This window comes from Streptomyces sp. NBC_00670 (assembly GCF_036226765.1).
GTDB lineage: Bacteria > Actinomycetota > Actinomycetes > Streptomycetales > Streptomycetaceae > Streptomyces.
Genome location: NZ_CP109017.1, coordinates 5225773 through 5456458, shown reverse-complemented (window position 1 = coordinate 5456458; position 230686 = coordinate 5225773). Strand labels below are relative to the sequence as shown.

Below are 230686 nucleotides of genomic sequence, written 5' to 3'. Positions count from 1 at the left end.
TCCCGCTCGCGGAGAGCAGGTGGTAGCGGCCGGCGGCGAACAGCCGTTCGAGGAGTGCCGGTGAGGCGGGGCGTGCGAGGAGGACGGAGCCGGGAAGCGCGCGTTCGGTCTCGTCGGCGCCGAGGTCGAGGGTGACGCGGGCGTAGGCGGCGCGGTGCAGGGCGGTGTGCCGGGCGAGGAGGGCGGCGTACGGGGACGCCTCACCCGGCGGATCGGCGACCGCCCGCGACAGCTCCCTCAGCGCCCCCGCCTCCGCCTCCGCATCCGAGTCGCCCGTGTGGCGCCGCACCCGAGTCAGCAGCAGCACCGACTCCGCCGCCTCGACCCGCACCCCCGGCGGTCCCACCGTCGTACGGCCGCCGGTGACGCGGACGACCGTGACGCCGGTGTACCCCTCGTCGCCGTCCGGGTAGCGGGCGCGCAGCGTGAGCCGGGCGCCCCCGGCGGTGAGCGCCGCACCGTGACCGACGCGCAGGTCGGGCGGGGCGCCCGGGAGCCGGTGGTCGAGACCGATGCCGAGGGTGAGGTCCGGCCCGGTGACGTACTGGACGAGCACGTCGTCGGCGCGGGAGACGAACACCGCGCTCTCCCACTCCCCCGCGACCGCCCGGACGACCCCGGTGGCGAAGTCGACCGACCGGCGGTACGGACGAGGGCCCTCCGTGCCCGGCGTCCGCAGCAGCCGGGTCAGGAAGGCCGGGTGGAACGGCCGCACCCACTGCAGCGGGCGCCCGTCGGTGAACGACTCGGCGGCGTACGGGTCGCCCGCGAGGAGCCGGTCCCGCACTTCCCCGAGCCGGTCCGCGAGGTGGGGCGGCCGGGCGTGCTCGGCGCCGTTGGGGCGGACGAGCGTGTGGTGGTTGACGACGACCCGGTCGTCGTACGGGTCGCCGTACACCATGGCGCCGTGCCGGCCGTTGCCGGTGAGGTAGGCGTCCTCCCAGCGGGCGGCGGGGGCCGGCTCCCAGGTGCCGTGCACCGGGCCTTCGCCGGGTGGTCGGCGGGTCATGGGCGCAGCACCGCCACGCCGTACCGTCCGAGGGTGAGGGTGCCCGTGACCGTGGTCCCGGTGAGCAGGTCGTGGTGGTCGCCGTCGGGGAGGGTGACGGTGACCGGTTCGCGGCCGTGGTGGAGCAGGAAGAGCAGGTCGCCGCGGCGGACGGCCTCCACCCCGGCGGGCAGCCCGTCGAGCACCGGGCGCACGCCCGCACCGGCGGTGATCCGGGCGAGCAGGGTGCGCAGCGCCTGCGGTACCGGGAGCGTGGAGACGTACCAGGCGCGCCCGTTGCGCAGCACGGCGGGCAGGCCGTCCAGTTCGCCGCCCCGGTAGGCGGCGACGGTCTCGGCGCCGGGCGCGGCCTGAAGCTCCTCCGACCAGAGCGTGCCGTCGAACCCGTCGCAGGCGGCGGTCTCCCCGGCCTCCAGCGGCCACCACTCGTGCAGGACCCGGATGCCGAACAGTTCCCGCAGCCGGGGGTCCATGCCGCCGGGCCGGACGCGGTCGTCCCGGTCGGTGACGCCGGTGAGGAAGCCGCTGACGAGGGTGCCGCCGGCGCGGACGTATCCCACGAGGTTGTCGACGGCGGTGTCGGTGAGCAGGTGGAGCCGCGGCACGACGACGACCCGGTACGCGGAGAGGTCGTGCTCCGGGTGGGCGAGGTCGGTGGTGACGTGGTTCTCCCACAGGGCCCGGTGCCAGGCGCGCAGTACCCCGGCGTGGTCGACGCGGGCGGAGGGGCGGCCCTCCTGGTCGGCGGCCCACCAGGCGTGCCAGTCGTGCAGGAGCGCCACGTCGGCGGTGACGCGGGAGCCGGTGACGTGCGGGCCGAGCGCGGCGAGGTCGGCGCCGAGCCCTTTGACCTCCTGGAAGCCGCGGCCCTCGGGACCGGCGTGGCCGACCATCCCGGAGTGGAACTTCTCGGCGCCCTGCCGGGACTGGCGCCACTGGAAGTAGCAGACGGCGTCGGCGCCCCGGGCGACCGCCTGGAGGGACCACAGCCGGTTCATGCCGCGCGGCTTGGGATGGTTCACGCCCCGCCAGCTGACCGCCCCGGCCGCCTGTTCCATCAGCATCCAGGGGGCGCCGCCCGCCTGGGAGCGGGTGAGGTCCTGGACGAGGGCGCCCTCCTGCGCGCCGAGCGGGTCGCGCGGGTCCGGGTAGAGGTCGACCGAGACGACGTCCTCCTCGGCCGCCCACCGCCAGCCGTCCTGCCCGGCGAACAGGGGCATGAAGTTGGTGGTGACCGGGAGGTGCGGGGTGTGCCGGCGGACGATGTCGCGTTCGACGAGGAAGCACTTCAGGAGCGCGTCGGAGGTGAAGCGCCGGAAGTCGAGCACGTGTGCGGGGTTCTTCAGGTAGTGGGCGCGGCGGGGCGGGATCACCTCGGCCCAGTCGCCGTAGTGCTGGCTCCAGAAGGCGGTGCCCCAGGCGGTGTTGAGGGCGTCGAGGGTGCCGTACCGCTCGCGCAGCCAGCGCCGGAAGGCGGTCGCGGCCTCGTCGCCGTGGTCGTAGGTGCAGTACTCGTTGCCGATGTGCCACATGGTGAGCGCGGGATGGCCGGCGTAACGGGCGGCGAGGTCCTCGGTGAGGGCGGCGGCGTAGCGGCGGTAGGTGGCGCTGGAGTGGGAGAAGTGCTGACGGGAGCCCCACCACTCGGTGCGGCCGTCCTCGTCACGGGGCAGGGTGTCGGGGTGCAGCCGGCCCAGCCAGGGCGGGGGCGCGGAGGTGGGGGTGGCCAGGACGACACCGATGCCGTGGGCGTGCATCAGGTCCATCAGACGGTCCAGCCAGCCGAACTCACGGGCGCCCGGGCGGGGTTCGATCCGCGCCCAGGAGAAGACACCGAGGGTCACGGAGTTGACGCCGGCGTCCTTCATCAGCCGGACGTCGTCCTGCCAGGTCTCCTCGGGCCACTGCTCGGGGTTGTGGTCCCCGCCGAAGAGGATCCGGCCCCGGGTGACGTCGGCGAGGGAAGGAGCCTGCGGACGAGCCCTCATCCCTTGACCGCCCCCGTCAGCATCCCCTTCTTGAAGTGCCGCTGCACGAACGGCGACAGCACGGCGACCGGCAGCAGCGCCATCACCATGACGGCCATCTGGACGGCCAGACCCGACAGTTCGCCGGTCTTGATGGCCTGGGCGAGCCCGACCGGGGCCTCCTGCTTCTGCACGAGCTGGATCATCACGTTCTGCAGCGGCATCATGTCCTGGTCGTTGAGATAGAGGGAGGCGTTGAACCAGGCGCTCCAGTAGCCGACGGCGTAGAACAGCGTGATCACCGCGATGACCGCGCGGGACAGCGGCATCACGATCGTCCACAGGATGCGCAGGTCACCGGCGCCGTCGATGCGGGCGCTGTCGGTGAGTTCCGGCGAGATGCCGGTGAAGAAGCCGCGCAGCACCAGGATGTTGAAGACGCTGACGGCGCTCGGCAGGATCAGCGCGAGATAGCTGTCGGTGAGGCCGAGGGTCTGCACCAGCAGATAGGTCGGGATGAGACCGGCGCTGAAGAACATCGTGGCCATCAGGAGCAGCAGGATCCAGCGGTGGCCCAGCGAGCCGCCGCGCGAGAGCCCGTAGGCGCACAGGATGGAGACGGCCATCGAGAAGAGCGTGCCGACGAGGGTGACGGCGACGCTGATGACGGCGGCGCGGGTGACCTGGCCGCCGCTGAGCAGTTCGCGGTAGGCGACGAAGGTGATGCCCTTGGGGACCATCACCAGGCCGCCGGCCTCGTCGATGGTCTTCCGGGTGGACAGGCTGGTGACGACGACGATCCAGAGCGGGAAGAGGACGGCGAGACAGGCCAGGGTCAGCACGAGCCCCTTGCCGGCGGCGCCCGCGGCGGTGGGTCCCTCCTCCCAGACCGGCCGGGGCGGCGCGGCCCACCAGTGGGTCCTCTTCACCGGGGCCGGTGCGGCGTCCGTGTCCTCCGGCTCCCATGTCATGGCGGTCACTTCTGGTACACCCCCTGCTCGCCCATGAGATGGGCCACCTTGTTGGCGGCGAGGACCAGGCCGAGGCTGACCACGCCCTTGATCAGTCCGGCGGCGGCCGCGTAGCCGAAGTCCTGGTTGCGCACGCCGTTCCACCACACGAAGGTGTCCAGGACCTCGGCGGCGCCCGGGCCGACGGCGTCGCGTTGCAGCAGGATCTGTTCGAAGCCGACGGTGAGGGCGTCGCCGACGCGCAGCACCAGCAGCAGCGCGATCACCGGGCGCAGCGCGGGCAGCGTGACGTGCCACATGCGGCGCCACCGTCCGGCGCCGTCCATCGCGGCGGCCTCGTAGAGGTCGGGGCTGACCGAGGCGAGGGCGGCGAGGAAGACGATGATGCCCCAGCCGGCGTCCTTCCAGACGCTCTGCCCGGTGATCAAGAACTTGAAGGTGTCCGGGTCGGTCATGACGTCGAGGCCGTCGTACCCGTGCTGCCGCAGCACCTGGGAGAGGAGACCGGCGCCGCCGAAGATCTGCTGGAAGACGGCGATGACGAGTACCCAGGAGAAGAAGTGCGGCAGGTAGAGGATCGCCTGCGCCACCGCCCGCACCCGGGGCCTGAGCACGCTGTTGATGAGCAGCGCCAGCAGGATCGGCAGCGGGAAGAACAGCACCAGCTGGAGGGAGAACAGCACCAGGGTGTTGGTGACCGCGTCCCAGAAGGCCGAGTCGGCGAAGATCCGCCGGAAGTTGTCCAGCCCGACCCAGGGGCTGTGCAGCATCGAGACGACGCCGTTGTCGCTGATATAGGGGTCGTAGTCCTCGAAGGCGACGATGTTGCCGAGGATCGGGACGTAGTCGAAGACCAGGACGAGGACGACGGCGGGCAGCGTCATCAGCAGCAGGGCGCGGTCGCGCCGGAATCTGCGGCGCAGTCCTGGTCCCTTCGGGCGGCGGCCCGTACCGGGTCCGGTGGCGCCGTCGGACGCCACCGGGGTCCTCGCCGGTGTGTCGGCCTCGCTCCTGCTCCGAGGCACCGTGCTGTGCGACACGGCGGTTCTCCTTGCCTGGATCCTTGAGGTGGGTACCGGGTCGGGTCAGTCGGCCGCCGTGCCGTTCTCGTCGAGGATCTTCTTGTACCAGTCGCGGAGCTTGTCGCCGCCCTTGCTCTTCCAGTCGGCGACGGCCTGCTGCATGTCGCCGATCTTCTTGCGACCGCGGACGATGTCGTCCTCCAGCTGCTCGAAGTCGTTGGAGAGGTTGGTCCAGCGGCTGGGCTCGGTGATCGTCATGCCCCAGAAGGAGGACTTCTTCGTGTGGGCGCCCATCCGCTGCTGCCACTCCACCTGGTCCTTGGCGACGTCGGGGAAGTCGGGGTGGGCGGTGGTCGCGGCGGGGCTCGCGACCATCACATAGGCGTTGATGACTTCCTGGTTGCCCTTGTCGTTCTTGACGGGCACACCGTTCTTCACCGTGTAGTGGGTGCCCTCGACGCCGTAGTTGGTGAGCATGTACTCCTTGGTGCCGTACGGGGCGGCGGTGGTGTTGGCGACGGCGAGCACGTCACGGATGACGGACGACGAGGCCTTCTTGTTGACGAAGGCGAAGATGCCGGCCGGTTCCTCGGCCCACAGGTGCGGGTCACCGCCGTCGTGACCGAAGATGTCCATCCCGCCGCACGCGAAGTCCGGGTTCTGGGTGGCCTGTTCGGCGGTGCGGCTGTACCACTGCGAGATGTTCTGGTTGTAGACGAGGAACTCGCCGGCCGCGAACTTGGGGCCGGGGTCGGTGGCGCTGGACTTGCCGAGCCTGGCGTCGGGGTGGACGACACCGGCGGCGAACAGCTTGCGCGTCCACTCCAGGGCCTCGAGGTACGCGTCGGTCTCGATGCGGTAGACCAGCTTGCCGTCGACGAGGTTCCAGCCGAGCGGCTTCTCGCTGCCGGAGAGCACGCCGAAGCTGTTGAACGCCGTCCACTTCATGTCCTGGCAGAACCAGCGCTTGGCCTTGGCGCTGGTGGCCTCCTTGGCCAGGGCGAGGAAGTCGGCGGCCGAGGTGGGGACGTCGTAGCCCTCCTTGGCGAAGATGTCCTCGCGGTACAGCGGCACGATGCCGGTGACGTACGGGGCGGGCTGGGGCAGTCCGCGCAGCTTGCCGCCGAAGATCGAGCGCTGCCAGGCGTCGGTGGGGATGGCGGCGAGGTTGGGGTACTCCTCGACCTTGTCGCCGGAGAGGTACGGACCGAGGTCGGCGAACTTGCCGATGACGGCGCTGGGGATCTTGCCGGTGAGGTTCCAGCTGGGGACGACCACGACGTCCGGGATGTCGCTGGAGGCGAGGACCGCGCCGAGCTTCTGGTCGTAGGTGTTGCCGTCCTGGTTCTCCCAGGCGACGTCGACGCCGATCAGGTCGTTCATCGCCCGGTAGTAGGCGTTGTCGCCCTTGGGCGGGGTGCCCCAGAACGGCGACATGATGGTGACCTTGCCGCCCTTGCCGAGCTTTTTGGGCACCGACGTCTTCAGGTCGGCCACGGCGAGCCTGCTCGTGAAGCCGACCGAGGAACCGTTCCTGGCCGGGATGTCCGGGGACACCACGTTGTGGGCGACGTAGGCCGGCAGCAGCTTCTTCGCGTCCTTGTCCGAGGTGGTGCCGTCGCGCGAGCCGCTGTCCGCGTCGCCGCAGCCGGCGAGCAGCGGCAGGCCCCCGGCGACCGCGGCGGTGGCGACGGCGGTGGAGGCGAGGAAGCTCCTCCGGCTCGGCCCCGGGGCGGCGGGCCCCGAGGCCGTGGGGGCCGGGGCGGGGGCGGTCGGAGTGGCGGCGGCGTTCGACGTCATGGGTCAACCCTTCGTGGCGCACCAGGACACCCGGCGGTGAGCCGGCGGCTGCGGTGTCTTCGGTGGAACTGGCGGAGCCCGAAGCGGTCGCCGGGTGAAGGACGCACGCCAGGCGGCGATCCCGGTAGTCGAAGCGCTTCGATGTGGAGCGAGGTTAAGTGACGGTCCAGGGGTGCACAAGGGTCGGCTCCAAGATTTCCCGGTGCTGTGTGCGGCCAAATCTCCCTCCACCGGGGCTTCTTCGGGAGCTTCGGGAACGGGCTCCGCGCCTCGCGGTGTCTTGACAGGCATCCTCCCGCCCCTCAGCATCGAAGCGCTTCGAATGGGTTCGATCGCGTTCGAAAGCGCCCGGCCGAATAACCAGAGGGAGCAGTACGTGACCCCACAGCCGTCGCCCGTCCCACCCTTCCGGGACGCGCAACTGCCGTTCGCGAAACGCGTCGACGACCTCCTGGCGCGGCTCACCCGTGACGAAAAGGTGTCCTTCCTGCACCAGTTCGTGCCCGCCGTCGAACGGCTCGGCGTCGCCGCCTTCCGCACCGGCCAGGAGGCCCTGCACGGCGTGGCCTGGATGGGCCCGGCGACCCAGTTCCCGCAGGCCGTGGGGCTCGGCGCGACCTGGAACGAGGACCTGGTGCGCCGCGTCGGCGAGGCGGTGTCCACCGAGGCGCGGGCGATGCGCGCCCGCGACGCACGGGTCGGCCTCAACGTCTGGGCGCCCGTGGTCAACCTGCTGCGCCATCCGCTGTGGGGCCGCAACGAGGAGGGCTACTCCGAGGACCCGGCCCTGACCTCGGCGATCGCGAGCGCGTACACCCGGGGCCTGCGCGGCGACCATCCGGTGTACTGGCGCACGGCCCCCGTGCTCAAGCACTGGCTGGCGCACAACAACGAGACCGGCCGGGACGTCACCTCCTCCTCGGTGCGCCCGCGCGTACTGCACGAGTACGATCTGCGCGCCTTCCGCGGAGCCGTCGAGGCGGGCGCGGTGGCCGGGGTGATGCCCGCGTACAACCTGGTCAACGGCCGCCCCAACCACGTCTCCCCGTATCTGCGCGAGCAGTTGCGCACCTGGACCGACGAGGAGCTGCTGGTCTGCTCCGACGCGGGCGCGCCGTCCAACCTGGTCGACTCCGAGCACTACTACGCCACGCACGAGGAGGCGACGGCCGCCGCGCTGCGGGCGGGGGTGGACAGCTTCACCGACCACGGCACCGACAGCACGCGGATCGTGGAGCGGGTGCGGGACGCGCTGGCGGCGGGGCTGATCGACGAGGGCGACCTCGACGCGGCGGTACGGCGGCAGCTCTCGGTGCGGTTCCGGCTGGGCGAGTTCGATCCCGAGCTGGACCCGTACGCGGTCACCGCGCGGGACGGGGGGTTCGACACCCCCGCCCACCGCGCGCTCGCCCGGGAGGCGGCGGAGCAGGCGGTGGTGCTGCTGAAGAACGACGAGCCTCGAGCGGCCGGGCCGAGAAGCGGTGCCCCTCTCCTCCCGCTCGCGCCCGACGTCCGGATCGCCGCCGTCGGACTCCTCGCCGACGAGTGCAAACTCGACTGGTACAGCGGCACGCTGCTCCACCGCTCCACCCCGCTGGAGGGCCTGTACGAGCGCTTCGGCGCCGACCGCGTCGACTTCGCGGAGGGCGTGGACCGGGTCCGCCTGCGCACCTCGGCCGGTACGTATCTGTCGGTGCCGGCCGCCGGGAACGCCGACGAGGAGGCGCTCGGCGCCGAGGGGGCGCTCGACCCCGCGCTGCTCACCGGCCGTACCGACCTCCCGCCGCTCACCGCCGACGCCACCGGCAGCGAACTCGCCCTCGTCGACTGGGGCGACGGCGTGCTGACCCTGCGCGCCCCCGACGGCCGCTACCTCTCCGTCGCGGAGGACGGCTACGTCCGCGCCGCCGCGGACCAGCCGGGCGGCTGGGTGGTGCAGGAGACGTTCCGTCTGGAGCCCCATGGCGCGGGTCACCTCCTGAGGCATCTCGGTACCGGCCGGTATGTGTCCGTCGCCGCCGACGGCGTGAAGGTTGCCGGTCCAAAGGCGGCGGACGGCGAGGTCTTCGAGGTGGTCGTCGCCGAACGCGGCGAGGCGGCGGTGGCCCGCGCCGCGCGGGGCGCCGACGTGGTGCTGGTGTTCGCGGGCAACGACCCGCACATCAACGGCCGCGAGACGGAGGACCGTTCGACGCTGCGGCTCCCCGCGCACCAGGAGCGGCTGCTGGACGCGGCCCGCGCCGCCAACCCCCGTACCGCGCTGGTGCTGGTCTCCTCGTACCCGTACGCGGTGGACGTGGCGGAGCTGCCCGCCGTGCTGTGGACCGCGCACGGCGGGCAGGCGGCCGGCACCGCGCTGGCCCGGGTGCTCGCCGGTGACGTCCCGCCCGCCGGGCGCCTCCCGCAGACCTGGTACGCCGCCGACGCGGACCTGCCCGGACTGCTCGACTACGACATCGTGGGCAGTCGGCAGACCTACCTCTACTTCGAGGGCGAACCGCTGTTCCCCTTCGGGCACGGGCTGTCCTACACGACGTTCTCCTACGACGGCCTGGCGGCGCGGGTCGCCGGGGACGGGCGGGTGACGGTGTCCTTCACGGTCACCAACACCGGCTCACGCGCGGCGGACGAGGTGGCGCAGCTCTACGTCCGCGCCGTGGCGCCGTCCGTACCGCGCCCGCGCCGGGAGCTGGTGGGCCATCGCCGGGTCCGCCTCGAACCGGGCGGCCGGGCCGAGCTGGTCTTCGAACTCCCGCCGGACGCCTTCGCGTTCTGGGACGTGGCGCACGGCCGGACCCGGGTGGAGCCGGGCGCGTACGCACTCCTCGCGGGCGCCTCCAGCGCGGACGTCCGGCTGCGGACGACGGTGGAACTCACCGGCGAGCCGGCCGGACCGCGCCCGGTGCGCGAACGGGGCCTGGACGCCGCAGACTTCGACGAGCAGCGGGGCACGGAGATCGTCGACCGTACGAAGACGTCGGGCGAGGCGGTCGCACCGGTGGGCGGCAGCGAGGGCGAACTGCTCTTCCGCGCCTGCGACTTCGGGCCGGGTGTCACCGGGGTGACGGCGGTGGTGGCGGGCGGCGGGACGGTCGAGGTGGCGCTGGGCGACGGCACTCCGCTCGCGGTGCTGTCGGCCGCCGGGACGACGGCCGACGTGTACGCGTACGCGGAGGTGACGGCGGAGTCCGGGACCGTGCACGGGGTCCATGACGTACGGCTGCGGCTGCGCGGGGCGGTGCGGCTCGCACATGTCGGCTTCGGGGGCTGAGGACTGAGAGTGACGGCCGAGGGCCCGGCGGTCAACCGCCGGGCCCCGAGCCGGTTTCGTCCGGGGGCTCGCTCAGAGCGCGAGGCCCGTGAGGACGAGGACCCGCTCGTAGGTGTAGTCCTCCATCGCGAACTTCACGCCCTCGCGGCCCACGCCGGACTGCTTGACGCCGCCGTACGGCATCTGGTCGGCGCGGTAGGACGGCACGTCGCCGATGACCACGCCGCCGACCTCCAGCGCGCGGTGGGCGCGGAACGCGGCCTGGAGGTCGTGGGTGAACACGCCCGCCTGGAGGCCGTACTTGGAGTCGTTGACGGCGGCGAACGCCTCGGCCTCGCCGTCCACCTTCTGCACGGTGAGGACCGGTCCGAACACCTCCTCGCAGGCGAGGGTGGCGGTGGCGGGCACGCCGGTGAGGACGGCCGGCGCGTACGAGGCGCCCTCGCGCTTGCCGCCGGTGTGCAGGGTGGCGCCGCCCTCGACGGCCTCCTGCACCCAGGCCTCGACGCGCTGGGCGGCGTCCTCGCTGACCAGCGGGCCGACGTCGGTGGCGTCGTCGGTGGGGTCGCCGGTGACCTGGGCCTCGACGGCGGCGACGATGCGCGGCAGCAGCCGGTCGTACACGGCGGCGTCGGCGATCACGCGCTGCACGGAGATGCAGGACTGGCCGCCCTGGTAGTTGGAGAAGGTGGCGATGCGCTGCGCGGCCCGGTCGAGGTCGGCGTCGCTCGCCCAGTCGGCGAGGACGACGGCCGCGCCGTTGCCGCCGAGCTCCAGGGTGCAGTGCTTGCGCGGCACCGAGTCCATGATCGCGTAGCCGACCTTGTCGGAGCCGGTGAAGGAGATGACCGGCAGCCGCTCGTCCTGGACGAGGGCGGGCATGCGGTCGTTGGGCACCGGCAGGATGCTCCAGGAGCCGGCGGGCAGCTCGGTCTCGGCGAGCAGTTCGCCGAGGACCAGCCCGGAGAGGGGGGTGGCCGGGGCCGGCTTGAGGATGATCGGCGCGCCGGCGGCGAGGGCCGGGGCGATCTTGTGGGCGCAGAGGTTGAGCGGGAAGTTGAACGGGGCGATGCCGAGGACGACGCCCTTGGGGAAGCGGCGGGTCAGGGCGAGGCGGCCCTGACCGCCCGCGTCGGTGTCGAGGCGCTGGGCCTCGCCGCCGTTGAAGCGGCGGGCCTCCTCCGCCGCGAACCGGAAGACGGAGACCGCGCGGCCGACCTCGCCGCGGGCCCACTTGACCGGCTTGCCGTTCTCGGCGGAGATGAGCCGGGCGATCTCCTCGGCGCGGTCGGCGAGGCGGCGGGCGACGTGGTCGAGGGCGGCGGCGCGGGTGTGGGCGGGGGTGGCGGCGAACTCGTCCCGGACGGCGTGGGCGGCGGCGACGGCCTCCTCGACGTGGGCGTCGGTCGGCAGGCTGACCCTGCCGACGAGGGTGTTGTCCCAGGGGGAGGTGACGTCGAGGGTGTGCTCGCCGGTGGCCTGGCGGCCGGCGAGCCAGAAGGCGTGGGTGGAGGTCATGGGGCGGGGTGCCTGCCTTCCGGGTCGGGCGGGTGTGGGTTCCTCCGCGGTTGCGCCGCGGGCGGGGTGCGGGTCCACGGTAGGGCTCGGGGGGCGGGGGGTCGTTTGTCCACGGTGGCGGGGTCGGGGGGTGCGGTACGCCGAATCGGTGCGGGTGCTTTTTCCTCGCCCCCGCCGCCCCTACCCGTCCCGTCCTCACAAGGGGCTCCGCCCCTTGGACCCCAGCACGGGGCTTGGCCCCGTTTCGCGCAGTTCCCCACGCCCCTGTCAGGGGCGCGGGGAACTGCGCGAGAAGTCCCCACCCACCCCCAGTTCCCCACCCCCGGGGGGCCTGGGGGCGTCGCCCCCAGGTTCAGGATGGGAAGGGTAGGGGCGGCGGGGGCGAGGAAGGGCTTCAGTCGGCCGGGTCGGACGTGGCCTTGAGGGCGAGCCACAGCTCCATGCGGACGTCGGGGTCGTCCAGGGAGCGGCCCAGGATCTCCTCCACCCTCCGCATCCGGTACCGCAACGTATGCCGGTGCACCCCCAGATCCGCCGCCGCCGCATCCCACTGCCCGTGCCGCGACAACCACGCCCGCAACGACGCCACCAGATCCCCCCGCCCCGTCGCGTCATGCTCGCGCAGCGCCCGCAGCAACCCGTCCGCGAACGCCCGCACCGCATCGTCCGCCAGCAACGGCAGCACGGACCCCGTCGCCATCCGCTCGTGCTCCACGAGCACCCTCCCCCGCCGCCGCGCCACGGACAGCGCCTGCTCGGCCCCCCGGTACGCACCCCCCGCCCCGGTCGGCCCGGCGGGCCCGGACAGCCCCATCACCAGCTCCTCGGCACTCCCGGCGGCGGCCGGCCCCGCCGCGTACTCCGCACACGCCCGCACCCCCGCCCCGCCGTCCACGGCCAGCACGACCAGCCGCCGCCCCTCGGCCCCCTCCGGCACCACGAGCACCGGCTCCCCGGCCCGCGCGGCGGCCGACTCCACCGCCTCGGCGAGCCCGCCCAGCGGATCGCCGGCACCGTCCGCGGCGTCCCCGGACGCCTCGGCGAGGAGCAGCCGGAACGGGGCGTCGAGCAGATCGCCGTACAGGTCCCCGGCGACCGCCCGGGCATGGTCGGGCTCCCCCGCGAGCAGCATCCGCAGTACGGCCGCGCCGATGCGCTGCTCGGCCGCGTGCAGCGAGCGGGAGCGTTCGGTGAGGAGGGTGAGCAGGGCGACCGCGGAGTGCACGGCGTAGCGCTCGGCGGTGCCGGGCGCGGCGGCGGTGCCCACGGCGAGCGCGGCCCGCGGCCGGCGCCCGGTGCCGAGGCTGTGCAGTTCGACGCGGTCCTCGGCGGGATCCTCGCCGCCCTGCCCTCCGGTGACGACGGAGCTGGCGGGCGCGGGCCGCTCGCGCAGCCGTTCGACGTCGGCGGTGAGCCGCCCCGCCCGCCGCCCGGCCCACTCGGGCGCGGCGGCGACGACGGCACCGGAGGCGTCGTACAGCGCGGCCCATCCGTCGACCTGCGCGGCGAGCGCGGTGAGCAGCCCCTCGGGGCCGCCGCCGAGCGCCTGCCTGGTCAGTTCGCGCTGGGCGGCGAACCCGGCGGTGACGGCGCGGTACTGGTCGGCGGCGATGGCCGCGGAGACGGCCTTGCTGATGGCGAGGAAGGGGGTGCGGCGGGGCACCTCCAGCAGCGGCAGCCCCTCCGCGCGGGCGGCCTCGACCAGCGCCTCGGGGGTCCGCTCGTAGTTGACCCCGACCGCGAAACCGAGCCCCACGACCCCCGCGCCCACCAGCCGTCTCACATACCGGCGCATGGCCTCGGGATCCTCCGCGTCCAGCTTGAGCGCGGTGATCAGCAGCAGCTCCCCGCCCTCCATGTAGGGCACGGGATCGGCGAGCTCGCTCACATGCGCCCACCGCACGGGCACGTCGAGCCGCTCCTCCCCCGCACGCACGGTCAGCTTGAGCGCGGAGTGATGGACGAGTGAGGCGAGCGTGGGCGGCATGGGGGCCTTCAGGCGATAGGGGCGCGAGACTGTGTCAATCTGCGGCTGTGCCGCGTGGGCGCCATCTTTTGGGGGTCCGGGAGCGCAGCCCCCGGGGTCGGGAAGGGAAGGGGCGGCGGGGGCGAGAAAAAAGAAAGCTCAGCCCCGCAGATCCACAAGCAACGGCGGCGCATGCTCGCCCCGCACCGTCGCCACCGACAGCACCGCATGCCCCGCGGGGACCTCGTGCGCCAGCTCCGACGCCGACCACCGCTCCCGCTCCACCTTCCTTATGGTCACCGCGTCCGTCGTCACCGCCTTCCCGGTCACCAGTTTCCGCAGTGCGTGGATCGCCCGCGTCATCGGCTGGTCGGCGAAGACCGTGTGCTTGGCCACGTCCCGGGTCTCCACCCACTCCGTGCCCCACGCCTGTGCGAACCGGCTGCCGTCCCACGTCGTCACCCCGGAGAACGCCATCCGGCAGCCGACCGCCCCGTACAGCGGCCCGTGCAGCGCCTCGGGGATGTCCCCGACGGTGCGCAGCGCGAGCACGACGCCCGCGTTCTGGGCGCGCAGCCGCTGGATGCGGCGGACGGAGTCCGCGGTGACGGCGCCGGTCGCGTCGTCGAGCACGAGGCACGCGAAGTGCTGCCGTTCCCCGGCGCGCACGACGGAGGTGAACTGCGCGAGGAGCAGCCGGACCAGCAGCCGGGAGGCGTCCTCGTGGCCGTGTTCGGGCAGCTCGACACGGACCCGCAGCGGGTGGTGGGCGACGGCGCGCAGGGAGAAGGGCCGGGTGCCGGAGCCCGCGCCGAAGAATTCGGCGAAGGCGGGCCGGTCGAGCAGGGCGAGCCGGTCGGCGAGGGCGGGGGCGGGGTCGGCGGGGCTCGTGGCCTGCCGGATCCGTGCCTCCAGTTCGCGCCGCATCACGGCGTGCCCGGGTCCGCCGGAGCCGGCCAGCGCCTCGCGCAGTGCGCCGAGCCCGGCCTCGTCGCCCTCGAGGAGTTCCCGCAGCACCGGCAGCGTGGGGAAGCGGCCGTGCACCGCGCGGTAGGGGCCGAGGAGCTGGGCGAGCGCGGTGGCGGCCCGCCGGGTGTCGACGGCGCCGAGGTCGCCGACCAGCCCCTCGGCGAGGAACGCGGCGGCCTCCTCGGGGTCCTCGCTCTCCGCGTAGGGGTCGAGGTCGTGCACGGAGGCCGGGTCGCCGATGCGCACCACCACGTCGAAGGAGCCGTCCGGGCCGAGCGGGGTGCCGGCGGCGCAGACGGCGACGACCGCGCAGCCGCCGGTGAGCGCCCGCAGCGCGAGGGACTCGACGACGGGCCGGACGAGGTGCTGGGTCTTGCCCGAGCCGGAGGGTCCGACGGCGAGCAGCGAGGTGGCCAGCGCGTCGGGGTCGAGGGCGGCGCCCGCCCCGCGGTAGGGGGTGGGCGTGCGGTCGCGGTCGGTCCAGCGGCCGATGCGGACCTGGCCGTCGAGGACGTCGTGCCGTGCGGTGCGGGCGGGCAGGTCGCGGGCGCCGGACGGGTGGAGCCAGGCGGCGGCGCCCTGGCGCAGCACGGTCTCGGTGAACCGCGCGAGCCGGGTGGCGTCGTAGCGGGCGGTGTCCCAGGCGCGCCGGACGCGGGCGCAGTCGACGTCGGTCATCCGGCCGCCGTGCACCTCGCCGCTGAGCAGGTCGGCGGCCTGGTGCTGTCCGGCGTCCCGCAGTTCGGGCCACTGCGCGGCGGGCCGCTGCACGGGCGCCGGTGCCTGGTCGGGAACACCACCGGTTCCCTGCCCCGACCGTGCCGCGAGCCGTTCCCGCGCGTATCGCCACCAGCCGCCGATCCGGGCGAAGGGCCACAGGACGAGCAGGGTGATCAGCCCGTAGAGGCAGTCGGTGAGCAGGACGGACCGGAAGACCTCGTAGCCGCCGGTGAGGAGGACGACGAGGGAGAAGAGCGGGTCGACGACGGGCAGCGCGTCCCAGCCGACGCCGGGGAAGGCGTCGGGGAAGACGAAGCTGAGCACGGCCAGGGCGCCCAGCGCGGCGAGCAGCGCCCGCGCGGGCTGCGGGCGCCGGGTGACGACGTGCCGGACGATGTCGGGCCAGCTGCCGAGCCGTCCCATGGCGTAGACGAGGACGCCGAAGAACACGCCGTTGTAGACCTCGATGGCCTCCTGTCCCTCGAAGGTCTTCGGCGAGGTGGTGCCGGCCCACCACCAGTCGCCGGGGGTGAACAGCTTCAGCAGCACCCACTGGTAGGGGATGCTGCCGTGCCGCCACAGCGACCACAGCAGGAGGGCGACGACCAGGGGTACGGCGACGCCGACGAGGGTGACGGGCGAGAGCCGCTCGGGGTCCTTGTCCGGGCGGGGCTCCCGGTAGCCGTAGCGGAAGATCCCGGGGGCGGCGGCGGGCCGGGGTGTGTCGAGCCACTCGGCGACGGTGGCCGGCCGCGCAGGCGCCTGCTCGGGCGCGGGCGGTGCCGTGGGCATCGGCGGCAGCGCGGGCGCGGCGTGGGAGGGCTGTGGAACGGGAGGCGGCCCGGCCGGTGGTGGCGGTGTCGCGGGCCGTGGCACGGGACGGGCGTGGGTGCCACGTGCGTCGTGCGTGCCGTCGAAGTCCATCGAGGGTGCCCCCTGGCCGGCTGGTCCATTGTGGTTCTGAGCGTGCGGTTCTGAACGTGCGGTTCTCGAGCGTGGTGCGCGAGGGTGGTTCGCGAGTCAATTTAATGCCCGTACGGAACGAGTCCAGCGGTTACGCGCCAGGCCGCCCCGGGCGGGCGCCCCTCCCGGTCCCGGCGGACCGGCGGGAGCCGGGTGGTGCCGCGGCGCCGTTCCGCCATGTCCACCACGGACAACGGTGGACGCCGACACCGCCCACATGGAGCATGCCCACTCCTGTCCCCCGGACCTAGCCTGCGAAAAAGAGAAAGCGACGCGTCCGCACACCCCCGTCGGAGCAAGACCACCCGGGAGCCCCCCATGACCGCACTTCCGCAGGAACGCCACCTCGCCACGGCCGTCCCCGGCCCGAAGTCGCAGGAGTTGCAGGCCCGCCGCACCGCCGCGGTGGCCCAGGGCGTGGGCTCCACGCTGCCCGTCTTCGTCACCCGGGCCGGCGGCGGCATCCTCGAGGACGTCGACGGCAACCGGCTGATCGACTTCGGCTCCGGCATCGCGGTCACCAGCGTCGGCGCCTCCGCCGAGGCCGTCGTGCGCCGGGCGTCCGCGCAGCTCGCCGACTTCACCCACACCTGTTTCATGGTCACGCCCTACGAGGGCTACGTCGCCGTCGCCGAGGCGCTGGCCGAGCTGACCCCGGGCGACCACGCCAAGAAGTCGGCGCTGTTCAACTCGGGCGCCGAGGCCGTGGAGAACGCCGTGAAGATCGCGCGGGCGTACACCAAGCGGCAGGCCGTCGTCGTCTTCGACCACGGCTACCACGGCCGCACCAACCTCACGATGGCGCTGACCTCGAAGAACATGCCGTACAAGAACGGCTTCGGGCCGTTCGCCCCCGAGGTGTACCGGGTGCCGGTGGCCTACGGCTACCGCTGGCCGACCGGCCCGGAGAACGCGGGCCCCGAGGCCGCCGCGCAGGCGATCGACGAGATCAGCAAGCAGGTCGGCGCGGACAACGTGGCCGCGATCATCATCGAGCCGGTGCTGGGCGAGGGCGGCTTCATCGAGCCGGCCAAGGGCTTCCTGCCCGCGATCCGGCAGTTCGCCGCGGACAACGGCATCGTCTTCGTCGCCGACGAGATCCAGTCCGGTTTCTGCCGCACCGGCCAGTGGTTCGCGTGCGAGGACGAGGGCATCGTCCCGGACCTGATCACCACCGCCAAGGGCATCGCGGGCGGCCTCCCGCTCGCCGCCGTCACCGGCCGCGCCGAGATCATGGACGCCGCGCACGCGGGCGGCCTCGGCGGCACCTACGGCGGCAACCCGGTGGCCTGCGCGGGCGCGCTCGGCGCGATCGAGACGATGAAGGAGCAGGACCTCAACGCGCGGGCCAAGGAGATCGAGGCGGTCATGAAGACCCGCCTGGCCGCGATGGCCGAGAAGTACGAGGTCATCGGTGACGTCCGCGGCCGGGGCGCGATGATCGCGATCGAGCTGGTCAAGGACCGCACCACCAAGGAGCCGCACCCGGAGGCGACCGCCGCGCTGGCCAGGGCCTGCCACGCCGAGGGGCTGCTGGTCCTGACCTGTGGCACCTACGGCAACGTGCTGCGCTTCCTGCCCCCGCTCGTCATCGGCGAGGAACTCCTGACCGAGGGCCTCGACATCATCGAGCAGGCGTTCGCGCGCATCTGAACCGGGATCCACACGTCTGTCGAGCCCACGTCAACGCACGTGAAGAACGTGTGCAAGGTGGATGGCATCCGGGCGATCCGGGTGCCACAGGGCCCACTGCTGCCGTAGGTTCTACCCAGATGAGAGATACACCCCGTCCACGGGGCACCGTGGACGAGTCCCGGCCGCGGCCTTCCCGGCTTCGACCTGGTCGTGCCCTCGCGCACACACCCGGGGCCTCTGGTTCCGGATCTCCTCACCGATCGGATGGCCGCTCGCCCCACACCCCCCGGGGCGGGCGGCACACCGGTCCGGACGGCCGGCCCGGAACCTCCCCCCCCTGTTCCGGGCCGGCCGACCTCTTTCCCGTCACGCCGCTCCGGTTCGCGTCCCTGCTCGCCGTCCCGGCCGTGCTTTTCGCCCTCCTGACCTGGCAGGTCCTCGCCGACGGCCCCCTGCTGCGCGCCGACGCGCGGCTCAGCCGGGCGCTCGTCCACCCCGACCGTCTCTCCGAGCTCCTCTCCGACCTCGGCAACGTCCAGGTCGCCGTGCCGGTGCTGCTGCTGTGCGCGGGGTGGGCCGCGTGGCGACGCCGCGCCAATGGTTCAGACCGGTGGTGGGCGCCGTCCTGCGCGGCGGTACTGCTGATGGCGGCGGTGCCGGTGGTCGTCGTCCCGTTCAAGAACTGGACGGCGCGCCCCGGTACGCCGGCGGTGCCGCCCGGAACGGGGTACTTCCCGTCCGGGCATACGGCGACGGCACTCGTCGCCTACGGTGCGGCGACGTTGCTGCTGCTTCCGCTGCTGGATGCCCGGTTGGCCCGCCGCACGGTACTGGCCGTGTGCGGCGCCCTGACGCTCGGCGTCTCGTACGGGTTGGTGCGGCGCGGGTACCACTGGCCGGTGGACGTTGCGGCGAGTTGGTGTCTTGGGGTGGTGCTGCTGGTGGTCTACGCGCGGGTTGCGTGTGGCTGGTCGCGCAGTTCCCCGCGCCCCTAAAAGATCTGGGCGCGCCCCATGCTTTTAAGGTCGCGCAGTGCCCGGCGCGCTGAGAAGCCCGAGGCACCCCATGCTTTCAAGGGGCGCGGGGAACTGCGCGAGAAGCCCCACCGGCCCGCGGCCGACAACGGACCCAGCCCGCCTCTAGCTGTCGAAGCCCAGGCCCAGACGGTCAAGCGCGCGCAACCACCCGTTGCGCCTCCCCCCGTTGACGTCCGCCCGGGCCAGCGACCACTTCGTCAGGGCGATCCCCGCCCACGCGAACGGCTCGGGCGGGAACGGCACGGGCCGCCTCCGTACCATCTCCAGCGCCGTGCGCTCCGTCCGCTCACCCCCGAGCAGATCCAGCATCACCTGCGCCCCGAACCTGGTCGCGCCCACACCGAGCCCGGTGTACCCCGCGGCGTACGCGACCCGCCCCCCGTGCGCGGTGCCGAAGAACGCCGAGAAGCGGGAGCACGTGTCGATCGCGCCGCCCCACGCGTGAGTGAAGCGCACGCCCTCCAGCTGCGGGAAGCAGGTGAAGAAGTGCCGGGCGAGCCGGGCGTACGTCTGAGGCCGCTGGTCGTACTCCGCGCGCACCCGCCCCCCGTACGGGTAGACCGAGTCGTAGCCGCCCCACAGGATCCGGTGGTCGGCGGTGAGCCGGAAGTAGTGGAACTGGTTGGCGGTGTCCGCGAGCCCCTGCCGCCCCCGCCAGCCGATCGAGGCGAGCCGCCCGGCGTCGAGCGGTTCGGTCATCAGGGCGTAGTCGTAGACCGGGACGGTGTACGGCCGCACCCGGCGCACCAGGCTGGGGAAGACGTTGGTGCCGAGGGCGACCCGCCGGGCGCGCACGCCCCCGTAGGGGGTGCGTACGGCCATGCCCGCGCCGTACTGCTTCAGCGTGAGCGCCGACGTGCGCTCGTACACACGCACCCCCGCGGCGAGGCAGGCCCGTGTGAGCCCCCAGGCCAGCCTGGCCGGGTTGAGGAGGGCGACGCCGCGCGGGTCGTGGAGCCCGGCGAGGAAGGTCGGTGAGTCGACCTGGGCGCGCACCTGCTCGGCGTCGAGGTACTCGGTGCCCTCGTCCAGGCCGCGGCGGCGGGCCTCGGCGTGCCAGGCGCGCAGTTCGGCGGCCTGGTGCGGGGCGGTGGCGACGTCGATCTCGCCGGTCCGCTCGAAGTCGCAGTCGAGGCCGTAGCGGGTGACGGCCTCCTCTATCTCGTCGAGGTTGCGCGCGCCGAGTTCCTGGAGCGTGTGGATCTCGTCCGGCCAGCGGGCGAGGCCGTTGGCCGTGCCGTGGGTGAGGGAGGCGGCGCAGAAGCCGCCGTTGCGCCCGGAGGCGGCCCAGCCGATCTCGTGGCCCTCCAGCAGGACGACGTCGCGGGCGGGATCGCGTTCCTTGGCGAGCAGGGCGGTCCACAGCCCGCTGTAGCCGCCGCCGACGACGAGCAGGTCGCAGTCCTCGGCGCCGGTGAGCGCGGGTTCGGGGTGCGGGCGGTCCGGGTCGTCGAGCCAGTACGGGACGGGCCGGGCCCCGGCGAGGGACCGGGTCCACGGGCCGGTGGCACGGGGGGTCATGGCACCTGGGGCCATGATGTCAACTCCCTACAGGAACACAGTTGTTGTGGGAAGGCAGCGGTCACGCGGTGCGGCGCCTGCGCCGGTTGCCCACGGCCATCGCGCCCAGTACGCACAGCACGGCGACGAGGAACATGGCGGTGCCGATGACGTTGATCTGGACGGGTGTGCCGCGCTGGGCCGAGCCCCAGACGAACATGGGGAAGGTGACGGTGGAGCCGGCGTTGAAGTTGGTGATGATGAAGTCGTCGAAGGAGAGCGCGAAGGCGAGCAGCGCGCCGGCGGCGATGCCGGGGGCGGCGATGGGCAGGGTGACCCGCAGAAAGGTCTGCGCGGGCCCGGCGTAGAGGTCCTGGGCGGCTTGTTCGAGGCGGGGGTCCATCGACAGCACGCGGGCCTTGACGGCGGTGACGACGAAGCTCAGGCAGAACATGATGTGGGCGATCAGGATGGTCCAGAAGCCGAGCTGCGCGCCCAGGTTGAGGAACAGGGTGAGCAGCGAGGCGCCCATCACCACCTCGGGCATGGCCATCGGCAGGAAGATCAGGGAGTTGATGGGGCCGCGCGCCCGGAACCGGTAGCGGACGAGCGCGAAGGCGATCATCGTGCCGAGCGCGGTGGCGCCGAGCGTGGCCCACAGGGCGATCTGGAGGCTGAGCGAGAGCGAGCCGCACATCCCGGCGACGCCGCACGGCTGCCGCCAGGCGTCGGTGGAGAACTCCTGCCAGGCGTAGTTGTAGCGGCCCTGGGGTTTGTTGAAGGAGAAGACGGTGACGACGATGTTGGGCAGCAGCAGATAGCCGAGGGTGAACAGCCCCGCGAGGACGACGAGGTTGCGCCTGAGCCACCGCAGGGGGGTCTTGGAAGCCATCTAGACCAGATCCTCCGTCCCGGACCGTCGGATGTAGAGGGTGACCATGATCAGGATGGCGGCCATCAGCAGGAACGACAGCGCGGCCGCCGTCGGATAGTCCAGGATCCGCAGGAACTGGCTCTGGATGACGTTGCCGATCATCTGGGTGTTGGTGGAGCCGAGCAGTTCGGAGTTGACGTAGTCGCCGCTGGCCGGGATGAAGGTGAGCAGGGTGCCGGAGACGACGCCGGGCATGGACAGCGGGAAGGTGACCTTGCGGAAGGTGGTGAGGGGGGTGGCGTACAGGTCGCCGGCCGCCTCGTGCAGCCGTCCGTCGATGCGCTCCAGCGAGGTGTAGAGCGGCAGCACCATGAACGGCAGGAAGTTGTACGTCAGTCCGCACACCACGGCGAGCGGGGTGGCCAGCACCCGGTGGCCGTCGGTCATGCCGAGCCAGTTGGTGACGGAGAGGACGTGCAGCGAGTCCAGGGCGCCGACGACGGGGCCGCCGTCGGCGAGGATCGTCTTCCAGGCGAGGGTGCGGATCAGGAAGCTGGTGAAGAACGGGGCGATGACGAGGATCATCACCAGGTTGCGCCAGCGGCCCGCGCGGAACGCGATGAGGTAGGCGAGCGGGTAGCCGAGCACCAGGCAGAGCACGGTGGCGGACCCGGCGTAGAGCACCGAGCGCAGGAACTGCGGCCAGTACGCCTGGAGCGCGTCCCAGTAGGCGGCGAAGTGCCAGGTGACCTGGTAGCCGTCCTCCAGGGAGCCGGTCTGCACGGAGGTGGAGGCCTGGTAGACCATCGGCAGCGCGAAGAACACGCACAGCCACAGGATGCCGGGGAGCAGCAGCCAGTACGGCGTCCAGCGGCCCCGGCGGCGCGGGGGTTTCCCGGCGGGCGGCGCGGGGGCCAGGGGCGGGGGCGCCTCGGTGAGGGTGGTCATCGGGCGGCCGCCCCTTCCCCGTCGGCGGCGTCCTCGGCCGTTCCGGCATGCGGCGACTGTGCGGCGTCGAGCCCGAACGTGTGCGCGGGGTTCCAGTGCAGAACGACCTCGGCACCGGGCACCAGCCGGGGATCGCGGTCGATGTTCTGGGCGTAGACCTCGAAGCCGGGGCAGACGGGGCTGTCGACGACGTACTGGGTGGAGACGCCGATGAAGCCGGCGCCGGTGATGCGGCCGGTGACGCGGTTGCGGCCGTCCGGGATCGTGCCCGCCTCGTCGGCGTGGACCAGGGAGATCTTCTCCGGGCGGACCCCGACCAGCACCTTGCCGCCGTTCGTCGTGGGCGCCGAACATCGCGTGCGGGGCAGGAGGAGCTTGCAGTCGCCGGCCTTCACCACCAGGTCGTCGCCGGAGACGGAGTCGGTCTCGGCGGTGATGAGGTTGGAGGTGCCGAGGAAGTTGGCGACGAACGTGGTGCGCGGGTTCTCGTAGAGGTCGGTGGGCGGGCCGAGCTGTTCGACGCGGCCGGCGTTCATCACGGCGACCGTGTCGGCCATCGTCATGGCCTCCTCCTGGTCGTGCGTGACATGCACGAAGGTGATGCCGACCTCGGTCTGGATGCGCTTGAGCTCCAGCTGCATCTGGCGGCGCAGCTTGAGGTCGAGGGCGCCGAGGGGTTCGTCGAGGAGGAGCACCTTGGGGTGGTTGATGAGCGCGCGGGCGACGGCGACGCGCTGCTGCTGGCCGCCGGAGAGCTGGTGCGGCTTCTTGCGCGCCTGCTCGCCGAGCTGGACGAGGTCCAGCATCTCGCCGACCTGCTTCTTCACGCCCTTGATGCCGCGGCGGCGCAGTCCGAAGGCGACGTTCTCGAAGATGTCGAGGTGCGGGAAGAGGGCGTAGGACTGGAAGACGGTGTTCACCGGCCGCTTGTACGGCGGCAGGTGGGTGACGTCCTGCTCACCGAGGTGCACGGTGCCGCTGGTGGGCTCCTCCAGCCCGGCGATCATGCGCAGGGTGGTGGTCTTGCCGCAGCCGGAGGCGCCGAGGAGGGCGAAGAAGGAGCCCTCGGGGACGGTCAGGTCGAGCGGGTGGACGGCGGTGAAGGACCCGTAGGTCTTGCCGATCCCGGTCAGCCGGACGTCGCCGCGCTCACCGGTGTGCGTGTGTGTCGTGGTCATGATGGTCCTCACGCCCCCGTCAGCTTGGCGAACGTGCCTTCGTAGGCGGTCTCTTCCTTCTGCGACAGGGCGCGGAAGGCGTGCGCCCGGGCGGCCGTGGCCTTGTCCGGGACGATCAGCGGGTTGTTCGCCGCGTCCTTGTCGATCTTCGCCAGATAGGGCTTCACACCGTCGACCGGCGTCACGTAGTTGACGTAGGCGGCGAGCTCGGCGGCCGGCTCCAGCTCGTAGTAGTAGTCGATCAGCCGTTCGGCGTTGGTCTTGTGGCGCGCCTTGTTGGGGACCAGGAGGTTGTCGGTCGACATCATGTAGCCGCTGTCGGGGATGACGTAGTCGATGTCGGGGTTGTCGGCCTGGAGCTGGACGATGTCGCCGCCCCAGGCGACGCACGCGGCCAGGTCGCCCTTGGCGAGGTCGGAGGTGTAGTCGTTGCCGGTGAAGCGGCGGATCTGCCCCTTGTCCACGGCCTTCTGGAGGCGGGCGGTGGCCGCGTCGTAGTCGTCGTCGGTGACCTTGGCGGGGTCCTTGCCCATGTCGAGAAGGGTCATCCCGATGCTGTCGCGCATCTCGGAGAGGAACCCGACGCGGCCTTTCAGGTGGCCGTTGTCCAGCAGGTCGGAGACGGACCTCACCTCGATGCCGTCGAGCGCCTTCTTGTTGTAGGCGAGCACGGTGAACACGCCCTGCCAGGGATACGAGTAGGCGCGGCCGGGGTCCCAGTCGGGGTCGCGGAACTGCGCGGACAGATGGGTGTAGGCGTGCGGCAGGTGGGAGGGGTCGAGCTTCTGCACCCAGCCGAGGCGGATCAGCCGGGCGGCCAGCCAGTCGGTGAGGACGATCAGGTCGCGGCCGGTGTCCTGGCCCGCGGCGAGCTGTGGCTTGATCTTGCCGAAGAACTCGTTGTTGTCGTTGATGTCCTCGGTGTACTTGACCGATATGCCGGTGCGCTTGGTGAACGCCTCCAGGGTGGGCCGGTGCTTGCCGCTGTCGTCGACGTCGACGTACTCGGGCCAGTTCGAGAAGCTGACCGTCTTCTCCTCGGCCGAGTGGTCCTGGGAGGAGACCCCGCCCTGTGTCTTGCCGGCCGCGGGGATGCCGCAGCCGGTCAGGGCCGCGAGGCCGCCGACCGCGAGCGCGCCGCCGGCGGAGGCCCGCAGCAGCGAGCGGCGGGTCAGGGCGGCCCTGCCGCGCGCGGCGCTGCGCCGCACGGCGGCCACCTGGGCCGGGGACAGACGGTCGGGCTCGTACTGCTCCATGGGCGTGGTGGCCTTTCCTGCGTCCGGTGGAGGCGGTGGTGGACGGGGTGTTCCGGTGGGCCCGGAGTGCGCGTGGCACCGCCGGTTCTAGGGCCGGTCTCCGAAGATCGTGCGGTGCCAGTCCTTCCGGGCCACCGCGGTGTTGTCGAACATGACGTGCTTGACCTGTGTGTACTCCTCGAACGAGTACGAGGACATGTCCTTGCCGAAGCCGGAGGCGGCATAGCCGCCGTGCGGCATCTCGCTGATGATCGGGATGTGGTCGTTGACCCAGACGCAGCCCGCCCGCAGTTCCCGGGTGGCGCGGTGCGCCCGGTGGACGTCCCGGGTCCAGGCGGAGGCGGCGAGCCCGTAGGGGGTGTCGTTGGCGAGCCGGAGCCCCTCGTCGTCGGAGTCGAACGGCAGGACGACGAGTACGGGGCCGAACAGTTCCCGCTGGACGATCTCGCTGTCCTGGGCGGCGCCGGTGACGAGCGTGGGCCGGTAGTAGGCGCCCTTGGCGAGGTCGCCGCCGGGTGCCTCGCCGCCGGTCACCAGGCGCGCGTGGGCGCGGGCCCGGTCGACGAAGCCGGCGACGCGGTCGCGCTGGGCGGTGGAGATCAGCGGGCCGAGGTCGGTGTCGGAGGCGAACGGGTCGCCGAGGCGGACGGTCTCCATGAGTGCGGCGGTCCGGGCGGTGAACTCCTCGTACAGCGGCCGCTGCACGTACGCGCGGGTGGCCGCCGTGCAGTCCTGACCGGTGTTGATGAGCGCGCCCGCCACCGCGCCGTGCACGGCGGCCTCCAGGTCGGCGTCGTCGAAGACCACGAAGGGCGCCTTGCCGCCGAGTTCCAGGTGCAGCCGCTTGACCCCGGCGGTCGCGAGCGCGGCGACGCGTCTGCCGACGGCGGTGGACCCGGTGAACGAGACCATCGCCACGTCCGGGTGGGCCACGAGGTGCTCCCCGGCCTCCTTCCCGGTGCCGGTGACGACGTTGATCACGCCGTCGGGGATCCCGGCCTCCGTGGCCGCCTCGGCGAAGAGGAGAGAGGTCAGCGGGGTGAGCTCGGCGGGCTTGAGCACGATCGTGTTGCCCGCGGCGACGGCCGGGAGGACCTTCCAGGCGGCCATCTGCAGCGGGTAGTTCCAGGGTGCGACGGAGCCGATGACGCCGACGGGTTCGCGGCGCACGTACGAGGTGTGGTCGCCGGAGTACTCCCCCGCGGCCAGGCCCTGCGGGTGGCGGGCGGCGCCCGCGAAGAAGGCGGCGTTGTCGACGGTGCCGGGGACGTCGAACTCGCGGGTCAGCTTGAGCGGCTTGCCGCACTGCAACGACTCGACACGGGCCAGTTCGTCGGCGCGGTCGGCGAGGACGGCGGCGAAGCGGTGCAGCGCCTCGGCGCGCTCGCCCGGGGTGGCGCCGGCCCAGCCCGCAAGGGCGGCGCGGGCGGCGGCGACGGCACGGTCGACGTCGGCGGGGCCGGCGAGCGCGAAGCGGTGGATCTCCTGGCCGGTGGCGGGGTCGACCACGGCGTGCTCCCGGCCCGAGGTGCCGTGCGCGGGGGCGCCGGCGAGGTACTGCGCGCCGCCCGGGAAACGTTCCCGCACGTCGCGGAGGGTACGGGCGCGGAGACCGCCGGAGTGGTCTTCGGGGCGGCCCTCGAAGCGGCGCTCGGGATGACGCTCAGGGCGGTGCTCGGGGTCGTTTTCGGGGTGGTGCATGCCGCTCTCCTCCGAGTCCCCGCGACGGAACCGACGTGGCCGAATCTCGATGTGGGTGCCGATCCTGGCAGAGCGGATGGACCTCAACAAGTGATTCCGTTGTTTAATTTTGGTTACGCGACGGAATCTGTCGGTGGAGTGCCTGGGGCGGCCGTAAATGGGTGGGGGCTGTCGGTGCCTGCTGCCAGACTCGCCCGCATGACGACGACGATCACTTCCCGTGAGGCTCTGGTGGCCGCGGTACGCGCGGGGGCGCGGGTGAGGTACCTGCACTTCTGGGGCCACCGGGCGCGCCCCGACGGCCGCGTGGGGGCGAGCTGTCTGAGCCAGTGGTGGCCGTCGCCGTTCACGGTGGACGGGGTGGAGTACGCGACGGCGGAGCACTGGATGATGGCGGCGAAGGCCCGCCTGTTCGGCGACGCGGAGGCGGAACGACGTGCCCTGGAGGCGCCGAACCCGGCCCTGGCGAAGAAGGCCGGCCGGCTGGTGCGGGGCTTCGACGAGACGGTGTGGCAGCGGGAGCGGTTCGGGATCGTGGCCGAGGGCAGCGTTCACAAGTTCCGGGCGGACGAGGAACTGCGGCGGTTCCTGCTCGGGACGGGGGACCGGGTACTGGTCGAAGCGAGCCCGCTGGACCGTGTCTGGGGCATCGGCCTCGCCGCGGACGACGAGGCGGCGGGGGATCCGGAGCGGTGGCGGGGCCACAACGAGCTGGGCTTCGCCCTGATGACGGCGAGGGATCGCCTACGCGACGAGTCGTGACGAGGCTCCGCCTCGGGGGGGTGGGTCCGAGTTGGGCGCGCTGTCGTTGTCGGGTGCGGGTGCGCGGGGGCTGTTCGCGCAGTTCCCCGCGCCCCTGGGTTGGCCGGCGTGGGCCGGGTGCGTGGGGGCGCAGCCCTCGTTGTTTTCGGGGGTCCAGGGGGCGGAGCCCCCTTGAGGGGTCCTTGTGGCGGGCCTGGGGGCGCACAGCCCCTCACGTCTGCGGGGGCGCAGGGGGCGGAGCCCTCGCCGGGGTCGAAGGGGCGGAGCCCCTGGGGGATGGGAAGGGCAGGGGCGGCGGGGGCGAGAAAAGCCCCCGGTCACCGCACCGCGGAAACCGTCAGCGACGTGCTGTACCCGTCATCCGTCGGCCACGGATCCTCGTCCGAGTCCGAGTCCGAACCGTCCCACGCCGTGAAGAGCAGCACCACCAGCGTCACCCCCAGCACCACCCCCACCGCCCCGCAGATGATCCCCGCCAACGCCTGCCCCGGATTCGTCGACTCCCCCCGCTTGGCCCGCCGCCGCCCCACGAACCCGAGGATCACCGCAAGCACCCCCAGGATGATCGCGACCGGCCACAGACAGAAGATCACCAGGGAGATGATGCCGAGCACGAGGGACGCGGTGCTCAGGCCGTTCTGCGGGCCGAGCGGCATCGCACCCCACGGGTACCCACCGGGCCCGCCCTGCGGCACCCCGTAGCCCGCGCCCCCGTAACTCCCGCCCGCGACCGGATACGGCGGATACCCGTACGGCACCTGCCCCGGCCCCTCGGGCCCGATCGGCGGCGGCGGAACAGCCCCACCCCCGGCACCCCCGTACGAGCCCCCCGGATACCCCGGAAAACCGACGGAGGCCGCAACGGGAGCAGGGCCCCCCGGCGGCGGCACGGAACCCGGAGCCCCCGGAGAGCCGAACGCCCCAGGAGCCGGGGCAGGCACCGGCACCGCCGGCACCCCCGCCACCGTCGCCTGCTCGTGCACGGAACCCCCCGCCCCCGCACCCCCGGGCAACGTGGGCGCCCCCGCGTCCCCCGGCACCGCGATCACCGTGTCCTGCGGAGCCGCCGGCACGCTGGACCCGGGTATCACGGCGTCCTGAACGTCGCCCCCCGCACCACCCGGCACACCCGCCGGCGACGCCCACGTGTGCGCCCCCGGCGCAGGAGACCCGGCGGAGTCCGGCGGCGCCCACGGATCCGGGGCGTCGGCGTTCTCGGGCGCGTGCGACGCCCGCGCGTCGTCGGACATGCTGGGTCCCCTCTGTTGAGCGTTCCGTCATGCTACGGCCAAGGCACCCGGCCCCCCGGCCCCGCACCCCCACCCTCCTCCGCCCTCCCCCACCCCCGCTTACGATGACCCCCGAGTCATCGATCAGCCGATCACCCGCGCCCCGCGCCCGCCCGCCGCCTTCCGCGACCGGCGTACCGCCGAGGGCGCGCCGTTCCGGGGAGGAACCTTGTCCACCGACCTTCGCAAGCCGCACGGCGCCGGCACCGGCGACCCGCACACCGCCTTCATCGCCGGCCTCCCCAAGGCCGAACTGCACGTCCACCACGTCGGCTCCGCCTCCCCCCGCATCGTCTCGGAACTGGCCGCCCGCCATCCCGACTCCAAGGTGCCCTCCGACCCCGAGGCGCTGGTCGACTACTTCACCTTCACGGACTTCGCGCACTTCATCGAGGTGTACCTGTCCGTCGTCGACCTGATCCGCACCCCGGAGGACGTCCGGCTGCTGACGTACGAGGTGGCCCGCGACCTGGCCCGCCAGCAGGTCCGCTACGCCGAGCTGACCATCACCCCGTTCTCCTCCACCCGCCGCGGGATCGACGAGCGCGCGTTCATGGACGCGATCGAGGACGCCCGCAAGACGGCGGAGGCGGAGTTCGGCACCGTACTGCGCTGGTGCTTCGACATCCCCGGCGAGGCGGGCCTGGAGTCGGCGCAGGAGACGGCGCGGCTGGCCACGGACGACCGGGTGCGCCCGGAGGGGCTGGTGTCGTTCGGTCTCGGCGGGCCGGAGATCGGCGTGCCGCGGCCGCAGTTCAAGCCGTACTTCGACCGGGCGATCGCGGCCGGCCTGCACTCCGTGCCGCACGCCGGCGAGACCACCGGCCCGGAGACGGTCTGGGACGCGCTGCGCGAGCTGCGCGCCGAGCGCATCGGACACGGCACCAGCTCGGCCCGCGACCCGGAGCTGCTGGCGCACCTGGCCGAGCACCGCATCCCGCTGGAGGTCTGCCCGACCTCGAACATCGCCACCCGCGCGGTCGCCACGCTCGACGAGCACCCGATCCGGACGTTCGTGGACGCCGGCGTCCTGGTGACCGTCAACTCCGACGACCCGCCGATGTTCGGCACCGACCTGAACACGGAGTACGCGGTGGCCGCACGCCTGCTGAACCTGGACGAACAGGGCATCGCCGCACTGGCGAAGAACGCGGTGGAGGCGTCCTTCCTGGACCCGGCGGGCAAGGCACGCCTCACGGCGGAGATCGACACGTACCTGACCACCTGGAGCCCCGCGCTCTGACCGCACCCCCTCGACCACCCCCTCCGCCCGCCGTCCGACGGGCGGAGGGCCGCACACGGGCGCAGGGCCGGACACGGGCGCAGGGCCGGACACGGGCGCAGGGCCGCAGGGGGCACCGCGAACCGCCGGGCACCACGGGTCGCCGCACCCCGGCCCGTCACAATGGCCCGCATGCAGACCTTCACCGCCGTCGCCCATCGCGGCGACCCCTACCGCGTCCGTGAGAACACGCTCGACTCGCTGCGGTCCGCGCTCCGACGGGGCGCGGACGCGGTGGAGTTCGACGTACGGCTCACCCGCGACGGCGTCCCCGTCCTCCTCCACGACGACACCCTGAAGCGGCTGTGGGGCCAGGACCGGCCGCTGGCCTCGCTCTCCGCGGCGGAGGTGCGGGAGCTGACGGCCGGCGGGGTGCCGACGCTCGCCGAGGCGCTCGCGGCGACGGCCGGCAGCCGGGTGATGATCGACCTGCCCGGCGCCCCCGGCCCCCGCTCGGTACGGCGGATTCTGGACGTCGTACAGGAGTGCGAGGCGCAGGAGCGCGCGTACTACTGCGCCGGCGCCGCCGCGATGCTCGCGGTGCGCTCCGCCGACCCGGCCGCCGAGATCGCGCTGACCTGGACCACCCTCGCCCCGCCGCGCCCGGTGCTCCTGGACGCGGTACGCCCCCGCTGGCTGAACTACCGCTTCGGCCTGATCACCCGCGACCTGGCGGCCCACGTCCACCGGAACGGCCACCTGCTCTCCGCCTGGACCCCCGACACCCCCCGCTCCATGCGCCGCCTCCTCGCCGCCGGCACCGACTCGATCACCACCAACCGCGTCGACGCACTCCACGCCCTGCGCCAACTCCCCTGAGAGCACGGCCACTTACCGTTCCCCGCCCCCTAGGGGAGACCCTTGTGCCGTTCCCCGGGTCCGGACCCTCCCCGCTGAGGATCCCTGGGTCCGTCCGTGCTCCGAGGATGGTGATCGTCAGCCACCACGCCACCCTCCCCGGCCGCCCCAGGAGCGCAGATGCCCGTCTCCCGCCGTACCGCCGTCCTCACCGGCACATTCGCCACCCTCGGCCTCGCCGCCGGCCCCGCACGGGCGGCCTCCCCGCGGACGGCCTCCGCACGGGGAACCGAGGGGCGGACCGGTCCGGACGCCGAGGCGCTGGCCGCCGCGCTCACCGGACTGCCGGACGCGGACGCGACCGCCGCCCTGGTACGGGTCGGCGGCACCGACGGCAGCTGGCACGGCAGCGCGGGCGTGCACGACCTCACCACCCGGCGCGCGGCCGACCCGCACGCCCTCTTCCGCGCCGGTTCGGTGACGAAGGTGGTGACGGCGGCGACCGTGCTCCACCTCGCCGCCGAGCGCCGGGTCCAGCTCGACGCGCCCGCACGGCACCACCTGCCGGACCTCCTGGGCCACCGCTACCGGCACGTCACCGTGCGGCAGTTGCTGAACCACACCAGCGGCATCCCGGTGGGGGAAGGGCTCGGGGACACCTTCGAGGAGGTGTACGCCCACCGCTTCGACACGCTGCCGCCGCGCCAGGTGGCGGCCTCCGCGGCCGCGCGGAAGCCCGAGTTCGCCCCGGGCACCGCACAGCACTACCTGAACATCAACTACACATACTGGGGCTGCTGATCGAGGCGGTCACCGGCGGCTCGTACGCCGAGGAGGCCACCCGGCGCATCCTGCGCCCGGCCGGGATGCGCCACACGTACTTCCCCGGCGCGGACCCCCGCATCCGGGGCCCGCACAACCACGGCTACCAGGCGGTCACGCGCGCCGACGGCAGCACGGAACTGCTCGACGTGACCGACTGGAACCAGGCGGACCGGTTCGCGGCGGGCGACATGATCTCCACCACCGCCGACCTGGAACGCCTGCTCGGCGCCCTCTTCCGGGGCCGCCTCCTGCCGCCCCGGCAACTGCGGGAGATGTTCACGGTCCCGCCGCACATCGACGGCGCCACCTACTCCGCCGGCCTCCAGCGCTTCGTCCACGAGGACCGCGTCTACTGGCTCAAGTCCGGCTCCCGCTACGGCTACAGCGCGGTCGTGGCCGCCACCCGCAACCTCACCCGCACCCTCACGTACTCGGTCAACGCCACGGACGCGAAGGGCGAGGACATGAACCCGACAGCACAACGCATAGCCCTGGCAGCACTGGCGTAAGAGAACGCGCCCCGTAAGGGGCGCGGGGAACTGCGCGAGAAGCCCCACCCACCCGCACCCGACAACCCACCCCCGGGGTCCAAAGGGCGAAGCCCCTTGAAGGGACGATGGGGGTCCCCCCTGCTCGAACGTAGTTGAGAGCTTGGGGGAGGGTAGGGGCGGCGGGGGCGAAAACACCCCCACCCACCCCCCGTCACCCGTCAGCCCGTCAGCCCTCCAACGACGTCATCACATGCTTCACCCGCGTGTAGTCCTCGAACCCGTACGCCGACAGATCCTTGCCATAGCCGGACTTCTTGAAGCCCCCATGCGGCATCTCCGCCACCAACGGAATATGCGTATTGATCCACACACACCCGAAGTCCAGCTTCTTCGACATCCGCATGGCCCGCCCATGATCCTTCGTCCACACGGACGAGGCCAACGCGTACTCCACCCCGTTCGCCCACTCCACCGCCTGGTCCTCGTCCCGGAACGCCTGCACGGTGATGACCGGCCCGAACACCTCGTTCTGGACGATCTCGTCGTCCTGCTTCAGCCCGGAGACGACGGTCGGCGCGTAGAAGTACCCCGTGTCCCCCACCCGGTGCCCTCCCGCCTCGACCTTGGCGTGCGCGGGCAGCCGCTCGACGAACCCGGAGACCTGCTTCAGCTGGTTGGGGTTGTTCAGCGGCCCGTACAGCACGTCCTCGTCGTCCGGCCGCCCGGTCTTCGTCTCGGCCGCCGTCTTGGCGAGCGCGGCGACGAACTCGTCGTGGATGGACTCGTGGACGAGGACACGCGTCGCGGCGGTGCAGTCCTGCCCGGCGTTGAAGAACCCGGCGACCGAGATGTCCTCGACGGCCTTGGGGATGTCGGTGTCCTCGAAGACGACGACGGGCGCCTTGCCGCCGAGCTCCAGGTGGACCCGCTTGAGGTCCCGTGACGCGGACTCGGCGACCGACATGCCGGCCCGCACGGAGCCGGTGATGGACGCCATCGCCGGGGTCGGGTGCTCGACCATCAGCCGCCCGGTGTCACGGTCGCCGCAGATGACGTTGAAGACGCCCTTGGGCAGGATCGAGCCGATGATGTCGGCGATCAGGACCGTGGAGGCGGGGGTGGTGTCGGACGGCTTGAGCACGACCGTGTTGCCGGCCGCGAGCGCGGGGGCGAACTTCCAGACGGCCATCATCATCGGGTAGTTCCAGGGCGCGACCTGCGCGCAGACACCGATCGGCTCGCGGCGGACGATCGAGGTGAGGCCCTCCATGTACTCGCCGGCCGAGCGGCCCTCCAGCATCCGCGCCGCACCCGCGAAGAAGCGGATCTGGTCGACCATCGGCGGGATCTCCTCGGTGCGGGTCAGCCCGGTCGGCTTGCCCGTGTTCTCCACCTCGGCGGCGATCAGCTCCTCGGCGCGCTCCTCGAACGCGTCGGCGATCTTCAGCAGGGCCTTCTGGCGCTCGGCGGGGGTCGTGTCCCGCCAGCCGGGGAAGGCCGCGGCGGCCGCGGCCATCGCGGCGTCGACGTCCGCCTGCCCGGACAGCGGCGCCGTCGCGTACGCCTCACCGGTCACGGGGTTGACCACCTCGGTGGTCCGTCCGTCGGCGGCGTCGCGGAATTCGCCGTCGATGTGGTTGCGCAGACGACGCAGCTCGGTGCTCACTGCCGGCCCTCCTGGTGGGTGTGCACGTGCGGGTGGGTGTCACGTGTCCAATTGCTGAGACACCCACCCTAGTCGCTGCCGCCGCGACTTCAACACCCCCACTCGCCCCGAATCTGCGAAATCCGCATCTCAGCCCACCCCAGACAACGAATTTCATCGAGAACGCCTTGCGGAACTGTCGAGACGTCGTGCACAGTGACCCCGTGGCCAGTCGAAGCGCAGAGCACAAGGATTCCTCCCGGGAGCACCGGAACGGCAACGGCATCCCCCATCTGGACGCCGTCTCCCTCGCCATCGTCGAGCAGCTCCAGGAGGACGGCCGGCGGCCCTACGCCGCGATCGGCAAGGCGGTCGGCCTGTCGGAGGCGGCCGTGCGCCAGCGCGTGCAGAAGCTCCTCGACCAGGGTGTGATGCAGATCGTCGCCGTGACGGACCCGCTCACGGTGGGGTTCCGCCGGCAGGCGATGGTCGGCGTCAACGTGGAGGGGGACGTGGAGTCCGCCGCCGATGCCCTGGCGGCCATGGACGAGTGCGAGTACGTCGTGATGACCGCCGGGTCCTTCGATCTGATGGTGGAGATCGTCTGCGAGGACGACGACCACCTCCTGGAGGTCATCAACAAACGCATCCGGGCCGTCCCCGGCGTGCGCTCCACCGAGAGTTTCGTCTACCTCAAGCTCAAGAAGCAGACCTACATGTGGGGAACCCGATAGCCGTGAGCAGCGACAGCGCCAAGGACCTCAGCAAGTCCGCGTACGACCACCTGTGGATGCACTTCACCCGCATGTCCTCGTACGAGAACGCCCCCGTGCCGACGATCGTGCGCGGCGAGGGCACCTACATCTACGACGACAAGGGCAAGCGCTACCTCGACGGCCTCGCGGGCCTGTTCGTCGTCCAGGCGGGGCACGGCCGCACCGAACTCGCCGAGACCGCGTTCAAGCAGGCGCAGGAGCTGGCGTTCTTCCCGGTGTGGTCCTACGCCCACCCCAAGGCCGTCGAGCTGGCCGAACGCCTCGCGCACTACGCCCCGGGCGACCTGAACAAGGTCTTCTTCACCACCGGCGGCGGCGAGGCGGTGGAGACCGCCTGGAAGCTGGCCAAGCAGTACTTCAAGCTGACCGGCAAGCCCACCAAGTACAAGGTGATATCCCGTGCCGTGGCCTACCACGGCACCCCGCAGGGTGCCCTGTCCATCACCGGCCTGCCCGGCCTGAAGGCCCCCTTCGAGCCGCTCGTCCCGGGCGCGCACAAGGTGCCCAACACGAACATCTACCGTGCCCCGCTCTTCGGCGACGACCCCGAGGCGTTCGGCCGCTGGGCCGCCGACCAGATCGAGCAGCAGATCCTCTTCGAGGGCCCGGACACCGTCGCCGCCGTCTTCCTGGAGCCCGTGCAGAACGCCGGCGGCTGCTTCCCGCCGCCGCCCGGCTACTTCCGGCGGGTGCGCGAGATCTGCGACCAGTACGACGTGCTGCTCGTCTCCGACGAGGTCATCTGCGCCTTCGGCCGGCTCGGCACGATGTTCGCCTGCGACAAGTTCGACTACGTCCCGGACATGATCACCTGCGCCAAGGGCATGACCTCGGGCTACTCCCCCATCGGCGCCTGCCTCGTCTCCGACCGCCTGGCCGAGCCGTTCTACAAGGGCGACAACACCTTCCTGCACGGCTACACGTTCGGCGGCCACCCGGTCTCCGCGGCCGTCGGCCTGGCCAACCTCGACCTGTTCGAGCGCGAGGGCCTCAACCAGCACGTCCTGGACAACGAGGGCGCCTTCCGCGCCACCCTGGAGAAGCTGCACGACCTGCCGATCGTCGGCGACGTCCGCGGCAACGGCTTCTTCTACGGCATCGAACTGGTGAAGGACAAGGCCACCAAGGAGACCTTCGACGAGGAGGAGACCGAGCGGATCCTCTACGGCTTCCTCTCCAAGGCCCTGTACGACAACGGCCTGTACTGCCGCGCCGACGACCGCGGCGACCCGGTGGTCCAGCTCGCCCCGCCGCTGATCTCCGACCAGTCCACGTTCGACGAGATCGAACAGATACTGCGGGGCGTGCTGACGGAGGCGTGGACGAAGCTGTGACCGGGGCGCGACCCCACCGCCCCCGGCGCCGGGCATATCGTCGTCCTGAATGATCAACATCGGCCTCGGGTCACCCGTTCGAGTGGGAATCGGTGACCCGGGGCCGTGTGCCGTCCGGCCTCCCGCCATGGGGCCGCCTAGCGTGCCAGTGACCGATCGGCCCCGTCTTCGTTCCCCCGGAAGAGGGACCCCCAGGAGGGGTCCGGAAGAGGGACGCGGCAGCGGGAGACGCCCGCGGGACGCGGCCGGGACAGCGGATCTGAAGCGAGGTGTACGCGATGGTGGCCCCGCCGGACAACGACGTGCTCTGGGCGCGCGCCCTGCACTTCCAGCACAACGGCTCGCCGGCCCTGAACGGCGTCTCGCTCGGCGTGCGCGACGGCGAGATCCTGGCCGTCACCGGCCCGCGCGGCAGCGGCAAGACGACCCTGCTGAGCTGCCTGTCCGGGCTGCTGCCGGCGCAGGGCGGCGAGATCTGGTTCAACAGCAAACCGATGCACACGATGCGCCCGATGCGGCGCGAACGGCTGCGCCGGGAGCGGTTCGGCTGGATCGACCCGGAGCCCCACCTCGTCCCCGAGCTCAACGCCTGGGAGAACGCCGCCCTGCCGCTGATGCTGCGCGGCACCGGGCGCCGCGCCGCCCGCACCACCGCCCGCGAATGGCTCGAACGGCTCGACATCGGCGCTTACGCGCGCAAACGCCCGCGCGCCCTGCCGGTGGCCGCACGGCAGCGGGTGGCCATCGCCCGCGCGCTGGCCGCGGCGCCCACCGTCCTCTTCGCCGACGAGCCGACCGCCGCACTGCACCGCGCCGACCGCGCCCATGTGCTGCGCACGCTCACCACGGCGGCCCGCTCGCACGGCATCACGGTCGTCCTCGCCACGACCGAGCCCGAGACGGCGGCGCTCGCCGACCGTTCGGTGGCGCTGCTCGACGGCCGCTGCGTGCAGACCGTCCACCTGCCGCCCGCCGCGGAGACGGAAGGCCGGGCGGCGTGCTCGCTCTCCGTCTAGCCCGCCGGGCACACGTACTGGTCCAGGTCCGCAGACTGCTGGTCGCCGCCGCCTCGGCGGGCACCGGCTTCCTGCTGCTGTGCGCGTTCGGGTACGCACTCGGGCACCCGGGCGCCCCCGCCGGGGCCGCGCTGCGGCTCGCCTGGTGCGCGGTGCCGGCCGCGGCCACGGTGCACCTCGCGGTCGCCGTCGCCCGCGCGGACCCCGGCACCCGGCCGCGCCCCGGCCTGTCGGCGGTCGGGCTCGGCCCCGGCCGCCTGATGGCCTTCTCGGCCCTCACCACGGCCCTGTCCTGCGCCCTCGGCTCCGCCGCCGCCCTCCTCCTCTTCCTCCACCTCCGCGGCGACCTCCCCGGCCTCCCACCCCACACGTCCCTGACGGACGCCCTGGCAAAGGGCCTCCCCCTGCCGTTGCCGGCCACGGCGACACTGCTGACGGTGGTCCCGCTGACGGCCTCGGCGGCGTGCGCACTGACGTTGCGGCCGCGCAAGGACACGGGTGCGGCCACCGCGCCTGCGGACAGCGGTCCCGCTGGGGCACCCGCCAAGCGCCGGTCAGCGAAACCCCGTACGTCCACCCCGGCCCAGGGCGCCCTCCCCGCAGACCCCGGCGACGCCGTACCCACCCCGTCCGGCCTCCCGTGGGGCCTCACCGTCATCGCCGCCGGCCTCACCACGGAGACCTACGCCACCCGCACCCCCCACGCCCCCACCCTCGACCTCCCCGGCGACCTCACGGCCACCCCCGCCGCGGTCCTCGCCGGCTGGGCGCTCACCGCCGTCGGCCTCGCCCTCGCCGGCCCCGCCCTCACCCACCTGTGCGGCCGCCTCCTCCAGTCGGCCCGCCCCGGCGTCCTCCGGCTGCTCGCCGGCCGCGTCCTCCAGGAGGAGGCGACCCGCATCGGCCGCCCCCTCGGCGTACTGTGCGCCGTCGCCTCCGGCGCGTACGCCACCGCGCGGGTGTACGCCGACGCCCACGGCACACCCCCCGTCTTCGGCCCCCTGAGCGCGCTCGGCGCGTTCCTGGTCGCCGGCTGCGCCCTCGCGACGCTGGCGACGGCGGCCGTCGAGGCCCGCCGCGACCGGGCCGGAACCACCGCCGCCCTGCTGCGGATCGGCGCCCCGGCCACCCTCCTGCGCGCCGCCGCGCTGCTGCGCACCACCGCCCTCGTCGTCGTCCTCGCCCCGCTGACCTGGCTGATCGCCGAACTGGCCGCCCTGCCGCTCACCCGCTGAGCGGCAGGGCGGGCGGGGCGGCCGAAGGCCGCGGAAAAAAGTCCACGCCCACCGATGAGTTCACGGCCCCCTCCCGGTCTGCCCCTCCGTACGGAACACGTACGGGAACACGCACCACCGACCAGGACCGGGAGAGCCGCCATGTACCAGCAGATGATCTTCGTGAACCTGCCCGTCGAGAACGTCGACACCTCGAGGAAGTTCTTCACCGAGCTCGGCTACACGATCAACCCGCAGTTCTCCACGGAGGACTGCGCCTGCGTCGTGATCAGCGACACGATCGTCGCGATGATGCTCGGCAAGAAGCGCTACGCCGATTTCACGGACAAGGAGATCGCGGACGCGACCCGCACCAGCGAGGTGCTGCTGTGTCTGAGCGCGGAGAGCCGGGAGAAGGTCGACGAGCTGGTCGAACGGGCGATCGCGGCCGGTGGCACGGACCGGGACGACACCCAGGACCACGGCTTCATGTACGGCCGCTCCTTCGACGACCCGGACGGCCACTCCTGGGAGGTCATGTGGATGGACCCGGCGGCCGTGCAGGGCTGACCCTGCCCCCCACGGAACGGGGCCCCTAGCATGGGCGGGTGCATCCGACACCCGATCAGCCGTTCGACGGCTCCCACGACCGCGAGATCGAGACGCTCACCGAGTTCGACGAGGTGGTCGCCGCCGGCCGCCCCCTCGCCCGGCACCGTGTGCAGTCCGTGGACCTGACGGCCCGTACGGAGGTGCTGCTCGCCCAGGACTGCGCGGGCGCCGTCTTCCTCGGCTGCCCGATGGCCCCCGACGCGGCCGCGCACGTACGGGCCTCGGGCGCGCTGGTCTTCCCGCCCGTCCCCGGTCTGCCGTTCGACCCGTACCGGGGGCTGGTGTACTCGCCCGACGAGCTGTACGACGGCCTGGCCACCGGTGGTTACGAGGCGACGCCGGACGCCCGCGCGTACGCCTGGTTCCAGCGCACGAAGGCCGACGGGGACGTGTTCGCGTCGATGCTGCGCGCCGTCCACGACGACGCGGTCTCCGACGCGCTCGACGAACTCCTCGTGGGCGCCCGGGTGGTGGGCGTCATGGGCGGCCACGCGATGGCGCGCGGCACGCAGGCGTACGCGGGCGCGGCGCGACTGGGCCGGGAGCTGGCGCGCGCCGGGCTCACGGTCGCGACCGGAGGCGGCCCGGGCGCGATGGAGGCCGCGAACCTGGGGGCGTACGCGGCGCCCTTCGGGGACGCGATGCTCGACGAGGCGCTCGAACTCCTGGGCAAGGCACCGTCGTTCACGCCGTCGATCGGGGACTGGGCGGGCGCCGCCTTCGAGGTGCGCGAACGGCATCCCGGCGGCGGGGCCTCGGTGGGCATCCCGACCTGGTTCTACGGTCACGAGCCGCCCAACGCGTTCGCCTCGCACCTGGCCAAGTACTTCGCCAACGCGACCCGGGAGGACGGTCTGCTGGCCCGTTCGAACGCGGGTGTGGTCTTCCTGCCGGGCGCGGCCGGCACCGTCCAGGAGATCTTCGACAACGCGACGCCCAACTACTACGAGTCGCGGGGCGAGCCGACGCCGATGGTGCTGGTGGACCGGGCGCACTGGACCGAACACCTGCCGACGTGGCCGTTGTTGCGGGCGCTGGCGCGGGAGCGGTCGATGGAGGCGCGGATCGCGCTCGTCGACTCGGTGGAGGAAGCCCCGGCGGCACTCAAACGTCTGAGCGGTTAATAAGCGGGCAAAGTCAGGGGTGCGGCCGGGCATATGCGTTGACAGGTCTTACGTGACGCTTATAGACCTGTGAGCCACTCGGGGATTCTGTGGCAACCGGTACCGTGGCGGCCTCAAGTCCCCGTCCACCCCCCGCAGTTGCACATCCCGTGAAGGGCACAGTGGCCATCTTGTCCAAGTCGTCCACCTCATCCGCCTCGTTCATATCCCGCCGCACCACCGCGCGCGCAGCCCGCGTCCTCGGTGTCGCGTCCGCCTCGGCGGCCCTCGCGCTCGGCGTCGCCGGCACCGCGTCGGCCTGCAGCATCAGCGAGTTCTCCGCCGTCGCCAAGTGCGACGGCGACAAGGGCGTCATCGCCGTCACCGACGTCGACGGCTCCGGTACCCCGGTGACGATCTCCGTGTTCCTGGAGAACAACGGCGCCGACGTGAAGAAGATCGGCGAGAAGACCGACGTCAAGGGTTCCCGCGAGGGTGTCACCGTCACCTTCGACGAGACCTGGAAGGCGAACGCCACCTACCGCGTCCACGTCAAGGCCGACAACGGAGCCGTCGACGAGGACATCAAGGACAACCTGACGACCCCCGGCACCGCCTGCGCCTCCGACGACACCACCCCGTCGAAGCCCGCCTCGCCGAAGCCGTCGCAGTCGGCGGACAAGCCGTCGGACGAGACCACGCCCGAGGCCACCCCGTCGGAGACCAAGTCCGAGGGCGCCACCGCACCGGCCGCCTCGGGCGGCGACAACGGCCCGTCGCCCGCGGCCGTCGGTGAGTCCAACCTGGCCGAGACCGGCGCCAGTTCGAACACCCCGATGATCGCCGGCATCGCCGCCGGTCTGGTCGTCATCGGTGGCGGCGCGGTGTTCTTCGGCATGCGCCGCCGCGGCGCCTCGAAGACCGGCTGACGTCCCCGCCGTACCGGCCGAGCGTCGACGGCCCGTCCCCCCACGGGGGCGGGCCGTCGTCATGTCCCGGACGCCTGCGGGGCGTTCAGCCGAGCAGGACGGTCTCGGCGGCGTCGAACGTGACGCCGACCTCGCTGCCGACCTCGGGGGCGTCCCGCAGGGCGCAGGCCGCTTCCAGGCGGGGCGCGCCCTCGGGGCGGAGGTGGACGGAGACGTGGGTGCCGCGGAAGGTGCGGGCGGTGACGGTGCACGGCAGCCCTTCGGCGCCGCTCACCAGCCGTACCCCGGCGGGCCGTACGAGCAGCGTGCCGGGGCCCTGCGGGGAGCCCTCCGGGACGGGCAGCTTGCCCCATGGGGTGTCGGCGGCATGGCCGGTGACGGTGGCCGGGACGACGTTGTCGAAGCCGAGGAAGCGGGCCACGAACGCGTCGGCGGGGCGCTGCCAGACCTGAAGCGGGGTGCCGGTCTGGGCGATGCGCCCGTCGCGCATGACGACGACCCGGTCGGCGAGCGCGAACGCCTCGCCCTGGTCGTGGGTGACGGCGAGCACGGTGGTGCCGAGCCGGGCGAAGAGTTCGCGGAGTTCGACGACGAGGCGTGTCCGCAGCGAGCGGTCGAGCTGGCCGAGGGGTTCGTCGAGCATCAGCAGCCGGGGGCGGGCGGCGAGCGCACGGGCGAGGGCGACGCGCTGCTGCTCGCCGCCGGACAGGGCGGCCACCGCCCGTCGTTCGGCGCCGGGCAGCCCGACCAGCTCCAGCAGCTCCCGCACCCGCTCGGCCCGCTCGCCCTTCGGCACACCGCGCATGCGCGGGCCGAAGGCGACGTTGCCGCCGACGTCGCGCTGCGGGAACAGCTGGTGGTCCTGGAACATCAGGCCGACCTCGCGCCGGTGCGCGGGCACGGCGGCCTGGTCGCGGCCGTCGAGGAGGACCCGTCCGGCGTCCAGCGGCTGGAGTCCGGCGACGGCCCGCAGCAGGGTGGACTTGCCGCTGCCGCTGGGGCCGAGCACGCACACGGTCTCGTGCTCGGCGACGTCCAGGTCGACGGCGTCGAGCGCGGCCCGCGCGCCGAAGCGGACGTGCGCGCCCTCAAGACTGAGCAGCATCTAGAACTCCCCGCTCCGGTCGGTGCGCAGCCGCTCCAGGAGGAGCAGGGCGAGCGCGCACACCACCATCAGGATCGTGGACAGGGCCATCGCCTGCCCGTAGTTGAGCTCGCCGGCCCGCCCGAGAAGCCGGGCGACGGCGACGGGCAGGGTGGGGTTGTCGGGGCGGGCGATGAACACGGTCGCCCCGAACTCCCCCAGCGACACGGCGAACGCGAACCCGGCGGCGACGAGCAGCGCCCTGCGCACCAGCGGCAGGTCGACCTCGCGCCACACCCGCCAGGGGGAGGCGCCGAGCACGGCGGCGGCCTGCCGCAGCCGGTCGTCCACGGCGCGCAGCACGGGCAGCATGGTGCGCACCACGAAGGGCACGCCCACCAGGGCCTGCGCGAGCGGCACCAGCATCCAGGAGGAGCGCAGGTCCAGCGGGGGTTCGTCGAGGGCGATGAGGAAGCCGAAGCCGACGGTGACGGCGGACACGCCGAGCGGCAGCATCAGCAGCGCGTCGAAGCCGCGGACGAGCCGTCCGGCGTCGCGGCGGGCCAGCGCGGCGGCGGCGAGCCCGCCGACCACCAAGGCGACGACGGTGGCGGCGAGGGCGTAGCGCAGGGAGGTGCCGACGGCGTCGATCGGCGGGACGAGGAAGGTGCCGCCGTCCTCGCGGGTGAGCGCCTTGTAGTAGGCGAAGCCGGGCGCGTCCAGGGAGCGCTGGACGAGGACGGCGAGCGGCAGCACCAGCAGCAGGGCGACGGTGGCGAGGACGCCGCCGAGCAGCGCCCACTGTCCGGCGCCGCGCGGGCGGCGCGCGGTGCGGGAGGCGTCGACGAGCCGCAGCGCGCTCTCCCGGCGGCGCACGGTCCAGGCGTGCACGGCGAGGATCGCGCCGACGGCGGCGAACTGGACGAGGGTGAGGACGGCCGCCGTGGCGAGGTCGAAGATCTCGGAGGTCTGCCGGTAGATCTCCACTTCGAGGGTGGCGAAGGTGGGGCCGCCGAGGATCTGCACGATGCCGAAGGAGGTGAAGGTGAACAGGAACACCATGAGCGCGGCGGCGGCCACGGCCGGGCCGAGCGCGGGCAGGGTGACCGTGCGCCAGGCGGTGAGGCGGGAGGCGCCGAGCATCCGCGCGGCCTCTTCCTGGCGGGGGTCGAGCTGTGACCAGAGGCCGCCGACGGTGCGGACGACGACGGCGTAGTTGAAGAAGACGTGCGCGAGCAGGATCGCCCACACCGTGGTGTCCAGCCGCACGCCCCACAGCTCGTCGAGGAGTCCGCCGCGGCCGACGAGGGCGAGGAAGGCGGTGCCGACGACGACGGTCGGCAGCACGAACGGCACGGTCACCACCGCGCGCAGCACGTGCCGGCCGGGGAAGTCCAAGCGCGCGAAGACGTAGGTGCCGGGGAGCGCGATCGCCAGCGTGAGCGCGGTGGAGGCGAGCGCCTGCCAGGTGGTGAACCACAGCACGTGCCGGATGCCGGACTGGCCGAGGACGTCCGCGATCCGCCCGAACTGCCAGCCGCCGTCCGTCTTCAGGCCGCGGGCGACGATGGCGGCGACGGGGTAGGCGAAGAACACCGCGAAGAACGCGACGGGCAGGGCCATCAGGCCGAGCCGTGCCGCGTTCCGCCGGCGGCGGTCCGCGCGGGCGGCGCGGCCGGCCGCGCGGACCGCTCCGGTCGCCCCCGCCTTGTCCGCCGCTCCCGTCACGTCCGTCACGTCCGTCACTTCAGTACGAGTGAGGTCCACGTCTTGACCCACTGGTCACGGTGGTCCGCGATCTTGTCGGGGGCCATGGTCTCGGGGTCCTTGGCGGCGGGCCCGTACTTCGTGAACGCCTCGGGCACCTTCGCGCCCTCGACGACCGGGTAGACGAACATGTTGAGCGGCATGTCCTGCTGGAACTCCGTGGAGAGCAGGAAGTCGAGGAGTGCCTTGCCGCCCTTGGTGTGGTGGGCGTTGCTCAGCAGCCCGGCGAACTCGATCTGCCGGAAACAGGTGCCGTCGGCGACGCCGGTGGGCGCGGTCTTGGGCTGCGGGTCGGCGTAGACGACCTCGGCGGGCGGGGAGGAGGCGTAGGACACGACGAGCGGGCGGTCGCCCTTGGCCTTCTTGCCGCCCGCGGAGCCGGAGAACTCCTCGTTGTAGGCCTGCTCCCAGCCGTCGACGACCTTGACGCCGTTGGCCTTGAGCTTCTTCCAGTAGTCCTGCCAGCCGTCGCCGTACTGGGCGGCGGTGCCGAGGAGGAAGCCGAGTCCGGGCGAGGAGGTGGAGGCGTTCTCGGTGACGAGGAGGTCCTTGTACCGGGGCTTGGTGAGGTCGGCGAAGGAGGCGGGCGGGGTCAGCTTGTGCTTGCTGAAGTACGCCTTGTCGTAGTTGACGCAGATGTCGCCGTAGTCGACGGGCGTGACCCGGTGCTTGTCGTCGAGCCGGTAGGCGGCGCCCACCTTGTCCAGCCCCTTGGCCTCGTACGGCTGGAACAGGCCGTTGTCGAGGGCGCGGGAGAGCAGGGTGTTGTCGACGCCGAAGAAGACGTCGCCCTGCGGGTTGTCCTTGGTGAGGATGGCCTTGTTGACGGCCTGCCCGGCATCGCCGTCCTTGAGGACCTTCACCGTGTAGCCGGACTTCTTCTCGAAGTCCTTGAGCACGTCCTTGGAGACGGCCCACGAGTCGTGGCTGACGAGGGTGACGGTCTTGGAGTCGCCGCCGGACCCGGAGTCGCCGTCCGGTCCGGACGACGAGCCGCACGCGGACAGCGTGAGAAGGCCGAGGCCCGCGGCGACGGCCACCAAGCTCTTGGTGTGCACTGGATTTCCTCCTGGGGTGACCAGGAGAAGACGCGGCCCTGTCCGGGTCTCCCCCGCCCGCGGGCGGCGGTGGCCCGGACAGGGCGCAACAGCTCGAGTGACGACCGATCTCCCTACCCAGAATGACCTGGGCGAGGTTCAGAGGGTCTGCGGCCCGGTTGCCGCACTCTCAGCGCTGTGGCGCTCCCCTGTCGGAATATGAAGGTGTATATGGAGATGTGGTTGGCTGAAAAGACTACCGTCTGTCCGTAAGCCTACCGTTCGGTGCCGGTGGGCCGGTGGGCCGGTGGGCCGGGAGCCCGGCCTACCGCTCGGTCGCCGCGAGCTGGCCGCAGGCGCCGTCGATCTCCTGGCCCCGGGTGTCCCGGATCGTCACCGGCACACCGTGCGCGGCGATCGCCTCGACGAACGCCTTCTCGTCCTCGGGCCGCGAGGCGGTCCACTTCGAGCCGGGCGTCGGGTTGAGCGGGATCAGGTTGACGTGCACCGGGCGGCCCTTGAGGAGCCGGCCGAGCCGGTCGCCGCGCCACGCCTGGTCGTTGATGTCGCGGATGAGGGCGTACTCGATGGACAGCCGCCGCCCGGACCTGGCCGCGTACTCGAACCCGGCGTCCAGGACCTCGCGCACCTTCCACCGCGTGTTGACGGGGACGAGGGTGTCGCGCAGTTCGTCGTCGGGGGCGTGCAGGGAGATCGCGAGCCGGCACTTGAAGCCCTCGTCGGTGAACCGGTGGATCGCCGGGACGAGGCCGACCGTGGAGACGGTGATGCCGCGCTGGGACAGCCCGAGGCCGTCCGGCTCGGGGTCGGTGAGCCGGCGGATCGCGGCGACGACCCGGTTGTAGTTGGCGAGCGGTTCGCCCATGCCCATGAAGACGATGTTGGACAGCCGGGCGGGGCCGCCGGGGATCTCGCCGTCGCGCAGGGCGCGCATGCCGTCGACGATCTGGTGCACGATCTCGGCGGTCGACAGGTTGCGGTCCAGGCCCGCCTGGCCGGTGGCGCAGAACGGGCAGTTCATGCCGCAGCCGGCCTGCGAGCTGATGCACATGGTCACCCGGTCCGGGTAGCGCATCAGCACGGACTCGACGAGCGTGCCGTCGAACAGCCGCCAGAGGGTCTTGCGGGTGGTGTCCTGGTCGGTCGACAGATGCCGGACGACCGTCATCAGCTCAGGCAGCAGCGCCTCCCCCAGCCGGCCGCGCGAGGCGGCGGGGATGTCCGTCCACTCCTGCGGGTCGTGCGCGTACCGGGCGAAGTAGTGCTGCGAGAGCTGCTTGGCGCGGAACGGCTTCTCGCCGATCGCGGCGACGGCCTCCTTGCGCTCGGCGGGCGAGAGGTCGGCAAGGTGCCGCGGCGGCTTCTTGGCACCGCGCGGCGCGACGAAAGTGAGTTCTCCGGGCTTGGGCATGGTCCTACCAGTGTCGCAGACGGACGACGAGGGACCCGCCGCCCTGTGGACAACGGGTCCCTCGTCACGAAAACCGCAGCTCAGCGCCGTACGCCCGGAAGAATCCGCCCGCCTCGGCCGGTCCGGGGCTCACCCGGAGCCGACGAACGCCACCAGCAGCAACCACACCACCGGCGCCGTCGGCAGCAGCGAGTCGAGCCGGTCCATGATGCCTCCGTGGCCCGGGAGCAGCGTGCCCATGTCCTTGATGCCCAGGTCACGCTTGATCATCGACTCGCCGAGGTCGCCCAGCGTGGCCGTGGCCGCGACGGCGAGGCCGAGCAGCAGGCCCTGCCACCACTTCCCGTCGTCGACGAGGTACCGCATGCACAGCGCGCCCGCCACCATCGCGAAGGCGACCGCGCCGATCAGGCCCTCGCGGGTCTTGCCGGGGCTGATCCGCGGAGCGAGCTTGTGCCGGCCGAAGCGCCAGCCGACGGCGTAGGCGCCGGTGTCGCTGACCACCGTCAGTATCAGGAACGTCAGCACCCGCCAGGGGCCGTCGTCGGCGGCCAGCATCAGGGCGACGAACGTGGCGAGGAACGGCACGTAGAACGCGGCGAACACGCCCGCGGTGACGTCCTTGAGGTAGTTCTCCGGCGGCTGCGTCATCCGCCACACCAGGACCGCGAGGGCGGTGAGCGCCATCGCCACCCAGGCGCCCTGCGCGCCCCGCAGATATCCGGCGACGACCATCGCGGCCCCGCCGAGCGCCAGCGGGACCAGGGGCGCGCGGATGCCCTTGCGCTCCTGGAGCCTGCTGGTGAGCTCCCACAGCCCCACCACGACGGCGACCGCGATGACGCCGACGAACACGGCCTTGACGAAGAACAGCGACGCGATGATGACCACGCCGAGCCCGACGCCGACCCCTATGGCCGCGCCCAGGTCACGGCCCGCGCTCTTCTTCGGCGGCGGGCCCGACTGGGGCACGGGCGCCGGCTGGGCGGCGGCTGGCTCGGGCATGGGCTCCGGCTTCTGCGGCTGGGCCCCCGGGTACGGCTGGGCACCGGGGGGCGGCGGGGTCCCGTAGGGCGGCTGCGGCGGGGCCGGGTGGTGGAACGGGGGGCCGCCCGGTGCGGCGGTCCCCCGGCCGTCCTGGTCCCCGCCGGGTGCGGGCACGTCGGGCACGATGGGCATGGGCCGAGTCTGCGACGGACCGTGGGCGTCCCGCGCGTCGTAGGCGGGACCCGCCGGTGCGGCCCCCCGGAAGGGGCCCCGGTCGGGCCCCCTTCCGTACCCGGCCTGCGGCGGCGCCCCCCAGGATGAGTCGTTCATCAGACCTCGAGCAGCTCGGCTTCCTTGTGCTTGAGCAGCTCGTCCACCTGGGCGACGTACTTGGCGGTGGTGTCGTCGAGCTCCTTCTCCGCGCGGCGGCCCTCGTCCTCGCCGATCTCGCCGTCCTTGATCAGCTTGTCGATGGTGTCCTTGGCCTTGCGGCGCACCGAACGGATGGAGATCTTGGCATCCTCGCCCTTGGTCTTGGCGACCTTGATGTAGTCCCGGCGGCGCTCCTCGGTGAGCTCCGGGAACACCACGCGGATGATGTTGCCGTCGTTGCTCGGGTTGACGCCGAGGTCGGAGTCGCGGATCGCCTGCTCGATGTTGCGCAGCGCGGTCTTGTCGAACGGGGTCACCACGGCCATGCGCGGCTCCGGCACGGAGAACGAGGCCAGCTGGTTGATCGGCGTCGGCGCACCGTAGTAGTCGGCCACGATCTTGTTGAACATCGCCGGGTGCGCACGGCCGGTGCGGATCGCGGCGAAGTCCTCCTTGGCGACCACGACGGCCTTCTCCATCTTCTCCTCGGCCTCGAGGAGGGTCTCTTCGATCACCACTTGCTCCTGCGTGTCTTGAGTGGGCCCGGCATCTGATCCTGGTCGGGACGGCGGCCGGCTGCGTCGCGTCTTCTTCCTGTTCCTGCACGCTTCCGGACCGGCAGGACATTGTCCATCCCCCGGTCCGGGGCGCCTCCGTCAGCTCCGGCTGTCCTGTTCACCCACGAGGGTGCCGATCTTCTCACCCTTGACGGCACGCGCGATGTTGCCCTCCGTCAGCAGCTCGAAGACCAGGATGGGCAGCTTGTTGTCCCGGCACAGCGTGATCGCGGTGGCGTCGGCGACCCGCAGGTCCCGGGTGATGACCTCGCCGTAGCTGAGCGCGTCGAACTTGACCGCGCCGGGGTTGGTCTTCGGGTCGGAGTCGTAGACCCCGTCCACGCCGTTCTTGCCCATGAGCAGCGCCTCGGCGTCGATCTCCAGGGCGCGCTGGGCGGCGGTGGTGTCGGTGGAGAAGTACGGCATGCCCATCCCGGCGCCGAAGATCACCACACGGCCCTTCTCCAGGTGCCGCACCGCCCGCAGCGGAATGTACGGCTCGGCGACCTGCCCCATGGTGATCGCGGTCTGCACCCGGCACTGGATGCCCTCCTTCTCCAGGAAGTCCTGGAGGGCGAGGCAGTTCATGACCGTGCCGAGCATGCCCATGTAGTCCGAGCGCGCCCGGTCCATCCCGCGCTGCTGGAGCTCCGCCCCGCGGAAGAAGTTGCCGCCCCCGATGACGACGGCGATCTGCGCGCCGTCCCGCACCACGGCCGCGATCTCCCGCGCGATGGCGTGCACCACGTCCGGATCGACGCCGAGCCCGCCGCCGCCGGAGAACGCCTCCCCGGACAGCTTCAGCAGATACCGGCCGGGCACTTTGCCGCCGTCGTCGCTCTTCTCGGCCTTGGTGGTCATGGAGATCTCGCCTCTTTTACGTGTCACACATACGAAGAAGGCCATTGCCGGTGGGGGCGTGGTTCGCTTCCCATGCGCGGCAATGGCCTCCTCGTCAGTCAGCTGTGCTGTCGTCCGCCACGCGCGCGTGCGGGACGGCACCGGCCGGACGTCCCGCACATCTCAGGACGCCGGCGGCACCGGTGCCACGCACGACGCGACGGCACGGACGGCCGCTCTCGACCCTATAGGGCTCGCGCCCCCGTCGCGGTACGGACTCAGATGCCGACCTTGATGCGCGTGAAGCGCTTCAGGGTGACACCGGCCTCGTCCAGGACCTTCTGGACCGACTTCTTGTTGTCCAGCGCGTACGGCTGGCCGAGCAGCGTGGCGTCCTTGAAGAAGCCGTTGACGCGCCCCTCGACGATCTTCGGCAGGGCGGCCTCGGGCTTGCCCTCGGCGCGGGTGGTCTCCTCGGCGATGCGGCGCTCGGCCTCGACGACCTCCGCCGGGACGTCCTCGCGGGAGAGGTACTTCGGCGCGAACGCGGCGATGTGCTGGGCGATGCCCTTGGCGACCGCAGCGGCCTCGTCGGTCCCCTTGTCAAGCTCGACGAGCACGCCGATCTGCGGCGGCAGGTCGGGCATCGTGCGGTGCATGTACGCCGTCACGAAGCCGCCCGCGAACTGCGCGAAGCGGTCCAGGACGATCTTCTCGCCCAGGTTGGCGTTGGCCTCGTCCACGTACGCCTGGACGGTCTTGCCGGCCTCGATCTCGGAGGCGAGCAGCGCCTGGAGGTCCGCCGGGGAGGTCTTGGCGACGTGCTCGGCGATCGCCTTGGCGACCGCCTGGAACTTCTCGCCCTTGGCGACGAAGTCCGTCTCGCACTTCAGCTCGACCAGGACGCCGGAGGTGTTGTCGTCGGCCAGGACGGAGACCACGGCGCCGTTCTCGGCGGAGCGGCCCTCGCGCTTGGCGACGCCCTTCTGGCCCTTGATGCGCAGGGCCTCGACGGCCTTGTCGACGTTGCCCTCGGCCTCGTCGAGCGCCTTCTTGCAGTCCATCATGCCGGCGCCGGTGAGCTCACGGAGCTTCTTGACGTCGGCGGCGGTGTAGTTCGCCATCAGTCTGTGAATCTTTCTCGAAGTCTGGAAGATCGACGGTCGGCGGGGTCCGCGGTCCACACCTCGGGCGTGCCGCGTGGGGCGCCGCCGGCCTACGGGTGAACGGCGGGAGCGGAGGTCGTGCCACCGCTCCCGCCGTCAACGCACTGGACGACCGGACGCGTTCCGGCTGCCTGCCCGGACGAACCCGCCCGGGCGGGCCTGTGCCGGACGCGTCCCGGTCCTCGCGTCAGGCCTGCTCGGCCTCGGCGGCCGGGGCCTCGGCCGGCTTCTCCGCCTCGGCGGCCGGAGCCTCCGCGGCAGGGGTCTCGGCGGGCTTCTCGGCCTCGGCGGCCGGAGCGGCGGCCTCGGACTCCGCCTTCTTCTCGCCACCCTCGAGCAGGTCGCGCTCCCACTCGGCGAGCGGCTCGCCCGCGGCCTTCTCGCCCTTGTTCTCGGCGGCACCGGAGCGGGCGATGAGGCCCTCGGCGACGGCGTCCGCGATCACACGGGTGAGCAGGGTGACGGAGCGGATCGCGTCGTCGTTGCCCGGGATCTTGTAGTCGACCTCGTCGGGGTCGCAGTTGGTGTCCAGGATGGCGACGACCGGGATGTTGAGCTTCCGGGCCTCACCGACCGCGATGTGCTCCTTCTTGGTGTCCACGATCCAGACGGCGCTGGGCACCTTCTGCATCTCGCGGATACCGCCGAGGGTCTTCTCCAGCTTGGCCTTCTCGCGGGAGAGGACCAGGAGCTCCTTCTTGGTGAGGCCGGAGGCGGCCACGTCCTCGAAGTCGATCTGCTCCAGCTCCTTGAGGCGCTGCAGCCGCTTGTAGACGGTCGAGAAGTTGGTGAGCATGCCGCCCAGCCAGCGCTGGTTCACGTAGGGCATGCCGACGCGGGTGGCCTGCTCCGCGATGGCCTCCTGCGCCTGCTTCTTCGTACCGACGAACATGACCGTGCCGCCGTGGGCGACGGTCTCCTTGACGAACTCGTAGGCGCGGTCGATGTACGACAGCGACTGGAGCAGGTCGATGATGTAGATGCCGTTGCGCTCCGTGAAGATGAACCGCTTCATCTTCGGGTTCCAACGACGGGTCTGGTGACCGAAGTGGACGCCGCTCTCCAGCAGCTCCCGCATCGTGACGACGGCCATGGCCGCTCTCCTCGAATTTCTCGGTTGTGCCGCGGATGCCGGACAGCACCCGCGCCTGACGCCCGCGGTGCGCCCTGCCACGAAGGACCGAGGGGCGCTGACACGGACCGTTGCCGGATCACGTGCCGGGGCGTGCGAAGTCGACCCGGTGGCCCGGGTCGCCACCTGAAGTGTACGGGACCCGCGGAGCACCGGGTGACGCCGATGTCCACAACCGGCGAGTTGTCCACAGGCTCCAGCAGGCTTTCGCCGATCACGGCAGAGTCTCCCCATGCGAACGAGGCAACGGAGAGCGAAGATCTCCGAGGTGACAGGGGCCGGGCCAGGACTGGAGCTGGGGCTGGGGCTGGGGCTGGGGACAGGAACGGGGACGGCGCCTGGGGTGGGGCCGGGGCCAGGGGCTGCGGTTGGGCCAGAGGTTGCAGCTGGGCCTGGGGCTGGGGCGGTCACGCGGGCTGGGGCGGGGCGGCCGGGGATACGGCGGTCGGCGCTGTGGGCGGGGCTGCTGCTCGCGACGCTGGCGACGGCGGTGCCGGCGGGGGCGTGGGCGGGGGGTTCGGGGAGGGGTGGGGTGGGGGGTAGGGGGGCGGGGGCCCCTCCCCCCGTTTCCGCACCACCGCCCGTCACCCCCGCCCCCGCCATCCCCGTCCCCGCCCTCGCCCTCGCCCGTACATGGCCCGTCGGTGTGCGCCCCACGGTGCTGCGCGGGTGGGAGCCGCCGGCGTCGGCCTACGGGCCGGGGCATCGCGGGGTGGATCTGGCGGCGGCGCCGGGTGCTCCCGTGCGGGCCGTCGCGGCGGGGCGGGTCTCCTTCGCGGGGCCGGTCGGCGGGCTCGGGGTCGTCTCGGTGGAGCTGGCGGGGACCGGCGCCCCGCCGCTGCGCACCACCTATCAGTCCGTGCGCGCCTCCGTGCACAAGGGCGACGTGGTCGCGCCGGGCGACGTGGTCGGCTTCCTCGCGGAGCCGGGTCCGCGGCACTGTCCCACGGGCTGTCTGCATTGGGGGCTGCGCCGGGGCGAGGCCTATCTCGACCCGCTCTCCCTGCTGCCACCCTGGCTGCTGCGCCGGGGACCGTCCCGGCTGCTGCCGGTGCCGGGTGCGCCGTGACCGGGGACCTTCGGGGCAGCGGCCGGTCCGGCGTCAGCCCCGGACGCCCCGCAGGGCGAGGGCGACCGCGGCGTCGGTGATCGTCCCGGGGTCCTCGGCCGCGCCGAACTCGATGCGGCGCACGGCCGCGTCGACGATGCCCTGGAGCAGCATCGCCGCCATGCGGGGCTGTTCGTGCCCGAGGGCGGCGAGGGCCTCGACGACCAGGGTCACGAGTGCACCGTGGGCGGCGCGGATCTTCTCCCGGGCGCCGGCGTCCAGTTCGCTGGCGGAGATGGCGACGACGGCGCGGTGCCGTCGGTCCCCGACGAGGGCGAGCTGCTGGCGTACGTAGGCCTCGACCTTGCCCTCGGGGGTCCCGGCGCGTTCCATCGCGGCCAGGACGTCGGCCGCCCAGACGGGGAAGTCGACCTCGCACAGTTCTTCGACGACGGCGGCGCGGGAGCGGAAGTACTCGTAGACGGAGGAGCGCGCGAGTCCGGTGCGCTGGGCGAGGGCGGGGAAGGTCAGTGCTTCCGTTCCACCTTCGGACAGCAGGGACCGCGCCGCGTCCAGCAGGGCGGCTCGCTGCATCGACCGGTGCTCGGCCACGGAGGCCGCTCGAATCCTTGGCACACACCCACTGTACGGAGGGACCCCGGCGGGCGGCAGCGGCTTCGCTCACACCCGTGTCCGGTCCTCGCCCTCACCCGTGTTCGTCCTCGCTCGCGCCCGTGGCCAGTGGCACCGGGGTTCGGTCGGCCGGGTCACCGGCCGAAACCGGCCAGTTTGGCGCGTAGTTGCAGAACCGATTTGGTGTGGATCTGGCTGACGCGACTCTCGGTGACGCCGAGTACGTTGCCGATCTCGGCGAGGGTGAGGCCTTCGAAGTAGTACAGCGTGACGACGGTCTTCTCGCGTTCGGGCAGGGTGTTGATGGCCCGGGCGAGGAACCGGCGCAGTTCGCGGTCCTCGGCGACTTCGACCGGGTTGTCGGCGGCGGTGTCCTCGAGGGTGTCCATCAGGCTGAGGCCGCCGCCCTCGCCGCCGATGTGCAGGATCTCCTCCAGGGCGACCACGTTGGCCAGGGAGAGCTGGCTGAAGACGGCGTGGAGGTCGTCCACGCGGATGCCGAGTTCGGCGGCGACCTCGCTCTCGGTGGGGGTGCGTCTGAGCCGTGCCTCCAGTGTGGTGTAGGCCCGTTCGACGTTGCGCGCCTTCTGCCGTACCGAGCGCGGGATCCAGTCCAGGGCGCGCAGTTCGTCGATCATGGCGCCGCGGATGCGGGTGATGGCGTAGGTCTCGAACTTGATTTCGCGGCCGATGTCGTACTTCTCGATGGCGTCGATCAGGCCGAAGACTCCGGAGGAGACGAAGTCGGCCTGTTCGACGTTGGGCGGCAGGCCGACGCTGACCCGGCCGGCCACGTACTTCACCAGCGGTGAGTAGTGCAGGATCAGCTGTTCCCGCAGCCGTTCGTCCCCCGTCGCCTTGTACGTCCGCCACAACTCGTCGAGGGTCGAGGGAGCGGGCGGGCGCACGGTGCCGCCGTCGCGGGCGGCTGGGGGGATGGCCGCCCGGTCGGACCCGGAGGTGTGCTGGGGCATTCGTCGCCTTGTGCCGTTCTGCCGTGGACCGGTACGGCCATGCGTGCCGTCGGTCCCGTGCCGGGGTGTTCTGTCGTTGTCGCCGTGTGCGGTGTTGTCGCCGTGTGCTGTTTCGTGGGTGTTCCGTCGTTGCCGGATCCTTGTGAGCGTAGCGTGACTGAGCCGTCGCAGTGTGCGAAGGCCGGTGCATCACCCCTGCGCGAAGGGGTCGCGCCGCATACGGCACGCTTCCGGAGACCTCACGCACAGTGATGAGCGACTGTGTCCGGGAGCGCGAAGTGCCGAGGTCGCCGGGGGTCCCACGGACGGTCGAACACTCTCGGTCAGGGTGGGTGGGGGTCGGGGCGGCCGGATGCGATGGCCTGGCGTGTCAACTTCCAGCCGTCGCCGTGTCGTTCCACGAAGCCAAGTGCGCGGAGTTCGTACAGTTTTCCGACGGCGTCGTCGGGGGTCGTGCGTGCTTCGCGGGCGATGTCGTCGGCGGTTGCGGCGGAGCGGCCGGGCAGGGCGGCCAGAACCTGGGCGGCGCCCGTCTCGAGCAGGTCGCGCGGGAGCACGGGGCCGTGTCTGTCCGGTGCGAGTTTGCCCATGTCGCCGACGAGTTCGATGATCTCGGCGACGTCGGAGACGAGGATGGCGTCACCGCGCAGCAGTTCGTGCACTCCGGCGGAGAGCGCGCTGGTCGCGGGGCCGGGGACGCCCATGGTGTGGCGGCCGAGCCGGGTGGCGGCACGGGCGGTGACGAGGGCACCGCTGCGGTGGGCGGCCTCGACGACGACGGTGCCCCGGGTGAGGGCGGCGATGACCCGGTTGCGCTGGATGAATCTGCTGGGCGTGGGGTGGTCGCCGGGTGGCAGTTCGCCGATGACGAGTCCTTGCCGGGCGATTCTGGTGAGCAGTGCGGTGTGTCCGCGGGGGTAGGGGCGGTCGACGCCGCAGGCGAGGACGGCGACGGTGGCGCCGCCGGCGGCGAGGGCACCGCGGTGGGCGGCGCCGTCGACGCCGTAGGCGCCTCCGGAGACGACGACCCAGCCCCGTTCGGCGAGTTGGGCGGCGAGGGTGGTGGCCATGTGCGACCCGTACTCGGTGCAGGCGCGGGCGCCGACGACGGCGACGGAGCGCAGGGCCCACATCCGGAGGCTGGGTGTGCCGCGGACCCAGAGTCCGACGGGCCGGGCGTCCGCCAGGTCGTCGAGCTGCGCGGGCCATTCGATGTCGCCGGGGCGGACGAAGCGCACTCCGGCGTCCCGTGCGACGGCGAGGTCGTGTGCGGGGTCGGCCCGCCGGGCGCGGGCGAGCAGTCCGGCCCACCGTGTGTCCGAAACGCCCGGCAACGGTCCGCCGCCCTCTCCCAGGTGCGCGGCGACCTGGACGGCGCCTCGTTCGCGCAGCCAGCGTCCGGCCGTCTCGTCGCCGGGTTCGACGACACGGCTGAGGAAGACCCGGGCGAGCAGCTCCGGATCGACGGCGCACCCGTCCCCGGCCCGCTGCTCCCCGGCCCGGCGGTCCCCTGCCCGCACGCCCCCTGCCCGGTAGTCGGCGGCCCGCCGCTCCCCGGCCCACCGTTCTCCGGCCCGCCGGTCCTGGGCCCCGTCGCCGTCGGCCGCCCCGCCCTCCCGGGAGGGGGGTTCCGCGGTCATGTGCCCGCTCCGATGGCCATCGGGACGCCGCGCGGGACGCCGGTGCGCAGTTGGAGTGCGAGGCTGACGTCGGCGACGCCGGGGCGGTCGTGGCCGGTGAGGTCGGCGATGGTCCAGGCGACGCGCAGGACGCGGTCGATGCCGCGGGCGGTGAGCGCGCCGCGTTCCAGTTGGTGCTCGGCCTCTTCCATGGCGCCGGGTACGGCGTGCCACCTGCTGCGCAGTTCGCGGCCGGGGATCTCGCTGTTGGTGCTCCAGGGGGTGCCGGCGAGGCGGGCGGCCGCGCGTTCCCGGGCGGCGTGCACGCGGGCGGCGACGGTGGCCGTGGCCTCGCCCCGGGCGCCGACGTCGGTGAGCTGGGAGCGGCTGACGGGGTCGACCTCGACGCGCAGGTCGACGCGGTCCAGGAGTGGTCCGGAGAGCCGGGCCTGGTAGCGGCGGATCACGGAGGGCGGGCATTCGCACTGGGTGTCGCGCTGGGAGAAGCGGCCGCAGGGGCAGGGGTTGGCGGCGAGGACCATCAGGAACTTGGCCGGGAACCGTACGACGCCGGCGCTGCGGGCGATGACCACGTGGCCCGATTCGAGGGGCTGCCGCAGGGCGTCGAGGGCATGGCTGTTGAACTCAGGTGCCTCGTCCAGAAAGAGAATGCCCCGGTGGGCGAGGGAGACCGCGCCCGGGCGGGCGATGCCCTGGCCGCCGCCGACGAGGGCCTGCATGGTGGCGGAGTGGTGGGGTGCGCAGTAGGGGGCGGTGTCGACGAGGGGTTTGCCCGTGGGGAGGAGGCCGGCGACCGAGTGGACGGCGGTGACTTCGAGGGATTCCTGGCGGGTGAGCGCCGGGAGTACGGCCGGGAGCCGTTCGGCGAGCATGGTCTTGCCCGCGCCGGGCGGTCCTTCGAGGAACAGGTGGTGTCCGCCGGCGGCGGCGACCTCGACGGCCGTGCGGGCCGCGTGCTGGCCGACGACGTCGGCGAGGTCGTGGCCGTGGCCGTTGTCCTGGGCGGCGGCGCCGATGGTGTGCATGCCGGTGGCGGCTCCGGCGCCGGGCAGGCGCAGCCCCGCGAGGAGCGGGTCGGGCCGGCCGGCGGTGTCGGGGTCCTCGTCGGGTACGGGTTCGTCGGCGAGGACGGCGATGAGCTGCCGGAGGCTGCGGACGCCGAGGACGGAGACGCCGGGCACCAGGGCGGCCTCGGCCGCCGCGCTCTCGGGGACGACGACCTGTTCGTAGCCGGCGTCGGCGGCGGCGAGGACCGCGGGCAGGACGCCGCGGACGGGGCGGACGCGGCCGTCGAGGCCGAGTTCGCCGATCATGACGATGTCCGCGAGGACGCGCGGGTCGATCCGTTCGCAGGCGCCGAGGACGGCCGCGGCGACGGCCAGATCGAAGCCGCTGCCGCTTTTGGGGACGGAGGCGGGGCTGAGGCCGACGGTGAGTTTCTTCTGGGGCCAGGCGGAGCCGGAGTTGACGACGGCCGCGCGGACCCGGTCCTTGCTCTCGGTGAGGCTCTTGTCGGGCAGGCCGACGAGGGTGAAGGCGGCGACTCCGGGTTCCAGGTCGGCCTGGACCTCGACGACGACGCCCTCGACGCCGACGAGTGCCACCGAGCACGTACGGGCGAATCCCATCACGCCACCCCCCGTACGTGTTCGACGACGGGTGCGCCACGCTTCGGGAGGACGACGCCGACCAGGTCGATGCGGACGCCGCCGGGTGGGGCTCCTCCGTGTTCCTGCAGCCAGCGTTCGGCGAGGCCGCGCAGGCGTTCCGCCTTGGCCGGGGTGATGGCGGCCATGGGGTGTTCGAAGGGGCCGGCCCTGCGTGTCTTGACCTCGCAGATGACGAGTGCGTCGCCGTCGCGGGCGACGATGTCGATCTCGCCGGTCCTGCCGCAGCGCCAGTTGCGCCGCAGGACGGTCAGCCCGGACTCGGTGAGCCGCCGGGCCGCCAGCGCCTCTCCGTACCGTCCGAGCGCGCTGCGCGCCGTCCCTGCGCCGCGTGGTCCGACGGCGGGCGCGCGGACGACGGGCGCGCCGCTCCGTGCCCGCGTCTTCGTGCCGTTCTTCTCAAGCGTCCCTCGGCACGTCTCTCGGTGCGTCTCTCGGTGCGGCTCTCGGTGCGGCTTCCGGTGTGTCTCTTCGTATGTCTCTGCCATGTCGGCACCTCCTCGGCGCCAACACTGCGGGCAGAACCACATACGTGTGGATCTTGGTGGACAACCGGCGGATTGTGGATATCTCCACCACCCGCAGGGGTGGCGCGCGGCTCACTCGTTGACGCGAGCCCGGCCGTCCAGGGCCGATCCGCACCGCCGGGCTCAGCCCTCTCAGCCGCCCGGCAGTTCGAGGTCGCTCTTGTTCAGCTCCTCGATGTTCACGTCCTTGAACGTGAGAACCCGTACCTGCTTGACGAAGCGGGCGGGCCGGTACATGTCCCAGACCCACGCGTCCGCCATTGTCACCTCGAAGAACACCTCACCCTGGACGGAGTGCACCTGCATCTCGTAGTCGTTGGTGAGGTAGAAACGCCGCTCGGTCTCGATCACGTATTTGAACAGACCGACGACATCGCGGTACTCCCGGTAGAGCTTCAGCTCCATCTCGGTCTCGTACTTCTCGAGGTCCTCGGCGCTCATGGCATGTTCCCCTTCAGCCGTGCGTCCCCCTATTGTGCGCCAGCCCCGCGTGCCCCTAGACGATTTCGGTGTCGAGGGTCTCCGGCGCGGCCGGGGGACCGTCGTCGAGCAGCCTGCGCAGCAGCCCGGCGAGTCTGGTCGGATACACCGTCTCACGGGTGAGGGTCAGTTCCCGGCACGTCCACCACCGCGCACCGGCGACGCTGCGCCGCTCCAGTTCCGTCAGGGCCGTCGGCGCCGTCTCGGTCTGGTGGGTACGGGCCAGGTAGTACCACTCGTCCTGGTCCCAGCGGCGCCCGGCGAAGGGGAAGGAGCAGCGGCGCCGCCACAGCACGGGGCCCAGCGTGACGTCGGTGATGCCGGTCTCCTCCGCGAGTTCCCGCCGGGCGGCCTCCTCGCGGGTCTCCTCGCCCTCCAGTCCGCCGCCCGGGGTGAACCACCAGTCGTCGGCCGGGTCGTCCGGTTCGTGTCCGTGCAGGAGCAGGACGCGGTCCTGCGGATCGAGCAGCACCACACGGGCCACCCTGCGCAGCCGCGGCTCGGCGTCCTGGGGAGCCGTTTCCTCCGCGGCCCGCGGTGCCGCCGGCACCGGCTCAGTGGACACCCGCCGGCTCCCTCCGCGACGTCGGCCGCCTGCCGCCCAGGCGCTTGGCGAGGGGCCCGTACGCCGCTCCGCCCAGGATCAGTACGACCCCGGCGACAATCGCGGCGAGGATGATCCGCAGCGGCCCCGGCGAGGAGAGCGGGCCGAGCGTCTCGAACCCGGTCGGGCGGGCCAGCATGCCGTTCATCGGCCAGGCGACGGCGTCCACGCGGGAGTCCACCGCGCTGCGCGGCACCGTGCCGCTGCCGGCCTCGGTGAGGTGGGCGGTGGAGTCGAGGGAACCGCTGCGCTCGTCGCCGAGGAGGAAGAGCCGGCCCTTGGGCACAGTGAGGGTGGGGATCTTCTTGGACTCGGCGGACTGGCCGGCGGGCAGATAGGGCTCGTCGATCTGCTTGCCGTTGACGGTCAGCTTGCCGTCGGTGCAGCAGCCGACGGTGTCGCCGCCGACCGCCACGACCCGCTTGACCATGGGCGCGTTGCCCCAGCTCTTCTGCCGGAAGACGACGACGTCACCGCGTTCGATGTCGTCGCCGTCGACGCGCTGGGCGAGCACCCGGTCGCCGGCGTCGATGGTGGGCGTCATGGAGGAGGTCGGCACCGTGTAGGGCTTGTACACGAGGGCGCCCCAGCCGAATCCGCCGAGGAAGAGGACACAGCCGAGGGCCACGGCGATGTTCGACAGCACGCTGCCGAGCCGCCCGCGGCCCCCGCCCGTACGACCTGTCCCGCTCATCCCAGTGCTCCCCCGCGTCGGAGATATGCCTCCGCCGCCCGGGTGGGGGCGCGGAGGATCGGAGATACGGGACGGCACCCTACCCGGCGGTACCGCCGCCGGAAACCCGGGTCTTTCCGCCGGTAACCCGCTCGGTGCGGCGGCGCCTGCGCCACAGGACCAGCGGGGCGACGCCCGCCAGGGCCAGCGCGTCGGGCGCCGCGGCGGCGCTCAGGTTCTGGTCGAAGGTGTCGGGAACGGGCAGCGTGTCCCAACGGGTGGGGGGCCAGGCGATGACGATGGCGCGGCCCACGACGTTGCCGACGGGGACGAAGCCGCCGTTCTTGTCGGAGCGGTGGTAGCGGGAGTCCAGCGAGTTCTGCCGGTGGTCACCCATGACCCAGATTTTGCCCGCGGGTACCGTGACCTTGAACTTCCCGCCCTCGTCGTCGACGCTGCACGGGGTGTTCCCGGCGTAGACGTACGACGTCTCGTCGAGAGGCTTGCCGTTGACCTTCAGCGGGCCGGTGCCGTTGCACTCGATGGTGTCGCCGGCGACGCCGATGACCCGCTTGATGAGGTCCTTCTCGTTGGCCGACGGCATCAGGCCGATCCAGCCGAGGACCCGCTGCACCGGGTTGGGGGTGGGCGTGGGCTCGCCCGCGAGCCAGTTGTCGGGGTCGTGGAAGACGACGACCTCGCCGCGGTCGGGCTCGGAGCCGAACCAGGGGGTGAGCTTGTCGACGAGGACCCGGTCGCCGATCTGGAGGGTGTTCTCCATGGAGGCCGACGGGATCGAGAACGCCTGCACCAGGAAGGTCTTGATCAGCAGCGCGAGCACCAGCGCGATGCCGATGAGCAGCGGCAGCTCCTTCCAGAAGGAGCGCGGTTTCTTCGGGCCGCCCTTCCGGGAGCCGCCGCTCTCCGTGGTGCCGGAGCCGCCGTCCCCGGGGCCGGGTGCCGCTTCGGTGGGACCGGTGTGCTCGCCGTCCCCGGGGTCACTCCCGGGGTACGCGGTGTCTTTCATTGCCGGGGACGCCGTTCCGTCGGATCGCTCGGGCTCGTCTTCCGGACCATCCTGTCCGGACCGCGCGCCGACCGCCAAATCCCCCACATCCACTCCTCACCTTGTGCCGCCGCCCGCGCCACCGTCGGCGCAGGCCCACCACTCCCATAACGAGCGGGAGTTCCGCAGGGGTCGGGAGAGGGATCATTCCGTTTCGGTCCGAGGACGCCACCCTATGCGACGCGGCCGACGCGGTGGCCGTCCCGTTCGGCACCGACGCATACGTGTTCGGCTCCCGCAGCCGCGTCCAGTGCCCGAACGGCCAGACGATGCCGACCGCGCGGCCGACGACGGACTTCTCCGAGACCGTGCCGCCGTACTTCTCGGAACGGTGGTAGCGGGAGTCGGCCGAGTTGGCGCGGTGGTCGCCCATGACCCAGAGCCGGCCCTGCGGCACGGTGACCGAGAAGGCGAAGTCCGAAGGTTTGTTCCCCGGGTGAATGTACGGCTCGTCCAGGGGCATGCCGTTCACCGTCATACGGCCGTCGCTGTCGCAGCACTTGACGGTGTCGCCGCCGATGGCCACGACCCGCTTGATGAGGTCCCGGTCGTTGTCGGAGGGCAGCAGGCCGATGGCGACGAGGCCCTGCTTGATCTGCTTGACGACGACGGGGTCGTCCTTCTTGGTGGTCTTCTCGCCCGCGAGCCAGTTCCCCGGGTCGCGGAAGACCACCACGTCGCCGCGCTCGGGCTCGGAGCCGAACCAGGGGGTGAGCTTGTCGACGACGACCCGGTCGCCGATCTGGATCGTGTTCTCCATGGAGCCCGACGGGATCACGAACGCCTGGACGAGGAAGGTCTTGAGGACCAGCGCGATCAGGACCGCGACGCCGACAAGGATCGGTATCTCCCGCACGGCGCTGCGCCGCCGCTTGCGCTTGACCTTGCGCTGCAGCTTGCGCCGCTCGGCCCGGCTGCGCCCGGTGGGCCCGCCGCCGGCCGGTGCGCCGGCCCGGCGGGAGCCGGTGGGCAGCAGATTGTCCGCGGCGGAACCGCTGGGGCCCGCTCCGCGGGGTCGGCCCCGGTTACCCATGGGCACCGTCCGCGGCGGGCACGCGCGCGTAGGCGCCGGGCCGCTCCAGGTGCGTCCAGTGCCCCGCGGGCCACACGATCCACTCGGCCCGCCCGATCACGTCGCCGACCGGGACCATGCCGCCGCCGGGCGCGCCCAGGCGGTCCCGGGAGTCGCTGGAGTCCGCACGGTGGTCGCCGAGGACGAAGATCCTGCCCTCGGGCACGACGACGTCGAAGGGGACGTCGGACGGAGTGTCACCGGGATGCAGAAACGACGACTCGTCGACCGGCCGGCCGTTCACCTCGAGCCTCCCCTCCTTGTCGCAGCAGACCACATGGTCGCCGCCCACACCGACAACGCGTTTGACGTAGTCCCCGTTTCCGAAGTTCCCCGCCCCGTCGAACACGACGACATCGCCGCGCCGCGGCGGTGCACCGAAACGGTACGCCAACTTATTTACGAGAACGCGGTCCCCGATCCTCAATCCGTTCTCCATGGAACCGCTGGGAATTTCGAACGGCTGGGCGACGAAGGTGCTGAACAGCAGGAGGGCGAGCAGGCAGAGCAGCGCGCCGAGCGTGAGACGCCCGCCGGGGAGCCCTCGCACGGCGCGGGAGATCCCCGACACGCGGGAGGCCGACGAAGCGCGGGAGGCCCACGAAAAACGCGACCGCTCCTCCGGCCCCTCCGTGTCCGAGGGATCCTCGGAGTCGGGGAGGCGGGAGGAACGGTCGCGTTCCACGTGCGGTGTTTCGGTGTCCATCGGGGCCAGATGCTATCCGGCCCGCGATGTGGACCCCGTCAGTGCGCCCCTCGGCGCACTCGCCGACCGCGCCCGCGGGTGCGTCCGGCAGCGCGCTCAGTTGTCGCGCTTCTCCTTGATCTTCGCGGCCTTGCCGCGCAGCTCACGGAGGTAGTACAGCTTGGCGCGGCGCACGTCGCCGCGGGTGACGAGCTCGATCTTCTCCACGATCGGGGTGTGCACCGGGAAGGTGCGCTCGACGCCGACGGAGAAGGAGACCTTGCGGACCGTGAAGGTCTCGCGGACGCCGGAGCCCTGGCGGCGGATGACGACGCCCTTGAACTGCTGCACACGGGAGCGGTTGCCCTCGATGACGCGCACGTGGACGTTGACGGTGTCGCCCGGGCGGAAGTTCGGGACGTCGCTGCGCAGCGACGCGGCGTCGACGGTGTCGAGCAGGTGGGACATGTCAATCTGCTTTCTTCGCTGATGCCACAGGTCATCAACGGAACGAGTGCGATGAAGGATGGTTGCCGTCGGGGTCGGGGCGGGCGTCGTGTCCCCCTGTGGCAGGGGCGCGCGCCGGACTCCGGACAACAGCGGCCTATTCTTCCACGTCGTGCGGCCTGCGCCAAAATCGGCCGTGGGGCTCCCCCTCGGGGTCGGGGGCCCAGCCGAGGATGGAGAGCATCTCGCGGTCCTTCTTGTCGAAGGCGGCGGGCGGGCAGCCCTCGATGAGGTCGGGGCGGTGGGCGCTGGTGCGCCTGAGGGCCTCGTCACGGCGCCAGCGGGCGATCTTCCCGTGGTGACCGCTGAGCAGCACCTCGGGGATGCCGTGGCCGCGCCAGTGGGGCGGCTTGGTGTAGACGGGGCCCTCCAGGAGGCTCGCCATGGCGCCGGGGGCGAAGGAGTCGTCGCGGTGGGACTCGGCGTTGCCGAGGACGCCGGGGAGCAGCCGGGCGACGGCCTCGGTGATCACCAGGACGGCCGCCTCGCCGCCGGCCAGGACGTAGTCGCCGATGGACACCTCGTAGACGGGCAGCCGCCGCGCGTACTCGTCGGTGACCCGGCGGTCGATGCCCTCGTAGCGCGCGGGCGTGAAGACCAGCCAGGGGCGCTGCGACAGCTCGGCGGCGAGCTCCTGGGTGAAGGGCCGCCCGCTGGGCGTGGGGACGACGAGGACGGGGCCGTGGGCGCCGTCCTCGTAGCCGTCGGCGAGGACGGTGTCCAGGGCGTCGCCCCACGGTTCGGTCTTCATGACCATGCCGGGGCCGCCGCCGTAGGGGGTGTCGTCGACGGTGTTGTGACGGTCGTAGGTCCAGGACCGCAGGTCGTGCACGTGCACATCGAGCCGGCCGCCGGCGCGGGCCTTGCCGACGAGGGAGACGTTCAGGGGGTCCAGGTACTCGGGGAAGATCGTGACGACGTCGAGCCGCATCACGCCCGCGCTCCCGGGGTCTCGCCGGGGGCGTCGTCGTCCTTGCCGGCGGCGTTTTCGTCGCCCTCAGGAGCCGCATCGCCCTCAGGGGCGGCGTCGTCCTCAGGAGCGGCATCGCCCTTGGGGGCGGCGTCGTCCGCGCGCGCGGAGGCGATTTCCGCGCGGTCGTCGATCAGCCCGGGCGGCGGGTCGATGACGGCCTTCTGCTCGGCGAGGTCGATGACGGTGACGATCTCCTCGACGAAGGGGATCATCACCTCGGTGCCGTCCGGGCGTTCCACGACGAACAGGTCCTGCGAGGGCAGGTGGGAGACCTCGGTGATGCGGCCGACCTCGGTGCCGTCCTCGGTGACGACGTCGAGGTCGATGAGCTGGTGGTCGTAGTACTCGTCCTCGCCCTCGGGCAGCTCGTCGGGGTCGACGTCGGCGATCAGGACGGTGTTGCGCAGGGCCTCGGCGGCGGTGCGGTCGCGCACGCCCTCGAAGCGCAGGAGCAGCCGGCCGCTGTGCACCCGGCCGGTCTCGATGGTGAGGGGGCCCGCGGAGGCCGGGTCGGTGGCGAGTACGGCGCCGGGGGCGAGCCGGAGCTCCGGCTCGTCGGTACGGACCTCGACGGTGACCTCGCCCTTGATGCCGTGGGCGCGGCCGATCCGTGCGACTACCAGCTGCACTGTGGAAGATCTCCTGTCCGAAACGTCGGGGACGGGCACCCGGGACGTCGGGGACGGCTCCGGGGCGCCTGGAAACGACTGCGGGCCGGGGCGGGCGCGGTGGCCCTCCCCGGCCCGAGCCGGTTGCGATGACGCGTCAGCGGACGTGGTCCACGTCGACGAGGTCGACGCGGACACCGCGGCCGCCGATGGCACCCACGACGGTGCGCAGTGCGCGTGCGGTGCGGCCGTTGCGGCCGATCACCTTGCCGAGGTCGTCGGGGTGGACCCGGACCTCGAGCACACGACCGCGGCGCAGGTTGCGCGAGGCCACCTGCACATCGTCAGGGTTGTCGACGATGCCCTTCACGAGGTGCTCGAGCGCCTCTTCGAGCATGCTGCTCAGGCCTCGGTCGACTCGGTGGAAGAGGACTCGGCGGCGGCCTCGTCCTTCTTCTCGGCCTTCTTCTTCTGGGTGATCGCCTCACCCTTGCCCTCGTCGTCACCGCCGAGGGACTCGAACACCGGGCGGGCCGACTTCTCCTGCGGCTGGAGCAGCGGCGCGGGGGCGGGCTCGCCCTTGTACTTCTGCCAGTCGCCGGTCTTCTTCAGGATGGCGAGCACGGGCTCGGTCGGCTGGGCGCCGACGGAGAGCCAGTACGCGACACGGTCGGCGTCGACCTCGATGCGCGAGGGGTTCTGCACCGGGTGGTACAGACCGATCTCCTCGATGGCCCGGCCGTCACGGCGGGTACGGGAGTCGGCGACGACGATGCGGTAGTGAGGCGAACGGATCTTGCCCAGACGCTTCAGCTTGATCTTGACTGCCACGGGAGTGGGTTCTCCTGGATTTGACGTGGTTGGGCACGGCGAGGAAGCCGCGTGGGGTTGCGGTACCCGAGTGCCCGACGGACGCGTCAGCCGGAGGAGAGAGGGGTCCTGTGCGGCTGTCGAGTACAGCTAGCCATTGTGCCACACACCGCGCGGCGCGCCGTCCCCGGGGGACGGGGCCGCGGCCCGCGCTCGGGCAGCCCTCAGCGGCACCCGGCGCGGGGCCGTCCGTGGACGGCCGCGCGCGGGGTGCGGCTGGGACCGGCCCGCCCTGCGCGGGGTGCGCTCCCGCAGGGTGCGGGCCCTCGAGCGGGTGTACGCGGTGGGCCGGCGACGGCCGGACCTTCCCGGCATCCACGAGATGCCGGAAGGGTCAGCCCACGCCTGCGCCCACGACCTCCGGGATGCGGAACGGTTTTCCGCACCCGCCGCACATGATCGGCGCCTGGGCCAGGACCGACGGGACGACGCGGACGTTGCGCCCGCAGTCGCACACGGCCTTGACACGGACGCCGCCGCCGGAGGAGCCGTGGCGGGCGGCGGGACCGCGGAACGAGCGGGCCGTGTCGGCGGCCGTCGCCGCCGAGTGGGCCTTCAGCGCGCGCTGCAGCCGCTCGATCGTGGGTCGGTACCTCCGCTTGGCCTCGGGATTGAGCGTGACCAGCGAGAAGCCGCTGCTGGGATGCGGCTCGTCGGGGTGGTCCAGGCCCAGCTCCTCGGCGATCGCGAGGAATCGGCGGTTGTGGTAGCGGCCTGCGCGTGAGGTGTCACGGATGCCGCGGGCGGCGGCGATGCCGTGGACCGCCTCGTGAAGCAGGCGCTCGAAGGAGAGTTCGTGTCCGCAGGCGGACGACGACTCCCCGATCAGGGATTCGGGTGCGGCAAGGTCGGGCAGCTCGGGGTGGTGCCGCTGAATGTCGGCCCACGCCTGCGCCAGCTCTGCGGCGAGAACAGTTGGTGTCGTGCTCACGTAATGACAACGAGCCGGAGGGCTCCTGTGTTCCTATTCCGGGCCATCCCAAATAATTTGCACGTACCCGTCAGTTGCGGCTGATGCGTCGCGACGAGGGCGGGTGCGCCGATCCCCGGAGAAGCCTCACAGCTCATACCAAGCTGGTGCGTAGTCGCACGTACGGACAGCCGCGTAGCCGGCGGCCGCGGGAGCCCCGTCGGCCTTCGCACGCGCCCCAACGGGCCCCGGCCGCCCCGACGTTACCGGGTACCCGGCGCCGCCACGGCACCGGCCCCGCCCCGGGGGCGCACGGGGCACGGACGGGGCGCGGCGCCGACGGCGTACTCCGTCCCGTATGCGGTACCCCGAGGAGTGGCGACGCGTCGCAAGCAGTGTGCCGCGACCACTGGACGTCACGACAGGTGCGGAGTTTCCTGGCATACGGGGGGAGCGCGCGCACGTCACGGGGGCCACGGAATCGGGCACAGGGGCAACTCTCGGCGGATTGGGGCGCTTTTGATGACACCTACGCTCGTGCGACGGCCTCCGGCACACGCCGGCTCCCCGCCCCGCGTGGACGCACACGCCCGCGCACGGGACTGGGCCGAGATCCAGGAGCGGATGCTGGTCCCGCTCTACGAGGCGGTCTACGACCGGCTCGGTGTGGGCGCCGGTACGCGGCTGCTCGGGCTCGGCTGCGGTTCCGGGCTGGCGCTGCTGCTGGCGGCCTCGCGGGGCGCGGCGGTGACGGGGGTGGACACCGGACACACCGAGCTGCTGGCGCTCGCGCGGGAGCGGCTGCTGCCGGGCGCGGGCGCGCAGGCCCCGCACGCGGGGGCGCCCGCGCGGGAGCCCGCGCCGGGGTGTGCGCGACTCGTGGAGGGGGCGCCCGGTGACGCGGCCCCGCCGTCCGGACGCCCCGGGTACGACGTCGTCACCGTGTTCGAACCCCTCGGTCCCCCGTCCGGCGGTACCGAAGGCCTCGTCGAGACACTCGGGGAGGCGGCGCCGCTGGCGGAGCGCGGCGGCGCGGTGGTGCTCGCCGGGTGGGGGCCGGCGGAGCGGTGCGCGACCGCGTCCGTTCTGCGGGTGGCGGCGAAGCTGGCGGATCCGGTGCGCGGCGGGGACGCCGACGGGGACACCGGTGCCGTTCCGTCGCCGGGGGCCGCCGGCTGGCGGCCGGCCGGCCGCGACCGGCTGGAGGAGGCCGCGCAGCGGGCCGGGCTGCGGCCGGACGGGTCGGGGCGGGTCGCCTGCCCGTTCGGCTACGCGGACACGGGCAGCGCGGTACGGGGGCTCAGGTCCACCGGTCTGTTCGACGCGGCCCTCGCCGTGACGGACGAGGAGCAGGTCGAGAAGGAGCTGGCGGAGGCACTGCATCCGCATGTGCGCGAGGACGGCACGGTGTGGATGCCGAACGTCTTCCGCTATCTGGTCGCCCGGAGGGGGTGATCGGCGGACCGGGGGCGACTCCGGTCGCTCCCGGTCGCCGCCCGTCCGGTCCGTGGCGCCGCCCGCCGGCCCGTCACGCCGCCCGCTCAGGCCCCGCTCAGGGCCTTGGCGCCGCCCGCTCAGCCCATGAATTTCTTGAACTCGTCCGGCAGCTCGAAGTCCTGGCCTGCGCCCTGCTGCGGCAGCCCGAACGCGTCGCCGCCCTGGCCGGCACCCTGCGCGGCGGCGGCCGCACGGCGGGCCGCAGCCTCCTGCTCCTGCTGCTTGCGCTTCATCGGGTTGCCCGAGCGCTGCTTGCCCTTGGCCTTCTTCTGCTGCTTCTTCTGCCGGCCGGGACCGCCACCCATGCCGGGCATCCCCGGCATGCCGGGCATTCCGCCGCCCTGTGCCATGCGCGACATCATCTTCCGCGCCTCGAAGAACCGTTCGACCAGGTTCTTCACGGCGCTGACCTCGACACCGGAACCCCGCGCGATACGGGCCCGCCGCGAGCCGTTGATGATCGTCGGCTCCTGGCGCTCGGCCGGGGTCATCGACTTGATGATCGCGGCCGTACGGTCGACGTCCCGCTCGTCGATGTTGTTGATCTGGTCCTTGATCTGCCCCATGCCCGGCAGCATCCCGAGCAGCTTGGAGATCGACCCCATCTTCCTGACCTGCTCCATCTGGGCCAGGAAGTCGTCGAGCGTGAAGTCCTGGCCCTTCTTGGAGGCCAGCTTGGAGGCCATCTTCTCGGCCTCGGCCTGGCTGAAGGTCCGCTCCGCCTGCTCGATCAGGGTGAGCAGGTCACCCATGTCGAGGATGCGGGAGGCCATCCGGTCCGGGTGGAAGGCGTCGAAGTCGTCGAGCTTCTCGCCGTTCGACGCGAACATGATCGGCTTGCCGGTCACCGAGGCGATCGACAGGGCCGCGCCGCCGCGGGCGTCGCCGTCGAGCTTGGAGAGGACGACGCCGTCGAAGCCGACGCCGTCGCGGAAGGCCTCCGCGGTGTTGACGGCGTCCTGGCCGATCATCGCGTCGACGACGAAGAGGATCTCGTCGGGGCTGACGGCGTCGCGGATGTCCGCGGCCTGCTGCATCAGCTCCTGGTCGATGCCGAGGCGGCCGGCGGTGTCCACGATCACGAGGTCGTGGACCTTGGTCCTGGCGAACTCGATGGAGTCCTTGGCGACCTTGACCGGGTCGCCGACGCCGTTGCCCGGCTCCGGCGCGTAGACCGCGACGCCGGCGCGCTCGGCGACGACGCTGAGCTGGTTGACGGCGTTGGGGCGCTGCAGGTCACAGGCGACGAGCAGCGGCGAGTGGCCCTGCTCCTTGAGCCAGCGGCCCAGCTTGCCCGCGAGGGTGGTCTTACCGGCACCCTGCAGACCCGCGAGCATGATCACGGTCGGCGGCTGCTTGGCGAACCGCAGACGGCGGGTCTCGCCGCCGAGAATCGTGACCAGTTCCTCGTTGACGATTTTGACGATCTGCTGCGCCGGGTTGAGCGCCTTGGAGACCTCGGCGCCGAGGGCCCTCTCCTTGACGTTCTTGATGAACGTACGGACGACCGGGAGAGCCACGTCCGCTTCGAGCAGTGCGATGCGGATCTCGCGCGCCGTGGCGTCGATGTCCGCCTCGCTCAGGCGCCCCTTGCCGCGCAAGTTTTTGAAGGTCGCTGAGAGGCGATCGGAGAGAGTGTCGAACACGGCGGCGTCGGTCCTCGGAGTCGGGGGCAGTCTGAGCGTCTTCCAGGGTATCCGGAGCCGCACGGTTGGGTCTTCACCCCGGCATCGTTCCGCTCCCCCGGCCGCGCGGCCCTACTCCCCCAGCGCCTCCTCCAGCGCTCGTGCCACCGATGTCGCCTCCCGCGGGGGCAGGGGGCTGCCGGTCTCCCCGGTCACGTAGAAGGCGTCTACGGCGTTGGCGCCCAAGGTGCCGGCGTGCGCGCTGCGCACCCGTACGCCCGCCTTCTCCAGGGCGCGGCCGATGCGGTGCAGCAGGCCGGGGGCGTCCTGGGCGCGGACCTCGATCACCGTCGCGTGCCGGGAGGCGGCCGCGGCGACCGTCACCCGCGGCGGCGGCGCCGGAACCCCCCGGCGGCGCGGGTACGCCGCGTCGCGTTCGGCGAGCCGGGACGCGATGTCCAGGCTGCCGTCCAGCGCCCGTACGAGATCCGCGCGCAGCCGGGTGGCCTGCGGCAGGGAGCCGTACTCGGCGGCGACCCGCCAGTCGAGCACCAGTACGGAGCCTTCGACGCCGTCGGGCGGGTCGAGGGCGCGCAGTTCCGCGGTGCGGACGGTGAGCCGGTGCAGGGCGAGGACGCCGGCGACGGCGGGCAGGACGCCGGTCTGCTCGGGTACGGCGATCAGCAGTTCAACGCCGAGCGGTTCGGGCCGGTCGCGGCCGGGGTCGTCGTCGGCCGGGGGTTCGGCGCGGGCGTGCAGGGCGAGGACCGGGCCGCCGGTGCGCAGGGCCTCGACGGCGAGGCGTTCCTGTTCGGCGGTGGGCGCGGTGGTGTCGGGCTCGGCGGGGGTGTCCCCGGCGAGCCGGGCGGCGACGCGGGCGACGAGGTCGGCGACGAGGGAACCGCGCCAGGAGGACCAGGCCGCGGGCCCGGTGGCGAGGGCGTCGGCCTCGGTAAGGGCGTGCAGCAGTTCGAGGGTGCCCTGGGAGCCGACGGCGTCGGCGACCGCGCGGACGGTGGCGGGGTCGTCCAGGTCGCGCCGGGTGGCGGTCTCGACGAGGAGCAGGTGGTGGCGGACGAGGGTGGCCAGGACGGTGGCGTCGGCGCGGTCGAAGCCGATGCGGGCGGCGGCGTCGCGGGCGATGGTCTCGCCGGTGACGCTGTGGTCGCCGGGCCAGCCCTTGCCGAGGTCGTGCAGCAGGGCGGCGACCAGGAGGAGGTCGGGGCGGCCGACGCGGCGGGTCAGCGCGGAGGCGCGCACGGCGGTCTCGATCAGGTGCCGGTCGACGGTCCACAGATGGACGGCGTTGCGCTGCGGGCGGCAGCGGACGCGTTCCCAGTCGGGCAGCAGCCGGGTGATCAGTCCCTCGGCCTCCAGTGCCTCCCAGACGTCGACGGTGGGGCGGCCGGCGCCGAGCAGGGTGACGAGCTGTTCGCGGGCCTCGGCGGGCCAGGGCGTGGGCAGGGGGCGCGTGGTGGCGGCGAGGCGCCGTACGGCGTGCGGGGAGAGCGGGAGCCCGGCCTGTGCGGCGGCGGCCGCGGCGCGCAGGGGGAGCACGGGGTCGCGTTCGGGGCGTGCGGTGCGGGCGAGCACCGCCTCGCCGTCCTGTTCGACGACGCCCTCGGCGAGCGGTGAGCGTTCGGCGGGCTGCTTTCCGCCGCCGCCCAGCATGGCGCGCAGACGGGGGCGTACGGCGCGGGAGCGCAGTACGCGCCCCACTTCGCGCCAGGTGACGTCGCCGGCGTACGAGAGGACGCGCGCCGCCTCGTAGACCTGGCGCAGCAGGGCGTCGGCGGTCGGCAGGCCGAGGGCGGCAGCGACCTGGTCCTGTTCCTGGAGGGCGAGGCGGTCGGTGGCGCGGCCGGTGGTGAGGTGGAGGGCGTCGCGGACGTCGAGGAGGCGGCGGCGGGCGTCGTCGAGTCCCTCGCGGGGGGCGTCGGCGAGCCAGGAGGCGGCGACGGCGCGCAGGGCGGTGGCGTCGCGCAGTCCGCCGCGGGCCTCCTTGAGGTCGGGTTCGAGGAGGTAGCGCAGTTCGCCGTGGCGGGCGGCGCGTTCGGCGCACAGTTCCTGGAGCTGTGGGAGGCGTTTGGGGGCCTGGTTGCGCCAGTCGGCGAGGACGGTGGTGCGGGTGGCGGTGGTGAGGGCGAGGTCGCCGGCGAGGTGGCGGGCGTCGAGGAGGCCGAGCTGGACCTTGAGGTCGTCGGCGGCGGTCCTGCGGGCCTCGGCGGGGGTGCGGACGGAGTGGTCGAGGGCGAGGCCGAGGTCCCAGACGGGGTACCAGAGGCGGTCGGCGAGGGCGGCGACGCGGTGGGGGTCGGTGCCGTCGTGGAGGAGGAGCAGGTCGAGGTCGCTGCGGGGGGAGAGCTCGCCGCGGCCGTATCCGCCGACGGCGACCAGGGCGACGCCACGGGTGCCGGCGGAGCCGGTGTCGCTTGCGGTGCCGGCGGCCGCGGCCGCGGTGGTGAAGAGGGTGGCGAGCCAGTTGTCGGTGAGGTGGGAGAGGGCGGTGCGGCGTGCGGGGCCCTGGGGCGTGCCCTCGGTGAGAAGGCGTACGCGGGCGGCGGCGTAGCCGGCGGGGTCGTCCGGGGGGCTGTCCCCATGGGGGTGGTGCACGGACGGCTCCTTCGTACGGAGGGGTGGGATGACCTGGGACCGGGGCTCCGGCTCGCTTTCGCAGTCGGGGCGCTCCCCGGTGAGGGGCGCGGGGAACTGCGCGAAGTACCCCCACCGGCCCGCGGCCGACAACGCACCGAGGGACGGCCCCGCGCCCCACGGGCGCGGGGCTCAGCGCGTCACAGCGCGTCCGGACCGCGCTCACCCGTGCGGACGCGTACCACCGTGTCGACGGGGAGGGACCAGACCTTGCCGTCGCCGATCTTGCCGGTGCGGGCGGCCTTGACGACGACGTCGATGAGCTGGTCGGCGTCGTCGTCCTCGACGAGGACCTCGATGCGGATCTTGGGCACGAGGTCGACGGTGTACTCGGCGCCCCGGTAGACCTCGGTGTGGCCGCGCTGGCGGCCGTACCCGCTCGCCTCGGTGACGGTCAGGCCGTGGACGCCGAAGGCCTGCAGCGCTTCCTTGATCTCGTCGAGCCGGTGCGGCTTCACGACCGCGGTGATGAGCTTCATGCGTCCACCTTCTTGGAGGCTGCGGAGGCCGCGGCGAGCGGGCCCGGTGCCAAGGAGCCGATCGTGCCGCCGCCGGCTCCGGTGTGGTCGTAGGCGGTCTCGGCGTGTTCGGCCTGGTCGATGCCGGACATCTCCTCGTCCTCGGTGACGCGCATGCCGAGCGTCCTGTCGATGAGGAAGGCGAGGATCGCGGAGGCGATCAGCGAGTAGGCGAGGACGCCGAAGACACCGGCGCACTGCTTCCAGAACTGGTCGAGGCCGCCCCCGTAGAAGAGGCCCTTGACGTCGGACTGGCCGCCGCCGCTGGCGAAGAGGCCGACGAGGAGGGAGCCGGCGATGCCGCCGACCATGTGGACGCCGACGACGTCGAGGGAGTCGTCGTAGCCGAAGCGGTACTTCAGGCCGACGGCCATGGCGCACAGCACACCGGCGATGGCACCGACGGCGATCGCGCCGAGCGGGGAGACCGCGCCGCCGGAGGGGGTGATGGCGACCAGCCCCGCGACGGCGCCGGAGGCGGCGCCCAGCGTGGTGAACGCGCCGTGACGGATCTTCTCGTAGGCGAGCCAGGCGAGCATCGCGGCGGCGGTGGCGACCTGGGTGTTGACGAACATCAGCGGGCCGACGCCGTCGTCGTTGCCGAGCCAGGACCCGGCGTTGAAGCCGAACCAGCCGAACCACAGCAGCCCCGCACCGAGCATGACGAGCGGCAGGCTGTGCGGGCGCATCGGGTCCCGCTTGAAGCCGACGCGCTTGCCGATGACGAGGATCACGCCGAGCGCGGCCGCACCGGCGTTGATGTGGACGGCGGTGCCGCCGGCGAAGTCGATGACGCCGAGGTCGAAGGCCCAGCCGCCGGTGCCCCAGACCCAGTGGGCGACCGGGAAGTACACGATCGTGGCCCACAGGGTGAGGAAGAGTGCCCAGGCGCTGAATTTGACGCGGTCCGCGAGGGCGCCGCTGATCAGGGCGGGTGTGATGATCGCGAACATCAGCTGGAAGACGGCGAAGACGTAGACCGGGATGGTGTAGCCGCTCCACAGTTCCATCTTGCCGATGCCGGTGAAGCCGACGAAGTCGGAGGACCAGCCGAGGACGGAGCCCCTGTCGGTGCCGAAGGCGAGGGAGAAGCCGTAGAGCACCCAGAGGATGGTGACGATGCCCAGGCTGATGAAGCTCATCATCAGCATGTTCAGCGTGCTTTTGACGCGGACCATGCCTCCGTAGAAGAAGGCCAGGCCCGGGGTCATGAGCATGACCAGGGCGGAACAGATGAGCATGAAGCCTGTGTTGGCGGACGAAAACTCCGGTGCGTCCGCCGCGAGCGTGACGGCTGGTGCCATCGGCGTCTCCTCGTCGTGTGGTGCGGCCCCGTACGGCCCCGTGGGGGTGAAGCCTGAGCCGGGAGGATGGGAGGGGTGGGCCGGTTATGCGCCATGAGCGTCGCGCAGCGCGGTTTCGGTCGGCGCCCCTCGGTGTTTCGCCGCAGTGACGAAGGCAGCCTGTGTGTTACGCCTCGGTGAACTGTCCGAGGCGGGACTTTCGGTGTCCGTGGCCGTCCCGCCGCGGGCCTCAGACGGCTTCGGCGGTCTCGGGCAGGTGGACGGCGAGCTGCTCGGTGAGGTCGACGACGTCGGCGAGGTCGCCGAAATCGCGTACGGCCGCGTCGACCGTTTTGCGGATGCGGGTGTTGACGCGTTCCGAGCGGACCTTGCGGGCCACGTCCAGCGCCTGGCGGGCGCGGACGACGCCCTCTTCGGGCTCGCGCTGGAGGAGGTGGACGGTGGCCAGGCCGATGAGGTTGAGGGCGTACGACCGCTGGTGTTCGGTGTCCTGGGCGAAGAGGTCGACGGCCTCGCGCATCACGGGTTCGGCGAGCCCGGCGTAGGCGGGGCTGCGGCCGGCGACATAGGCGAGGTCGCGGTAGGAGTGCGAGTTCTCGCCGTGGAGTTCGGCGGCGGAGAAGAAGCGGATCCAGTCGGGGTCCGGCTCGTCCCAGTCGTCGGCGTCGGCGAAGGTGTCCTCGGCCATGCGGACGGCCCGCTTGCACCGGCCGGGCTGGCCCATGTTGGCGTAGGCGCGGGCCTCCATCGCATACAGCATGGCCTGGGTGCGGGGGCCGGCGCAGTCGCGGCTGCCGTACTGGGCGAGGTGGACCAGTTCGAGCGCGTCCTCGGGGCGGCCGAGGTGGATCATCTGGCGGCTCATGCTGGAGAGGATGTACGAGCCGAGAGGGCGGTCGCCGGCCTCCTTGGCGGCGTGCAGCGCGAGGACGAAGTACTTCTGCGCGGTGGGCTGGAGCCCCACGTCGTAGCTCATCCAGCCGGCCAGTTCGGCCAGCTCGGCGGCGACCTTGAACAGGCGGCGGGCGGTGGCGGCGGGCTGGGGTTCCTGGAGGAGGTCGGTGACCTCGTGGAGCTGGCCGACGACGGCCTTGCGGCGCAGGCCGCCGCCGCACTGGGCGTCCCACTGCCGGAACATCACCGTGGTGGTCTCCAGGAGTTCCAGCTCGGGGCGGGAGAGCCGGCCCCGGCCGCGCGAGGAGGCGGAGGTGGGTTCCTCGCGCGGCGGGGCGGGCGGTCCGGGGACCAGCCAGCGCTGCATGGGTTCGATGAGGGAGGGGCCGGCGGCCAGGCCGAGCGCGGTCCCGAGGAAGCCGCGCCGCGCCAGCATCAGGTCGCTGCGCGAGAACTCGCTGATCAGGGCGACGGTTCCGGGGCCCGTCCACGGCAGGTCGACGCCGGAGACCGAGGGGGCGCGGTGGGCGGCGCGCAGCCCCAGGTCCTCCACGGCGACGACGCAGCCGAAGCGCTCGGAGAACAGCTCGGACAGGATGCGCGGGATCGGCTCGCGGGGGTTCTCGCCGTCGAGCCAGCGGCGTACGCGGGAGGTGTCGGTGGAGATGTGGTTGGCGCCGAGCTGGCGGGCCCGGCGGTTGACCTGGCGGGCGAGCTCGCCCTTGGACCAGCCGCTGCGCACGAACCATGACGTCAGCAATTCGTTCGGGCGCTTGTCAGCGATCGTGCCGCTTCCGCCGTTGCCGCCCACTGGAACGCCCCCATCCCTCAAACCACGTGTGCGCCGATGCGCCGAACGCCCTACCAGGATGCCGGTCCGCGCCGCCTCCGTCCGCCGGTTCTCACCCATCGAACGGAAAACCGCCTTGCCTCCGGCATACCCACGAGTGCATGCGCCCCAGGACTCGTGCACTCACAGTAGTCCCACGATCACCCTTCCAACCACGGCCGTTTCAGAAACGCCACCATTCGCCACCCCTTCGAATGAACTCACGGTGCCGGGTGCGCGATTCACTTGACACATGACGGCCGGGGATGGGCGGACGGATGCACGACGGGGCGCGCGGCGGGGAGCGCACCACCCCGGGTGCTGCCCGCGCCGGACGGCGCCGGCCGCGGCGTTCCTGCCGCCCACGTCGGCCGGGCCCGGCCGTGACAACCGCGCCGGGGACTCACGGTCACGCTTCGCTGCGGTGCGTAACCAGCTGCGCGCCGGACCCGTTGGAGGGGGTATGGGCTTCACGATCGGCTCCACTCGGACCAGGACCATCCGCGACCTCAGGTCCGGCGCCCGGCGCCGCGGCCGGTCACCGGAGTGCACCGCCGTCGCCGAGTACACCGGCCTGTGGGGCTGGGACGTGGTGCCCGGGGCGCGGACCGCGGCGGGCGCCTGTTCCTGCGGGCGGGCCGGCTGTCCGGAGCCGGGGGCGCATCCGCTGGACTTCGCGGCGCCGGTGCGGGCGGGGGCCACACTCGACGAGGCGTACCGGGCGTGGGCCGAGTTCCCGGGGGCCGCGGTGATGCTGCCGGTCGGGCGGGCGTTCGACGTGATCGAGGTCGGTGAGGCGGCGGGGTGGCGGGCGCTGGTGCGGATGGAGCGGATGGGGCTGCCGGTGGGACCCGTGGCGGTGACGCCGGAGGGGCGGGCGCAGTTCTTCGTGGCGCCCGGGGGTGCGGCGGAGTTGCCGGGGTTGTTGTACCGGATGGCGTGGGAGGACGCCGCGCTGGATCTGCGGGGGTTGGGGGTGGGGGCGTGCATCACGGCTCCGCCGTCGGATCGGGCGGGGCGGGGGGTTGTGCGGTGGTTGCGGGCGCCGGGGGTTGAGGCGGGGGGTGTGTTGCCGGCGGCGCGGTTGTTGATCGGGACGTTGGCGTACGTGGCGCATCGGTCGCGCTCACGGGTGTAGGGGGTTCGCTGCGCGGGGGTGCGGGGCGTTGCGTGGGGTCGCCTTGGGCTTCTTCGCCCCCGCCGCCCTTGCCCTTCCCATCCTTACAAGGGGCTCCGCCCCTTGGACCCCGGGAGAGCTCGGGTGGGTGGGGTTGAGTGAGGAGTGCGGGTGAGTGGGGGCTTGTCGCGCAGTTCCCCGCGCCCCTGTGGGGCGCGGGGGGACCGTGTTAGTCGCCGATCAGGGCGTCCACGAACGCTTCCGGTTCGAAGGGGGCCAGGTCGTCGGCGCCTTCGCCGAGGCCCACCAGTTTCACCGGGACGCCGAGTTCGCGTTGGACCGCGACGACGATGCCGCCCTTGGCGGTGCCGTCGAGCTTGGTCAGGACGATGCCGCTGATGTCGACGACCTCGGCGAAGACGCGGGCCTGGACGAGGCCGTTCTGGCCGGTGGTCGCGTCGAGGACGAGGAGCACCTCGTCGAGCGGGGCGTGCTTCTCCACGACGCGCTTGACCTTGCCGAGCTCGTCCATCAGGCCGGTCTTGGTGTGCAGCCGGCCGGCGGTGTCGATGAGGACGACGTCGGCGCCGGCCTCGATGCCCTCCTTGACCGCGTCGAAGGCGACGGACGCGGGGTCGCCGCCCTCGGGACCCCGCACCGTACGGGCGCCGACCCGCTCGCCCCAGGTCTGCAGCTGGTCGGCGGCGGCGGCGCGGAAGGTGTCCGCGGCGCCGAGCACGACGTTGCGGCCGTCGGCGACGAGGACGCGCGCGAGCTTGCCGGTGGTGGTGGTCTTGCCGGTGCCGTTGACGCCGACGACCATCACGATGCCGGGGGTGTCGAGGTTCGAGTCGGTCTTGACCGTGCGGTCGAACTCGGGGACCAGGATCGTCAGCAGTTCCTCGCGCAGCAGGGTGCGCAGCTCCTGCGGGGTGCGGGTGCCGAGGACCTTCACGCGCGCGCGCAGCCGTTCGACCAGTTCCTGGGTGGGCTGGACGCCGACGTCGGCGGTGAGGAGGGTGTCCTCGATCTCCTCCCAGGTGTCCTCATCGAGGTGCTCCCGGGAGAGGAGGGTGAGCAGGCCCTTGCCGAGCGCGTTCTGCGAGCGGGAGAGGCGGGCGCGCAGGCGGATCAGCCGGCCGGCGGTGGGCTCCGGGACCTCGATCGCGGGGGCGGGCGGAGCCGGGGGCTCCTCGACGACGACGGGGGCGGTGCCGCCGCCGGGTAGGTCGACCTCCTCGATGGTCCGGCGCGGTTCCTCGCGCGGCGTCTCGGCCTCGTCGCCGACGTGCGGCTCGGCCGGGGGGGCGGTGATGTCGGGCGTCGTGGGGGGCGCCGGGGGCAGCGGCTTCTTTCGGCGGCTGCCGACCACGAGCCCGCCGAGCGCGCCGATCACGACCACGGCGATGACTACAGCAAGGATGACGATTTCCATAACGCGTCCCAGTATGCGCGACGGGGTGCGCGCGGGAAGGGCTCCGCCTCTGCGCGCGGGGTGCGTTGTCGGCCGACGGCCGGTAGGGGCGGCGGGGGCGAAAAACGTCCCAGCGCCCCCGTCGAACACCGCCGCCCCGCCCCCGGAGGGGCAGGGCGGCGGGCGGGTGAGGAGAGGGGCAGCGGGGACTTGGCCCGTCTCCTCGGTCTCGGGACGGGCGCGTCAGCCCATTTCCTCCAGGGCCTTGCCCTTCGTCTCCTTGACGTACCGCAGCACGAACGGAATGGAGAGCGCGGCGAACGCCGTGTAGATGATGTACGTCCCCGACAGGTTCCAGTCGGCCAGCGAGGGGAAGCTCGCGGTGATCGCCCAGTTGGCGATCCACTGCGCGGACGCGGCCACACCGAGTGCGGCGGCGCGGATCCGGTTGGGGAACATCTCGCCGAGGAAGACCCAGACGACGACGCCCCAGGACAGCGCGAAGAAGAGGACGAACACGTGGGCGGCGACCAGGGCGACCCAGCCCTGTGTGGCGGGCAGCTTGCCGTCGACGAGGTGGGCGGAGAAGGCCCAGGCCTCCAGGGCGAGGCCGACGACCATGCCGACGGAGCCGATGAGCGCGAGCGGCTTGCGGCCGATCCGGTCGACGAAGATCATCGCGATCACGGTGCCGATGATGTTGATGATCGACGTGGTGAACGAGTAGAAGAACGAGGCCGAGGGGTCGATGCCCACCGACTGCCACAGCGTCGAGGAGTAGTAGAAGGCGACGTTGATGCCGACGAACTGCTGGAACACCGACAGGCCGATGCCGATCCAGACGATCTTCTTGAAGAAGAAGCTGCCGCCGAGCAGATCGCGGAAGCTGGACTTCTCCTCGCGCTTCATGGCGTGCTCGATCTCGGCGATGCGGGCGTCGAAGTCGATCTTGTCGCCCTCGACCTCGGCGAGGATCTCGCGGGCGCGCTCGCGCCGGCCGACGGAGATCAGGAAGCGGGGCGACTCGGGGATCGCGAAGGAGAGCAGGCCGTAGAGGACGGCCGGGACGACCATGACGCCGAGCATGACCTGCCAGGCCTCGAGGCCGATCAGCTTGCCGCGCTGGTCGCCGTCGGCGGCGTTGAGGATGCCCCAGTTGACGAGCTGGGAGACGGCGATGCCGACGACGATCGCGGCCTGCTGGAAGGAGCCGAGACGGCCGCGGTAGGCGGGCGGGGCGACCTCGGCGATGTAGGCGGGGCCGATGACGGAGGCCATGCCGATGGCGAAGCCGCCGATGATGCGCCAGAGGGCGAGGTCCCACAGGGCGAACGGCAGGGCGGAGCCGACGGCGCTGATGGTGAACAGGACGGCGGCGATCTGCATGCAGCGGATGCGGCCGATGCGGTCGGCGATCCGGCCGGCGGTGGCGGCGCCGATGGCGCAGCCGATCAGCGCGATGGCGATGACCTGGGCCAGTGCGGCGGAGCCGATGTCGTAGCGGTCGCGGATGGCTTCGACGGCGCCGTTGATGACGGAGCTGTCGTAGCCGAAGAGGAAACCGCCCATCGCGGCCGCCGCCGCGATGAAGATGACGTGCCCGAGATGTTCGGGGTGAGCCGCTCCGGCTCCGGGTCGGGGTGCCTGCGTAGTGCTGGTCACGTGTACAACTCCTCGGGCCACCGGCCTCGCTGCCGGTGTGGGGTCAGCCCTCGCGGATGCCGCTTGTGGCGACACCTGAAGGTAAAAACAACATGACAGAGGCTATGCCTTCAAGTTCCGAAGTCAATAGGGTGACGGATGTGAGATTTTCGAGGTTCGGGGACGCGAGTCACCATCATTCGTTCATTTCTTGAAGAACAGGGGGTCGGCGCCCTTCACTGACCGACGCCTCGGCACACCCTCTGCCCGATGCCCCGGCGCATCCTCCGGCCGACGCGTCAGTGCAGCCGCTGGCTGATGACCTTGGAGACCCCGTCACCCTGCATGGACACGCCGTACAGCGCGTCGGCGACCTCCATCGTCCGCTTCTGGTGCGTGATCACGATCAGCTGCGACGCCTCCTGCAACTCCTGCATGATCCGGATGAGCCGCTGGAGGTTGGTGTCGTCGAGCGCCGCCTCGACCTCGTCCATGACGTAGAACGGGCTCGGCCGGGCCTTGAAGATCGACACCAGCAGCGCCACCGCCGTCAGCGACCGTTCGCCGCCGGAGAGCAGGGAGAGCCGCTTGACCTTCTTGCCCGGGGGCCGTGCCTCGACGTCCACGCCCGTGGTGAGCATGTGGTCGGGGTCGGTGAGGAGCAGCCGTCCCTCCCCGCCGGGGAAGAGCCGGCCGAACACGCCCTCGAACTCGCGTGCGGTGTCCCGGTAGGCGTCGGTGAAGACCTGTTCGACGCGCTCGTCGACCTCCTTGACGACCTGGAGCAGGTCGGCGCGGGTCTTCTTGAGGTCCTCCAGCTGTTCGCTGAGGAACTGGTGCCGCTCCTCGAGCGCCGCGAACTCCTCCAGGGCCAGCGGGTTGACCTTGCCGAGCTGCTGGTAGGCCCGCTCCGCCGCCTTCAGCCGCTTCTCCTGTTCGGCGCGGACATAGGGCCGCGGCAGGTTGCGGGGGTCGTCGGGGTCGTCGGGCAGCTGTTCGCCCTGGGCGGGGGGCGAGGGCGGCACCAGTTGGCCCGGGCCGTACTCGGCCACGAGGCCTGCCGGTTCGACACCGAATTCCTCCAGGGCCTTGGTCTCCAGCTGCTCGATGCGCAGCCGCTTCTCCGCTCCTAGTACCTCGCCCCGGTGAACTGAATCAGTGAGTTTGTCGAGTTCCGCCTTCAGGTCGCGGCCCTCGGTGCGGGCCCGGGCCAGTTCCTGTTCCCGCCGCACCCGTGCGGCCTCGGCGGCGGCGCGCTCGGCCTCGGCCCGGCCGACGGAGACCTCGACGTGGGCGAGGAGCTGGCGGGCGGCGGAGGCGACGGCCCGGGCGACGGCGGCCTCGTGCCGCAGCCGGGCCCGCCGGTGTTCCGCACGCGCGCGTGCCTCGCGTTCGGCGCGGGCGCCCCGGTCCAGCGCGTCGGCCCGGCCGGCCAGCGACTTGACGCGTTCCTCGTGGGTGCGGGCCTGGAGGCGGGCCTCCATCTCGGTCTGCCGGGCGTTGGCCCCGTCGGCGGCGAGCCGGTCGCGGGCGGCGGTGTCGGGCTCCTCCTCGACGGGCATCTCCTCGGCCACGGCGAGCCGCTCGGCGAGTTCCTCGGCCTCCTCGCGGGCGGATTCCAGCGCTTCCTGGGCGCGGGCGGCCGCGGCGGTGGCGCGTTCGGCCTCCCCGGCGGCGGCGCGGGCCTGTCCGGCGAGCCGGCCGAGCTGCTGGGCGACACCGGACTTCTCCCGCTCGGCCGCCCGGCGCTTCTCCCCCAGTTCCTCGACGAGGGCGGCGCACTCGGCGCGGCGGGCGGTGGCGGCCTGCTGGGCATCGGCCAGCTCCGCGCACCGCACGGCCAGTTCCTCCAGCTCGGCGGCGGCCTCGTCGACGGCGGCCTGCACCTCCAGCAGGCTGGGCGCCCCGGCGGAGCCGCCGTGCGCGTGGTGCGCCCCGAGGACGTCGCCCTCGGCGGTGACGGCGGTCAGTCCGGGCCGGGCGCGGACCAGCTCCTCGGCGTCCTGGAGGGTGTCGACGACGACGTGGCCGCGCAGCAGCCGGCGTACGGCGGGCATCAGTTCGACGGGGCCGCGGACGAGCCCGGCGGCGTACACGAGGCCGTCGGCCTCCTCGGGCGGTACGTCGTCGGGGGCGCCGGCGAGGAGCAGGGTGGCGCGGCCGGCGTCCTGTTTGCGCAGCAGGCGCAGGGCGTCGGCGGCGGCGGCCGGGCCGGTGACGGCGAGGGCGTCGGCTGCGGTGCCGAGGGCGGCGGCGACGGGGATCTCGTGGCCGGGTGCGGGGGTGAGGAGTTCGGCGGCGGGGCCGAGCAGTCCAGTGAGGCGATCGCGGGCGGCGAGCAGGGCGCCGGTGCCGTCCTTGCGGCGCAGTCCGGTGGCGAGGGCGTCGTGGCGGGCGCGGGTGGCGGCGCGTTCGCGTTCGGCGGTGGTGGTGGCCTCGCGGGCGGCGGTGAGGGCGGCCTCCGCCTCGGTGAGGGCGCGGCGGGCGGCCTCGTGGCGTTCGGCGAGTCCGGCGTCGTCGGCGTCCAGTCCGTCGACCTCGGCCTTGAGTGCCTCGTACTCCTCCTGGGCGGCGACGGCACGTTCCCGCGCCTCGTCGCGGGTGGCGGCCAGGCGTTCGATCTCGGCCTGGGCGGAGGCGGCGCGGGAGCGGGCGGCGTTGACCTGGCCGCCGAGCCGGGCCAGTTGCTCGCGGCGGTCGGCGAGGGCGCGGGCGAGGTCCTTGAGGCGGCGCTCCTCCTGGGCGAGCGCGCGTTCGAGTTCGGCGCGGTGGGCGACGGTGTCCTCCAGCGCGCGCTGGGCGGCCTCCAGGGCGGCTTCGAGTTCGGCCTCCTGTTCGCGGATGCGGGCGGCCTCGCGCTCCATGTCCTCCGGGTCGCGGCCGCGCCGTTCCTCCTCGGGCGCGGAGGTGGCGCTCTGCACGCGCGCGTCGGCGAGCGAGACGGTGCCGCGGACGCGTTCGGCGAGCTGGGAGAGCTCGTAGAAGGTCTGCTGGGCGCGCTGGAGCCGCGGGGTGAGCCGGCGCACCTCCTCCTCGAGGGCGGCCTCGCGCCGCAGGGCCTCGCGCAGGGCCTGTTCGGCGGTCTCCTTGCGTTCCTTCAGGGCGGCCTCGTCGGCGATCTCGGCGTCGAGGGCCTCGCGCTGCCGTACGAGGTCGTCGGCGAGGAGGCGGAGGCGGGCGTCGCGCAGGTCGGCCTGGATGACGGCGGCGCGGCGGGCGACGGCGGCCTGCCGGCCGAGCGGTTTGAGCTGCCGCCTCAGTTCGTCGGTCAGGTCCTGGACGCGGGCGAGGTTGGCCTGCATCGCGTCCAGTTTCCTGAGCGCCTTCTCCTTGCGCTTGCGGTGCTTGAGGACGCCTGCGGCCTCCTCGATGAAGGCGCGGCGGCCCATGGGGTCGGCGTGCAGGACGGAGTCGAGCTGGCCCTGGCCGACGATGACGTGCATCTCGCGGCCGATGCCGGAGTCGGAGAGGAGTTCCTGGATGTCGAGGAGGCGGCAGGTGTCGCCGTTGATCTGGTATTCGCTGCCGCCGTTGCGGAACATGATCCGCGTAATGGTGACCTCGGCGTACTCGATGGGCAGGGCGCCGTCGGAATTGTCGATGGTCAGGGAGACCTCGGCGCGGCCGAGCGGGGGGCGGCCGGTGGTGCCGGCGAAGATGACGTCCTCCATCTTGCCGCCGCGCAGGGATTTGGCGCCCTGTTCGCCCATGACCCAGCTGAGCGCGTCCACGACGTTGGACTTGCCCGAGCCGTTCGGTCCGACGACGCACGTGATTCCCGGTTCGAACCGGAGCGTGGTCGCCGAGGCGAACGATTTGAACCCGCGGAGGGTCAGGGCCTTGAGGTGCACGCCGTCGGACTCTACCCGCCGCCCCGCACGCTCTCCATGAACGTGCGGGTCCTTGCGGTTTCACGCATGAATGTGCAGGGCACATCATCCGTGAAGGAAGTGAAAGGGTGCGGGGACAACAACTGAACACGCAAGGAACGCGCATGCGGGAATGACAAGAAAGAAGGGACGCCGAGGCGTCCCTTGCCACTCTTGGTGCGTGTGTTCGGTGCTTGTTCCGGTACGAGCGTCGACAACCGAGCGGTGGGTACGGGTGACCCGGTCACTGCCGTGTTGCCGGGAGCGTGGCAGCGATCAGGTGAGCGCAGGCTCCGCCTGGTGTGCGTCTACGTGCTCCATGATCCTGTCGTGAGAGGCGGCAGCCGCGAGCGCGTCGTTCTCGGCCTGGATCCGTACGAGTTCGGTTTCCAGGTCCTGGACACGCTGCTGAAGCCGTCGCATCTCGGCGAGGAGTCGAGGGTCGGAGCCACCGACGTAACCGAGAAGCGCCTTTGCCATGATGGATGGTCCTCCACAATGAGTGACCGACCGAAGCGGTGTGGGTCGTGAGGGAATCGGATCCGCGGTGCTTGGCACTGCTGCTGTGGTGCTGCCGTTCTGCCATGCCAAACAGCTGAGGTGCGCGGGGCTTTCAGCGTCTCACCAAAAAGTTTGACGGTCAACACGATCACGCCGTGGCGGGGGACGGCCCGGGGGCGCGCGGCCCGGTGCGGGCGGCGGCGCTGCTCTCGGCGGGGTCCTCGGACGCATACGCCGGTGTCAGGTGCGGAGCCTGCCACGGCGGCCGCTTCTTGGCAACCACCAGGACTTTTCTGTGTGTGACGGCGCCGGGGCCGCGTCCGCGCCGGTGTGCGGGCGGCGCGGACGCGGCGGGTGTCAGCGGATGGCGAAGCCGTCGTAGCCCCCGCGAGGTGTGTCCCAGATCTCGGTGACGCCGTCCACCCTTCCGGGCGTGTCCTGGCCGCGCAGCCACCGCAGCAGCCCCTCGCAGTGCTCCCGGGGGCCCTCGGCGACCACCTGGACCCGTCCGTCCTCCAGATTGAGAGCAAAGCCACTCAGCCCGCCGAGTTCGAGTGCCCTGGCCCGGGTGAACCAGCGGAAACCCACTCCTTGCACCCGTCCGCGCACCCACGCCACCAGCCGCACATCGTCGTTCATGGCCGCACGCTAACCGGTCAATGTGCGTCCGGGCACTTCCCTCCTCCGCGCCATGGGGTACCGTCCCCACCCAATGAATCCCATGTGAAACTCACACGATCGTGTGAACCGATGGTGTGCCGATCACGTAAAGAGGCTGAGCGGGTGTGCGCCGAGTGCACACGAGTCGCCCGCGCGCTGAGGAAGCACTGAGGAAGAGGCCAGAAGATGGGACGCCACCGACGCTCCGACGCCGGCCGCGCCGCCACGGGCCCGGCCGGCCACGCGGGCCGGGTGAGCCAGGCGCAGGAGACGCCCGCGGAGCACTACGGCCCGGAGAACCTCTACGGCTTCGCCGCCGTCCTGGAGGCGGAGCAGCGGGCGACCCGTTCGCACCGCCGGAAGAAGGCCGCCACCCCGATGCGCACCGGGCTGCTCGGCGTCTCGGCCGCCGTGGCGCTGGGCACCGCCGCGGTCGCCACCGGGGTACTGCCCGGTGGCAGCCAGTTCAAGATCGGCGGCAGCTCCGACGACGTCCGGGCCGGCGGCACCCCGACCGGCTTCGAGACCCAGCAGGGCGGCGCCGGCAGCACCGTCGAGGACGCCCCCGGGTCCGCCACGCCGGGGCAGGGCACGAGCGACTCCGCCTCGCCGTCCGCCTCCGAGAGCAGCGCGAAGCCCTCGAAGAAGCCGTCGCGGAAGACCAAGGAGCCGGCGAAGAAGAAGCCCGCGCCCTCGGCGACCGAGGGCGGGTCCGGTTCCGCGTCGGACTCCGCTTCCGGCAAGACGGTCCCCCCGCAGCGCGAGGCCACGAAGGACCCGGAGAGCAGCGCCCCGGTCGCCACCTCCGCCGAGGCCGCGGCCGAGGCGCGGGTGCTCCAGCTCGTCAACGAGGAGCGCGCGAACGCGGGCTGCCAACCGGTGGCGGCCAACAGCGCGCTGCGCGGCCTCGCGGCGGCGTTCAGCGAGGACATGGACGCGCGGAACTTCTTCTCCCACACCGACCCCAGCGGCAACGACCCCTGGGAGCGGGCCAAGGCGGCCGGCATCACCGGTCTCGGCGGCGAGAACATAGCCATGGGCCAGGCGACCGCCGAGGCCGTCATGGAGTCCTGGATGAACAGCCCCGGTCACCGGGCCAACATCCTCAACTGCGACTTCAAGACGCTCGGCGTGGGCGTCCACTTCGGCTCCGGCGGCCCCTGGTGGACGCAGGACTTCGGGTACTGACGACCTCCGCGCGGGCCGTGCGCGCTTTCTTACGGTGAGCGCTGCCTGGGAGTGAGCGCTGTGGCGCAGTACAGTGCCGCCATGGCGACCTCCCCTGCCGGTACGGACTCCCCCAGCGGTTACGCGTTCGACGTGTTCGCCCGCGGCTGCCCCTCCCGGCGCACCCTCGAGCACGCGACCGGACGCTGGGGTGCGCTCACCCTCGGGGCGTTGTACGACGGCACGCTCCGCTTCAACGAGCTGCGGCGGCGGGTGGACGGGGTCAGCGAGAAGATGCTCTCGCAGACCCTGCACGCGCTGGAACGGGACGGACTGGTCCTGCGGGACGCCCGGCCGACCAACCCGCCCCGGGTCGACTACTCCCTCACCCCGCTGGGCCGCGAGGTGGCCGAGCGGCTGATCGCCCTGATCGCCTGCCTCGAGGGCAGCATGGACGAGGTCCTGGCCGCCCGCGAGCGCTACGACGCCCGTGAGGGCCTGCCGCGACGGAGCTAGAGCGTCACCCTCGGCGCCCGCTGGCACTTCGGGCAGAAGTAGCTCGACCGGTTCATCCACGGGCGCCGCCGCATCGGCGTCGCACAGCGCCGGCACGGCAGGTCCTCGCGGCCGTACGCGTCGAGCGAGCGGTCGAAGTAGCCCGACTCCCCGTTGACGTTGACGTAGAGGCTGTCGAAGCTGGTGCCGCCCACCGCGAGGGCCGCGTTCATGACGTCCCTGATGTGGCCGAGGAGCGCGGCGGTGCCGGGGCGGGTGAGGGTCGCCGTGGGGCGTTCGTAGTGCAGGCGGGAGCGCCACAGCGCCTCGTCCGCGTAGATGTTGCCGACGCCGCTGATCAGGGACTGGTCGAGCAGGGCCCGTTTGATCGTGGTGCGCTTGCGGCGCAGCGCGAGGTGGAAGGCGTCGTCGTCGAAGAGGGGGTCCAGCGGGTCGCGGGCGATGTGCGCGATGACGTCGGGCAGCCCGTCGGGGGTGGTGTCGTGCAGCGACAGTCCGCCGAAGGTGCGCTGGTCGACGAAGCGGAGTTCGGTGCCGAGTGCGTCGTCGAAGCGGACGCGGACGCGCAGGTGTTTCTCGGCGGGCGCCTCGTGCGGCTGGACCAGGAGCTGGCCGCTCATGCCGAGGTGGGCGAGGACCGCCTCGTCGGCGTCGTCCAGCGGCAGCCACAGGTACTTGCCGCGGCGGGCCGGGGTGCCGACCCGGTGGCCCTTGAGCCGCTGCGCGAAGTCCACGCCGCCGGCCGGGTGCCGCCGTACCGCGCGCGGGTGCAGCACCTCGACGTCGGCGACGGTGCGGTGGGCGACCCACCGCTCCAGTCCGCGCCGGACGACCTCGACCTCGGGCAACTCGGGCATGGTGGGCTTCCGTTACTCCTCGTGAGCGCCGGGAACCGCAGGCACCCGCTGGGACGGTCCGAGCGCCCGCCCCGGTGGTGGGGGCGGGCGCTCGGGATGTGTCAGGCGGAGGCGGCCGCCTCGTCGGCGTCCGTGGCGGCTCCGGCCGCCTTGGCACGCTCGTCGGCGGCGGCACGGATGGAGCGCCAGGCCGACTCCGCGGCCTGCTGCTCCGCCTCCTTCTTGCTGCGGCCGGTGCCGGTGCCGTACGAGACGCCTCCGACGCGGGCGGCAGCAGTGAAGGTCTTCTCGTGGTCCGGGCCCGTCTCCGTGACCAGGTACTCGGGGACGCCGAGCCCTTCGGTCGCGGTGAGTTCCTGGAGGCTGGTCTTCCAGTCCAGGCCGGCACCCAGGTTCGAGGACTTCTCGATCAGCGGGTCGAACAGGCGGTGCACCAGTTCGGAGGCCGCATCGAGGCCCTGGTCGAGGTAGACCGCGCCGATCACCGCTTCGAGGGTGTCGGCGAGGATGGAGGCCTTGTCCCGGCCGCCCGTGCCCTCTTCGCCCCGGCCGAGCCGGATGAAGGAGCCCAGGTCGAGCCCACGGCCGACCCCCGCCAGCGCACGCGAGTTGACCACCGCGGCCCGCAGCTTGGCCAGCTGGCCCTCGGGCAGGTCGGGGTGGGTGCGGTACAGCGTGTCGGTGACGACGAGACCGAGCACGGAGTCCCCGAGGAACTCCAGACGCTCGTTCGTCGGCAGACCGCCGTTCTCGTACGCGTACGAACGGTGGGTCAGCGCGCGCACCAGAAGGGCGGTCTCGAGCTTGTAGCCGAGCCGCCCTTCCAGAAGCGTGTGGGACGAGGCCGCGTTGTCCGCCGAGCCGGCCCCGCCGCGGCGGGGACCACTTGTGGCGTCAGACATCAGACCTGTCACCAGCCGATCAGACCTCGAGGACCTGACGCTTGTTGTACGTGCCGCACGACGGGCACGCGATGTGCTGCAGCTTCGGCTCGTGGCAGCGCTCGCACGCGACCAGGGTGGGGACCGCAGCCTTCCACTGCGACCGGCGGTGGCGCGTGTTGCTGCGCGACATCTTCCGCTTCGGAACAGCCACGGCTACTTCTCCTGCTTCTCGTCGGCGCCCGAATCGGTGCCGCTCGTGTCGTCCTTGTCGCCGGATTCGAGTGAACCGGCGATTCCCTGCAATGCCGCCCAACGGATGTCGACGGCGTCATGGTGGTGGTCCGGGTCGTCCGCGAGCCGCACCCCGCACTCGGAGCACAGGCCCGGACAGTCGTCCTGGCACACCGGCTGCATCGGCAGTGCGAGCACCACCGCATCGCGCAGCACGGGTTCGAGGTCGATCAGATCGTCCTCGACGAAGTACCTGTCCTCGTCGTCCTCGGCGTCGTCGCCCGGTTCCGCGCGCACGCGGCCCCGGTCGTCGGCGTCAGGGTACGAGAACAGTTCCTGGAACTCCGCCTCGGTCTCCTGCCGGAGCGGCTCCAGACACCTTACGCACTCCCCCTCGGCCGTGGCACCGGCGGTACCCGTGACGAGCACGCCCTCCATGACCGACTCCATCCGGAGATCGAGTACGACCGGGGCGCCCTCGGGCACTCCGATCACCCCGCGGACACCGAAGTCCTTGGGGGCGTCGACCGTGCGGGTCAGCCGCCGCAGCGCACCAGGACGCCGCCCCAGCTCGTGCGTGTCGATCACGAGGGGGTTGCGGTGGTCGAGGCGGGCGTTCAGGGCCATTCCTGCTTTCGGTCTTCGAACTCCGGGGAGTTCCGGGGGGAGGTCGCCGCCGGGGATGTTCCGGGCAGCGTGGATCGCGGATGCACGCGCGACCGAAGGGCCAGGATACTGGACCATCCGCGACGGCCCAAACCGCGTCCCGTCCGGCCACCGGCGGCCGGGGCCCTCAGTGGCCGCCGCGCCCCTCCTCGTACGCCCGCAGCTGCTCGGCGCTGATCATGCTGGTGTCGAAGAGGCTGGTCTCGTCCAGGGTGTGGGCCTGGGCCGGCACCTGGCCGTAGACCTGTGCCTGGGCCTGGGCCTGCTGGTCGTAGGCGGCCTGGGGGTCGTAGCCCTGCTGCTGGTAGGCGGCGGCGTACGGGTCGGCCTGCGCGTAGCCGTACGGGTCCTGCGGGGCGTAGGCCTGCTGCGGGTAGCCGTAGGCGTCGGTGCCCTGGCCGCCGTCCCCGTAGGCGTCGGCGCCCTGTCCGTCGCCGTAGGTCTCGGACTGGCCGTAGCCGTACGGGTCCTGCTGCTGGGCGGCGACGGCGGGCTGCTCGGCGGGGGCGGGCGGTGCGCCGCGCTGCTGCGCGGGCGCGGCCGGGGTGTCGGAGAGGGCGGCGAGGTCGGCGAGGTAGTCGGCGTCGCTGGTGTGCCGGCCGGGGGCGCCGTCGTCGTTCAGGGCGAGGGCGCCGAGTTCGTCGGTGGCGATGCGGCCGTGCAGCTTCTGCCGGCCGCGGCCGACCGCGTCCAGGGTCTTGGCGAGGACGGCCTCGAAGGCGCCGAGCTTGACGTCCACGTAGGCGTCGGCGTCGCGGCGCAGGGTCTCGGGGTCGTGGCTGCGCTCGGGGGCGTCCTCGTCCTCGTAGCCGTTCTCGTCGAGTCCCGGGCCGGTGCCGAGCAGCTTCTCGCGGCCGCGGCCGACGGAGCCGAGGGTCTTGGTGAGGACGACCTCGAAGTTGGCGAGCTTGGAGTCGACGTAGTCGTCGGCCTCGGCGCGGATCTCCTCGGCCTCCCGGCGGGCCTCGTCCAGGATGCGGTCGGCCTCGGCCTGGGAGCGGCGCGCGATCTCGGTGTCGGAGATCAGGGAGCCGCGTTCGGCGTGCGCGGTCTCGATGATCCGGTCGGCCTCCTGGCGGGCCCGTTCCACCAGGTGCTCGCGGTCGCCGATGAGTTCCTCGGCCTGGGCGAGGGAGCCGGGCAGCGCCGCGCGCACCTCCTCGAGCTGGGAGAGCAGTTCGGCGCGGTTGACCACGCACGAGGCCGACATGGGCATCGACCGGGCGCCGGAGACCGCGGCGACGATCTCGTCGAGCTTCTTCTGCACGTCCACCGTGTGCTCGTTCTGCACGTCCACCGTGTGCTCGCCACTCTCTACAGGGGTGTTGGAGACGGACGGTCCGACTGTACGGCCCCGGAGCGGGCGCCGGACAGCGGGTGAGCCGTGCGCGGCCCGCAGGCGTGCGGCGGGTGTCCCGGCGGGCGGACGGTCAGCTCTTGCGCAGGCGTCCGTCCAGGGCGGCCAGGACGGCGGGCGGCACCAGGTGGGAGACGTCGCCGCCCCAGGCCGCGACCTCCTTGACCAGCGAGGAGGACAGGAAGCTGTAGGTGGGGTTGGTGGGCACGAAGAGGGTCTCCACGCCCGAGAGTCCGTTGTTCATCTGGGCCATCTGCAGTTCGTAGTCGAAGTCGCTGACGGCACGCAGCCCCTTGACGATGGCGGGGATCTCGCGCTGCTTGCAGAAGTCGACGAGGAGGCCGTGGAAGGACTCCACGCGGACGTTGCCGAACTCCGCGGTCTCCCCGCGGATCAGCTCGATCCGCTCCTCGACCTCGAAGAGGCCCTTCTTGGACTTGTTGATCATCACCGCGACGTAGACCTCGTCGTACAGCCTGGAGGCGCGGGCGATGATGTCGAGGTGTCCGTTGGTGATCGGGTCGAACGACCCGGGACAGACTGCGCGGCGCAACTGTGATCCCTCGCTCTCCGGTCCGGTCATCGTGCGTCTTCGCACGTAGAGGCGGCGCGACCGTACCAAAACGTTCCCTCGCCGTAGCGGCGGGACCGCAGTGCGTCGAAGCCGTCCGGCCACCGGAACTCGCCGCCCCTGGTGCCGCGCTCCACGGTGACGAGGGCGTCGGGCGCGAGCCAGCCCCCGGTACGGAGTGTGAGCAGGATCTCCCGGAGAGCGTCGTCGGCGACGGCGTACGGCGGGTCCAGGAAGACCAGGTCGTACGGGTCCGGCGGGGGCGCGGTACGGACGGTCTGCTCGGCCTTGCCGGCCCGGACCTCGGCGCCTGGCAGCCCGAGGGCGCGGACGTTCTCCCGGACGGTGCGGGCGGCGCGGGCGTCGGCCTCGACGAGCAGGACGTGCCCGGCGCCGCGCGAGAGGGCCTCAAGGCCGACGGCGCCGGAGCCGGCGTACAGGTCGAGGACGCGTTCGCCGTCCAGGGGTCCGCCGAGGAGGGACTGCCAGGTGGAGAACAGCCCCTCCCGGGCCCGGTCGGAGGTGGGCCGGGTGCCGTTCCCCGGCGGCACGGCCAACCGCCGCCCCCCGGCCCGGCCGGCAATAACGCGGGTCATGTTTCGTGCGCTTCCTCGATGCGGTGGACGGTCCACACCCAGTGTCGCAGCCGGGATCCTACGGGGGTGCGGCGACGTCATGACCGGGTCGTGGGCGAGTGCGGGCCGTACCTGGCCGGTCGCAGTTCCCCGCGCCCCTGTCGGGCGCGTTACCCGTCCGTCCGCGTGGACAGTTCCGCTATGCGCCGTGCCTCCGCCCGCCGGTTGACCGCCGTATCGGACTCCACCCCGTGCGCCTCCTCCGGCGCAACCTCCCCGTACACCTCCAGCACCTTCCCCGCCCGTATCCCCGCCGCTCCCCGCTCCCCCAGATCGAGCTCCAGCCACGCCGCCGCCAACTCGGCCCCCGTCCGCAGATCGACGGCCCCCTCGCCCAGCGACCCGTACACGGCGACGGCCTCGTCCAGATGTCCGAGCGCCTCCTCGAACAGGGGACGAAACGCCTCCTCGCCCTCGTCCTCGTCCGCGTCGGCGCTCCGCGCCACCAGGTCCCCGAACTGCCGGAACGTGTGGCCCAGTTCGGCGACCACCCGCTCCCGAGCAGCCCCGTCCCCGTCCCCCTCTTCTTCCACGGACCCCGCCGCGTCGCGGCACACCCGCACCGCCTCCCCCATCAGTTCCCGCGCCCGCGCGGGCCCCCCGTCTGCCGTCTCCCCGCCCGCCGCGAGCCACGCCCGGGCCCGCAGCGAGCGCACCAGGCCGTGGACGTTGTCCAGGCCCCGCCACAGTTCCGCCGCCCGCCGGTAGGCGCGGTCGGCCTCGTCGGACAGCCCGGCCCGCCCCAGCGCCTCGGCGGCCAGATGCGCGAGCATCGCGTGGTCGCGCTGCTCGGGCCAGTGCCGCGCGGTCTCGGCCGCCTGGAGCCAGCGCTCGGCGGCCAGCCGGTGTTCGCCCAGCTCGGTGTGGCAGTCGCCGAGCCACCACTGGGTCTGTACGACGGCCCCGTCGCCGTGCGTCCCGGCGTCGAGGTCGAGCAGCGCCGACTCCAGCACCTCGGCGGCCTCGGCGAACCGCCCCTGGCGGAGCAGGAACCCACCGAGCAGATGGCGTGCCCAGGCACCCAGGGTCGGGGCCTCGCCCGCCTCGTCGGCCCAGTGCGCGGCCTGGAGGGCGTGCTCGGCGGCCTCGGGGAACTCCCCCTTCTCGCCCAGTACCTCGGCGAGCCGGAGGTGCGACTGGGCCTGCCCGAGCGGGTCCAGGTGGTCCGCGCCGTGCTCCAGGGCGGCGCGCGCGGCCCGTTCGGCGCCGGCGGTGTCGTCGAGCCGGCGGGCGAGTCCGACCAGCCGGGCCTCGTGGTCCGCCGCGAACCACGGCAGTCCCGCCGTCACGTACTCCCCGGCCGCGGCGGTGAGCAGTCCGGCCGCGCCCCGGAGGTCTCCGGTGTGCGCGGCGAGTTCGCCGAGCGTCGCGCGGGCCTCGGCGGCCCGGGAGGCGATCCGCGGCTCGTCCGTGTGCGGGCGGGTGAGGTCCAGCAGCTCCGCCGCCGCCTCGCCGGCGGCCCGTACAGCTGCCTCCGCGGCGGCCTCGTCGTCGTGCTCCTGGAGCGCGAGGTGCAGCAGTATCCGCATCCGGCAGACGAGCACGGACGCGGCCTGCGACACCCCCGTGCCGCCCTCGGCGTGCAGCGCGAGGGCCGTGCGGCGCAGTTCCCCGGCGCTCTCCAGGGGCTCCTCGCCGCCGACGGTGAGCGCGCGTACGTAGGCGGCACGCGCGCGTGCGGCCAGGGCCTCGCCGGGGTCGCCGGCCTCCTCGTAGAGCGCGGCGGCCCGTGCGAACAGTGCGGCGCCCTCGGGGCCGCTGCCCATCGCCTCGTGGTCGGCGATCTCGGCGCGGTCGCGGGCGGCCAGTGCGCGGTCCCCGGCGGCCTCGGCGACCGCCGCCCAGGCCCGTATGGAGTGCGGGTGCAGGGCCTTGGACTGCCGGCGCGCCTCGGCGAGCAGATCCTCGAACCCGGGTGCGGCGGCCGGTGCGTCCACCGGCCGGGGTACGACGGGCCGGGGTGCCGGGTGTGCGGGGCTCGGCGTGCGCACGCCGAGCGGCAGCCGGTCGACCAGGGGCTGCCGGTTCATGCGCGCGCGGACGTGCTCCCCGATGTGCGGAGTGCCGTTGCGGGCGTCGAAGCGGTCGGCCAGGGCGAGCGCCTCGGCGCGCGCGTGGCGGGCGAGGGTTTCGGCCGTCCAGTCGCGCCCGGCGGGTCCCGGTACGGTCCGCCCGCCGTGGCCGAGTGCGACGAGCCGGTCGGTCAGCAGGGTGACGACGGCGAGGAAGTCCATGTGGCTGCGCGGTTCGCCGGTGTCGGTGAAGTACGCCGGGCGTTCGGCGAGCAGTTCCAGGGCGCGGGCCTCGTTGCCGGTGAGCGCGCAGAACTCGACGTGGTCGGCGTAGGAGCCGCGCATGCTCTCCATGGGGCGCACCAGGCGCAGTCCGCGCAGATGGTGCGCGCGGGCCTCGTCCGGGCGGCCGAGGCGAAGCAGCGGCAGGAGGGAGGAGGCGAGCACGGCGTGCGGTTCGTGGGCGCAGGAGTGGGTGCCGTCGAGGACGGGTGCCCACAGCTCCAGCGCCTCGGCGTCGTTGCCCTGGTGCGCCTGCCACCAGCCCTGGTCGTGGAGTTCGCAGGCGTGGCAGTCGGCCATGGAGTCGCGGTCGGCGGCGAGCCAGGCGGTGTAGGCGCGGTCGGCGCGCGCCAGGTCGCCGATGTGCGAGGCGACGCTGAACTCGCAGTTGCGCACGGCCCGTTCGGTGTGTCCGGCGAGCCGGTAGCGGTGTTCCATCTCGCCGAGCCACTTCTCGACGGCGGCGAGCGGGATGTGCGGCTGGCCGAGCATGCCGGCCGTCATCCACTTGAACACCCAGTGCAGGGTGTGGATCTCGTACTCGTCGAAGTCCTCGGGGTGTTCGTCCCACAGGCGCAGCAGGCGCGCGAAGGGGACGAACATCTTGTCCTTCTCGGAGCTGTAGTTGTAGACCTTCAGCTGGTGTCCGAGCGCCTCGATGACGGCGAGGGGGATGCCGAGTTTCTCCGCCTCCGCGAGGAGGACCTCGGCACGGGCGTTGCGGGCGGGACCCTCGGGCTGTTCGTAGTTGTCCGCCATGGCGCGGCGGAGGGTGTCGAAGTCCATGACCGGGTTCATCGGGTGCCGCCCTCCGGGGAGTCGGTGTGAGTGGCCCACTCCAGCAGGCCGAGGAACGCGCGGTTGAGCAGGGCGGAGTCGGCGGGCCGCAGGGGGCGCTGGGCGCGCAGCAGCGCCTGTCCGTACAGGGATTCGACGGCGGTGCCGATGAGTTCGGGGGTGCCGAGGGCGGCGATGCGGCGGACCAGCGGGTTCAGGTGGTTGAGGACCAGGCGGGCGCGGGGTGCGCTGCCGCGCAGGGAGCCGAGGATGCCGGCCCACAGGTCGTCGGCCTGTTCCTCGGCCTCGGCGCGGGCCTGTTCGTGGCGGGCGGCCCGGTCGTCGAGGTGCAGTGCGGGCACCGAGAGGGGGTGGAAGGCGCGCAGGGCGACGTCGCAGCCCAGCGGGTCGAGGGCGGTGCGTGCGGCGGCCAGGAAGCCGGACAGGGCGAGTTCCTCGGCCGGGTCGACGGCGTCCAGGTGCGCGGTGACGGTGTCGGAGTCGAGTTCGGCGACGGTCGTGCCGGGCCGCACCGAGGGCAGCGCCTCCACGAGATCGCTGTCGTAGGTGTAGCCGCCGTTGACGACGCCGATGCCCTGGGCGGAGGCGATGGGGGCGACCTGGCGGTACTCCTCGACCGTGCGCGTGAAGTGCACGACCGGGTGGCGCTGGGCGAACTCCTCCAGGGAGAGCCGTCCGTCGGTCGTCTCGAACGGCAGCCACGGCAGCATCGTGCGCAGCATCTCCGTGTCGTGCCTGGCGAGCGACTTGACGCCGAGGTGGTGCACGGAGAGGAACGCGGTGAGGCGTTCGGGGTCCTGGGCGGCGAGGCCGGTCAGCCAGGAGCGGATGCGTTCCCCGAGGGCGTCGCGGACCCCGGCCAGGGTCTCGTCCTCGTACAGGGACTCGCGGGAGGCGGTGGGGCGCAGGCTGTCCGTGTCGAGGACGCAGCGCACGAAGAACGCCCAGTCCGGCAGGAGCTGTTCGGCCCGCTCGGTGAGGAGCATGCCCTTGAGGTGCACGCGGTGGCTCGCGCGCTGGGCGGGACTGACGGCGGTGGGCAGGACGTAGGCGACGCCCCGTACGCCGGCCAGCGGCACGTCGAGTTCGATGGAGTCCAGCGGGGTGAAGCCGAACAGGTCGTGGCAGTGCCGGGCCAGGGCGACCCGGCGGGCGGCGGGCGAGGTGTAGGGGCGGTCCCAGGGGGCGGGCAGTTCGGTGACCGCCTCGCCGTCCACGCGCACGTCGTAGGGCAGCAGGGCCCCGAAGTCGCGGGCCAGCGACAGCACCCGCGCCCCGCTCAGCCACTCAGCGGCCCCGGCCCGCGCCACCAGGTGCACGGTGGTGCCGGGCTCGGGGTGCGCCTCCTCCGGGAGCGTGCGCACGGTGTAGGAGCCGTCGTCGGTGGCCGTCCACTCCACGGGGGCCGCGTCGGGGGTACGGGCGCTGCGGCTGACCACGCGGATCCGCTCGGCGACGACGAAGCAGGCGAGCAGTCCGATGCCGAACTGGCCGAGGAAGTCGGAGCGGGCGGCCTGGAGTCCGTCGTCGCGCTTGGAGCTGCGGCCGATCGTGGCGAGCAGCTGGTGCACGTCGGGTTCGGTGAGCCCGATGCCGGTGTCCACCACGCGCAGTTCGCCGGCCCCGGTGTGCAGCCGGACGGTGGCCGGGGTGTCCGGCTGCTCGGCGCGCCGGGCGGTGATCGCGTCCACGGCGTTCTGCAGCAGTTCGCGCAGATAGACCTTGGGGCTGGAGTAGAGGTGGTGGGAGAGGAGGTCGACGAGACCGCGCAGATCGACCTGGAACGTATGGGGCGCGGCGGCGGCCGGGGGTGCCGGGGGCCGGGAGGGCTGGGAGGGCTGTGAGATCTCGGAATCCATCGTCGCAGCGCCGAGTGTGCCGAGGTGTGGGGAGGCCGGGCGACGGCGCGGGGTAGGGCGGTCCCGGTGAGGCGGTGACCGCGGGTCGGGCAGCCGGAGCGCGTCATGCTATGCCCGGAAGCACCCCCCTGACCAGCGGTTTCCGGTAATGATCGGAGCAACGCGCCGGTTGCCGGATACGCCGTTGTCAGTGCCGTGGTGTGGAATGGATCTCGTGCCCGCACTGGACGAACCTCTGAAGAAGGTGCTCGGCCCCGCCACCGCGAAGGTGATGGCCGAGCACCTCGGCCTGCACACCGTCGGCGACCTCCTGCACCACTACCCGCGCAGATACGAGGAGCGCGGGCAGCTCACCCACCTCGCCGACCTGCCGATGGACGAGCACGTCACGGTGGTGGCGCAGGTCGCCGACGCCCGGCTGCACAGCTTCGCCTCCTCCCGGGCGCCGCGCGGCAAGGGGCAGCGCCTGGAGGTCACGATCACGGACGGCAGCGGCCGGCTGACGCTCGTCTTCTTCGGCAACGGCGTGCACAAACCGCACAAGGAGCTGCTGCCGGGCACCCGCGCGATGTTCTCCGGCAAGGTCTCCGTCTTCAACCGCCGCCTCCAACTCGCCCATCCCGCGTACGAGTTGCTGCGGGGCGAGGGCGCGGAGGAGGCCGTCGACAGCTGGGCGGGCGCGCTCATCCCGCTCTACCCGGCCACGGCGAAGCTGGAGTCCTGGAAGCTCGCCAAGGCGATCCAGACGGTCCTGCCCCGCGCCCAGGAGGCGCTGGACCCGCTGCCGGAGTCGCTGCGCGCCGGCCGCGGTCTGGCCACCCTGCCCGAGGCCCTGGTGAAGATCCACCGCCCGCGCACCCGGGCCGACGTCGAGGACGCCCGCGCCCGGCTGAAGTGGGACGAGGCCTTCGTCCTCCAGGTCGCCCTGGCCCGCCGCCGGTACGACGACGCCCAGTTGCGCGCCACACCGCGGACACCGAAGCCGGACGGCCTGCTCACGGCGTTCGACGACCGCCTGCCGTTCACCCTCACCGAGGGCCAGCGGTCGGTCTCCCGGGAGATCTTCGACGACCTCGCCACCGACCACCCCATGCACCGGCTGCTCCAGGGCGAGGTCGGCTCGGGCAAGGCACAGCCGCTGGACGCACTCGTCCTCACGCCGACGGGCTTCCGGCCCATGGGCGAGATGCGCGTGGGCGACGAGGTCGTGGTGCCCAGCGGCGAAGTGGCGCCGGTCGACGGCGTCTTCCCGCAGGGCGAACGGGACGTGTGGCGGCTGGTGCTGGACGACGGGTCCACCGTCGAATGCGACGACGAGCACCTGTGGATCGTCACCACCGCCCCCTCCGCGCCCGCCAGGGTGAGAACCGCCCGGGAGATCCGCCTGGACACCCTCACCCCGGACGGCACCCCCAAGTGGCACATCCCCCCGGTGACCCCGGCCGACCTGGGCCCGGAGCCTCCCGAGGACCCCTACGCCCTGGGCACCACCCTGACCACCGCGGAGGCACCACCGCACCTCCCGGACGCGTACAAGAACACCACGGTCAAAAGCCGCCTCGCCCTCCTGCAGGGCCTGCTGGACTCGGGTGACGGCAGCGGACTGCGCACGCCCTCCCGCCGGCTCGCGGAGGACGTGGCCTGGCTGGCGCGCTCCCTGGGCGGACTGGCCCGCGTGCTCCCCGAAGGGGTGTCGGTCACCCTGCCGGACGCCCACGCGCACCCGGCAACCTTCCACCGCGCGATCAAGGCCGTGGAGTACGTGGGCCGCGAGCCCGTGCAGTGCATCAGCGTCGCCCACCCCGATCACGCCTATGTGACCGACCACTTCACGGTCACCCACAACACGATGGTCGCGCTGCGCGCGATGCTCGCCGTCGTGGACTCCGGCGGCCAGGCCGCCATGCTGGCGCCGACCGAGGTACTGGCCCAGCAGCACCACCGGTCGGTCACCGAGATGATGGGGGACCTCGCCCAGGGCGGCATGCTGGGCGGCGCCGAACACGCCACCAAGGTGGTGCTGCTCACCGGCTCGATGGGCGCGGCGGCCCGCCGGCAGGCGCTGCTCGACCTGGTCTCGGGAGAGGCCGGCATCGTCATCGGCACCCACGCCCTGATCGAGGACAAGGTGCGCTTCCACGACCTCGGTCTGGTCGTCGTCGACGAACAGCACCGGTTCGGGGTGGAGCAGCGCGACGCCCTGCGCGGCAAGGGCGAACAACCGCCGCATCTGCTGGTCATGACCGCCACGCCGATCCCGCGCACGGTCGCCATGACGGTCTTCGGCGACCTGGAGACGTCCGTCCTGGACCAGCTCCCGGCCGGGCGCTCGCCCATCGCCAGCCATGTCGTCCCCGCCGCCGACAAACCGCACTTCCTGGCCCGCGCCTGGGAACGGGTGCGCGAGGAGGTGGGCAACGGCCACCAGGCGTACGTGGTCTGCCCCCGGATCGGCGATGACGCCGACGACGTCGAGAACCCGAAGAAGGCGGCCGCCGCGGACGCCGACAAGCGCCCCCCGCTCGCCGTCCTGGACATCGCCGACCAGCTCGCCAAGGGCCCGTTGCAGGGCCTCGGGGTCGAGGTGCTGCACGGCAGGATGCAGCCCGACGACAAGGACGCCGTCATGCGGCGCTTCGCCGCCGGGGAGACGGACGTGCTGGTGGCCACGACGGTCATCGAGGTCGGCGTCAACGTCCCCAACGCCACCGCCATGGTGATCATGGACGCGGACCGCTTCGGCGTCTCCCAGCTGCACCAGCTGCGCGGCCGGGTGGGCCGCGGCTCGGCTCCCGGCCTGTGCCTGCTGGTCACGGAGATGCCGGAGGCGAGCGCGGCCCGGCAGCGACTCAACGCGGTCGCCGCCACCCTGGACGGCTTCGAACTCTCCCGCATCGACCTCGAACAGCGCCGTGAGGGCGACGTCCTGGGCCAGGCACAGTCCGGCGCCCGCTCCAGCCTGCGGGTGCTCGCCGTCATCGACGACGAGGAGATCATCGCCGAGGCACGGCAGGAGGCGACGGAACTGGTGGCGGCGGACCCGTCGTTGGAGGACGTCCCGGCCCTGCGCACGGCACTGGACGCCCTGCTGGACGAGGACAGGGAGCGCTATCTGGACAAGGGCTGACACAACCCCGGGCTACTCGACCCCCACCAGCAGCAGCGGGCCCTGCGCGCCCCCGTCGTGCACGACGGTGTCCACCGCCAGATACGACTCGCGCACATACGCCTCCAGCCGTGCCACGAGCCCGCCCGGCACCCCCGCCCCGACCACCAGGGTGACCAGCTCGCCGCCCGCCGACAGCATCCGCGCGAGCACGCCCTCGGCCGTCTCGGCGACGTCCGCGCCGATCACCGCCACATCGCCCTCGATGAGCCCGAGCACGTCACCGGCCTGGCAGATCCCGGCCATCGTCCAGGACTGCCGCTCGGCGACGGCCACTTCGGCGTAGCGGGTGGCGCCGGCCGCCGAGGTCATCGCGACGACGTCCTCGTCGAACCGCCGCTCCGGCTGGTGCACGGCGAGCGCCGCGATGCCCTGCACCGCGGACCGCGTGGGGATCAGCGCGACCCGTACGCCCTCCGCGCGCGCCTGCTCCGCCGCCGCGGCGGCGGTGTGCCGCAGCTCCGGGTCGTTCGGCAGCAGCACCACCTCCCGGGCGTGCGCCCGCCGCACCGCGTCCACGAGCTCCCCGCTGGCGGGCGGCTCCCCGGCCCGCGCCAGCACCGTCGTCGCCCCGGCCCCCTCGCACAGCGCGGCGAGCCCCTCCCCCGGCACCACGGCGACCACGGCACGCTGCGCCCGCTCCCGGTCCGGCCGGCCGGTCCCGAAGTGGGTGATCCGGATGCGGTACGGCCGCCCGGCCTCGACCCCGGCCTCGACGGCGGCGCCGGCGTCGTCGACGTGCACGTGGACGTTCCACAGCCCGTCCCCGCCGACCACGACCAGCGAGTCGCCGAGCCCGTCCAGCCGCTCCCGCAGCCGGGCGACGGCCGCGTCCTCGGCCTCCAGCAGATAGATCACCTCGAACGCGGGCCCCGGCTCCGCGCACCCGCCCTCGAACACAGCCGGCGCGTCCTCCACGATCCGCACCGGTGCCTGCCCCGTCAGCGTCTCCGCGAGCGCCCCGAGCACCGCGACGAGCCCGCGCCCGCCGGCGTCCACGACCCCGGCCCGCCGCAGCGCCGCCAGCTGTCCCGGCGTCGCCGCCAGCGCGACCCGTGCCCCTTCGTACGCCGCCAGCGCGACGGCCGCGCAGTCGCCCTCGACGGCCTCCGCCGCGTCGGCCGCCGCCGAGGCGACCGACAGCACCGTGCCCTCCACCGGGTGCGCGACGGCCTCCCGGGCCAGGTCGGCGGCCCGGCGCAGCGCCAGCCGCAGCTCCCGGCCGTCCACCCCGGCGCCGTCCAGCCGCTGCGCCATGCCGCGCAGCAGCTGGGCGAGGATCGTCCCGGAGTTGCCCCGCGCGCCCAGCAGCGCCCCGTGCGCCATGGCCCGCGCCGCGTCGGCGAGCGCCGGGTGCCGGCCGGCCTCGTCGTATCCGGCGAACACCGCCTCGACGGCCGTCGCCGCGGATTCCATGGTCAGGTACAGGTTGGTGCCGGTGTCGCCGTCGGCCACCGGGTAGACGTTGATCGCGTCGATCTCCTCGCGCGCCCTCCCGAGCGCCTCGAGCGCGAGAGAGCACCATGTGCGCACCGCGAGAGCATCGAACGTCTGCGGCACCTGCGGCACCTGCGCCTCCCTGGGGCCTGTCGCTTCCGTGGCAGGCAGCGTAGACCGCACGAGGTGCCGGTCGGGGGCCGGTGACGGACATGGTAGTTTCGTTGTACGGACGCAGCCGTTGTATGCTGCTCCGGTTGCCCGACCTCGTGTCGGGCCTTCCCCTGGCAGAGCCACCCGGATCCTTACCGATCTTCCGGCGTGCCCGGGATTTCCTACTGTAAGTGCATCTGAAGTCTTTGGAGTGACCCGTGGCTGCCAACTGCGACGTCTGCGGCAAGGGGCCGGGCTTCGGCAACAACATCTCCCACTCGCACCGCCGTACGCCCCGTCGCTGGAACCCGAACATCCAGCGTGTGCGTACCGTGGTCGGCGGGACGCCGAAGCGCGTGAACGCTTGCACCTCGTGCATCAAGGCCGGCAAGGTCTCGCGCTGACGTTTCGAGCGCGCGGCCACGCCGGATCCGCCGCGAATGCCGGTCCACCTCAGGGTGGGCCGGCTTTTGTCGTTCCGCCCCACCAAGGCGTTCCCTCGCCCCCGCCGCCCCTACCCTTCCCATCCCCCAGGGGCTCCGCCCCTTCGACCCCGGGGTGGGTGGGGAGTTCAGGGTGGGCGGGAAAGGGCGCAGGAGAGCTCGGGTGGGTGGGGTTCGTGGGCGGGTGCGGGTCCGTCGTGGCTGGTCGCGCAGTTCCCCGCGCCCCTTAAAAGCAGGGCGCTGGTCGCCCCCCCCCACCGCCGGAGGCCTACCGCAGGCGCCACCCGTGGTGTACCGGGCCCACGCCCGCCCCCAGCGGGAACCCCGCCTCGATCGCCCCCGTCACATACGCCTTCGCCGCCCGTGCCGCCTCCGGCACGGAATCCCCGTACGCCAGCCGCGCCGCCAGCGCGGACGCCAGCGTGCACCCCGTGCCATGGGTGTGGCGGTTGTCATAGCGAGGCGCACGCAGCCAGTGCTCCTCCACCCCGTCCGTCAGCAGATCCACCGCATCGGCCGCCCCCGCCAAGTGCCCGCCCTTCACCAGCACCCACCGCGGCCCGTACGCCAGCACCGCCCGAGCCGCCGGCCGCAACTGCTCCTCCGACTCCACCCGCACCCCCGTGAGCTGCGCCACCTCGTCCAGGTTCGGCGTCGCCACCGTCGCGACCGGCAGCAGCCGCGTCCGCACGGAGTCGAGCGCGGACTCGGCGAGCAGCGAGTCCCCGTGCTTGGAAATCCCCACCGGATCGACGACCACGGGCACCCCCACGTCCGCCAGCAGCTCCGCCACCGCCTCCACCTGCTCCGCCGACGCCAGCATCCCCGTCTTGACCGCCTGCACCCCGATGTCGTCGACGACACTGCGGTACTGCGCCCGCACCGCCTCCACCGGAAGCTCCCACGCCCCCTGCACGCCCACGGAGTTCTGCGCGGTCACGGCCGTGAGCACGCTCATCCCGTGCACGCCCAGCGCCAGCATCGTCTTCAGATCGGCCTGGATCCCGGCACCCCCGCCGGAGTCGGACCCGGCGACCGTCAGCACCCGGGGCGGAGCGACGGCGCCGCTCATGACTCGATGTCCCCGAAGTGGTCCCAGCCGCCCTTGCTGGTCCACGGCGCCCCGTCGACCGTGACCTGCGGCAGCGCAGAGGGGTTCAGCACCTCGCCGATCACCTTCCACCGCGCCGGCAGCTTCACGTCGGGCGGGAAGGTCGCGACGATCGCGTGGTCCTCGCCGCCCGTCAGCACCCATTGCAGCGGATCGACGCCCACCGCCTGCCCGATGTCGTTCATCTGGGAGGGCACGTCCAGCGCCCCGGACCGCACGTCGATCCGCACCTTGCTCGCCTCGGCGATGTGCCCCAGGTCGGCGATGAGCCCGTCGCTGACGTCGCACATCGCGGTGGCGCCGAGCCCGGCCGCGGCCGGTCCCGCGTGGTACGGCGGTTCGGGCCGGCGGTGGGCCTCGACGAAGGCCCGCGGCGACCGGAACCCCCGGGAGAGCACCGCGTGCCCGGCCGCGGACCACCCCAGCCAGCCGGTGACGGCGACGACGTCACCGGGCTGCGCCCCGCCCCGGGTCACCGGCTCGTGGTTGCGCAGGTCCCCCAGCGCCGTGATGGCCACGGTGATGGTGTCGCCCCGCACCACGTCACCGCCCACCACCGCCGCACCGGCGACCTGGCACTCGTCGCGCAGCCCGTCCATCAGCTCGGTCGGCCAGGTGGCCGGCAGCTCCGCCGGGACGACGAGGCCGAGCAGCAGCGCGGTCGGCACCGCCCCCATCGCGGCGATGTCCGCGAGGTTCTGCGCGGCGGCCTTGCGGCCTACGTCGTACGCCGTGGACCAGTCGCGGCGGAAGTGCCGCCCCTCGAGCAGCAGATCGGTGCTCGCCACCACTCTGCGGTCGGGCGCGGAGACCACCGCGGCGTCGTCGCCGGGGCCGATCCGCACCGCCGGGGTGGTGGTGAGCCGGGAGGTGAGCTCCCTGATGAGCCCGAACTCCCCCAGCTCGCCCACGGTGCCCTTCATCGTCGTATCGCCCCTTCTGTCCCTGTCCGCACCACGTGCCCGGTCCCGGCCCGGCCCGCACGCACGACCGTCACCGCCCATCCTGTGTCCGCCCCGGCCCCCGCACCCGCCGCACCACGGCGTGCGCGGGTCTCCCCGCGGCCTGGGGCGACGCGATACCGTGGCGTCCCTTTCCCCCACATGATCCTCGTGGCCGCCCTGGAGGTTCCGTGGTACAGGCGTACATCCTGATCCAGACGGAGGTCGGCAAGGCGTCGACCGTCGCCGAGACGATCAGCAAGCTCCCTGGGATCATCCAGGCCGAGGACGTGACGGGTCCCTACGACGTCATCGTGCGCGCGCAGGCCGACACGGTCGACGAACTCGGCCGCATGGTGGTCGCCAGAGTCCAGCAAGTGGACGGCATCACGCGCACGCTGACCTGCCCGGTGGTGCACCTGTAGCCCCCGTCTACCCTTGGCCGGTGAACTTCTTCCGCCACCGGTCCCTCGGCCTGCCCGTCGCCCCCGTCGCCGCGCTGCTGGTGGCGACGGGCTGTTCCTCGGCAGACGGCGACGCCGCCCTGGCGGTTCCCTCCCCCGACGCGAAGACGGCGAAGGTGTGCCGGGCGCTGCACCGGGTGCTGCCCGGGAAGCTGGACGGACGCGGCCGCAACGACCCCGGGCCCCGGTCCGCCTACACGGCGGGCTGGGGAAGCCCAGCGATCATACTGCGCTGCGGTGTCGTACGACCGCCGAAGATGATCGACCCCAAGGTGGCGGAGGGCGGCGATGCGGACGCCCTGGCCGGCGGCGTGAACGGCGTCGACTGGCTGATGGAGAAGCAGGACGACGGCACCTGGCGGTTCACCACCGCCAACCGCGTGGCCTATGTGCAGGTGAGCCTGCCGAAGGGGATGTCCGGGCAGGAGGAGGGCGCCGGCGTCCTCACCGGGCTGGCGTCCGCCGTCAAGAAGGCGGTCCCCGAGGGAACCGCCTCCATGACCTGAACCGTTTCGCGACTTCCGTCGGCGGTCAGCGCAGTCCGGTGGACCGCCCGAGCGCCGTCCCGATCAGCCGGTCCACCAGCTCCCCGTAGGAGACGCCGGTCGCCTGCCACATCTGCGGGAACATCGAGATCGGCGTGAAGCCCGGCATGGTGTTGATCTCGTTGATGACGAACTCCCCGTCCTCGGTGAGGAAGAAGTCCGCCCGCACCAGCCCCTCGCAGGAGGCGGCCTCGAACGCCTCGACGGCCAGCCGCCGCACCTCGTCGGTCTCCTCCGGCGTCAGCGGGGCCGGGACCAGACCGGGCGTGGAGTCGAGGTACTTGGCCTCGAAGTCGTAGTACGCGTGGGCGTCCGGCGGCGGGATCTCGGCGGGCACCGAGGCCCGGGGCCCGTCCTCGAACTCCAGCACCCCGCACTCGATCTCGCGGCCCCGCAGCAACGCCTCGACGATGATCTTCGGGTCGTGCCGCTGCGCCTCGGCGATCGCCTCGTCGAGGCCGGCGAGGCCGTCCACCTTGGTGATGCCGATGGACGAGCCCGCGCGCGCGGGCTTCACGAACAGCGGCCAGCCGTGCTCCCCCGCGAAGTCGACGATCTTCTTGCGGGCGGCCGCCCGGTCGTTCGCCCACTCGCGCGGCCGGATCACCACGTAGGGGCCGACCTTCAGCCCGAACGAGGCGAACACCCGCTTCATGTAGTCCTTGTCCTGGCCGACGGCCGAGGCGAGCACGCCCGAACCCACGTACGGCACACCGGAGAGCTCCAGCAGCCCCTGGAGGGTGCCGTCCTCGCCGTAGGGGCCGTGCAGCACGGGGAAGACGACGTCGACCTCGCCGAGCGCCTTGGGCACCGAACCGGGCTCGCTGTAGACGACCTCGCGGTTGGCGGGATCGACGGGGAGCAGCACGCCGCCCTCGGCCGCGTCGGCGAGTTCGTCGACGTCCGGGGGCCGCCGGTCGACGATGGCCATGCGGGCCGGTTCGTCGGCCGTGAGCGCCCAGCGGCCTTCCCGTGTGATGCCGATCGGCAGGACGTCGTACTTGGTCCGGTCGATGGCGTTCAGCACGGCGCCGGCGGTGACCACGGAGATCCCGTGTTCGGAGCTGCGGCCGCCGAACACGACGGCCACGCGCGGCTTGCGGGACGGCTGCCCGGGACTCTGGGGGAGGTTCTCGGTGCTCATATCGCGATGAGAGTACCCGTCCGTGTGCCCGGCGTCAGCGCCCGCCACCGGCCGTCGCTGAGCGTCGCACGGACGGTCGCTCAGCGTGGCACGGACGGCCCACGCAAGGGGCCGTGGCAGTCTCCGCCTGCCGGTGTCAGCGGCGTTCGGCCTTGGCGCTGCGGCCCATCAGCTCCTGGACGGCGGCCACCGGGGACTTGCCCTCGTGGACGATGCCGAAGACGGTCTCGGTGAGCGGCATGTCGACGCCGTGCCGGCGCCCCAGGTCCCGTACGGACTCGCAGGACTTGACGCCCTCGGCGGTCTGCCGGGTGACCGCGATGGTCTCCTGGACCGTCATGCCCTTGCCGAGGTTGGTGCCGAAGGTGTGGTTGCGCGACAGCGGCGAGGAGCAGGTGGCGACCAGGTCGCCGAGGCCCGCGAGGCCCGAGAACGTCAGCGGATCGGCGCCCATGGCGAGCCCGAGCCGGGTGGTCTCGGCGAGGCCGCGGGTGATGAGCGAGCCCTTGGCGTTGTCGCCGAGCCCCATGCCGTCGGCGATGCCGACCGCGAGCCCGATGACGTTCTTGACCGCGCCGCCCAGTTCGCAGCCGACCACGTCGGTGTTGGTGTACGGGCGGAAGTACCGCGTGTGGCAGGCGGTCTGGAGCCTGCGGGCGACGTCCTCGTCGGTGCAGGCGACCACGGCGGCGGCCGGCATCCGCGTGGCGATCTCCCGGGCGAGGTTGGGCCCGGTGACCACGGCGACGCGCTCGGGGCCGGCCTTGACGACGTCCTCGATCACCTCGCTCATCCGCATCGCGGAGCCGAGTTCGACGCCCTTCATCAGCGAGACCAGGACGGTGCCCGGGGCGAGCAGCGGCCCCCACTCGGCGAGGTTGGCGCGCAGTGTCTGGGACGGCACGGCGAGCACGGTGAAGTCGGCGCCGCGGGCGGCCTCGGCGGCGTCGGCGGTGGCCCGCAGGTTCTCGGGGAGTTCGACGCCCGGCAGATAGTCGGGGTTGGTCCGGGTGGAGTTGACCGCCTCGGCCACCTCCGGGCGCCGCGCCCACAGGGTGACCTCGCACCCGGCGTCGGCGAGCACCATGCCGAAGGCCGTGCCCCACGATCCCGTACCGAAGACGGCGGCCCTGACCGGCTCGCTCACGTGCCCTGCCCCTCTTGCTGTGCGTGCTGTTCGCGCACGTCCCGCGGTGCGCGGTCCTGCTGCTCGTCGTCCTGGCGCTCGTCGTCCCGGCCGGCCTTCTGCTTGGCGGCGGCCGCCGCGGCGGTGCGTCTGCGCTGCGCGATACGGACCTCGCGCGGGTCGTAGCGCTTGTCGGGCGCCTTCTCGCCGCGGATCTCCTCGAGCTGGCGGGTGATGGCGGCCATGATGACCTCCGTCGCCTCCTTCAGCAGCTCGGGCGTCATCTCGCGGCCGTAGAAGGAGCTGAGGTCCACCGGAGGGCCCGCGACGACGCGGTGCGTCTTGCGCGGGAAGAGGGCCGGCTTCTTGGCGTACGGCGGCAGCAGTTCGTTGGCGCCCCACTGGGCGACGGGAATCACGGGGCACCGGGTCTGCAGGGCGACACGGGCGGCGCCGGTCTTGCCGGTCATGGGCCACAGGTCCGGGTCGCGGGTGAGGGTGCCCTCGGGGTAGAAGGCGACGCACTCGCCGCTCTCGACGGCGTCGATCGCGGCCCGGAAGGCGCTGAGCGCGTCCGTGGTCTCGCGGTAGACGGGGATCTGCCCGGTGCCGCGCATGGCGGCGCCGACGAATCCCTTGCGGAAAAGCCCGCTCTTCGCGAGAAAGCGCGGCACACGCCCGGTGTTGTACTGGTAGTGCGCGTACGCGAAGGGGTCCACATGCGAATTGTGGTTCACCGCGGTGATGAATCCGCCGTCGGCCGGCATGTTCTCCATTCCGCGCCAATCCCGCTTCAGCAGAACCACCAGCGGCGGTTTGCAGATCACCGCGGCGAAGCGGTACCAGAAGCCGATTCTCCGGCGGGGCACACGGACACCTTCCTCTAGGGGCTTTCGGGCCTTACGGGTCTGGAACCCGGGCCCGGGGGGAGCCGCACAAGTGTGGCCCCGGGCCGCCTGTCTGTCGAGAACACCGTACGCCCCGGTGTGTGAACCGCCAGGTGGGACGTGGGCGGACGATGTGCGGTCCGGGTGACAATGGGCGCGACGGGTCGGCGGACGGAGCGCGCGTGCAGTGGTCGTTGGTCATTCCGGTGAAAGCCCTGGCGCGGGCCAAGAGCCGCCTGACGGACACCGCCGGGGACGAGGTGCGCCCGGGGCTCGCGCTGGCGTTCGCGCAGGACACGGTGGCGGCGGCGCTCGCCTGCCCCCGGGTGCGCGATGTGGCGGTCGTCACGGACGACCCGCTCGCCGCGCGGGAGCTGTCCGCGCTGGGCGCGGTGCTCGTCCCCGACGAGCCGGCGGGCGGACTGAACGCGGCGCTGGCGCACGGGGCGGGGGCCGTGCGCGCCCGGCGGCCGGGCGCGGCGCTGGCCGCCCTCAACGCCGATCTTCCGGCACTGCGGCCCGCCGAATTGGGGCGGGTCCTCGATGCGGCCGGGGAATTCCCGCGGTCCTTTCTCGCGGATGCCGCGGGAATCGGTACGACGTTGCTGGCGGCGGGGACGGGGCGGGAATTGCGGCCGGCGTTCGGGGTGGATTCCCGGCGGCGGCATCTGGCGTCGGGGGCGGTGGAACTCGCGCCGGGTGCGGTGGATTCCGTGCGGCAGGACGTCGATACGGGGGCGGATCTGCGGGCGGCGCTGGCGCTCGGGGTGGGGGTGCGGACGGTGGCGGCGGTGGGGGCCCTGCCACTGGGGGCGTTGGCCTCGGGGTGCGGGTATTAGGCTGCGGGTATGCAGGCGACCGCGTACACGTACGACTCCGAGACCCGTAGTGGGCAGGTGCTGCTGGACGACGGGACGCCGGTGGCGTTCGACGCGGCGGCGTTCGACGCGGGCGGGTTGCGGCTTCTGCGCCCCGGGCAGCGGGTGCGCGTGGAGACGGCCGGCGAGGGCGAGGCCCTCCGCATCACCCTGGTCACCTTGCAGACGTTCTGAGGGTTCTGAGGGCGGGGGGTTCGCCGGGATTTCTCTCGCCCCCGCCGCCCCTACCCTTCCCGTCCTTTCAAGGGGCTCCGCCCCTTGGACCCCGCAACGGGGCTTCGCCCCGTTGCGCAGTTCCTCGCGCCCCTGTCAGGGGCGCGAGGAACTGCGCGACCAGCCACGGCGCAGCCGCAGCCGCCCGACAACCCGCACCCCCGAGCTACAAGGCGCCCATACACCGCGGGCCGGACCCCAGGGGGTCCGGCCCGGCACGTGTCAATAGCTGGCTGTGCGCGGCTCACTGCCGCGCACTGCTCGCCCGCTTCGCCGTCGTCGTCTTGCGCGCCGGCGACTTGCGTGCCGGTGCCTTCTTCGCGGTGGCCTTCTTCGCGGGCGCCTTCTTGGCCGTCGCCTTCGTGGCCGTCTTCTTCGCCGCCGCCGTGGACTTCTTCGCGGCGGCCGTCTTCGCCGTGCCGGTCGTCTTCTTGGCGGCGGTCTTCTTCGCCGTCGCCGTGGTCTTCTTGGCGGCCGTCTTCTTCGTGGCCGCCGCGGCCGTCTTGCGCGCGCCCGTCGCCTTCTTGGCGGCGGCCTTCTTGCCCGCGGCCTTGGCGATGGTGGGCGGCGGGCCCGAAAGGCTGCCCTTGGGCGCCTTCTTGACCGCGACCTCGCCGCCCTTGGGCAGCTTCTTGGACCCGCTCACCAGGTCCTTGAACCCCTGGCCGGCGCGGAAGCGCGGCACGGACGTCTTCTTGACCCGCACCCGCTCCCCGGTCTGCGGGTTACGGGCGTAGCGGGCCGGGCGGTCCACCTTCTCGAAGGAACCGAAGCCGGTGACGGAGACCCGGTCCCCGGCGACGACCGCGCGGACGATGGCGTCCAGTACGGCGTCGACCGCGTCGGCGGCCTGCTGACGCCCGCCCATCTTGTCCGCAATCGCTTCTACGAGCTGCGCCTTGTTCACGTCTTCCCCTTCGGAGACATTGCCCGAACGAAACTGTTCAAGCCTTTTCGCACGTTAGGCAGATATATACCGCAAATCAAACACGAAACGGGCTAATCACCCTTGTGCCGCAACGGACTCGGCTGCCGGGAACTCCCCTCAGCCGTCGGCCCCGGGGAGTCGGCCCTCGTCGAGGTCCGCCGAGAACCGCTCCAGGCGCCTTGCCGCACCGGCGAGATCGTGTTTGGCCGCGGCCGTAATGACCAGCAGCTTCCGGGTCAGCGCCATCCGTACGCCCTCCGGGACTTGCAGTGCGCGCACCCTGGAGTGCGCTTCCTTGAGCTGGTTCGCGACCGCCGTATAGAGCTCGAGTTGGCCGTCGTGTTCCATGCACAGATTGTGCCATCTGGGGCGAGTTGTCGCCCCCGCAGGGGGCAACTGCCGTTGCGGACAGTCGTCCGGGCAGGTGCCGCGATCACCCCGTCGGGGGTCGCGTACCCAGGCAAACACCTTTGTAACCTGGGCAGTTGGCTTCGAGCGCGGAGACGCGCCGCCCGGTCCGGGCGCCGACACGGCCGTACCCCCGACCGTCCACGATTGGGGGTACGGGGCCGTCCGCGGTGGCCGAAACCCGACGGGTGGCTTCCGGCCGAGCGGCCGGAAGGGGCCACCGGACCACCTCCCGGCGCACGGAAACGGCGAACGCCCGCCGTCCCTGGGGGACGGCGGGCGTTCGCCGGTGCGTGGCCGGGCGGGGCCGGAGGGTCAGACCGGGAGCGTGCGCGGCTTGAACGAGGGCCGCTGGGCCTCGTACGTCGCGATGTCCGCCTCGTTCTGGAGCGTGATGGAGATGTCGTCGAGGCCGTTCAGCAGCCGCCAGCGGGCGTTCTCGTCCAGCTCGAAGGAGGCGGTGATGCCCTCGGCGCGCACCTCGCGGGCCTCGAGGTCGACGGTGATCTCCGTCTGCGGGTCCTTCTCGGTGAGCTCCTGCAGCGCGTCCACGACCTGCTGGTCCAGGACGACGGTGAGCAGGCCGTTCTTCAGCGAGTTGCCGCGGAAGATGTCGGCGAAGCGGGCCGAGATCACGGCCTTGAAGCCGTAGTTCTGCAGCGCCCACACGGCGTGCTCGCGGGAGGAGCCGGTGCCGAAGTCGGGGCCGGCCACCAGGACCGTGGCGCCCTGCCGCTCGGGCTGGTTGAGGATGAACGACGGGTCCTTGCGCCAGGCCTCGAACAGCCCGTCCTCGAACCCGTCCCGGGTCACCTTCTTGAGCCAGTGGGCGGGGATGATCTGGTCGGTGTCGACGTTGCTGCGGCGCAGCGGGACGGCCCGGCCGGTGTGGGTGGTGAATGCTTCCATGACTGATCAGACTCCAGCGGGCACGGGGGCGTCGGACAGGTCGGCGGGGGACGCGAGGTGGCCCGTGACCGCGGTGGCGGCGGCGACCTGCGGGGAGACCAGGTGGGTGCGCCCGCCCTTGCCCTGCCGGCCCTCGAAGTTCCGGTTGGAGGTGGACGCCGAGCGCTCACCGGGGGCGAGCTGGTCGGGGTTCATGCCCAGGCACATGGAACAGCCCGCGTGCCGCCATTCGGCGCCGGCCTCCTTGAAGACGACGTCCAGGCCCTCGGAGACGGCCTGGAGGCCGACCCGCGCGGAGCCGGGAACGACCAGCATCCGTACGCCGTCGGCGACTTTGCGGCCCTTGACGATCTCGGCGGCGGCGCGCAGGTCCTCGATGCGGCCGTTGGTGCACGAGCCCACGAAGACGGTGTCGACCTTGATCTCGCGCAGCGGCTGTCCGGCCGCCAACCCCATGTACTCCAGGGCCTTTTCGGCGGCGAGCCGCTCCGAGGCGTCCTCGTAGGAGGCCGGGTCGGGGACGGCGGAGGAGAGCGGGGCGCCCTGGCCGGGGTTGGTGCCCCAGGTGACGAACGGCGACAGCGCGGCGGCGTCGATGACGACCTCGGCGTCGAAGACCGCGTCCTCGTCGGTGCGCAGGGTCTTCCAGTACGCGACGGCGGCGTCCCAGTCGGCGCCCTCGGGGGCGTGCGGGCGGCCCTTGAGGTAGGCGAACGTGGTCTCGTCGGGGGCGATCATGCCCGCGCGGGCGCCGGCCTCGATCGACATGTTGCAGATGGTCATGCGGGCCTCCATCGAGAGCTTCTCGATGGCGGAGCCGCGGTACTCCAGGATGTAGCCCTGGCCGCCGCCGGTGCCGATCTTCGCGATGATCGCGAGGATCAGGTCCTTGGCGGTGACGCCGTCGGGCAGTTCGCCGTCGACCGTGATCGCCATGGTCTTGGGGCGGGCCATCGGCAGCGTCTGGGTGGCCAGCACGTGCTCGACCTGGGAGGTGCCGATGCCGAACGCCAGCGCGCCGAACGCACCGTGCGTGGAGGTGTGCGAGTCGCCGCAGACGACGGTGGTGCCGGGCTGGGTCAGACCGAGCTGGGGGCCGACGACGTGCACGACGCCCTGCTCGACGTCGCCCAGCGGGTGCAGCCGGACGCCGAACTCCGCGCAGTTCTTGCGCAGGGTCTCCAGCTGGGCGCGGGAGACGGGGTCGGCGATCGGCTTGTCGATGTCGAGGGTGGGGGTGTTGTGGTCCTCGGTCGCGATGGTGAGGTCCAGGCGCCGCACCGTGCGACCGCTCTGGCGCAGCCCGTCGAAGGCCTGCGGGCTGGTCACCTCGTGCAGCAGGTGCAGATCGATGAAGAGGAGGTCGGGCTCGCCCTCGGCGCGCCGGACGACGTGGTCGTCCCAGACCTTCTCCGCGAGTGTCCTACCCATCGCTTTCCCTCCGGCCGGCGACGACTGTGTCCGCCGGCCCAACTAGAGATCCTGGGGGGAGCGCCCGTCCCCTGCGAGTTCCGGTGAACTCCCGAGCGTCCGCCGTCGGGCCCGTGGTCACCGGGCCCGCTGTGTGGTGCTGTGTGCGTTCCAGAGTGGCGCGTTCCACGGAAAATTGAACTTGCGTTTCACAGAGTGAGACGCAAGTATCGTTGCATGGACAACAGTAGCGGCGTCGGCGTCCTGGACAAGGCAGCCCTTGTCCTGAGCGCCCTGGAGTCCGGACCCGCCACCCTCGCAGGACTGGTCGCGGCCACCGGACTGGCACGACCCACGGCCCACCGGCTGGCCGTGGCGCTGGAGCACCACCGCATGGTGGCACGGGACATGCAGGGGCGTTTCATTCTCGGTCCCCGGCTGGCCGAACTGGCCGCCGCGGCGGGCGAGGACAGACTGCTGGCGACGGCGGGCCCGGTCCTCACGCACCTGCGGGACATGACGGGCGAGAGCGCCCAGCTCTACCGCCGCCAGGGCGACATGCGCATCTGCGTCGCCGCGGCGGAGCGGCTGTCCGGCCTGCGGGACACGGTCCCGGTCGGCTCGACGCTGACGATGAAGGCGGGTTCCTCCGCGCAGATCCTCATGGCCTGGGAGGAACCGGAGCGCCTGCACCGCGGGCTGCAGGGCGCCCGCTTCACGGCCACGGCGCTGTCCGGTGTACGGCGCCGCGGCTGGGCGCAGTCGATCGGCGAGCGCGAGCCGGGCGTCGCCTCCGTCTCCGCGCCGGTGCGGGGCCCGTCCAACCGCGTGGTGGCCGCCGTGTCCGTCTCCGGCCCCATCGAGCGCCTCTCCCGCCACCCGGGCCGGATGCACGCCCAGGCGGTCATCGACGCCGCCGGCCGCCTCTCCGAGGCCCTGCGCCGCTCGGGCTGACCCCGCCCCGCCCCCGTCCCACCGGGGAGGGCCGGCCCCAACGCCGCGGCAGACCCTCCCCCGCCTCTCTCCCCCGCTCTCAGGCGGACCGGTGCGCGAACCGGTCCTTCGCCCTCCGCCCCCGCTTCTCCAGCGGCAGTTGGCCGTGCGCCGCCGCCAGACCGAAGGGCGGCATGTCCGCGTAGATCGACTCGTAGGACCCCTCGGGCACCACGTACGTCTCGTGCCACAGCCCCACGTGCTGCCGCACCTTGCCCTCCCGCTCCTTGCGGTTGAGGAGCGCCCACGCCCGGTGGTGGAACATGTCGGGCGAGGTGGCGTACGCGTAGAGCTTCTCCTTGGACTCCCAGTACTGGACGACGTAGTACGTCCGCGGCGAGGCGGTCAGCAGGACGTGCCCGAGCAGTCCGCGCCCGGGGTCCCGCGTGAGTTCGCGCAGCATGCGCGGCATGGCGCGCAGCACCGGCAGCCAGTGGTGCGCCGCCCAGAAGTGGTTGATCCGCATCCCGATGAGCAGGACGACGACGTCGCCCTCGGCGCCGGCGGTGGTGCGGCCGGCGGTCACGGCATTGCCTCCCATGAGCTCTCCCCCTGGAGTCGTCAGTTGGCTAGCGGCACTATCCGATGGCCGCATGCTTGGATAGTGCCGTTGTCCGAGGAGGAGCGCAAGGGATGCGGCTGGCCGAGTTGAGCGAGCGGAGCGGGGTGTCGACCGCGACGATCAAGTACTACCTGCGTGAGGGCCTGTTGGCGCCGGGCCGGCAGGTCAACGCGACGACCGCGGAGTACGACGAGGAGCATCTGCGCCGACTGCGGCTGGTGCGGGCGCTGATCCAGGTGGGCCGGATCCCGGTGGCGACCGCCAAGGAGGTCCTCGGACACGTCGACGACGAGTCGCTGGGCCGGACCATGCGGCTGGGCGCGGCCCTGTGGGCGCTGCCGCAGCCGCCGGCACCGGACGAGGACGACCCCGCCGTGACCGCCGCCCGGCACGAGGTGGAGCGGCTGCTGACGGAGGTGCGCTGGGACTCCGTACGGGAACTGGGCGACCTCTCCCCCGTCCACCGCTCGCTGGTGACGACGGTGGCGACGCTGATCCGGCTCGGCTACGACTGGAACGCCGAAGTCCTGGTCCCCTACGCCCGGTTGATGCGCCAGGTGGCGGCGCGCGACCTGGACTTCCTGGAGACGCACGAGTCGGAGGCGGAGAAGGCCGAGATGGCGGTCGCGGCGGCGGTGCTCTTCGAGCCGGTCCTGCGGGCACTGCACCGGCTGGCCCAGGAGGAGGAGTCGGCGGGGCGGTACGGCATCGTGTGAGCGGTCGAGCGGCCCCGGCGCCGCGCCGCGCATCGCGCGGGTGCCGCACACGGCGAAGGGCCCTCCCGGGGGAGGGCCCTTCGTCTTCTCGCGTACCCCCGACCGGATTCGAACCGGCGCTACCGCCTTGAGAGGGCGGCGTGCTAGGCCGCTACACAACGGGGGCGTGGACCGTGCGGGCGATCATTCCTGATCGCCGCAGATCCGAGCTGGTCTACCAGGACTCGAACCTAGACTAACTGAACCAGAATCAGTCGTGCTGCCAATTACACCATAGACCAATGTGGTTTAGACCAGTTCGTACCCCCGACCGGATTCGAACCGGCGCTACCGCCTTGAGAGGGCGGCGTGCTAGGCCGCTACACAACGGGGGCCCTAGCGATCCTGCATCAAGGACGGGGGGAGCTACCCTGACCGTCCTCGCGGGAAGGATCTGTACCCCCGACCGGATTCGAACCGGCGCTACTGCCTTGAGAGGGCAGCGTGCTAGGCCGCTACACAACGGGGGCTTCGCGGATGAGATCCGCTGGTGCAGACTGAAGCGTCTGCGAGCTGGCCTACCAGGACTCGAACCTAGACTAACTGAACCAGAATCAGTCGTGCTGCCAATTACACCATAGGCCACTGGAACGCAAGCCCCTGTGGGGTTCTTGTTCTAGTTCTGCGCTTCCGGTTCCCGGTGCCTTTCGGCCCGTTCCGCGGTGGCGCAGGAAGAACATTACCCGAAGGTGGACGGCGCTCCAAAACGGGTTGTGACGGCTCAGCCCTCGTCGGGGTCGGGGAGGACGAAGAAGTCGGTGAGGTAGCAGGTGACCTCGCCCGCCGCCGAGCGGCCTATCCAGGTGGGGTACGCGCCGTCGCCCCAGCCGGAGGAGAAGGCGGCCAGTGTGTGGCCGGTGTCCGGGGCGGTGACCAGGTGCGGTCCCGGGGCCCAGTCGCTGTTCTCGAAGGCGTCCCAGACGGGGCCCTCGTCGCCCTCCCCCTCGGCGAAGGAGGCGTCGGCGGCCGCGTCGTAGAAGCAGCCGGCGCCGGCGTCCACGCCGTAGCCGTAGAACTCGTCCTCGCCGAGCGCGGCGGTGTCCTGGCCGGGGCACAGGGCCGGCTCCCAGCGGACGGCGGGCTCGTCGCGCACGACCAGGCGGGCGGCGGCGACGCGCAGGTGAGGTTCGTCGGCCGGGGGCTCGTCGGGCTCGGCCAGGGTCGCCACGGCCGCCTCGACGCGGTAGCGGCCGGGCGCGACGGACACGGTGAACGGTTCGGCCTCGCCCAGTCCCACGGAGACGAACGGATCGCACGCCACGACCTGCCCGGTGGGCAGCCACAGCTCACCGCCGCCGGCGACATGGATCGTGCCCACGGTCCCGGACTCGTAGGTGAAGGTGGAGCCGGGGGTGAAAAGCCACGCGTAGTCGCGTGCGGTCATCGGCATGACGGGACCCTTCCGGAATGCGTCGCCCGTGCGGCGAGGGCGAGGCGGGCGAGGGACGGTGGAATGCCGAACACTAGTCTCACGGCCGCGCGGCTGGCGGCCGGGTGGCTCGCGGCCCGGTGGCCTGGGCAGGACCGGCGGGTGCGGCGACGCGGAGGCCGGTGGCGGCCTCGCGGTTGCTCCGGCCGCGTCGGCGCGGCCTCGCGGTCGGCCCGGCCGGGTCGGCGTGGCTTCGCACCCCGGCCGGCGCGGGACCGATTCGACGCGGTCCGTCAGGAGGCGTCCGCCGGCCGTGACCCCGGTCCGGTCAGTCCGTACAGCAGCAGATCCGTCAGGGTGTCGATGACACGCTCGTCGTCCTCGCCGCCAGGCGGCGTGAGCACGGCGTGGTTGAGGGTGACGAGCATCGCGCCCATCGCCGCCGCGACGAACTCGGGGTCGCCGGGCAGCCGGTGTCCGCGCTCGGCCAGCCACTCCAGGTGCTCCCGGAGGGTCTCCGTCTGCTCGCGCAGGTCGCGCCAGGCCCGGCCGGTGCCGGGGTCGTCGGCCACCATCGCCTGGAACAGCGCGAGCGTGACCGGGCGGTTGTGCCGCATCACCGTCCATGCGACACCGACGTGGTCGCGCAGCTGGTCGCGGTCGGTCAGGTCGTGGTCGCGGGGGTGCTCCAGGCCCCTCATGCCCGCGTCGATCGCCCCCTCCATCTCGACGAGCAGCGCCTGGAGCAGCTCTTCCTTGCCGGCGAAGTGTTCGTAGAACGAACCGGTCGAGCGCCCGGCCGCGGCGGTGATGTCGGTGATCTTCGTATTGAGGTAGCCGCGCTCGCTGAACAGCCCCCGCGCCGCGTCCAGCAGCGCGGCACGGGTCTGGGCCGCGCGGACCTTTCGACTGACGGCACTCGCCTGCGGCATGGCGTCCTCCCTGGGCTGTTGACAGATGCCAGCGTATCGGAACACACTTTCACCGAATTAGCATTCAGTGAAACATGATTCAGGGAGGCGTCATGCGAACGATCGTGATCGGTGGAGGGATAGCGGGGCCCGCCATGGCCCTCGCACTGCGGCGGATCGGCCACGAAGTGACCGTCTACGAGGCGTACGACGTGCCGCCCGAGCAGGTCGGCGCCCACCTCGGCGTGGCGGTCAACGGCCTGCGCGCACTGGAGAAGCTGGGCCTCCTGCGCGACGTACAGGCGGCTGGGCACCCCGTCGAGCGGATGCGGTTCTACACGCCGGGCGGCCACCTCCTGGGCGACGCGCCGCGCCTTCGGCGCGAGACCGACTCGTTGCGCAGCGTCGCGCTCCATCGCGGACAGCTTGTCGCGATCCTGCGGCGCGCGGCGCTCGACGCGGGCGCGAAGATCGTCACCGGCGAACGCCTGGTGGGCGCGACGGAGTCGGCGGACAGTGTGGTGGCCGAATTCGCCTCCGGCCGGCGCGAGACCACGGAGTTGCTCGTGGGCGCCGACGGCATCTGGTCGACGGTGCGCGGGCTGATCGACTCGTCCGCGCCGCGCGCGGAGTACGCGGGACTCTACGGAGTCGCCGGCGTCGCCCACATGAAGGGGCTCGAGACCGGCGTCTGGAACCTCACCTACGCGCGCAGCGGCGCCTTCGTCCACACCACCATCGACGAGAACACCCAGTGGTGGGCGGCTCAGATCGGCGATCCGGTCAAGCCCGACCTGCGTGGCATCGACGACGCCGAATGGCTGCGGCGCATCACCGAGCTGTTTTCGGAGGCGGTGCCGCGGGCCGTCATCGGAGCCGCGACGGAGATCGTCGCGTCCGGCTACCTGAACGTCTGCGACACGGTCCGGACGTGGCACAGCGGGCGCATGGTCCTGGTCGGCGACGCCGCCCACCCCGTCGGCGTCGGACACGGGGCCTCGGTGTCGATCGAGGACGCGCTGGAACTCGCGGCGGCGCTGAGCGGCGCCCCGGGCGTCCCGGCGGCGCTCAAGGCCTACGACGCGGCACGCCGCCCGCGCATCGACAAGCTGCTCAAGCACGGGCACAACGCCCGTGAGACCAAGCGGCCCAGTGCCGTGAAGCGCCAGATCGACCTGGCGAAGATGCGCGTGCTCCTCCCGTTCTTCGACCGGGCGCAGGGCTACCTGTACGACTACGAGCCGCCCTCCCTGCCCGCGCTGAGCGCCTCACGGTAGGGCCGGGAGAACGGATGCGGCGCCACACCCCGTCGAGAAGGAGGAGCAGTTGCTGAGGACGCGCGTGCGGAAGAACCTGGCCGTCGGGCTGGTGATCACGACCGTCATGACGGCGCTGTCGGTGGCCGTCGCGGACGACGGCGGCAGGGTGGAGGAGCTGAGGGAGTCGCTGAAGGTGGGCCTGTCGGTGACGGGGGCGGTGACGGGGGCCACCTGGCTGCTGCAACGGAGGCGCGCGGCACGTTCGTCGCCCTGAGCGGTGCCCGAGCAACGGCGCTCGGCCGCTTGCGTCGCAACGGCATCCCGGCCGACGCGGACGGGCCGTCTGGCAAGAGTGGTGGTGCTGCGGGGGTGGCCCGCGCCGGATGCTGGTCCGGTGCAGGCCACCCCCTTGTACGCCGGGCTAGGCGGCCAGGATCGTGGGCGTGGCCGTCCGTTGCAGTTCCTGGAAGATGACCTTGAGGGCGGCGAGTTCGTCGACGGTGAACAAGTCGTCCGGGCCGCCGGGAGCGAGATCCGCGAACGAGTCCTCGTAAAGGTCACCCAGACCCAGGATCCCGCGCTTGACCACCGTGTCGATGATCAGTGCCAGGAAGTCGATCTGGCGGGAGCTGAACTGCTTGCCGGCGCAGAAGGCCTCGAACGCCTTCTGCGCGGCCTGCCGGTCCAGTCCGCACAGTCCGCGGACGAACAGTCCGAGGCCACCGGAGGAGCGGACTTCGTCGAGGTCTTCCGGGGAGGCGATGGCCTCCGCAAGGAAGATCTCCTCCAGGACCGCGAGGTCGAGCTCGGTGATCTGTTCGTTGAGACGGAGTTTGCGCACCACCGGCTGGTCCTCGTGGCGCAGGAGGTAGGCACGGGCCTTCTGCTTGAAGCGCTGCTCGTCCGTGCCCTGGGGCATCCCCTGGATCTCGGCCTCGGTGATGTCACCGAACTCGTCAACGAAGTCGGTGTAGACGACGTTCCGCTTGACCTTGGGGTCGGTCAGACGGGCCAGTCGGCGCATACGACGCCGCATGTCCTCCAGCATCGGGAGGGTGACGTCGTTCCACCACTCATCGCCCGCCACGTCTTCCAACAGCGCGGCCTGTTCGCCGACCGCCGGGATGTTGGTCTTGGTGAGCAGGTTGGACGCGATGTCCTGGATCTTCGTGCGCAGCTTGGCGAAGTCCTTGCCGCCTTCCAGCGCGGCGAGCTGGAGACCGTATGCCATCAGGTCGAACCGCTTGGCCTCCTCGCCCGTCTCCTCGTCGTCCGGGCGGTACTCGCTGGGCAGACCGAGCAGGTGCTCACGGAGCGCGGTGTCCGCGTCGTCGTCCACCCGGTGCCAGCGGCCGAAGTCGCTGAACACCTCGATCTCCCGGCGGTGCGGGCGGACCAGGAAGTTGTCCAGGTTCATGCCGCTGACGGTGTGGTGCAGCCGGTGGGCCAACGACCAGCGGATCTCCGCCTCGGTGTCGATCGCGTCGGGGCCGGCGTCCCGCGCCGGGTCGGGCTGCTGCCGCTTGTCCAGGACCCGGACCAGGTCGAGCTGGCGCTGGAGGAGCTTCTCGGTGAGGGTGACAGCCCTGCGCCCCTCCGAACGGTCGAGCTGACTGTTGAAGAAGTCGATGTTGCCGCAGAAGTCGAAGACGTAGAAGTTCTGCTTGTTGTGGTCGGGGTTGTCGGTGTCGGGGCCGTAGAGGGCAGGGCGCAGGCGGGTGCCGCGGCCGATCATCTGCCAGAACTTGGTCCTGGAGAAGACCGGCTTCGCGAAGACCAGGTTCACCACCTCCGGCACGTCGATACCGGTGTCGAGCATGTCGACGGAGATGGCGATGTCGGGCGCGTTCGGCGGGTTCTTCGGGTTGGAGAAGTCGTCGATGAGGGACTGGGCGTACGTCTCCTTGTACGTGATCACGCGCGCCGTGTGGCCGCCGCCCTGCGGGTAGTTGGCGTTGTAGCGCTCCTCGATGTACCGGGCGTGGTCGTTGTTCTTCGCGAAGACGATCGTCTTGCCGAGCCGGTCGCCGCCCTCGACGCGGTGGCCGCGCGTCATCAGCGTCTCCAGCATCTTGTCCACGGTGTCCTTGTTGAAGAGCAACTTGTTCATGTCGTGGCGGTCCACCGCGTCCGGGATGTCCCCGTCCTCGGTCCACTCCTTGGCGTCCCACTCGGCCTTCTCCTCCTCGGAGAGGTCCGCGTACCGAATGCCGTGTTCCATGAACTTCAGCGGCACCTTCACCGCCTTGGGGAGCACGAGGTAGCCCTCGGCGGCGGCTTCCTGGAGGTCGTAGGAGTCGGTGGGGACCCCGTCCTCCATGGCGAACAGCTTGTACGTGTTGTGGTCAATCTCGTCCCTGGGCGTGGCCGTCAGGCCGAGCAGGAGGGAGTCGAAGTAGCGGAACAGCTCGCCGTACTTCGCGTATACGGAGCGGTGCGCCTCGTCGATGACGATCAGATCGAAGTGGCCGGGTCCGAAGCGGCGGCGGCCCGTGCTGTCGGTAACGTCGATCTGCTTCATCATCGTCTGGTACGTGGAGAGGTAGACGCGAGCCGAGGCGGCCTTGTCGTCGAGGAGGCTGGCCGCAGGGGTGTTCGGCAGGTTCTCCTTGAACGCCTTCATCGCCTGGGTGACCAACGCCTGCCGGTCGGCGAGGAACAGCACCCGCTGCGCCCATCCGGCCTTCGTCAGCTGGTCCACGAGGGCGACGGTGGTACGGGTCTTGCCGGTGCCTGTCGCCATGACGAGCAGTGCCTGACGGCCCCGGTCCCGCTCGAAGGTCTCGCCCACCCGCTTGATCGCGCGGAGCTGGTAGGGGCGGCCGGCGATCTTCTCGTTCACCGGTGTAGCCGTGAGGGAGAGGCGTCCGGCGCGCTGGCGGATGCGCCAGTGCAGCTCGTCCTTGGTGAGGAAGCCCTGCACCTGGCGGGGCGGGTAGCCCTTCTTCTCGCCGTTCTTCTTCCCCCTTTCCTCGCCCCACGCGGCATCGTCCCAGAGGTAGGTCTCATAGCCGTTGGTGTAGAAGATCAAAGGACGGCGGTTGAACTGCTTCTCCAGCGCGTCCGCGTACAGCTTCGCCTGCTGCTGCCCGTCGCGGGCGTCCCGCTGGGTCTTCTTCGCCTCGACGACGGCGAGGGGCTTGCCGTCGTCGCCCCAGAGTACGTAGTCGACGCGCCCCTTGCCCGTCTTGGTGGGCATCCCGGCCGCTATCGGGTACTCGGTGTCCTTGCCCGGGGTGAGGAGGTCCCAGCCCGCTTCCTTGAGGAGTAGGTCGATGAAGGCGTCGCGGGTGGCCTGCTCGTCGTAGTCGTGGGTGTCCTGTACTGCCTGGTTGGCGGCCTTGGCAGCGGCGACCTGCGCCTTGAGCTCTTCGAGCTGCCGGGCGAGGTCCGCGTTCTGCGCGCGCTCGGCCGCGAGCTGCTCGGCCTGCTCCTTGAAGCGTGCCTCGTCCTCGGCCTCCTTGGCCTTGAGCTCGGCCTGCTTCAGCGCTCGGGCCTGGGGGGAGAGGGGGCGCGGTACGAGGCTGGTGTCGAACGCCAGCCCGGCGGGCGGCAGCGCGGCAGCCTGGCGGGTGTAGGTCCGGGCGAACCAGTAGAGGGAGTGGAACAACTCCTTGACGCTCGTCTCGGCGATGGTCTTCGAGACCGGGGCTGCCTTGTGTACGGCGTTGTTCCCGTGGCTGCGGATGAGGTTCATCTTGGCGTTGACCGCCGGCCCGACGAGCAGCTTGAAGGTCGGCTCGTGGAGCATCGCCGCGAGGTCTTTTTTGTAGGGCTCGTTGAGGCTGCTGTCCGTGTCGTACATCCAGCGGGCGGTGATCTCGATGGCCCGGCGGGCGTAGAAGCAGGCGGCACGAGGATCGTGGTGGATCAGCCGCTCGGCGCGGATCGCTTCGTCGTAGAGGGCGGGCCATTCGGCACGGAGGAAGGCGAAGTTACCGCCCGTAGTGTGGCCGACGTTACTGGCGGCGGCACGATCGCGGGCATGTTTGTCATGGCCGGTCTGGCTCTGGCTGTCGCTGCTCTGGCCGCGCTGCTTGTCCTGACCGTTCTGGTCGCTACCCATGGCGGTGCGGTGTCCCTCTCCCCTGTGGCGGCCCTGTCGTGCGGGCCCGAGGCTCGGCGTCCCGGGCCCGCACGAGGCCGACGTCTCCGTCCGTCTCCTACGGCAACGCCACCCGGGGGCCGGGCTCCCCTGCCCGGCCGTGGGGGTGGCGTGTGGTGCTGGTCGTGCGGTCGGTGCGGTGCACCGGGTACGGCGGGAGCGGCTTACGCGGCTTCGCCGGAGGCCTCATGATCCCAGAGGGTGCCGGAGAAGGCACGGTGCTGGAGGGAGGTGAAGAGTTCGTCGAGGGTCGCTAGGTGGGTGCGGTGAGGTTTCTTGGCTGCCTCGATCTGCGTGATCGCCGCTGCGAATCGCTTCTGTTCGGCCAGCGGCGGGACGAGGATGTTCATAGCCTGAACCTGTTTGGCGTTGATGTTTGCCATGCCGACGATGCTCTTACTCATCGAGCGCAGCACCCGCTTCGCATACCGACTGTTCAAGAAAGCTGCCAGATATTCTGGGTGATGGCCTTCACTTACCCGAAGGCGTACCAAGTAGCCCGCGTAGGCGACTTCTTCGGCGGATCGATAGATAGCCGTCTTACCTACCAGCTCAGCACTGTTTGTCCTGTTGAACAGCACATCCCCCGCTCGTACAAGGTGTTTCTCTGGCACCTGTTCTTTTGGCAAGTACTTCAAATCACACATGTCAACGTCACCAGAGGCGGTGACGTTGTTCATGCGAAGGACCGGAACGTCACCCGCCAAGTCCGCTTTGACAGAACTGCCATAGTTCGCAGAGATCAGCAAATCGCCAACCTTCCCCACAGGCCAGCCCAGCGGGTTGCGAGCAGGATTGCCGAACATGTCGAGGAAGATGGACTGGGCGAGCTCGTCGAGGAGAGTGATGGCCTTGCGACGCTTGGCTCGGAGGGCGTCCACCTGATCGAGGACGGCTGCGACGCGCTTCTGCTCCGCGAGGGGCAACAGGGGAACCCTGAGGGCCAACAGGCTATCCCTGGCCACCGTGGCCTGATTTACCCATTGCTTACACAGACTGCGAAAGATTCCCAGTTCAAACTGGAATGCCAGCCACCGGCTCAGGTATTTGGAGTCGAGCTGCTTCTCATCAGTACGAATCCTCTGGAAGTGGTTACTGTACACCGCTCCCTCGTCAAGGCCGGACCAAAATAGCGTCTTGCCCACCAAGTCAGGACTGTTGGTGGCGTTGAATAGCACATCACCAGGGAGCAGTTCAGTCTTTCCGACGCCAGGATGACTACGAGGCACTCGACGCTGTTTAGTCAAATCAATGTTACCAGACTTGGTAACATTGTTCATTCGGACCTGAAAGATCCCATCCGGGTCAGTCTCTCCGCATGCGAAGCCCGGCTTGACCTCACGAACGAGATCTTTGAGGAATCGCCTACTCGACTTACTCACGCCAGCATCCCTTTCAGTTCCTCGGTGCTCTTGGCGATCTCCTCGTTCAACTGCTCCAGATCCGCCAAGATCTCGGCCGGCGCTCGCGTCACGATCTCCTCGTGGACGATCTCCTTGTAGCGGTTCAGGGAAAGGTCGTAGCCCTGGGCCGCGATGTCCGCCTTGGGTACGCAGAAGCTCTGCTCGGTCCTCGCCCGGTCCCGCTCTGCACCGTCCCGTTCCTGCCAGCGGGCCAGGACGTCCGGGAGGTTGTTCTTCAGGAGTTCGTCCGGCGTCAGCGGGTCGCCCTGCGGGCGGACACCCAGGCGGTCCTCCGGGAGCAGTGCGTTGCGCTTGTCGTCCAGGCTCAGGCCATCCGCCTGCACGTCGTAGAACCAGACGTGATCCGTGCCGCCTGACTCAGTCTTGGTGAAGAAAAGGATCGCCGTCGAGACACCGGCGTACGGTTTGAACACGCCACTCGGGAGCTTGACCACCCCCTGAAGTTGCTGTTCCTCCACCAGGATGCGGCGCAGTTCCTTGTGTGCCTTCGTCGAACCGAACAGCACGCCGTCGGGGACGATGACGGCGGCCCGGCCACCGGGCTTCAGGAGTCGCAGGAACAGGGCCAGGAACAGCAGCTCCGTCTTCTTCGTCTTGACGATGCGCTGGAGGTCCACCGCCGTGGACTCGTAGTCCAGGCTCCCTGCGAAGGGGGGGTTCGCCAAGATCAGCGAGTAGCGCTCGGCCTCGCCGGCCGCGCTTTCCGCGAGCGAGTCGCGGTAGCGGATGTCCGGGCTCTCGATGCCGTGCAGCAGCATGTTCATCGAGCCGATGCGCAGCATCGTGGAGTCGAAGTCGAAGCCGTGGAACATCGACTCGTTGAAGTGCTCTCGCTGCTTCTTGTCGAGCAGCTCGTCGCGATGCACCCGTTGCACGTACGACGCCGCCTGCACCAGGAAGCCGGCCGTGCCGCACGCCGGGTCGCAGATCTCGTCGCGGGGCCCCGGCTGGGTCATCTCGACCATCAGGTCGATGATGTGGCGCGGCGTCCGGAACTGGCCGTTCTGGCCGGACGTGGCGATCTTCGCGAGCAGGTACTCGTAGATGTCGCCCTTGGTGTCGCTGCTGTCCATGGAGATGTCGTCGAGCAGGTCGACGACCTTCGCCAGAAGGTTGGGGCCCGGGATCGTGAACCGGGCGTCCCTCATGTGGTGGGAGTACGTCGATTCGTCTCCGCCCATGCGGCGCAGGTACGGGAAGACGCCGTCGGCGACGAGCCCGTACATGATCTCGGGGTCCTTGACCTTGAAGTTCTGCCAGCGCAGATCCTGCTGGTCCTTGGAGAAGAAGGGGGCCGGGTCGGCCTTGCCCGTCGCGGTCGCCTTGCGGTCCTTGCGGGTCTGGATCTCGTCCAGCCGCTTGATGAAGAGCAGATAGGTGATCTGCTCCATCACCTCCAGCGGGTTGGAGATGCCGCCCGACCAGAACGCGTCCCAGACGCGCCCCACCTTGCTCTTCAGTTCGCCCGTAATCACACGGAGGATCCTACGACCCCTGAGGCCCGGAGCAGATCGTCTTGCAGTTCCTGCCCCAACCCCACCGTGCCCTCAGACGTAGACCTCCGCGCGTACCGTCTTGCCCGGACCTCCGTCCGTGCGCGGCACCACCGCCCAGCGGCTCGCCAGCGCCACGACCAGACACAAGCCGCGGCCCGTCTCTGCGTCCGGCTCGGACGGCAGTGAGGGCGACTCCGGCGGCATACGGTCGCCCCGGGTGTCCGTCACTTCCACCCGTACGAGTCCCGCGGCCGGGTCGAGCCACAGGCCCAGCCTGAAGTCACGGCCAGGTACGCGGCCATGCGTCACGGCGTTCGCGGCGAGCTCCGCCACGATCAGGGTCACCGTGGTGTTCAGGTCGGACTCGTACGGGTGGCCCCAGGCGTCGAGACGGTGGGAGGCGAGCCTGCGGGCCAAGCGGGCGCCACGGGGTGTCGCCGTGAAGGTCATGCGGAACTCCCTCACGGACAACAGGTATCGACCGGTGTCCTCGGAAGAGTGCGTTTCTGTGGTCATGGCCACGAGCGTGGGCCGACGCGTTTACCTTGACCAGCAACGACATCCTCACACAGCGTCGCTGTATGGCTGCGGTGGGTGCCCTGTCGGGGTCGGTGGTGAGCCAGGTACTGGAGGGAAGATCCATGACGCAGATTCCGGAGCAGACCGCCACACGGCGGAGCGAGGACCCGGCCGACGAACTGCTGCGGTCGTTCGGCAAGCAGATCAAGATCCTCCGCGAGCGGGCCGGACACACCCAGGCTGCCCTGGCGCAGCTCCTCGGGTACAGCGAGGCTCAGATGGCGGCTATCGAGCAGGGCCGACGCATCGCACGCCCCAACACCATCGACCGGCTCGATCAACTGCTGGATGCCGAGGGAATGCTGCTCGCCATGAAGCGGCCGGTGGCGCTCACCCGGTACCCAGCCTTCTTCCGCGACGCGGCGCGGATCGAGGAGGAGGCCGTCGAGTTCCACGCGTACGCCGCCCTCGCGATCCCGGGGCTTCTACAGACGGAGGAGTACGCGAAGACCATGTTCACCGTGTGGCGCCCGCGTCGGCCCGACTCGGAGATCGAGCAGATGGTTTCGGCGCGGATGGCCCGGCACAAGCTCCTCGATCGTAAACCCGCGCCCACTCTGAGCTTCGTGATCGAGGAGTCGGTGTTGCAACGGCCCTTCGGTAGCGTGCACGTACTACGAGGGCAGCTCGAACACTTGCGCCTCGTAGGGGAGAATCCCAATGTGGAGATCCAGGTGATGCCGACCCGGAGCGTGGACCACTCAGGAGCGGATGGCCCGTTCACTCTCATGACGCCCCAAGGCGGAGACCCGGTCGCGTACATCGAGAGCCAGGGCAACGGCCGAGTGATCGCGGATCGCGAACCTGTGCGCGGCATGACCATCAGGTATGGAATCCTGCGAGCTCAGGCCCTGTCCCCTGCCGATTCCCTGCGTCATATCGAGAAGCTGCTGCAAGGAGATCTATGAACACCGAGCGGTCCGAGATCAGTTCCCTCCGCTGGATCAAAAGCAGTTACAGCGGCGGCGCCGGCGGCGAATGCGTCGAGATCGCCCCCTCCCCTGCCACCATCCACATTCGCGACTCCAAGACACCCACCCGCGCCATCCTCGCCGTACGCCCCACCACCTGGTCCGCCTTCCTAGGCCTCGCCCGCCGCCAGGGCTGACCGAAACCCGACCCGCCGGTCAACCGTGTGTGACACCTGGCTTGACCGTCCGTAGCCGTCTTGGCAGGATCGAGCTCAGCAAGCAAAACACCGCGCATATGGCTGCGCAGACCCTGTGGCCGTCCCTTCGGGGGCGGCCACAGACGTGTTCCGGGGAGGTTCGGTGCATCTGTGCTACATCGACGAGGCGGGCAATGGCCAGACACTCGACCCCGCGAGACCCGACGCCCCTCCCGTGCTCGTCGTCGGTGGCTTCACCGTGCCCCGCAACCACGTCAAGTCCCTGACCTGGGCTTTTCTCGACGTGAAGAAGCACTACCGGCCGCAGTTACAGAACGCGGAGCAGCTCTCCGAGGTGATCCAGCACGAGATCAAGGGCTCGGACGTCCGCAAGAACCTCCGCGCCGGCAACCACAACTGGCGACGTGCGGCCATGGATCTGGTGGCTTCGCTGCTCGACATACTGGAGGGCCACGAAGCCCGCGTCCTCGCCCGTGTGTGGATCAAGGAGGAGGGGCTGGCCTTCGACGAGTCCGGGGTCTATCCCGCCTCCGTCGCCGCGCTGAACGAGACCTTCCAGGCACAGCTCGCCCATGAGCACTCGCGCGGCATGATGGTGCTCGACAGCCGCACGAAGGTGAAGAACGCGCCCAATGTGCACTGTGTGACCACACGCAAGTACCGGGCAGGCGGTGACAGCCTGCGCGGGGTCATCGAGTCACCCGTTTTTGGTCACAGTGACACGCACACGCTTCTTCAGGTCGCGGACCTCTTGGTCTCGTCGCTGCTCTTCCCCATCGCCTGTCACGCCTACCTCTCCGACGTGACGTGGAACGTCCACTGCGACGACGCCTACCAGCCGTTGCGTGAGCAGTTCGGCGCGCGGCTCAAGAAGCTGCAATTCCGGTACCAGGACCCCGTGGGCAAGTGGCGGGGCGGGATCGTCGTGTCCGACCGGCGGACGCAGCAGCCGTCCAGTCTCATGTTCGGCGCCGGGAAGGCGCGGGCCCCGCTCCCGCTCATCCCCGGGCAGCCGGGCGCAGCGGACGGTGGCGTACCGCTTGTGCCTTGACGCGCGGCGGGGCGGGTCGGGGCCGTCTCAGCTGCCGCCCCCATGGGCGTACAGGAATCCACCGCTACGCGGCCAAAAGGCCGGCCGACCGCCGCTGCCACCGGTCGGCCATGGCCGTCAGGCGGGCGCGGTGAGCCGCTTGACCATGATCGCGAACGTGGGAGAGTCGTCGAACGGCTTCTGTTCGCCGATCTGTTCGTAGCTCCAGGTCTCGTAGAGCGCTCGAACCTTCGGGTGCGTCACGTCGACCAGCAGGGTGGCGATGTCCTCGTCTCGGCTGTCGAGCAGCGCCTCGTGGAGCCGGGTGGAGACGCCGGTCTTTCGCCACCTCTCCAGCACCATGAGTTCGGACAGGGCGAATGCCGTCGCTTCGGGAGCGACGGAGGCGGGGCGGTCCGAGCCCTTCCACCAGCCCCCGGAGTCGAAGGCCGCACCATAGGCGAACCCGGTTGGTGCGCCCTCCTCGAATCCGACCACGCAGGACCAGCTCTTCTTGCCGCTCCAGTGGTCGACGAACCAGGCGAAGCGTTCCCTCTCGTGGAAACAGTCCTCCTCCCCGTCGTACACCGCGTCGTGCATGTCGAGAAGCATCTCCCGGATCTCGGCAGCGTCCTTGTGCGTATAGGTCTTCAGATCCACGCCTGTGCCCTCTCCGTACAGTTCAGAGCGCCGAGCTCCCTTGAGCCCGACGACACCACGAGCTTGCGTACGTTCGCCAGGGTGTCCGTCGTGCGTTTTGATCCGCGGACCTTGGCCAGGAGTTCGGCAGCTTGATCGCCGGTACTACAGGCCAGTGCCAGGTCTCCCTGCCTGGCCTGCGCCAGAGACAGGTGCGCGACGTAGTAGGCGCGGTTGCGGACACGGTCGGAGTGGAGGGCGCCGAGTGTCCGATGCAGGTGATATTCCGCGCGGTCGGGTTCTCCGAGGCGCAACCACACGATCGAGGTCAGCCCGTCGAGTTCGGCCTCGTCGTAGAACTCGATCCAGGGGGGGTCGCTTCGCGTCAGCGTGCCGACCGAACGTCCGCTCGGCTGCGGTGAGGGCGCGGAGAGCGGCACTTCTGTCACCGCCGCCCGCATGTGCGTGAGCACCGCGCATGTGCGCCAGAGAAACGTACAGGGGGTCCTTCTTCGCGATGGGAAGGCTCTTGGCCGCGTCGGCTGCGGCAACCCCCTCCGCGTAGTCGCCTCGTTGGCCGGCCACCATCGCGAGGTGGTTCCAGACGTGATACTGGGTCTCGCTGTCGCCGGAAAGCCCGGCGAATGTGACGGCAGAGTCCAGGTGTCTGCGAGCGCGGGTACGGGCCTGGGCGTCGATCGCGGCGAAAGCCGCGGAGCACAGGACGTCCGAGGCGAGGGCGTACAGCCTGGTCCGTACCCACGTGGACGTGGCTGCCCCTCCGGCCAGCGACGACTTGATGCGCATCGCCAGTTCGACGGCGTGGTTCTCGACGCTGCGAGCCCCGCCGACCGCCTGATCCTGGGCGATGATCTCGGCGTGCTGGGCGTGGAAACGGCGCACGTCGCTCTGGCCGAGACGGGGTCGCGAGGCGCCGACTGTCGCGGCAACGGCGGTCCCGGTGGCAGCGGTGATGAAGGCACGACGGTGCACGGGGTCCTCCGAAGATGCTGGTGCCGCGTTTCCGGGCCGGGGAACGAAACCCAAGTCGATCGCCGAACGCCCAAGGACCTTTTCGATGCATAACCGCTGCTTCGCTTGTGGCCAACGGGTCGCGCCCGTGAGCCACCGGCGCACGTCCCGGTCGGTGACATGTCCTACCTGACCTGTCAGTGCGTCGATCTCCGCGTTGACGCGCCGGGCCAACTCCGCCTGGCTTATCCGGGCCTCAGCCAACACGGCTGCGAGTTCGCGGTTCTCTGCCACGACTCGAAGGTAGCCGTGCCGACATCGACCGTGACACCTCGAAGGTAAAAATCACCGGGGTCACGCCTGCCGTACGTATCGGAATCACCTGGTTCCGCTCCGTGATTGGCCGTTGACTCGACAGAGCCGCCGAGGAGCAGCGTTTTCCCGTCCTCCGGTGACGTGGAGGAGAGCCGCCCCGCGCAGCCACGCTGCGGCACGTGCGGACAGCCGTCACTCCGTCAGTCCACCCGAACCGACTCCGAGGAGCTTTCGTGACCACTTCCGCTGAGCCACTCACGAGCGCCCGTCCCTGGGGTGCCGGCCGACTCGCGCCGTACCCGGCCACCGTTCGCCGCCCGCATGCCACGGTCACCATCGACCCGGAGACCCAGGCCGGCGTGTACCGCGACCGTTTCGGCCACGTGGTCGAGATGGGCAAGCACGGCACCAGCTCCGCCACTGAGACCTCCACGACGACGAACTCCGACTCCGCGCCCGACCAGGGCCACGACCAGGACAGTCAGCAGGACGAGTGAACGCGACCGACCAGAGGCCGGTCCTGGTGGCCACCGAGGCGGACGACATCACCGCCGACATGGTGATCACCGAACTCAACCGGCGCGGTGTGCCGGTGGTCAGGTTCAATCCCGCCGACATAGGCGCGAGCCTGACGGTCTCGGCTCGGTTCGGTGCCTGCCCGGCCCCTGTGACCGGGCAGCTCCGCACCCCGTCGAGGACCGCCGACCTGGCCCTGTTACGGGCGGTGTACTGGCGTCGCCCCGTCTGGCCCGCCTTCCCGCACCTGGGCGACGAGGACGCGCGATTCGCGGCAGCGCAGGTGCGCTACGGGCTCGGGGGCACCCTCTACGCCCTCGATGGTCCGCTGTGGGTCAATCATCCACTCCGCAACGCCGCCGCGGACTACAAACCCGCCCAGCTCGCGCTCGCTCAGCGCCTCGGCCTCACCATCCCGCCGACGCTGGTGACCAACGACCCGGCAGAGGCCCGTGAGTTCGCCGTCGCCCACAGGCACGTGATCTACAAGACGCTGCGGTGGACCCCGTACGAGCGGGACGGGGTTCCGGTGACGGGGTGGGCGGAGCCGGTCACGGCTGCCGAGATCGATGACGGCGTGCGCGTGACACCCCACCTCTTCCAGGCCCGCGTGGACAAGATCGCCGACCTGCGGGTGCTGGTGGTCGGTAGGCGGGTCTTCGCCGTACGGATCGATTCCGGACTGCTGGACTGGCGCAAGGACTATTCCGCCTTGTCCTACACCGTGGTGGACCTCCCCCACCATGTGGACAAAGCTCTCCTTGCGTACCTGGATCACTTCGGGCTGGTCTCCGGAAGCTTCGACTTCGCCGTGGACCGAGCGGGTGGCCTCTGGTGGCTGGAGCTGAATCCGAACGGCCAGTGGGGCTGGCTGGAGGAGAGCACCGGATTGAGGATGGCCGCCGCCTTCGCCGACCTGTTGACACGAGGAGACTTCCGATGACCGACACCGCACCCGAGCGGCGGGCCCTCGCCGACCGGCTGGAAAAGGCCGGCGTGCTGAGGACGCCCCGGTGGCGCGCCGCGGTGGAGGCCGTGCCGCGCGAGCTGTTCCTACGCCCCGGAATCTTCCTGCCCGTGGACGGAGGGCGCTGGCGGCCGGTCACCGCGGTGGGAGCCGACCCGGCGGAATGGGCGCGAATCGTGTACAGCGACAAGTCGCTGGTCACCCAGCTCGACGGACGTCTGACCGCCGATCGGGCACCTGATCCCGTGGCGGGCTCGCCCACCTCTTCGTCCACGACCCCGGTCACCGTTGTCGACATGATCGAGCAGCTGGACGTGGAGGACGGGCACCGTGTCCTGGAGATCGGCACAGGCACCGGCTACTCCGCCGCGCTGATGTGTCACCGGCTCGGCGAAGACAACGTCACGACCGTCGAGGTGGATCCGGCGGTGGCTGCCCGTGCGGATGCCGCGCTGGAAGCGGCCGGGTTCTCGACGTGGACCGTGACCGGGGACGGGCTGCTCGGGCACCCGCGCCGTGCTCCGTACGACCGGACGATCGCCACCTGCGCCGTTCGCCGCATCCCCTACACCTGGATCAGGCAGACCAGGCCCGGTGGGACCGTCCTGGCCACCATCGGCGGGGCATGGTCCTACGGCACCGGCCTCGCGAAGGTCACCGTCGGGGAGGACGGCAGCGCCGAGGGCCGGATCATCGGCCGGTCCTCGTTCATGCAGGCAAGGTCCCAGGCGGCGGTACCGGTGACGGGTGATCTGTCCGCCCGTACCGCCTACGCCGACAGCGAGCGGGAGGCGAAGGTGGCGCCCGTCCTCCTGGAGGAGTGGATGCCCGCCTTCCTCGCCCAGCTCGCCGCCCCCGGCGCACAGTTCGTCCGCGCGGCGGCGGGCGACGGCACCCGGCTGCTGTACGTCTTCGATCCGGAGCGCGAGTCCTTTGCCGCATTCGCCTTCGGCGACGACGGCTGGACCGTCCGGCAGGGCGGCCCCGTGTGCCTGTGGGACGAGATCGAGCGGTCGCTCATCGCGTGGCAGGACGCGGGCAGCCCCGACATCACCGCCGTACGGCTCCACATCACCGCCAAAACCCACACGTACTGGATCAGCGACGATCCGGCGCTGCGCTGGCAGCAGCGTCTCGCCTGACCGCAGGGCCGACGACGGCCGTAGCCATTGGAAGCGACAGCGGAGGGGCGGCACCCGAAGACTCCGGGTGCCGCCCCTCCTGTACGTCGTGGTGGTTACGCCGCCAGCCGTTCCAGGGTCGCGTCGATCCGGGCCAGGGTCGTCTCCCTGCCCAGGACCTGGAGGGACTCGAAGAGGGGGAGGCCTACCGTGCGGCCGGTGACGGCCACGCGGACGGGGGCCTGGGCCTTGCCGAGTTTGAGGCCGTGGGTCTCGCCGGCGGTCAGGACGGCCTGCTTGAGCGACTCCGGGGACGTCCAGTCGGCCGAGTCCAGGTTTTCGCGGGCCGTGCGGAGGAGGGCGTCGCTGCCCTCCTTCATCGCCTTCGTCCACGACGCCTCGTCGAAGACCGGCTCGGCGAGGAACAGGAAGTCGACGTTGTCGGTGATCTCGGAGAGAACCTTCAGACGGGTCTGGGCGTGCGGGGCGATCGCCTGCCACTTCGACTCGTCGAAGTCCTCCGGGGCCCAGGGCGCGAAGGGGGCCTTCAGCCAGGGGGCGCAGCGCTCGGTGAAGTCCTTCACGTCGAGCAGCCGGATGTGGTCGGCGTTGATCGCCTCGGCCTTCTTCAGGTCGAAGCGGGCCGGGTTGGGGTTGACGTCGGAGATGTCGAACGCGGCGACCATCTCCGCCACCGAGAAGATGTCCCGGTCGGCCGAGAGGGACCAGCCCAGCAGGGAAAGGTAGTTGAGCAGGCCCTCGGGGAGGAAGCCGCGCTCCCGGTAGAGGTTGAGGGAGGACTGCGGGTCGCGCTTGGAGAGCTTCTTGTTGCCCTCGCCCATGACGTACGGCAGATGGCCGAAGTGCGGGACCTGCTTGGCGACGCCCAGCTCGATCAGCGCCCGGTAGAGCGCGATCTGGCGGGGGGTGGAGGAGAGCAGGTCCTCGCCGCGCAGGACGTGGGTGATCTCCATCGCCGCGTCGTCCACCGGGTTGACGAGGGTGTAGAGCGGGGCGCCGTTGGCGCGGACGATGCCGTAGTCCGGAACGTTCTCCGGGAGGTACGTGATCTCGCCGCGGACCAGGTCGTCGAAGGTGATCGCCTCGTCGGGCATGCGGAAGCGGACGATGGGCTCGCGGCCCTCCGCCTCGTACCGCTCCTTCTGCTCGGGCGTGACCGTGCGGCACGTGCCGTCGTAGCCGGAGGGGCGGCCGGCGGCGCGGGCGGCCTCGCGGCGCTCCTCCAGCTCGGAGGCGGTGCAGTAGCAGTAGTAGGCGTGGCCGGCGTCGAGCAGCTTCGCGGCGACCTCCTTGTAGAGGTCCATGCGCTGCGACTGGCGGTACGGCGCGTGCGGGCCGCCCGTCTCGGGGCCCTCGTCCCAGTCGAAGCCGAGCCAGCGCATCGCGTCCAGGAGCTGCTGGTAGGACTCCTCGGAGTCGCGGGCCGCGTCGGTGTCCTCGATACGGAAGACCGCCGTGCCGCCGGTGTGGCGGGCGTACGCCCAGTTGAACAGGGCGGTGCGGACCAGGCCCACGTGAGGGTTACCGGTGGGCGAGGGGCAGAAACGGACGCGTACAGGTGCGCTAGCCACGCTTGACAACCTTGTTGGTGAGAGTGCCGATGCCTTCGATGGTGACGGCGACCTCGTCGCCGACGTGGAGGGGGCCGACCCCTGCCGGGGTGCCGGTGAGGACGACGTCGCCGGGGAGCAGCGTCATGGCCTCGGTGATGTTGACGATCAGGTCCTCGATGGGGTGGATCATCTCGCTCGTCCGGCCGAGCTGGCGTTGTTCGCCGTTGACGGTGAGCTGGATGGTCGCGTCGTTCGCGGCGGCGAGGTCGAGGTCCGTCTCCACCCAGGGGCCGAGCGGGCAGGCGGTGTCGAAGCCCTTGGCCCTGGCCCACTGCTTCTCGCGGCGCTGGACGTCGCGGGCGGTGAGGTCGTTGGCGCAGGTGTAGCCGAGGATCACGTCCTTGACGCGGTCGCGGGGGACCTCGCGGCACATGCGGCCGATGACGACGGCGAGCTCGGCCTCGTGGTGCAGGTCCTCGGAGAAGGAGGGGTACGCGATCTCGTCGCCGTGGCCGATCACGGAGGTGGAGGGCTTGAAGAAGGCGAAGGGGGCGTCCGGGACGTCGTTGCCGAGTTCGCGGGCGTGGTCGGCGTAGTTGCGGCCGAAGGCCACGACCTTGTTGGGGAGGACGGGGGGCAGGAGGCGGACCTTGTTCAGGGGGACCTTGGTGCCGGAGAGTTCGAAGTCGGCGAAGGGGATGCCCTTGATGATGTCGAGCACGAGTTCGTCGGGGCGGGTGCCTTCCACCGCGCCGAAGGCGACGTTGCCGTCGATGGAGAACCTGGCGATGCGCACGGGATGCTCGTGCCCCTCTGTCTGTTGACCTGGTCTTCTCTGTGCCGGCTCGCGGCCGTGGGGCGGGCCGGCAGGGGTTCGGTGACCAGGCTAGCGCGCGGGGGTGGGGGCTCGCCCGGGGAGGGTTTTCGCCCCCGCCGCCCTTACCCTTCCCATCCCTTCAAGGGGCTCCGCCCCTTGGACCCCGGGGGTGCGTGGTCGGGTGCGGGTGGGTGGGGGCTTCTCGCGCAGTTCCCCGCGCCCCTGGAGGAGCACGGTGAGTGCTCGCGCACACCGCGGCGGAGCCGCGCAGAGGACACAGCCCCGCGCCCCTTGCAGGGGCACGGCGAGTGCTCGCGCCCCCGCGGCGGAACCGCGCAGACGACACAGGGCCGCGCCCCTTACGGGCGCCCCTCTACTCCGTCGCCGTCGTCTGCGTCGGGATTTCCATGAGGACCGTGCGGCGGGGGTTGGCCGTTTGGGTGGGGAGGTCGACGGGGTGTTCCGGGAGGTGAGACGTTTCCAGTTCGTCCGCGTCGGCCAGGTGGGCCAGGGTCGTGCGGCGCGGGTTGGCAATGTTGCGGAACATCATCGTCGTCTTCACGGTTGTACTGGACCTCGTCGTGAGAGCGCCCGGCGGTACTCCCGCGAAGGGGCCGCTCCGGGCGGGTTGTCGGTTTCGCCTTCTCTGTAAAGCGTCAGGCTAAACATCCAATTCCCGGGGGAACTCGTGAAGACGCCTTGATCTCCATGTGAGTTTGCTCACTTACCCATACATAAAAAGGTCGAATCGGACTCTCACCTTCCGGACCCGAAAGGGGCATTACGGAACCAACTCGCACATTCCTCTCCTGATCATGGCGACTGGGACACCGAGCCTTGGCCAACGGCTCGTAGGGATATGTCCGGTATGCACGCGCAGCCTCTCTACGCCCGGTGACCCACTCCTCACATCCCGTCACCGTGGTCACGGGGTCGCCCATGGGCCTTGTTGGAGATCCGGCACTGTGCTGGAATCTCACGGACCGCCGCAGGATCGAGCCGGCGCACAGGGGGCGCACCAGCGCCGGGTGGCGGCGAGATAGGGGGAACCAGCGCCGGTCACTCACGACCACCATGGGGGGCGTATTTCAGGGCGCCCCCCACGACGCCGACACCGTCCCGCCGTTCACGCGGAGGGGCGCCTGGTCCAGAGGTTGCGACGCTAGTGCAGGGACGTTTCAAGAGGGATGGCAGTGCTTCGGCGGAGCCGGAGCCGCACGGCGGGACTGGCCCCAATGCCGGCAGTTCCTCCCCCCAGCGCGCCCAGAACCCGGCGCCGACCGCCGCCGGGCCCGACTCCTCCGGCCGTCCGGGCGGGAACTCCTCCGCCCAGGGGCGCAGCGGCGGGCCCACCGCGGCCGCGGGACGCCCGGGCGCGGCCCCGGACGCCACGCCGCCGGCCAAGCCCAAGGCCTCCGGCCCGACCGGTCCCGGCCCGCGAATAGCCCTGCGCAACTGGCGCATCTCGACTCGTCTGGTCTCCCTGCTCGCCCTCCCCGTGGTCGCCGCGACCTCGCTGGGCGCGCTGCGGATCAGCGACTCCATGGACGAGATCAAGCAGCTCGACAACATGGAGCTGCTGACCAACATGACGCAGCAGGCCACCGAGCTGGCCGCCGCGCTGCAGAACGAGCGCGACCAGTCGGCGGGCCCGTTGGCCAACGGCGCCAAGGCCAACGACTTCACCGTCAAGGGCTCGCGGGAGAAGACCGACCAGGCGCGCGTCGCCTTCGTGGACGCCACCCAGGACATCAACGACGCGGCCGGCGACGGCAACCTCTCCGGTGTGCGCGAGACGGTCGTGGGCCTCGTGGGCGAGCTGGGCAACCTCAGCTCGATCCGCAACGACGCCTACCAGAACGAGAAGAACTCCGCGCAGACGGTCGAGGCGTACCACCGGCTGATCACCCAGCTGCTCGACCTCTCCCAGGACATGGCGCAGGCGACCAGCAACCCGGAGATGATCCAGCGCACCCGCGCGCTGACGGCCTTCTCCACCGCCAAGGAGTACGCCTCCGAGCAGCGCGCCATCATCGCGGCGGCGCTGCCCACCACGAACGACACGTTCGGCAAGCTCTCCGAGAGCGACCGTCAGTACGGCCAGTCCGCCCTCGAGGGCGAGGACTCCGAGATGAAGAGCTTCTCGGACATCTACGGCGACGGCGTCACCGAGCTGCTGAAGCCGATCGCCAACGGCAACGCCACCGTCGAGGCCTCGGACAACTACGCCACCCGCGTGCTGCGCAACACGGACGGCATGCGCACGCAGAACAAGCAGTCGTACAAGGACTGGATCGACGACGACTCGAACAAGATCGAGCTGATGTCGAAGATCGAGACCGGTCTGCTCACCGAGATGGAGCAGAAGGCGCGTGAGCTGCGCAACGAGTCGCAGCAGGAAGCGATCATCTCCGGTGCGCTGATCCTGCTCGTCCTCGGTGTCTCGCTGGTCGGCGCCTTCATCGTGGCCCGCTCCATGATCCGCTCGCTGCGCCGGCTTCAGGAGACCGCCACCAAGGTCGCCCAGGACCGGCTGCCCGAGCTGGTGCAGCAGCTGTCCGAGTCCGACCCGCAGGACGTGGACACGTCCGTGGAGTCGGTCGGTGTGCACTCCCGGGACGAGATCGGCCAGGTGGCCGCGGCCTTCGACCACGTGCACCGCGAGGCGGTCCGGCTCGCCGCCGAGCAGGCCCTGCTGCGGGGCAACGTCAACGCGATGTTCACCAACCTCTCGCGCCGGTCGCAGGGTCTGATCCAGCGTCAGCTCTCGCTCATCTCCGAACTGGAGTCCCGCGAGGCCGACCCGGACCAGCTGTCCTCGCTGTTCAAGCTGGACCACCTCGCGACCCGTATGCGCCGGAACGGTGAGAACCTCCTGGTCCTCGCGGGTGAGGAGCCGGGCCGCCGGTGGACCCGTCCGGTCCCGCTGGTCGACGTGCTCCGTGCCGCCGCCTCCGAGGTGGAGCAGTACGAGCGCATCGAGCTGGCCGCGGTGCCGACGACCGAGGTCGCCGGCCGCGTCGTCAACGACCTCGTGCACCTGCTCGCCGAGCTGCTGGAGAACGCGACATCGTTCTCCTCCCCGCAGACCAAGGTGAAGGTCACCGGTCACGCGCTGCCCGACGGGCGGGTGCTGATCGAGATCCACGACACCGGCATCGGCCTCTCCCCCGAGGACCTCGCCTCCATCAACGAGCGGCTCGCCTCGCCGCCCACCGTGGACGTCTCCGTCTCCCGCCGCATGGGTCTGTTCGTGGTCGGCCGGCTCTCCCAGCGCCACGGCATCCGCATCCAGCTGCGCCCGTCGGACTCCGGCGGTACGACCGCGCTGGTCATGCTCCCCGTCGACGTCGCCCAGGGCGGCAAGAAGCCGCAGGGCAAGCCCGGCCAGGGCGGCCCCACCGGCGGTCCCGCCGCCGCGGCGGCAGCGGCCGGTGCGGCCGCGGCCCGCCGCCAGAACGGCGGCCAGCAGGGCGGCGCGCTCGGCGCCGGTGACCCCGCGGGCGGCGGTCTGCTCGGCGGTGCCCCGCAGCGCGGGCAGGTCGGCGCGGGCCAGGGGCCGCGGGCGGCGCTGCCCGGCGCGGGCCAGGGCGGCTCGGCCGGGCGGACCGGGCGGTGCCCGGGGTCCGCATGCGGGCGGCGGCGCCCCCTCGCTGTTCGAGCAGAACGCCTTCGAGCCCGGTGCCCCCGGCGGTGCCCCGCAGGGCCGGCCGGCCCCGGCGGGCGCGGGCGGCGGCTACGGCCAGGGCGCGCCCGGCGCCCCGCAGGGGTTGCAGGCGGCCCAGGCCTTCCAGGACTCCGGCGCTCCGGGTCAGGGCGGCTTCGACGGCGGGCCCGGCGCCCGCCCGGCGGCCGGCGGCTTCGACGAGAACGCGGGCCGGGCCCCGCAGGAGCGGCAGCCCCGTGAGGGCGGTGGCCGGCGCAGGCCGCTGCTGCCCGGCCGCGGCGGCCCCCGCGCGGAGCTGCCCGGCGGCAACCAGCAGCCCCGTACGCCCGGTTGGGGCGAGGAGAACGCGCAGCGCCCCTCGCTGGACGCCCCGCGCGGCCACGAGGAGCCGGACGCCCTCACCTCGACCTCGCAGATGCCGCGGATCGACGACCGGCAGGGGCCGGGGTCGACCGCGGAGATCCCGCAGCTCGGCGAGCCGTTGCACGGGTTCAACGGACAGCTCGACGACCAGCTGGACAGCCAGGGCGGCGGCTTCACCGGCCCGAACGCCCCGGCCGGCGACTACTCCGCCCCGGGCGCCGAGTTCCCGCGCCGGGACACGGGTGGTCCGCAGCACACCGGGTCGTTCGTCCGCTCGGACGTGTTCGGCGGCCCCCAGCAGAACGGTCCCCAGCAGGGCGGCCCCCACCAGGGCGGTCCGCAGCAGGGCGCCCCGCAGCCGAACGGTCCCCACCAGAACGGCCGGCCGAACGCCCCGCGTCCGAACGTGCAGCGTCCGGGCACGACCCGGCCGGGCGGCCCCGCCTCCTACCCGGGCCAGGACACCGGTCAGTTCCCCGCGCAGCGCGGACAGGAGACCGGCCAGTACCCCGCCCAGCAGGCCCGGCACGGCCAGGACACCGGCCAGTTCGCCACCCCGCACCAGGCCCACGACACCGGGCAGTTCCCGGCCGTCGGCCGCGATCAGGGGCAGAACCGGAACCAGGGCCAGGACACCGGCCAGTACGCCCCGCAGGGCTACGCCGGCCAGGACCCGTCGTCCACCGGCCAGTTCCCGGTCCAGGGCTACGGCGCCCAGGACCCGGCGGCCACGTCCACCGGCCAGTTCGAGCGGCCGCAGGTGAACGGCGGCGCTCCCGACTTCGGCGCGCCCCGGCCGGCCGCCCCGCAGCGCCCGGTGCACCGCGAGCCGGAGGCGCTGCCCCCGGCCACCGGTCCCGGCGACGGCCGTACCCCGCTGTACGAGGCCCTCGAGACCAACTGGTTCCACGGCGCGGGCCGCGCCGACGGACCGCAGCAGGCGCCCTCCGCCCCGGCACCCCGGCCGGCGGCCGCCCCGGCGCCCGCTCCCGCCCCCTCCCCCGCTCCCGAGCGGCGTCCGGCCGAGGCGGCCTGGCGCAGCTCGCCCAACGACGACCTGGTCCGGCAGGCGGAACGCGTACGGCAGCCGCAGTCCGGTGGTGTCACCACCTCGGGACTGCCGCGACGGGTGCCGCGCGCCAACCTCGTACCGGGCACGGCACAGCAGCAACAGCACCAAACCGGTCCGCAGGTCTCGCGTGCGCCCGATGACGTACGCGGCCGGCTGACCAATCTCCGACGGGGCATCGCCCAGGGTCGTCAGGCCGGTCCCGGCCCCGGCCAGACCGGCAGCTTCCCCAGCCCCACTCACCAGCAGGAGCGTTAGTTGAGCCCGATGAGCCAGGCGGCACAGAACCTCAACTGGTTGATCACCAACTTCGTGGACAACACCCCCGGGGTGTCCCACACCGTCGTCGTGTCCGCCGACGGACTCCTTCTGGCGATGTCGGAAGGGTTCCCGCGGGACCGTGCGGACCAGCTCGCGGCCGTCGCGTCCGGCCTCACCTCGCTGACGGCCGGGGCCTCCCGGATCTTCGAGGGCGGCAACGTGGCGCAGACGGTCGTGGAGATGGAGCGCGGCTTCCTCTTCCTGATGTCCATCTCCGACGGCTCGTCCCTGGCCGTGCTCGCGCACCCCGAGTGCGACATCGGTCTCGTCGGCTACGAGATGGCGCTGCTGGTCGACCGTGCGGGCGCGGTGCTCACACCGGACCTGCGCGCCGAACTCCAAGGCAGTCTGCTCCACTGATCGGCCCGGTACCACCCACCTCACCAAATCACCGTCCGGCCGCCACAATCCCCCCACCGGCCCCGTCAGACGGCACGACCGACCGACCTGCTGTCCCGCCCGGAGGATCCATGACCCCGCCCACCGCCTCTCATGATCCGTACGCCGAGCCGTACGGGGACGAGGGCGACCAGCCGCTGGTACGTCCGTACGCGATGACCGGCGGCCGGACGCGGCCGCGCTACCAGCTGGCCATCGAGGCGCTCATCAGCACGACGGCCGACCCGACGCAGCTCATGGGGCTGCTCCCGGAGCACCAGCGGATCTGCCACCTCTGCCGTGAGGTGAAGTCGGTCGCGGAGGTCTCGGCGCTGCTGTCCATGCCGCTGGGTGTTGCTCGGATTCTTGTCGCGGACCTCGCCGAGGCCGGTCTCGTCGCCATCCACCAGCCCGGTGGCGACGAGAACGCCGGTGGCGCTCCGGACGTGACGCTGCTCGAAAGGGTGCTCAGTGGACTTCGCAAGCTCTGACGGGGGTCGCGCGACGACCTCCGCCAAGATCGTGGTGGCGGGCGGCTTCGGCGTGGGCAAGACCACGTTCGTCGGCGCCGTCTCCGAGATCAACCCGCTGCGCACGGAGGCCGTGATGACCTCCGCGTCGGCGGGGATCGACGACCTGACCCACACCGGGGACAAGACCACCACGACGGTGGCCATGGACTTCGGACGTATCACGCTCGACCAGGACCTGATCCTGTACCTGTTCGGCACGCCCGGCCAGGACCGCTTCTGGTTCATGTGGGACGACCTGGTGCGCGGCGCGATCGGCGCGGTGGTGCTCGTGGACACCCGGCGCCTGGCCGACTGCTTCCCCGCGGTCGACTACTTCGAGAACTCCGGCCTGCCGTTCGTCATCGCCCTCAACGGCTTCGACGGCCAGCAGCCGTACAACCCCGAAGAGGTGCGCGAGGCCCTGCAGATTGGGCCCGACGCGCCGATCATCACCACGGACGCCCGGCACCGGGCGGACGCCAAGTCGACCCTGATCACCCTGGTCGAGCACGCCCTGATGGCCCGGCTGCGGTAGCCGGTACGGAGGAAACCAGCACACAAGTCATTCACGCCGTACGGCAGTTGTCGTAGCCGTCGGCGTAGACGCGGCGGAGCCGGCTGTGGTGTTTGACACGGTCGGCCCCGCTGTTCATAACGTTTAGACGTAGAAATCGGTCTGCGTCGACACGCGTCGCGGTCGCTCGGTGCCGCTGCGCGCACGGAAGCCCCGTCTTTTGGCGGGGCTCGCTCTTTTTGACCGATTTATCTGACGCTTACATCACGCGGAATCGTTGCTTTCCGATGTTTGGAAGAGCGGAGGTCCGCGTGCTGGAATGCCTGAACTGCCCAGTAGTCAAGGACGTACAGAACGACGTACAGGTTCATCGACAGGGCTCTGGAGACACCGCGGCACGACCGGGTGCCGGCGCCGAGAGGTTGTTGGTCGAGTGAGGCGAAGCAAGAACGGTCCCGAGCCGTCGGCACGGGGCAACTTCACCCCGCCGCCGCGCGGAGCGGCACCCGCACAGGTTTCCGGACCGGAACCGACGGCTGCGCCCAAGTCCGGCGGCCGCCTCTCCCCCCGGAACTGGCGCGTGCCCACCCGGCTGAACGCGATCCTCCTCATACCCGTGGGGGTCGGCCTGGTCATGGGCGGCTTCCAGGTGAAGAGCTCGATCGACACCTGGAACGAGGCCCGGGACGCCGAGAGCACCGCCCGCCTGGTGCGCGCCTCCCTCACCTACGCCGACGCCCTCTACCAGGAACGGGACGTCTCCGCCGCACCCCTGTTGCAGGGCAAGGGCGCCAAGGACTCCACCGTCGTCCAGGTCCGCGCCAACACGGACAAGGCCGCCGACGCCTTCGACCAGGCCGCCAAGGGCATGCCGCACAAGCCGGGCCTGGAGCGCCGGCTCGCCATCTTCCGCAAGTCCGAGACCGGGCTCGTCCCGCTGCGCCAGGCCGCGTACACCTCCAAGCTCACCGGCGTGCAGACCGAGGAGGGCTATGTCGAGGTCGCCCACCCGCTGATGGAGTTCGCCAACGAGCTCGGCCTCGGCACCGGCAACATCACCAGCTACGGCCGTACCGTCTACGCCATCTCGCTGACCAAGGCGGCGCTGTCGCTGGAGCGGTCCATCGGCACGCATCTGCTGATCAAGCCGGGCACCTCCGAGGACAGCCTGGGCAAGCAGCGGGTGGCGCTCTCCTCGTACGCCTACCTGGAGAACATCGCCGTCGAGGAGTACATCGGCGGCGGCACCGAGCAGGACGCCGCCAAGCTGGACGCCGCCAAGTCCCAGCTGAAGGCGGACGGGCAGGAGCAGGCCAAGAAGGCCGCCGAGGCGGCCGCGGCCCAGGGCGAGACCTACGTCCCGCCGCCCACCGACACCACCAAGATGGTCTCGGCGCTGGCCACCCTGCCCTCCACCGACGAGGCGGTCCGCGCCCAGCTCGCCACCAAGGGCATCACCGCGCAGAACTGGTGGGGGGTGAACACCCTCAAGTACGACGCCTACCGCAAGATCGAGTCGGACCTCGCCGACAACGCGGTGTCGGACGCCTCCGCCATCGCCGACGATGCCAAGCAGTCCGCGTTCATCACCGGCGGCATCGTGGTCATCGCCCTCCTGGCCGCGTTCCTGCTGGCCGGGCTCATGGCCCGGCAGATGAGCCGCTCGATGCGGCGGCTGCGCAACGCCGCGTTCGGCGTGGCCGAGCAGCGGCTGCCGATGCTGGTCGACCAGCTCTCGCGGACCGACCCCGGCCGGGTCGACACCCGGGTGGCACCCATCCCGATCACCACCACGGACGAGATCGGCGAGGTCGCCCGCGCCTTCGACCAGGTGCACCGCGAGGCCGTGCGGCTCGCCGCCGAGCAGGCCCTGCTGCGGGGCAACATCAACGCGATCTTCACCAACCTCTCGCGGCGCAACCAGTCGCTGATCGAGGGCCAGCTGACCCTGATCACCGACCTGGAGAACAACGAGGCCGACCCCGACCAGCTGGAAGCCCTCTTCCGCCTCGACCACCTGGCCACCCGTATGCGGCGCAACGGTGAGAACCTCCTGGTCCTCGCCGGCGAGGAGCCGGGCCGCCGCTGGGACCAGCCGGTCCCGCTGGTCGACGTGCTGCGCGCCGCCTCCTCCGAGGTGGAGCAGTACGAGCGCATCGAGCTGTCCGGCGTCCCCGAGGCCGAGATCCACGGCCGCGCGGTGACCGACCTCGTGCACCTGCTCGCCGAGCTGCTGGAGAACGCCACCACGTTCTCCTCCCCGCAGACCAAGGTCCGGGTGACCGCGACCCGGCTGCCCGACGGCCGGATCATGACCGAGATCCACGACAAGGGCATCGGTCTGACCGCCGAGGACTTCGCCGACATCAACCACAAGCTGGCCAACCCGCCCACCGTGGACGTGGCGATCTCCCAGCGCATGGGCCTGTTCGTGGTCGGCCGGCTCGCCGACCGGCACGGCATCCGGGTCCAGCTGCGCCCCTCGGGCGAGCAGGCCGGCACCACCTCGCTGGTCATGCTGCCGGACGCGATCACGCACGGCGGCGGGGGCGAGACCGGGCAGCAGGGCGGCGACGAGTTCACCGTCTCCCAGCTCATCCCCGAGCAGTCCTTCCCCGGCGAGAACTTCGACGGCCCGCAGCTGCGCACCGCCGCCGAACTCGGCTTCGACGACAGCCGCTACGCCGACGTCCCCGACGACCTCCGCGGCCTGGACCCGGTGGGCCGCTCCCTGGCCCGCGGCGAGCGCCGGGCCGCGCTGGAAGCGCAGACCCAGGGCGAGCCCGCCGCTGAGAGCCCCGAGCACGCCCAGGCGCAAGCGCAGCCGTACCCGGACGACTTCACCGCGCAGTACGAGGCCCAGCAGCAGTCCGCCTACGACAACGGGCAGGGCGGCCGGGAGGGCCAGAACGGCACCTACCCGGAGACGCCCGCGGCTTACGCGGCGGAGCAGGGCTACGCCGACCCGGCCACCGGCTACGACCAGCAGCGGCCGGGCTACGACCGCCAGGACGCGTACGAGCAGCCGCAGCAGCCCGCGTACGGCGAGACGTACTTCGCCCAGGGCACCGCTCCCGCCCCCGGCGGGGAGTTCCCGGTGCACGGCGGCTACCCGGAGCAGGCGTATGCGGAGCCCGCCCAGGACACGCAGGCGCCCACCGGAGCCTCGGCCTCGGACACGCGTACGGGTCTCGACAACGGCGCCTACCAGGAGAACTGGCCGAAGCAGGACGAGTTCTCCGGCGGATATCACTCCGACTACGCTCCGGAAACGGAATCCTCGCAGGCCGCTGACGTGGCCGAGCCCGACCGCGTAGGCTTCGACCGTCCGGGGCCGGCCCCCACCGCCGGCCACCAGCTGACCGACGCCGGACTGCCCCGCCGCGGCACCACCGCGAGCGGTGCGAACGGCGCCGGGGCGCGACAGCGGACGGCGGCACCCGAATCGCCGGCGGCGCCGGTGGAGCCGGGCGGCGACTGGCGCTCGGCCAACGACGAGCGCTGGCAGCACGCCTCCCAGCTCCGCAAGCCCAAGGCGGGCGGGGTGACCGCCTCCGGGCTGCCGCGCCGGGTGCCCAAGGCGAACCTCATGGAGGGCGCCGCGGAACCCACCGAGCAGGGGGGCCCACAGGTCTCCCGCGCCCCCGAGGACGTACGGGGCAGGCTGAGCAACCTGCGCCGGGGCGTCCAGCGGGGACGCAGCGCAGGAAGTGACAAGAACGGCCAGGCCACAAGGAATGAGCACAGTGGTCCTGACAGCACCTACAACCAGGAGCGTTAGTGTGAGCCCGATGAGCCAGGCGGCACAGAACCTGAACTGGTTGATCACCAACTTCGTGGACAACACCCCGGGGGTGTCCCACACGGTGGTGGTCTCCGCCGACGGCCTCCTTCTGGCGATGTCCGAAGGTTTCCCCCGCGACCGCGCCGACCAGCTGGCGGCCGTCGCGTCGGGTCTGACCTCGCTGACCGCGGGTGCCTCCCGCATCTTCGAGGGCGGGAGCGTGAATCAGACGGTTGTGGAGATGGAGCGGGGATTCCTGTTCATCATGTCCATCTCCGACGGCTCCTCCCTCGCGGTTCTCGCACACCCGGAGGCGGACATCGGCCTCATCGGGTACGAGATGGCCCTCCTGGTGGACCGTGCCGGTACGGTGCTGACACCCGATCTCCGTGCGGAGCTCCAGGGGAGCCTTCTCAACTGACAAACGGACCGTGCGTCTTGGCGTCCCGGGGCCGTAAGGTTTCGGGACGCGGCTTCCACAGGGTTGGGTGCCCGGCACAGTCGGAGGAGGAGAGATCGTGACAACACCCCCAGGCGGTTCGCCTTCGCAGAACTGGTCGTACGGCCCCCAGCAGGGCCACGGCGACGGTTCGGGGCACCGGTACGACTTCCCCTCCACCCCCCGGCACGGCTCGCCGTACCCGCCGCAGGGTCCCGGTCCGTCACCGTACGACCAGCCCTCGGCACCCCGCATCCAGCCCGTGCAGCCGCAGCGACGCACCCCCGAGCCGGCGCCCGCGGGGGCGTCGAACCCCCTGGTGCGCCCGTACGCCATGACGGGCGGCCGCACCAGGCCCCGCTACCAGCTCGCCATCGAGGCGCTGGTGCACACCACCGCGCAGCCGCACCAGATGCAGGGCCAGCTGCCCGAGCATCAGCGGATCTGCCAACTCTGCCGGGAAATCAAGTCGGTCGCCGAGATCTCGGCCCTCCTGACGATCCCTCTCGGCGTGGCCAGGATCCTCGTCGCCGACTTGGCGGAGGCGGGCCTGGTCGCCATTCATCAGCCCGGCGGCGACGAGAGCGCCGGCGGACAGCCAGACGTGACTTTGCTCGAAAGGGTGCTCAGTGGACTTCGCAAGCTCTAGCGGAGGGCCTTCCCGCTCCACCACGTCCGCGAAGATCGTGGTGGCGGGCGGCTTCGGCGTGGGCAAGACCACGTTCGTCGGCGCCGTCTCGGAGATCAACCCGCTGCGCACAGAGGCCGTCATGACGTCCGCGTCGGCCGGCATCGACGACCTGACCCACACCGGGGACAAGACCACCACCACGGTGGCCATGGACTTCGGCCGCATCACCCTCGACCAGGATTTGATCCTGTACCTGTTCGGCACGCCCGGCCAGGACCGCTTCTGGTTCATGTGGGACGACCTGGTGCGCGGCGCGATCGGCGCGGTGGTGCTCGTGGACACCCGGCGCCTGGCCGACTGCTTCCCCGCGGTCGACTACTTCGAGAACTCCGGCCTGCCGTTCGTCATCGCCCTCAACGGCTTCGACGGCCAGCAGCCGTACAACCCGGACGAAGTCCGGGAGGCGCTGCAGATCGGCCCCGATGCGCCGATCATCACGACGGACGCGAGGCATCGCGCCGACGCGAAGTCGACGCTCATCACGCTCGTGGAGCACGCGCTGATGGCGCGGCTCCGGTAGCGCACAGCGGCTACCGGTTCCCCGGGGGGGCGCAACGGCTTCCGGGCTGCCCCCGGAGGCGGGTTGCCGACTGCGGGCCCGTCGTGGTTGATCGCGCAGTTCCCCGCGCCCCCAGAAGGCTGGGGGCGCCCCCCTGCTTTTGAGGGGCGCGGGGAACTGCGCGAGAAGTCCCCACCCACCCGCACCCCCCGACGAAACCCCACCCACCCAAGCTCTCCCGGGGTCCAAGGGGCGGAGCCCCTTGTAAGGGATGGGAAGGGTAGGGGCGGCGGGGGCGAAGGAAATGAGGGCGCGCCCACAGGCACCACGAAAAAGGGCCCCTCCGCATCGCTGCGGAGGGGCCCTTCTCGTTGGGCGTGGGGTCAGCGCCAGCTGTGGGGCGCGCGGAAGCCGTTCTCGCGCTCCAGCCGACGCCAGCCGGCCCGCGCGCGCCCACGGTGCCCGGCAGCCGCCGGCTCCTGCCGGGCCGCCGCCCGGGCCAACAGCACCGCCGTGATCGCCGCGACTTCCTCGGGCCCGGCGTGCCCCTTCTCGACGCGGATGTCAGGAACGTTCATGGTCTTCAGTCTCCGTGAGGAAGGTGTCCGCAGCGTTACTGCGGCGGGTTGCCGTGCTTGCGGGAGGGCAGATCGGCGTGCTTGGTCTGCAGCATCGCCAGCGACTTGATGAGCACTTCACGCGTCTCGGTGGGGTCGATGACGTCGTCGACCAGTCCGCGTTCGGCCGCGTAGTAGGGGTGCATCAGCTCGGACTTGTACTCCTTGACCATGCGCGCCCGCATGGCCTCGGGGTCCTCGGCCCCGGCGATCTGCCGCCGGAAGATGACGTTGGCCGCCCCCTCCGCGCCCATCACCGCGATCTCGTTGGTGGGCCAGGCGTAGGTGAGGTCCGCGCCGATGGACTGGCTGTCCATGACGATGTACGCGCCGCCGTAGGCCTTGCGCAGGATCAGCGAGATCCGGGGCACGGTGGCGTTGCAGTAGGCGTACAGCAGTTTGGCCCCGTGCCGGATGATGCCGCCGTGCTCCTGGTCGACGCCGGGCAGGAAGCCGGGCACGTCCAGGAGGGTCATGATCGGGATGTTGAAGGCGTCGCACATCTGCACGAAGCGCGCGGCCTTCTCGCTCGCCTCGATGTCCAGCACGCCGGCCAGGACCTGGGGCTGGTTGGCGATGATGCCGACGACCTGGCCGTCGAGCCGGGCCAGCGCGCACAGGATGTTGCGCGCCCAGCGCTCGTGGACCTCCAGGTACTCGCCGTCGTCGACGAGCTCCTCGATGACCTTGGTCATGTCGTAGGGCCGGTTGCCGTCGGCCGGGACCAGGTCGAGCAGGGTCTCGGAGCGGCGGTCGGCGGGGTCGGAGCACTCGGTGCGCGGCGGGTTCTCCCGGTTGTTCTGCGGGAGGAGGGAGAGGAGGTACCGCACCTCGGCGAGGCAGGTCTCCTCGTCGTCGTAGGCGAAGTGGCACACCCCGGAGGTCTCGGCGTGCACGTCGGCACCGCCCAGGCCGTTCTGGGTGATCTCCTCACCGGTGACGGCCTTGACCACGTCGGGCCCGGTGATGAACATCTGCGAGGTGTCGCGGACCATGAACACGAAGTCCGTGAGCGCCGGGCTGTAGGCCGCGCCGCCCGCGCAGGGGCCGAGCATCACGCTGATCTGCGGGATGACACCGGAGGCTTTGGTGTTGCGCTGGAAGATGCCGCCGTAGCCGGCGAGGGCGGAGACACCCTCCTGGATACGGGCGCCGGCGCCGTCGTTCAGCGACACCAGCGGGGCACCGGCCGCGATGGCCATGTCCATGATCTTGTGGATCTTCGTGGCGTGGGCCTCGCCCAGCGCACCGCCGAAGATCCGGAAGTCGTGGGCGTAGACGAAGACCGTACGGCCCTCCACCGTGCCCCAGCCGGTGATGACACCGTCGGTGTACGGCTTCTTGGCCTCCAGGCCGAACCCCGTCGCCCGGTGCCGCCGCAACTGCTCGACCTCCTGGAAGGAACCGGGGTCCACCAGCAGCTCGATCCGCTCCCGGGCGGTCAGCTTGCCCTTGGCGTGCTGCGCCTCGGTCGCCTTCTCACCGGGGCCCGCCAGCGCCTGCGCACGGATCTCGTGCAGCTCGGCGACCCGGCCGCGGGCATCCGCAGGTTCGCCGGTGGGTTCGCCCGTCGTCTCTTCCAAAACGGTCATGTAGTGACCTTACGAAGCCGACCGGCGAAAGCGAGCCGTCGACTCCGTACAGTCTCCGGGGCGTTTTCCTGGTGCGACTGAACAGAACCCTACCGGGATGCAGCCGTTTCGACTGCTCAGAGGGGTTCGGCGTTGTAGGGGGCGCACAAAGGACGACAGGGAGAGCGTGCTCACATTCGGTCCGCCCGCATGCCCGCACCGGAGTGACGGGCGACGCCCGACCGGGGGCACGGGAGGGGCCGGCCGACGCCCGGCGGTCGACACCGGGGCGCTCTCGGCGGACCGATCGTACGGAGTCCGGGGCGACTTCGCCGAAACGGCCCCGACGATGTTGAACCTTGAACAGAATGGGTCTACCGTACAAGTACGGAGTTGTTAAATCTTCAACCAATTGAGGAGTGCGCCATGGGTATCTTCGGCCGCGGCAACGACGAGACCACCTCTGCCGCGGGCACCGCGGCGGCCGGCCCGGACCTCGCCGCGCTCACCGGCGACTACACCATCGACCCCGCCCACTCGTCCCTCGCCTTCACGGCGCGGCACGCGATGGTGACCAACGTCAAGGGCAGCTTCAAGGAGTTCGAGGGCTCGTTGCACCTCGACGGGAGCGATCCGGCGAAGTCGACGGCCACGATCGATGTGACGATGGCCAGCATCGACACGGGGTCCGCCGACCGGGACGGGCACCTGCGCAGCGGTGACTTCTTCAAGACGGAGGAGTTCCCGACGATGACGTTCCGTTCGACGGCGGCGGAGGCGGTGGGCGGGGACGACTACCGGATCACGGGGGACCTGACCATCGTGGGCGTCACCCGGCCGGTGACGATCGACCTCGAGTTCAACGGGTCGGCGACGGATCCGTTCGGGAACGAGCGGGTCGGGTTCGAGGGGCGGGCGGAGATTCTGCGGTCGGAGTGGGGGTTGACGTACAACGCGGCGCTCGAGGCGGGTGGGGTGCTGGTGTCCGACAAGATCAAGCTCTTGTTCGACATCTCGGCGATCAAGCAGGCCTGAGCGTGAGCGGGGGCGCTCGCGCCCCCGGCCGTCCTTGAACGCCCGCCCTCCACTCCCCGTTCCGGGGAGGGCGGGCGTCGGGCCGCCCAGGCCCTTTTCCTCGCCCCCGCCGCCCCTACCCTTCCCGTCCCCCAGGGGCTCCGCCCCTTCGACCCCGGGGGGAGGGGAGTTCGGGGTGGGTGGGAAGGGCGCCTGAGAGCTCGGGTGGGTGGGGTTCATCGGCGGGTGCGGGTCCGTCGTGGCTGGTCGCGCAGTTCCCCGCGCCCCTAAAACAAGGGCGCTGATCGCGCCCCCGCGGCGCAGCCGCGCAAAAGACACAGCCCCGCGCCCCTCACGGGGCGCTGGACGCACCCCCCGAGACAGGACCCGTACCCCCCCCACCACGTACTGCCCGCAGGCGCCGTACGACCGGAGTGGGGCGTGGGGGTGCGTCGCAGTCCGTCGCGTAGCTCGTCGCAGCAGACGCGCACCCGTCCCGGGATACGGCCGTATGTCAGCCCGGCGACGGACTCGACGCACCCCCACGCCCCCGACCCCACAACGCAACCCCACGCGCACGGTCAGAAGTCGCCGCCTCCCCCTCCGAAGTCACCGCCCCCGCCGAAGTCGCCGCCACCACCCCCGAAGCCGCCACCGAAGTCGCCCGGGTCGAAGTCGGAGCCCGAGACGTCGCCGCCCTCGTAGCCGCCGCCGAAGCCACCCCCGTAACCGGCGTCTCCGTAGCCGTAGCCATAGCCGCCGCCGTAGTACGCGCCGTACCCCGGCCCCGCCATCAGGCCGCCCAGCATCGTGCCGACCAGCAGCCCCGGCAGCAGCCCTCCGCCGAAGTAGCCGCCCGCCCACGGCCCGTACGCCGGACCCGCGTCCCAGTACGGGCGGCGCCCCCAGTCCGTCTCCACCTCCCGCACCATCGGCTCCCGCCCGTCCGCCAACCGCGCCCGGTCCGCCGCGCACACCGGCACCCGGCGCGGCGCGCCCCCCGCCGGCACCCACTCCACGTCGTCGACCGACGGCCCGTGCCGCGGGTCGAAGAAGCACGGCGGACGCCGCTCCGGCAACGGCCGCCCCTCCCGCCGCGCGGCCAGCCGCGCGAGCGAGAACCGGCCGTCCTCCAGCGCCTCGGTCACCCCCCGCACGTCCTCCGGGCGCCGCGCGCCCGCCATCGCCGACTTCGCCTGCTCGTACGCGTCCAGCGCGCGCCCGTAGTCGGCGCGCATCGCGTCGTCCGCGCCCCGTTCGCCCGGCCGGAAGTCCAGCCGGTCGAGTTCCTCGCCGAACGCGGTGATGTCCTCGTCCACGACCACCCGCAGCCGCTCCAGCGCGGCGCGCTGCTCGTTCTCGCGCCGGCGCCGGTTGCGGCGGGTGAGCGCGTAGGCGCCCGCGCCCGCGACGACGACCACCGCACCGAGGGCGATCAACGCGGTCGACGACGCGCCGCCGGCGTCGCCGTCGCCTCCCCCACCGCTCCAGCTCGACGGGGCGTGGCCGCCGACGTTCGCCAGGGCGCGGTCGGTGAAGTCGGTGAGCTGGGCCTTCGCGTCCTCGCCCTGCACGCTGGTGACCAGGTTCCGCACGGCGGTGTTCGGCAGCACGGAGGAGTCGGCGCGGGCGTCGAAGCGGTCGCCGAGCCGGACGCCGTACAGGCCGGTGATGCCGGTCGCCGTGCGCAGGTTGGTGAACAGGTTCCGGGTGGGGAAGTCGGCGGGCAGCACGGCAATGAAGACGGGCTTGTCCGCGTCCTCGATTCGGTTGGCGAGGTTGTGGGCGTCCGCCGCGGAGATCTGGTCGGAGGCGGCGGGGTCCACGTAGACGGGGCTCTTGCGCAGGGCCGCGGCGATGGTGGACACGTCGGTGGCGGCGTGGGCGCGGGGCGCGAAGCCGGCGGTGAAGAGCACTGCCAGGACGGCCGCGAGCAGGGCCACGGGGTGGGCCCGAGGGGCTCGGGCCGGTGGGGAGGTCATGAGGGCGGGGTACCCGGAACGACGCGAAACGTACGTACGGTTTCTGGGCGACGGGTGCGCGTGGGGTTGCGTTGTGGGGTCGGGGGCGTGGGGGTGCGTCGAGTCCGTCGCCGGGCTGACATACGGCCCTATCCCGGGACAGGTGCGCGTCTGCCGCGACGAGCTACGCGACGGACTGCGACGCACCCCCACGCCCCACTCCGGTCGCACGGCGCCTGCGGGCAGTACGTGGTGGGGGGCCTCGTGGCGGGCGGAGGGGGCGCGACCAGCGCCCCGTCCTCAGGGGCGCGGGGAACTGCGCGACCAGCCACGACGCACCCGCACCCGCCACGAACCCCACCCACCCGAGCTCTCAGGCACCCGGAGGGGCCGGGCCTACCGGCCCACCGCCCCGTACGCCCGCGTGAGCTCGCTCACCGCCTCCCCGTACCGCCCACGAAGCACCGCATGATCCGCCGCGGCGAACGGCTTCGCCACCGCCTCGTCCATCCGCGCCCCGATCCGCTGCTGCACGAGGAGGCGGGCCGCGGTCACCGCCTCCCGGCCCAGCCGGTCGGAACCCCTCCGGTCGGCGGCCTTCGCCGCGGCCGCGAGCGCCCGCAGGGTGCCGAGCCCACCCCGCGACACCTTCGTCCGCGTGGTCAGCCCCCACCCGTACGGGAACTGCGGGTCGTACGCCGCGTCACCGACGTTGATCGGCAAGTGCGCCTCGGACTTCGGCCATGTCACGGGCAGCTGCCCGGTGAACGGCCGGCGTCCGTACAGGACGTCGGCCACCCCGTCGCCCTCCGTCCCCGGCAGCCAGGAGGCCACCAGCGCGTCGGTCTCCCCGAGGATGTCCCCGACGAGCTGCGGGCGCCCGGAGACGACCAGCACGACGCACTTCATCGCCGCGCACACCTTGTGCACCGCCGCCGTGTCGGCCGCCGTCAGCTCCAGGTCGTTGCCGTTGCCGACGTCGCCCACGCCCTCGGCGTACGGGGTCTCGCCGACGACGACCACCCCGACGTCGTACCCGGACAGGGACGCCGACGCGTCCTTGGAGTACGTGACGTGCCCGCCGGCGTCGCGCATGCCGTCGAGGACCGTCGTGCCCTTGGTGATGTCGCCGGAGGAGCCCTGCCAGGTGATGGTCCAGCCGCCGGTCTGGTTGCCGAGGTCGTCGGCGTTGGAGCCGGCCACGTACACCTTCTGGTGCCGGGACAGGGGCAGGACGTCGTGCGCGTTCTTCAGCAGCACCTGGGACTCCGCCGCCGCCTGGCGGGCCACCGCGCGGTGGGCGGCGGAGCCGATGCGGGAGGCTCCGCTCGTGTCGGCGTAGGGGTGCTCGAAGAGGCCCAGTCTGAACTTCTGGGTGAGGATGCGGGACACCGCGTCGTCGATGCGGCGCTGGGTGACGCGGCCGGCCTTCACCTCGTCGACGAGCGTGCCCGTGAACTCCTTGTAGGTGTACGGGACCATCGCCATGTCCACCCCCGCGTTGACGGAGGCGCGGACGTGGGCCGCGTTGTCGCCGGGGAGCTGGTCGATGCCGTTCCAGTCGCTGATGACGAAGCCGTCGAAGCCCATCCGGCCCTTGAGCACGCCGGTGAGCATGTCGGCGCGGGCGTGCATCTTCACCGGGCCCTGGCCGTCGCCGACGACGTCGAGCGAGGAGTACGACGGCATGACCGTGCCGATGCCCCGGTCGACGGCCGTCTCGTACGGCGAGAGGTGGACCGCCTCCAGCTCGGAGCGGGTGACCGTGGTGACACCCTGGTCGATGGTGTACGTGCCGGTGGTGGAGGAGCCGTAGGCGGTGCCGCCGTCGCCGACGAAGTGCTTGGCGGTGGCCAGCACCTTGTCGTCGCGGTCCAGGTCACGGCCGTCGGCGCGGCCCTGGAGGCCCTGGATCACCGTCTCCATGGACTTCACCAGGGCGGGGTCCTCGCCGAAGGACTCGTACGAGCGGCCCCAGCGTTCGTCGCGGGTGACGCAGAGGCAGGGGGCGAAGTCCCAGGGGACGCCGGTGGCGCGGACCTCGGCGGCCGTCACGTCGGCGGTCCGCTCCGCGAGCGCGGGGTCGCGGGTGGCGCCGAGCCCGATGTTGTGCGGCATGATCGTCGCGCCGGTGAGGTTGTTGTGGCCGTGGACCGCGTCGACGCCGTAGATGAGCGGGATCTGGAAGCGGGTGGCCTGGGCGCGGAGCTGGAAGCCGTCGATCATCTTCGCCCATGCCGCGGGGGTGTTGGGCGTGGGGGTGGAGCCGCCGCCGGAGAGCAGGGAGCCAAGCGCGTAGGTGGCGATGTCGCCGGGGGCGGTCATCGCGCCGCGCTCGGCCTGGGTCATCTGGCCGGCCTTCTCCGCCAGGGACATGCGGGAGACGAGGTCGGCGACGCGCTTCTTGATCGGCAGATGGGTGTCGAGGTACGGGAGGCCATGGGCGTCCACCACCACCTGCGGAGTGTCCGTGGGCGGTTTGGCGCCGGTGACTGTGAGCTTGAGGGGGATCGTTTCCGCCGACTCGGCGGAGCGGTCCTTCAGGGTGCGGACGTGGACGGTGCGGGCCGTGCCCGAGGCGGTGCCGGCCGGGAAGGTGAGCTCTCCGGTGGCCGGGGCGTAGTCCTTGCCTGCGGTCGCGGTGCCGGTGGGGTCCGTGGTGTATCCGACGGTCACGGGCTCGTCGAGGGGCGCGGAGCCGGTGGTGGCGACCGTGATCCGCACGTCGGCCGTGCGGCCCTCCTTCACCGGGTACACGGCGGCGTCGGTGGTGACCCAGGCGCGCAGCGACTGGTCGGCCTTCCCGTACAGCTCGACGTCGTCCATGGCGAAGTCGCCCTTGAGACCGACAGGGAGGGTGAGGGCGTAGCCCCACATCGCGGTGAGGTCGAGGACCTGGTCGATGCCGCCGACGGGCTGGTAGTCCGTTCGATAGGTGAAGTCGGTGAACGGCAGTTCGATCTGTTTCCAGCCGGTGAAGTCGTCGGTGAAGGAGGTCGTCCAGAGTTCGGAGGCCTCGCCGTTCGCGCCGCCGTCCTTGATCTCGAACGGGATCTTCTTGCCGGTGTTCCGGCCCTCCCACCACAGGCGGATCCCCTTGTGGGCCGACCAGTCGTGGGCGGGCCGGTCGGCCGCGAAGTCGTGGGTGAAGCCGCCGTAGCCGGAGATGTCGTAGCCGCCGGTGAGGACCTTGTCGCCCTCGGGCGCGTCCTCGCGGGCGGTCAGCGCGAGGGTGGGCGGGTCGTCGCTGTCGCCGCCCCAGGTGAAGATTCCCTCGGCCGGCTGGGCGGCGAAGGGGACCTCGCCCTCGAAGCGGTCGACGGGGACGGGGGCGGGGTCGTCGGCGCCGGAGGCCGTTCCGGCGGCGCCGAGTGGGAGGAGGGCGGTGAGCAGGGTCGCGGAGGCGAGCAGGGCGGTTCTTCGCAATGGACCTTCCCCTTGGCTCTCGTAAGGGCCGCGCGGCTCCCGGGTCCTCCCGTGAGCCCTGGGGTCCCTCGTGTGCTCTCAAGACTTAGATCACGGCGTGAGTTAACTGGCGTACCGGAAGGGCGTCAAGATGGCGGGCCACAACTGGTGCACAGTCATCTCATGGCCGGGGCGGGCGAGTTGTCGGTTCAAGTGGTGAACGCGTGACCCCTTGACGTGGGCCCTCCGTCGTCATTTACTCACGGCTCGCACGCCTTCTTCCCCCACTCCCCGAAGGGCGGCGACCATGCGGAGACCCCTGCGCGCGGCCCGGCTGCTACTGGCCGGACTGCTCACCACCGCCGGACTGACCACCGCCTCGCTGACCGCCGCGGCCCCGCCCGCGCACGCGGCGGGCGAGTCGGTGACGGCCTGGCTGACCACGACGGACGACGACGGCGGACGGCACGTCGTACGGGGCCTGGAGCCGCAGACGCCGTTCGCCTTCCAGTCCGGCACCGGCGGCGGTGGGGAGAACATCACCGTCGACGAGAACACCCGCTACCAGACCTTCACCGGCGGCGGCGCCTCGTTCACCGACACCGCGGCCTGGCTGATGAACAGCAGCGGGGCGCTGAGCCAGGCCGCCCGGGACGCGACCATGCGGAAGCTGTTCTCGCCGACGGACGGGATCGGGCTGTCCTTCCTGCGCAACCCGATGGGCGCCTCGGACCTGGCGCGGTTCGGCTACACGTACGACGACGTGCCGGCCGGGCAGAGCGACCCGGACCTGTCCGAGTTCTCGATCGCCCATGACCTCGCCGACGTGGTGCCGCTGACCCGGCAGGCGCTGGGGCTCAATCCGGCGCTCACCGTGATGGCCTCGCCGTGGACCGCGCCCGCCTGGATGAAGGACAGCGGACAGCTCAACGGGGGCTGGCTGAAGGCGGAGGACTACGGGGCCTACGCCTCGTACTTCGTGAAGTACCTCCAGGCGTACCAGGACCAGGGCGTGCCCGTGCGGTACGTGACGGCGCAGAACGAGCCGACGTGCTGCTCCGGCTATCCGTCGATGAGCTGGAACGCCTCCGGGCTGGCGTACTTCACCAAGAGCGAGCTGCTGCCGAAGCTGGCGGCGGCCCAGCTGCCGACGAAGGTGCTCGCGCACGACTGGAACTGGGACGTCTACGACGGGTACGCCGCCCAGACGGTGGACGACGCGGCGGTCCGCTCCCACCCCAACTTCGGCGGGATCGCCTGGCACGGGTACGGCGGCGACGTCGGCAAGCAGACGTCCGTCCACAACCAGTACCCCTCGCTGGACGCCTTCGGCACCGAGCACTCCGGCGGCACCTGGATCGCCAACCAGCAGCGCGAGGACATGCACAACATCGTGGACTACACCCGCAACTGGGCGAAGTCGGTGACCAAGTGGTCGCTGGCGGTGGACCAGGACATGGGGCCGCACAACGGGGGCTGCGGGACCTGTACGGGGCTGATCACCGTGCACGACGGGGACGCGCGCTCGGGGCAGGTCGACTACACCGTCGAGTACTACGACATGGGGCACCTGACGAAGTTCGTACGGCCCGGCGCCCAGCGGATCGCCTCGACGGCGTCCTTGACCGTGCCCAACGTGGCGTGGCGGAACACGGACGGCTCCAAGGCGCTGCTCGCCTACAACGACGGAGCGGCCGCGAAGACGGTGACGATCAACTGGGGCTCGCAGCACGCCACTTACTCCCTGCCGGGGCGGACGTCGGCGACGTTCACGTGGTCCGGGACGCAGGCGGGCGGCGGGGACCTCTCGGGGGCGTTCGTGGGGCTCGCGGGCAAGTGCCTGGACGTGGCGGGGGGTTCGTCCGCCGACGGGACGGCGGTGCAGCTGTACGACTGCAACGGGTCCGCGGCGCAGCGGTGGACGGTGGGGGCGGACGGGACGGTGCGGGCGCTGGGGAAGTGTCTGGACGTGGTCTCGGGGGCGACGGGTGACGGGGCGAAGGTGCAGTTGTACGGGTGCAACGGGACGGGGGCGCAGGGGTGGTCGTACAACGCGGCGACGGGTGACGTGGTGAACGTGGCGGCGGACAAGTGTCTCGACGTCACGGACAACTCGTCGGCGAACGGGGCGCGGGCACAGATCTGGTCCTGCACGGGGGCGGCCAACCAGAAGTGGGGCTTGCGGGGGTAGTTCTCCTCGCCCCCGTCTTTCAAAGGCGCGGGGAACTGCGCCGCCGGCCACGACGCACCCGCGCCCGCCGTACGTCCCCCGGCCCCCGGGCTCTGTCGCGCTCGCCCGGGGGTGGGAAGGGGGCCTCCCCTACTCCGCCGGGGTGACGCCTGCCCGGAGCAGGCCGTAGGCGTACGCGTCCTCCAGGGCCTGCCAGGACGCGGCGATGACGTTGTCGGCCACGCCGACCGTCGACCACTCGCCCGTGCCGTCGGACGTGGAGATCAGCACGCGGGTCGTGGAGCTGGTGCCGTGCTTGCCCTCCAGGATGCGGACCTTGTAGTCGACCAGCTCCAGCGCGGCGAGCTGGGGGTAGAAGCGTTCCAGGGCGACCCGCAGGGCGCGGTCCAGCGCGTTGACCGGGCCGTTGCCCTCCGCCGTGGCGACGATGCGCTCGCTCTTGGCCCACAGCTTGACCGTCGCCTCGTTGGCGTGGGTGCCGTCGGGGCGGTCCTCGACGATGGCCCGCCAGGACTCCGTGCGGAAGTACGTCAGCGGCTTGCCGGCCACCTCCTCGCGCAGCAGCAGTTCGAAGGAGGCGTCGGCGGCCTCGTACGTGTAGCCCTTGAGCTCGCGCTCCTTGACCCGCTCGACGACGCGGCCGACCAGCTCGCGGTCGCCGCCGAGGTCGATGCCGAGCTCCTTGCCCTTGAGCTCGATCGAGGCGCGGCCGGCCATGTCGGAGACCAGCATCCGCATGGTGTTGCCGACCAGTTCGGGGTCGATGTGCTGGTACAGATCCGGGTCGACCTTGATCGCGGAGGCGTGCAGTCCGGCCTTGTGGGCGAAGGCGGAGACACCGACGTAGGGCTGGTGCGTGGAGGGCGTGAGGTTGACGACCTCGGCGATGGCGTGGGAGATCCGGGTGGTCTCGCGCAGCTTGCCGTCGGGCAGGACCTTCTTGCCGTACTTCAGTTCCAGCGCGGCGACGACGGGGAACAGGTTGGCGTTGCCGACGCGCTCGCCGTAGCCGTTGGCCGTGCACTGTACGTGGGTGGCGCCCGCGTCGACGGCCGCGAGGGTGTTGGCGACCGCGCACCCGGTGTCGTCCTGGGCGTGGATGCCGAGGCGGGCCCCGGTGTCGGCGAGGACGGTGGCGACCACGGCCTGGATCTGCGCGGGCAGCATGCCGCCGTTGGTGTCGCACAGGATGACGACGTCGGCGCCGGCCTCGGCGGCGGCCCGTACGACGGCCTTGGCGTACTCGGGGTTGGCGCGGTAGCCGTCGAAGAAGTGCTCGCAGTCGACGAAGACGCGGCGGCCCTGGGAGCGCAGGAAGGAGACGGTGTCGCTCACCATGGCGAGGTTCTCGTCCAGGGTGGTGCGCAGGGCGAGTTCGACGTGCCGGTCGTGGGACTTGGCGACCAGCGTGATGACCTCGGCGCCGGAGTCCAGCAGCGCCTTGACCTGCGGGTCCTCGGCGGCCTTGGTGCCGGCCCTGCGGGTGGCGCCGAAGGCGACGAGCCGGGCGTGCCGGAAGTCGATCTCCTGCCGGGCGCGGGCGAAGAACTCGGTGTCCCGGGGGTTGGCGCCGGGCCAGCCGCCCTCGATGAAGCCGACGCCGAAGTCGTCCAGGTGCCGTGCGATGGCCAGCTTGTCCGCGACGGTGAGGTTGATGCCCTCGCGCTGCGCGCCGTCGCGCAGGGTGGTGTCGAAGACGTGGAAGGAGTCGTCGAGTTCGCTGGGTTCCGTCGTCATGGTGTCAAGGCTCCTGTACTGGATCTCGGTCTGTTCCGGAATGACCGGCTCCGCCGCCCCCCATGGTCCCTCGCGCTCTCTCCCCGGCATGCGGTGGGCCGGGAAAAACGAAAAACCCCTCGCGGGTGCGAGAGGTCTGCGCGCGGGTCGAGGACGACGGTGTCCGCCCGTACCTGGTCGTACGAGGCGGTCACTGCGGACCGGCGCGCCTGCTGCCAATAATCATGGCGAACGAGAGCACGGGGGCATTTTGGCACAGCGCGCACCCGTAACCCACCGCCGTCTCAGGATGCGGGCGTGGGCGTGGCCGGATCCCGCCGGTGGGGCGGCGGGATCCGTCGGGAGACGGCCGGGTCAGCCGATGCGGCGCATCCAGCCGTGGGTGTCCTCGCTGACGCCGCGCTGGAGGCTGAGCAGGGCCTCGCGGAGCCGGGCGGTGACGGTGCCGGGGGTGCCGTCGCCGTGGGTCCACTCGCCGCCCTTGGTGCGGACGGTGCCGATCGGGGTGACGACGGCGGCGGTGCCGCAGGCGAAGACCTCGGTGAGGGCGCCGGAGGCGGCGTCCGCGCGCCACTGCTCCAGGGTGATCACGCCCTCCTCGGCGGTGTAGCCGAGGTCCCGGGCGACGGTGAGGAGGGAGTCGCGGGTGATGCCCTCCAGGATGGAGCCGGTCAGCGCGGGGGTGACGATGCGGTCGCCGTAGACGAACGCGATGTTCATGCTGCCGGACTCCTCGACCTTGGTGCGGGTCACCGCGTCGAGGTAGACGACCTGGTCGCAGCCGTGCGCGGCGGCCTCGGCCTGGGGCAGCAGGGAGGCGGCGTAGTTGCCGCCGGTCTTGGCGTCGCCGGTGCCGCCGGGAACGGCGCGGACGTGGTCCTCGGAGACCCAGATGGTGACCGGCTTGACGCCGCCGGCGAAGTAGGCGCCGGACGGCGAGGCGATCAGCATGAACAGGTACTCGTTGGCCGGGTGGACGCCGAGTCCGGTCTCGGAGGCGAACATGAACGGCCGCAGGTAGAGCGACTCCTCCCCGCCGTGCGGCGGGACCCAGGCGGAGTCCTGGGAGAGCAGCGCGTCCAGGGCGGCGAGGAACAGCTCCTCGGGCAGCTCGGCCATGGCCATGCGGCGGGCGGAGGTGCGGAAGCGGCGGGCGTTGGCCTCGGGGCGGAAGAGCGCGACGGAGCCGTCGGGCTGCCGGTAGGCCTTGAGCCCCTCGAAGATCTCCTGGCCGTAGTGGAGCACATGGCTGGAGGGGTCGAGGGAGATCGGCCCGTAGGGGACGAGCTGGGCGTCGTGCCAGCCGCGGCCCTCGGTCCACCGGATGGTCACCATGTGGTCGGTGAAGTGGCGGCCGAACCCGGGGTTGGCCATGGCCGCCTCCCGCTCGGCGGCGGAGAGCGGGTGGGCGGAGGGCTTGAGCTCGATCGTGGGCGTCGTCATGAGTGGTCTGTCCTTCACCGGTCGTGTGTGACGGGCCGCGCTCACGTCCGTACCGCTCGTCACGGTTGGTAGGACGTCCGAGCATTCCCTCATGCCGCGGCTCCGCGTTCGATTATCGCAAGAGCAGGACCGTGGATGAAATGGACGAAACGGCGTGCATGCGGCCCTTGGGCGTGCCCAGGGTGGATAGATGGTGACACCCGGCGAGGGCATGGAAAAGCCGCCGGGTGCGGATGCGACCCGACGGCCTTCTCGTCCCTGTCTTCAGGGAGTGTGGAGTGGCCCGGGTCAGCCGGCTACTCGCGCGACGAGGGCGTCGCCGATCTCGGCGGTGGAGCGGGCGGGCCCGCCGACGCGCTCCGCGAGGTCGGCGGAGACGGCCTCCTCGATGCGCACGGCCTCGGCCTCGTACCCGAGGTGGCGCAGCAGGAGGGCGACGGAGAGGACGGTGGCCGACGGGTCGGCCTTGCCCTGGCCCGCGATGTCGGGCGCCGAGCCGTGCACCGGCTCGAACATGGAGGGGTGGCTGCCGCCCGGGTTGATGTTGCCGGAGGCGGCGACCCCGATGCCGCCGGAGATGGCGGCGGCCAGGTCGGTGATGATGTCGCCGAAGAGGTTGTCGGTGACGATCACGTCGAAGCGCTCGGGCTGCGTGACGAGGTAGATCGTCGCCGCGTCCACGTGCATGTACTCGGTGGTGACGTCGGGGAACTCCTCGGCCACCTTGTTGAAGATGTTCGTCCACAGGTGCCCCGCGAAGGTGAGCACGTTGTTCTTGTGGACGAGCGCGAGCTTCTTGCGCGGGCGGGCCTGCGCCCGGGCGAAGGCGTCCCGCACGACCCGCTCGACACCGAACGCCGTGTTGACGGAGACCTCGGTGGCGACCTCCTGGGGGGTGCCCTTGCGAATCGTGCCGCCGTTGCCCGTGTACGGGCCCTCGGTGCCCTCGCGGACGACCACGAAGTCGATCTCCGGCTGGCCGGCGAGCGGGGTCTGCACGCCCGGGAGCAGCTTGGAGGGCCGCAGGTTGACGTGGTGGTCGAAGGCGAAGCGGAGCTTGAGCAGGAAGCCGCGCTCCAGGACACCGGACGGCACGGACGGGTCGCCGATCGCGCCCAGCAGGATCGCGTCGTGCGTCTGGAGCTGCTCGAGGTCGGCGTCGGTGAGGGTCTCACCGGTGGCGTGGTAGCGCCGGGCGCCGAAGTCGTACTCCTTCGTCTCCAGCTTCACATCCTGCGGAAGCACGGCGGAGAGCACCTTGAGGCCTTCGGCCACGACCTCCTGGCCGATGCCGTCGCCGGGGATGACTGCGAGATTGAGGCTGCGAGACATGGCGTCACGGTACGCCATGTCTTAGAGCGTGACATGGGGTGTCCGTAGTGTGGACGGGGAGCCGTCCCATCGTGTCATGTGCCGTTCACCCGTACGACGACCCGATGTCGACGTCCGCCGGGAAAGGTTCTGGTCATGGAGCTGAGCATGGCTGAGCAGTACGCGTATCTGCGGGCCCGGTTGTCCCGGCGGCGGGTTCTGGTGACCGCGGGGGCCGTGGCCGGTGGGGCGCTGGCGGGGTGTTCGGGGACGGTGAGTTCGGACCCGGTGCCGAAGGCCTCGCCGTCGGTGCACGGATCCGTGGTCGCGCCGTTCGGCCGGCATCTGGCGTTCGGGAGCGATCCCAGGACCCGTATGCGGATCTCCTGGCAGGTGCCGTTGGCCGTGCACAGGCCGTTCGTGCGGATCGGGGTACGGCCCGACGAGCTGAGCCACCGGATCGAGGCCGAGGTGCGGGCGCTGCACACGCCGGGGGTGCCCGGGGAGCGGGTGGCGGTGGACCAGTACTACGTGCACGCGGCCCTGGACGGGCTGACGCCCGGCACGACGTACCACTACGGCGTCGGACACGACGGCTTCGACCCGGCCGCGGCGGACCGTCGCGCCACCCTCGGCACCTTCCGTACCGCGCCCGCGCGGCCGGAGGCGTTCACGTTCACCGCGTTCGGGGACCAGGGCGTGGGCGAGCACGCGGCGCTCAACGACCGGCTGCTGCTGCGCCGGAACCCCGCCTTCCACCTCCACGCCGGTGATCTCTGCTACGCCGACACGACCGGCCACGGCAAGGAGACGGACCTCTACGACCCCCGGCTCTGGGACACCTTCCTCGCGCAGACCGAGTCGGTGGCGAAGTCCGTTCCCTGGATGGTGACGTCCGGCAACCACGACATGGAGGCGTGGTACTCCCCCGACGGCAACGGCGGCCAGGCGGCGCGCTGGTCGCTGCCGGACAGCGGCTTCGACCCGCGCCGGGCGCCCGGGGTGTACTCGTTCGTGTACGGCAACGTGGGCGTCGTCGCGCTGGACGCCAACGACGTGTCGTACGAGATCCCGGCCAACCTCGGCTACACGGAGGGCCGACAGACCCGGTGGCTGGAGCGCCGGCTGGGCGAACTGCGCGCGAACCCGGCGGTCGACTTCGTCGTCGTCTTCTTCCACCACTGCGCGTACTCGACGTCGACGCACGCGTCCGACGGCGGGGTGCGTGCCGCGTGGCTCCCGCTGTTCACCAGGCACCGGGTGGACCTGGTGATCAACGGGCACAACCACGTCTACGAGCGCACGGACGCGATCCGGGACGGCGAGGTCGGGCGGGTCGTCCCCGTCGGCGGGGACACGGACCCGACCCGGGACGGGATCGTGTACGTGACGGCGGGCGGCGGCGGGAAGGACCTGTACTCCTTCCCGACGGGCGTGCCGGACAGCTACGAGAACGCGGTCGCCGACCGGGAGGCCGTGCGCACCTTCCACTGGACCAGGGCGCGTGAGCGGCACGCGGACACGGTGGAGTGGTCGAGGGTTCGCTACACCGGCTTCTCGTTCCTGTCGGTACGGGCCGACCCGGGGCCGCGCCCCCGGCTGACGGTCTCCGCGCTCGCCCAGAACGGCAGGCGCATTGACCACTTCACCGTGCGGCGCGGGGGTGGGTGAACGGGGGGTGTGACAGGGCTCAGTGGCCCGTCTGGCCGCCGTTGTCCCGGCGGTCGAGAGCGCGCTGGAGGGCGGCGGCGGCGTTCTTGCGGTCGGTGTCCGTCGTGCGGGGGTGACGGATGCGGCGGCGGGTGGTCGTCTCGGCCATGGGGAATCGACTCCTCAGCCAGCGGTGGGAAAAGCGACGTGGCGCCAAAAGGGGCGGGGGGCGCGTGCCGCAGGGGTGGCCTGCGTGAGGCACGGCTCACAGCCGCCCTTCGCTTGGTCGAGCGAGACGTTCGGCTCCTACAAAAGTAGGCGAGAGAAAGCGGTGTGTCTGCACAATTACTTGGGCTTCCTACTATCTGAGACGGGGGTGGGGCTGAGCTGGGGTAATGCGGGACGTTTTCCTCGCCCCCGCCGCCCCTCCCCTTCCCGTCCCCCAGGGGCTCCGCCCCTTCGCCCCCGGGGGAGCGGCGCCTGAGAGCTCGGGGGGTGGGTTCGTGGGCGGGTGCGGGTGCGATGTGGCTGGTCGCGCAGTTCCCCGCGCCCCTAAGAAGCGCGGCAAAGCCGCGCAAAAAACACAGCCCCGCGCCCCCGACACCACAACCCCACCCCATGCGCGCCAAGGGCGCCCCCCAACCAAAAAAAGGGGGGCGCCCCAAGGCAACAACGGGCGTCAGCCCATGTGCGGGTACGCGTAGTCCGTCGGCGGAACCAGCGTTTCCTTGATGGCCCGCGTCGACGTCCACCGCATCAGGTTCTGCGGCGCGCCCGCCTTGTCGTTCGTCCCCGACGCGCGCCCACCCCCGAACGGCTGCTGCCCCACGACCGCACCCGTCGACTTGTCGTTGATGTAGAAGTTCCCGGCCGCGTACCGCAGCTTCTCCATCGTGTACGCCGCCGCCGCCCGGTCGCCCGCGATGACCGACCCGGTCAGCGCGTAGTCCGACACGGACTCCATCTGCGTCAGCATCTCGTCGTACGCCTCGTCCTCGTACACGTGCACCGCGAGCACGGGCCCGAAGTACTCCGTCCGGAACACCTCGTTCTCCGGATCCGTGCACTCGATGACCGTCGGCCGCACGAAGTACCCCACCGAGTCGTCGTACGTCCCTCCCGCCACGATCGTGCAGGTCGGGTCCTCCTTCGCCCGGTCGATCGCCGCCTTGTTCTTCGCGAACGACCGCTCGTCGATGACCGCGCCGACGAAGTTGGCGAAATCCGTCACGTCACCCATGGTCAGGTGGTCGACCTCGGCCGCGAACTCCTCCTTGAAGCCGCCGTTCCAGATCGACGCCGGGATGTACGCGCGCGAGGTCGCGCTGCACTTCTGGCCCTGGTACTCGAAGGCCCCGCGCGTCAGCGCGGTCTTGAGCACCGCCCGGTCCGCCGACGGGTGCGCGACCACGAAGTCCTTGCCGCCGGTCTCGCCCACGAGCCGCGGATACGTCCGGTACGTGTCGATGTTGTTGCCGACCGTCTTCCACAGGTACTGGAACGTCGGCGTCGACCCGGTGAAGTGGATCCCGGCCAGGTCACGGTGGTTCAGGGCGACCTCGGAGACCTCGACGCCGTCACCGGTGAGGAGGTTGATGACGCCCGCCGGCAGCCCCGCCTCCTCCAGCAGCTCCATGAGCAGCACGGCGGCCAGGGTCTGCGTCGGCGACGGCTTCCACACCACCACGTTCCCCATCAGCGCGGGCGCGGTCGGCAGGTTGCCGGCGATCGCGGTGAAGTTGAACGGGGTGATCGCGTAGACGAAGCCCTCCAGCGGACGGTGGTCCATGCGGTTCCACACGCCCGGGGAGTTGGCCGGCGGCTGCTCGGCCAGGATGCCGCGCGCGTAGTGCACGTTGAAGCGCCAGAAGTCGACGAGCTCGCAGGGGCTGTCGATCTCGGCCTGCTGGGCGGTCTTGGACTGCCCGAGCATCGTCGCGGCGGCGAGCTTCTCGCGCCAGGGGCCGGCCAGCAGCTCGGCCGCGCGCAGGAAGATGGCGGCGCGGTCGTCGAAGGACAGCGCGCGCCAGCCGGGCGCGGCGGCGAGCGCCGCGTCGACGGCGTCCTGCGCGTCCTGCCGCGTGGCGTGCCGGAACGTGCCGAGCACGGCCTTGTGGCGGTGCGGCTGGACGACGTCGAAGGGCTCGCCGCCGCCCATCCGCTTCTCCCCGCCGATGGTGCAGGGCAGCTCCGCCGGGTTCTCGGCGAGCTCCTTCAGCCTGGCCTCGAGCCGCGCCCGCTCGGCCGAACCGGGGGCGTAGCCGTGCACCGGCTCGTTGACGGGGGCGGGGACCCGGGTCACAGCGTCCATGGTGTCCGTAACTCCTTGTGTGAGCGGTGGTGAGCGGTGTTCCGCGGAAACAAGCGTGGGGGGGGCGGTTCAGCCCCTACTGGCCATCGACCGCACGAAGAACCGCAGGTTGGCCGGCTTCTCGGCGAGACGCCTCATGAAGTACCCGTACCAGTCCGTCCCGTACGCCGTGTACACCCGCATGCGGTGGCCCTCCGCCGCCAGCCGCAGGTGTTCCTCGCCGCGGATGCCGTAGAGCATCTGGAACTCGTACTCGTCGAGCTTGCGTCCGGCGCGCCGGGCCAGTTCCTGGGCGATGGAGATGAGGCGCGGGTCGTGCGACCCGACCATCGGGTACCCCTCGCCCTCCATCAGGGTCCGCAGCACGCGGACGTACGCCTTGTCGGTCTCGTGCCGGTCCTGGTAGGCGACCGAGGCCGGCTCCTTGTACGCGCCCTTGACCAGCCGCACCCGGCTGCCGCTCGCGGCGAGCCGGCGGGCGTCGGCCTCGGTGCGGAAGAGGTACGCCTGGATGACGCAGCCCGTCTGCGGGAAGTCCCGCCGCAGTTCCTCGTGGACGGTGAACATCGAGTCGAGGGTGGTGTGGTCCTCGGCGTCCAGCGTGACGGTGGTGCCGATCGCGGCGGCGGCCTCGACGACCGGGCGGACGTTGGCGAGCGCCAGCTCGTGCCCGCCGGGCAGGGACTGGCCGAACATCGACAGCTTGACGGACATCTCGGCGCGCGCGCCGAGCTCCAGCGGCTCCAGCCGGCCGATCAGCTCCAGGTACGCGTCGCGCGCGGCGGCGGCCTGCTCGGGGGTCGTGATGTCCTCGCCGACGACGTCCATGGTGAGCGCGAGGCCCTTGCCGGTGAGGTCGCGGATGACGGGCACGATGTCGTCGACGGTCTCCCCGGGGATGAACCGGTCGACGACCGGCCGGGTCACCGGGGCGGCGGAGACCAGCCGGCGCAGTCGGTCGCTGCGCGACGCGGCGAGAATCACGGGACCCAGCACGGGGCACCTCCACAAGAACACACACGCCAGGAGCCGTGCCCGGGGGGTCCGGGTACGGCACGGGGAACCACCGTGAAACCTAGGGATTCCCGCGTTTTCCGGCCATCGACAGCTGTCACGCATCCGTGCCCCGGATCTCAGACAGATGTATGAAGGACGGTCGGGGCTGCGGGAGAATGAGGGAGTGACGGCGGACCACAGAAGCGAACGCCCGGACGACGACCGGGCCGACCACCGAGGTGACCACCGGGCCGACCACCGGGGTGACTACCAGGACCTCGTGGACGAGATCTCCGGACTCCTCGGCGCCCCCGCCACGCTGGAGAACCGGGACTTCGAGCTGATCGCCTTCGGCGCGTACGACAGCGACGAGGAGCTGGACGCCTCCGCGCTGGACCCCGTCCGCACCCGCTCGATCCTCACCCGCCGCTCCACCGCGGCCGTGCGCGCCTGGTTCGAGGGGTTCGGCATCACCCGGGCCACCGGCCCCGTCCGCATCCCGCCGACCCCGGAGGCGGGGGTGTACCGGGGAAGAATCTGTCTGCCGGTACGCCATCGGAGTGTCGTCCTCGGCTATGTGTGGCTGCTGGACGGCGACCCGGGCCCGACCGAGCGGCAGCTCGCGGCGGCGATGGAGGTGACCGGCCGGATCGGCGCGCTGCTCGTCGACGAGGTGCAGCACCGCGCGGACCTGACCCGCGAGCTGCGGGCGGTGCTGACCGCGGCGGACGGCTGGCAGCGGGACATGGCGATCGCGGAGCTGCGGACCGGGCTGGGCGAGCGGGCGGAGGCGGTGCACACGGTGGTGTGCGTCGCCCCGTGGCCGTCGGCCGACCCGGACGACGCCCCCTCGGTGCGTACGGTGCCCGGCGCGGTGGCGCGGTGCACGGTGCCGTGGGGCACGACCGGCCAGAGCCTGGCCCTCCTGGTCCGCCTGCGCTCCCCCGACGCCCCGGCCCCGGCCCTGACGGCGGCGACCCGGCTCCTGGAACGCGCGGCTCCCGCCGGCACCGCGCGCCCGGCGAGCGGCGCCGGGAGGCCGGCGGGCCGGGAGGCCGGGCCGCCGGCGCACGAGGGCGCACCGGTGGGCGCCGTGCCGGCCGCCGTCGCCGGGGTCGCCGTGCCCCGGCGCGGGCTCGGTGAGCTCGGGGCCGCCTGGAGCGAGGCCGTCGCGGCGGCGCGGGCCGCGGGGGCGGAGCCGCGGCTCGGGCCCGTCGCCCCCTGGACCTCCATCGGCCCGTACCGGCTGCTCACCGCGCTGCCCCCCGAGGCGGCGCGCGACCCCGCCGTCCGCGAGCTGCTCTCCCCCGCGCACCGCGAACTGGCCCGTACCGCCGAGGTGTTCCTCGACCTCGCCGGCCAGGCGGGGCGGGCGGCGGCGGAGCTGGGCATCCACCGGCAGACGCTGTACTACCGGCTGTCGCGGGTGGAGCGGCTGACCGGCCTGGACCTGGACGACGGCGAGGACCGTCTGCTGCTGCACATGGCCCTGAAGTCCCGCCGGCTGTGAGAGCCGGGGACGGGGGCAGGGGCGGGGCCGGTGCTCAGCCCTCCCCCGCGCCGCCCCGCTCCCCCGTCCCCGCCGCATCCCTCGGGCCCGCCGGGCCCCCCGGCCCCGCCGTACCCGTCACCCCGGCGAGCACCCGACGCAGGCCCTCGGTCAGGGTCTTCGCGTCGGGGGCGCTCTCGACGTCGAAGTTGTAGTGGGCGATCAGCCCCATCATCACCGTGTAGTAGAAGCCGCCGAGGGAGTCGACGGTCTCCTCGGGGACGTCTTCCTCCCGGCCGCCCATGAAGAGCGGCACGAGGGCGCGCATCGCCTCCCGCTGGGCCCCCGCCAGGTGGTCGCGGACCGCGGGCAGCCGGTCGCCCATGGCCACGATCTCGATGCTCAGGCGCCACATCGAACCGGGCTCCCGCATGGTCCCGATGATGTTCGACCACACCGCCTCGAACCGCTCCAGGGAGCCGGGCGCGGTGTCCGCGAGCAGCCGTTCGCCGCCGCCGAAGGCGTCGGAGACCTCGCCGACCAGCGCGATGTACGCCTGCGCGAGCAGCGCGTCCTTGGAGCCGTAGTGGTAGCCGATGGACGCCAGGTTGGTGCCCGACTCCTTGACGATGTCCCGCGCCGTCGTGCGCGCGAACCCCTTCTCCAGCAGGCAGCGCTTGGCGCCTTCGAGCAGATCCTCGCGGTGTCCCATGCGGTCACCCTAATCGGCGCACGGACGCCCGTCTAGGACGACCGTGTAAGACGACCGTCCAGCACGCACGTCTTAAACAAGCGTACTGAACACTCGTACTAGACAAGCGTATAAGACGCCCGTACATTCCCTGCCATGACACCGACAACGACACCAACGGACCCGACCCGCGACTCCTCGCCTCCCGCCGGCGCCCTGGCCGGGCGGCGCGAATGGGCCGCCCTGGGCGTGCTGATGCTTCCGCTGCTGCTGGTCTCCATGGACGTCTCCGTCCTGTACTTCGCGATCCCCGCGATCACCGCGGACCTGGAGCCGAGCGGCACCCAGCAGCTGTGGATCTTCGACATCTACGCCTTCGTCCTGGCCGGACTGCTGATGACGATGGGCGCCCTCGGCGACCGCTTCGGCCGCCGCCGGCTGCTGCTGGCCGGCGCGGCGGCCTTCGGGGCGGCCTCGCTGGTGGCCGCGTACGCGAACAGCGCCGAGACGCTGATCGCGGCGCGCGCGGTGCTCGGGCTCGGCGGGGCGACGCTGATGCCGTCCACGATGGCGCTGTTGCGCACGATGTTCACCGACCCCGGGCAGCGGGCCAAGGCCATCGGACTGTGGTCCGGGGTCATGACCGGCGGGATCGCGCTCGGCTCGGTGCTGAGCGGGGTGCTGGTGCAGTACTTCTGGTGGGGCTCGGTGTTCCTGGTCAACCTGCCGGCGATGGCGATGCTGCTGCTGCTCGGCCCGCTGCTGCTGCCGGAGTCGCGCAGTCCTGAGCCCGGCCGGTTCGACCTGGTGAGCGTGCCGCTGTCGCTGGCGGCGGTGCTGCCGGTGGTCTACGGACTGAAGGAGATTCCCACCGAGGGATGGAACGTGCGGTACGTGGTGTCGGTGACCGTGGGGCTGCTGTTCGCGGCGCTGTTCGTGCACCGGCAGCGTACGGCCGCCGCGCCGATGATCCCGCCGGCGCTGCTGCGGGTCCGCGGCTTCTCGCCCGCGCTGGCGCTGAACCTGCTGTCCTCGTTCGCGATGCTGGGCTCGGCGTTCTTCACGACGCAGTATCTGCAGTCCGTGCTGGGCATGAGCGCGCTGGAGGCGGCGTTGTGGGCGCTGCTGCCGTCGGTGCTGATCGGGGTGGCCGCGCCGGTGGCGGCGGGGCTTGTGCGACGCGGGGTGGACAGGGCGTACGTCGTGGCCGGCGGGTTCGTGGTGGCGGCGGGCGGTTACGGGCTGCTGGCGCTCGCCGGGGCGGACTCGCTGTGGGTGGTGCTGGCCGGGGCGGGGGTGCTGGCCTCGGGGATCGTCACGGTGATGTCGCAGGTGACCGATCTGGCGCTGGGGGCGGCGCCGGTGGAGCGGGCCGGAACGGCGTCCTCGCTGATGGAGACGGCGTCGGAGTTCGGGGGTGCGCTGGGGATGGCGGTGCTCGGGGCGATCGGGACGGCGGTGTACCGGCACGGGGTGGGGTCGGAGGCGCCGGAGGCGGCGCGGCAGACGTTGGGTGGGGCGTTGGCGGTGGCGGAGGGGATGCCGGGGGATGCGGGGGCCGGGCTGGTGGCCGTGGCGCGGGGGGCGTTCGTGGACGGGATGCGGGGGGCGGCGGTGACGGGAGCGGTCCTCCTGCTGGCCGCGGCCTGCCTGGCCCTCCGCACCCTGAGGGCCACACGCCCACACCCCGCTGCGGCTCCGCCGCACGAGCACGCCCAGCCGGACCTCGCCAGGGGCGCGGGGAACTGCGCGCCCAGCCACGCACGCTCCGCAGCCGACGAACCCGCCTAGCGGGGCCCTGGGGGCGACAGCCCCCCCCAGGGGCGCGGGGAACTGCGCGACCAGCCACAACACACCCGCAGCCGAAGAACCCACCTGGCGGGGTCCGGGGGCGACAGCCCTCGGGGATGGGAAGGGTAGGGGCGGCCGGGGCGAGAACACTTTTCTTCGCCCCCGCCGCCCCTACCCTTCCCATCCCTTCAAGGGGCTCCGCCCCTTGGACCCGGGGGTGCGTTGTCGGCTGACCGCCGGTGGGGCTTCTCGCGCAGTTCCCCGCGCCCCTTTCGGGGCACGGGGCCGGGGTGGGGTCAGGCCAGGTTGATCGAGCGGGCCGAGGTCGCGCCGATCTCTGCGGCGAGTTCCGTGACCACGTTCGGCGGAACCGTGTCGTCGACCGTGAGGACCGCCAGCGCCTCGCCCCCGGCGACCGCGCGGGAGACCTGCATGCCGGCGATGTTGATGCCCGCCTCGCCGAGGACGCGCCCGAGCGTGCCCACGACCCCCGGCCGGTCGGCGTACCGCAGTACGACCATGTGGTCGGCGAGCGCGAGGTCGACGTCGTACTCCCCGACCGCCACGATCTTCTGGTGGTGCTTCGGCCCGGCCAGCGTGCCGGACACCGACACCTCCTCGCCGTCCGCGAGCGTCCCCCGCACGACGACGACGTTGCGGTGGTCGGTCGCCTCGGAGCTCGTGGTCAGCCGCACCTCCACCCCGCGCTCCTGCGCGAACAGCGGCGCGTTGACGTAGGACACCGTCTCGTCGACGACGTCCTCGAACACGCCCTTGAGCGCGGACAGTTCGAGCACCTTCACGTCGTGCTGGGTGATCTCGCCGTACACCTCGACGTCGAGCCGCACCGCGACCTCGCCCGCGAGGGCGGTGAAGATGCGGCCGAGCTTCTCGGCGAGCGGCAGCCCCGGCTTGACGTCCTGGGCGATGACGCCGCCCTGGACGTTGACCGCGTCGGGCACGAGCTCACCGGCGAGGGCGAGCCGCACCGACTTGGCGACCGCGATGCCCGCCTTCTCCTGCGCCTCGTCCGTGGAGGCGCCCAGGTGCGGGGTGCAGACGACCTGGTCGAGCTCGAACAGCGGGGAGTCCGTGCACGGCTCCTTGGCGTACACGTCGAGACCGGCGCCGGCGACCCGGCCCTCCTTCAGCGCCGCGTACAGCGCCTCCTCGTCGACGATGCCGCCGCGCGCGGCGTTGACGATGCGCACGCTGGGCTTGACCTTGCGCAGCGCCTCGTCGCCGATGAGGCCGAGCGTCTCGGGGGTCTTGGGCAGGTGGACGGTGATGAAGTCGGAGACCTCGAGCAGCTCGTCGAGGGTCACGACCTTGACGCCCATCTGGGCGGCGCGGGCGGGCTGCACGTAGGGGTCGTAGGCGACGACCTTCATGCCGAACGCGGACATGCGCTGCGCGACGAGCGCCCCGATGCGGCCGAGGCCGACGACGCCGAGCGTCTTCTCGGCGAGCTCGACACCGGTGTACTTGCTGCGCTTCCACTCGCCGTTCTTGAGCGCGGCGTTGGCCTGCGGGATGTTGCGCGCGGTGGAGACGATCAGACCGCAGGCGAGCTCGGCGGCGGTGACGATGTTGGAGGTCGGCGCGTTGACGACCATCACGCCGGCCTTGGTGGCGGCGGAGACGTCCACGTTGTCCAGGCCCACGCCGGCACGGGCGACGACCTTGAGCTTGTGGGCGGCGGCGACGGCCTCGGCGTCGACCTTCGTCGCGGAGCGGATCAGGATGGCGTCGACGTCGGCGAGGGCCGGGAGCAGTTCGGCCCGGTCCGCCCCGTTGCAGTGCCGGATCTCGAAGTCCGGGCCCAGCGCGTCCACGGTGGCGGGCGACAGCTCTTCGGCGATGAGTACGACAGGTTTCGAGCTCACGTGAGTCCTCACATGTCCAATGCGGACGGCCGTCCCGACGGCCGCAGGCGGTGGGAGGGAAGCGGCGTCGGGAAAGGGCGGGCTCGCGCTTCCCCGGTGTCGCTGGGCCGCGTGGAAGACGCACGACGCTGTGGGCCTGACGCGTATTAGTGCTGCAGTCTAGTGGCGCGGCGAGGGCGTCATGCGCCTCATCACGAGGATCACCCGTCCGTGGGAGGGCGGGTGGGCCGGCGTCGTGCGGACGACGCCGGCCGGAGCGGACCGGGACCGGGCGGTGCCGCCCCGCCCCGATCGCTCCCCGAGGGCTTACGCGTCCTCGTTGACCCAGCTCATGAGCTTGCGCAGCTCCTTGCCGGTGGTCTCGAGCAGGTGCTCGGAGTCCTGCTGCTTGTACTCGTTGTACTTCTTCAGACCGCCGTGGTACTCGTCCATCCAGTTCTTGGCGAACGAGCCGTCCTGGATCTCGGCGAGGACCTTCTTCATCTCGGCCTTGGTGGCGTCGGTGATGATCCGCGGGCCGGTGACGTAGTCGCCCCACTCGGCGGTCTCCGAGATGGACCAGCGCATCTTCTCCAGGCCGCCCTCGTACATGAGGTCGACGATGAGCTTCAGCTCGTGCATGCACTCGAAGTAGGCGATCTCCGGCTGGTAGCCCGCCTCGGTCAACGTCTCGAAGCCCGCCTTGACCAGGGCCGCGGTGCCGCCGCAGAGCACGGCCTGCTCGCCGAACAGGTCGGTCTCGGTCTCCTCGGTGAAGGTCGTCTTGATGACGCCGGCGCGGGTGCCGCCGATGCCCTTGGCGTACGACAGGGCCAGCGCGAAGCCGTTGCCGGAGGCGTCCTGCTCGACGGCGACGATACAGGGAACGCCGCGGCCCTCCTCGTACTGACGGCGCACCAGGTGGCCCGGGCCCTTGGGGGCGACCATGCACACGTCGACGCCGGCCGGGGGCTTGATGAAGCCGTAGCGGATGTTCAGGCCGTGGCCGAAGAACAGCGCGTCGCCGTCGTTCAGGTTCGGGGCGATGTGCTCCTCGTAGACCTGGGCCTGGATCGGGTCCGGCACGAGGATCATGATGACGTCGGCCTCGGCGGCCGCCTCGGCGGGGCTGACCACGCGCAGGCCCTGCTCCTCGGCCTTGGCCTTGGACTTCGAACCCTCGTGCAGACCGACACGGACGTCGACACCCGAGTCACGCAGCGACAGCGCGTGGGCGTGGCCCTGGCTGCCGTAACCGATGACCGCGACCTTGCGGCCCTGGATGATGGACAGGTCGGCGTCAGCGTCGTAGAACAGCTCGGCCACTTTCGGTTCACTCCTTGGTGTGCGGGTGTTGCGTCCCACCGTATGCCGGTGCGGGGGCGGGAAGCCGGGGGGTCTCGTAATGCGGGCGGCGCGGCGGGCAAGTGGTACCGGGCCACTGCCCGCGGGTACCGCCGGTGCGGGCGGCCGGTCGTTCCGGCCGCCCGGGGCGGGCCTGGCGGGGCGTCAGGCCGAGCGGTCGAGCGCGCGCAGCGAGCGGTCGGTGATCGAGCGGGCGCCGCGGCCGATGGCGATGGTGCCGGACTGGACCAGCTCCTTGATGCCGTACTGCTCCAGCATCCGGAGCATGGCGGTCAGCTTGTCGCTGGAGCCGGTGGCCTCGATGGTGACGGCCTCCGGGGAGACGTCGACGGTCTTGGCGCGGAAGAGCTGGACGATCTCGGTGATCTGGGAGCGCGTCTCGTTGTCGGCGCGCACCTTGACCAGGACCAGTTCGCGCTGGACGGCCTGGGCCGGCTCCAGCTCGACGATCTTGAGCACGTTGACGAGCTTGTTGAGCTGCTTGGTCACCTGTTCGAGCGGCAGGTCCTCGACGCTCACCACGATGGTGATGCGGGAGATGTCGGGGTGTTCGGTGACGCCGACGGCGAGCGAGTCGATGTTGAAGCCGCGGCGGGAGAAGAGCGCGGCGATCCGGGCCAGGATGCCGGGGGTGTTCTCGACCAGGACCGAGAGCGTGTGCTTGGTGGACATGACGGGCGTACCTTCCTGAAGTCCCTGAAGTCCGCTGAGTTCGCGTGTGCGCGCGGGTGCCGTGCGGGTGACGCGCGGGGTGACCCGAAGCTCTCCGGGGCTCTCAGTCGTCCTCGTTGTCGCCGAAGTCGGGGCGGACGTCCCGGGCGGCCATGATCTCGTCGTTGGAGGTGCCGGCGGCGACCATCGGCCACACCATGGCGTCCTCGTGGACGATGAAGTCCACGACCACGGGGCGGTCGTTGACCGAGTTGGCCTCCTCGATGACCTTGTCCAGGTCCTCGGGGCGCTCGCAGCGGATGGCGTAGCAGCCCATGGCCTCCGACAGCTTGACGAAGTCGGGGACGCGGGTGCCCTTGGCCTCCGGGTTGACGTCGTCCGGACCCGAGTGCAGGACCGTGTTGGAGTACCGCTGGTTGTAGAACAGGGTCTGCCACTGGCGGACCATCCCCAGGGCGCCGTTGTTGATGATGGCGACCTTGATCGGGATGTTGTTCAGGGCGCAGGTGGTGAGTTCCTGGTTGGTCATCTGGAAGCAGCCGTCGCCGTCGATGGCCCAGACCGTGCGGCCGGGCTGTCCGGCCTTGGCGCCCATCGCGGCCGGGACCGCGTAGCCCATGGTTCCGGCGCCGCCGGAGTTGAGCCAGGTGGCGGGCTGCTCGTACTTGATGAAGTGCGCGGACCACATCTGGTGCTGGCCGACGCCCGCCGTGAAGATCGTGTCCTCGGGAGCGAGCTGTCCGATGCGCTCGATGACCGCTTGCGGGGAGAGCGAGCCGTCCGCGGGCTGGTCGTAGCCGAGCGGGTAGGTCTCGCGCCAGCGGTTGAGGTCCTTCCACCAGGCTGCGTACCTGGACCTGGCGGCCTCGCCCTGCTGGCCGTCGGCGTGCTCCTTCTGGACGGCCTGGATCAAGTCGGCGAGGACCTCGCGGGCGTCGCCGACGATCGGCACGTCGGCGACGCGGTTCTTGCCGATCTCGGCGGGGTCGATGTCGGCGTGGACGACCTTGGCGTGCGGGGCGAAGCTGTCCAGCTTGCCGGTGACGCGGTCGTCGAAGCGGGCGCCGAGGGCGACGATCAGGTCGGCCTTCTGCAGCGCGGTGACGGCGGTGACGCTGCCGTGCATGCCGGGCATTCCCACGTGCAGCGGGTGGCTGTCCGGGAACGCGCCGAGCCCCATCAGGGTGGTGGTGACGGGGGCTCCGGTGAGCTCGGCGAGGACCTTCAGCTCGGCGGTGGCCTTGGCCTTGATGACGCCGCCGCCGACGTAGAGGACGGGCCGCTTGGCGGCGGTGATCAGCTTGGCCGCCTCGCGGATCTGCTTGGCGTGCGGCTTGGTGACCGGGCGGTAGCCGGGCAGGTCCATGACCGGCGGCCAGGAGAAGGTGGTCTTCGCCTGGAGGATGTCCTTGGGGATGTCGACCAGGACCGGGCCGGGGCGGCCGGTGGAGGCGACGTGGAACGCCTGGGCGATCATCCGCGGGATGTCGTCGGCGTTGGTGACCAGCCAGCTGTGCTTGGTGATCGGCATGCTGATGCCGACGATGTCCGCCTCCTGGAAGGCGTCCGTGCCGATCGCGGAGGACGCCACCTGACCGGTGATCGCGACCAGCGGGACGGAGTCCAGGTTGGCGTCGGCCAGCGGGGTGACCAGGTTGGTGGCGCCGGGGCCCGAGGTCGCCATGCAGACGCCGACCTTGCCGGTGGCCTGCGCGTAGCCGGTGGCCGCGTGGCCGGCGCCCTGCTCGTGGCGGACCAGGACGTGGCGGACCTTGGTGGAGTCCATCATCGGGTCGTACGCCGGAAGGATCGTGCCGCCGGGAATGCCGAATACCGTGTCGGCGCCGACCTCCTCGAGCGAGCGGATGAGGGACTGCGCGCCCGTCACCTGCTCGGGGGCGGACGGCTGCTGTCCGGAGGAACGGGGCCGCGGCTGCGGATGGTGGGCCCCGGAGGCCTGCTCGGTCATCGGCATTCTCTTCTCGATGCTGAGGGTTTTTGCGAGGTTTGTGCGGACTTCAACTGCGGTGCGGCTGGTGCCTGTGCAACAAAAAACCCCTCGTGCCAGGAGGCAAGCGAGGGGAGCGCGCCGGGTGCGGTCGCTGGGGATTCCGGGTGGTCCGGTCGGGCCCAGCTTCAGCCGACGCGCTGTCCAAGTACGAGAATTCGGGTGCGCATGGAACTGACCCTCTCCCTGGGGCGCACCGACTGTCAAGTGGGTGGGACGGGAGTCTCATCATGTGGGCGAAGGGCGGTACCGCCACCCAGGACGGCCGTGCCGCCGAGGCTTGCCGTCGCGCCGCCGAGCCCGGCCTTCGTGCCGCCGAGGGCGGACGCCGCGCCCCCGAGCGCCCCGGCCGTGGCGGCGCCGCCGAGCACCGCCGGGAGGCCGTGCGCGTAGACGCCCGCGCCGCTGCCCGCGAGAACGGGCTCGGCCGGTCCGTGCGGCACCGGGTAGTGGCCGCGGGTGAGCGCCCGGCGCAGCCGGTACTCGTCCAGCGGGCCGGAGAAGACCAGGCCCTGGCCGTGGGTACAGCCCATGGCGCGCAGGGTGACGACCTGCTCGGGCAGGTCCACCCCGTCGGCCACGGACTGCAGCCCCAGGTCGGTGGCGATCCGGAGCAGTCCGCTGGTGATCTTGTGCAGCCGGGCCGACTCGACGACCCCCTCGACCAGCCCCCGGTCGAGCCGGAGGATGTCGACGGGGAGCCGGCGCAGCGCGGCGATCGTCGTCTGCCCGCTGCCGACGCCGTCGAGCGCGATCCGTACGCCGAGCCGGCGCAGGGCGCCGAGCCGGCGCTCCAGTTCCTCCAGGGGCACCCGGGCGTCGATGTCGGCCAGTTCCAGGATCAGGGCACCGGAGGCGAGTCCGTGCCGGGTGAGCAGCCCCTCGACGGACCCGGGAGGCAGGGTGCGGTCCAGGAGCCGGCGGGCGGCCAGCCGGACGGTGACGGGCGCGGCGATCCCGGAGGCGGTGCGCTCGGCGGCCTGGGTGACGGCCCGTTCTAGCAGCCGCCGGTACAGCTCGGCGGCCCGCTCGCCGTCCTCGGCGACGCGCAGGAACTCGCCCGGGGTGAACAGCACGCCCTGGGCGGAGCGCCAGCGGGCCTGGGCGGCGACCGACGAGATCCGGCCGTCGGCGAGGGCCACGACGGGCTGGTGCAGCAGCAGGAACTCGCCGTCGTGCAGCGCGGCCCGCAGCCGGCCGGCCAGTTCGGCCTTGCGGACGACGTCCTGCTGCATCTGGGGCGCGTACAGCTCGACGCGGTTCTTGCCGGCCGCCTTGGCGCGGTACATGGCGAGGTCGGCATTGCGCAGCAACTCGCCCGCGCCGAGGCCGGGTTCGGCGAAGGCGACGCCGATGGAGGCGGCGACGCGGACATCGTTGCCGTCGATGGTGTACGGCTGTGAGAGGCCCACGCGCAGGCGGTCGGCCAGCTCTTCTATGTGGCGTTCCCTGGCGGCGAGGTCGCGGGTGCCGTCGCCGGTGATGAGGGCGGCGAACTCGTCCCCGCCGAGCCGGGCGGCGGTGTCGCCCTGTCTCAGGGAGTCCTGGAGCCGGCGGGCGGCCTGGACGAGCAGTTCGTCCCCCGCCTGGTGGCCGATGGTGTCGTTGACGGCCTTGAAGCCGTCCAGGTCGATGAAGAGCACCGCCGTGCCGCGCAGGGCGGGGCCGCGGTCCGAGGCGCGGCGGCCGGAGAGCGCCTGCCGCACGCGCCGGGTGAACAGGGCGCGGTTGGGCAGGTCGGTGAGCGGGTCGTGCTCGGCGTTGTGCTGCAACTGGGCCTGCAGGCGCACGCGTTCGGTGACGTCCCGGCTGTTGAAGATGAGGCCGCCGTGGTGGCGGTTGACGGTGGACTCGACGTTGAGCCAGCCGCCGTCGCCGGAGCGGAAGCGGCACTCGATGCGGGTGGTGGGCTCCTCCAGGGGGCTGGCGGCGAGGAAGCGGCGCACCTCGTGCACCACGCAGCCGAGGTCCTCGGGGTGGATGAGACCGGCGAGTTCGGTGCCGACCAGCTCTTCCGCGGGCCGGCCGTAGACCCCCGCGGCGGCCGGGGAGACGTAGCGCAGGACGCCGCTGGGGGCGGCGATCATGATGACGTCGCTGGAGCCCTGCACCAGGGAGCGGAAGTGGTTCTCCTTCTGGGCCAGTTCGTGGGTGAGCGTGATGTTGTCGCGCAGCATGATGCCCTGGCGGGCCAGGAGGGCGAGCACGACGGCGCCGGCGGTGAGCAGCACGACGCGGTCGACGCTGCGGCCGTCGAGGAGGTTGTAGAGGATCCCCAGGGTGCAGACGGCGGCGGCCAGGTAGGGCGTGAGCGCGGCGAGCGAGCCGGTGAGAGGGCGGGTGACCGGATACCGGCCGTGGCCCGGCTCCGCCGGATACGGATACGGGTGGGAGTGCGGGTGCGGGTGCGCCTGCCCGGCAGGACGGACCTGCCCGACGGGGTAAGGCTGTCCGGCGGGGTGGGCCTGGACGGCGTCGGTCCTGGTGTGCTCCTGCGTCAGCCCCGTCCTGGTGTGTTCATGGGCCGGTGCGCCGGCGCCCGGCACATGGGCGTGCACCACCCGGGTGTGCGCCTCGCCGTACCCCTCGTCGGTGCGGGTGCCGACCCAGGGGGCGTAGGCGAGCAGCAGGGAGCCGGAGAACCAGCCCGCGTCGAGCAGTTGGCCGGAGTGGTAGGCGTTGTGCAGCAGCGGCGAGGTGAACAAGGCGTCGCACGCGACCGTCAGGCCGAGCGCGCCGATCGCGGTGTTGACGGCGGAGCGGTTCACCGCGGAGCGCCGGAAGTGCAGCGCGAGGACCATGCTCACCAGGGCGATGTCCAGCAGCGGGTAGGCGAGCGAGAGCGCGGTGTGGGCGACGCTCGGTCCGTCGAACCGGGCGGCCTGGGCGAGCGCGAGGCTCCACGACAGGGTGAGCAGTGAGCCGCCGATCAGCCACGCGTCCAGCGCGAGGCAGACCCAGCCGGCCCTGGTCACGGGCCGTTTGGCGAGCACCAGCAGGCCCACGATGGCGGGCGGCGCGAAGCACAGGAAGAACAGGTCCGCCCAACTCGGGCTGGGCACCGGGCGTTGGAGGACGACCTCGTACCAGCCCCAGACGCCGTTGCCGAGGGCGGCCATGGTGGAGGAGACCGAGAACAGCAGCCAGGCGGGTCGAAAGCGGCTGCGGCGGGAGCGCGCGCGGAGCAGGCAGGAGACGGCGGCGGCGCCCGCCGCGATGCTCAGCCCGAAGTCGCCCATGAAGAGCGCGAGCCGCTGCGAGCCCCAGCCGAGCGCGGCACCCACGGCGTATCCCCCGCAGAGCAGGGCGAGGAGCAGCTGCGGGACCGGGCTCGGGCGGCCGCGCGGCGCCCGGCGGCGGACCGGCAGGGCCCCGGGCGAGCTCACCGGTCCCACCCGGTCCGGGTCGGGGCGGCACCGCGGTTCCGCCGGTGTGCGTGGCGCCTGCGAAGGGCGGGCCCGTGGTGGTGCGGGCCGCCGCGGGTGTGTCCGGGTGCCGCGCGCACGGTTCGTCGTGGTGCCGCGCGCACGGTTCGTCGGCGCGCGCCCTGTCGCGTCGGATCGGTGATGGTGGTCCGGCCGTGCATCGTCCGTCGCCCCCCTCGCAGTCCCAGTCGCTGGTCGTTCCCTCGTCCCCCGCGCCGAATCGAGCACGGCGCAGCCCCTTCCCGGGACGATACACCAGGATCGTCACTCAGGGACATAGTCTCTCTACGCTCCGTGACGACCAGCGAGGATGCGGGCACGGACCGCTTCCGGGGGGCTGCGGAGCGTGCACGGAGCGGGGTCGGCGCGCGGCACGGGTCCCGTACGCGCTGGTCGTGCGCCCCCGGGCGGACGACCGCCCGCCCGGGGGCGTCCGGTGCGTTCAGTCACCCGTGGTGAGGACCACGTTGCGCAGCGGCTCGCGGTTCACCAGCCGGGTGAGCTGGTCGGTCAGGAGCCGCTTGGCGCGGGGCAGGAAGGCCGAGGTGGGGCCGCCGACGTGCGGGCTGATCAGCACGCCGGGCGCGGACCACAACGGGTGCCCCGGGGGCAGCGGTTCGGGGTCGGTGACGTCGAGTGCGGCGGTGATCCGGCCGGTCTCCACCTCGGTGAGCAGCGCCTTCGTGTCGACGACGCCGCCGCGCCCCACGTTGACCAGCAGCGCGCCGTCCTTCATGCGGGTCAGGAACCCGGCGTCGACCAGTCCCCTGGTCTCCTCGGTGAGCGGGGTCACCAGCACCACCACGTCCGCCTCCGGCAGGAGTTCGGGCAGGGCGGCGATCGGGTGCACGGGGCCGCGCGCCGTCGTGCGCGCGGAGCGCGCGACGCGCGCGACCCGCGCCACCTCGAACGGTTCGAGCCGGTCCTCGATGGCGCTGCCGATGGCTCCGTAGCCGACGATGAGCACGGACCGGTCGGCGAGCGCGGGGTGGAAGCCGCTCGTCCAGCGCCCCTCGTCCTGGGCGCGGACGAAGCCGGGGACGCCGCGCAGGGAGGCGAGGATCAGGGTGAGCGCGAGCTCGGCGGTGCTCGCCTCGTGCACCCCGCGCGCGTTGCAGAGCCGTACGCCGGGCGGCAGCGCGGACAGCCGGCCCGCCACGTCGTCGACGCCGGCGGTCAGCGTCTGCACCACGCGCACGTTGCGCAGCGCCTGAAGCGGCCTGACGCGCACGGCCTGCGGCTTCATGTACGGCACCACGTACACCGCGCAGTCGGCGGGGTCGCCGGGGAACTCCTGCGCGCCGTCCTCACCCCCGTCCCAGAAGAGGTAGCGGAACCCCTCGGGGAGCCGGTCGATCTCCTCGGGCGGAATGGGCAGCCACACGTCGTCGGTCATGCCAGGAGGCTATGCGAACTCCTGTGCGCGGCAACGGTTAGGTTGGTGGGCCGGACAGGGGAGGGTACGGCCAGGTGGAGCGCAGGACGATGGGCGCGGCGGGGCTCGAGGTGGGGGCCGTGGGGCTCGGGTGCATGCCGATGAGCTGGGCGTACACCGCGTCGCGGCGGCGGGGCGAGGAGTCGTTGCGGACGGTCCACCGGGCGCTGGACGCCGGGGTGACGCTGCTGGACACGGCGGACATGTACGGGCCGTTCACCAACGAGCTGCTGATCGGCCGGGTGCTGAAGGAGCGGCGGGCGGAGGCCTTCGTCTCCACCAAGGTGGGGCTGCTGGCCGGCGAGCAGCACATCGTGGCCAACGGCCGCCCCGGCTACGTGCGGCGGGCCTGCGACGCGTCGCTGCGGCGGCTGCACACGGACGTCATCGACCTGTACCAGCTGCACCGCGCGGACCCCGAGGTGCCCGTGGAGGAGACGTGGGGCGCGATGGCGGACCTGGTGCGGGCCGGGAAGGTGCGGGCGCTGGGGCTGTGCGCGATGGACGTCCTCGGCGGCCGGCGCTCCCGGGCGGGGCTGTACGACGGGACGGTGCGGCAACTGGAGCGGGTGCAGCAGGTGTTCCCGGTGAGCGCGGTCCAGGCCGAGCTGTCGGTGTGGTCGCCCGAGGCGCTGCGGACGCTGCTGCCGTGGTGTGCGGCGCGCGGGGTGGGGTTCCTGGCGGCGATGCCGCTGGGCAACGGGTTCCTGACGGGGACGCTGCGGCCGGGCGAGGGGTTCGAGCCGGACGATCTGCGGGCCCGGCATCCGCGCTTCACGGCCGAGATGATGGCGGCGAACCAGCCGATCGTGGCGGGGCTGCGGCGGATCGCGCGCCGGCACGGGGACGGGGTGAGCGCCGCGCAGGTGGCCCTGGCCTGGACGCTGGCGCAGGGCCCGCACGTGGTGCCGGTTCCGGGCACGAAGCGGCCCGGCTGGGCGGCCGAGAACGCGGCGGCGGCCGGGGTGCGGCTGGCGGAGGAGGACCTGGCGGAGGTGGCGGGCCTGCCCCCGGCGCAGGGGTCGTGGGACTGAGGGCGCGCCCGGGGCGGCACGTGCCGTGAGCGGGCCCGCGCGACCCGCGACGGGGGCCGCTCCCGGCGACGTACGCTTCCCTTCACGGCGCGGCCGTGCCGCGCAGCCCCGGCGAAGGGACCCGATCGTGCGTTCTCGACCCACCGCGGCCGCGCTGGCGGTCGCCGCCCTCCTGCTGACGGCGGGCTGCTCCGGCGGCGGCTCGGACGGGCCGGACGGCGGCCGTACGAGCGCCTCCGCCGGCCGTACCGCCGGCCCTTCCGCGACGGCGACGCACACGCCGCCCGCCAAGGGCTCGGTGAAGGTGCTGCGCACGGTCGCCGACGGCCTCGACTCCCCCTGGGGCCTCGCCCCGCTGCCCGGCGGCGGGCTGCTCGTCTCCTCCCGGGACGAGGGCACCCTCACCCGCGTCGACGACAAGACCGGCAAGAAGACGACGCTGGGCTCCGTCACCGGCGTCTCCGCGAACGGCGAGGGCGGCCTCCTCGGCATCGCCCTCTCCCCCGCGTACGCCTCCGACCACCTCGTGTACGCCTACTTCACGACCGACTCCGACAACCGCGTCGCCCGCATGCTGTACGACCCGAAGAAGCCGGCCGGGGAGCAGCTCGGCGCCCCCGACACGGTGTTCAAGGGCATCCCGAAGGGCTACATCCACAACGGCGGCCGGATCGCCTTCGGCCCCGACAAGATGCTGTACGTGGGCACCGGCGAGTCCGGCGAGCGGGGCCTCGCGCAGTACCGGAAGTCGCTGGGCGGCAAGATCCTGCGCATGACCCCGGACGGCGAGCCGGCCCCGGGCAACCCGTTCGAGGACTCGGTCGTGTACACGTACGGCCACCGCAACGTCCAGGGCCTGGCCTGGGACGACGAGCAGCGCCTGTTCGCCTCGGAGTTCGGGCAGGACACGTGGGACGAGCTGAACGCGATCGAGCCCGGCGCGAACTACGGCTGGCCGGACGCGGAGGGTACGGCGGACGACGCGAAGTTCCACGACCCGCTCGCCCAGTGGCACACGGACGAGGCCTCCCCCAGCGGCATCGCCTACGCCGAGGGCTCCCTCTGGATGGCCGGTCTGAAGGGCCAACGCCTGTGGCGCATCCCGCTCGACGGCACGAAGGCGTCGGCGGACCCGCAGTCGTTCCTGAAGGGCGACTACGGCCGCCTGCGCACGGTGGTCGCCGCGGGCGGCGACAGGCTCTGGCTCACCACGAGCAACACGGACGGCCGCGGCGACCCGAAGAAGGGCGACGACCGGATCCTGGAGCTGAGGGTCGAGTAGGGCGTCGCCAGGGCGGTCCCCGTTCCGCTCAGCTCGTCGACGGCAGGCCGAGGATGATGTCCGTGTACTTCGCCACCGCGAGGAGCAGGCCGAGGACGCCCAGGGCGACGCCGCCCCAGGCGACCGACTTGATCCAGGGGGCCTGCGGGCGGCCCGGGGCGCCGAAGGCGGGGCGGGCGAGGACGACGACGCCGACGACCAGCGCGAGGAGGGCGAAGAGGCCGCCCCACAGCGCGGTGGCGTGCCAGGCGTCGCCGTAGACCTCCTTGATCTGCGTGCCGACGCTCGCCGAGGACGAGGTCTGGAGCTGCCCGACGAGCGTCTCGCGGGCGGAGGCCACCGTGCCGGCCCAGCTGCCGGTGAGCGAGACCACACCGAGCGCCGCGGAGACGATCGCGCCGGCGCCCTGGCCGACCCCGGAGGGGCCGGCTTCCTTCGGGTCGCCGTCCGTCGCGTCCTCCTCCGCGGTGCCCGCTTCGGGCTCCGTGGCGGCCGTCTGCTCCGGCTCCGCGGCCGGCGGGGTCGCCTCGGCCGGCGCCGTCGTGTCCGCCGCCTCGGCCCCGGTCTTCGCCTCGGCGCCGGTCACGGTCGCCCCGGCCTCGTCAACTGTCTTGGATCCCATAACTCCGCACCGTACGTACGCTCTCTGAGAGGTCCCTTAACGGGGGTCCCCATGGTCTGCGGCGGCGCCGGCCGCGCGGGCCTCCCGCCATTCGGGGGCGAGCAGGGACCACACCTCGAGGTCCTGCCGGGCGCCCCGGTACAGGTTGTTCTCGCGCAGTACGCCGTCCCGGCGCATGCCCAGCCGTCGCGCCACGTTGATGCTGGGTGTGTTGGCGGACGACGCCCGCCACTCCACACGGTGGATGCCGCGCGCGTCAAACGCCCAGTCGAGGAGCACGCGCACGGCCCGGGTGACCAGACCCCGCCCCACCACCGCCGGCTCCAGCCAGCAGCCGACCTCGGCGGTGCCCTGGGCCGCGTCGAAGGTGCGGAACAGCACACCGCCCACCAGCTTCCCGTCCAGCCAGATGCCGTGCAGGCTGCCGGCGTCGTCGGCGCGCCGGTGGGCGTACATCGTCAGCAGCTCCCGCGCGGAGCCGACGTCCGTCTGCTGCTCGCCGAAGGGGATGTGCTGACCGATGAACTCGCGCCCGCGGTCGAGGTGGGCGAGGAACTCCTCGGCGTGCCACGGCTCCAGGGGGCGCAGTTCGGCCCCGTCGTCACCCAGGGATGTCGCGTACATCGTCCTGCCGCTCCTTCACCAGTGCGTCCACTTCCTCCGCGAGCGCGGCGTCGTCCGTGCCGTGCCCGGGGACCGCGGGCAGTGTCGCACGGCACTGAGGCGGCTCGATGCTGAGGCGGGGCAGGCGGGCGTCGAGGCCGCGCGGCAGCCACCAGTTGGCGCTGCCGAGCAGATGCATCAGGGCGGGCACGAGCAGCGTGCGCAGCACGAACGCGTCGAGGGCGACGGCGGCGGCGAGCGCGATGCCGAACATGGCGATCGTCCGGTCGCCGCTGAGGACGAAGGCGAGGAAGACGGAGATCATGATGACCGCGGCGGAGTTGATGACGCGGCCGGTCTCGGCGAGGCCGACGCGTACCGCGCGCCGGTTGTCGCCGGTTTCCAGCCACTCCTCGTACATCCGGCTGACCAGAAAGACCTGGTAGTCCATGGAGAGCCCGAACAGCACCGAGACCATGATCACGGGCAGGAAGGGCTCGATGGGCCCGGCCCGGCCGAGGCCGAGGAGTTCGCTGCCCCAGCCCCACTGGAAGACGGCGACGACGACGCCGAACGCGGCGGCGACGGCGGCGACGTTCATCGCGGCGGCCTTGAGCGGGATGGCCAGGGACCGGAAGGCGAGCAGCAGCAGGACGCAGCCCAGGCCGATCACCACGCCGACGAAGAGCGGGAGTTTGCCGACGATGACGCTCGCGAAGTCGTCGTACCCGGCGGTGACCCCGCCGACCTTCACGTCGAGCCCGGTGCCGGACTCGGCGCGGGGCAGCACCTCGGTGCGCAGCCGGTCCACGAGGTCGCTGGTGCGCTGCGACTGCGGGGCGGACTCCGGGACCACGGTGAGGTAGGCGGTGTTCCCTCCGGGGTTGTAGGTGGCCGGGGAGACCGAGGCGACGTCGGGGGTGGTGCGCAGGGTGGCGGCGAGGTTGTCCAGAATCAGCCGGTCCTCGGCGTCGTCGACGTGGGTGACGAGGGTGAGCGGGCCATTGACGCCGGGGCCGAAGCCGTCGGCGAGGAGGTCGTACGCCTGCCGGGTGGTCGTCTCCTTCGGATCGCTGCCGGCGTCGGAGGTGCCGAGGCGCAGCGAGAGGGTGGGCAGGGCGAGGACGGCCATGACGACGAGTGCGAGGGCGCCGAGGAGCCTGGGGTGGCGTTCGACGAAGGCGGACCAGCGGGCGGCGAACCCGGTGGGCACCTCCGGTTCGGGCCCGTGTTCGGCCAGGTGCCGGCGTTCGCGGCGGCTGAGCGCCCGCATGCCGGTGTACGACAGCAGGGCGGGCAGCAGGGTCACGGAGGCGGCGACGGTGAGCACGACGGTCAGCGCGGCGGCGATCGCGACGCCGTTGAGGAAGCCCAACCGGAGGATGAGCATGCCGAGCAGCGCGATGCACACGGTCGCGCCCGCGAACACCACCGCGCGTCCGGTGGTGGCGACGGCCTCCTGGGCCGCGTCGGCCACGGACAGCCCGCGTTTGAGGCCCCTGCGGTGCCGGGTGACGAGGAACAGCGCGTAGTCGATGCCGACGCCGAGGCCGATCAGCATGCCGAGCATGGGGGCGAAGTCGGCGACGGTCATGGCGTGGCCGAGCAGCCCGATGCCGGCGTAGGCGGTGCCGACGCCGACCAGCGCGGTGGCGATGGGGAGCAGTGCGGCGGCGGGCGAGCCGAACGCGACGAGCAGCACCGCGGCGGCGACGAGCACGCCGACGATCTCGGCGAGGTGCCCGCCGGCGGACTCGGTGAGCGTGACGGCGCTGCCGCCCAGTTCGACCTGGAGTCCGTCGGTCTCGGCGGACTTCGCGGTGTCGACGACGGCCCGTGCCTGGCCCTCGGTGATGTCCTGCGAGGGGTCCTCGAAGGTGACGGTGGCGTAGGCGGTGTGGCCGTCGTGGCTGATCTGCGCGTTCCGGCCGTCCTCGTAGGGGCCGGTCACGGAGGCGATGCCGGGGAGGTCGGCGAGCCGGTCCAGGGTGCGGGTCATCGTCTGTTCGACGTCGGCGGCGCGCACGGTGGTGCCGGTGGTGTGCCACACGACGGTGTCGCCGTCGCCGTCGGTGCCGGGGAAGCCCTCGTGGAGCAGCCGGCCGGCCTGGCTGGACTCGGTGCCGGAGACTCCGTAGTCGTTGGAGTAGGCGGTTCCCGCGACGGTCGCGGCGGTGAAGACGCCCGCGAACGCGGTCAACCACAGCAGAACGGCGGCGAGGCGCCGCCGGACACACCAGCGTGCGAGGGCTGCCACGGACGTACCCCCTGGGGGAATTGTGGATCTTTGCCCGAAGTCAGCCGGGAATAAAACGAACGGCCCGCAAAGAACGCTTGAACACTGCTCGTTCACTGTTGCAGGAGGAAATGATCGTTTGTCGTGATCGTGGCGTTCCTCACAGGAATACGGAACGACTCGCAGGGCACGCACCGGCGCCGTCCGTCCGGACCTCCGGATGCCGGAAGGGGGCGCACCGGACTCGGTGCACCCCCTTCACTGACGTACGGATACGCCCCGCTCAGCCCTCGGTGACGCCCAGCTTCTCAAGGATGAGCTCCTTGACGCGGGCGGCGTCGGCCTGGCCGCGCGTGGCCTTCATGACGGCGCCGACCAGCGCGCCGGCCGCGGCCACCTTGCCGCCGCGGATCTTGTCCGCGACGCCGGGGTTGCCGGCGATCGCCTCGTCGACGGCGGTGCCGAGGGCACCCTCGTCGGAGACGACCTTCAGACCCCGCTTGTCGACGACCTCGTCCGGCGTGCCCTCGCCGGCCAGCACGCCCTCGATGACCTGACGGGCCAGCTTGTCGTTCAGGTCGCCCTTGGTCACCAGCTCGGTGACCCGCGCGACCTGCTCCGGCGTGATCGCCAGCTCGTCCAGCGCCTTCTGGGACTCGTTGGCGCTGCGGGCCAGCTCGCCCATCCACCACTTGCGGGCGGAGGCGGCGTCCGCGCCGGCGTCGATCGTGGCGACGATCGGCTCCAGCGCGCCGGCGTTGAGAATCGCCTGCATGTCGAAGCCGGAGATGCCCCACTCCTCGCGGAGCCGGTTGCGGCGCACCAGCGGCAGCTCGGGCAGCGAGCCCCGGATCTCCTCGACCCACGCGCGGGACGGGGCGACCGGGACGAGGTCCGGCTCGGGGAAGTACCGGTAGTCCTCGGCCTCCTCCTTCACGCGGCCGGAGGTCGTGGACCCCGTGTCCTCGTGGAAGTGCCGGGTCTCCTGGATGATCGTGCCGCCGGCGTCGAGAACGGCGGCGTGCCGCTGGATCTCGAAGCGGGCGGCGCGCTCGACGGACCGCAGCGAGTTGACGTTCTTCGTCTCGCTGCGGGTGCCGAACTTCTCCCGGCCGTGCGGGCGCAGCGACAGGTTGACGTCGCAGCGCATCTGGCCCATCTCCATGCGGGCGTCGGACACGCCGAGCGCCCGGATGACCTCGCGCAGCTCGCGGACGTAGGCCCGCGCGACCTCGGGGGCCCGCTCGCCGGCGCCCTCGATCGGCTTGGTGACGATCTCGATGAGCGGGATGCCGGCCCGGTTGTAGTCGAGCAAGGAGTGCGAGGCGCCGTGGATACGGCCCGTCGCACCGCCGACGTGCAGCGACTTGCCGGTGTCCTCCTCCATGTGGGCGCGCTCGATCTGCACCCGGAAGACCTCGCCGTCCTCCAGCTGTACGTCGAGATAGCCGTCGAAGGCGATCGGCTCGTCGTACTGGGAGGTCTGGAAGTTCTTCGGCATGTCCGGATAGAAGTAGTTCTTCCGGGCGAAGCGGCACCACTCGGCGATCTCGCAGTTGAGCGCGAGGCCGATCCGGATGGCCGACTCGACCCCGGTCGCGTTGACGACCGGGAGCGCGCCGGGCATGCCGAGGCAGGTGGGGCAGGTCTGCGAGTTGGGCTCGGCGCCCAGCTCCGTGGAGCACCCGCAGAACATCTTCGTCTTGGTGCCGAGTTCGACATGGACCTCGAGGCCCATGACGGGGTCGTAGGACGCGAGTGCGTCCTCGTACGACACCAGGTCGGTCGTGGTGGTCACGGTGAAACTTCCCTCTCAGCCCAGCAGGACGTCGTCGTCGCCCAGCCGCTTCAGCTCGCGGTAGAGGATGGCGAGGTTGGTGACGACCGCGGCGCCGGTCACAACGGCGTCGATCAGTCGCAGCGTGTCGTGGTCGTCACGGGCCTTCTTGATCTGCTTGTAGGCACCGAGGGCGCCGAACGCCGACGTGGCCATCGAGACGTACAGACCGGTCCGGGACTTCTTGAAACCCTTGGCCTTGGACAGTGCGTTGCTCACAGCGACGGTGCCTCCTCGATCAGTGGGTGACCCCACCTTTCCACGAAGGCGGCCTCGACGGCGGCACCCACCTTGTACAGGCGGTCGTCCTTCAGGGCCGGGGCGATGATCTGCAGCCCGACCGGCAGGTTGTCCTCGGGGGCGAGGCCGCAGGGCAGCGACATCGCGGCGTTGCCCGCGAGGTTGGTCGGGATGGTGCACAGGTCGGCCAGGTACATCGCCATCGGGTCGTCGGCGCGCTCGCCGATCGCGAAGGCGGTGGTCGGGGTCGTCGGGGAGACGATCACGTCGACCTGCTCGAACGCCTTGTCGAAGTCCTGCTTGATGAGCGTACGGACCTTCTGGGCGCTGCCGTAGTAGGCGTCGTAGTAGCCGCTGGACAGGGCGTACGTGCCCAGCATGATGCGGCGCTTGACCTCGGCGCCGAAGCCGGCCTCGCGGGTCAGCGAGGTGACCTCCTCGGCCGAGTGCGTGCCGTCGTCGCCGACGCGCGCGCCGTAGCGCAGGCCGTCGAAGCGGGCGAGGTTGGAGGAGCACTCGGAGGGCGCGATCAGGTAGTACGCCGACAGTGCGAGGTCGAAGGACGGGCAGTCCAGCTCGACGATCTCGGCGCCCAGTTCCCTGAGGAGCGCGACGGACTCGTCGAACCGCTGGACGACACCGGCCTGGTAGCCCTCGCCGCGGAATTGCTTGACGACGCCGACGCGCATACCGGCCACGCTGCCGTTGCGGGCGGCCTCGACGACCGGCGGGACCGGCTCGTCGATCGACGTGGAGTCCAGCGGGTCGTGCCCGGCGATCACCTCGTGCAGCAGGGCCGCGTCCAGGACCGTACGGGCGCAGGGTCCGCCCTGGTCGAGCGAGGAGGAGAACGCCACCATGCCGTAGCGGGAGACCGCGCCGTACGTCGGCTTGACGCCGACGGTGCCGGTGACGGCGGCCGGCTGGCGGATGGAGCCGCCGGTGTCGGTGCCGATGGCGAGCGGGGCCATGTGGGCGGCGAGCGCGGCGGAGGACCCGCCGCCGGAGCCGCCGGGGATCCGGGTCAGGTCCCACGGATTCCCGGTCGGCCCGTAAGCGCTGTTTTCCGTACTGGACCCCATGGCGAACTCATCCATGTTGGTCTTGCCGAGGATGACGACGTCGGCGTCCTTGAGGCGCCTGGTGAGCGTCGCGTCGTACGGCGGAATCCAGCCCTCGAGGATCTTGGAGCCGACGGTGGTCGGGATGCCCTCGGTGGTGAAGATGTCCTTCAGCGCGAGGGGCACACCGGCCAGCGGCCCGAGTTGCTCGCCCCTGGCCCGCTTCTCGTCCACGGCGCGGGCCTGGGCGAGGGCGCCCTCGCGGTCGACGTGCAGGAAGGCGTGCACCTTCTCGTCGACGGCCTCGATCCGGGCGAGGTGGGCCTCGGTGACCTCGACGGCGGTGAGCTCGCCGGAGGCGATCTTCGCGGCCGTCTCGGCGGCGGTGAGCTTGATGATGTCGCTCATGGCGGTTACTCCTCCCCCAGGATCTGCGGCACCTTGAAACGCTGCTGCTCCTGGGCCGGGGCGCCGGAGAGCGCCTGCTCGGGGGTGAGCGACGGACGGACCTCGTCCGCGCGCATGACGTTCGTCAGCGGCAGCGGGTGGGAGGTCGGCGGTACGTCTTGGTCGGCGACCTCGGCGACGCGGGCGACCGCGCCGATGATGTCGTCCAGCTGTCCCGCGAAGTGGTCGAGCTCTTCGGGCTTCAGCTCCAGACGCGCCAGCCGGGCGAGGTGGGCGACCTCCTCGCGCGTGATGCCAGGCATGCAGCGTTCCTCTGAGTGAGTGCGTGCGGTTTGGCCCCAATCCTATGGGGCGGGGCGGGGTGGGGGTGCATCGGTTTGTTGCGGGGGCGCGGAAGAGCTCGGGAGGTGCAGGTCGTTCGGCGGCTGCGGGTGGGCTCGTGGCTGCTCGCGCAGTTCCCCGCGCCCCTGAAAAGCAACGGGGCGCCCCCTGCTTTTCAGGGCGCGGGGCTGTCATGTCTGCGCGGCTCCGCCGCGGTGTGCGCGAGCAGTCACCGTGCCCCTTCAGGGGCGCGGGGAACTGCGCGAGAAGTCCCCACCGGCGGTCAGCCGAGAACGCACCCCCCGGGGTCCAAGGGGCGGAGCCCCTTGAAGGGATGGGAAGGGCAGGGGCGGCGGGGGCGAAAAAACTCCCGGGCGAACCCCCACCCACCCCCGAGCGAGCCGCAGGCTATTCGTCGCCGGCGGCAGCCGGGAGCGCCGGCGCGGCCGGAGCCCGCCGCGGAGCCCCCCGCGCCCGGAGCCACGCCGTCGTCTCCTCCGCCGGCATCGCCGCCGACACCAACCACCCCTGCACCGCGTCACACCGCAGGTCCCGCAACCGCTCCCACGTCTCGTCGTCCTCGACACCCTCGGCGACGACCAGCAGCCCCAGCGAGTGCGCGAGATCGATCGTGCACCGCACGATCTCCGCATCCTCCGTGTCGACAGCCAACCGCGCCACGAACGACCGGTCGATCTTCAGCTCACTCACCGGCAGCCGCCGCAGATGCACCAACGACGAGTACCCGGTCCCGAAGTCGTCCAGCGACATCTTCACCCCGTGCCCGGCCAGCGCCGCCAACGTGTCCGCCGCCCGCTGCGGATCCTCGAGCAGCACATGCTCGGTGATCTCCAGCTGCAACGCCCCCGCCGGCACCCCGTGCCGGGCCAGCCGCGCGGCGACGGACCCGGCGAACCCGGGGGTGTGGACGTCACGCGGCGAGACGTTCACCGCGACCGGCACCAGCAGCCCCTGCCCCCGCCACGCGGCCACCTGTTCGAGCGCGGTCTCCAGGACGTACTCGGTCAGGTGCGGCATCAGCCCGGAGGACTCGGCGATGGCGATGAACTCGTCCGGCGGCACCCTCCCGCGCTCGGGGTGCACCCACCGCACCAGCGCCTCCAGCCCGGCGACCTCGCCGTCGAAGCGGACCTTGGGCTGGTAGTGCAGCTGCACCTCGTGCGCGTCGAGCGCGCGCCGCAGATCGCCCAGCAGGCCGAGCCGGTCGGGGGTGTTGGAGTCCCGCTTGGACTCGTACACCTCGACGCCCGTGCGGTCACGTTTCGCCTGGTACATCGCCACGTCGGCGCGGCGCAGCAGCCCTTCGGCGTCGGTGGAGTGGTCGGGGAAGACCGCGAGCCCGGCGCTGGCCTCCAGGACGAGGGTGAGTCCGTCGAGGTCGAGCGGGGAGCTGAGGGCGACGACGAGGTTGCGGGCGACGCGCGAGGCGGACGTCGTGGAGTCCGCGACCGGCAGTAACACGGCGAACTCGTCGCCGCCGAGCCGTGCGGCCTCGGCGCCGCGGGGCAGCGCGAGGCGCAGCCGCTCGGCGATCTGGAGGAGCAGCCGGTCGCCCGCGAGATGGCCGAGGGTGTCGTTGACGGAACGGAACCGGTCGAGGTCGATCAGCATGAGCGCGGAGCGCGCCCCGATGCGTTCGGCGTCGTCGAGCGCGCTCCAGGTGCGCTCCAGGAGCCACTGGCGGTTGGGCAGTCCGGTCAGCGGGTCGCGCAGTTGTTCCTCGGCGCGGACGCGGGCGATCCACAGGGTGGAGTCGAGCGCGATGAGAGGGATGGCGAACAGCGGCAGCAGCAGCGGCCGGGCCTCGGCGACGACGCAGATCAGCGGGGTGATGCCGAGCAGGGCGACGGCGAGCAGCCCCTGTCTGACCAGCGCGGTGCGGGCGACGGTGGGCAGGTGCCCGCCGCGCGGCCCGTGCAGGAACCACAGCAGGGCGCGGGTGACGACGAGGTAGGAGCAGGCGACCAGGGCGACCTGGGGCGCGGTGGCGAGCGTCCAGGTGCCGGGGTTCCAGGGATGTTCGACGGAGGGGACGCGGCCGCAGGCGGCCAGCAGCAGGGCGCCGGTGCCGATGCCGAGGATGTCCACCGCGCCGTGCAGGACGCCCTGCCGCCAGCGGCCCGGCCGGGCGATGCCGACCAGGACGACGGTGGTGAGGCTGATCATGCCGGCGGCGACCCAGCCGTAGAGCAGCAGGACGGCGAGGGTGAGGGCGGCGCCGGAACCGGTGCCGCCGGACCAGCGGGAGCGGCCGAGCGCCACGAGATGGCCCACGATGACACCGGTCAGCAGCGCGAGCGACCAGCCGACGGTGCCGGACGGGAAGAGGGCGTGATGCCCGTCGAACGCCCGGTAGAACCCGGCACCGAGCACGATGGCGGCGACCCCGACAACGGCCCCCGGCAACGACGGCCACGAGGGCCCTCGCTCCCCCCGCTCCAACGGATGCGCGCCACCCGGCCCGGCCGCCCCGCCGGTCCCGGACGCGCCCTGCCCCCACCGCGCCATCCGGCCCAGTCCGGACCCGCCCTGCCCCGGCACGGCCCCGCCCCCGGAAGCACCCCAGGCACCGGGACCCCCGGCCCCGCCCGCGACACCCCGCGCACGCGCGATCCCCTGAGCACCGGCGACACCCGGAGCACCCGGAGTGCCGGACACCGCACGCGCGTCCGGGGCACTCGATGCGCCCCCGGCACCCGGCCGACCCGCCGCCCCCGAGGCGTCCGCGGCGCGCGGCATGCCCGCGGCGCCCGGCCTGCTCGGGAGACCCGGAGCCCTTCCGGCGCCCGGCGCACCGGCGGCACCCGGCCCGCTCGAGAAACCCGCCGCGCCCGCGACGCCCGGTGCGCCCGTCCGACCCGCAGCACCCGGCGCGCCCGCCCCGCCCAGGGCGCCCGCAGCGGCGTCCTCGGCGGTGTCCGGGGCGCTGACGGCGCCCGGGTCCCGTATCGCCCCGGCGTCGCGCGAGCGCGACGCCGTCCGGGTGGCTCGGCGCCAGGCGCCGGAGATCCGGCGGACGCGCGGCCGCGCGTCCGGGGCGGCGCTCTCGCTCGGTTCCATTCCCGTCCCTCTCACAGCCGGCGGTGCCCACGCGTTCGCGGCCCGGTGCCGGCGACGACTGCCGGCGGCACCACGTCCAAAAACCCACCACGCAGCGGGGCACGGCAGGCGTACCTCTCAACAGTAGGCCGCGTAAGGCTTCCACGGGCAGCGGTCGGCCACGGTTGCCCGAATGCGACCCGGCCACCCGTATGCATCTGGTATGCGCCGAACGGGTGGCCTTCAACCGCTACTCCTCGGTCGGAAGCGCGACTTCGGCCGCGGCTTCCGGTCCGCGCTCCAGCAGGACGGCGAATCCGTCCTCGTTCAGCACCGGCACCTTCAGCTGCATCGCCTTGTCGTACTTCGATCCGGGGCTGTCGCCGACGACGACGAACGACGTCTTCTTGGAGACCGACCCCGTGACCTTGGCGCCTCTGCTCTGCAGGGCCTCCTTCGCCCCGTCCCGCGTGTGGTGTTCGAGCGTGCCGGTGACGACGACGGTGAGCCCCTCCAGCGGGCGCGGCCCCTCGTCCTCGCCGGTGTGCTCCTCCTCCATGCGGACCCCGGCCGCCTTCCACTTGCGCAGGATCTCGCGGTGCCAGTCCTCGGCGAACCACTGCGTGAGGGAGGCGGCGATGATCGGGCCGACGCCCTCCGTGGCCGCCAGTTCCTCCTCACTGGCCGCCTCGATGCGGTCCACCGAGCGGAACTCACGGGCCAGCGCCTCGGCGGCGACGGGGCCGACATGGCGGATGGACAGCCCCGTGAGCACGCGCGCCAGCGGGCGTTCCTTCGCGGCGGCGATGTTCTCCAGCATGGCGACGGCGTTCTTGCGCGGCTCGCCCTGCTGGTTGGCGAAGACCGTGGCGATCTTCTCCTCGCCGGTCTTCGGGTCCCGCTTGGGCAGTCCGCTGTCCTGGTCGAGGACGTACGCCTTGATGGGAAGCAGCTGCTCCATGGTGAGGTCGAACAGATCGCCCTCGTCGGTGAGCGGCGGCTCGGCGGGCTCCAGCGGTCTGGTCAGGGCCGCGGCGGCGACGTACCCGAAGTGCTCGATGTCCAGCGACTTGCGGCCCGCGAGGTAGAACAGCCGTTCGCGCAACTGGGCGGGGCAGGCCCGGGAGTTGGGGCAGCGCAGGTCGACGTCGCCCTCCTTCATGGGCCGCAGCGGCGTCCCGCACTCGGGGCAGTCGGCGGGCATCACGAACTCCCGCTCGCTGCCGTCCCGCAGGTCGGCGACGGGGCCGAGGATCTCGGGGATGACGTCACCGGCCTTGCGCAGCACCACCGTGTCGCCGATGAGGACGCCCTTGGCCCTGACCACGTCCTGGTTGTGCAGCGTGGCGAACTCGACCTCGCTCCCGGCCACCGTCACCGGTTCGACCTGGGCGTACGGCGTCACCCGTCCCGTACGGCCCACGCCGACGCGGATGTTGACGAGCTTGGTGTTGACCTCCTCCGGCGCATACTTGTACGCGATGGCCCAGCGCGGGGCGCGGGAGGTGGAGCCGAGGCGGCCCTGGAGGGGAATCTCGTCGAGCTTGACGACGGCCCCGTCGATCTCGTGCGCCACGGAGTGGCGGTTCTCGCCGTAGTACGCGATGAACTCCCGTACGCCCGCGAGGTCGTCGACCACCCGGTTGTGCGGCGAGGTGGGCAGGCCCCAGGTCTTCAGCAGCTCGTACGCCTGGGAGAGGCGTGTCATGCCGTCGAAGCCCTGAAGGGCGCCGATGCCGTGCACCACCATGTGCAGGGGGCGGGTGGCGGTGACCCGGGGGTCCTTCTGGCGCAGCGAACCGGCCGCCGCGTTGCGCGGGTTGGCGAAGGGCTTGTCGCCGGCCTCGACGAGGCGGGCGTTGAGCTCCTGGAACTTCTCCATCGGGAAGTAGACCTCGCCGCGGATCTCCACGACGTCCGGCACCTCCTCGCCGTGCAGCCGGTCGGGGATCTCGGCGATCGTGCGCACGTTCGGGGTGATGTCCTCGCCGGTGCGGCCGTCCCCGCGGGTGGCGGCGCGGGTGAGGCGGCCGTGCTCGTAGGTGAGGTTGACGGCGAGGCCGTCGACCTTGAGCTCGCACAGGAAGTGGTACTCCTGGCTGCCGAGTTCCTTGGCGATGCGTTCGGTCCAGGCGGCGAGGTCCTCGTCGTTGAACGTGTTGTCCAGCGACAGCATGCGCTCGCGGTGGCGGACGGAGGTGAACTCCGTCTCGTACGCGCCCGCGACCTTCTGCGTGGGCGAGTCGGGCGTGCGCAGCTCGGGGTAGCGCTCCTCCAGCTCCTGCAGCTCGCGCAGCAGCCGGTCGAACTCCGCGTCGCTGACGACCGGAGCGTCCTTCACGTAGTACCGGAAGCGGTGCTCCTCGATCTGCTCGGCGAGCCGGACGTGCTGCTCCCGTGCCTGCGCGGGCACCGCCGTGGTCTGGGCTTGCTTGTCGCCGGCCACCGTGTTGTCCTCCCGTTACTCTGGGTCGTCCGCGAGGGACCTCGCCGCCCGGGCGCAGTGGGCCAGCGCCCGGCGCGCGTACTCGGGGGACGCGCCCGCGAGTCCGCACGCCGGAGTGACCGTGACCGTCTCCGCGAGAAGCCCCGGAGACAGCCCCAGCCTGCGCCACAGCGTCCTGACACCCATGACGCTACCGGCAGGGTCCGACAACGGGGCGTCCGTGCCGGGCACGACACCGGCGAAGAGCCGGGTCCCCGCCTCCACGGCTTCCCCGAGCATGTCGTCGTCACGCTCGGTGAGCAGCGAGAAGTCGAAGGAGACGGCCGCCGCACCGGCCCGGCGCAGCAGTGCGAAGGGCACGTCGGGGGCGCAGGAGTGGACGACGACGGGTCCGGCCTCGTGGACGCCGACGACGTCGCGCAGGGTCGCCTCGACGACCTGGCGGTCCGGGGCGCGGTGGGTGCGGTAGCCGCTGGCGGTGCGGACCTGGCCGCGCAGGACGGCGGTGAGGGACGGCTCGTCGAGCTGGAGCACGAGGCGCGCGCCCGGCACCCGGCGGCGCAGCTCCGCGAGGTGCGCCCGCAGCCCCTCGGCGAGCGAGCCGGCCAGGTCGCGGCAGGCACCGGCGTCGGAGAGGGCGGCCTCGCCGTTGCGCAGCTCCAGGGCGGCGGCGAGCGTCCAGGGGCCCACGGCCTGCACCTTGAGGGGGCCCTCGTAGCCCTGGGTGAACTCCTCCAGGGCGTCGAGGTCCTCGCCCAGCCAGGAGCGGGCCCGTCCGGTGTCCCGCCCGGGGCGGTCCCCGATCCGCCAGCCGCTGGGCTCCACGCGCGCGTAGAGCTCGACGAGCATCCCGGCGGTGCGGCCGATCATGTCCGCGCCGGGGCCGCGGGCCGGCAGTTCGGGGAGGAAGGGGAAATCCTCGAAGGACCCGGTGGCGGTCTTCGCGGCCTCCCGCGCGTCCCCGCCCGGCAGGGAGCCGACGCCGGTGGCGGGGCCGAACCTGAACTGGCTGTTCTCACTCACGCGGGAAGCCTAGAGCGTGGCGCGGGCGCCCTGTCGACCGCCCGGGTGGCGGACCCTCACCCGCCAGAGGGGCGGGGTCGGCTCAGGACTCCAGGAACTTGTCCGCCAGGCCCCGTTCCAGGTAGTCGTCCGGCAGGTCCTGGACGACGTACTCGGCCTCGGCGCGCTCCGTGTGCAGCCGCCAGTAGGCGTCGGCGATCGTCTCCGGCCGCGAGTCGTGGCCGCCCTGGCCGATGAAGGCGGCGATCGCCACGTGGGCGGCGTAGACGCCGGTGCCGACGAGCGCGGCGTGCAGATTGAGGATCCAGTTGCGCATCCCGCCGGTGGCGATCTGCACGTTGGCCACGTGCGGGGCGACGATCGGCCCGGAGCCCGCGCCGCTGGTGACCAGGATCGTCCCCGTGCCGCGCGCCCTCATGCCGGGCAGCACGTGCCGCACCGCGGCGACGCCGCCGAGCAGATAGAGGTCGAGCTGGGCCAGGACCGAGTCGACGGTGACCTCGGTGGCTTCGACGAGCGGCGCCCGGCGCAGGTCGGCCGGGCTCGGCGCGGGCGAGTACTCGAGGACGTCGATCGGCCCGAGCCGCTCCTCGGCGGCGGTCAGCGCCGCGTGCAGGGCGGGGCGGTCGGTGACGTCGGCGGGGAACACCTCGGCCCGGACGCCCGCGCCGGCCAGGTCGCCGGCCACCTCCTCCAGGGTCGTGCGGTTGCGGGCGACCAGTGCCACGTCGAATCCCTCGGCGCCGAACCGCCGGCCGATCGCCCGGCCCAGCTGCGGGCCCGCGCCGACGATCACGATCGTGCTCAACTCGCCACCTCGTTGACTCATTACTCTCATGGGGACACGGGCCGGCACGCCTTGACGCCGGCACCTCGACACCATAGGAACGCCCCGGTCCCGAGGGCTCGGACTCGCACGACAGTCCGAACCGGAGATCCGCGACAGCACAGACGCGCGGCACCGGAGACGCGCGGCACCGGAGACGCACGGCACCGCGGACACGCGGCAACGAGGAGACGATGAACGGCACGTTCTCGGTGGACCTGAGCGGCGCCCACGCCTTCGGCGACTTCGCCCGCCTGTGGCGGTCCCGGATGGGCGAGGCGTTCCCGCTGGCACCCTTCAGCCGGGCGACCGTCGCCGGTTTCGGGGCGCGGTCCCGCGGGTTCCGGCTGCGGGACGCGATGTTCAACCGCTTCGAGAACGCGGCGGCCCTGCGGACGGTGGGCCCGGGGGTGGGCTCCGACGACCACGTACGGCTGTGGATCGTCCACCGGGGTGCCTGGCGGCTCGGGGAGCCGGGAGGGGCCGAGCACACGGCGCCGGCCGGCCGGGTGCTGGTGCAGACGGGGCGGCTGTCGCACTTCGCGGCGGCGCCGCGCACCGCCGTCCGGATGCTCGTGCTGCCCGCCGCGGAGATCCGGCACGGGCGGGGCCGTACGGCCTCCGGTCCCGGCGGCACCGCCGAGGTGCGGCTGCTGACCGCGCACGCCGCCGCGGTGGGCCGGATGCTGGACCGCCTCGGCCCCGCCGGGCTCGACGCCGCCCGCGCCACCCTCGCCGAGCTGGCCCGTGCCGTGGTCCTGGGCGGCATCGACGACGTGGAGCCCCGGCTGTCGCCGGCGCTGGCCCAGGCCGCGCGGGAGCTGGCCGACCGGCGGCTCACCGACCCCGCCCTCTCCCCCTCGGCCGTCGCCCGGGAACTGAACGTCTCCGTGCGCACCCTGCAACGGGCCTTCGCGCGCGAGGGGCAGCCGCTGAGCGCCTACATCAGGGACCGCCGTCTGGAGGAGGCGCGCCGCGCGCTCCTGGCCGCCCCGCACCGGCGCATGACCGTCGCGGACATCGCCGCCCGCTGGCAGTTCGCCGACAGCGGTCACTTCGCCCGCGTCTTCCGCGGCCGGTACGGGCGGACGCCCACGGACTACGCGGCGTGGGCCGCGGCCGAGAGAGCCGAGGAGGCCGAGGGGGCCGAGGGGGCCGAGGGGGCCGAGGGGGCCGAGGGGGCCGAGGGGATCGACGGGCCCGGCGAAGTCACCGTCCCGGGCGTACCGTCAGGTCGTTGACCTCGGCGTCGCGGGGCAGGTCGAGTGCCATCAGGATGGTGGTGGCGACGGACTCGGGGTCGATCCAGCGCTCCGGGTCGTAGCTCCTGCCCTCCTGCTGGTGCACCTTGACCTGCATGGGGCTGGCGGTGCGACCCGGGTAGACGGAGGTGACGCGGACGCCGGCCGCGTGCTCCTCCTCGCGGAGCGCGTCCGCGAGGGCCTTCAGTGCGTGCTTGGAGGCGGCGTACCCGGACCAGCCGGCGTGCGCGTTCAGGCCGGAGCCGGAGTTGACGAAGACGACGTGGCCGCGGGTGGTGCGCAGCTGCGGCAGGAAGTGGCGGGTCAGCTCGGCGGGGGCCAGCAGGTTGACGTCGAGCTGGTGGCGCCAGGCCTTGGGGGTGAGTTCGCCGACCGTGCCGAGTTCGATGACGCCGGCGATGTGCAGGAGGGAGTCGACGCGGTCGGGGAGCGACTGGTGGGAGAAGGCCCAGGAGAGCCGGGCGGGATCGGCGAGGTCGCCGACGAGGGTGTGGGCGCCGGGGAACTCGGCGGCGAGGTCCGTGGCGCGGGCGGCGTCCCGTGCGTGCAGGACGAGGTCGTCGCCGCGGGTGTGGAGCCGCCGGGCGACGGCGGCGCCGATGCCGGAGCCGGCGCCGGTGATCACATGTGTAGCCATGCGGTCATGCTCGCATTTTTCCTCGCCCCCGCCGCCCCTGCCCTCCCCCAAGCTCTCAACTTCGTTCGAGCAGGGGGACCCCATCGTCCCCGGGGGGTCCGGGGGCGCAGCCCCCGTCAGGCCCCTCGTTGGCGTGTGCGCATGGCCTTGGCCGCGCGGAGGCGTTGGGGGGTGAACGCGTTGGTTGCTCCGGCTCCCTTCCCGGGCGTGCGGTTCCATTTCTCGATCGTGTCCGCCAGCTTCCGCAGCGCCGCGTCGCCGGGGCGCACGTCGATCTGGAAGTGGCCCTCCTTCGGCACGTCCGGGTCGTCGCCGCCCCACCGCACCACTGCCTCGCACTCGGCGAGGATGTCCCGTACGACGGCGATCTCGTGGGGGAAGAGCCCGCCCCGCGCACCGGCCGGGTAGAGGTCGGGGCAGAGCGCGACGGCCGTCCCGGACAGGTAGTTCGACTCCTGGTCGGCGCGCACGGACCGGTCCGTCGTGTGGCCGTGCACGTCCCCCGCCTTCAGGGTGCGGATCTCGTAGTGGAAGCGGCGCGTGACGTGCAGCAGGACGGTGGCCACGTCCCCCGCCAGCAGCGCCACGGACGCGTTCGAGCCCTCGACGCGGTGGACCCCGATGCCGTCGGAGCCGCCGGCGCCGTCCTTGACGGCCCATCCGTTCGCCGAGCGGCCGCCGGACCAGTGGCCGCCCGTGGCGCCGGCCGCGGCCCGGGGGGACGCGGTGGCGGCCGGGGCGAAGCCGAGGGAGAGGGCGGAGGTCGCCCCGACGAGGCCCACGGCCGTGAGGAAGCCGCGGCGGCCCAGTTTCTCGCTGTGATCGTTCACTGTGCCTCAGTGTTCCTTTCCCGGCCTCCGGCCGGATTCCGGTGCCCCGCGAACCGGGCCCGCACGGCCGCCCCCAGGCAGCAGACGCAGGCCACGAGGTAGGCGAGGACGCCGGGATTCACGTAGGGCGGGACGAGGTCGAAGTGCGCGTTGCACTCGCGGTGCAGCGGGACGAGCGAGGTGTGGCCGTAGGCCGGGTCCAGTGGCTGGTGGTGTTGCAGGGTGCAGGTCTCCTCGATGTCCGTCGCGAACATGTGCGAGGCGCCCCACAGGTACAGCGCCAGCGCGCAGAGCAGGAACCCCGCGGCCGCGGCCGCCCACCGGACCGTGGGGCCGCCCGGCAGCAGCCGGACGACGGCACCGGTCAGCAGGGCGCCGAGGGCGAGCCACAGGCACACGACGAAGAAGGTCAGCACGTTTCCACCACTGTTTCCGGCCGGCGGCCGCGGGGCCCCGTTCCCGGCCGCCGCTCAGCCTTCCTGGTCGGCCAGTTTCTGCAGGGTCTCCGCATAGCCCTGGAGGTACGGATCGAGTTTTCCGTCCGTGAGGTATCCGGGCAGCAGTGTGTTCCATCCCGAGACCTGCCGGATCGCCTGGGTGCGCATGGCGTCCAGGACGTCGTCGTCCCCGACGTCGACGAGCATGGTCCGCGCGGTGTCCTCCGCGTGCGCGACGCTGCTGCCGTGCCGCTGGGCGAAGTAGTCGGTGAACCGGCGCAGATGGCCGTTGCCACCGATGAGCGACCGCACCTCCTCGTCGATGCGGGCCCCGTTCTTCACGGCCGTTCCGACGAGGTAGCCGTCGACGTCCTCCACCATGTCCCCGAAGGAGAACGACGAGGTGACGTTGAGTTTGGCGAGCCGGTCCATGCAGAAGGCGTAACCGGAGGCGTAGGAATCGGCGTTGTTGCGCCAGTCCCCGTAGAAGGTGGTGAGATCGCCGCCCCAGCCGCCGAAGTCCCCCCGGTTGGCGCCGGTTCCGGAGCCGCTGCCCTTGAGGTAGAAGGCGTTGGCGGTGGCGCCGAAGTGGTCGGCGTGGACGGTCACGCCGTACGACGGGTCGGTGAAACTCGTGACCCGCTCGGGCCCGTTGTCGTCGGCGTAGGCGATCCAGTCGCGGTCGACGTCGCCGATCAGGGTCTTCCAGCCGCTGTAGAGGTCGACGTAGCGGGGATAGCGCAGGTATTCCATGACGCGCAGGCTCGGATTGCCCTTGTTGTACCGCACGGCGGTGCTGTACAGGTCGGCGATGTACTGCACGTATCCGGCGACCGGGGATTCGGTGGAGCCGACGCCGTCGCGCCCCACCCCGCGGTCGGCGCCCGGCCGCTGGACGTCGCGGTCCAGGTCGAAGGAGTCGGTCTGGCTCGCGCTGAACCGGAATTCCTTGATCTGGGTGAAGGACCAGTTCTCCGGCATCGGGAAGCCGAGGTTCCCGGAGAATCCCCAGGACATTCCGGAGACGAACGAGTAGCGCGCGTACGCCTCCGCGCTCACCCGTGAGCAGACGTTCCGGGAGCCGTACACGCCGGCGACATAGCGTTTCCCACGGCTGGCCAGGCCCGACTGGACGCCGTTGAAGTACGGGACGATGTTGCTGGTGATCTCGGGGTCCGTGGCGTCGTAGTCGACGGCGAAGTAGATCACGGTGCCGGTGTTGAAGCCGTATCCGACGGCGCGGTCGTGCGCCTTCTGCGCGTGCGTGTAGCCCTGCGAGAAGGTGAAGTCGGCCAGCGAGCGGGCGCCGTACTGGGAGATGGGGAAGACCCGCATGCCGCCGTCGAAGATGGCGTCCAGTTCCCCGGGCTGGATCTCCTTGTCGAGCGTGCTGTCCGGATCCTCGTCCAGATAGCGGCCGACGACCGTGTAGCCGCCCGAGACCAGGGCCCTGGCCCGGTCGACGCTGATGTGGAAGCGGGTGTCGCAGGCGCCGGCGGGCCGGTCGGGGTCGCCCATCGAGACCAGCAGCTGGGCCCATGTCTCGTAGTCGCCGCGGCCGTTGACGGTGAGCGCGGAGAACTTCTGGAAGGCGCGCACGTACTCGGTCAGGGCCGGGTCGAACGTGGTCTTGAACACGGTGGACGTGGAGCCGACGCTGCCGTTGAAGACACAGGCGGCGCTGAAGAGTTTGACGAAGATGCCGGTGTCGTCCTCGGACACCTCGTGGCTGCGCAGCCCGGCCTGGGTCGAGGGGCCGAAGTTCCCGGTCGCCTGGTCCTCGGGGACGCCGAACTCGTACTGCAGCGCCTTCATCAGGGCGGTCTGGACGTCCCGGGTGTAATGGCCGTCGCAGGGGATGAGGAAGAAGGTGGACTTGTTCAGATAGCTGCTGTTGAGCCACTGCTGGATCGTGCGCACCTCCTCGGTGCCGCCCGACAGCAGCGAGTAGGCGTCCATGGTCAGCAGCGCCTTGAAGATCTTCGGCTGCACCCTTCCGTCGGAGGGGACGGGGAAGCCGGCGTTGCGTTTGAGCTGGGTGACGGAGGCCGTGGTGGCGTCGTCGTACGTCCCGTCCTCGTTGCCGCCCCAGTAGCCCTTGCAGAACAGGGCGCTCTGCACGATGCGGACGATGTTCCGGTTCGACGTCGACGGGCCGATGTCCCCGAGGGCCGACAGTCTGGACAGGGTGGTGGGGCCGAAGCTGTCGGAGAGGGCGGTGATGCCCAGTTCGACCTGGAGGCCCCGGGTGAGCGAGAACATGGTCGCCCATCCGGTGGCGCCGTCCTCCGGGCATTTCTTGTAGCCGCTGACACTGCCGTAGGTGGCGTTCACCCATTTCTGGGCGGCGAGGACCTTCTCGTCCATCTCGGTGCTCCTTCTCAGCCGCAGGGGAACACGTAGTCGGACGCGTAGTCGATGTAGAGGCTGCCGGAGCTGTTGCCCATCCTGGCGGTGACCGGCGCGCAGGCGAAGCTCGAGACGTAGACGGGGCCCGCGTACTGGCTGAAGCTGCCGGTGTCGGTGTCGCAGCTCGTGCCGCCCGCCTTGCAGACGCGCAGGTACATGTACTGCGACTTGCCCACGTTGTTGTCGAGGATGGCGCACCCCTTGCCGCCGTTCTCGTAGGCGAAGAGGGTGCCCAGGCGCAGGTTCGGGTCGGTGCCGAGGGGCAGCGGGACGGCCTTGGACAGCGCGTAGCCGGAGCCGCACACCGTGGCCGCCGCGACGGCCTGCGGATCGCTCTTGGCGATGGCCCGGGTGGTGGCGTCGGCCTTGGCGGAGACCGTCGGGGCGGGGTCCTGTGCGGCCACCGCCTGCGGTGCGGTGACGGCGACCGTGGCCAGGGCCGCGGCGACCGCCGCCGTACGGAGGGCTGCCGTGAACGTCAGCATGGGGTGGGGGGTCCTCTCGTCGAACGTCGAATATCGAACGTTTGTTCGTGATCGAGCCGGCGGAGTCACTGTAGACATGACGTGAACGCTTCAGAAAGAGGACGATCATCGACGGCACCGGTGCGCACGTCCGAAAAACGCCCCCCGTCGAAGCGGCCCGCCCACCCGGACCGCCCCGGCAGAGGGCGAAAACGCTTGCGACGACTGAGTGAAGGCTGTGTACCGGCTATGCGGAGGCGGCGGGTCCGCCCTCCGACGATTGGCTGATCACCGCGCCCCGCTCCGACGGCTCACTCGACGCCCAGGCTCTCCTCCAGATACGCCAGCGCCCCCACCGGCTCCTCCGCGAAGAAGACCAGGTCGGCCAGGGGGCGGGGGAGGAAGCCTTCGGCTTCCATGCGGTGGAACTGCTGCTTCAGGCCGTCGTAGAAGCCGGCCGTGTTGAGGAGGACCACCGGCTTGTCGGTGTGGCCGTGCTTCTTCAGTTCGAGGATCTCGGTCGCCTCGTCGAGCGTGCCCGTGCCGCCGACCATGATGACGACGGCGTCGCCCTTCTCCAGCAGCAACCGCTTGCGTTCGGCGAGGTCCCGGGCGACCACCATGTCGTCGACGCCGGGGCGCACCTTGTGCGAGAGGAAGTCGACGGAGACCCCGCACAGCCGTCCGCCCGCCTCCTGGACGCCGTCGGCGACCACCTTCATCAGACCGGCGTCCGAGCCGCCCCAGACCAGGGTGTGACCGCCCTTGCCGAGCAGTTCCGCGAACTCGCGGGCGGGACGGGTGTAGCGGTCGTCGAGGTCGGCGGCGGAGAGGAAGACGCAGATTCGCATGGCGACCACGGTACGCGGGAAAATCCCGCCCCCGGGCGGGAAGAACGGGGCCCGGGCGCGTGCTGAACCGGCATGAGCCAAGGACACATCATCACCGTCGAACAGAGTGACGAGCGTGTGCGCGTGGTGCACGGCGGCCAGGTGCTGGCCGAGAGCGACCGTCCGCTCGTGCTGCGCGAGACCGGCTGTCCCCCGCGCTACTACCTGCCCCCCGAGGACGTACGGCTCGACCTGCTGACGCCGTCGGAGACCCACACGGTCTGCCCCTTCAAGGGGACGGCCTCCTACTGGTCGCTGCCGGACGCCGCCGACCTGGTCTGGGCGTACCCGGACCCGAAGCCGGACGTGGCCGCGATCAAGGACCACCTGTGCTTCTACGAGGTGGAGGTGGCCGGCACGGCGGGCTCCTGAGTTCTGGCCGTGTCGCGGGCGGGAGCGCCGCGCCCGTGGCAGTCTCCTGAGACATGGCAGCCATGGACAAGAAGGTCACCTCCAGCGACGGCACCCGACTCGCGTACACGCGCACCGGGCGGGGCCCGGCGGTCGTCCTGGTGAGCGGAGCGATGTCGACGGGCGCGACGACGGCGCCGCTGGCCGCGCGGCTGGCGGACCGTTTCGAGGTGGTCGCCTACGACCGCCGGGGCCGCGGCGGCAGCGGGGACACCGCGCCGTACGCGGTCGCCCGCGAGGTGGAGGACCTCGGGGCGCTGATCGGCGCGGTGGGCGGCAGCGCCGCGCTGTACGGCATCTCGTCGGGCGGCGCGCTCGCCCTTCAGGCGGCGGTGAGCGGGCTGCCGGGCGTGACGCGGGTCGCCGTCTACGAGCCGCCGTTCGCGCTGTCGGACGACGGGGCGGACGAGCGCGCGCGGTACACCGCGCGGCTCACCGAGGCGCTGGAGCAGGGCCGGCGCGGGGACGCGGTGGAGCTGTTCCTGGCGCTCACCGGCCTCGCCCCGGAGATGATCGCGAACGCCCGCACCTCCCCCATGTGGCCCGACATGGAGGCGGTCGCGCCGACGCTCGCGTACGACGACGCCGTGATGGGCGACGGCGGCCGGGTCCCCCGCGACCGGCTGGCGCGGATCGGGGTGCCGGTGCTCGCCGTGGCCGGCGGGGCGAGCCCTGCCTGGCTGCGCGAGGCGGCGCGGGCGGTGGCGGACGCGGTCCCCGACGCCGCGTACCGCTGTCTGGAGGGGCAGAACCACATGGTCGACCCGGAGGCCCTCGCTCCCGTGCTGGCGGAGTTCCTCGGGGCCTGAGCCGGGGCGCTCCCGCCGGTGGCGGAAATGCGGGGCGGCCGGGCCGTGTTGCCGTCCAGCGGGGACGCGTTTCCGGCCACCGGGGCCGGGCCCCCGACCGGAGGGACACCGCCGCATGCCCAGCAGCACCGCACCGGACCGCACGGAATCCGCCGCCGATGCCCGCCGCCCGTGGACCGTGGCCGTCCTCGGCCCCGGCGGCGTCGGCGGACTGCTCGCCGCACTGCTGTCCCGGGCCGGGCACCGGGTGATCTGCCTGGCCGGCGAGACGACCGCCAAGACCCTGCGCGAGGACGGGATCCGGGTGCGCAGCGGGCGGTTCGGGGACTTCACCGCCGAGGTGGCGGCCGGTACCGAGCTGCGCGAACCGGTAGACCTGTGCGTGGTGGCCGTCAAGCACACCAGCCTGGAGGCGGCCCTGGAGCGGGTACCGGCGGCCGTACTGGGCCCGGACGCGCTGGTCCTGCCGCTCCTCAACGGCGTCGAGCACCCGGAGGCGCTGCGCCGGCGCTACGGCGCGGAGCGGGTCGCGGCCGGCGTCATCCGCGTCGAGTCGACCCGGGTCGCGCCCGGCGTGATCGAGCACGGCAGCCCGTTCGCCGACATCGACCTCGCGGGCCGCACCGCGCGCCCGCTCACCGAAGTGGCCGCCGTCCTGGAGGCCGCCGGGCTCCGGGCCCGCGTCGCGGAGTCGGAGACCGCGATCCTCTGGGCGAAGCTGGCCTTCCTCGCCCCGTTCGCCCTGCTCACCACGCGGTACGGCACGGGCGCCGGCCCGGTGCGCACGGAGCACCGTCAGGAGCTGCTCGCCCTGATCGACGAGACCACCGCCGTCGGCCGTGCGGAGGGGGCGCCGCTCGACGCGGCCCGCAGCCTGGCGATGTTCGACGCGTGCCCGGCCGACATGAAGTCGTCGATGCAGCGCGACGCGGAGGCGGGCCGCGCGCTGGAGCTGGACGCGATCGGCGGGGCCGTGCTCCGCGCCGCCGGGCGGCACGGGATCGCGGTGCCGACGGCCGCTCGCCTGGTGTCCGAAGTGAGATCGCTGTGACCGACCGAACACGTCCTGCGGGGAGTTGACGCCCCGGCGGCTGTCTAGGATCCCGCTGCGGGCGCGGCGCACGACCGCGGCCGCGCGGGGAGACAGCATGCGGTACACCGACCGGCCCGGGGCCCGGCGCGAGGTGCACATCGCCGCCGATCCGGCACGGGTGTGGGAGATCGTGACGGACGTCGAGGCGATGACGGGGTGGAGCCCGGAACTGGAACGGGTGGAGTGGCAGGACGGTGCCGCCGGCCCGGCGCCGGGCGTCCGTTACGTCGGGCACAACCGCCACCCCGTCGTCGGCGAGTGGCGTACGACGTCGGAATTCACACAGTGCGCTCCGCAACGGACGCTCACCTGGTGCGTCCTGGACACCGAGGGGCTCTACAGCAGCCCCGCGAAGGACACCACGGCCCCCATGGCCACATGGTCCTTCGCCCTCACCCCCACGCCCGGGGGCGGCACGGCGCTGCGCCAGTCGGTCACCCTCGGCCCCGCCCCCTCGGGCCTGAGCGTGTTCATCGACCGCGCCCCCGACCAGGAGGAGGCGATCATCGCCCACCGTCTGGGAGAGCTGGCCACGGGCATGGAGGCCACCCTGGAGGGGATCAAGGGGGCGGCGGAGGCCTGACCGTCGTCGCCCACGTCGCCGTCAACCGGCCGCCCGCACCGGTATGTTGCCGAGGCCCTCGGGTTAGGGTGTGCCGCGGAACGCGACGGCGACGAGGGAGTCCAGCACTGTGAACGAACGGCCGGCAAGCGGCATGCTGATCAACTCCTCCGTGGCGCACCCCGCCCGGGTCTACAACGCGTGGCTGGGGGGCAAGGACAACTACCCCGTCGACCAGGAGGCGGCCGAGCTGGCCGCCGCGGCCAACCCGCGCATCATCCAGGCCGTCCGCGCCAACCGGGCCTTCCTCGGCCGTGCGGTGCGCGAGCTGTCGGCCACCGCGGGAATCCGGCAGTTCCTCGACATCGGCACCGGCATACCCGCGGCGGACAACACCCACGAGGTGGCGCAGCGGGCCGACCCCGGCGCCCGGGTCGTCTACGTGGACAACGACCCGGTCGTCCTGGCCCACGCCGAGGCGCTGCTGGTCAGCGGCCGCGACGGGGCGACGGACTACGTCCAGGCCGATCTGCGCGAGGTGGACCACATCCTGGAACGGGCCGCCGCGACGCTGGACCTCTCGCAGCCGGTCGGCCTCATGCTCATCGCCGTGCTGCAGTACATCCCGGACGCCGACGACCCGTTCGCGCTGACCGCGGCCCTCCTGGACGCCCTGCCTTCCGGCAGTCATCTCGTCGTCTCCCACCCGGCCTCGGACATCGCCGCCGAGGAGGTCGCGGAGTCGATGCGGGTCTACAACGAGCGCGCCGACGAGCACGCGGGCGCCACCCCGCGCACGCACGACCGCGTCACCCGTTTCTTCCAGGGCACCGAGCTCCTGGAGCCCGGGGTCGTCGAACTCCCCCAGTGGCGCCCGGACGCCGGGACCGTCACGGACACGGGCCCGCTCCCGATGTGGTGCGGCGTCGGCCGCAAGCCCTGACCGCACGGGCCGTGCGGCGGAACGGGAGGCGGGGCAACGACTCCCGCCTCTTCGGGCACCTTCCCTGCCCCTGGGCTTCCTGACCGGGTACCGGCGTCGCGTTTAACGTCCGGGAGTGAGCCTTTGGACTTCCCTGGAACCCGCCTCCGCGACCGTGGACCCGGGTGGCAGTACGACGGTACGGCTGCGGCTGCGCAACACCGGTGACGTGGTGGACGAGTACCGCTTCGAGGCGGTCGGTTCCCTCGCGCCCTGGACCGCGGTGGAGCCGCAGACGCTCCGGCTGTACCCGGGTACGACGGGGTCGGTGGAGCTGACGTTCGCTCCGCCGCGCACGCCGGACGCGACGGCGGGCCCCCATCCGTACGGGGTGCGGATCACGCCGACGGAGCACCCGGAGGCGACGACCGTCCCGGAGGGGAACGTCACGGTCACTCCGTTCACGGAGGTACGGGCGGAACTGGTGCCGCCGACGGTCAAGGGCCGCTTCCGGGGGCGTCCGAAGCTGGCCGTGGACAACCTGGGCAACACCAGGCTGACGGCCTCGGTGAGCGGCAGCGACAACGGCGACCAGTTGTCGTACGAGATCCGGCCGAGCAATGTGCAGATCGAGCCGGGCCGTGCGGCGTTCGTGAAGACGGTGCTGAAGCCGCGGCAGATCATCTGGTTCGGCGCCAAGGAGTCCCGGCCGTACGCGCTGAACGTGCAGCGGTCCGGTGTGACGCCGCTGAAGACGGAGGGCACCTACGTCCAGCGGGGGTTCCTGCCGCGCTGGCTGGCCACCTTCCTCGGGCTCTTCCTGGCCCTGGCGATCGCCTTCGTCATGCTGTGGATCTCCTACAAGCCGCAGGTGCGCACCGCGGCCACCGAGAAGGTGGCCGCGGCCGACGTCGGCACCCTGCCGCCCTCCGCCGCGCCCTCCCTCAAGGCACCCGAGAGCCCCGCCGCCCAGCCCTCCTCCCCCGAGGGCCAGTCCTCGGCCGGCGCGGGGGACGGCGGCGGGGGCGGTGGTGGCGGCGGGGGCGCGAAGGACAAGGAGACCAAGGCCCCGGAGACGACCGCGGCGACCGCCGTCAAGCAGCTCGCCGCGCAGGACCCGGGCGGGCGGCACGTCTGCTACCGGGCGTTCGTGGCGGGCGACGGCTGGACGAAGGCGGCGTGCGACGGCCAGCCGGCCGGCACACCGGGCAAGGGGACGATCACGGCCGTCAACATCGCCGTCGCCGGCACGAAGGGCGTCACCAACCGCGCCTTCGTCTACAACCCCGACTCGACCGACGGCTCGGGGAAGTACTTCGATCCGTTCGAGACCGCCGCCGACGGCAGCGACAACTACGTCGGCAGCACCAAGAAGGACGCCCCGCACATGCTGGGCTTCTCCATCAGCGTCGACGGCGGCAAGGGCAACGTCTGCGACACCACCTACATCCACGACGGCGACTGGCTCAATCTGGAGTGCGACCAGCCCGACGCCGGATACCCGTTCACCTACGCCGGAACCCACGACAACAACGAGTGGATCCAGGCGTTCACCATCACCGTGTGACCCGGCGAGGGGAGCGGCCGCCCGCGCACGGCGCGCGGGCGGCCGCCTTCCGTTCTCCGGGAACCGTGGGCCGGGCTCAGCCCACCGCCGCCGTCGCCCGCCGCGTCGAGGCGATCGTGGCGGAGCCGACGACCCGTGTGCCGTCGTACAGGACGATGGCCTGGCCGGGGGCGACGCCGCGGACGGGGGCGGTGAAGGCGACCTCCAGGAGGCCGTCCACCAGCTCGGCCGTCACCTCCGTCTCGCCGCCGTGGGCGCGGAGTTGGGCCGTGTAGGTGCCGGGGCCCGAGGGGGCCGCGCCGCACCAGCGGGGCTTGACGGCGGTGAGGGCGTCGACGTCCAGGGCGGCGGCCGGGCCGACCGTGACCGTGTTCGTCACCGGGGAGATGTCCAGGACGTAGCGCGGCTTGCCGTCGGCGGCCGGGGTGCCCAGGCGCAGGCCCTTGCGCTGGCCGATGGTGAACCCGTAAGCGCCCTCGTGGCTGCCCACCTTGGCGCCGGACTCGTCGACGATGTCGCCCTCCGCCCGGCCCAGGCGGTTCGCGAGGAAGCCCTGGGTGTCGCCGTCGGCGATGAAGCAGATGTCGTGCGAGTCGGGCTTCCTGGCCACGGCCAGGCCCCGGCGCTCGGCCTCCGCGCGGATCTCGTCCTTCGTCGTCACCGTGTCGCCGAGCGGGAACATGGCGTGGGCGAGCTGCCTGTCGTCCAGCACGCCGAGGACGTACGACTGGTCCTTGGCCATGTCGGAGGCGCGGTGCAGTTCGCGGGTGCCGTCCTCGCGCAGGATCACCTGGGCGTAGTGGCCGGTGCAGACCGCGTCGAAGCCGAGCGCGAGCGCCTTGTCGAGCAGCGCGGCGAACTTGATCCTCTCGTTGCAGCGCAGACAGGGGTTGGGGGTGCGGCCGGCCTCGTACTCGGCGACGAAGTCCTCCACCACGTCCTCGCGGAACCGCTCGGCGAGGTCCCAGACGTAGAACGGGATGCCGATGACGTCCGCGGCGCGGCGGGCGTCCCGCGAGTCCTCGATGGTGCAACAGCCCCGCGCGCCCGTACGGAACGACTGCGGGTTCGCGGAGAGCGCGAGGTGGACGCCGGTGACGTCGTGGCCCGCTTCCGCGGCGCGGGCGGCGGCGACGGCGGAGTCGACCCCGCCGGACATGGCGGCGAGGACGCGAAGGGGGCGGGGGCGCTGCGGGGTGTCGTCAGTCATAGCCCCTCCAGGGTACGGGTCGGCGGGAACCGGAACCCCCGGATATCCGTTCTCCCGTACATGGGGGCTGAACAGACGGAGGAGAAGACGGAGCGCCCGCGGACGTCCGAGGACGACGGCGACCGGCGGCTCGGGCGGCGGGCGCTGCTCGTCGGCGGCGCGGCGGCCGCGCTGGGCACGGTCGTACTGGCCCGGGACGAGCTGTCGCACCTGTGGTGGCGGCTGCCGGGCGTGGAGCGGCCGCGCGAGGGCGGCGCGGTCGACTACCGGGGCGCCCAGTGGATAGCCGCCGCCTCCGCCAATCTGCGGCGGGCGGACCGGCCCGACGACTACCCCATCGACCGGGTGATCATCCACGTCACCCAGGGCAGCTACAGCAGCGCGGTCAACGTCTTCCAGGACCCCTCGCACAAGGCGGCGGCGCACTACGTCATACGCAAGGACGGCCATGTCGCGCAGATGATCCGCGAACTGGACGTGGCGTTCCACGCGGGCAACCGGAAGTACAACGAGCGGAGCATCGGCATAGAGCACGAGGGCTTCGTGGAGAAGGCGTCCTCGTTCACGGACGCGATGTACGAGGCGTCGGCGCGGCTGACGGCGGCGATCTGCGCGCGGTACGCGATACCCGTCGACCGCACGCACATCATCGGCCATGTGGAGGTGCCGGGCACGGACCACACCGATCCCGGGCGGTACTGGGACTGGGACCGGTACATGAAGCTGGTGCGCAGGGCGCGTACGGCCGCCGCGGCGTAGGCGACCGGGCTTGACGCGAGTTATGTGAGGCCCGCCGTGCGGGCGCGTTCCACGGCCGGGCCGATCGCCTTGGCGACGGCCGCCACGTCGGCCTCGGTGGACGTGTGGCCGAGGGAGAAGCGCAGGGTGCCGCGGGCGAGGTCGGGGTCGGTGCCGGTGGCGAGGAGGACGTGGCTGGGCTGGGCGACGCCCGCCGTGCAGGCGGAGCCGGTGGAGCACTCGATGCCCTGGGCGTCCAGCAGGAGCAGCAGGGAGTCGCCCTCGCAGCCGGGGAAGGTGAAGTGCGCGTTGGCGGGCAGCCGGCCCCCCGGAGCGGGGTCGCCGCCGAGAAGCGCGTCGGGGACGGCCGTCCGGACGGCGTCGACGAGCTGGTCGCGCAGGGCGCCGATCTCCCGGGCGAACTCCTCGCGCCGCTCGGCGGCGAGCCGGCCCGCGACGGCGAAGGAGGCGATCGCGGGTACGTCGAGCGTGCCGGAGCGCACGTGCCGCTCCTGGCCGCCGCCGTGCAGCACGGGGACGGGGTCCTGGTCACGGCCGAGGACCAGCGCGCCGATGCCGTACGGGCCGCCGATCTTGTGACCGGAGACGGTCATCGCGGCGAGGCCGGAGGCGGCGAAGTCCACCGGGACCTGGCCGAAGGCCTGGACGGCGTCGGCGTGCAGCGGCACGTCGAACTCCCGCGCCACCTCGGCCAGTTCGGTGACCGGGAAGAGGGTGCCGATCTCGTTGTTGGCCCACATGACCGTGGCGAGCGCCACGTCCTGGGGGTTGCGGGCGAGGGCCTCGCGCAGCGCCTCGGGGTGGACCCTGCCGTAGGTGTCGACGGGGAGGTACTCGACGGTGGCGCCCTCGCGTTCGCCGAGCCAGTGGACGGCGTCCAGGACGGCGTGGTGCTCGACGGGGCTGGCGAGGACGCGGGTGCGGCGGGGGTCGGCGGCGCGGCGGGACCAGTACAGGCCCTTGACGGCGAGGTTGTCGGCCTCGGTGCCGCCGGAGGTGAACACGACCTCGCTGGGGCGGGCGCCGAGCGCCTCGGCGAGGGATTCGCGGGACTCCTCGACCGTGCGGCGGGCCCTGCGGCCGGATGCGTGGAGGGAGGACGCGTTGCCGGTGATCCCGAGCTGGGCGGTCAGCGCCGCCGCGGCCTCGGGGAGCATGGGCGTGGTGGCGGCGTGGTCGAGGTATGCCATGGTGAGGCGAATTCTACGGGGGCGCCGCGCTCGCTTTGGCGGGCGGTGGGTGGGGGTTGGCGACGAGTGCCCCGGTCAGAAGCTCCAGGAGACCGTGTTGTCGGCCTGCATCAAGGTGACCAGGACGATCAGGTCGGCCACACCCAGGGTGAGGCCGAGGATCGCTCGGCCCGGGCGCTTGGTGCCTCGCCAGAGCGCGACCGACGCCAGGACGATGGCGATGGGGCCCAGGAAGAGGTTGAGGACCAGCAGGCCGAGCAGGCCGAGGACGAAGGACGCCACGGCCATGCCGTCGGTGTCCCGCTTGCCGGTGCGCCGGGTCGGTGTGGCGGTGAGTTCCATGGTGCGGTCAGCTCCAGACGGTTGGAGGTGGACGGCGGACGTCAGTGCGCCGAGGTGTGGCGCCGGCGCCCGTACCGCTCGCGGACGGCGAAGACCGTGAGCCAGAGCGCGATGACGCCCGCGGCGACGAGGGTGACGGGGAGCGGGGCGTGGGCGACGGTGCCGAGCACGGTGCCCAGCAGCAGGAGTGCGGCGACGAGGAGCAGCATGGGACGGGACCCCCTTCGGTGAACCGTTGCGGATTACAGTTGTTCACTGACTTCCCAGTCTAGGGCGACTCATGACTTTCCAAGTACGGAGAACAGTTGTTAACTGCATGGCATGAGTCACACTTTCGGTGTCCGCCAGGCCCAGAAGCAGAGGACCCGCCGGGCGCTCCTGGACGCCGCGCTCGGGCTGCTGGAGGAGCAGAGCCTGAGCAGCCTGGGGCTGCGGGAGGTCACGCGGGCGGTGGGGGTCGCACCGACCGCCTTCTACCGGCACTTCCGTTCGACGGCCGACCTCGGCGTCGCGCTCGTCGAGGAGGCGCTCGGCTCGCTGCACCCGATGATCGGCGCGACGGTGTCCGTCCCCGGCGACAGCGAGGAACGCATCGCCCGCGCCGTCGAGTTGATCTCCCGGCACGTGGAGGCGCACCCCGCGCACGTGCGGTTCGTCGCCCGTGAGCGGCACGGCGGGGTGGCGCCGGTGCGGGAGGCGATACGCCGGGAACTGGCCCGGTTCGCCGAGGAGGTGCGCGGCGAGCTCGCCGGGCAGCCGGAGTCCGCGGGCTGGAGCGACGACGACCTGCTGATGCTCGCGGAGCTCTACGTCGACCAGATGCTGGTGACGGCCTCACTCTTCCTGGAGGCCAGTGAGGCGGAAGAGACGGAAGAGGCGGAAGGATCCGAAGAAACCGAAGGGGCGGAGGGGACCGAGGGGACCGAGGGAGCCACGACCGCCGAGCAGCGGGACGCGGCCGGCCGCGCGCGCGACCGCGTGGCCCGGGTGGCCGCCCGCCAGTTGCGGCTCATCAGCATCGGCCGACGTCACTGGCTGGACGGCTGAGGGCCCACGGGTCCCCCTACAGCCGCACCCTCGCCAGTTGGCGGGACTGGGCGACCAGGCGGTCGGAGGCGTCCCAGACCTCGGCGTCCTCCTCCAGGAAGCCGCCGGCCAGGTTGCGGGTGGTGATCGAGACCCGCAGCGGGCCGGGGGCCGGGCGGGCGCGGACGTGGACGGTGAGTTCGACGGTGGGGACCCAGCCGGAGAGGCCGAGTTCGAAGGCGGTCGGGGGCAGCGCGTCGACCGCCAGCAGCAGCGAGAGCGGGTCGGCGTCGCGGCCGTCGGCCAGGCCGAACCAGGCGCGCATCTCGCCCTTGCCGGACGGGGAGCCCAGCGCCCAGCCCAGGGTCGCGGGGTCCACCCGGGCCGTCACCCGCTCGGTGAACGTCGAGGCGCCGAAGACCGGGGTGGGCGAGTCGCCGGAGCCGAAGCACTGGTCGGGCGGCGGGATCGCGGGCGGCTCGGCGGAGGTGCGGACGTCGTCGGGGAGGGCGTCCAGGTCGCCGTAGGAGGCGAGGACGCGGATCCGCTCGACCTCCCGCCCCTCGTCGTCGTACTGGAAGAGGGAGGCCTGGCCGGTGGAGAGGGTGCGGCCGGTGCGGACGACGTCCGTGCGGACAACCGAGGGGCCGGGGCGGGAGGCGGTGAGGTAGTGCGCGGAGACGGTGAACGGGTCGGCGTGCGGCAGCGTGTCCGCGAGGGCGCGGCCGAGGACCGCGAGGAGATAGCCGCCGTTGACCGCGTTCAGGATCGTCCAGCCGGCGGAGAGGTCGATGTCGTAGACACCGGGGACGTCGGGGTCGCGTCGGGTGACCCGGGTGTCCCGGTCGAACTCGCTGTCGCCGATCGTGGCCCGGGCGGCGGGAGCGACGGGCGGTGCGGTGGGTGCGTCTGACATGGAAGAACCGTACAACAGGCAAATACTAAGCGGTAGCTTTCTCTCGTTCGCCCGCCTCGGCCGCCGACGCGCCCGGCTCGCCGGCCCCGGCCGGCGTGGAGGCCTCCTCCGGCACCTCCCGCACCGTCGAGCGCCGGTTCCACGCCCGCGGGGCCCGCCAGTGGAAGCGCAGGGCGAGCAGCCGCAGGACGAAGGCCGTGGTCACCGCGAACGCCGTGGTGAACGCGGTCAGCACGTCGTAGTGGAGGAAGACGGCGACCATGCACGCGCCGACGATCGCCGGCACCGCGTACAGATCGCGGTCCCAGCGCAGCAGCGAGGGCACCTCGTTGGCGAGGACGTCCCGCAGCACTCCCCCGCCCACCGCGGTGGCCAGCCCGAGCGCGGCCGAGGCGGTGAGGTTGAGCCCGTACTCGTACGCCTTCGTCGTGCCGGCGACGCAGAACAGGCCGAGACCGGCCGCGTCGAAGACGTTGACCGCGCCCTGGATCCGCTCCACCTGCGGGTGGAGGAAGAAGACCAGCAGCGCGGCGCAGAGCGGGGTGACGAAGTACCCCTTGTCGGTGAAGGCGGCCGGCGGCACGGCACCGATGATCAGATCGCGGAAGAGGCCGCCGCCGAGCGCGGTGACCTCCGCGAGCACGGCGATGCCGAAGACGTCGAAGTTCTTGCGCACGGCCAGCAGCGCACCGGAGATCGCGAAGACGAAGATGCCGACGAGGTCCAGCGTGTGCTGGACGGACGGGCTGAACAGTTGCTGGAGCACCCTTCCATTCTTACTCGCTTCCAGCCGTGGACCTTCCAAAACAAGGCCCACGACCGAAAACGTCTTACATAGTGGGCGTCTAGGAGAGCTCGGGCCTGCCCGTGGAGTAGAGCCAGGTGTCGAAGAGGTCGACGAGCCGCTGCCCGGAGATCTTCTCGGCGAGGCGGACGAAGTCGGCCGTCTCCGCGTTGCCGTAGCGGTGCAGCCGGGTCCAGGCGGGCAGCAGCCGGAAGAAGGCCCGGTCGCCGATGCGTTCGCGCAGCACCTGGAGGGTCATCGCGCCCCGGTCGTAGACGGCGGAGGCGAACATGGTGTCGCGCTGCGGGTCGGCCACCTTCACCTGCCAGAACGCGCTGTCCGCCGGGCGGGAGTCGTAGTCGGCGAGGAAGGAGTCGTGCGCCGAGCGGGTGCCCTGGTGCTCGGCCCACAGCCACTGGGCGTAGGTGGCGAAGCCCTCGTTGAGCCAGATGTCCTTCCAGTGCTTGACGGAGACGGAGTCGCCGAACCACTGGTGGGCCAGCTCGTGCACGATGGTCGACGCACTGCGGACGGCCGAGTAGGCGGGCTTGGACTGCACCTCCAGCGAGAAGCCGGCCTGGGGCATGTCGTCGACGATCGCCCCGGTCTCCTCGAAGGGGTACGGACCGAAGACCTCGGACCAGTAGTCCGTCGCCTCGGCGGTGACGGCGTAGACGTCGACGTTGTTGCTGTTCTTCAGGACCGGGTCGACGGCGACGTAGATCGGGGTGCCGGCGGGGGTGCGGCCCGTCCTGACGTCGAACTTCCCGATGGTGGCGGTGGCCAGGTAGGAGGCCATGGGCCGGCTCTCGCGCCAGTGGGCGTAGGTGGAGTCGCCGCGGTCCCGGGTGGAGACCAGCCGTCCGTTGGAGACGCCGGTCAGGCCGCGCGGGGCCTTGATGCGGATGTCGTAGGTGGCCTTGTCGGAGGGGTGGTCGCTGGAGGGGAACCACGTGGAGGCGGCGTTGGGCTCGCAGGCCACGAAGACGCCGTCGTCGGTCTTCATCCACCCGTAGGAGGAGCCGAAGACGATGGGCCCGCCCAGCGGCTCGGGTATGCCGCCGTAGGTGACGGAGACGGTGAAGGTGCGGCCCTTGGCGAGGGGCGAGCGCGGGGTGATGCGGATCTCGTGCCCCTCGCGGGCGAACGTCGCACGTCTGCCGTTGACGTCGACGCGGGTGACCTCCAGCTTCTGCAGGTCGAGGTCGAAGGAGGAGAGGTTCTGGGTGGCCCGGGCGGTGAGGGTGGTCCGTCCGTCGAGGCGGTCGGTGTCCGGGTCGTAGGCGACGCTCAGGTCGTAGTGGCGGGCGTCGAAGCCGCCGTTGCCGAGCTGGGGGAAGTAGCTGTCACCGATGCCGGGGGCGCCGGGGGCGGGGTGCGCACCGGCGGCGACGACGAGGAAGGAGGCCGCCGCGGTGGCGAGGGTCAGCAGACGTGCCGAACGGGAGAGTGCCATGGGTCGTCCCTTTCGCGCGTGGGCCGATCGATCGTTCGATCGGGCGTGCGGGACGACTCTGCGCTCTCCCGTTCAGGCATGTACATGACTTTGCCAACTCGTCATGCGTTACTTCGGAGTTGACTCCTGACCCTCGGCACCGGCCTCACCGTCGGCGGCGTCGGTGTCGGTGTCGGTGTCGGTGTCGGAAGCGTCGGAGGTGTCAGCGGCGTCGGCCGCCTTCGACGCGGCGGCCTCGCCCGTCACCTTGGTGACGTCCTTGGCCAGCCCCGGCTTCTCCGCCGCACCCTTCGCCGCGCCGGAGGCGTCCTCCGCCGCGGCGGAGGCGCCCTTCGAGACGTCGGCGTCCTTGGCGACGGGCGTCTCCTCCGGCGCGGGCGCCGGCTCCTCCGCCACCTCGGCCGCCACCGCCGCCGACGTGGCCGCGGACTCCGCGAGCGCCTCGTCGGAGACCGTCTCGGCCGCCTTCTTCGCGTCCCGCAGCAGCACGGTGTCCTGCGGCGCCTGGTCGGCGAAGTTCTCCGGGTGGTGGCAGGCCACCTGCTGGCCCGGCCGCAGCTGGAGCAGCGGCGGCTCGGTGGTGCGGCAGATCTCCGTCGCCTTCCAGCACCGGGTGTGGAACCGGCAGCCGCTCGGCGGCGCGATCGGCGAGGGCACGTCGCCCTGGAGCAGGATGCGCTCGCTCTTGGCCGACTTGCGCGACGGGTCCGGGATCGGCACCGCCGACATCAGCGCCTTGGTGTACGGGTGCATCGGCGTCTTGTAGAGCAGGTCGCGGTCGGCCAGCTCCACGATCTTGCCGAGGTACATCACGGCGATGCGGTCGGAGACGTGCCGGACGACGGACAGGTCGTGCGCGATGATCACGTACGTCAGGCCCAGCTCCTGCTGGAGGTCGTCGAGCAGGTTGACGACCTGGGCCTGGATCGACACGTCGAGCGCGGAGACCGGCTCGTCCGCCACGACCAGCTTGGGGCGGAGCGCGAGGGCACGGGCGATGCCGATGCGCTGCCGCTGGCCGCCGGAGAACTCGTGCGGGTAGCGGTTGTAGTGCTCGGGGCTGAGGCCCACGACCGACAGCAGCCGCTGCACTTCCTTCTTGACGCCGCCCTCGGGCGAGACGCCCTGGAGCTTGAAGGGAGCGCCGATGATCGTGCCGATGGTGTGGCGCGGGTTCAGCGACGAGTACGGGTCCTGGAAGATCATCTGCACGTCGCGGCGCAGCGGGCGCATGCCGCCGACGCCGAGGTGCGTGATGTCCTTGCCCTCGAAGTCGACCTTTCCCGCGGTCGGTTCGAGCAGCCGGGTGATGAGCCGGCCCATCGTGGACTTGCCGCAGCCGGACTCGCCGACGACGCCCAGGGTCTCGCCCCGGCGCACCTCGAAGTCGAGTCCGTCGACCGCCCGGACCGCGCCGACCTGCCGCTGGAGCAGGCCCTTGCGGATCGGGAAGTGCTTCTGCAGACCGGTCACCTTCAGCAGCGTCTCGCCGCTCGCGGCGTCCTTGGTGAGGGTCGCGCCTTCGCTCTTGGCGGGAGTGGTCACAGCTTTGTCCTCGCTCACAGCTTCGGGGCGATCTCTTCGGTCCAGATGCGCTCCCGCTGCTCCGTGCTCATGTGGCAGGCGGCCCAGTGCCGGCTGCCCACCTCGGCCAGCTCGGGGCGGACCGTGCGGGTCAGATCGTCCTTGGGGACGTCCGCGTACGGGCAGCGCGGGTTGAAGGCGCAGCCGGACGGCACGTTGATCAGGGAGGGCGGGGAGCCCTTGACCGGGATGAGGCGTTCCTGCTGTTCGCGGTCGAGCCGCGGCATCGAGCCGAGCAGGCCCCAGGTGTAGGGGTGGCGGGGCTCGTAGAACACCTTCTCGGCCGGTCCGCGCTCCACGCAGCGGCCCGCGTACATCACCAGCAGGTCGTCGGCGAGCTCGGCGACGACGCCCAGGTCGTGGGTGATGATGATGACCGCGGAGCCGAACTCCGTCTGCAGGTCGCGGATGAGGTCGAGGATCTGCGCCTGGACGGTGACGTCCAGGGCGGTCGTCGGCTCGTCCGCGATGAGCAGCTCGGGGTTGTTGACCAGCGACATCGCGATCATCGCGCGCTGGCGCATACCGCCGGAGAACTCGTGCGGGTAGCTGTCGACGCGCTTGTCGGGCTGCGGGATGCCGACCCGGTCGAGCATCTCCACCGCGCGCCGCTTGGCGGTCTTCTTGTCGACGTCGTGGTGGACCCGGTACGCCTCCACGATCTGCTGCCCGATCGTGTAGTACGGGTGCATCGCGGACAGCGGGTCCTGGAAGATCATCGACATCTGCCGGCCGCGCAGCTTGCGCACGTGGTCGGGGTCGGCGGACAGCAGCTCGGTGCCGTCCAGCCAGATCTCGCCGGATATCCGCGCCTTGCGCTTGCCGTACTGGCCGGCGGTGTGCAGGCCCATGATGCCGAGCGAGGTCACCGACTTGCCGGAGCCGGACTCGCCCACGATGCCGAGGGTCTTGCCCTTCTCCAGCTGGAAGCTGAGCCCGTCGACGGACTTGACCAGGCCGTCGTCGGTCGGGAAGTGCACCTTCAGGTCGCGCACTTCCAGGAAGGCGGAGGGTGCCGGCGAGTCCTTGACGGCCCGCGGCTCGCCGACCGCCGCTCCGCTCTTGCCGATGTCGGTCATGCCAGCCTCACTCGGGGGTCGATGACGGCGTACAGGATGTCCACGACGAGGTTGGCGACGAGCACCGCGAGCGAGGTGATCAGGGTGACGCCCAGGATGAAGGGCAGGTCCTGGTTCTTGATCGCGTCGAGCACCTTCTGTCCGAGGCCGGGCAGGCTGAACGTGGTCTCGGTGAGGATCGCGCCGCCGATGAGGGCGCCGAGGTCCATGCCGAGCATGGTGAGGATGGGGGTCATCGTGGAGCGCATGGCGTGCTTGCGGATGACGACCGGCTCGCGCAGGCCCTTTGCGCGGGCGGTGCGGATGTAGTCCTCGCCGAGGATCTCCAGCATGGTGGCGCGGGTGATCCGGGCGTACATCGCCGCGTAGAGGAAGGCGAGGGTGATCCAGGGCAGGATCATGCCGCCGAGCCAGCCGCCGAAGCCGTCCTTGAGGGGCACGTACTGCCCGTCGATCCAGCCCAGTCCGTAGCTGAAGATGGCGAGCGAGAGCAGGCCGGTGAAGTAGATGGGGAGCGAGACACCGCTGAGCGCGACGACCATCGCGCCGCGGTCCCAGATGCTGCCGCGCTTGAGCGCGGAGAGCACACCCGCCGCGACACCGAAGACCAGCCACAGCACGGCGGCACCGAGCGCCAGGCCCAGGGTCACCGGGAAGCGGTCGGTCAGCACCGGCCAGACGGACTGCTCGCTGCGGAACGAGTAGCCGAAGCAGGGCGCGGCGCAGTTCGTGACGTCGCCGCCGCCCGAGTAGGTGCGGCCGACGAAGATGCCCTTGAAGAACTCCCAGACCTGGGAGTAGATCGGGTCGGCCAGGCCGAGCTTCTCCCGTACGGCCTCGACCGAGGCGGGGTCCGCCTGCTTGCCCACGAAGCTCGTGGCGATGTCGACGCCCGCCCATTTGGGGACGAGGAAGAAGATGCTGAAGACCACCACGATGATGACCACCAGCATCACTGCGGCGGCGAGCAGCCGCCTGATGAGGTAAGCGAGCACAGCTTACGGCCCGCCGCGGACCGCGGGCCGCCGGAGGTCTTCCGGCGGCCCGCGGTCACGCCGCGCCGGCCTTCACCTGCCTTTCGTGCCGTTCGGCGGGTGTGCCGGGATTTACTTCGTGGACTTCAGGCCCATGTTGACGAAGTCGTACATACCGCTGTACGCACCCGTCGTGTACACGTTGGCCACGTTCGAACCGCGCCAGTTGATGAACTTCTCGAAGACGAAGGGCAGGTAGTAGCCGCCCTCCATGACCTTGTGGTTGATCTCCGTGGCGATCTCGGCCTTCTTGGAGTCCTCGAGCGTCTTGTTGTAGTCGTCGAAGAGTCCGTCGATCGCCTTGTCCTTGATCATGGCGAAGTTGTTGTTGCCGCTCTCGAGGATGTACTTGCTGTCCCACAGCGGCAGACCGAAGCCCTGGACGGACGGGAAGTCCGGGCCCCAGCCCATGATGATGATGCCGTAGCCCTTCTTCTTCACGTTCGAGGGGCTGCCGATGATGCCGGCGGTCTGCGAGCCGTCGTACTGGTCGATGTCGACGGTGATGCCGACCTTCTTCAGCGAGGCCTGCATCGACGTGGCGGTGGCCACCTCGACCGGCTTGTTGTTGCGGACCGCGATGGTGGTCTTGAAGCCGTTCGGCTTGCCGCAGGCCTTCAGCTCTTCCTTGGCCTTCTCGACGTTGCCGTTCTTGTTGTCCGTCGCCAGCTTGTACGGGTCGTACTTCTGGCCCTCGGCACCCGGCACCGACGGCGGGAGCATGTTGGTGCCGATGTCACCGCCGGCCTGCGGGCCGCCGCGCGCGGTCTGCAGGGAGACGTGGTCGGCGCCGTAGATCACGGCCTTGCGGCAGTGCTCGTTGTCGAACGGCTTCACGTTCTGCGGGAAGACCGCGTAACGGATGTAGCCGGAGACCGGGTTGTCGACGTTGGCCTTGTGCTCCTTCAGGGCGGTGGAGCGGCCCTGCGGGGACAGACCGGTCTGGGCCAGGTCGATGTCGTAGTCGCCGTTGATCAGACGCGAGTCCAGGTCGTTGGCGTTGGTGAAGAACTTGATGCTGACCTTGTCCGGGTAGGCCTTGCGGACCGGGTCCGAGGAGGCCTTCCAGTTGGTGTTGCGCACCAGCATCAGGTTCTTGCCGGGCGCGTAGGACTGGAACTTGTACGGGCCCGAGGAGAACGGGTGCAGACCGTACTTGGACTTGGTGTCCTTGTCCTGGCGGACCGGCGAGGACGAGGTCAGCGCCAGCATCTGGAGGAAGTCCGAGTTGGCCTTCGGCAGGTGGAAGACGATGGTCTTCTCGTCCGGCGTGTCGATCGCCTTCAGACCCAGGTGGTCCTTGGAGCTGTCCTTGTAGGGGCCCTTGTACTCGCCCTTGGGGTCGAGGACGTCCTTCATGTAGACCGGACCGCCGGACAGCACGTCCTGGGCCCACTGGCGCTCGATGCCGTACTTGATGTCCTGGGCGGTGATGGCCTTGCCGTCCTCCCACGTGACGCCGTCACGCAGGGTGAAGGTGTAGGTCTTGCCGTCGTCCGAGACCTTGCCCATGTCGGCGGCGAGGTCGGGGGTCAGCTCGGCGCCCGTGGTGCCCGGCTCCGTCTTGTACGTCAGCAGCTGACGGCTGTAGTAGCGGGAGAAGTTCCACATGAAGCCGTAGTAGCCACGGGTGGTGTCCCACGAGTCGGCGTCCTGGACGCTGGCGAACTTGAGCTCGCCGCCCTTCTTGGCCAGCGAGGCCTGGGCGACCTTGTTGTTGGCCGCGTCGAAACCGGCCGCGCCGCTCTTCGAACCGCCGTCGCTGTCGTCGTTGCCGCCGCACGCCGCCGTGCTCAGCAGCGCGGCGACCGCGATCGCGGCGGCCGCCGCCTGCTTGCGCCGCCCTGTGGTGCGTTGGGTAGTCACGATCTCGGATCCTCCGGATGTCAATCGGCTCGCGGACAATTCGCGAACCTCAGTAGGGGGTACGGCAGTTCAGCGGGAACCCTTCGGGTCGAGCGCGTCACGCACGCCGTCGCCGAAGAGGTTGAAGGCAAGGACGGTGATGAAGATCGCCACGCCGGGGACCACCATGAACATGGGGTCCGACTCGTAGTAGTCGATCGCGGTGGAGAGCATCTGCCCCCAGGAGGAGGTGGGCGGCTTGACGCCCACGCCCAGGAAGCTGAGCGCCGCCTCGGTGAGGATGTTGGTCGGGATCATCATCGTCGTGTACACGATGATGGGCGCGACCAGGTTGGGCAGCAGCTCCTTGAACAGGATGTAGAAGCGGCCGGCACCCAGCGAGCGGGCCGCCTCGACGTACTCGCGTTCGCGCATGGACAGCGTCTGGCCGCGCACCACACGGCCGATGTACGGCCAGCCGAAGAAGCCGATGACGAGGATCATCACGAACACGCGCACGCCGGTGCCGGACAGGCCCAGCATGTTGTTCGGCATCACCGAGACCAGGGCGATGATGAACAGCAGCTGCGGGAAGGCGAGCAGACCGTCCATGACGCGGCTGACGACGGCGTCGACCCAGCCGCCGAAGAAGCCGGCGAGGATGCCGAGGACGGTGCCGAGGACCACGGCCACCAGGGCCGACAGGAAGCCGACGAGGAGCGAGATCCGGGAGCCGTAGATGATGCGGGCGAAGATGTCGCGGCCGTTGACGGGCTCGACACCGAGGAGGTGGTCGCCGCTGATGCCGCCCAGGGACCCGGTGGGGGTGCCGAACAGCGGGTCGATCAGGTTCTCGTGGTAGGCGTCGGGGTCCTGCCCGGCCAGCAGCGGAGCGAAGATCGCGACCAGGATCAGCAGGAGTACGACGACGCCCCCCGTCAGGGCGAGCTTGTCCCGCTTCAGGCGCTCCCAGGCGATCCGGCCCAGGGAACGCCCCTGTACGGCCTTCGTACCGGCGCCTTGAACCGCCGCTTCCTCGGCCGCACTCGGAGCCGCTTCCGCGGTCGGCTCGTGCAATGGTGCCGTCATCTGGCAGGGACCCCTCTCAACCGGCGGTAGCCGGCCCGCACTTGCCGCTCGTAGCGGCGTGATCAGTCCGTCGTACACGGGAGCGAACGCTCCCCTGGTGCGGGAGTCTTCAACGCTCCGGCGATCTGTTGCCAGGGTTGACGGTGAATGGATGCGCAACCGTGATGCTCTTTGAGGTGTTCCGTTATGCGGACAGTGGGTAACGGGAGCCGGACGAGGGGCAATTGGGGCATGGGACCCGATAGCCGAACGGAACCGATCCTTCCGTTGCCATCTACGCGCGAAGAAACACGGAGTTAACGTGAAGGTACGATGAGCAGCCTTCACGCGGCAGCGTACGCGTGTCTCAGTATCCGGGCGTGTGCGGGTAGCCGTAGCCGGAGGCGGGCGCACCGGCCGGGGCGTGGGCCTCGCGGTCGTAGAACGGCCGGGCCCGGGCGCGCAGCCACATCGCGACGGGATCGTGCGGGTCGGAGAGCGCGACGGTGGAGACGGGCAGCCCGTCCGGCACGGCGACGACCGACTGCCGCATCATCGTGCGCACCGCGTCCACCGCGGGCGGCGAGGCCTCGTAGACGTCCAGGCCGATGGCGAGGTACGGCGCGCCGAGCGCGGGCTGCACCCAGGCGCGGCGCAGCGCGCGCACCGCGGGGGTGCGGTGCGCGTTCTGCGTGAGCAGGGCGTAGAACTGCGGGATCTCGATGGCCGGTTCACTCATCCGCAGCGGTCCGGCCGGCTGCCTGTCCAGCCCCGTGGCGATCCGGCGCAGATCCAGCCAGGGGACGCCGACGCCGCCGCCGGGGGCGTGCGGATTGAGCCACAGGCCGTAGTGGTCGGGGTAGAGGGCGCGGGCCGCCTCAAGGCCGTCGACCACCTCGTAGGAACGGTTCCAGCCGCTGGCCGACAGCTCCTGCGCGGACGTCACACAGGGGGCGTACGGGAAGCCGCCGACCTCCATCGTCCCGTACTGGGCGTCGGGCGAGCCGGTCCGTCCCTGCCACAGCAGCATCCAGAGATGGCCGGAAGAGGGCGCCGCGAGCGCGCGGAGCAGCGCCTCGTAGGCGTCGTAACGCCCGGGCGTGACTTGGCGCAGCATGTGCTCGACCTGCCCGGCCGCGGCCGTGCCCGACGCGCTCACCTTCTACCGCCCCTTCGCGAGACATTGGCTGGGGACAGCTTAAGGTCTGCCGACGGCTGGGGGGTGGGTCGGGGAGCGCGGCCCTTCACGGGGCGCTGTCAGTAGCCCAGTTGGTAGAAGGGGCGGACGTTCTCCCTCAGCCAGTCGCAGACGGGGTCCTGGGCGGCGTCCAGGAAGACCATGTTGACGGGGGTGGCGACGGGGGCCTTGGCCAGGGCGCGGCCGAGGGCGTCCAGGGGGACCGTGTGCGCCTCGGGGTCCCGGGAGGCGAGTTCGACGCCGACGAACATGACGGGGTCGGCCGTCTCGATCGCGGCCAGGCAGCGGCGGGCGGAGAGCACGATGCCGGTCGCGGCGAACTCGGCGGAGGCGGCGGCGAGGAGGTCCACCGGGTCGTCCTGCCAGTCCGGCTCGAACAGCCGGACGCGGCCGCCGGAGGCGGGGCCGTCCAGCGGCGTACGGCCGCCCCGGCACAGTTCGGCCACGGCGTCGGGCGGCAGCGGGATGCCGAGCACGCCGTCCGGGTTGACGGCGAGGCCCACCTGCGGGGGCAGCCCGCGCGCGAACTCCACGGCGGGGGCGATGGTGAACCCCATGTGCGCGCCGACGACCTGGCGGAACTGTTCCTCGGAGCTGAAGACGGGGACGTAGACCTGGCCGTCCAGTTCCAGGGTGGGCAGGTCGAGCGGACCGCCGTGCGCGCCGCGGCCGTTGGGGAGCGGGACCCAGAGGAAGCTGCGGGTCAGCACCTCGACGATGCGGGCGCCGGCGGAGGGCACACCGAGGGAGGCGGAGAGCACCTCCTCCAGCTCGTTGCCGGGCCAGCCGCCGTGGGGGTGGGGTTGCGGGTGCGCCTGTGCCGGGATGTCCATGTGTGTCTCTACCGCCCTGCCCTGCCGGTGTGTGCCGTTCCGGCACGAAACCTTATCCCCCGGTGGGGTTACCGGTCGCCCTCGAATTCGATCCTGCGCAGGGCGTCCGCGGCGGGGCGGTCCAGGAGCGTGGCGGAGGCGCAGCCCTCGGGGAGCGTGCCGCGCTCGACCGCGCGCAGCAGCCGTCGCGCGGCCCTGCGGTGCCGGAGGAAGGCGTACGGCGAGACGCCCCGGCCGCGCTCGCGCTGGCCCGCGCGGGCCTGGTCGGCGCCGACGTCGAGGATCAGCAGGTGCAGGGCGCCGCCGCGGCGGCGGGCCTCGCGGGCGAGCCAGCCGCGCACCCAGGCTTGCGTGCCGCAGTCGTGCACGACCACGCCGCCGCCGGCGCGGACCGCGCGCCGCAGTCCGGCGTAGTGGGCGAGCCGGACGAGGGGGCGGTAGACGGCGTACGGGAGGAGGCGGGGGGTGCGGGCGTCCCAGCGGTCGCGGGTGTCCTGCGAGTCGATGCGGTGGCCGCGTACGGCGCGGTGCATCAGCGTGGACTTGCCGCTGCCGGGGAGGCCGGTGACGACGACGACGTCGTGGGGGGCGAAGGTCAGGCCGTGGGGGGTGCGGCCGGCGCGGTCGCGGAGGTCGCGGACGACGGGGGCGGTCGGTTGTGGCGGCAGCGCGACCGTTGTCCGGTCGGGCAGTGCGAGGGCCGGTGTCGTGCCGTACGCCGTGGACCTGTCCACCCTGATCGTCTCCCTCCGGGACATGCGAGTCCCTTCCCCGCCGAGCGTAAAGAAAAGGTAATGCACGGCGTCTCTCCAACAGGTCCGCCTCGTGCAACAGGCCTGCTACAGAGCGGGGGTGGGGTTCTGCGGGTGGTTCGTGGTCGCTCGCGCAGTCCCCACCCACCCGCACTCGCCGCACGCATCCCACCCACCCGAGCTCTCCCGCTCCGCGCGCATGCGATGATGGCGCCCCAACCGCATACCGGCCGTTTGAATCCGCGCGGGAGAGTCCCCGGCCCGAGGGCTGTGACCGGGGCGCCGAAGGAGCAAGCACTCCCTTGAATCTCTCAGGCCCAGTTACCGCGCGGGCGAGGCACATCTGAAAAGCGGACCGCCGACGACACGACCCCGGCGGTCCCACCCAAGGTGCAAGCCACGACCCCGTCACCGGGTCACGGCGAAGCTCTCAGGTTCCGATGACAGATGGGGAGGACAGGCAGTCGCAGTCGTACTCCGCGATGCCCGTCCACACCCGTCTCGCCACCCTCCACCCGGGAGAACGACCGATGAGCAGCACCACCCCCGGCACCCCCGCCACCCCCCGCCGCACCGCCCTCGACGCCCTGCACCGCTCCCTCGGCGCCACCATGACCGACTTCGCCGGCTGGGACATGCCCCTGCGCTACGGCTCCGAACGCGAGGAACACCTCGCCGTCCGCACCCGGGCCGGCCTGTTCGACCTCTCTCACATGGGCGAGATCGCCGTCACCGGCCCGGACGCCGCCGCCGTCCTCAACCACGCCCTGGTCGGCGACCTCCGCTCGGTCGCCGTCGGCCGCGCCCGCTACACCATGATCTGCCGCGCGGACGGCGGCATCCTCGACGACCTGATCGTCTACCGGCTCGCCGACACGGAGTACCTGGTCGTCGCCAACGCCTCCAACGCGCAGACCGTCCTCGACGCGCTCACCGAACGCGCCGCCGGCTTCGACGCCGAGGTGCGCGACGACCGGGACGCCTACGCGCTCCTCGCCGTCCAGGGCCCCGCCTCCCCCGGCATCCTCGCCTCCCTGACCGACGCCGACCTCGACGGCCTGAAGTACTACGCCGGCCTCCCCGGCACCGTCGCCGGCGTCCCCGCGCTGATCGCCCGCACCGGCTACACCGGCGAGGACGGCTTCGAACTGTTCGTCGCCCCCGCCGACGCGGAGAAGCTGTGGCAGGCACTCACCGAGGCCGGCGCGTCCGCGGGGCTCGTGCCGTGCGGGCTGTCCTGCCGGGACACGCTGCGCCTGGAGGCCGGCATGCCGCTGTACGGGCACGAGCTGACCACCGGGCTCACCCCGTTCGACGCCGGACTCGGCCGGGTGGTCAAGTTCGGCAAGGAGGGCGACTTCGTCGGCCGCGAGGCGCTGACCGCGGCCGCCGAACGGGCCGAGCAGAACCCGCCGCGGGTGCTCGTCGGGCTGGCCGCCGAGGGCCGCCGGGTGCCGCGCGCCGGCTACCCGGTCGTCGCGGACGGCACGGTGATCGGCGAGGTCACCTCGGGCGCGCCCTCCCCCACGCTCGGCAGGCCGATCGCCATGGCCTACGTCGACGCCGCGCACGCCGCGCCGGGCGCCCCCGGCGTCGCGGTGGACATCCGCGGCAGCCACGAGCCGTTCGAGGTCGTGGCGCTGCCGTTCTACAAGCGCCGCAAGTAACGACGCAGCCGAGCAGGCAGGGCAACCGGGAGCACCCCGGAACGGCCCGGCACGGTTCTGCGCGCGCCGGGCGCCCGGGACATGGAGACTGGGCGCACGTCCGGGCGCCCGCCCCACACCCGTACCTCAAGCCACTTCACGCCCGTCCCCCACACCCCCCATTCCCACCCCATTCCCCGCGTACAGGAGAATCCAGCCATGAGCGACAACCCCCAGCAGCTGCGCTACAGCAAGGAGCACGAGTGGCTGTCGGACGCCGTGGACGGCGTCTCGACGGTCGGCATCACCGAGCACGCGGCCAACGCGCTCGGCGACGTCGTCTTCGTCCAGCTCCCCGACGTCGGCGCCACCGTCACCGCGGGCGAGACCTGCGGCGAACTGGAGTCCACCAAGTCGGTCAGCGACCTGTACTCCCCGGTCACCGGTGAGGTCACCGAGGTCAACGACGACGTGGTCGGCGACCCGTCGCTGGTGAACTCCGCGCCCTTCGAGGGCGGCTGGCTGTTCAAGGTGCGGATCACCGGCACCCCGGACGACCTGCTCTCCGCGGACGAGTACACCGCCTTCATCGCCGGCTGAGGATCCCACCCATGTCACCGTTGTCCCCCCAGTCCGCCCAGTCTTCAGTGTCCCTGCTCAACGTCCCACTGCACGAGCTGGACCCCGACGTGGCCGCCGCGGTCGACGCCGAGCTGGACCGCCAGCAGTCCACCCTCGAGATG

At 71.9% G+C, this 230686-nt stretch carries 191 protein-coding genes, 5 tRNA genes, 3 pseudogenes and 2 riboswitches (2 of these 201 running past the window's edge); of the genes and pseudogenes, 62 read left to right on the top strand and 137 right to left on the bottom strand.

The features are described 5' to 3' along the window. The 5 genes in view from OIE12_RS24340 to OIE12_RS24320 are tightly spaced (at most 45 nt apart) and all read right to left on the bottom strand, a layout consistent with a single transcriptional unit that may run on beyond the window. Window positions 1-1009, bottom strand: the 5' portion of a protein-coding gene (locus OIE12_RS24340; protein ID WP_329138715.1) for a glycosyl hydrolase family 95 catalytic domain-containing protein. It extends 1238 nt beyond the left edge of the window; only the first 1009 of its 2247 coding nucleotides appear in the window; its start codon is at window positions 1007-1009; the stop codon falls past the left edge of the window. Then, a complete protein-coding gene (locus OIE12_RS24335; RefSeq protein ID WP_329138713.1) occupies window positions 1006-2997 on the bottom strand; it encodes a beta-galactosidase in 1992 nt (663 codons plus the stop codon). Before OIE12_RS24335 ends, OIE12_RS24340 begins: the two co-directional genes overlap by 4 nt. Next, window positions 2994-3947: a carbohydrate ABC transporter permease gene (locus tag OIE12_RS24330; RefSeq protein WP_329138710.1), complete on the bottom strand. Its 954-nt coding sequence runs from the start codon at window positions 3945-3947 to the stop codon at window positions 2994-2996. Before OIE12_RS24330 ends, OIE12_RS24335 begins: the two co-directional genes overlap by 4 nt. Window positions 3948-3952: 5 nt before the next feature. Then, on the bottom strand, window positions 3953-4987 hold the full coding sequence (locus tag OIE12_RS24325) for an ABC transporter permease (RefSeq protein ID WP_329138708.1): 1035 nt from the start codon (window positions 4985-4987) through the stop codon (window positions 3953-3955). Between the two features lie 45 nt (window positions 4988-5032). Further along, the gene (locus OIE12_RS24320; protein ID WP_329138706.1) at window positions 5033-6769 is read right to left on the bottom strand and encodes an extracellular solute-binding protein; all 1737 of its coding nucleotides are present in this window, start codon (window positions 6767-6769) and stop codon (window positions 5033-5035) included. Window positions 6770-7145: 376 nt separating this feature from the next. Between OIE12_RS24320 and OIE12_RS24315 the strand changes: the two genes are divergently transcribed. Continuing rightward, window positions 7146-10040 carry a glycoside hydrolase family 3 C-terminal domain-containing protein gene (locus OIE12_RS24315; protein WP_329138704.1) on the top strand — a complete coding sequence of 965 codons (2895 nt, stop codon included), beginning with the start codon at window positions 7146-7148 and terminating at the stop codon, window positions 10038-10040. A 72-nt stretch (window positions 10041-10112) separates the two neighbouring features. Here OIE12_RS24315 and OIE12_RS24310 read toward each other — a convergent pair whose 3' ends face one another. From OIE12_RS24310 to OIE12_RS24300, 3 genes are all read right to left on the bottom strand, one after another. Further along, entirely contained in the window at window positions 10113-11558 is a 1446-nt protein-coding gene (locus tag OIE12_RS24310; protein ID WP_329138702.1) for an aldehyde dehydrogenase family protein, read from the bottom strand. A 394-nt stretch (window positions 11559-11952) separates the two neighbouring features. Continuing rightward, entirely contained in the window at window positions 11953-13545 is a 1593-nt protein-coding gene (locus OIE12_RS24305; protein ID WP_329138700.1) for a PucR family transcriptional regulator, read from the bottom strand. A gap of 138 nt (window positions 13546-13683) precedes the next feature. Continuing rightward, window positions 13684-16137 (bottom strand): ATP/GTP-binding protein, encoded by a 2454-nt coding sequence (locus OIE12_RS24300; protein ID WP_329138698.1) that lies wholly within the window; start codon window positions 16135-16137, stop codon window positions 13684-13686. Between the two features lie 357 nt (window positions 16138-16494). Between OIE12_RS24300 and gabT the strand changes: the two genes are divergently transcribed. Next, window positions 16495-17829 carry a 4-aminobutyrate--2-oxoglutarate transaminase gene (gabT, locus tag OIE12_RS24295; RefSeq protein WP_329138696.1) on the top strand — a complete coding sequence of 445 codons (1335 nt, stop codon included), beginning with the start codon at window positions 16495-16497 and terminating at the stop codon, window positions 17827-17829. A 389-nt stretch (window positions 17830-18218) separates the two neighbouring features. Further along, entirely contained in the window at window positions 18219-18806 is a 588-nt protein-coding gene (locus OIE12_RS24290) for a phosphatase PAP2 family protein (RefSeq protein WP_329138694.1), read from the top strand. Window positions 18807-18950: 144 nt separating this feature from the next. Here the strand turns inward: OIE12_RS24290 and OIE12_RS24285 are convergent, their stop codons facing one another. The 6 genes from OIE12_RS24285 to OIE12_RS24260 all read right to left on the bottom strand — a co-directional run bounded on the left by OIE12_RS24285 (window position 18951) and on the right by OIE12_RS24260 (window position 26305). After that, a complete protein-coding gene (locus tag OIE12_RS24285; protein ID WP_329138692.1) occupies window positions 18951-20384 on the bottom strand; it encodes an NAD(P)/FAD-dependent oxidoreductase in 1434 nt (477 codons plus the stop codon). A 46-nt stretch (window positions 20385-20430) separates the two neighbouring features. Beyond that, window positions 20431-21240, bottom strand: a complete 810-nt coding sequence (locus OIE12_RS24280; RefSeq protein ID WP_329138690.1) for an ABC transporter permease — start codon at window positions 21238-21240, stop codon at window positions 20431-20433. Continuing rightward, window positions 21241-22170 carry an ABC transporter permease gene (locus OIE12_RS24275; protein ID WP_329138688.1) on the bottom strand — a complete coding sequence of 310 codons (930 nt, stop codon included), beginning with the start codon at window positions 22168-22170 and terminating at the stop codon, window positions 21241-21243. Beyond that, window positions 22167-23348, bottom strand: a complete 1182-nt coding sequence (locus OIE12_RS24270; RefSeq protein WP_329138686.1) for an ABC transporter ATP-binding protein — start codon at window positions 23346-23348, stop codon at window positions 22167-22169. Before OIE12_RS24270 ends, OIE12_RS24275 begins: the two co-directional genes overlap by 4 nt. Window positions 23349-23356: 8 nt before the next feature. Then, window positions 23357-24604, bottom strand: coding sequence for an ABC transporter substrate-binding protein (locus OIE12_RS24265; RefSeq protein WP_329138684.1), 1248 nt, complete (start codon window positions 24602-24604; stop codon window positions 23357-23359). An 87-nt stretch (window positions 24605-24691) separates the two neighbouring features. Beyond that, the gene (locus OIE12_RS24260; RefSeq protein ID WP_329138682.1) at window positions 24692-26305 is read right to left on the bottom strand and encodes a gamma-aminobutyraldehyde dehydrogenase; all 1614 of its coding nucleotides are present in this window, start codon (window positions 26303-26305) and stop codon (window positions 24692-24694) included. Between the two features lie 198 nt (window positions 26306-26503). Between OIE12_RS24260 and OIE12_RS24255 the strand changes: the two genes are divergently transcribed. After that, window positions 26504-27067: an NADAR family protein gene (locus OIE12_RS24255; RefSeq protein ID WP_329138680.1), complete on the top strand. Its 564-nt coding sequence runs from the start codon at window positions 26504-26506 to the stop codon at window positions 27065-27067. Window positions 27068-27384: 317 nt separating this feature from the next. On the opposite strand, the gene OIE12_RS24250 is transcribed toward OIE12_RS24255, so the two are convergent. Further along, on the bottom strand, window positions 27385-27825 hold the full coding sequence (locus OIE12_RS24250; RefSeq protein WP_329138678.1) for a DUF4190 domain-containing protein: 441 nt from the start codon (window positions 27823-27825) through the stop codon (window positions 27385-27387). A 700-nt stretch (window positions 27826-28525) separates the two neighbouring features. On the opposite strand from OIE12_RS24250, the gene OIE12_RS24245 reads away from it, so the two are divergent. The 3 genes and pseudogenes from OIE12_RS24245 (at window position 28526) to OIE12_RS24235 (ending at window position 31770) form a co-directional block, all read left to right on the top strand. After that, window positions 28526-29599, top strand: coding sequence for an adenosine deaminase (locus OIE12_RS24245; protein ID WP_443053895.1), 1074 nt, complete (start codon window positions 28526-28528; stop codon window positions 29597-29599). 171 nt (window positions 29600-29770) lie between these two features. Then, entirely contained in the window at window positions 29771-30457 is a 687-nt protein-coding gene (locus tag OIE12_RS24240; protein WP_329138676.1) for a glycerophosphodiester phosphodiesterase, read from the top strand. Between the two features lie 159 nt (window positions 30458-30616). After that, window positions 30617-31770 (top strand): annotated as a pseudogene (locus OIE12_RS24235) (serine hydrolase domain-containing protein). A gap of 208 nt (window positions 31771-31978) precedes the next feature. Here the strand turns inward: OIE12_RS24235 and OIE12_RS24230 are convergent. Further along, window positions 31979-33418 carry a gamma-aminobutyraldehyde dehydrogenase gene (locus OIE12_RS24230; RefSeq protein WP_329138674.1) on the bottom strand — a complete coding sequence of 480 codons (1440 nt, stop codon included), beginning with the start codon at window positions 33416-33418 and terminating at the stop codon, window positions 31979-31981. 188 nt (window positions 33419-33606) lie between these two features. Here OIE12_RS24230 and OIE12_RS24225 point away from each other — a divergent pair, with 188 nt between their 5' ends. The 7 genes from OIE12_RS24225 (at window position 33607) to OIE12_RS24195 (ending at window position 40381) form a co-directional block, all read left to right on the top strand. After that, window positions 33607-34131: an Lrp/AsnC family transcriptional regulator gene (locus tag OIE12_RS24225; RefSeq protein WP_329138672.1), complete on the top strand. Its 525-nt coding sequence runs from the start codon at window positions 33607-33609 to the stop codon at window positions 34129-34131. Continuing rightward, window positions 34116-35507 (top strand): aspartate aminotransferase family protein, encoded by a 1392-nt coding sequence (locus tag OIE12_RS24220; protein ID WP_329138670.1) that lies wholly within the window; start codon window positions 34116-34118, stop codon window positions 35505-35507. The genes OIE12_RS24225 and OIE12_RS24220 overlap by 16 nt, the downstream gene beginning before the upstream one ends. Window positions 35508-35785: 278 nt before the next feature. Continuing rightward, a complete protein-coding gene (locus OIE12_RS24215; protein ID WP_329138668.1) occupies window positions 35786-36523 on the top strand; it encodes an ABC transporter ATP-binding protein in 738 nt (245 codons plus the stop codon). Further along, window positions 36505-37758, top strand: coding sequence for a hypothetical protein (locus OIE12_RS24210; protein WP_329138667.1), 1254 nt, complete (start codon window positions 36505-36507; stop codon window positions 37756-37758). The genes OIE12_RS24215 and OIE12_RS24210 overlap by 19 nt, the downstream gene beginning before the upstream one ends. 141 nt (window positions 37759-37899) lie before the next feature. Further along, window positions 37900-38307 carry a VOC family protein gene (locus OIE12_RS24205; RefSeq protein ID WP_030382195.1) on the top strand — a complete coding sequence of 136 codons (408 nt, stop codon included), beginning with the start codon at window positions 37900-37902 and terminating at the stop codon, window positions 38305-38307. 38 nt (window positions 38308-38345) lie between these two features. Then, a complete protein-coding gene (locus tag OIE12_RS24200) occupies window positions 38346-39473 on the top strand; it encodes an LOG family protein (RefSeq protein WP_329138664.1) in 1128 nt (375 codons plus the stop codon). Window positions 39474-39643: 170 nt separating this feature from the next. Next, on the top strand, window positions 39644-40381 hold the full coding sequence (locus OIE12_RS24195) for an LAETG motif-containing sortase-dependent surface protein (protein WP_329138662.1): 738 nt from the start codon (window positions 39644-39646) through the stop codon (window positions 40379-40381). 85 nt (window positions 40382-40466) lie between these two features. On the opposite strand, the gene OIE12_RS24190 is transcribed toward OIE12_RS24195, so the two are convergent. The 9 genes from OIE12_RS24190 to rpsB form a co-directional block, all read right to left on the bottom strand. Beyond that, window positions 40467-41486: an ABC transporter ATP-binding protein gene (locus OIE12_RS24190; RefSeq protein ID WP_329138660.1), complete on the bottom strand. Its 1020-nt coding sequence runs from the start codon at window positions 41484-41486 to the stop codon at window positions 40467-40469. Then, entirely contained in the window at window positions 41487-43088 is a 1602-nt protein-coding gene (locus OIE12_RS24185) for an ABC transporter permease (protein ID WP_329142175.1), read from the bottom strand. A gap of 119 nt (window positions 43089-43207) precedes the next feature. Beyond that, entirely contained in the window at window positions 43208-44290 is a 1083-nt protein-coding gene (locus OIE12_RS24180) for a thiamine ABC transporter substrate-binding protein (RefSeq protein ID WP_329138658.1), read from the bottom strand. Between the two features lie 304 nt (window positions 44291-44594). Further along, window positions 44595-45701, bottom strand: coding sequence for a 23S rRNA (adenine(2503)-C(2))-methyltransferase RlmN (gene rlmN, locus OIE12_RS24175; RefSeq protein ID WP_329138656.1), 1107 nt, complete (start codon window positions 45699-45701; stop codon window positions 44595-44597). 129 nt (window positions 45702-45830) lie between these two features. Next, window positions 45831-47018, bottom strand: a complete 1188-nt coding sequence (locus OIE12_RS24170; RefSeq protein ID WP_329138654.1) for a phosphatidate cytidylyltransferase — start codon at window positions 47016-47018, stop codon at window positions 45831-45833. Further along, the gene (frr, locus tag OIE12_RS24165) at window positions 47018-47575 is read right to left on the bottom strand and encodes a ribosome recycling factor (protein WP_030382187.1); all 558 of its coding nucleotides are present in this window, start codon (window positions 47573-47575) and stop codon (window positions 47018-47020) included. Before frr ends, OIE12_RS24170 begins: the two co-directional genes overlap by 1 nt. A 141-nt stretch (window positions 47576-47716) precedes the next feature. Next, window positions 47717-48478 carry a UMP kinase gene (gene pyrH, locus OIE12_RS24160; protein ID WP_329138651.1) on the bottom strand — a complete coding sequence of 254 codons (762 nt, stop codon included), beginning with the start codon at window positions 48476-48478 and terminating at the stop codon, window positions 47717-47719. A 257-nt stretch (window positions 48479-48735) separates the two neighbouring features. Continuing rightward, on the bottom strand, window positions 48736-49581 hold the full coding sequence (tsf, locus tag OIE12_RS24155) for a translation elongation factor Ts (RefSeq protein ID WP_329138649.1): 846 nt from the start codon (window positions 49579-49581) through the stop codon (window positions 48736-48738). A gap of 229 nt (window positions 49582-49810) precedes the next feature. Continuing rightward, window positions 49811-50716, bottom strand: a complete 906-nt coding sequence (gene rpsB / locus OIE12_RS24150; protein ID WP_329138647.1) for a 30S ribosomal protein S2 — start codon at window positions 50714-50716, stop codon at window positions 49811-49813. 781 nt (window positions 50717-51497) lie between these two features. Between rpsB and OIE12_RS33515 the strand changes: the two genes are divergently transcribed. After that, a complete protein-coding gene (locus tag OIE12_RS33515; RefSeq protein WP_443053894.1) occupies window positions 51498-51824 on the top strand; it encodes a peptidoglycan DD-metalloendopeptidase family protein in 327 nt (108 codons plus the stop codon). A gap of 33 nt (window positions 51825-51857) precedes the next feature. Here OIE12_RS33515 and OIE12_RS24140 read toward each other — a convergent pair whose 3' ends face one another. The 17 genes and pseudogenes from OIE12_RS24140 to OIE12_RS24060 form a co-directional block, all read right to left on the bottom strand. After that, window positions 51858-52415 carry a TetR/AcrR family transcriptional regulator gene (locus OIE12_RS24140; protein ID WP_329142171.1) on the bottom strand — a complete coding sequence of 186 codons (558 nt, stop codon included), beginning with the start codon at window positions 52413-52415 and terminating at the stop codon, window positions 51858-51860. Between the two features lie 155 nt (window positions 52416-52570). Beyond that, complete coding sequence (whiG, locus tag OIE12_RS24135; protein ID WP_329138645.1) at window positions 52571-53410, bottom strand: RNA polymerase sigma factor WhiG; 840 nt, start codon at window positions 53408-53410, stop codon at window positions 52571-52573. A gap of 323 nt (window positions 53411-53733) precedes the next feature. Beyond that, on the bottom strand, window positions 53734-55050 hold the full coding sequence (gene dprA / locus OIE12_RS24130; protein ID WP_329138643.1) for a DNA-processing protein DprA: 1317 nt from the start codon (window positions 55048-55050) through the stop codon (window positions 53734-53736). Then, window positions 55047-56678 (bottom strand): YifB family Mg chelatase-like AAA ATPase, encoded by a 1632-nt coding sequence (locus tag OIE12_RS24125; RefSeq protein WP_329138641.1) that lies wholly within the window; start codon window positions 56676-56678, stop codon window positions 55047-55049. Before OIE12_RS24125 ends, dprA begins: the two co-directional genes overlap by 4 nt. Further along, window positions 56678-57034: pseudogene (locus OIE12_RS24120) on the bottom strand (YraN family protein); the annotation flags it as partial. The gene OIE12_RS24125 and the pseudogene OIE12_RS24120, both read right to left, overlap by 1 nt. Before the next feature lie 342 nt (window positions 57035-57376). Continuing rightward, window positions 57377-57685: a DUF2469 domain-containing protein gene (locus tag OIE12_RS24115; RefSeq protein WP_014675276.1), complete on the bottom strand. Its 309-nt coding sequence runs from the start codon at window positions 57683-57685 to the stop codon at window positions 57377-57379. A 55-nt stretch (window positions 57686-57740) separates the two neighbouring features. Next, complete coding sequence (locus tag OIE12_RS24110) at window positions 57741-58274, bottom strand: NUDIX hydrolase (protein ID WP_329142169.1); 534 nt, start codon at window positions 58272-58274, stop codon at window positions 57741-57743. 4 nt (window positions 58275-58278) lie between these two features. Then, on the bottom strand, window positions 58279-59022 hold the full coding sequence (gene lepB / locus OIE12_RS24105; protein ID WP_329138639.1) for a signal peptidase I: 744 nt from the start codon (window positions 59020-59022) through the stop codon (window positions 58279-58281). A gap of 79 nt (window positions 59023-59101) precedes the next feature. Beyond that, on the bottom strand, window positions 59102-60115 hold the full coding sequence (lepB, locus tag OIE12_RS24100) for a signal peptidase I (protein WP_329138637.1): 1014 nt from the start codon (window positions 60113-60115) through the stop codon (window positions 59102-59104). Continuing rightward, the gene (gene lepB / locus OIE12_RS24095; protein ID WP_329138635.1) at window positions 60000-61100 is read right to left on the bottom strand and encodes a signal peptidase I; all 1101 of its coding nucleotides are present in this window, start codon (window positions 61098-61100) and stop codon (window positions 60000-60002) included. The genes lepB (OIE12_RS24100) and lepB (OIE12_RS24095) overlap by 116 nt, the downstream gene beginning before the upstream one ends. Further along, entirely contained in the window at window positions 61093-61845 is a 753-nt protein-coding gene (lepB, locus tag OIE12_RS24090; RefSeq protein WP_329138633.1) for a signal peptidase I, read from the bottom strand. The genes lepB (OIE12_RS24095) and lepB (OIE12_RS24090) overlap by 8 nt, the downstream gene beginning before the upstream one ends. A 96-nt stretch (window positions 61846-61941) precedes the next feature. After that, complete coding sequence (rplS, locus tag OIE12_RS24085; RefSeq protein ID WP_006139561.1) at window positions 61942-62292, bottom strand: 50S ribosomal protein L19; 351 nt, start codon at window positions 62290-62292, stop codon at window positions 61942-61944. A 136-nt stretch (window positions 62293-62428) separates the two neighbouring features. Next, window positions 62429-63262 (bottom strand): tRNA (guanosine(37)-N1)-methyltransferase TrmD, encoded by an 834-nt coding sequence (gene trmD, locus OIE12_RS24080; RefSeq protein WP_329142167.1) that lies wholly within the window; start codon window positions 63260-63262, stop codon window positions 62429-62431. Beyond that, the gene (gene rimM / locus OIE12_RS24075) at window positions 63262-63933 is read right to left on the bottom strand and encodes a ribosome maturation factor RimM (RefSeq protein WP_329138630.1); all 672 of its coding nucleotides are present in this window, start codon (window positions 63931-63933) and stop codon (window positions 63262-63264) included. The genes trmD and rimM overlap by 1 nt, the downstream gene beginning before the upstream one ends. Window positions 63934-64069: 136 nt before the next feature. Further along, a complete protein-coding gene (locus tag OIE12_RS24070) occupies window positions 64070-64309 on the bottom strand; it encodes an RNA-binding protein (protein ID WP_003973401.1) in 240 nt (79 codons plus the stop codon). A gap of 5 nt (window positions 64310-64314) precedes the next feature. Continuing rightward, window positions 64315-64743 carry a 30S ribosomal protein S16 gene (gene rpsP / locus OIE12_RS24065; RefSeq protein WP_329138628.1) on the bottom strand — a complete coding sequence of 143 codons (429 nt, stop codon included), beginning with the start codon at window positions 64741-64743 and terminating at the stop codon, window positions 64315-64317. 373 nt (window positions 64744-65116) lie between these two features. After that, window positions 65117-65713 (bottom strand): hypothetical protein, encoded by a 597-nt coding sequence (locus tag OIE12_RS24060; RefSeq protein WP_329138626.1) that lies wholly within the window; start codon window positions 65711-65713, stop codon window positions 65117-65119. 501 nt (window positions 65714-66214) lie between these two features. Here OIE12_RS24060 and OIE12_RS24055 point away from each other — a divergent pair. Beyond that, window positions 66215-67147, top strand: a complete 933-nt coding sequence (locus OIE12_RS24055) for an SAM-dependent methyltransferase (RefSeq protein WP_329138624.1) — start codon at window positions 66215-66217, stop codon at window positions 67145-67147. Window positions 67148-67266: 119 nt separating this feature from the next. Here the strand turns inward: OIE12_RS24055 and ffh are convergent, their stop codons facing one another. The 5 genes from ffh to nsdA form a co-directional block, all read right to left on the bottom strand. Continuing rightward, on the bottom strand, window positions 67267-68835 hold the full coding sequence (gene ffh / locus OIE12_RS24050; RefSeq protein WP_329138622.1) for a signal recognition particle protein: 1569 nt from the start codon (window positions 68833-68835) through the stop codon (window positions 67267-67269). Window positions 68836-68946: 111 nt separating this feature from the next. Beyond that, window positions 68947-71427 carry a [protein-PII] uridylyltransferase gene (locus OIE12_RS24045; RefSeq protein ID WP_329138621.1) on the bottom strand — a complete coding sequence of 827 codons (2481 nt, stop codon included), beginning with the start codon at window positions 71425-71427 and terminating at the stop codon, window positions 68947-68949. Window positions 71428-71606: 179 nt separating this feature from the next. Next, the gene (locus OIE12_RS24040; protein WP_329138619.1) at window positions 71607-71945 is read right to left on the bottom strand and encodes a P-II family nitrogen regulator; all 339 of its coding nucleotides are present in this window, start codon (window positions 71943-71945) and stop codon (window positions 71607-71609) included. Then, window positions 71942-73288 carry an ammonium transporter gene (locus OIE12_RS24035; protein WP_329138617.1) on the bottom strand — a complete coding sequence of 449 codons (1347 nt, stop codon included), beginning with the start codon at window positions 73286-73288 and terminating at the stop codon, window positions 71942-71944. Before OIE12_RS24035 ends, OIE12_RS24040 begins: the two co-directional genes overlap by 4 nt. 229 nt (window positions 73289-73517) lie before the next feature. Further along, entirely contained in the window at window positions 73518-74993 is a 1476-nt protein-coding gene (gene nsdA, locus OIE12_RS24030; protein WP_329138615.1) for a transcriptional repressor NsdA, read from the bottom strand. Window positions 74994-75474: 481 nt separating this feature from the next. Between nsdA and OIE12_RS24025 the strand changes: the two genes are divergently transcribed. Continuing rightward, window positions 75475-76149: a bifunctional DNA primase/polymerase gene (locus OIE12_RS24025; protein ID WP_329138612.1), complete on the top strand. Its 675-nt coding sequence runs from the start codon at window positions 75475-75477 to the stop codon at window positions 76147-76149. A 208-nt stretch (window positions 76150-76357) separates the two neighbouring features. On the opposite strand, the gene ftsY is transcribed toward OIE12_RS24025, so the two are convergent. The 5 genes from ftsY to OIE12_RS24000 all read right to left on the bottom strand — a co-directional run bounded on the left by ftsY (window position 76358) and on the right by OIE12_RS24000 (window position 84192). Further along, on the bottom strand, window positions 76358-77563 hold the full coding sequence (gene ftsY, locus OIE12_RS24020) for a signal recognition particle-docking protein FtsY (protein WP_329138610.1): 1206 nt from the start codon (window positions 77561-77563) through the stop codon (window positions 76358-76360). Window positions 77564-77785: 222 nt separating this feature from the next. After that, on the bottom strand, window positions 77786-79204 hold the full coding sequence (locus OIE12_RS24015) for a sugar porter family MFS transporter (RefSeq protein WP_329138608.1): 1419 nt from the start codon (window positions 79202-79204) through the stop codon (window positions 77786-77788). A gap of 278 nt (window positions 79205-79482) precedes the next feature. Then, entirely contained in the window at window positions 79483-83034 is a 3552-nt protein-coding gene (gene smc / locus OIE12_RS24010; RefSeq protein ID WP_329138607.1) for a chromosome segregation protein SMC, read from the bottom strand. A gap of 294 nt (window positions 83035-83328) precedes the next feature. Continuing rightward, window positions 83329-83532 (bottom strand): hypothetical protein, encoded by a 204-nt coding sequence (locus tag OIE12_RS24005; protein WP_006139578.1) that lies wholly within the window; start codon window positions 83530-83532, stop codon window positions 83329-83331. 378 nt (window positions 83533-83910) lie between these two features. Further along, window positions 83911-84192, bottom strand: a complete 282-nt coding sequence (locus OIE12_RS24000) for an acylphosphatase (protein ID WP_329138605.1) — start codon at window positions 84190-84192, stop codon at window positions 83911-83913. A 207-nt stretch (window positions 84193-84399) separates the two neighbouring features. Between OIE12_RS24000 and OIE12_RS23995 the strand changes: the two genes are divergently transcribed. After that, window positions 84400-85401 (top strand): CAP domain-containing protein, encoded by a 1002-nt coding sequence (locus tag OIE12_RS23995; RefSeq protein ID WP_329138603.1) that lies wholly within the window; start codon window positions 84400-84402, stop codon window positions 85399-85401. A gap of 81 nt (window positions 85402-85482) precedes the next feature. Continuing rightward, complete coding sequence (locus OIE12_RS23990; RefSeq protein ID WP_329138600.1) at window positions 85483-85896, top strand: winged helix-turn-helix transcriptional regulator; 414 nt, start codon at window positions 85483-85485, stop codon at window positions 85894-85896. Here the strand turns inward: OIE12_RS23990 and mutM are convergent. From mutM to OIE12_RS23945, 9 genes are all read right to left on the bottom strand, one after another. Next, a complete protein-coding gene (gene mutM, locus OIE12_RS23985; protein WP_329138598.1) occupies window positions 85893-86753 on the bottom strand; it encodes a bifunctional DNA-formamidopyrimidine glycosylase/DNA-(apurinic or apyrimidinic site) lyase in 861 nt (286 codons plus the stop codon). The two genes, OIE12_RS23990 and mutM, sit on opposite strands and share 4 nt — an antisense overlap. 101 nt (window positions 86754-86854) lie before the next feature. Continuing rightward, window positions 86855-87655, bottom strand: coding sequence for a ribonuclease III (gene rnc, locus OIE12_RS23980; protein ID WP_329138595.1), 801 nt, complete (start codon window positions 87653-87655; stop codon window positions 86855-86857). 19 nt (window positions 87656-87674) lie between these two features. Continuing rightward, window positions 87675-87848: a 50S ribosomal protein L32 gene (gene rpmF, locus OIE12_RS23975; RefSeq protein ID WP_007493396.1), complete on the bottom strand. Its 174-nt coding sequence runs from the start codon at window positions 87846-87848 to the stop codon at window positions 87675-87677. A gap of 2 nt (window positions 87849-87850) precedes the next feature. Further along, window positions 87851-88495 (bottom strand): YceD family protein, encoded by a 645-nt coding sequence (locus tag OIE12_RS23970; RefSeq protein WP_329138593.1) that lies wholly within the window; start codon window positions 88493-88495, stop codon window positions 87851-87853. Between the two features lie 166 nt (window positions 88496-88661). Then, on the bottom strand, window positions 88662-89807 hold the full coding sequence (locus tag OIE12_RS23965) for an ATP synthase F0 subunit B (protein WP_329142165.1): 1146 nt from the start codon (window positions 89805-89807) through the stop codon (window positions 88662-88664). 157 nt (window positions 89808-89964) lie between these two features. Continuing rightward, a complete protein-coding gene (coaD, locus tag OIE12_RS23960) occupies window positions 89965-90444 on the bottom strand; it encodes a pantetheine-phosphate adenylyltransferase (RefSeq protein ID WP_329142164.1) in 480 nt (159 codons plus the stop codon). A gap of 26 nt (window positions 90445-90470) precedes the next feature. Continuing rightward, window positions 90471-91058: a 16S rRNA (guanine(966)-N(2))-methyltransferase RsmD gene (gene rsmD / locus OIE12_RS23955; RefSeq protein WP_329138592.1), complete on the bottom strand. Its 588-nt coding sequence runs from the start codon at window positions 91056-91058 to the stop codon at window positions 90471-90473. Between the two features lie 149 nt (window positions 91059-91207). After that, window positions 91208-94177 (bottom strand): tetratricopeptide repeat protein, encoded by a 2970-nt coding sequence (locus tag OIE12_RS23950; RefSeq protein WP_329138590.1) that lies wholly within the window; start codon window positions 94175-94177, stop codon window positions 91208-91210. 8 nt (window positions 94178-94185) lie between these two features. Next, complete coding sequence (locus tag OIE12_RS23945) at window positions 94186-96048, bottom strand: HSP90 family protein (protein WP_329138588.1); 1863 nt, start codon at window positions 96046-96048, stop codon at window positions 94186-94188. Window positions 96049-96253: 205 nt separating this feature from the next. Between OIE12_RS23945 and OIE12_RS23940 the strand changes: the two genes are divergently transcribed. Next, complete coding sequence (locus OIE12_RS23940) at window positions 96254-99175, top strand: helicase-related protein (RefSeq protein WP_329138586.1); 2922 nt, start codon at window positions 96254-96256, stop codon at window positions 99173-99175. A gap of 12 nt (window positions 99176-99187) precedes the next feature. On the opposite strand, the gene OIE12_RS23935 is transcribed toward OIE12_RS23940, so the two are convergent. Next, window positions 99188-100783 (bottom strand): DAK2 domain-containing protein, encoded by a 1596-nt coding sequence (locus tag OIE12_RS23935; protein ID WP_329138584.1) that lies wholly within the window; start codon window positions 100781-100783, stop codon window positions 99188-99190. 239 nt (window positions 100784-101022) lie between these two features. Between OIE12_RS23935 and rpmB the strand changes: the two genes are divergently transcribed. Further along, a complete protein-coding gene (gene rpmB / locus OIE12_RS23930; RefSeq protein WP_004924906.1) occupies window positions 101023-101208 on the top strand; it encodes a 50S ribosomal protein L28 in 186 nt (61 codons plus the stop codon). A 307-nt stretch (window positions 101209-101515) separates the two neighbouring features. On the opposite strand, the gene thiD is transcribed toward rpmB, so the two are convergent. Together thiD and OIE12_RS23920 are read right to left on the bottom strand one after the other, a co-directional pair. Beyond that, window positions 101516-102319 carry a bifunctional hydroxymethylpyrimidine kinase/phosphomethylpyrimidine kinase gene (gene thiD, locus OIE12_RS23925; RefSeq protein ID WP_329138581.1) on the bottom strand — a complete coding sequence of 268 codons (804 nt, stop codon included), beginning with the start codon at window positions 102317-102319 and terminating at the stop codon, window positions 101516-101518. Continuing rightward, a complete protein-coding gene (locus OIE12_RS23920) occupies window positions 102316-103281 on the bottom strand; it encodes a thiamine-phosphate kinase (protein ID WP_329138579.1) in 966 nt (321 codons plus the stop codon). Before OIE12_RS23920 ends, thiD begins: the two co-directional genes overlap by 4 nt. A gap of 209 nt (window positions 103282-103490) precedes the next feature. Here OIE12_RS23920 and OIE12_RS23915 point away from each other — a divergent pair, with 209 nt between their 5' ends. Together OIE12_RS23915 and OIE12_RS23910 are read left to right on the top strand one after the other, a co-directional pair. Then, entirely contained in the window at window positions 103491-103724 is a 234-nt protein-coding gene (locus tag OIE12_RS23915; protein WP_030382544.1) for an Lrp/AsnC family transcriptional regulator, read from the top strand. 20 nt (window positions 103725-103744) lie between these two features. Then, a complete protein-coding gene (locus OIE12_RS23910) occupies window positions 103745-104269 on the top strand; it encodes a DUF3515 domain-containing protein (protein WP_329138576.1) in 525 nt (174 codons plus the stop codon). A gap of 25 nt (window positions 104270-104294) precedes the next feature. Here OIE12_RS23910 and OIE12_RS23905 read toward each other — a convergent pair whose 3' ends face one another. The 3 genes from OIE12_RS23905 to OIE12_RS23895 form a co-directional block, all read right to left on the bottom strand. Then, window positions 104295-105452: a D-alanine--D-alanine ligase family protein gene (locus OIE12_RS23905; RefSeq protein WP_329138575.1), complete on the bottom strand. Its 1158-nt coding sequence runs from the start codon at window positions 105450-105452 to the stop codon at window positions 104295-104297. A gap of 136 nt (window positions 105453-105588) precedes the next feature. Continuing rightward, the gene (locus OIE12_RS23900; RefSeq protein ID WP_329138573.1) at window positions 105589-106599 is read right to left on the bottom strand and encodes an NAD(P)H-dependent glycerol-3-phosphate dehydrogenase; all 1011 of its coding nucleotides are present in this window, start codon (window positions 106597-106599) and stop codon (window positions 105589-105591) included. After that, entirely contained in the window at window positions 106596-107447 is an 852-nt protein-coding gene (locus OIE12_RS23895) for a lysophospholipid acyltransferase family protein (protein ID WP_329138571.1), read from the bottom strand. Before OIE12_RS23895 ends, OIE12_RS23900 begins: the two co-directional genes overlap by 4 nt. 200 nt (window positions 107448-107647) lie before the next feature. Between OIE12_RS23895 and cofC the strand changes: the two genes are divergently transcribed. Continuing rightward, on the top strand, window positions 107648-108304 hold the full coding sequence (gene cofC, locus OIE12_RS23890) for a 2-phospho-L-lactate guanylyltransferase (protein ID WP_329138570.1): 657 nt from the start codon (window positions 107648-107650) through the stop codon (window positions 108302-108304). 9 nt (window positions 108305-108313) lie between these two features. Further along, a complete protein-coding gene (locus tag OIE12_RS23885) occupies window positions 108314-108517 on the top strand; it encodes a hypothetical protein (RefSeq protein WP_329138568.1) in 204 nt (67 codons plus the stop codon). Window positions 108518-108800: 283 nt separating this feature from the next. Here the strand turns inward: OIE12_RS23885 and OIE12_RS23880 are convergent, their stop codons facing one another. From OIE12_RS23880 to leuC, 4 genes are all read right to left on the bottom strand, one after another. Then, on the bottom strand, window positions 108801-109463 hold the full coding sequence (locus tag OIE12_RS23880; RefSeq protein WP_030382537.1) for an HU family DNA-binding protein: 663 nt from the start codon (window positions 109461-109463) through the stop codon (window positions 108801-108803). A 138-nt stretch (window positions 109464-109601) separates the two neighbouring features. After that, the gene (locus OIE12_RS23875; protein ID WP_329138564.1) at window positions 109602-109832 is read right to left on the bottom strand and encodes a hypothetical protein; all 231 of its coding nucleotides are present in this window, start codon (window positions 109830-109832) and stop codon (window positions 109602-109604) included. Between the two features lie 375 nt (window positions 109833-110207). Continuing rightward, the gene (gene leuD / locus OIE12_RS23870; protein ID WP_329138562.1) at window positions 110208-110801 is read right to left on the bottom strand and encodes a 3-isopropylmalate dehydratase small subunit; all 594 of its coding nucleotides are present in this window, start codon (window positions 110799-110801) and stop codon (window positions 110208-110210) included. A gap of 6 nt (window positions 110802-110807) precedes the next feature. Next, on the bottom strand, window positions 110808-112232 hold the full coding sequence (gene leuC, locus OIE12_RS23865; RefSeq protein ID WP_329138560.1) for a 3-isopropylmalate dehydratase large subunit: 1425 nt from the start codon (window positions 112230-112232) through the stop codon (window positions 110808-110810). A 216-nt stretch (window positions 112233-112448) separates the two neighbouring features. Here leuC and ndgR point away from each other — a divergent pair, with 216 nt between their 5' ends. Next, window positions 112449-113165, top strand: a complete 717-nt coding sequence (gene ndgR, locus OIE12_RS23860) for an IclR family transcriptional regulator NdgR (RefSeq protein WP_006139611.1) — start codon at window positions 112449-112451, stop codon at window positions 113163-113165. A gap of 79 nt (window positions 113166-113244) precedes the next feature. Here the strand turns inward: ndgR and OIE12_RS23855 are convergent, their stop codons facing one another. After that, window positions 113245-113745 carry a DUF4188 domain-containing protein gene (locus tag OIE12_RS23855; protein WP_329138558.1) on the bottom strand — a complete coding sequence of 167 codons (501 nt, stop codon included), beginning with the start codon at window positions 113743-113745 and terminating at the stop codon, window positions 113245-113247. A 92-nt stretch (window positions 113746-113837) separates the two neighbouring features. On the opposite strand from OIE12_RS23855, the gene OIE12_RS23850 reads away from it, so the two are divergent. Next, window positions 113838-114482: a MerR family transcriptional regulator gene (locus OIE12_RS23850; protein ID WP_329138556.1), complete on the top strand. Its 645-nt coding sequence runs from the start codon at window positions 113838-113840 to the stop codon at window positions 114480-114482. 93 nt (window positions 114483-114575) lie between these two features. Here OIE12_RS23850 and OIE12_RS23845 read toward each other — a convergent pair. From OIE12_RS23845 to OIE12_RS23815, 7 genes are all read right to left on the bottom strand, one after another. After that, window positions 114576-114648: transfer RNA gene (locus OIE12_RS23845), tRNA-Glu, on the bottom strand. Between the two features lie 43 nt (window positions 114649-114691). Further along, a tRNA-Gln gene (locus OIE12_RS23840) sits at window positions 114692-114763 on the bottom strand. A 20-nt stretch (window positions 114764-114783) separates the two neighbouring features. After that, a tRNA-Glu gene (locus tag OIE12_RS23835) sits at window positions 114784-114856 on the bottom strand. 62 nt (window positions 114857-114918) lie between these two features. Continuing rightward, window positions 114919-114991 (bottom strand) — tRNA-Glu (locus OIE12_RS23830). Window positions 114992-115034: 43 nt separating this feature from the next. Then, window positions 115035-115106, bottom strand: a tRNA-Gln gene (locus tag OIE12_RS23825). A gap of 136 nt (window positions 115107-115242) precedes the next feature. Continuing rightward, window positions 115243-115911: a DUF4241 domain-containing protein gene (locus tag OIE12_RS23820; protein ID WP_329138555.1), complete on the bottom strand. Its 669-nt coding sequence runs from the start codon at window positions 115909-115911 to the stop codon at window positions 115243-115245. A 272-nt stretch (window positions 115912-116183) separates the two neighbouring features. After that, window positions 116184-116822 carry a TetR/AcrR family transcriptional regulator gene (locus tag OIE12_RS23815; protein ID WP_329138553.1) on the bottom strand — a complete coding sequence of 213 codons (639 nt, stop codon included), beginning with the start codon at window positions 116820-116822 and terminating at the stop codon, window positions 116184-116186. 92 nt (window positions 116823-116914) lie between these two features. Here OIE12_RS23815 and OIE12_RS23810 point away from each other — a divergent pair, with 92 nt between their 5' ends. Beyond that, window positions 116915-118078, top strand: coding sequence for an FAD-dependent oxidoreductase (locus tag OIE12_RS23810; protein ID WP_329138551.1), 1164 nt, complete (start codon window positions 116915-116917; stop codon window positions 118076-118078). 49 nt (window positions 118079-118127) lie between these two features. After that, window positions 118128-118334 carry a hypothetical protein gene (locus OIE12_RS23805; protein ID WP_329138549.1) on the top strand — a complete coding sequence of 69 codons (207 nt, stop codon included), beginning with the start codon at window positions 118128-118130 and terminating at the stop codon, window positions 118332-118334. A 147-nt stretch (window positions 118335-118481) separates the two neighbouring features. On the opposite strand, the gene OIE12_RS23800 is transcribed toward OIE12_RS23805, so the two are convergent. The 4 genes from OIE12_RS23800 to OIE12_RS23785 all read right to left on the bottom strand — a co-directional run bounded on the left by OIE12_RS23800 (window position 118482) and on the right by OIE12_RS23785 (window position 125601). After that, window positions 118482-122126, bottom strand: coding sequence for a DEAD/DEAH box helicase family protein (locus OIE12_RS23800; protein WP_329138547.1), 3645 nt, complete (start codon window positions 122124-122126; stop codon window positions 118482-118484). Between the two features lie 203 nt (window positions 122127-122329). Then, the gene (locus OIE12_RS23795; protein WP_329138545.1) at window positions 122330-123547 is read right to left on the bottom strand and encodes a restriction endonuclease subunit S; all 1218 of its coding nucleotides are present in this window, start codon (window positions 123545-123547) and stop codon (window positions 122330-122332) included. Continuing rightward, a complete protein-coding gene (locus OIE12_RS23790; RefSeq protein ID WP_329138543.1) occupies window positions 123544-125064 on the bottom strand; it encodes a type I restriction-modification system subunit M in 1521 nt (506 codons plus the stop codon). The genes OIE12_RS23795 and OIE12_RS23790 overlap by 4 nt, the downstream gene beginning before the upstream one ends. Before the next feature lie 72 nt (window positions 125065-125136). Continuing rightward, window positions 125137-125601 carry an ATP-binding protein gene (locus OIE12_RS23785; RefSeq protein ID WP_443053893.1) on the bottom strand — a complete coding sequence of 155 codons (465 nt, stop codon included), beginning with the start codon at window positions 125599-125601 and terminating at the stop codon, window positions 125137-125139. Between the two features lie 125 nt (window positions 125602-125726). On the opposite strand from OIE12_RS23785, the gene OIE12_RS23780 reads away from it, so the two are divergent. The 3 genes from OIE12_RS23780 to OIE12_RS23770 all read left to right on the top strand — a co-directional run bounded on the left by OIE12_RS23780 (window position 125727) and on the right by OIE12_RS23770 (window position 127844). After that, entirely contained in the window at window positions 125727-126572 is an 846-nt protein-coding gene (locus OIE12_RS23780) for a helix-turn-helix domain-containing protein (protein ID WP_329138539.1), read from the top strand. Beyond that, window positions 126569-126772 carry a DUF397 domain-containing protein gene (locus OIE12_RS23775; protein ID WP_329138537.1) on the top strand — a complete coding sequence of 68 codons (204 nt, stop codon included), beginning with the start codon at window positions 126569-126571 and terminating at the stop codon, window positions 126770-126772. The genes OIE12_RS23780 and OIE12_RS23775 overlap by 4 nt, the downstream gene beginning before the upstream one ends. Before the next feature lie 163 nt (window positions 126773-126935). After that, on the top strand, window positions 126936-127844 hold the full coding sequence (locus tag OIE12_RS23770; RefSeq protein ID WP_329138535.1) for a DUF3800 domain-containing protein: 909 nt from the start codon (window positions 126936-126938) through the stop codon (window positions 127842-127844). A 117-nt stretch (window positions 127845-127961) separates the two neighbouring features. Here the strand turns inward: OIE12_RS23770 and OIE12_RS23765 are convergent, their stop codons facing one another. Both OIE12_RS23765 and OIE12_RS23760 read right to left on the bottom strand, forming a co-directional pair. Beyond that, entirely contained in the window at window positions 127962-128483 is a 522-nt protein-coding gene (locus tag OIE12_RS23765) for a GNAT family N-acetyltransferase (RefSeq protein ID WP_329138533.1), read from the bottom strand. Next, window positions 128474-128935, bottom strand: a complete 462-nt coding sequence (locus OIE12_RS23760; protein WP_329138531.1) for a hypothetical protein — start codon at window positions 128933-128935, stop codon at window positions 128474-128476. Before OIE12_RS23760 ends, OIE12_RS23765 begins: the two co-directional genes overlap by 10 nt. A 1047-nt stretch (window positions 128936-129982) precedes the next feature. Between OIE12_RS23760 and tgmA the strand changes: the two genes are divergently transcribed. From tgmA to tgmC, 3 genes are read left to right on the top strand one after another with little or no spacing between them, the layout of a single operon-like run. Continuing rightward, the gene (gene tgmA, locus OIE12_RS23755; protein ID WP_329138529.1) at window positions 129983-130246 is read left to right on the top strand and encodes a putative ATP-grasp-modified RiPP; all 264 of its coding nucleotides are present in this window, start codon (window positions 129983-129985) and stop codon (window positions 130244-130246) included. Next, window positions 130243-131208 carry an ATP-grasp ribosomal peptide maturase gene (gene tgmB, locus OIE12_RS23750; RefSeq protein ID WP_329138527.1) on the top strand — a complete coding sequence of 322 codons (966 nt, stop codon included), beginning with the start codon at window positions 130243-130245 and terminating at the stop codon, window positions 131206-131208. Before tgmA ends, tgmB begins: the two co-directional genes overlap by 4 nt. Further along, window positions 131205-132374 (top strand): ATP-grasp peptide maturase system methyltransferase, encoded by a 1170-nt coding sequence (gene tgmC, locus OIE12_RS23745; protein ID WP_329138525.1) that lies wholly within the window; start codon window positions 131205-131207, stop codon window positions 132372-132374. Before tgmB ends, tgmC begins: the two co-directional genes overlap by 4 nt. Before the next feature lie 95 nt (window positions 132375-132469). Here the strand turns inward: tgmC and gltX are convergent, their stop codons facing one another. The 3 genes from gltX to OIE12_RS23730 all read right to left on the bottom strand — a co-directional run bounded on the left by gltX (window position 132470) and on the right by OIE12_RS23730 (window position 135306). Then, window positions 132470-133945 carry a glutamate--tRNA ligase gene (gltX, locus tag OIE12_RS23740; protein ID WP_443053892.1) on the bottom strand — a complete coding sequence of 492 codons (1476 nt, stop codon included), beginning with the start codon at window positions 133943-133945 and terminating at the stop codon, window positions 132470-132472. Beyond that, a complete protein-coding gene (locus OIE12_RS23735) occupies window positions 133938-134723 on the bottom strand; it encodes a fumarylacetoacetate hydrolase family protein (protein ID WP_329138521.1) in 786 nt (261 codons plus the stop codon). The genes gltX and OIE12_RS23735 overlap by 8 nt, the downstream gene beginning before the upstream one ends. A gap of 394 nt (window positions 134724-135117) precedes the next feature. Then, the gene (locus tag OIE12_RS23730) at window positions 135118-135306 is read right to left on the bottom strand and encodes a hypothetical protein (protein WP_329138519.1); all 189 of its coding nucleotides are present in this window, start codon (window positions 135304-135306) and stop codon (window positions 135118-135120) included. A 603-nt stretch (window positions 135307-135909) separates the two neighbouring features. Between OIE12_RS23730 and OIE12_RS23725 the strand changes: the two are divergent. From OIE12_RS23725 to OIE12_RS23690, 8 genes and pseudogenes are all read left to right on the top strand, one after another. After that, window positions 135910-140101: pseudogene (locus tag OIE12_RS23725) on the top strand (nitrate- and nitrite sensing domain-containing protein). Window positions 140102-140110: 9 nt separating this feature from the next. Next, window positions 140111-140524 (top strand): roadblock/LC7 domain-containing protein, encoded by a 414-nt coding sequence (locus OIE12_RS23720; protein WP_030382516.1) that lies wholly within the window; start codon window positions 140111-140113, stop codon window positions 140522-140524. A gap of 110 nt (window positions 140525-140634) precedes the next feature. Then, window positions 140635-141033 carry a DUF742 domain-containing protein gene (locus OIE12_RS23715; protein ID WP_030382515.1) on the top strand — a complete coding sequence of 133 codons (399 nt, stop codon included), beginning with the start codon at window positions 140635-140637 and terminating at the stop codon, window positions 141031-141033. Next, window positions 141014-141589, top strand: coding sequence for a GTP-binding protein (locus tag OIE12_RS23710; protein WP_006139629.1), 576 nt, complete (start codon window positions 141014-141016; stop codon window positions 141587-141589). The genes OIE12_RS23715 and OIE12_RS23710 overlap by 20 nt, the downstream gene beginning before the upstream one ends. 412 nt (window positions 141590-142001) lie before the next feature. Beyond that, complete coding sequence (locus tag OIE12_RS23705; protein ID WP_329138517.1) at window positions 142002-145349, top strand: sensor histidine kinase; 3348 nt, start codon at window positions 142002-142004, stop codon at window positions 145347-145349. Between the two features lie 10 nt (window positions 145350-145359). Next, a complete protein-coding gene (locus OIE12_RS23700; protein ID WP_004983065.1) occupies window positions 145360-145773 on the top strand; it encodes a roadblock/LC7 domain-containing protein in 414 nt (137 codons plus the stop codon). A 97-nt stretch (window positions 145774-145870) separates the two neighbouring features. After that, window positions 145871-146440 (top strand): DUF742 domain-containing protein, encoded by a 570-nt coding sequence (locus OIE12_RS23695; protein ID WP_329138515.1) that lies wholly within the window; start codon window positions 145871-145873, stop codon window positions 146438-146440. Then, window positions 146421-147002, top strand: coding sequence for a GTP-binding protein (locus OIE12_RS23690; RefSeq protein ID WP_329138513.1), 582 nt, complete (start codon window positions 146421-146423; stop codon window positions 147000-147002). The genes OIE12_RS23695 and OIE12_RS23690 overlap by 20 nt, the downstream gene beginning before the upstream one ends. A gap of 362 nt (window positions 147003-147364) precedes the next feature. Here the strand turns inward: OIE12_RS23690 and OIE12_RS23685 are convergent, their stop codons facing one another. Next, window positions 147365-147559 carry an acyl-CoA carboxylase epsilon subunit gene (locus tag OIE12_RS23685; protein WP_030383499.1) on the bottom strand — a complete coding sequence of 65 codons (195 nt, stop codon included), beginning with the start codon at window positions 147557-147559 and terminating at the stop codon, window positions 147365-147367. Between the two features lie 35 nt (window positions 147560-147594). Then, entirely contained in the window at window positions 147595-149190 is a 1596-nt protein-coding gene (locus tag OIE12_RS23680; RefSeq protein ID WP_329138510.1) for an acyl-CoA carboxylase subunit beta, read from the bottom strand. Window positions 149191-149595: 405 nt separating this feature from the next. On the opposite strand from OIE12_RS23680, the gene OIE12_RS23675 reads away from it, so the two are divergent. Further along, window positions 149596-150204, top strand: coding sequence for a YceI family protein (locus OIE12_RS23675; protein WP_329138509.1), 609 nt, complete (start codon window positions 149596-149598; stop codon window positions 150202-150204). 560 nt (window positions 150205-150764) lie between these two features. On the opposite strand, the gene OIE12_RS23670 is transcribed toward OIE12_RS23675, so the two are convergent. Together OIE12_RS23670 and OIE12_RS23665 are read right to left on the bottom strand one after the other, a co-directional pair. After that, window positions 150765-152165: a hypothetical protein gene (locus OIE12_RS23670; protein WP_329138507.1), complete on the bottom strand. Its 1401-nt coding sequence runs from the start codon at window positions 152163-152165 to the stop codon at window positions 150765-150767. Between the two features lie 375 nt (window positions 152166-152540). Beyond that, entirely contained in the window at window positions 152541-155570 is a 3030-nt protein-coding gene (locus tag OIE12_RS23665; RefSeq protein ID WP_329138505.1) for a glycoside hydrolase family 3 protein, read from the bottom strand. 286 nt (window positions 155571-155856) lie between these two features. Between OIE12_RS23665 and OIE12_RS23660 the strand changes: the two genes are divergently transcribed. Further along, window positions 155857-157740, top strand: coding sequence for a ricin-type beta-trefoil lectin domain protein (locus OIE12_RS23660; RefSeq protein ID WP_329138503.1), 1884 nt, complete (start codon window positions 155857-155859; stop codon window positions 157738-157740). Between the two features lie 129 nt (window positions 157741-157869). On the opposite strand, the gene cimA is transcribed toward OIE12_RS23660, so the two are convergent. The 3 genes from cimA to OIE12_RS23645 form a co-directional block, all read right to left on the bottom strand. Continuing rightward, a complete protein-coding gene (gene cimA / locus OIE12_RS23655) occupies window positions 157870-159477 on the bottom strand; it encodes a citramalate synthase (RefSeq protein ID WP_329138502.1) in 1608 nt (535 codons plus the stop codon). Between the two features lie 354 nt (window positions 159478-159831). Beyond that, window positions 159832-160920, bottom strand: a complete 1089-nt coding sequence (locus OIE12_RS23650) for a branched-chain amino acid aminotransferase (RefSeq protein ID WP_329138500.1) — start codon at window positions 160918-160920, stop codon at window positions 159832-159834. 288 nt (window positions 160921-161208) lie between these two features. Further along, a complete protein-coding gene (locus OIE12_RS23645; protein WP_329138497.1) occupies window positions 161209-162252 on the bottom strand; it encodes a 3-isopropylmalate dehydrogenase in 1044 nt (347 codons plus the stop codon). Between the two features lie 147 nt (window positions 162253-162399). Between OIE12_RS23645 and OIE12_RS23640 the strand changes: the two genes are divergently transcribed. After that, window positions 162400-163902, top strand: a complete 1503-nt coding sequence (locus tag OIE12_RS23640) for a purple acid phosphatase family protein (RefSeq protein ID WP_329138496.1) — start codon at window positions 162400-162402, stop codon at window positions 163900-163902. 19 nt (window positions 163903-163921) lie between these two features. Here OIE12_RS23640 and OIE12_RS23635 read toward each other — a convergent pair whose 3' ends face one another. From OIE12_RS23635 to OIE12_RS23625, 3 genes are all read right to left on the bottom strand, one after another. Beyond that, a complete protein-coding gene (locus OIE12_RS23635) occupies window positions 163922-164050 on the bottom strand; it encodes a hypothetical protein (RefSeq protein ID WP_106969815.1) in 129 nt (42 codons plus the stop codon). Between the two features lie 510 nt (window positions 164051-164560). Then, window positions 164561-166192 carry an L-glutamate gamma-semialdehyde dehydrogenase gene (gene pruA / locus OIE12_RS23630; RefSeq protein WP_329138493.1) on the bottom strand — a complete coding sequence of 544 codons (1632 nt, stop codon included), beginning with the start codon at window positions 166190-166192 and terminating at the stop codon, window positions 164561-164563. 69 nt (window positions 166193-166261) lie between these two features. Next, on the bottom strand, window positions 166262-167188 hold the full coding sequence (locus tag OIE12_RS23625) for a proline dehydrogenase family protein (RefSeq protein ID WP_329138491.1): 927 nt from the start codon (window positions 167186-167188) through the stop codon (window positions 166262-166264). 145 nt (window positions 167189-167333) lie between these two features. Between OIE12_RS23625 and OIE12_RS23620 the strand changes: the two genes are divergently transcribed. Next, window positions 167334-168698 carry a PucR family transcriptional regulator gene (locus OIE12_RS23620; RefSeq protein WP_443053891.1) on the top strand — a complete coding sequence of 455 codons (1365 nt, stop codon included), beginning with the start codon at window positions 167334-167336 and terminating at the stop codon, window positions 168696-168698. A gap of 34 nt (window positions 168699-168732) precedes the next feature. On the opposite strand, the gene OIE12_RS23615 is transcribed toward OIE12_RS23620, so the two are convergent. Further along, complete coding sequence (locus OIE12_RS23615; protein ID WP_329138489.1) at window positions 168733-169389, bottom strand: TetR/AcrR family transcriptional regulator; 657 nt, start codon at window positions 169387-169389, stop codon at window positions 168733-168735. A gap of 135 nt (window positions 169390-169524) precedes the next feature. Between OIE12_RS23615 and OIE12_RS23610 the strand changes: the two genes are divergently transcribed. Then, window positions 169525-171159, top strand: a complete 1635-nt coding sequence (locus OIE12_RS23610) for an MFS transporter (RefSeq protein WP_329138487.1) — start codon at window positions 169525-169527, stop codon at window positions 171157-171159. 296 nt (window positions 171160-171455) lie between these two features. Here OIE12_RS23610 and serA read toward each other — a convergent pair whose 3' ends face one another. From serA to OIE12_RS23580, 6 genes are all read right to left on the bottom strand, one after another. Beyond that, complete coding sequence (gene serA / locus OIE12_RS23605) at window positions 171456-173045, bottom strand: phosphoglycerate dehydrogenase (RefSeq protein ID WP_030380200.1); 1590 nt, start codon at window positions 173043-173045, stop codon at window positions 171456-171458. A 306-nt stretch (window positions 173046-173351) separates the two neighbouring features. Then, on the bottom strand, window positions 173352-174350 hold the full coding sequence (ilvC, locus tag OIE12_RS23600; protein ID WP_329138484.1) for a ketol-acid reductoisomerase: 999 nt from the start codon (window positions 174348-174350) through the stop codon (window positions 173352-173354). Between the two features lie 183 nt (window positions 174351-174533). Then, window positions 174534-175061, bottom strand: a complete 528-nt coding sequence (gene ilvN, locus OIE12_RS23595; RefSeq protein WP_030380198.1) for an acetolactate synthase small subunit — start codon at window positions 175059-175061, stop codon at window positions 174534-174536. Between the two features lie 103 nt (window positions 175062-175164). Further along, a complete protein-coding gene (locus OIE12_RS23590) occupies window positions 175165-177030 on the bottom strand; it encodes an acetolactate synthase large subunit (RefSeq protein ID WP_329138482.1) in 1866 nt (621 codons plus the stop codon). A gap of 242 nt (window positions 177031-177272) precedes the next feature. Beyond that, window positions 177273-180455, bottom strand: a complete 3183-nt coding sequence (locus OIE12_RS23585; RefSeq protein ID WP_443053890.1) for a putative bifunctional diguanylate cyclase/phosphodiesterase — start codon at window positions 180453-180455, stop codon at window positions 177273-177275. Window positions 180456-180936: 481 nt separating this feature from the next. Further along, a complete protein-coding gene (locus tag OIE12_RS23580) occupies window positions 180937-181890 on the bottom strand; it encodes a 2-hydroxyacid dehydrogenase (protein WP_329138480.1) in 954 nt (317 codons plus the stop codon). A gap of 74 nt (window positions 181891-181964) precedes the next feature. Here OIE12_RS23580 and OIE12_RS23575 point away from each other — a divergent pair, with 74 nt between their 5' ends. Together OIE12_RS23575 and OIE12_RS23570 are read left to right on the top strand one after the other, a co-directional pair. Then, the gene (locus tag OIE12_RS23575) at window positions 181965-182963 is read left to right on the top strand and encodes an aldo/keto reductase (RefSeq protein ID WP_329138478.1); all 999 of its coding nucleotides are present in this window, start codon (window positions 181965-181967) and stop codon (window positions 182961-182963) included. A gap of 127 nt (window positions 182964-183090) precedes the next feature. Further along, window positions 183091-184245, top strand: coding sequence for a PQQ-dependent sugar dehydrogenase (locus tag OIE12_RS23570; protein ID WP_329138476.1), 1155 nt, complete (start codon window positions 183091-183093; stop codon window positions 184243-184245). Between the two features lie 28 nt (window positions 184246-184273). Here the strand turns inward: OIE12_RS23570 and OIE12_RS23565 are convergent, their stop codons facing one another. The 11 genes from OIE12_RS23565 to OIE12_RS23515 form a co-directional block, all read right to left on the bottom strand. Further along, complete coding sequence (locus OIE12_RS23565; protein WP_329138473.1) at window positions 184274-184867, bottom strand: hypothetical protein; 594 nt, start codon at window positions 184865-184867, stop codon at window positions 184274-184276. Window positions 184868-184903: 36 nt separating this feature from the next. After that, the gene (locus OIE12_RS23560) at window positions 184904-185491 is read right to left on the bottom strand and encodes a GNAT family N-acetyltransferase (protein ID WP_329138471.1); all 588 of its coding nucleotides are present in this window, start codon (window positions 185489-185491) and stop codon (window positions 184904-184906) included. Then, complete coding sequence (locus tag OIE12_RS23555; RefSeq protein WP_329138469.1) at window positions 185469-187727, bottom strand: MMPL family transporter; 2259 nt, start codon at window positions 187725-187727, stop codon at window positions 185469-185471. Before OIE12_RS23555 ends, OIE12_RS23560 begins: the two co-directional genes overlap by 23 nt. A gap of 262 nt (window positions 187728-187989) precedes the next feature. Further along, entirely contained in the window at window positions 187990-189504 is a 1515-nt protein-coding gene (gatB, locus tag OIE12_RS23550) for an Asp-tRNA(Asn)/Glu-tRNA(Gln) amidotransferase subunit GatB (RefSeq protein WP_329138467.1), read from the bottom strand. Window positions 189505-189519: 15 nt separating this feature from the next. Further along, complete coding sequence (locus OIE12_RS23545) at window positions 189520-189762, bottom strand: hypothetical protein (RefSeq protein WP_006139668.1); 243 nt, start codon at window positions 189760-189762, stop codon at window positions 189520-189522. Next, on the bottom strand, window positions 189759-191252 hold the full coding sequence (gatA, locus tag OIE12_RS23540) for an Asp-tRNA(Asn)/Glu-tRNA(Gln) amidotransferase subunit GatA (protein ID WP_329138465.1): 1494 nt from the start codon (window positions 191250-191252) through the stop codon (window positions 189759-189761). The genes OIE12_RS23545 and gatA overlap by 4 nt, the downstream gene beginning before the upstream one ends. A gap of 5 nt (window positions 191253-191257) precedes the next feature. After that, window positions 191258-191554, bottom strand: a complete 297-nt coding sequence (gene gatC / locus OIE12_RS23535; protein WP_030380187.1) for an Asp-tRNA(Asn)/Glu-tRNA(Gln) amidotransferase subunit GatC — start codon at window positions 191552-191554, stop codon at window positions 191258-191260. 427 nt (window positions 191555-191981) lie between these two features. Then, on the bottom strand, window positions 191982-194333 hold the full coding sequence (locus OIE12_RS23530; RefSeq protein WP_443054070.1) for a putative bifunctional diguanylate cyclase/phosphodiesterase: 2352 nt from the start codon (window positions 194331-194333) through the stop codon (window positions 191982-191984). A gap of 550 nt (window positions 194334-194883) precedes the next feature. After that, window positions 194884-197079 (bottom strand): NAD-dependent DNA ligase LigA, encoded by a 2196-nt coding sequence (gene ligA, locus OIE12_RS23525; protein ID WP_329138462.1) that lies wholly within the window; start codon window positions 197077-197079, stop codon window positions 194884-194886. A gap of 15 nt (window positions 197080-197094) precedes the next feature. Continuing rightward, entirely contained in the window at window positions 197095-198102 is a 1008-nt protein-coding gene (locus tag OIE12_RS23520; RefSeq protein WP_329138460.1) for a methionine synthase, read from the bottom strand. Between the two features lie 82 nt (window positions 198103-198184). Further along, window positions 198185-198910, bottom strand: coding sequence for an SDR family NAD(P)-dependent oxidoreductase (locus OIE12_RS23515; RefSeq protein ID WP_329138458.1), 726 nt, complete (start codon window positions 198908-198910; stop codon window positions 198185-198187). Window positions 198911-199122: 212 nt separating this feature from the next. Here OIE12_RS23515 and OIE12_RS23510 point away from each other — a divergent pair, with 212 nt between their 5' ends. Further along, on the top strand, window positions 199123-200169 hold the full coding sequence (locus tag OIE12_RS23510) for a helix-turn-helix domain-containing protein (RefSeq protein WP_329138456.1): 1047 nt from the start codon (window positions 199123-199125) through the stop codon (window positions 200167-200169). On the opposite strand, the gene OIE12_RS23505 is transcribed toward OIE12_RS23510, so the two are convergent. From OIE12_RS23505 to OIE12_RS23480, 6 genes are all read right to left on the bottom strand, one after another. Then, window positions 200138-200827, bottom strand: a complete 690-nt coding sequence (locus tag OIE12_RS23505) for an SDR family oxidoreductase (protein WP_329138454.1) — start codon at window positions 200825-200827, stop codon at window positions 200138-200140. The two genes, OIE12_RS23510 and OIE12_RS23505, sit on opposite strands and share 32 nt — an antisense overlap. 116 nt (window positions 200828-200943) lie before the next feature. Next, entirely contained in the window at window positions 200944-201657 is a 714-nt protein-coding gene (locus OIE12_RS23500; RefSeq protein WP_329138452.1) for a hypothetical protein, read from the bottom strand. Then, window positions 201654-202073 (bottom strand): hypothetical protein, encoded by a 420-nt coding sequence (locus OIE12_RS23495; protein ID WP_329138450.1) that lies wholly within the window; start codon window positions 202071-202073, stop codon window positions 201654-201656. The genes OIE12_RS23500 and OIE12_RS23495 overlap by 4 nt, the downstream gene beginning before the upstream one ends. 54 nt (window positions 202074-202127) lie before the next feature. After that, a complete protein-coding gene (locus tag OIE12_RS23490; protein WP_329138448.1) occupies window positions 202128-204461 on the bottom strand; it encodes a glycoside hydrolase domain-containing protein in 2334 nt (777 codons plus the stop codon). Window positions 204462-204475: 14 nt separating this feature from the next. Continuing rightward, window positions 204476-204988, bottom strand: a complete 513-nt coding sequence (locus tag OIE12_RS23485) for a hypothetical protein (protein WP_329138446.1) — start codon at window positions 204986-204988, stop codon at window positions 204476-204478. A gap of 290 nt (window positions 204989-205278) precedes the next feature. Beyond that, window positions 205279-205818 carry a TIGR00730 family Rossman fold protein gene (locus OIE12_RS23480; protein WP_329138445.1) on the bottom strand — a complete coding sequence of 180 codons (540 nt, stop codon included), beginning with the start codon at window positions 205816-205818 and terminating at the stop codon, window positions 205279-205281. Window positions 205819-205890: 72 nt separating this feature from the next. Here OIE12_RS23480 and OIE12_RS23475 point away from each other — a divergent pair, with 72 nt between their 5' ends. The 6 genes from OIE12_RS23475 (at window position 205891) to OIE12_RS23450 (ending at window position 211221) form a co-directional block, all read left to right on the top strand. Then, window positions 205891-206229 (top strand): DUF427 domain-containing protein, encoded by a 339-nt coding sequence (locus tag OIE12_RS23475; protein ID WP_329138443.1) that lies wholly within the window; start codon window positions 205891-205893, stop codon window positions 206227-206229. Between the two features lie 62 nt (window positions 206230-206291). Next, a complete protein-coding gene (locus OIE12_RS23470; RefSeq protein WP_329142157.1) occupies window positions 206292-207077 on the top strand; it encodes an alpha/beta fold hydrolase in 786 nt (261 codons plus the stop codon). Between the two features lie 115 nt (window positions 207078-207192). Then, window positions 207193-208128 carry a ketopantoate reductase family protein gene (locus OIE12_RS23465; RefSeq protein ID WP_329138441.1) on the top strand — a complete coding sequence of 312 codons (936 nt, stop codon included), beginning with the start codon at window positions 207193-207195 and terminating at the stop codon, window positions 208126-208128. Between the two features lie 97 nt (window positions 208129-208225). Continuing rightward, entirely contained in the window at window positions 208226-208753 is a 528-nt protein-coding gene (locus tag OIE12_RS23460) for an SRPBCC family protein (protein WP_329138439.1), read from the top strand. A 133-nt stretch (window positions 208754-208886) separates the two neighbouring features. Next, window positions 208887-209675 (top strand): SAM-dependent methyltransferase, encoded by a 789-nt coding sequence (locus tag OIE12_RS23455; protein WP_329142156.1) that lies wholly within the window; start codon window positions 208887-208889, stop codon window positions 209673-209675. A gap of 115 nt (window positions 209676-209790) precedes the next feature. After that, on the top strand, window positions 209791-211221 hold the full coding sequence (locus tag OIE12_RS23450; RefSeq protein ID WP_329138437.1) for a COG1470 family protein: 1431 nt from the start codon (window positions 209791-209793) through the stop codon (window positions 211219-211221). Between the two features lie 76 nt (window positions 211222-211297). On the opposite strand, the gene mnmA is transcribed toward OIE12_RS23450, so the two are convergent. Beyond that, complete coding sequence (gene mnmA / locus OIE12_RS23445) at window positions 211298-212431, bottom strand: tRNA 2-thiouridine(34) synthase MnmA (protein WP_329138435.1); 1134 nt, start codon at window positions 212429-212431, stop codon at window positions 211298-211300. Window positions 212432-212491: 60 nt separating this feature from the next. On the opposite strand from mnmA, the gene OIE12_RS23440 reads away from it, so the two are divergent. Then, window positions 212492-213190 (top strand): N-acetylmuramoyl-L-alanine amidase, encoded by a 699-nt coding sequence (locus tag OIE12_RS23440; RefSeq protein ID WP_329138433.1) that lies wholly within the window; start codon window positions 212492-212494, stop codon window positions 213188-213190. A 20-nt stretch (window positions 213191-213210) separates the two neighbouring features. Here the strand turns inward: OIE12_RS23440 and OIE12_RS23435 are convergent, their stop codons facing one another. From OIE12_RS23435 to OIE12_RS23425, 3 genes are all read right to left on the bottom strand, one after another. Next, window positions 213211-214380 carry a cysteine desulfurase family protein gene (locus OIE12_RS23435; RefSeq protein ID WP_329138431.1) on the bottom strand — a complete coding sequence of 390 codons (1170 nt, stop codon included), beginning with the start codon at window positions 214378-214380 and terminating at the stop codon, window positions 213211-213213. A gap of 75 nt (window positions 214381-214455) precedes the next feature. Then, a complete protein-coding gene (locus OIE12_RS23430; RefSeq protein ID WP_329138429.1) occupies window positions 214456-214722 on the bottom strand; it encodes a DUF4190 domain-containing protein in 267 nt (88 codons plus the stop codon). Window positions 214723-214763: 41 nt separating this feature from the next. Continuing rightward, window positions 214764-214931, bottom strand: a complete 168-nt coding sequence (locus tag OIE12_RS23425; protein ID WP_329138427.1) for a hypothetical protein — start codon at window positions 214929-214931, stop codon at window positions 214764-214766. A 112-nt stretch (window positions 214932-215043) separates the two neighbouring features. Here OIE12_RS23425 and OIE12_RS23420 point away from each other — a divergent pair, with 112 nt between their 5' ends. Beyond that, on the top strand, window positions 215044-215769 hold the full coding sequence (locus OIE12_RS23420) for a TetR family transcriptional regulator (protein ID WP_329138425.1): 726 nt from the start codon (window positions 215044-215046) through the stop codon (window positions 215767-215769). Window positions 215770-215785: 16 nt separating this feature from the next. Here OIE12_RS23420 and OIE12_RS23415 read toward each other — a convergent pair whose 3' ends face one another. The 11 genes from OIE12_RS23415 to OIE12_RS23365 form a co-directional block, all read right to left on the bottom strand. After that, window positions 215786-216664 (bottom strand): thioesterase family protein, encoded by an 879-nt coding sequence (locus OIE12_RS23415; RefSeq protein ID WP_329138423.1) that lies wholly within the window; start codon window positions 216662-216664, stop codon window positions 215786-215788. Between the two features lie 25 nt (window positions 216665-216689). Continuing rightward, the gene (locus OIE12_RS23410; RefSeq protein ID WP_329138421.1) at window positions 216690-217430 is read right to left on the bottom strand and encodes a trimeric intracellular cation channel family protein; all 741 of its coding nucleotides are present in this window, start codon (window positions 217428-217430) and stop codon (window positions 216690-216692) included. Between the two features lie 79 nt (window positions 217431-217509). Next, a complete protein-coding gene (locus tag OIE12_RS23405) occupies window positions 217510-218904 on the bottom strand; it encodes a M1 family metallopeptidase (RefSeq protein WP_329138419.1) in 1395 nt (464 codons plus the stop codon). A gap of 108 nt (window positions 218905-219012) precedes the next feature. Further along, window positions 219013-220449, bottom strand: coding sequence for an ABC transporter ATP-binding protein (locus OIE12_RS23400; protein ID WP_329138417.1), 1437 nt, complete (start codon window positions 220447-220449; stop codon window positions 219013-219015). 14 nt (window positions 220450-220463) lie between these two features. After that, window positions 220464-221567 carry an ABC transporter ATP-binding protein gene (locus OIE12_RS23395; protein ID WP_329138414.1) on the bottom strand — a complete coding sequence of 368 codons (1104 nt, stop codon included), beginning with the start codon at window positions 221565-221567 and terminating at the stop codon, window positions 220464-220466. Next, the gene (locus OIE12_RS23390; protein WP_329138412.1) at window positions 221564-222562 is read right to left on the bottom strand and encodes an ABC transporter permease; all 999 of its coding nucleotides are present in this window, start codon (window positions 222560-222562) and stop codon (window positions 221564-221566) included. The genes OIE12_RS23395 and OIE12_RS23390 overlap by 4 nt, the downstream gene beginning before the upstream one ends. Window positions 222563-222673: 111 nt before the next feature. Further along, window positions 222674-224467, bottom strand: coding sequence for an ABC transporter substrate-binding protein (locus OIE12_RS23385; protein WP_329138410.1), 1794 nt, complete (start codon window positions 224465-224467; stop codon window positions 222674-222676). A gap of 69 nt (window positions 224468-224536) precedes the next feature. After that, window positions 224537-225535 (bottom strand): ABC transporter permease, encoded by a 999-nt coding sequence (locus tag OIE12_RS23380; RefSeq protein WP_329138408.1) that lies wholly within the window; start codon window positions 225533-225535, stop codon window positions 224537-224539. A gap of 346 nt (window positions 225536-225881) precedes the next feature. Next, window positions 225882-226673, bottom strand: a complete 792-nt coding sequence (locus OIE12_RS23375; RefSeq protein ID WP_329138406.1) for an enhanced serine sensitivity protein SseB C-terminal domain-containing protein — start codon at window positions 226671-226673, stop codon at window positions 225882-225884. A gap of 98 nt (window positions 226674-226771) precedes the next feature. Next, on the bottom strand, window positions 226772-227545 hold the full coding sequence (locus OIE12_RS23370) for an enhanced serine sensitivity protein SseB (RefSeq protein ID WP_329138404.1): 774 nt from the start codon (window positions 227543-227545) through the stop codon (window positions 226772-226774). 68 nt (window positions 227546-227613) lie between these two features. Further along, window positions 227614-228279, bottom strand: coding sequence for an AAA family ATPase (locus OIE12_RS23365; protein WP_329138402.1), 666 nt, complete (start codon window positions 228277-228279; stop codon window positions 227614-227616). 253 nt (window positions 228280-228532) lie between these two features. After that, window positions 228533-228634: riboswitch (glycine riboswitch) on the top strand. Next, window positions 228635-228754: riboswitch (glycine riboswitch) on the top strand. Window positions 228755-228827: 73 nt separating this feature from the next. On the opposite strand from OIE12_RS23365, the gene gcvT reads away from it, so the two are divergent. The 3 genes from gcvT to glyA all read left to right on the top strand — a co-directional run. Beyond that, complete coding sequence (gene gcvT, locus OIE12_RS23360; RefSeq protein ID WP_329138400.1) at window positions 228828-229964, top strand: glycine cleavage system aminomethyltransferase GcvT; 1137 nt, start codon at window positions 228828-228830, stop codon at window positions 229962-229964. A 198-nt stretch (window positions 229965-230162) separates the two neighbouring features. Further along, the gene (gene gcvH / locus OIE12_RS23355; protein WP_329138398.1) at window positions 230163-230543 is read left to right on the top strand and encodes a glycine cleavage system protein GcvH; all 381 of its coding nucleotides are present in this window, start codon (window positions 230163-230165) and stop codon (window positions 230541-230543) included. Window positions 230544-230590: 47 nt separating this feature from the next. Beyond that, window positions 230591-230686 carry the start of a serine hydroxymethyltransferase gene (gene glyA / locus OIE12_RS23350; protein ID WP_329142154.1) on the top strand. 1170 nt of this gene lie beyond the right edge of the window, so only the first 96 of its 1266 coding nucleotides appear in the window; its start codon is at window positions 230591-230593; the stop codon falls past the right edge of the window.

Excerpts from the sequence above, each read along its gene's own strand:
- OIE12_RS24335 (WP_329138713.1), bottom strand. The coding sequence starts at position 2,997 with ATGAGGGCTCGTCCGCAGGCTCCTTCCCTCGCCGACGTCACCCGGGGC.
- OIE12_RS24330 (WP_329138710.1), bottom strand. The coding sequence starts at position 3,947 with ATGACATGGGAGCCGGAGGACACGGACGCCGCACCGGCCCCGGTGAAG.
- OIE12_RS24320 (WP_329138706.1), bottom strand. The coding sequence starts at position 6,769 with ATGACGTCGAACGCCGCCGCCACTCCGACCGCCCCCGCCCCGGCCCCC.
- OIE12_RS24310 (WP_329138702.1), bottom strand. The coding sequence starts at position 11,558 with ATGACCTCCACCCACGCCTTCTGGCTCGCCGGCCGCCAGGCCACCGGC.
- OIE12_RS24305 (WP_329138700.1), bottom strand. The coding sequence starts at position 13,545 with ATGCCGCCCACGCTCGCCTCACTCGTCCATCACTCCGCGCTCAAGCTG.
- OIE12_RS24300 (WP_329138698.1), bottom strand. The coding sequence starts at position 16,137 with ATGGACTTCGACGGCACGCACGACGCACGTGGCACCCACGCCCGTCCC.
- gabT (WP_329138696.1), top strand. The coding sequence starts at position 16,495 with ATGACCGCACTTCCGCAGGAACGCCACCTCGCCACGGCCGTCCCCGGC.
- OIE12_RS24285 (WP_329138692.1), bottom strand. The coding sequence starts at position 20,384 with ATGGCCCCAGGTGCCATGACCCCCCGTGCCACCGGCCCGTGGACCCGG.
- OIE12_RS24280 (WP_329138690.1), bottom strand. The coding sequence starts at position 21,240 with ATGGCTTCCAAGACCCCCCTGCGGTGGCTCAGGCGCAACCTCGTCGTC.
- OIE12_RS24275 (WP_329138688.1), bottom strand. The coding sequence starts at position 22,170 with ATGACCACCCTCACCGAGGCGCCCCCGCCCCTGGCCCCCGCGCCGCCC.
- OIE12_RS24270 (WP_329138686.1), bottom strand. The coding sequence starts at position 23,348 with ATGACCACGACACACACGCACACCGGTGAGCGCGGCGACGTCCGGCTG.
- OIE12_RS24265 (WP_329138684.1), bottom strand. The coding sequence starts at position 24,604 with ATGGAGCAGTACGAGCCCGACCGTCTGTCCCCGGCCCAGGTGGCCGCC.
- OIE12_RS24260 (WP_329138682.1), bottom strand. The coding sequence starts at position 26,305 with ATGCACCACCCCGAAAACGACCCCGAGCACCGCCCTGAGCGTCATCCC.
- OIE12_RS24255 (WP_329138680.1), top strand. The coding sequence starts at position 26,504 with ATGACGACGACGATCACTTCCCGTGAGGCTCTGGTGGCCGCGGTACGC.
- OIE12_RS24240 (WP_329138676.1), top strand. The coding sequence starts at position 29,771 with ATGCAGACCTTCACCGCCGTCGCCCATCGCGGCGACCCCTACCGCGTC.
- OIE12_RS24215 (WP_329138668.1), top strand. The coding sequence starts at position 35,786 with ATGGTGGCCCCGCCGGACAACGACGTGCTCTGGGCGCGCGCCCTGCAC.
- OIE12_RS24205 (WP_030382195.1), top strand. The coding sequence starts at position 37,900 with ATGTACCAGCAGATGATCTTCGTGAACCTGCCCGTCGAGAACGTCGAC.
- OIE12_RS24190 (WP_329138660.1), bottom strand. The coding sequence starts at position 41,486 with ATGCTGCTCAGTCTTGAGGGCGCGCACGTCCGCTTCGGCGCGCGGGCC.
- OIE12_RS24185 (WP_329142175.1), bottom strand. The coding sequence starts at position 43,088 with ATGGCCCTGCCCGTCGCGTTCTTCGCGGTGTTCTTCGCCTACCCCGTC.
- rlmN (WP_329138656.1), bottom strand. The coding sequence starts at position 45,701 with ATGCCCAAGCCCGGAGAACTCACTTTCGTCGCGCCGCGCGGTGCCAAG.
- OIE12_RS24170 (WP_329138654.1), bottom strand. The coding sequence starts at position 47,018 with ATGAACGACTCATCCTGGGGGGCGCCGCCGCAGGCCGGGTACGGAAGG.
- pyrH (WP_329138651.1), bottom strand. The coding sequence starts at position 48,478 with ATGACCACCAAGGCCGAGAAGAGCGACGACGGCGGCAAAGTGCCCGGC.
- tsf (WP_329138649.1), bottom strand. The coding sequence starts at position 49,581 with ATGGCGAACTACACCGCCGCCGACGTCAAGAAGCTCCGTGAGCTCACC.
- rpsB (WP_329138647.1), bottom strand. The coding sequence starts at position 50,716 with ATGGCCGTCGTCACGATGCGGGAGCTGCTGGAGAGCGGCGTCCACTTC.
- whiG (WP_329138645.1), bottom strand. The coding sequence starts at position 53,410 with ATGCCCCAGCACACCTCCGGGTCCGACCGGGCGGCCATCCCCCCAGCC.
- dprA (WP_329138643.1), bottom strand. The coding sequence starts at position 55,050 with ATGACCGCGGAACCCCCCTCCCGGGAGGGCGGGGCGGCCGACGGCGAC.
- OIE12_RS24125 (WP_329138641.1), bottom strand. The coding sequence starts at position 56,678 with ATGGGATTCGCCCGTACGTGCTCGGTGGCACTCGTCGGCGTCGAGGGC.
- OIE12_RS24115 (WP_014675276.1), bottom strand. The coding sequence starts at position 57,685 with ATGAGCGCCGAGGACCTCGAGAAGTACGAGACCGAGATGGAGCTGAAG.
- lepB (WP_329138639.1), bottom strand. The coding sequence starts at position 59,022 with ATGAGCGGGACAGGTCGTACGGGCGGGGGCCGCGGGCGGCTCGGCAGC.
- lepB (WP_329138635.1), bottom strand. The coding sequence starts at position 61,100 with ATGGGTAACCGGGGCCGACCCCGCGGAGCGGGCCCCAGCGGTTCCGCC.
- lepB (WP_329138633.1), bottom strand. The coding sequence starts at position 61,845 with ATGGACACCGAAACACCGCACGTGGAACGCGACCGTTCCTCCCGCCTC.
- rplS (WP_006139561.1), bottom strand. The coding sequence starts at position 62,292 with ATGTCCCACCTGCTCGACACCGTCGACGCCGCGTCGCTGCGCAGCGAC.
- trmD (WP_329142167.1), bottom strand. The coding sequence starts at position 63,262 with ATGCGGCTCGACGTCGTCACGATCTTCCCCGAGTACCTGGACCCCCTG.
- OIE12_RS24070 (WP_003973401.1), bottom strand. The coding sequence starts at position 64,309 with ATGCTCGAAGAGGCGCTCGAGCACCTCGTGAAGGGCATCGTCGACAAC.
- OIE12_RS24055 (WP_329138624.1), top strand. The coding sequence starts at position 66,215 with ATGACACCTACGCTCGTGCGACGGCCTCCGGCACACGCCGGCTCCCCG.
- OIE12_RS24040 (WP_329138619.1), bottom strand. The coding sequence starts at position 71,945 with ATGAAGCTCATCACCGCGGTCGTGAAGCCGCACCGGCTCGACGAGATC.
- OIE12_RS24035 (WP_329138617.1), bottom strand. The coding sequence starts at position 73,288 with ATGGCACCAGCCGTCACGCTCGCGGCGGACGCACCGGAGTTTTCGTCC.
- OIE12_RS24025 (WP_329138612.1), top strand. The coding sequence starts at position 75,475 with ATGGGCTTCACGATCGGCTCCACTCGGACCAGGACCATCCGCGACCTC.
- ftsY (WP_329138610.1), bottom strand. The coding sequence starts at position 77,563 with ATGGAAATCGTCATCCTTGCTGTAGTCATCGCCGTGGTCGTGATCGGC.
- OIE12_RS24005 (WP_006139578.1), bottom strand. The coding sequence starts at position 83,532 with ATGGCAAAGGCGCTTCTCGGTTACGTCGGTGGCTCCGACCCTCGACTC.
- OIE12_RS24000 (WP_329138605.1), bottom strand. The coding sequence starts at position 84,192 with ATGAACGACGATGTGCGGCTGGTGGCGTGGGTGCGCGGACGGGTGCAA.
- OIE12_RS23995 (WP_329138603.1), top strand. The coding sequence starts at position 84,400 with ATGGGACGCCACCGACGCTCCGACGCCGGCCGCGCCGCCACGGGCCCG.
- OIE12_RS23990 (WP_329138600.1), top strand. The coding sequence starts at position 85,483 with ATGGCGACCTCCCCTGCCGGTACGGACTCCCCCAGCGGTTACGCGTTC.
- mutM (WP_329138598.1), bottom strand. The coding sequence starts at position 86,753 with ATGCCCGAGTTGCCCGAGGTCGAGGTCGTCCGGCGCGGACTGGAGCGG.
- rnc (WP_329138595.1), bottom strand. The coding sequence starts at position 87,655 with ATGTCTGACGCCACAAGTGGTCCCCGCCGCGGCGGGGCCGGCTCGGCG.
- OIE12_RS23970 (WP_329138593.1), bottom strand. The coding sequence starts at position 88,495 with ATGGCCCTGAACGCCCGCCTCGACCACCGCAACCCCCTCGTGATCGAC.
- rsmD (WP_329138592.1), bottom strand. The coding sequence starts at position 91,058 with ATGACCCGCGTTATTGCCGGCCGGGCCGGGGGGCGGCGGTTGGCCGTG.
- OIE12_RS23950 (WP_329138590.1), bottom strand. The coding sequence starts at position 94,177 with ATGGACTTCGACACCCTCCGCCGCGCCATGGCGGACAACTACGAACAG.
- OIE12_RS23945 (WP_329138588.1), bottom strand. The coding sequence starts at position 96,048 with ATGGATTCCGAGATCTCACAGCCCTCCCAGCCCTCCCGGCCCCCGGCA.
- OIE12_RS23940 (WP_329138586.1), top strand. The coding sequence starts at position 96,254 with ATGGATCTCGTGCCCGCACTGGACGAACCTCTGAAGAAGGTGCTCGGC.
- thiD (WP_329138581.1), bottom strand. The coding sequence starts at position 102,319 with ATGAGCGGCGCCGTCGCTCCGCCCCGGGTGCTGACGGTCGCCGGGTCC.
- OIE12_RS23920 (WP_329138579.1), bottom strand. The coding sequence starts at position 103,281 with ATGAAGGGCACCGTGGGCGAGCTGGGGGAGTTCGGGCTCATCAGGGAG.
- OIE12_RS23905 (WP_329138575.1), bottom strand. The coding sequence starts at position 105,452 with ATGAGCACCGAGAACCTCCCCCAGAGTCCCGGGCAGCCGTCCCGCAAG.
- OIE12_RS23885 (WP_329138568.1), top strand. The coding sequence starts at position 108,314 with ATGCAGGCGACCGCGTACACGTACGACTCCGAGACCCGTAGTGGGCAG.
- OIE12_RS23875 (WP_329138564.1), bottom strand. The coding sequence starts at position 109,832 with ATGGAACACGACGGCCAACTCGAGCTCTATACGGCGGTCGCGAACCAG.
- leuD (WP_329138562.1), bottom strand. The coding sequence starts at position 110,801 with ATGGAAGCATTCACCACCCACACCGGCCGGGCCGTCCCGCTGCGCCGC.
- leuC (WP_329138560.1), bottom strand. The coding sequence starts at position 112,232 with ATGGGTAGGACACTCGCGGAGAAGGTCTGGGACGACCACGTCGTCCGG.
- ndgR (WP_006139611.1), top strand. The coding sequence starts at position 112,449 with ATGGACAACAGTAGCGGCGTCGGCGTCCTGGACAAGGCAGCCCTTGTC.
- OIE12_RS23855 (WP_329138558.1), bottom strand. The coding sequence starts at position 113,745 with ATGGGAGGCAATGCCGTGACCGCCGGCCGCACCACCGCCGGCGCCGAG.
- OIE12_RS23850 (WP_329138556.1), top strand. The coding sequence starts at position 113,838 with ATGCGGCTGGCCGAGTTGAGCGAGCGGAGCGGGGTGTCGACCGCGACG.
- OIE12_RS23820 (WP_329138555.1), bottom strand. The coding sequence starts at position 115,911 with ATGCCGATGACCGCACGCGACTACGCGTGGCTTTTCACCCCCGGCTCC.
- OIE12_RS23815 (WP_329138553.1), bottom strand. The coding sequence starts at position 116,822 with ATGCCGCAGGCGAGTGCCGTCAGTCGAAAGGTCCGCGCGGCCCAGACC.
- OIE12_RS23810 (WP_329138551.1), top strand. The coding sequence starts at position 116,915 with ATGCGAACGATCGTGATCGGTGGAGGGATAGCGGGGCCCGCCATGGCC.
- OIE12_RS23800 (WP_329138547.1), bottom strand. The coding sequence starts at position 122,126 with ATGGGTAGCGACCAGAACGGTCAGGACAAGCAGCGCGGCCAGAGCAGC.
- OIE12_RS23785 (WP_443053893.1), bottom strand. The coding sequence starts at position 125,601 with ATGACCACAGAAACGCACTCTTCCGAGGACACCGGTCGATACCTGTTG.
- OIE12_RS23780 (WP_329138539.1), top strand. The coding sequence starts at position 125,727 with ATGACGCAGATTCCGGAGCAGACCGCCACACGGCGGAGCGAGGACCCG.
- OIE12_RS23775 (WP_329138537.1), top strand. The coding sequence starts at position 126,569 with ATGAACACCGAGCGGTCCGAGATCAGTTCCCTCCGCTGGATCAAAAGC.
- tgmC (WP_329138525.1), top strand. The coding sequence starts at position 131,205 with ATGACCGACACCGCACCCGAGCGGCGGGCCCTCGCCGACCGGCTGGAA.
- OIE12_RS23720 (WP_030382516.1), top strand. The coding sequence starts at position 140,111 with ATGAGCCAGGCGGCACAGAACCTCAACTGGTTGATCACCAACTTCGTG.
- OIE12_RS23715 (WP_030382515.1), top strand. The coding sequence starts at position 140,635 with ATGACCCCGCCCACCGCCTCTCATGATCCGTACGCCGAGCCGTACGGG.
- OIE12_RS23700 (WP_004983065.1), top strand. The coding sequence starts at position 145,360 with ATGAGCCAGGCGGCACAGAACCTGAACTGGTTGATCACCAACTTCGTG.
- OIE12_RS23685 (WP_030383499.1), bottom strand. The coding sequence starts at position 147,559 with ATGAACGTTCCTGACATCCGCGTCGAGAAGGGGCACGCCGGGCCCGAG.
- OIE12_RS23680 (WP_329138510.1), bottom strand. The coding sequence starts at position 149,190 with ATGACCGTTTTGGAAGAGACGACGGGCGAACCCACCGGCGAACCTGCG.
- OIE12_RS23675 (WP_329138509.1), top strand. The coding sequence starts at position 149,596 with ATGGGTATCTTCGGCCGCGGCAACGACGAGACCACCTCTGCCGCGGGC.
- OIE12_RS23670 (WP_329138507.1), bottom strand. The coding sequence starts at position 152,165 with ATGACCTCCCCACCGGCCCGAGCCCCTCGGGCCCACCCCGTGGCCCTG.
- OIE12_RS23660 (WP_329138503.1), top strand. The coding sequence starts at position 155,857 with ATGCGGAGACCCCTGCGCGCGGCCCGGCTGCTACTGGCCGGACTGCTC.
- cimA (WP_329138502.1), bottom strand. The coding sequence starts at position 159,477 with ATGACGACGGAACCCAGCGAACTCGACGACTCCTTCCACGTCTTCGAC.
- OIE12_RS23650 (WP_329138500.1), bottom strand. The coding sequence starts at position 160,920 with ATGACGACGCCCACGATCGAGCTCAAGCCCTCCGCCCACCCGCTCTCC.
- OIE12_RS23645 (WP_329138497.1), bottom strand. The coding sequence starts at position 162,252 with ATGTCTCGCAGCCTCAATCTCGCAGTCATCCCCGGCGACGGCATCGGC.
- OIE12_RS23640 (WP_329138496.1), top strand. The coding sequence starts at position 162,400 with ATGGCTGAGCAGTACGCGTATCTGCGGGCCCGGTTGTCCCGGCGGCGG.
- OIE12_RS23635 (WP_106969815.1), bottom strand. The coding sequence starts at position 164,050 with ATGGCCGAGACGACCACCCGCCGCCGCATCCGTCACCCCCGCACGACG.
- pruA (WP_329138493.1), bottom strand. The coding sequence starts at position 166,192 with ATGGACGCTGTGACCCGGGTCCCCGCCCCCGTCAACGAGCCGGTGCAC.
- OIE12_RS23620 (WP_443053891.1), top strand. The coding sequence starts at position 167,334 with ATGTATGAAGGACGGTCGGGGCTGCGGGAGAATGAGGGAGTGACGGCG.
- OIE12_RS23615 (WP_329138489.1), bottom strand. The coding sequence starts at position 169,389 with ATGGGACACCGCGAGGATCTGCTCGAAGGCGCCAAGCGCTGCCTGCTG.
- OIE12_RS23610 (WP_329138487.1), top strand. The coding sequence starts at position 169,525 with ATGACACCGACAACGACACCAACGGACCCGACCCGCGACTCCTCGCCT.
- ilvN (WP_030380198.1), bottom strand. The coding sequence starts at position 175,061 with ATGTCCACCAAGCACACGCTCTCGGTCCTGGTCGAGAACACCCCCGGC.
- OIE12_RS23590 (WP_329138482.1), bottom strand. The coding sequence starts at position 177,030 with ATGACCGAGCAGGCCTCCGGGGCCCACCATCCGCAGCCGCGGCCCCGT.
- OIE12_RS23580 (WP_329138480.1), bottom strand. The coding sequence starts at position 181,890 with ATGACCGACGACGTGTGGCTGCCCATTCCGCCCGAGGAGATCGACCGG.
- OIE12_RS23565 (WP_329138473.1), bottom strand. The coding sequence starts at position 184,867 with ATGGGATCCAAGACAGTTGACGAGGCCGGGGCGACCGTGACCGGCGCC.
- OIE12_RS23560 (WP_329138471.1), bottom strand. The coding sequence starts at position 185,491 with ATGTACGCGACATCCCTGGGTGACGACGGGGCCGAACTGCGCCCCCTG.
- gatA (WP_329138465.1), bottom strand. The coding sequence starts at position 191,252 with ATGAGCGACATCATCAAGCTCACCGCCGCCGAGACGGCCGCGAAGATC.
- gatC (WP_030380187.1), bottom strand. The coding sequence starts at position 191,554 with ATGCCTGGCATCACGCGCGAGGAGGTCGCCCACCTCGCCCGGCTGGCG.
- OIE12_RS23530 (WP_443054070.1), bottom strand. The coding sequence starts at position 194,333 with ATGCCGCGCGCCGCGGACGCCTCGGGGGCGGCGGGTCGGCCGGGTGCC.
- OIE12_RS23510 (WP_329138456.1), top strand. The coding sequence starts at position 199,123 with ATGAACGGCACGTTCTCGGTGGACCTGAGCGGCGCCCACGCCTTCGGC.
- OIE12_RS23505 (WP_329138454.1), bottom strand. The coding sequence starts at position 200,827 with ATGGCTACACATGTGATCACCGGCGCCGGCTCCGGCATCGGCGCCGCC.
- OIE12_RS23490 (WP_329138448.1), bottom strand. The coding sequence starts at position 204,461 with ATGGACGAGAAGGTCCTCGCCGCCCAGAAATGGGTGAACGCCACCTAC.
- OIE12_RS23485 (WP_329138446.1), bottom strand. The coding sequence starts at position 204,988 with ATGCTGACGTTCACGGCAGCCCTCCGTACGGCGGCGGTCGCCGCGGCC.
- OIE12_RS23480 (WP_329138445.1), bottom strand. The coding sequence starts at position 205,818 with ATGCGAATCTGCGTCTTCCTCTCCGCCGCCGACCTCGACGACCGCTAC.
- OIE12_RS23475 (WP_329138443.1), top strand. The coding sequence starts at position 205,891 with ATGAGCCAAGGACACATCATCACCGTCGAACAGAGTGACGAGCGTGTG.
- OIE12_RS23470 (WP_329142157.1), top strand. The coding sequence starts at position 206,292 with ATGGACAAGAAGGTCACCTCCAGCGACGGCACCCGACTCGCGTACACG.
- OIE12_RS23465 (WP_329138441.1), top strand. The coding sequence starts at position 207,193 with ATGCCCAGCAGCACCGCACCGGACCGCACGGAATCCGCCGCCGATGCC.
- OIE12_RS23460 (WP_329138439.1), top strand. The coding sequence starts at position 208,226 with ATGCGGTACACCGACCGGCCCGGGGCCCGGCGCGAGGTGCACATCGCC.
- OIE12_RS23455 (WP_329142156.1), top strand. The coding sequence starts at position 208,887 with ATGCTGATCAACTCCTCCGTGGCGCACCCCGCCCGGGTCTACAACGCG.
- mnmA (WP_329138435.1), bottom strand. The coding sequence starts at position 212,431 with ATGACTGACGACACCCCGCAGCGCCCCCGCCCCCTTCGCGTCCTCGCC.
- OIE12_RS23440 (WP_329138433.1), top strand. The coding sequence starts at position 212,492 with ATGGGGGCTGAACAGACGGAGGAGAAGACGGAGCGCCCGCGGACGTCC.
- OIE12_RS23435 (WP_329138431.1), bottom strand. The coding sequence starts at position 214,380 with ATGGCATACCTCGACCACGCCGCCACCACGCCCATGCTCCCCGAGGCC.
- OIE12_RS23430 (WP_329138429.1), bottom strand. The coding sequence starts at position 214,722 with ATGGAACTCACCGCCACACCGACCCGGCGCACCGGCAAGCGGGACACC.
- OIE12_RS23425 (WP_329138427.1), bottom strand. The coding sequence starts at position 214,931 with ATGCTGCTCCTCGTCGCCGCACTCCTGCTGCTGGGCACCGTGCTCGGC.
- OIE12_RS23420 (WP_329138425.1), top strand. The coding sequence starts at position 215,044 with ATGAGTCACACTTTCGGTGTCCGCCAGGCCCAGAAGCAGAGGACCCGC.
- OIE12_RS23415 (WP_329138423.1), bottom strand. The coding sequence starts at position 216,664 with ATGTCAGACGCACCCACCGCACCGCCCGTCGCTCCCGCCGCCCGGGCC.
- OIE12_RS23405 (WP_329138419.1), bottom strand. The coding sequence starts at position 218,904 with ATGGCACTCTCCCGTTCGGCACGTCTGCTGACCCTCGCCACCGCGGCG.
- OIE12_RS23395 (WP_329138414.1), bottom strand. The coding sequence starts at position 221,567 with ATGACCGACATCGGCAAGAGCGGAGCGGCGGTCGGCGAGCCGCGGGCC.
- OIE12_RS23380 (WP_329138408.1), bottom strand. The coding sequence starts at position 225,535 with ATGACGGCACCATTGCACGAGCCGACCGCGGAAGCGGCTCCGAGTGCG.
- OIE12_RS23370 (WP_329138404.1), bottom strand. The coding sequence starts at position 227,545 with ATGGACATCCCGGCACAGGCGCACCCGCAACCCCACCCCCACGGCGGC.
- gcvT (WP_329138400.1), top strand. The coding sequence starts at position 228,828 with ATGAGCAGCACCACCCCCGGCACCCCCGCCACCCCCCGCCGCACCGCC.
- gcvH (WP_329138398.1), top strand. The coding sequence starts at position 230,163 with ATGAGCGACAACCCCCAGCAGCTGCGCTACAGCAAGGAGCACGAGTGG.